Below are 223796 nucleotides of genomic sequence, written 5' to 3'. Positions count from 1 at the left end.
CTTGGGAGGCGCGGCGGTGGATTACCTTTTTGGCGAGGATGAGGTTTTGATCGGCGCGCAGCATTTGGTGGATGGCGTTAGCGCGCAGCAACCTGACCGACCTTGTGTTTTGAATTGGCACGGAATTTTGCTTGAGGGGCACCATCTTTTGAGTGCCGATGGCTGCTTGATCGAAAGCCTGAGCCTTGGGCGGCTTGCACGCACGCCCGCACTGGCGCGCACCACCGCCTTGGCCGATTTGGGCTCGGAGTTGCCGTTGCATGGGGCTGCCGCGCGGCGGGTTTTGCGCACTTACGAAGCCCAAGCTTTGGCGGCAGAGCGTCGCCGCCGCGATGGCCCGGTTGCCGCCTGAGCAAAATCGGACGCGACACATTCGGTCTTTGATTAAGCTTCGCGCGAATTTTTATTGCGCTGCACCTGCAAAATGCCTAAGCACTCGGGAACCGCAAAACAACCGCGCCGAATCCCGGCGCAGATGGGGCTGACATGACCGAGACGATCCTTCTTGCCGACCTGCTTGCGCTGACTGAGGCGACGCTTCCCGAGATTGCGAAACTGACCGCCGAGGCGACTGCGGGCCTGAAGGCTAAAGTCAGCCGGGGCGACAAAATCTCCAATGCCGCGCTGGAAGAGGACCAATTTACGGCCCATGCGTTGGCGTGGCTCGCCACCTATAATCAGTCGCTGATCCAACTGCGCGGCTGGGCGGGCCGTGTCGCCGAGGCGGGCCAGTTTGGTGAGATGGAGCAGCTTATCCTGCAAATCGGCTTTGGCGAATACCTCAACCAGATTGCCGGTGGCATCCCGATGAGCCAAGGCGAAACCGCGCGCCTGACCGACCTTGGCGTTGCGTGGGAGCCGTCGGAGGCCGCGCGCAAACTGATGGCTGAGGGCAATACCAATGCCGCGCGTATGGCGCTGGTTGCGCGGATGCAAGACAACCAAGGCCGCGCGCTCTTTGGTACCTCAGGCTTGGATGAAGAGTTGGAAATGATCCGCGATCAGTTCCACCGCTATGCCGAGGAACGCGTGATCCCGAATGCGCATGAATGGCACCTGAAAGACGAACTGATCCCGATGGAGATCATCGAGGAACTGGCCGAACTGGGCGTGTTCGGGCTGACCATCCCGGAAGAATATGGCGGGTTGGGCCTGTCCAAAGCCTCGATGGTGGTGGTGACCGAGGAGCTTTCGCGCGGTTACATTGGCGTCGGTTCGCTCGGCACGCGGTCCGAGATTGCCGCGGAACTGATCATTTGCGGCGGTACCGAGGAACAAAAGCAAAAATGGCTGCCGGGGCTGGCCTCGGGCGAGATCCTTTCGACCGCTGTTTTCACCGAACCGAACACCGGCTCGGACCTTGGGAGCCTGCGCACCCGTGCGGTAAAGGATGGCGATGACTGGGTGGTGACGGGCAACAAAACTTGGATCACTCACGCCCAACGCACCCATGTGATGACGCTTCTGGCCCGCACCGAGCCTGACACCACCGATTGGCGCGGCCTGTCGATGTTCTTGGCAGAAAAGACCCCGGGCACCGATGACAACCCCTTCCCGACGCCGGGCATGACCGGCGGCGAGATCGAGGTTTTGGGCTATCGCGGCATGAAGGAATATGAGCTGGGCTTTGATGGCTTCCGCGTGAAGGGCGAAAACCTTCTGGGCGGCGAGACCGGCAAAGGCTTCAAACAGCTTATGGAAACCTTTGAATCGGCCCGCATCCAAACCGCTGCCCGCGCCGTGGGTGTGGCGCAGGCGGCTTGCGAGATCGGGATGCAATATGCGATCGACCGCAAGCAATTTGGCAAATCGCTGATCGAGTTTCCGCGCGTCGGCGGCAAGCTGGCGATGATGGCGGTCGAAATCATGATCGCGCGGCAGCTGACCTATTTCTCGGCTTGGGAGAAAGACCACGGCCATCGCTGTGACGTGGAAGCGGGTATGGCGAAACTGCTCGGTGCGCGCGTGGCTTGGGCGTGCTCGGACAATGCGCTGCAAATCCACGGCGGCAACGGCTTTGCGCTCGAATACACGATCTCGCGTATCCTGTGTGACGCCCGCATCTTGAACATCTTCGAGGGTGCGGCGGAAATTCAGGCGCAAGTGATTGCGCGTCGCCTGCTGGGTTGAGCCGTTTCAAATTGCATCAAGCGGGGCCATTCTTGGCCCCGTTTTTTATTGCGCCTCCAAAGGTTTCGCGCAATCTGGCGGGAAAGGAGACCGCCATGATCCGTGATGCCCGCCCTGAGGATGCTGAAGCGATTTGCACGATCTATAATGACGCCGTGCAAAACTCGACTGCGATCTGGAACGAGATTTTGGTGGATGCCGAAAACCGCCGTGCGTGGATTGCTGAGCGCCAAGCGGCGGGCTTTCCGGTGCTGGTCTGGGACGAAAGCGGGCAGGCCTTGGGCTATGCCAGCTTTGGCCCGTTTCGTCCGCATGATGGCTATCGGTTGACGGTCGAACATTCGGTCTATGTCCACCCGGATCATCGCTCCGGGGGCAAGGGCGCGCAGTTGATGGCGGCGCTGATTGCCCGCGCGCGGGCGGAGGGCTTTCATGTTATGGTGGCGGCGATTGATGCGGCGAATACGGGTTCAATCCGCCTGCACGCGCGGCTGGGCTTTGCCGACGTTGGCGTGATGCGCCAAGTGGGCAAAAAATTCGGGCGATGGCTTGATTTGGCGCTGATGCAACTGGTGCTCGATGATCGCCCTCAGCCCTGACGGGCAATGGCGTCGATCAACCGCCGTCGCGCCTCTGGCAATTGTTTGCGGGCATGATCTTCGGCAAAGCGGGTCAGGAAGTGGCCGGTGAGGGAGAGGCCCTCGCCAATCTCCCCCCAAGTGGCCGGGCCTTGGCCCAAAAGGCACAGCGGCAAAGGCAACAGGCGCGGGGCCCAATCGCCCGCGCCCGCGCGGCTCACTGCCCTGCCTGAGCGAGGTGAAACATAGGCCAGATCATCGCGCGTGCCGGTGACCGCGCAGCGGGTGAGGTCGAGTCCGCTGCCAAGCTCTTCAAGCAGTGCCATTTCCCAGTGCAGGTAATCCACCACCCAGCCCTCCGCCGCTTGCCCGATCACGGTGAAAAGCGGCTCGGTTGCTGCGTAAAGACGCGGATGCGGGTCGCGCTCGGCCAGCACAAAGGACAGCATCGCACAAACCGAATTGAGCCCCATCAGCGCGAGCCGATCAGAAAGCGCGCCCGCACGCGATTCCAACGGCTCAACGGTGAAACTGCCCAAATGATCCTCAAGCCGCGCGCGCCAGTTAAGCGCGACATGGCTGCCCGGCATCAATGTGGCCGCCATCTTGCGCGATGCCCCGCCGCGTACCACGCCAAGGTGGCGGCCATGCATGGCCGTAAACACCTCGACAATCGCGGAGCTTTCGCCATGCAGGCGGGTTGAAAGGATCGTGCCTTGGTCTTGCCAGTCCATCTGTTTCGCCACAGGCGGGGGGCTGTCTGCCCCCCGAACCCCCCGAGGATATTTGGACAAAGTCGAAGGGGAAAGTCAGTCTTTCAGACCGTCTTCTTCCAAAAGCGTGCGGCCATGCCGAGCTTCGAGTTCGATCACCCAAAGATCGGGGTCAAAGCTGCGTTGCTTGCGGATGCTTTCATCCACCTCACGCTCAGCACCTTCGGTCAGCACCGCCCAAGCCTCGCTATCGGTCATCAGGTCAAACCGGCGGGTGTAAAGCTTTGCCTGCCCATCCAGCGTGGCGCATTTCACCATCACCGCACCGCTATCGGGTTGCCCCTTGGCGGCGATATAGGCGGGGATATTGTTCAACTCCAACCGTTTGAGATAAGCCCGCACCCAAAGTTCGGCGCGCAAACGGGGCGGCATGGTCAGTTGCCGTCCTTGAAGTCGAGCCCCATTTCCGAATAGCGCTCGGCTTCGTCTTGCCAGTTCTCGCGCACCTTCACCTGCAAGAACAGATGCACCGGGCGGCCCATGAAATCGGCCAGATCATGGCGCGCGGCGGTGGAGATGCCCTTGATCGTCTCGCCACCCTTGCCCAGCACAATGCCCTTATGGCCATCGCGGCTAACATAGATCACCTGGTCGATCCGGGCGGAGCCATCGGGGCGTTCTTCCCAGTTTTCCGTCTCGACGGTCAACTGATAGGGCAGTTCTTCATGCAGCCGCAGGGTCAGCTTTTCGCGGGTCACTTCGGCGGCGATCATACGCATCGGCAGGTCGGCGATCTGGTCCTCGGGGTAATACCACGGGCCAACGGGCAATTCACCCGCAAGCCAACTCCGCAGATCGTCCACGCCATAGCCCTTTTCGGCCGAGATCATAAAGGTCCGCACAAAGGGGAATTCGGCATTGGCTTTCTCGGCCAATTCCAAAAGCCGCTCGGCTTTCACCTTGTCGATCTTGTTGATGGCAAGCGCGACGGGTTGCGTGCCTTCGCGCGATTTCAGCGCTTCCAAAATCGCCATCACCCCATCGGTCAGGCCGCGATGGGCCTCAATCAGGAGCACCACGATATCGGCATCGGCGGCGCCCCCCCAAGCGGCGGTGACCATCGCCCGGTCAAGGCGGCGGCGCGGACGAAAGATGCCGGGGGTATCGACAAAGACGATTTGGCTTTGACCAGCCATGCACACCCCGCGAATGCGGGCGCGTGTGGTTTGCACCTTATGGGTGACGATCGAGACCTTCGCGCCGACCATCTGGTTGAGCAGGGTAGACTTGCCGGCATTGGGTTCGCCGATCAGGGCAACAAAGCCCGCGCGGGTGGTTTCGGTCATCTGGACTCCTGAAGTTTGCTGCGGGATAGTCCATTCCGGTGCGCAAGGCTAGCGCGAACCGGATTTTGTAAAAAGGGAATTTCATGAGATTGGTGCGTCGGCTTGTCCGAATATTGATTGGTTCGCAGAAACCCCGGCGCAAAACACTGCCGCACAGGGCGCAAGCGGTTGATGCGCGAGCCTCCGCCTCGAAAATCACTGCTGTTTCGGTGCAAACGACGGAAATCTGCTTTGAGGCTGTTTCCCAAGTTCTTTCCGGCAAATGTTGGATCGTTGATGGCGATACGATCATCATAAATAAGACCCGTATCCGATTGGCGGGAATTGATGCCCCAGAGATGGACCATCCCTATGGAAAGAAAGCCAAATGGATGCTTCATGCCCTTTGTAAGGATCAGGTTGTTCGCGCCGAGTTGACGGGCGACGCAAGTCATGAACGGGTGGTCGCGACCTGTTATCTTGAAGATGGACGCGATCTCTCTGCCGAGATGGTGAAAGCTGGTTACGCGCTCGACTGGCCCAAGTTCTCGGGTGGTAAATATCGCGGACTGGAGGCGCCTGATGCACGCAAGAAGCTATGGCGCGCCGCCGCGCGCCAACGTGGGCGTATGCCGCACAATTAGCTGCTTAGCCTTGTTCCAACCGCGCCAGCAGCGCCTTGGCGGCGGCTTGTTCGGCTTGGCGTTTGGAGCCAGCCACGGCCTCTTCGCTATCGCCTGAGTCGAGTTGCACGGCGATGCGAAACTTGGGCGCGTGGTCGGGGCCATCGCGGCCAAGCGTTTCATAGCGCGGCGGGGCCATGCCGCGCGCCTGCGCCCATTCTTGCAGCGCGGTTTTCGGGTCACGGGCATCTTGTTCGACCGTGTCGATACGCTTGCCCCAAAGCCGCAACACAAGCGCCTTGGCGACCTCAAACCCTGCGTCCAGATAGACGGCGGCAATCACCGCCTCCATCGCATCGCCCAGAAGCGCTTCCTTGCGGCGCCCGCCTGACATCATTTCAGACCGGCCGAGTTTGAGCACCGCTCCAAGGTCGATCTCGCGCGCGACAGCGGCGCAGGTTTCTTTGCGCACAAGCGCATTGAAGCGCGGCGCTAGCTGGCCCTCAGAGGCGGCACGGTCGGCGCGAAACAGCGCCTCGGCCATCGAAAGCCCCAATACGCGGTCGCCCAGAAATTCCAGCCGCTGGTTGTCGGGCCGGGTCGGGGAGCCCAGCGAGGAATGCGTGAGCGCCCGCACCAGAATTTCTGGTTTTTCAAAGCTATGGCCGAGCCGCGTCATGAACGCGGCGAGATCCGCCGAGACCTTCATTCCACCGCCTTGAAGAACCGATCCGACCGCCAGGTCCAGAAGTAGAAGAGCGATTTGCCCGCCGAAGAGAACATCACCCGGTCGGCGCGGCCCACCAGATATTCCGCCGGCACAAAGCCCACGCCGCCAATGCTTTGCGGGAAGCGGCTGTCTTCGGAATTGTCGCGGTTGTCGCCCATGAAGAAGTAATGGCCTTCGGGCACGGTGAAGACCGGCGTATCATCGGCGCGACCGCCATTGATGATGTTCAGAATGTCGTGGCTCACGCCATTCGGGAGCGTTTCGATCTGGCGCGGTTTGATGCAATCGGCGCCTTCGCCCACCGGCTCATTGGCGCAGCGCGGGCGGCCCCCTTGCGGGCCTTGCGGCTCATAGGTTTCGACGAATTGGCCACCGTCTTGCAGCTTCACCGGCGTGCCGTTGATGTGCAAAATGCCCCGCACCATCTGGATTTTATCACCCGGTAAGCCGATCAGCCGTTTGATGAAATCGACGTTCTTGGTGGGATGGCGAAACACCACCACATCGCCGCGTTCGGGCTCTGAGGCGAAGATCCGCCCCTCGACCGGGCAGGGCGAGAAATCTGGCCCTGCGAAGGGGCAAGAATAGCGCGAATAGCCATAGGCCATTTTGTTGACGAAGAGGAAGTCGCCGATCAGCAGCGTGTCCTTCATCGAGCCCGAGGGAATCCAGAACGGCTGGAAGAAAAGGGTACGAAAGACCCCGGCAATCACCAACGCCCAAAATAGGGTGCGGAGGGTTTCGCCGATGCCGCCTTCGGATTTGCTGGCCATGCTCTGCCTCTTCTTAAAAACTTTGCCTTCCTTGGCGCGTCACGGGGATCAAGTCAAGGAAGCGGGCGGGCCTCGATCACCACGAAAGCTTGTGCCCAAGGGTGATCATCGGTGAGTGTGACATGCACGATGGCCTCATGGCCTTCGGGGGTCATTTTGGCGAGCCGCTCTGCGGCCCAGCCGGTCAGTTCCATAATTGGTTGGCCCGTTGGCAGATTTACCACCGCCATGTCTTTCCATGAAATGCCCATCGCAAGCCCGGTGCCCAAGGCCTTGGAACAGGCCTCTTTTGCGGCCCATCGCTTGGCATAGGTGCCCGGCGTATCGGCGCGGCGTTCGGCTTTGGCGATTTCGGTGGGGGTGAAGACGCGGGTGCGGAAACGATCGCCGAACCGCTCCAGCGTTCCGGCGATGCGTTCGATATTTGCAAGGTCAGAGCCGATGCCAAGGATCATGCGTTGCTCACGCCCGGGCTGCGTCCATCAGCCGCCGCATTTCCGCAATTGCCGGACCAAGCCCGATGAAGACCGACTCGGCAATCAGGAAATGGCCGATGTTGAGTTCGGCAATTTCCGGGATTTCGGCAATCGGCATCACGGTTTCATAGGTCAACCCGTGACCCGCATGGACCTCTAGCCCAAGGCTGGCGGCGAGCGCCGCGCCTTTGCGCAAAGCGGCAAGCTCGGCATCGCGTTCGGCGAATTTGCCTGCGTAATGCAGGTCGCAATAATGGCCCGTATGTAGCTCAACCACTGCGGCCCCAATCGCGGCAGAGGCCTCAATCTGGCGCGGATCAGGGGCGATGAACATCGACACCCGCGCCCCCGCCTGACGCAGTGGCGCGATATAGGCGGTGAGCCGCGCTTGATCTTTGATTACGTCAAGCCCGCCTTCGGTGGTGCGCTCTTGGCGCTTTTCCGGCACAAGGCAGACAGCATGGGGTTTGGTCGCAACGGAAATGCGCTGCATTTCCTCGGTTGCCGCCATTTCGAAGTTGAGCGGAATGCGCAAATTGGCCTTCAGTTCCGCCATGTCGGCATCCGAGATATGGCGGCGGTCTTCGCGCAAATGCGCGGTGATCCCATCGGCCCCGGCCTCCTGTGCCAAAAGCGCCGCGCGCAAGGGGCTCGGGTAGGACGCGCCGCGAGCATTGCGCAGCGTGGCCACATGGTCGATGTTGACGCCAAGGCGGATCGAACGGGTCATTGGGGCCTCCGGGGGATCATTGGCGCCACTATGCCCAAAGCTTTGCGCAGAGGGAAGATGCCGCTTAGCCACGCCCCGGTTCGTGATCGGTTTTATCGTTCTTTTCGGCGGCTTCGTTCGACTGGATCTTCTGTGGGGCGACCAAGGCACCCTCGGGTGCACATTCCACAGGCTCATCTTCAACGGTTTTGCGTTGTGGCAGCTTCGCTTTAAGCTTCGCAAGCCGTGCCTTCAGCCGCAATTTGCGTGCTTTTTGATAGGCCGTCACCAGTGGTAGCGCGATGTAATAGCCAATCGCCCCGGCAACCGTTCCCATGACTACACCGCCCAGAAGATAGGGCAGGAAGATGTCATAGAAAAACTCGGACATCCCGCTCCATTGCGTCGGGGCGCTGGTGAAAATGGCGATCAGATTGTGGCGTGTATCGACAAAGGCTTGGGCAAAGATATCAAGCAGCCCTTCGGCATGGCTCGCATCATAGCTTTCCCATGTCATCCAGTGGCCCAGCTTGATGGCGCTGAGCGCGATCAGCGGGAAGGTCAGCGGATTGCCGATCACCGTCGCAAAGAGCGAGGCCAGCACATTGCCGCGGAAAAGCTTGGCCAGCACAGCCGCCACAATCAGGTGAATGCCAAAAAGCGGCGTGAAGGACACGAAGATACCGATGAAGATACCGCGGGCAATCCGGTGCGGCGGGTCGGGCAGACGGTTCAGCCGGTGACGAATATAAGTAAAGGCCCGCCCCCAGCCGCCGCGCGGCCAAAGCGAGTCTCGCAGCACCGCCTGCCAGCTGCGCTTGTTTCGCCTCTTGAAAACCACGTCTTCCCTTCCGCCCCCATCAGGGCTTGCGCGCCAGATCTCGCCAGCGTTCCACCTGCGCCACATCTGATTCTGCCTCAAGGGCTGTCAGAAGTCTGTGCAGGTGTTCGGCATCGCGTAACTCGACCTCTACGACAAGCGAGTAAAAGTCTGGTTTGCGATCGACAAAATTCAGGTCGGAAATGTTGGCTTTTTGCGCGCCGATCAGCGTGCAGATATGGCCAAGCACCCCGGCATCATTCGAGATCGTGAGCTTGAGCGAAACCGAATAGGCGGGCGGGTGTTCGCCCTCTTGCCAATGCAGGTCCACCCAGCGTGCGGGCTGGTCTTCAAATTCTTCAAGCGCGGGGCAGTCGATTGCATGGATCACTACGCCCTGACCGCGATAGGTGATGCCGACGATTCGCTCGCCCGGCAGCGGATGGCAGCAGGCTGCGCGGCGGAAGCTTTGGTCCGCGCCAAGCCCAAGCACAGCGCGGCTGGGTTCAATCGTGGCCGGGCCGCGCGTTGCAAGTTCGGGATAGAGTGTTTCCACCACTTCGCGCGCAGTAATTTCGGCAGAGCCAAGCTGGGCCAGAAGCTCGGTTTCATCCGGCAGGCCCAAGGTTTTGGCCGCCGTGCGCAAGGCTTTGTCGGAGACTTTGCGGCCAATATGCTCAAAGGCCACCCGCGCGAGCTCGGTGCCGAGTTTGACAAACCGGCCTCGGTCTTCTTCACGTAGGCTTTTGCGGATCGACGCTTTGGCGCGACCGGTGGCCACAATATCAAGCCAAGTGGGCTGCGGGCGCTGACCTGCGGCGGTGATCACCTCGACCGATTGGCCGTTTTTAAGCCGGGTCCACAGCGGCACGCGAATGCCGTCCACCTTCGCGCCCACGCAGGAATTGCCGATCCGGGTGTGGATCGCATAGGCAAAGTCAATCGGCGTGGCGCCTTTGGGAAGTTTGATCACATCGCCCTTGGGCGTGAAGCAGAACACTTGGTCCGAATACATCTCGAGCTTGACGTTCTCGAGGAATTCGTCGTGATCGCCTTCGCCAAAGCGTTCATTGAGCGATTTCAGCCATTTGGCCGGATCCACGGCAAAGGGGTTCAGCGCGCGTTCGCCATCACGGTAGGACCAATGCGCGGCCACGCCCGCCTCGGCCACCTCGTGCATCTGCCGGGTCCGAATTTGCACCTCAACCCGTTTGCCATCGCGCCCCGACACCGTGGTGTGGATTGAGCGATAGCCGTTCGATTTCGGTTGGCTGATGTAATCTTTGAACCGCCCCGGCACCGAGCGCCAGCGCTGGTGAATGAGGCCAAGCACGGTGTAGCAATCCGCCACGTCTTGGGTGATGACGCGGAAGCCGTAAATATCGGACAGGCGCGAGAAGGTGAGGCTCTTCTCTTCCATCTTGCGCCAGATCGAATAGGGGCGTTTGGCGCGGCCAAAGACATCGGCCTCGACCCCCGCCTTTTCCAACTCATGGCGAATGTCGGCGGTGATCTGCGAGATCACATCGCCCGATTCCTTTTGCAAGGAAACGAAACGGCGAATGATCGAGGTGCGCGCTTCGTGGTTGAGCACTTTGAAGGCGAGGTCTTCCAACTCCTCGCGCATCCATTGCATCCCCATCCGGCCAGCTAGCGGCGCGAAAATCTCCATCGTTTCGCGTGCCTTTTGGGCCTGTTTTTCAGGGCGCATGGAGCGGATCGTGCGCATATTGTGCAAACGGTCGGCCAGCTTCACCAAGATCACCCGCAAGTCTTTCGACATCGCCATGAACAGCTTGCGGAAGTTTTCCGCCTGTTTCGTGGCGCTCGACGAAAGTTGCAGGTTGGTCAGCTTGGTGACGCCATCGACCAATTCGGCGATTTCATTGCCGAACATCGCTTCGACCTCGGTATAGGTCGAGCGGGTGTCTTCGATTGTGTCGTGCAAAAGCGCGGTGACGATGGTGGCATCATCAAGCCGCTGCTCGGTCAAAATCGCCGCGACGGCGACGGGATGCGTAAAATAGGGCTCGCCCGAGTGACGGAACTGCCCCTCGTGCATCTGGAGACCGTAGGCGTAAGCTCGGCGGATCAGATCAGCATTGCAGCGCGGGTTATAGTTGCGAACGAGCGCGATCAGGTCTTCGACGTCGATCATTCGCGCGCGCTCGCCCCCTTGGTCTTATTCGCGGCCTTGCGCGTCCATCAGCGCGCGCAGCATGCGCTCTTCGTCCATGTCGTCCGCTTTCGGACGGTCCACTTCACCCGACATCAGCATCGCCATCGAATCCTCTTCGGGTTCGTCGACTTCGATCTGGGTCTGGTTGCTTTCGATCAGGCGCTCGCGCAGATCGTCGGCCAGTTGGGTTTCTTCGGCGATTTCGCGCAGCGCGACCACCGGGTTCTTGTCATTGTCACGATCAATCGTGAGCGGGGCACCGGCGGCCACTTCGCGCGCACGATGGGCCGCGAGCATTACCAGCTCGAAGCGGTTCGGAACCTTGTCAACGCAGTCTTCAACCGTCACGCGGGCCATGATCATCTCCAGAAGAACGGGGAGGTGTGAACCGCCTACTTAGTCGCTTGATCCGGGCTTGACAAGCCGCCCACTCCGCCAAACGGCGCAGAAAACGGCACAAGCGCGGCTTTTTCGGCCGGATCAAGGCTCTGCACCATTTCCTGCACGGTTTTGCCTGTTGCCGGATGGCGCCACAGCGGGGCGATTTCGGCGAAGGGAATCAGCACAAAAGCACGATCCGCCAGCCTTGGATGCGGCAAAATCAATTGGTCTGGAGCTTCAGTCATTTGCTGTTCAAGTGGCAGGCCACGCCAATGGGCCTGTGTTTGGGGATCGGGCAGGATGGTTTGACCGACGGCGATCAGGTCCAGATCAATGCCGCGCGCTCCCCAACGCTTTTCGCGCACCCTCCCAAGACGCGCCTCGACCCGATGTAGCGCAGCGAGGGTGGCTTCGGCGGGCAGGGTCGCTTCAAATACGGCACAACCGTTCACATAGTCGGGGCCCGAACCGGCCGGAAATGCGGGTGAACGATAAAATCGACTAATCGCCTTTAGGTTGAGTGCCTCTGAGCGCAAAAAATCCATAGCCGTCACAATGCTTTGTGCCGGTGACCCAACAAAACTTGGAAGATTCGCGCCGAAAGCAATAAAAAACGTGCTAGTATACATAAAGACAGATACCTTCCCCACTCGGCGCTTGTTATCCACGCGCTCTATCAGACGGTTTCTGCGGCGTATTGTGCATATCGATTTCCGCGTCAACCACTCGGCATAGGCCGCCGCGGAACCGATGGAAAGGACTTATTGATGTTTTACAAAGACGAACGTCTGGCGCTCTTTATCGACGGTTCGAATCTTTATGCGGCTGCCAAAGCGCTAGGATTCGACATCGATTACAAGCTCCTACGGCAAGAATTTGAACGCCGTGGTAAGCTGGTCCGGGCTTTCTACTACACAGCACTGCTCGAAAACGAGGAGTACTCCCCGATCCGCCCGCTGGTGGATTGGTTGCACTACAATGGCTACGCCATGGTGACCAAGCCGGCGAAGGAATACACTGATTCCATGGGCCGCCGGAAGGTGAAGGGCAACATGGATATCGAGCTGGCGGTCAATGCGATGGAACTCGCGCCGCGGCTTGATCATGCGGTTCTGTTCTCGGGCGACGGGGATTTCCGTCCGCTCGTGGAAGCGCTGCAACGCATGGGCGTGCGCGTATCGGTTGTGTCCACGATCCGTAGCCAGCCGCCGATGATCGCCGATGAGTTGCGCCGTCAGGCCGACAATTTCATCGAGCTCGACGCGCTGCGTGACGTGATCGGGCGGCCGCCGCGTGAGCCGCGCGAAGGCGTTGAGACGGCGGAAGCCTGATCTCTTCTACACAAATGCAAAAGGCGGCGGTCCACTCCCGCCGCCTTTTTGCATGGCGCGCTCAGTCGCGTGGAGCAGCGGCGCGGCGTAGCCGGTCGTTGATGGCGCGACCAAGACCCGTTTCGGGGATTGGGGCAACCGCAATTGCGGTAGCGTTGCGCGCCGTGGCCAGTTTGTCGGCTGCCCGCAGCGTAGCGAAAAGGGCCGCCGCAGCTTCAACCAAATCCGCCGTGGCGGAAAGCGTCAGATCGGCTTGCGGGCCGGAGCCAAAGCCGATGAACACTTCCCCATCACGTTTTTCCGTTGCGTTGAGCCGCACCGCTGCGCCGGGGGCGTAATGTGAAGTCAGTTGGCCCGGGGCATTGGGCTTGGCCGCATTGCCACCGCTGGCCAAGGACGCGCCAAGCGCCTCTTCCAAGGTCTCTGCAGGCAGGCCACCGGGGCGCAGCATCGTGGGTGGATCAAGGGACAGGATTGTCGATTCAACGCCCACCGCGCAGGCCCCACCATCCAGCACCGCAGCGATCTTGCCCGACAGACCTTCTAGCACATGATCCGCTTCGGTTGGGCTGACTTTGCCGGATGGGTTGGCCGAAGGCGCGGCAAGCGGGCCGCCAAAGGTTTCCAAGAGCGCGCGGGCAAGGGGATGCGCGGGCAGGCGCAAGGCCACCGTCTCAAGCCCAGCACTTACCAAATCCGAAATCCCAGCCTCTATGCGCAGGGGCAAAACCAGTGTCAGCGGGCCGGGCCAAAACGCTCGCGCCAAGTCTCGCGCTTGCGGGGTAAACACGGCAATCTCTTCCGCCATCGCCATATCGGCTACATGCACGATGAGCGGGTTGAATTGCGGCCGCCCTTTGGCGGCAAAAATCCCGGCAACGGCGGTTCCATTGCGTGCATCACCGCCAAGGCCATAGACCGTCTCGGTCGGGAAGGCGACCAGCGCGCCTGCGTGCAACAGTGTGCTCGCGCGTGCCAGCCCTGCGGCATCGGCCCCCAGACGTTCGGTCATTTCCGGCATGGTCCTTTTGTGACGCTGCGTTGCAGTAGACGGAGCTTTCCCCTGCGGTAACCTGCCCCTGACTTCTGATTTCAGCACATACGCGCGCGAGGGCCATTTGCCAAGCGCGCCGCCGACCGCCTTGAGGAGACTGTCATGGCCTATCGCTCCCCCGTTGCCGATATTCGCTTCATTCTCGACAAGGTGGTGCCGCTTGCACCGGTGGCGGCCACCGAGCGCTTTGCCGAGGCCACGGGGGATACCGTGGAAGCGGTTTTGCTTGAGGCGGGGAAACTCTGTGATGAGGTGATGGCGCCGCTTTTGCGCGCGGGGGATTTGCATCCCGCCAAGCTGGAAAACGGTGTGATGCGCACCAGCCCCGGCTTCAAAGAGGCTTATGCGCAAATTGCCGAGGGGCATTGGGTTGCCGTGGCGGCGTCGCATGAGTTTGGCGGGATGGGGTTGCCGCAAACTCTGTGCGTTGCGATCAATGATATGATGTCGGGGGCCAATCTTGCGCTGCAACTCAAGCCGCTTTTGACCCAAGGCCAAATCGAGGCGCTGGAGCACCACGCCAGCGATGCGTTGAAAGCGCTTTACCTGCCCAAGCTGATTTCCGGTGAATGGTCGGGCACGATGAACCTGACCGAACCGCAGGCGGGCTCAGATGTGGGGGCGCTGCGCAGCAAGGCCGAGCCTTTGGGCGATGGCACCTATGCGATCACCGGGCAGAAGATTTTCATCTCTTGGGGCGACAGCGACATGGTGGAAAACGTCTGCCACCTTGTTTTGGCGCGGCTCCCCGATGCGGTGCCGGGCACCAAGGGGATTTCGCTTTTCATGGTGCCGAAGTTTCTTCCTGATGCGGCGGGCAATCCGAGCACGGCGAACAGTCTCAAGGTCGTGTCACTTGAGCATAAAATGGGCCTGCATGGCTCCCCCACTTGCGTGATGAGCTTTGAAGGCGCGACCGGCTGGCTGGTAGGGGAGCCCGGCAAAGGCATGGCCGCGATGTTCACGATGATGAATAACGCGCGGCTGGCTGTGGGTGTGCAAGGCATTGGCGTGGCCGAGGGCGCTTATCAAAAGGCGCTCGCCTATGCGCAAGAGCGGGTGCAATTCGCGCCCATCATTGAACATGCGGATGTCCGCCGGATGCTGGCGGAAATGCGTGCAGAGATTTTTGCCGCGCGCTCCATCGCGCTCGCTTGCGCGGTGGCGCTGGATATGGGGCGTGCGACGGGTGAGGCCGATTGGCATGCCCGCGCCGCGCTTTTGACCCCGATTGCCAAGGCCTATGGCACCGATGTGGGCATCCATGTCGCCGATCAGGGCATTCAGGTGCATGGTGGCATGGGCTTTGTGGAAGAAACGGGCGCCGCGCAATATCTGCGCGATGTCCGCGTGACGGCGATTTATGAAGGCACCAATGGCATTCAGGCGATGGACCTTGTGGGCCGCAAAATGATGGACGATGGTCGTGCTGCGTTCCGTCTTTTGCAAGAGGTGGAAGATGCCGCCAAAGCCGCACGCGAGACCCTGCCCGATCTGGCAGAAGCCGTTTGGCAAGCCGCTGAAACCATGCGCGAAGCGACCGAGGGCCTGATCGCCCAAGGCACGCAAGATCGGTTTGCGGGGGCGGTGCCCTATCTGCGCGCCTTCGCGCGGGTGTTGGGGGCGCATTACCATTTGAAAGCGGCCCTCGTTGACGAGGTGCGCGCAAAATTGGCGGCGGTTTATATTCGCCGGATTTTGCCGCAGGCGGAGGCTGATCTCGCATCTGTGCGGGCGGGGGCGGTTGACCTTTACGCGCTTTCGCCTGAAGACCTCGGGGCATGAAAACAAAGAACGGCCTGAGCTACCCGATTGAAACCCCGCCCGCTTTTGGTGACACGATCGAGGTCGCCGAAGGGGTCTTGTTGTTGCGCTTGCCGCTGCCGCTCGCGCTGGATCACGTCAATGCCTATGCGCTGGATGATGATGATGGCTGGACGCTTGTCGATCCGGGGATGAATGCGAGCGCCTGTCTTGAGGCGCTGACCCGCGCGCTGGATGGCCCGCTTTCGGGCAAGCCCGTTCGCCGGGTGATCGTGACGCATTACCACCCCGATCATATTGGTCTTGCGGGCTGGTTGCAGGCACGCGGGGCCGAGCTTTGGACCACCCGCACCAGTTGGTTGTTTGCCCGGATGCTCTGCCTTGATGAGCAAGCGCTGCCGGTGCCCGAGACCATAGATTTTTGGCGCGCCGCGGGCATGGACCCGGTGTTGCTTGAGTTTCGCGCGACAGAGCGCCCCTTCAACTTTGCCGATTGCGTGCACCCTTTGCCGCTTGGGTTCCGCAATATGGCCGAGGGCGATGTGATCCGCGCGGCGGGCCGCAATTGGCGGGTGCGGATCGGGCAGGGCCATGCGCCCGATCATGCGACCCTGTGGAGCGAGGATGACGGGCTGATCTTGGGCGGCGATCAGCTTTTGCCCTCAATCTCGGCCAATCTGGGCGCCTATGCTTCCGAACCCTTGGCCGATCCGGTAGCGGATTGGATCGAAAGCTGCCGTGCCTTCCAGCCCCATGCGCGCGAAGATCACTTGGTTTTGCCGGGCCACAAGTTGCCGTTCTACGGCCTGCCGCTCCGCCTTCGCCAAATGATCGACAATCACGAAGGCGCACTTGCGCGGTTGCGCACGCGTTTGGCGGAGCGTCCGCATACGGCGGTGGAGTGTTTCCCGGTGCTGTTCAAACGCGAGATCGGCATGTCCGAATATGGGCTCGCACTGGTGGAAGCCGTGGCGCATTTGAACCACCTCTATCTGCGCGGTGAAATTAAGCGCGAAATGCGCGAGGGTGTCTCTTACTGGAGCCCTGTCTAATTTCGCCGCGCCCCGGCGTTGCCCAGACGGAACACCTGCACATTTTCTCGGTCCTTTCAGGCGGGCGGCGGTTGTCTTTGCGTTGTCGTCCGTGTTTCACGCGAGCAAGGCATGGTCTGCGCATCATGCGATATTCTTGTGGGAGATTGGGCAGATGCGCCGACTTTTCATCTGTATGACGGCCCCTGTGGCACTGGCCGCTTGTGGTGCGGAGCCGGTTTGGGCGCCGGATGAGGCGGTGCAAGCGGCGCATTATTCCACAGGCAAGCCGCCTTCGGTGACGCTTTTTACGGTGATTGGCACCACCACCGGCGCAGGTGGGCATTCGGCGCTGATGATCGACGGGTCCGAGCGCGTGATCTTTGACCCGGCCGGGACCTGGAAGCACCCGACTGTGCCAGAGCGCAATGACGTCGATTACGGCATCACCGATCAGATGTATAAATTTTACATCGACTATCATTCGCGTGAGACGTGGTTCGTGCGTGAACAAACTCTGCCTGTCTCGCCCGCGATTGCCGAGGCGCTGATTGACCGGGTGGAAGCCAACGGCGCCGTTGCGAAAATGATGTGCGCCAATGAAACCTCGGCCATTTTGCGCGATATTCCGGGCTTTGAGAGCATCCCGCAAACCACCTCGCCCGTGAAACTGTCAAAAGCCTTTGGTCAGTTGCCGGGGGTGGTGACCGATGATCATTATGACAATGATCCCGACGACAATTCGGGCGTGCTGATGATTCAGGCCGAGCCCTTCATACACGGCACGAACCTGCCCTATTAAGCGTTCTGTTCGGGGCAAAGCGCGCGGGCCAAGCGTTTGCGCGCCTTTTTAGCCGACCAGCCAGAGCGCCACGTAAAGCGTGGCAAGCCCACCCAGAATCGCCGCAAATGTGTTGCGGGTGACAAGCCCCACTCCCACTGTGGCCGCGGCGGCGGCAAGGCGTGCGGGGTCGGGCTGCCCTCCGGTGGCAGAGGGCCAAAGAACGAGCGGCGCGACCAGCCCCGGCAGCACCGCGACGGCGGTGTAGCGCAGATAGCGTAGCGCCCATTCGGGCAGCGGTCGGTTGCCGATCAGCCCCAAGAATGAGTAACGCAAAAAGAAGGTGCCAACGCCAAGCGCGAGGATGATCACCCATGTGATCGGCGCGCCGTAATATTCTGCTGTGGTCATTGCAGCGCCCTCCGCTTGGTCAGCCAAAGCTCGGTTTGCGCGCCTGCGACCATCGCCAAAAGCGCCGCGATGATCAGCCCGGTGCCGGCGGGCAAAAAGGCCAGCACCAGCGCCATGATCACAGAGACTGCAGCTGCGACGAGATGCGGGATCGAGCGCAGCATCGGCGCGATCATCGCCAAAAACGTCACCGGAACGGCAAAATCGAGCGCAAAGGCGGGCGGGATCGCTTTGCCCAAGAGCGCCCCCACAAGGGTGGAGCTATACCAAAGCGGCACGATCGGCGTGCAGGCGCCGGTGTAATAGGCCAGTTTCGCGGCCAAGCTTTGCTTGGGGGCGCGGTTGTAATCCGCATCGGCCAGCGCAAAAGCCTGATCGACCATCGAATAGGCCACAAATGCGCGTTGCCAAGTCGATGCCGCGCCCAGATGCGGGGCCAGCGAGGCGGAATACATTGCCATCCGCAGGTTCACCGCAAGTGCTGCCAAAATCACCATCACCGTGCTGGCGTGATCATTCATCAACTGCACGGCGGTAAATTGCGAGGCGCCCGCGATCACCAGAACGGAAAAGCCCATCACCTCCAGCAGGTCAAAGCCCGCCTCATTGCCGGCGACCCCAAACAACAGGCCAAAAGGCGCGATCACCAAAATGAAGGGCAAAGCCTGCCGAAATCCGCGCCAATAGGCGACGGAGAGCGGTCCAGCAGGCGCGGAGGGCGTGTTGGTCATGGTGGGGCTTGCTCGTTGGAGTGCAATAGGCGAGTTCTAGGGGGCGAAGGCTGCGCCGCCAAGGGCGCGATTGTATCGGGGGCAATATGCGCATTGCAGGGCTGGTGCTGGCAGGTGGGTCTGGGCAACGTATGGGCGCGGAAAAGGCGCTCATCACGCTTGGCGGGCAAACGCTTGTCTCTCATGTGGTGGCGCGGCTCGCGCCACAGGTCAAGGTGCTGGCTTTGTCGGCCAATGGCGATCCGGCGCGATTTGACGATTTGGGCTTGCCGGTCTTGGCCGACCCAGAAGCCGAATTGGGCGCGGGGCCGATGGTGGGGGTGCGTGCCGGGTTGCGCTGGGCCGATGCCGAGGGTGCACAAGCCTTGGTCACCGTGGCGGTGGATACGCCCTTTTTGCCGACCAATCTTGCGGTGCGTTTGCTCGCCACGGGCGGGGCGGCTTACGCAAAAAATGCAGGACGCGCGCATTACACGGCGGCGCTTTGGTTGACCGCAGACTTGGCCCGCTTTGATCGGTTGTTTGAGACTGGGGAGCGGCGGATGCGTCCCTACCTTGAAGGCGCGCATGTGGTCGACTTTCCCGGCACACCGGACCCATTCACCAATATCAACACCCAAGCCGATCTGGCGCGGGCTGAAGCGGCGCTGGGCGGGGGCGCGGTGTGAAGATATTGCTGCGCCACGGGCTGGAGCCTGCGCAGCGTGCACAGGCGGCGGGGCTTTATTGGCGCGCTTTTGGTGGAAAATTGGGCCGGGTGATCGGGCCAGAGCCGAAGGCACTGCGCTATATCGAGCGGGTGATTGACCCTGCGCATGTGATCGCGGCAACCGATGAAGCGGGCCGGGTGCTCGGCGTGGTGGGCTTTCGCACCCCGCAAGGCTCTTTCGTGGCCGGAACGCGCGAGGATCTGGTCGCGGTCTATGGTCGCTTTGGGGCGCTATGGCGAGCCTTTGCTTTGGCAATCTTGGCACAAGACTTGCCCGATCAGACGGTGTCGATTGATGGGCTGGCTGTTGCCGAAGAGGCGCGCGGCCTTGGGCTCGGCGGCGCGCTGATGAAAACGCTTTGCGAGCAAGCACAGGCACAGGGTTTTGGCAAAGTCCGGCTCAATGTGGTGGGCGAGAACCTGCGCGCGCGCGAACTTTATGACCGGCTCGGCTTTGCCGTGACCGGGCGGGTAGACCGCTGGATCACGGCCGCGCTTTACGGCTATCGCACTGTGGTGGAGATGGAGCGGCAGGTGTGATCGGTGGAGCTTAGTCGAAAGTGCCGGTCACGCGACCCAGCAACATGAACGCCCGTGCGGTGCGGGTCTCGGCCAACTCCGCCACTTCCTGATCGGTGGCGTTTTGTTCAAACTCCACAAAGGTCCGGTCGAATTGGCGCAGGAAATGGTGCGCCGCATCGCGGAAGATCGTGTCGGTGCGCATACGGCCCGCCGTCAGCGCCAGCGAAGAACGATCGCGCACACCGCCAAGCGCGGCGATTTCGCGACCCCGCTCGCCTTGGGCAAAGCGGCGCCACAATTCGGGCCGGGCGCGGTCGGGTTTTAGGTCATCCATATAGATGCCATCTTGCGCGAGCAGGTTCAGCACATCTTGGGCGGCACGCAACAGCTTCGCCATGGTGCGGTTTTCAAGCGCGCGGCGCAGGGCCCGGAAGCCCTCTTTGTCCTCGGCATTGTCGGGGAATTGCATCGCACGGATGAAATCTGCCATCGACACCGGCGGGGCCAATTCTTCTGCCGGGGTGCCAAGCGCGAGCGTGGGCTGATCATCGACAGGGGCGGCGGGTTTGGGGGGCACCAGCGCGGCCTTGCGGTCGGCCGAGGGTTGCACCGCCCCATGGTCGCGACGCGACGAAAAGGTGGCGAGCGCGGTTTCGGCCTGACGTGCGGCCATAGCCACCTCATCAAGCTTCTTCTCAAGCGCTTGGCCCGCTCCGCTGCGCACTTGGTTTTGGGACACCCACGCGGCGCGCATCGCTTCGACCGAGGCGCGCAGTGCCTGCGCTTCGGCGCGCATTTCACGCGCGGTGCGGGTGGTGATGGCCGCGACCCAGATCATCACAATGGGCAGCACAATGCCGACAAGCGTCAAAATCACCGAGGCCGCATCTAGGCCGGCCTCGGAGCTGCCGTGAGGAACAAACACCCAAAACGCCCCGACCATGCCAAGCCAGACCGCGCTCAGGCCCAGCGCAATCCATTCGGTGCGCGAGGTGCGCGCCGCGGGACTATCCGGCATCACGCCGGGGTCAGGATGCTTACGGTCCGGTCCGGGCTCGCCCATGACTGCCCACCTTCACCTTTCCTTCGGTCAGACGAACTTCACCGAGAGGATCTCGTAGCTGCGTTGACCGCCGGGCGTGCGCACATCGACGCTGTCACCCTCGTCTTTGCCAATAAGCGCGCGCGCAATCGGTGATTTGATGTTCAAGAGCCCGCGCTCCAGATCGGCTTCATGTTCGCCGACAATCTGATAGGTGCGCTCTTCATCGGTGTCTTCGTCCACCAAAGTCACCGTGGCACCGAATTTGACCGAGCCCGAAAGTTTGGTCGGGTCGATCACCTCGGCGCGGCCAAGGATCGCTTCAAGCTCTTTGATCCGGCCCTCGACAAAGCTCTGCTTTTCACGCGCGGCATGATATTCGGCGTTTTCCGACAGGTCGCCATGCTCGCGCGCTTCGGCAATCGCCTTAATCACAGAGGGGCGCTCGACCGTTTTCAACGTCTTGAGTTCTTCGTCGAGCACTGTGTACCCGGCGCGAGTCATCGGTATCTTTTCCATGGAGGCCCTTGACCTGTTGTGGCTTGCACTTGTTTTGCGCTTCACGAAGGTAAATCCGCCAAGCGGGTCCGGTGTCAAGGGCCGGGGGCGTTTTTCGGCGATAGGGCGCCGCTGGCGTGCACGCAAATTCCCGCCACTTGTTGCTGCATCTGCGAAAGAATCTTGCTTTGCGGTGCGGCGTTACAATTGCTTCAAATCGGTAGTTAAGCTACCAAGTTGCGCGGAGCACGCGATTTTGAAGGCTGAAGGGAACTCGAGATGTCCGAGATCGAACGCGAGTCGATGGAATACGATGTGGTGATCGTGGGGGCTGGCCCCTCCGGTCTGTCGGCGGCGATCCGTCTCAAGCAGATCGACCCGGATCTGAACGTTGTCGTGTTGGAAAAAGGCTCCGAAGTTGGCGCGCATATCCTTTCTGGTGCGGTGCTCGACCCCAGCGGTCTTGATGCGCTGATCCCGGATTGGAAATCCAAAGGCGCCCCGATCAAAACCCCGGTGAAGGAAGACAAGTTCTACCTTCTAAGCGGCGATGGGCACATGAACATCCCGCATTGGCCGATGCCCAAGCTGATGTCGAATCACGGCAACTACATTGTCTCGATGGCGAATGTCTGCCGCTGGCTCGCCGAACAGGCCGAGGAACTGGGCGTCGAAATCTTCCCGGGCATGTCGTGCTCGCAAATCGTGTGGGATGGCAATCGCGTCGCCGGTGTTGTGGCGGGCGAAATGGGCTTGGCCTCTGACGGCACCCCCGGCCCGAACTATGAACCGGGTATGGAGCTTTTGGGCAAATATGTCTTCTTGTCCGAAGGCGTGCGCGGCTCGCTCAGCAAAGAAGTTATCGCCAAGTTCAACCTGTCCGAAGGTAAATGCCCGCAGAAATTCGGGCTTGGCATGAAAGAAATCTGGGAAATCGATCCCAAGAAGCACAAAGAGGGTTCGGTGACCCACACGATGGGCTGGCCGCTTGACCATAATGCGGGCGGCGGGTCGTTCATCTACCACATTGAGAACAATCAGGTTTACATCGGCTTCGTGGTCCACCTGAACTACGAAAACCCCTATCTCTACCCTTATATGGAGTTCCAGCGCTTCAAACATCACCCGATGGTGGCGGAGCTTTTGGAAGGCGGCAAACGTGTGGCCTATGGCGCGCGCGCGATCTCCGAGGGGGGCTGGCAGTCGATCCCGAAACTGACCGCGCCGGGCGTGGTGCTTTTGGGTTGCTCGGCGGGGCTGGTGAACGTGCCGCGCATCAAGGGCAACCATAATGCCATGCTCTCGGGCATCGCGGCGGCCAATGCAGCAGCGGCGGCGATCAAGGCCGGGCGTGAGGGCGACGAGCTGACCGCCTATGAAGACGATCTGCGCTCTGGCCCGATTGCGAAAGACCTTAAACCCGTTCGCAACGTCAAACCGATCTGGTCGTGGTGGGGGATCTGGGCTTCGATGGCGCTCGGTGGTCTTGATATGTGGACCAACTCACTCTTTGGCTTCTCGTTCTTTGGCACGCTCAAGCACAAAAAGACCGATGCGGCCCATACTGGCTTGGCCTCCAAATTCAAGCCGATCGACTATCCGAAACCCGATGGCAAATTGAGCTTTGATCGGCTGACCAACGTGAGCTTCTCTTTCACCAACCACGAAGAGAGCCAGCCGTGCCACCTGAAGCTGAAAGATCCGTCGGTGCCGATTTCGGTCAACTTGGCGAAATATGCCGAACCGGCGCAGCGCTATTGCCCGGCAGGGGTCTATGAGGTGCTCGGCGAAGGTGCGGATGCGAAGTTCCAGATCAACTTCCAAAACTGCGTCCATTGCAAAACCTGCGACATCAAAGACCCGTCGCAGAACATCACATGGACCACGCCGCAAGGTGGCGACGGCCCGAACTACCCGAATATGTAAGACCTGCGTCACATCGACGTGTTGCGGGGGGAGCCATGGCTCCCCCCGATTGCATAGGGCGCCCTAGGCCGCTACCTTTCGGGCAACCTGACGACAAGGACCCTTTCCGTGCCCTTTGCCAAAACGCTTTCCCGTGCGCTTTATCTGCTTCCGACCCTTGCCTGCCTTGCGGCACTGCCAACCTTCGCGCGCGAAGATGGCGGCGCTTATCTGGCGGGGCGGGCGGCGCTGCTTGACAATGATTTTGCCCAAGCTGCGCCTTACTATGACCGCCTGCTTCTAACCCTTCCTGACGACCAGAAGGTGCAAGAGGGCGCGCTTTTCGCCCATGTGGCTTTGGGCGAGGTGGAAAAAGCCCGCGATATTTCCAAAGCCATCGCCTCTGGGGCTGAGGCCCCAACACAGGTCGCGGTGCTCGTCTTGCTTGCCGATGCGGCGATGTCAGATGATTTTGCAGCAGGCACGGCGCTGCTTGAAGGTGGGGCCGATGCGGGCCAATTGGTCGGCGGCCTTTACCAAGCTTGGGCCTTGGTCGGCCAAGGGCAGATGTCGGAGGCGATGCAGGCCTTTGATGCAATCGCGAAGATCGACGGGCTAGAGGGCTTTGCCGGTTATCATCGCGCGCTCGCCTTGGCGCTCGTCGGCGATTATGAAGGCGCGGAAGAGATTTTCTCTGGGGCACATGCCAATATCTACAACGGCACCCGCCGGGGCGTTTTGGCGCATGTCGAGATACTCTCGCAGTTGGAACGCAATGAAGATGCGATTGCGTTGCTTGATGCGAGCTTTGGGGCGCCGCTCGACGATATCCTGACCGATATCCGCGACCGGCTTGATGCGGGCGAAACATTGCCCTTCACGGCCATTGGTTCCGCGCGCGAAGGTGTGGCCGAGCTTTTCTATTCCGTCGCGCAAGCGCTGAACGCAGATTCGATCCCGGGTTTTGCGCTTTTGCACGCGCGGCTCGCGCTGTGGCTTCGCCCCGATCATACCGATGCCGCATTGCTCACGGCTGCGATCTTGGAGCAGGTGCAGCAATATGATCTGGCGATTTCGGCCTATGCGATGATCGGCACCGATAGCCCGGCTTTCCATGCTGCCGAAATGGGCCGGGCCGAGGCGATGGTGGAGGCTGGGCGCTCGGATGCGGCGATTGAGGTGCTGGAGCAGTTGACCCGCACCCATGCGGATCTGCCCGGTGTTTGGGTAGCGTTGGGCGATAACCTGCGCCGCGAGGATCGCTTTGCCGAGGCCGCGAAAGCCTATGACAAGGCGATTGAGCTTTCGGGCGAACCTAAGCGCAGCGAATGGGGGCTGTGGTACGCCCGCGCGATTGCGCAGGAACGCTCTGGCCAATGGGAGCAAGCCGAGGTGGGCTTCCGCAAGGCGCTGGAGTTGAACCCGGGCCAGCCTGCAGTGCTCAACTATCTTGGCTATTCCTATGTCGAAAAGCGCCAAAACTTGGATGAGGCGCTTGATATGATCCAGCGCGCTGTCGCTGGTCGCCCGGATGATGGCTATATCACCGACAGCCTTGGCTGGGCCTATTATCGGCTGGGTCGCTACACGGAGGCGGCAGAGCAGATGGAACGCGCGGTCGAGTTGATGCCGCAAGATGCGCTGCTGAATGACCATCTGGGCGATGTCTATTGGGCCGTGGGGCGCAAGCGCGAAGCCGAATTCCAATGGCGTCGTGCGCTGAATTTTGGCCCCGCACCTGACCTTGATCTGGACCGGGTGCGCCGGAAGCTGGAAGTTGGCCTCGATGTGGTTTTGAAAGAAGAAGGCGCAGCGCCGCTGCATTCTGACAAATGAGCCAGTTTGAGGTTTTTGCCCCCGCCAAGGTCAATTTGGCGCTGCATGTCACCGGGCAGCGGGAAGATGGCTATCACCTGCTTGATAGCCTTGTGGCCTTTGCGCCGGTCGGCGATATGCTGCAGCTTTCGCCCGCGGAGAGCCTTTCGTTGAAGGTCACCGGGCCGGAATCGCGCGGTGTGCCGGAAGGGCCGGAAAATCTGGTGCTAAAAGCGGCGGCGCTTTACGGGCCGGGCCCCGGTGCGGCGATCCATTTGGACAAATGCCTGCCCGCCGCGTCAGGGATTGGTGGCGGCTCATCGGATGCGGCAGCGGCTTTGCGTGGCATGGCCGCATTGCGCGATGTGGCTTTGGCCAGTGGCGCGGCTGTGGTTAAGCTTGGCGCCGATGTGCCGATGTGCCTTGATCCGCGCCCCGCACGCACCGAAGGCATTGGCGAGGAACTGACCCCGGTGGCTCTGCCGCCCTTGCCCGCTGTTTTGGTCAACCCGCGTGTCGAAGTGTCGACGCCTGCGGTCTTCAAGGCGCTGGCCTCCAAAAGCAACCCGGCGATGGAGCCGATCCCGGCCTTTGTCGAGGCTGCGGATTGCATCGCGTGGCTTGCGCGGCAACGCAATGATTTGCAGCCGCCCGCCGTGGCGCTGGCCCCGGTGATTGCCGAGGTGCTGGCGGCATTGAGCGCGCTGCCGGGCTGCAAACTCGCGCGTATGTCGGGCTCTGGCGCGACCTGCTTTGGGCTTTTTGAAAGCGATGCGGCGGCAGAGGCCGCACAGGCACAACTGGCAGCCGCGCAGCCCGGTTGGTGGTCCGCGCATGGGGCGCTTGGCGATCAGGCCGCAAAAGCGGCCCCGCGGCTTAGGTAGCGCGGGACAGCATGCCCAGATAACCGATCAAGGTGCCCACAAGCACAAGCCCAAACGGGAATTTGTGGTGCCCCCAACTGACCCAGTCGGGGGTGGCGGCGCGCACCGCAGGAATGGCACGCGCGCCGCGATGCGTGATGAACGCGGCGATCAGGCACGCCTGCAGCAGCAAAATCATCAGCCAAATATGGTTTGGGTTGGTCGAGAAGAAGGGGGCCGCTGCCGCCGCGAATTTCACATCGCCCATGCCCACACCCGCAGCCATGTTCAAAAGCAATCCGATGCCCAGCACGACCGGCAAGTTGACCCAACGCCAGGCCCAAACCTCCAGCGGCAGGACGAACAGCCCCACCACCGCGAAAACCGCGATCAAGGAAATCACCGCCAGATTGCGGATTTTCATATATTTGAGGTCGGTGTAGATCACCCAAGCGCAGATTGGGATGCAGAATTTTAGCAACACCGATGCCGCTTCCGGGGGGCTTAGATCCAGCATCTCAGCCCCTCCGGCTGCCGGCATCAAGCGCTTCCAGCGCCCGTGCCGCTTCGTCGAAATAAACGGGGGAGGTGTCGACCGCATCTTGCAAGAGGCCCCGGCCAATCGTCACATCGCCCTTTTTGATTGCGGAAAGCCCCGCCGTATAAAGCAGCTTGGCGCGCTCGGTCTGGGTCATCTCAATCACCGGCAGGTCATATTTGCCTTGTGCGGCGCGGGCCATCACGAGGTTGTTCTTGGTGGTGAAATTGTCCGGATTATAGGTCAGCGCTTCGGCAAAGAGTTTTTCAGCCCCTTTCGCATCGCCGCGGGTCAGCTTGGAAAAGCCCCAGTTATTAAGAACCCCAGAGGGCTGAGTGGTCAGGCCGGAAGCGATTTCATAGAAGCTGTCGGCCTTTTTCCAATTTTGATCGCTGTCGGCGACCATCGCTTCAAGCTTGTAGCGCTCAAAGGTTTCATGCGTCGGCGGGATCGTGTTCAGCGTCGCCTTCGCCCCCGCCCAGTCATTTGAGCGGATTTGCGCATCGGCCAGCGCGACCTTGTCATCGGCGGTGGCGCCTTCCATGCTGACGACGCGCTTCCAGACCTTTGCCGCGCGCTCAGGCTCATTGGCACGCACAAGCGATTTGGCGAGCCCGCGTTGCAAATCGATCCGGTCGGGGCTTTCATTCGTGGAGCGGGTGAAATAGGCCACCGCTTCGCGTGGGTCGCCCACCGTCAGCATGATGTCTGAAAGGTTGGTCGCATCGACCGCATTCACGGTGTCCAATGCGCGGTCAACTTCGGTTTTTTCGCTGCCCATGCAGCCCGCAAGAGCGAGCGTGCCGCCCATAAGAGCCGCAAGAAAGATCGGGTGGCGCATATTGCTGCGTCCTTTTGCTCGTGCCTCAACGCTCGGTCAGCAGAAGGTATTCACCAACCCCACGCCGCACGAGCTTGAACGGTCTGTCTTCGGGGGGATCATAATCGGGTTTTTCCGATTTTGCGAGCGCATGGCGCAGGTTTTGCCGGATCGCGTCCGATTGGCCACTGTCGAGACCATAGGCGATGCGGAACACCCGAGCGGCCTCGGCGGGCTTGTTTTGCTCCATCAACACCACGCCCAAGTTGTTCCACGCTGGGACGAAGGTTTCGTCTTTTTCCGTCGCACGCCGCAGCACTTGCTCAGCCTGCCCAAGGCGCCCAAGCTTTAGATCGGCAGAGCCAATCGCAGAGAGCACATCCACCGTGGCGCCTTGGTCTGCTGCCGCGCGGTAATAGGCTTTCAGCGCAAGTTCATATTCCCCCGCTGCCATCAGGCGATGGCCGACCAAAAGCCCGTCTACGCCTTCACCCATAGCGGTGCCGGGGGCGTAAGGCGTTTCGCTTGATGGGCCAAGGCCGCCCGGAGAACAGGCGGCCAAAGTGCAGATTAGGGCAGTTGTCAGGGCGCGGGCGCGCAGGGCCATGGGTCACATCTGGCTGATGGAGTTGAAGTTTTCCATCATATCATGGACCGACGGTCCGACAAGGATGATCAGGAGCGGCGGCACGGTGAACATCATAGTGCCGAGCGTCATCTTGACCGGGATCTTGTTGGCGGCTTCTTCGGCGCGCATGATCCGCTTGTCGCGCATGTCGGCCGCATAAAGGCGCAGCGCTTCGGCGATGGATGTCCCGAATTGTTGCGACTGGATCATCACCGTCACGAAGGAGGCCACATCCGGCACGCCCGAGCGGTCCGCGAAGGCACGCAGAACCGAGGGCTTATCAAGACCAGCCTTGATCTCATGGGAGACGGTCTCAAATTCTTCGGCGAGCGCGGGGTAGGATGACATCAGTTCTTTCGAAACGCGGATAATCCCTTGGTCAAGCGACAAACCGGCTTCAACGCAGACCAGAAGCATGTCGAGCGCATCGGGGAAGCCATCCTGAATTTCGGCGGTGCGGGCGGCGACCCGCTTGTTGATCCAATAGGTCGGCGCGTAATAGCCCAGAACCCCGGGGCCAATCACCGCCATGATCGCGATGGTTGAACTGAGCGGGACGGGCTTCGTGGCGTTGTAAAGCATCACATAGGCGACGCCGAGCAACAAAAGGCCGATGGCCAGCCCGAACTGGATCGCGTGATAAGTCCGCACGGCATTCGCACTGCGATAGCCCGCCTTTTGTAGCCACTTGCGGCTTTCGGACATTTCTTCCTTGCTTTTGGGTTCAAGGAAGTCCGCGAATTTTTCGAGCTTGTCACTGCCGCCGGTATTGCGCAGCGGTTGCGCGTTTTTGGGCGCTGTATTTGCGGTACGGCCCTTTTGTGCCGAGACCGAGGCCCGAAGCTTGTCGAGAGGATCTTCGCGCTTCTTGACCATCAACGGCAAGGTGGCAAGAACCATGAGCGCGGCGACGCCTGCGAGTGCAATCACCGGACCCATCGGCCCGAGCATATCGGTCAACATGGTGGTGAGCGTGTCGATGGACATCGTGGCCTCCTCAGACCTTGATCGTGGTCATGACCTTCATGAACAGCACATTGCAGCCCAGCAGGGCAAAGGCAGCAATGGCGGCGGGCACGAAGGCGGGGGTGTCTTTGACGGCGTCATAGTAATTGGGCGACACGATGGAGATGGTGACCAGAACCGCCACCGGGAAGCCAGACAGGAACATCCCCGACCATTTCGGTTCGGCGGTGATGGCACGGACACGGCGAAATAGCCGGAAACGCGAGCGGATCACCTTGGCGAGCCCTTCAAGCACCTCTGCCAAGTTGCCGCCAGAGGTTTGCTGGATAGACACTGCCACGGCGAGGAAGCGCAAATCCTGCATGTCGAGCCGTTCGGCCAAGTCGCGCAGGCTGTCGACCACGTTGCGGCCATAGGCGGCCTCGTCCGCGATAATCCCGAATTCGGTGCCCAAAGGATCGGGGATTTCTTTTGCGACGGCTTGAACGGCGGAGGAAAACGGATGCCCCACCCGCAAGCTGCGCACCATCAGTTCCACTGCATCGGGAAGCTGTTCTTCCGCCAATTTCAAACGCTTATTGGCTTTGCCATTGATCCAGAAATAAACGCCGCCAACGCCCATGACCACAGCCAGAACTGCGCGCACCGGGGTGGACGCTTGCGTGCCAAGGCTCAGCCCCAAAAAGGCGACAAAGCTCACAAGCGCCATCACCGCGATCAGCATGGTGGGCGAAAACGCGATATTCGCCTTTTGCGCCTTGGAGGCGAGCAGCGAATAAAGCGGGATGCCTTGGGCGTTGAGGTGCTGGGTCGCCTCCTTGCGGAGTTGTTCCAGAACCTGTTCGCGCCGTTGCCCTTTGTCGAGCATATCAAGGCGGCGGTTGACCTTGTTGTTGAGCGAGATCGACTTGCCGAACATCAGCAGGTAGATCCCCTCGACCAGCAAAAGCACGGCAACGAAGATCAGACCGTAGATGATGGGGGTGGGGGAAATGATCATGGCAGTGATCGCTCCAAATCAGTCAGTGACGGGGTCGTAGATGGTCGAGGGCAGGTCATAGCCCCATTGGCGGAACCGATCAGAATAGTGGCTGCGCACGCCAGTGGCTGTGAAGCGGCCAATGATCTTGCCATCGGGGGCGAGGCCAAGGCGCTCGTATCGGAAGATTTCCTGCATCGAGATCACATCGCCCTCCATGCCGGTGATTTCGGTGATCGAGACCATGCGGCGCGAACCGTCTTGCAGACGCGAGGCTTGCACGATCAGGTTCACAGCCGAGGCGATCTGGCTGCGCACGGCTTTGATCGGCATCTCAATCCCTGCCATCGCCACCATGTTTTCCAGACGGCTGATCCCATCGCGCGCAGAGTTGGCGTGGATCGTGGTCATCGAGCCGTCGTGGCCGGTATTCATCGCCTGCAGCATGTCGATGACCTCTTCGCCACGCGTTTCGCCGACGATGATCCGGTCTGGGCGCATCCGCAGGGCGTTGCGCAAACAGTCGCGTTGGGTCACAGCGCCCTTGCCCTCAACGTTGGGCGGGCGGCTTTCCATCCGGCCGACATGGGTCTGTTGCAGCTGAAGTTCTGCCGTGTCTTCGATCGTCAGAATACGTTCGGAGTTGTCGATAAAGCTGGAAAGCGCGTTGAGCGTGGTGGTCTTACCAGAACCCGTCCCGCCCGAAACGATAACGTTCAATCGGGTTGCCACAGCCGCTTGCAGATAGGCCGCCATTTCCTCGGTGAAGGCGCCGAATTTCACCAGATCATCAATGGCTAGCTTGTCTTTTTTGAATTTCCGAATGGAGACAAGCGATCCATCCACCGCAATCGGCGGCACCATCGCGTTGAAACGCGAGCCATCCGCCAAGCGGGCGTCAACATAGGGGTTGGATTCATCGACCCGGCGCCCCACGGCGGACACGATCTTGTCGATGATCCGCAACAGGTGCTTTTCATCTTTGAAGGTCACATCCGATAGCTGCAGCTTACCGAAGCGCTCTACAAAGATCTGGTTCGGGCCGTTCACCAGAATATCGGAGACGGTATCGTCTTGCAAAAGCGGCTCTAGCGGGCCGAGGCCCATCACCTCGTCATAGAGCTCCTGGTGTAAAGTCGAACGTTCGGCGCTGTTCAAAGCAACCGACAATTCGGTCATTGCCTCGGCGGAAATTGCCGCGATCTCGGCCTTGAGTTCGGATTCAGAGGCATGCTCAAGCGCTGCGAGGTTGAGGTTTTCCAAAAGCCGCTTATGCAGCTCCACCTTCAACTCGCTCATACGTTCTTTGCGCTTGCGATCTTTGTCTGCCGTCGCGGCTTGCGCTGCACTTGCCCCGCTGTTGGGCATAGCCCGACGTTGAACGAGGGGCTTTGCGGGTTCGTTGGAAGCGGCGGCGAGCGGTACCGGCGGCGGCGCGGCAGCCGCAGGCGCCGCTTGAGCGGGCTTGGCGGGGGCACCTGCGGCGGGTTTCTTATAGCGCGAGAACATGCGGCTTCCTCCGGGACGGTCTTCAGGCGGTCGCCGCTTCGGCTGCGCGGTTCAAGTCGGCAATCGATTGTGCGAGTTTCTGAATTTCTTTGCGCAGCGGCGATTTGGCGGCGGAAAGGGCAAGCGGCAGGCCGTGGTCGTTTGCCTGCGTCACCACCCGCCCAGCATCCGAGAGCAGCACCTCTAGCGAGATGTCGAGACTTTCGGCGAGCCGTTTGACGCGCGATTTTCCGTTCAAATCGGTGAATTTCGGCGCGCGGTTCAACACATAGCGCAGCTTTTCGGCTGGCAGGTTTTCGGCCTTAAGCGCGCGGATCATCCGCAGCGTATTCTGGGCTGAGCGCATGTCGAGTTCGATAAGCGCGAAGTAAAGATGCGCCGCATTCAACACCGTCTCGGTCCAGCTGATGACCGTCGAGGGCATGTCGATCACGACGAAATCGAAATTCGTGCGCGCCATTTCGATCAGCCGCGAAATATCTTCGCCGGTGACAATGTCGAGCGGCAGCATTTCCGGCGGCGCGGTCAGCACCTGCAGCCGGTCGTTAAAGCTCAAAAGCGCCTGATTGAAGCTTTCGCTATCCATGCTGGACGTATCTTGCAGCAGTTCAAACACAAGATCGCGGCGCGGCAGATCAAGGTAGGTCGACGCGGAGCCGAACTGGAAATCGAAATCCAGAAGGCAGACACGCGGCGGCGTGACCGGGTTCTTTTTCGATTGTTCCGGGTTTGCCAATTCCCACGCGAGGTTCACGGCAAAGGTCGTTGCGCCCGCGCCACCAGACAGACCGTGCACGGGCAGGACAACGCCATCACGCCCACCACCCGACGCCTTCATGGTCGGCGGTGCAGCGTGCTCGGACTGATCCGACTCCGTCGGCTCTGCGGCGGGTTGACCAAGCCGTTCCACCGCTTCATGCAGCGCCCCTTCGGGGAGCGGGTAGGGCACAAAGTCATCAGCCCCAAGGCGGAGCAATTGGTGCAAGGCAATCGGGCTTACCTCTTCCGCGATCAAGATCACGCGGATGCCTTTTTCTTTCGCTGAAGTGATGATGCCAGAAATCCGGCCGAGATCGCCCTCATCATCGCTGTCGACCGCGATGGCAATGAATTCAAGCGATTCAGAATCTGGTTGGTTCAGAAAGATAACGGCGTCTTCAAACGTCAGGTCGCCCCAGCTTTCACCAAGCTCGGCTTCCATATCCTCAATCAGAAGATCGAAATTCGATACGTCCCGCGAGACCGTACAGGCCACGATCGGCGCGGGCTCAGGGGAAAGAATAGCTGCAGCACTCATTGCCTCGGTCCTTTGTTACGCATTGCGTGACGACCGCCGGCTCGGGGTGAGGGGCACGGCGATTCAGCCACGAAACGGGCACGACTCGGCGGACGTGCCTCTTCCTGCTGAACCGAAATTCGCCAGCAATCTGGGCGACATTGGGGCCGGATTGTTCCAATTGTGGGGTAATCGGAGACGATAAACGCCGTGGGCGGACCTTGTTGCCAAGGTCCGCCCACGAGTTGCAAGGAATGCGGCGTTAGTCGCCAAGCTTGTCTGTATCGGATGCCATAGCCGGGGTTGCAGAACTGACATAGTCGCGGAAGATCAGTTCGGCATATTTCCCGTTCAGGAATTGGGGTTCGCGTTTGATCAGGCCCGTCACTTCGGTCACGGTACGGCGGTTTTGTTCGTTCGGGTCTTGCGTGTAGACCAGAGGCTGTGTTTCGCCGAAGGAGACAACCGCCTCAAGCCGCGAGCGAGAAATGCCATGTCCGGTCAGGAAGTTGACAACGGCACGCGCCCGGCGCAGGCCAAGCGACTTGTTATAGGCATTGGAGCCAACAAGATCGGTATGGCCGTAGACGCGGAATTTGACCTCGGGGAATTGCTTGATCCAATCCGCCTGTTTGACCAGCGCGGCTTGGGCATTCGCGTCCAGCACATCTGAGTTGAAGGCGAAATTGACCGTATTGGGCACATCTTGCGCGAATTTACGCGTGAGGCTGACAATGAACTCACGGTTGCCGGACATCACCAGCGAGTTGTTCATTGTGGCATTGCCAAAGCCGCCGGCGTCGAATTCCGTACCTGCCTCGGAAAGAAATTTATCGCTGCTACAGGCCGCAAGGGCCAGAGTGGCGATTACCATGACGGTGTAACGCATCGCGCCATTCGGCATCTTGGGGCCCCTTAGCTGCATTGGTTCACTCCATCAAATAGCCGTAGGAGCCGGAGAAGTCTTGCTTGGCCACTTCGCCCGCCGCGCCAGACACCGGTTGCGCTGAGGTTTTGCCCATCAAGAACAATTCCGATTCTGTGGGCAGCCGCACCCGGTCGGTGGGCATTGCCAGAGCCTCGCCACGGGTCGGCGAAACCAAATGCGGTGTCACGATGATCACCAATTCGGATTGGTTGCGCTCAAACGAGGCAGAGCGGAACAGCGCGCCCAGCACGGGCACATCGCCAAGCCACGGGATTTGGCTGTTCACATCGTTGAAGTCGTCTTGCAAAAGCCCGGCAATGGCGAAGCTTTCCCCATCGCGCATCTCGACCGTGGTCGAGGTTTCGCGCCGCTTAAACGCGTTCACGGTGAAGCCACCATTGGTCATGGTGACCGAGGTATCGATTGCCGAAACCGCCGCCGCGATTTCTAGGTTGATCAGATTGCCGTCAACCACGCGGGGCGTGAAGGTCATTTCCACGCCGAAGGGCTTGTAGCGGATGGTGACGGTGTTGTTGTCGACCACCGGGATTGGGTATTCGCCGCCAGCCAGAAACTTCGCTTCTTGCCCCGAAAGCGCGGTCAGGTTCGGTTCGGCGAGCGTGCGCACCATCCCCTTGCTTTCAAGTGCTTCCATCAGAACGGCAAATTCCATGTTGCCGACGGTGAAGCCAAGGTTGACCGCGCCGGATTCGCCCGAGATTGGCACCGTCCCGCTGTCAAACACATCGCTCACTGCGCCCGAGCTCTGGGTGAAGTTGCCAGTGCCTGAAATCAGGCCGGTCGCGGCGGAGCCCCCGCCAACGGTGCCGCGCATCGCGAGCGAGGAAGACAGGTTCTTGGAAACCGAACGCTGCATTTCTGCAAAGCGGACTTTCAGCATCACCTGCTGCGTGCCGCCCACCGTCATCAGATTGGAAACCCGATCCGGGGCGTAGCGATGAGCGAGATCGAGAGCACGGTCGAGTTTCGCGCTCGAGGAAACCGTGCCCGACAAAACGATGCCATCATTTGCGGTCCGCACTTCGATGTTCTCGCCCGGCAAAATCTGGCGCAGTCGCTCTTTGAATTCGCCAATGTCAGGGGTGACTTGCACTTCCACGTTCGACAAAAGCGCGCCATCGGCCCCAAGGATCGTCATCGTCGTGCGGCCAGGCACCTTGCCCAGCACATAAATCGTCTGATCCGAAAGCGTTGTCACATCGGCAATGCCGGGGTTCGCAATCGACAGTTCAGAGAAGGGCTCGTCGCTTTCAACCACGACGGCCCGGTTCATCGGAACGTTCAATGGCGTGCTTGATGTGCCCGAAACAACACGCAGGGTCTCCGCCTGAAGCGGCATGAAAGCCGAGGAGCCAAGCGCGACGCCAAGCGCGCAAGCCCAAAGAAAACGCTTCATTTTCATTGTGATCCTGCCTCTCCGATCACGTTCTGCCACCCGGATCTTACGCCCGGTCAAGGGGCTGTTTCGCCCCAGTTCGCATCAATCTGCCTGAATGTTCAAAATTTTGCAAGAATCAACCGCTTGGACGGCCTTTTTCATGCAAAGGCCGTGTGGGCATGCCACACGGCCATAGAGGGTTTCGCTTTCGGACACCGTCAATCCTTGCAAGGAATTTCGGTTTCGATCACCTCGGTGCCGCGCCGCGTTTTGATGGTGCAGACCCGGGCGGCCTCCACTTGAACCGCTTCTTGGACCTGAATGCCGAGAAGTTTGTTGCGGTCAATTTCGATGGTTCCGAGATCAGCGGTGTTCTGCATCCCAACAAGCGAAAGCGTCAGGCGACCCGTCGATTTCGCAAGTGTCAGCGCGGCGACTTGCTCGGGCGTAACCTCTGCGGTGACCGTGCGCGCCACTTGCGTTTCTTCACTGCGGTCCGCATCGGCGCTTTGGTCGATCGCGATCAGTTTAAGGTTGGTGTCGATCAGCTTGGTCACAGGCTGGTCGTTCACCGAGCCAGACCAGTAAACATCGACCCGGTCGCCCGGGCGCAGGAAGCCGGAGACGCCCGAAGAGACGTCCACCTCAATGGTGAAGGCGCGCATGTTGGGGGCGAGGTTGGCGGTGATCCCGGCATCGACACCTGGAGGTGTGATTTTCTGTGCGAGAATGGGCTCATACATCTCATAGGAGCGCAGTGCCGCACGCGGCCGAGTCTCGCCATCAAAGAAGGCAGCGATCTGTGCTTCGGGCGAATCTTGCGGGGCGCTCACCTTATGGAAGACCCCTTGGGGCAAACGGTCCGCCTGCATTTTCACAACGCCCAAATCCGCCATTGTGAAGCGTTCCCCATATTTCAGCGGGCGCCGCAAGACGACGACATCTGCCAGCTGCGGTGCATTGGCCTGCGCGGCGGCCAGATAGTCACGTTCCGCTTGAAACCGGGACATCTGCTGCTGGGCCATGTAAATCGCAACCCCACCAAGGGCCACGCCAAGCGCCAGAAACAGAGCAAAAACCATCCGCATCGTGTCACCTGATCCTTTCTGTGCCAATATCGGCCTTGTACGCGCGCCATACTCTACCCGAAATCGGGCAATTTCGTGGCTGGCGCGCGCGGGTCTCTTTGATCAGAACGTGGTCACGACCTCTTGGGAACCAATGTAGGAAGCGATCATCTGTGCGATCGAGCCTGAATTGTTCCAGATCACCAGGCCCACAATCATGCCCAGGGACACGACCGCGGCGGTCAGCACGACCCAATCTACGGTGACGGCGCCGTCTTCGGCGTGAATACTCTTCAAAAGTCTTGTTTTACAAATACACGGTTTCACGGCTGTTTCCCTGTATGCATCGGCTACTTCAACCGGGATACCCAAACAACACGGCGCAAATTGGGCGCTTGTTGGTAAATTTAACGACTCAGCGCAGGGCGAAGGCGCTGCGCGTGCAAATGCAAAAGGCCGCCCAGTTGGGGCGGCCTTCGCAAATCTTTATCCGATTAGGATCAGAACGTGGTCTTCACCGAGGCGGTCGACAGGTAGCTGCCGATGGCCGAGCTCAGGGTGCCGGTTTGTTGACGCACGAGGGTGAGGGCAGCGGCGCCGAGGCCCACAACGGCGGCGGTCAGCACGACCCAGTCAACGGTCACGGCGCCATCTTCTTCGGTGCGGATTTTGCGGGCAAATTTGAAGAATTTCATCGGATCTATCCTTGGGTTCGGTTTGGCTCTGGTTGGCCGCGGTGCCGCTTGGGCACCTTGTTTGGCCCTGCATCGCGGTATGAGACTGTTTTGCCGGTGAAACGTGACGTGATTTGGGCAGCTTCGGTATTTCTTCGCGGCAGAGCCAAAAAAATGAAAATTGGGTAAATGGCTGTTTTGAGCCGTTGCGATGCGCAAGATCGGCGGTAAAGCGAAAGGCCGCCCCGAAGGGCGGCCTCAGCAAATCTCTGTCTGATTATGATCAGAACGTGGTTTGCACCGAGGCGGTCGACAGGTAGCTGCCGATGGCCGAGCTCAGCGTGCCGGTTTGTTGACGCACGAGGGTGAGGGCGGCAGCGCCGAGGCCCACAACGGCGGCGGTCAGCACGACCCAGTCAACGGTCACGGCGCCATCTTCTTCGGTGCGGATTTTGCGGGCAAATTTGAAGAATTTCATCGGATTTTCCTTGGGTTCGGTTTCGCTCTGGTTGGCCGCGGTGCCACTTGGGCACCTTGCTTGGCCCTGCATCGCGGTATGGGAGTGTTTTGCCTGCGAAACGTGACGTGATTTGGGCAGCTTCGGTATTTCTTCGGGGCAGAGCCAACAAAGTCAAAGGCCCAAAAATCGCGGCTTCTGGGGCGCACGATGCGCAAGATCGGCGGCAAAGCGAAAGGCCGCCCCGAAGGGCGGCCTCAGCAAATCTCTGTCTGATTATGATCAGAACGTGGTTTGCACCGAGGCGGTCGACAGGTAGCTGCCAATGGCCGAGCTCAGGGTGCCGGTTTGTTGACGCACGAGGGTGAGGGCGGCAGCGCCAAGGCCCACAACGGCGGCGGTCAGCACGACCCAGTCAACGGTCACGGCGCCATCTTCTTCGGTGCGGATTTTGCGGGCAAATTTGAAGAATTTCATTGGATCTCTCCTTGGGGTCTGGTTGCTCCGCGGTGCTGCCACCTCTGACCTTGGCCGTCTGCCTCGCGGGATGCCCCTGTTTTCGGGGGCAAACGTGGCGCGATTGGGGCGTGTGCGGGGAATATTTGCGGAAAAATTAACTTTCAGCCAAAAGTGCTCTGGTGTTTGAAAACCCAAGATTTTTTTGCGCTTACAAGCCAATTCACGCGTGCTTGTGGGCAACACTATTCTTGGAAGGACATGGGCCTTGGGCGCAAGTCGCGGCTTTTTCTTGGAAAAAACGCAGATTTCGCGGATAACCGAGGCAACGGGCGCAGACCCGACGAGCAGAAACCAGATAACAGAAGTGAGGGCGCAGATGCGCCGGATATGGGCAATCAGTCTTGCGGCTGGCGTGAGTCTTGGGCTCGCGCCGTCAATGGGGCCGGTATGGGCAGAGACCGGGCCGACCGTGCATCACTTCACGCCCAAACGTGTATTGCCGCCGAAAAAGGGGCAGACGCGCTTTCTAACGATTCAGATCGACCCAGAGGAACAGCGCCGTCAGCTGGCCGCGCAGGCCGCTAAGCCGTTCGAGCCGCTCACCGCGACGCCACCGCCCGAGACATCTGCGGCGCCCAGCAGCGGGGGGGGGCGCGCGAAGGATGGCGCCTCGGCCCGCTATGCGTGGTATTGGGATCAGGTGTCCCCCACACTTGGGGACCGCGCCGGGCGGTTCACAAAAGCGATTTCTGCACTTGGTATGGGGCCGGGGGGGCAAAACGTCACTGCGCCGCGGCTTGATCACTTGCAGACCATTGCGCTGAACCATGGCCGCGAGATTTTGGCGGCAACGATCGGTACCGAGGTTTCGCCCGCTTTGGTGTTGGCCGTCATTTCCACGGAATCGGGGGGGCGGGCGGATGCCGTCTCCCATTCCGGTGCGGTGGGGCTGATGCAATTGATCCCCGCCACGGCGGATCGGTTTTCTGTCGCCGACAGCACTGATCCGGCGCAGAACATCAAAGGCGGGGTCGCCTATTTGAACTGGCTGATGAAGGAATTCGACCGCGATCCGCTGATGGTGATTGCGGCCTATAATGCGGGTGAAAACGCTGTCAAAGGGGCAGGGGGCGTGCCGCCCTATGCCGAGACGCGCGATTATGTGCCCAAGGTTTTGGCGGCTTGGCAGGTGGCGCGTGGCCTGTGCCTGAGCCCGCCCGAACTTGTGACCGATGGCTGCGTCTTCGCACTGAAAGGGTAGAGATGACGGAACTGAAACCGCTGGTGCTGGATGTCGATGGCACCTTCCTGAACACGGACCTTTTGTACGAAGGCTTTTGGGCCGGGCTTGGGCGCGACCCGTTCACCACCTTGCGCATTGCGGCGACAAACCTCTCGAACCCGCCGCAGCTTAAGGCCGAATTAGCGGCTGCGGTTCCGCTGCGCACCGATCTCATGCCGGTGAACCCCGCCGTGCTAGAGGTGGCGAAAGCCGCGCAAGCCGAGGGGCGTGAGGTCTGCTTGGCCTCCGCCTCGCATCGCAGCCTCGTGGAGCCCTTGGCCGCGCAGCATGGTCTCTCAGAACGCGTCTTCGCGACCGAGGGGCGGGTGAACCTGAAAGGGGCCGCTAAGGCGGGGGCCTTGACCCATGCCTTTGGCGAGAAGGGCTTCCTTTATGCCGGCAATGAAGCCACCGATATGGCGGTTTGGGAGCATGCCGAGACGGCGATTGTTGTCGGCAAAGTCCCCGAGGCCGAAACGCTCAGCACGCGTGGTGTGGGCGTGGTCAATATTGCTGGCGGCTGGGCGCCAAAGGCGCTGTGGAAAGCGATCCGCCCGCATCAATGGGTCAAGAACGTGCTGCTTTTGTTGCCGCTCATTGCATCGCACCGGTTTGACCTTGTGACCTTGGTGCCAATCCTTTTCGGGATGCTGGCCTTTTCCTTTGCGGCCTCGTCAATTTACATCATCAACGACCTGCTCGACCTAGAGGCCGACCGGCTGCACCCCACGAAATGCCGCCGCCCGTTTGCAAGCGGGGCTGTCCCCATCAAGGTGGGGATGCTGGCTTTCGTCGGCTTGGCGCTGGGCGCGCTTGGCATCGCCGCCGCGCTGAACCCCGGGTTTTTGGGCATTGTCGCGCTTTATATGCTCACCTCGCTTGCCTATTCGCTCAAACTCAAGCGAATGCGCTGGGTTGATATTGCGACGCTGGCCAGCCTTTACACGATCCGCGTGGTGGCGGGCGCGGCGGCGGGGCAGGTGGATGTCTCGGTCTATATGCTGATCTTTATCTTCCCGGTGTTCGTTGCCTTGGGCTGCGTGAAACGGCTCACCGAACTCACCTTGGCCAAGAATGACGAGCGTTTGCCCGGGCGTGGTTATGGGCGGCCCGACCGGGGCGATTTGCTCAATGTCGCGGGGCTTGGCGTCTTTGGGGCGCTGTTGATCTTCTTTCTCTATTCGATCTCTGACCAAGGGCAGATGCTCTATCCCGACACATGGCTGATGTGGGTGGCCATGCTGCCGATGGGTTGGTGGCTTATTCGCATGGTGGCGCTCGGCTGGTTTGGCAAACAAGATTACGACCCGATTGTCTTCGCACTGAAAGACAAATTCGGGCTTGGCATCTTGATGATGACACTGAGCCTCATGTTCTGGGCGGCGGGCCTTTGGGCCGAATGGTTCGGCGCTTAAGCCGCAATGCAAAGGGCGCGCTTTCAGAACACTGAAAACGCGCCCTTCGACGTGGTTCAAATATCCCGAGAGGGAGTTGCCGCAGGCAAAAGGGGGACAACGCCCCCCTTTTTTCCTTTAGCCAAGCTCGGCCAGGCGCGCGATGGCGGCGCTGATCTTCGCCGCCTCTTCTTCGCGCGCGGCCAGATTGGCGCGGGCTTCCTCGATCACCTCTTCCGCCGCATTCGCGATGAATTTCGGGTTCGCGAAGCGGCCTTTCAGGCCAGCGGCCTCTTTTTCGACCTTGGCGAGCGATTTTTGCAGCCGCGCTTTTTCCGCCGCCACATCAATCACCCCTTCGAGCGGCAGGCCAAACAACGCCCCCGGTGCCGGGATCGAGATCGAGCCTTTCGCCACCACGCCTTCGGTGATGCTTTCAAGCCGCGCAAGGCGCAACACCAGCGCCTCGTTGCGCTCCAGCGCCTCGCGGGCGGCGACATCGGCTTCGGCCAAGGTCATCGGCAGTTTCATCGCCACCGGCACGCCCAGTTGCGCACGCGAAGACCGGATTTCCTCGATCAGGCCGATCACCCAGTTCATCTCCCGGTCGGCGGCGTCATCAACCAGTTCCGCGCCATAGCTCGGCCAGTCGCCATGAACGAGCATTTTTGCCCGCTCACCGGTCAGGCCCCACAGCTCTTCGGTGATAAACGGCATGATCGGGTGCAGCAGCGTGTAGCACTGATCGAGCACCCAACGCATGGTGGCGCGGGTTTCCTCGGCCTCGTCACTGTCAAAGAGCGGCTTGGCAAATTCCACATACCAGTCGCAGACCTTGCCCCAGACAAAGGCATAAAGTGCATTGGCCGCATCGTTGAAGCGATAGCTTTCAAAGGCCGCATCGACGGTTTCACGCACTTTCGCGGTTTCGCCGATGATCCATTTGTTCACCGTATGGCTGGGCTGGGGCACACCGGCCACCGCCGGGCCTTCAAACACGCCATTCATTTCCGCAAAGCGGGTCGCGTTCCAAAGCTTGGTGCCAAAGTTGCGATAGCCCGCGATCCGGTCTTTCGAAAGCTTCAGAACCCCGCCAATCGCCGCCATCGAGGCATTGGTAAAGCGCAAAGCATCGGCACCGTATTCATCAATGATTTCGAGCGGGTCGATCACATTGCCCGCCGTTTTCGACATCTTCTTGCCCTTCTCGTCGCGGACAAGCTGGTGCAGGTAAACGGTGTGGAACGGGATTTTCCCCGTCACCGCTAGCTGCATCATCATCATCCGGGCGACCCAGAAAAAGAGGATGTCAAAGCCCGTCACCAGCACATCGGTCGGGAAGTATTTCGCCATTTCCGGCGTATCTTCCGGCCAGCCAAGGGTGCCGATCGGCCAGAGACCCGACGAGAACCAAGTGTCGAGCACGTCGGGGTCGCGGGTCAGCACCTTGCCGGGGGCCATCGCCTGCGCTTCGGCTTCAGACGGGGCGCAATAGTGGTTGCCCTCTTCGTCATACCACACCGGAATCTGGTGCCCCCACCAAAGCTGGCGCGAGATGCACCACGGCTCGATGTTTTCGAGCCAGTGGTAATAGGTCTTCTCGCCCGCTTCGGGCATGATTTTGGTGGTGCCGTTGCGCACGGCATCCAGCGCCGGGCCCACGACCTTTTCGGCATCCACATACCATTGGTCGGTCAGCATCGGCTCGATCACGACCTTGGAGCGGTCGCCAAAGGGCTGCATGATCGGCTTGTTCTCGACATAGGGAACCAGCGTCTCGACCTCGTTGCCTTCGTCATCCTTGGCCGTGGCTTTGGTCATCACCGCCAGACCTTCGGCGTTGATCTGTTCGACCACGCGCTTGCGCGCCTCGAACCGATCCAGCCCGCGCAGTTCCTCGGGGATCAGGTTGAGCGTATCAATCTCGGCCTCGGTAAACGCCGCCCCTTTCGAGATTTCCATCGCCCGTTTGGCGCAGTCTTCATAGCTCGCCCCATCGGCGCGCATCGCGCCTTTGGTATCCATCAGCCGATACATCGGCAGGCCCGCGCGTTTGGCGACCTGATAGTCGTTGAAGTCATGGGCGCCAGTGATCTTCACCGCACCCGAGCCAAAGGTCGGATCGGGGTATTCATCGGTGATGATCGGGATCAGGCGGCGGTGTTCCTTCGGCCCGACCGGAATTTCACACAGCATGCCGACAATCGGGGCATAGCGTTCATCAGACGGATGCACCGCCACCGCGCCATCGCCCAGCATGGTTTCGGGCCGCGTGGTGGCGATGGAAATGTAATCCCGCGTCTCGCGCAGGGTCACATTCCCGTCTTCGTCTTTCTCGACATATTCATAGGTTGCCCCACCCGCGAGCGGGTATTTGAAGTGCCACATATGGCCCGCAACTTCGATATTCTCGACCTCAAGATCTGAAATCGCGGTTTCAAAATGGGGGTCCCAGTTCACCAGCCGCTTGCCGCGGTAGATCAGGCCCTTGTTGTACATATCGACAAAGACCTTGATCACCGCATCGTGGAAGTTGCCTTCTTCGCCTGCCGGGGCGTTTTCGGCGCCCGACATGGTGAAAGCGTTGCGCGACCAGTCACACGATGAGCCAAGGCGCTTAAGCTGGTTGATGATGGTGGAGCCGTATTTGCCCTTCCACTCCCAGACCTTTTCCAAGAACGCATCGCGGCCCAGTTCTGCGCGTGAAGGCTGCCCGGTTTTGGCCAGTTCCTTTTCCACCATCAATTGGGTGGCAATGCCCGCGTGGTCTTGGCCCGGCTGCCACAGCGTGTCAAAGCCGCGCATCCGGTGCCAGCGGATCAGGATATCCTGCACCGTGTTGTTGAAGGCATGACCGACATGAAGCGCGCCCGTTACGTTGGGCGGCGGGATCATGATGCAGAAGGTTTCCGGGCGCGAGGCATTGGCGCCCGCTTTGAAAGCGCCCGCCTCTTCCCATTTCGCATAAAGCCGCGGCTCGGCGGCGCGCGCGTCAAAGGTCTTTTCCATCGTCATCGGTCTGTCCTTTCAGGGCTTGACGCTCTTTAGCGCGCGCACCTTCTAAGGAAAAGCCTCCGAGACGGTTTGCCCCAAGGATTAGCTGCTTTACCGATTGCGGGCGACAAGCGCGAAGATCGCGCCTTGGGGGTCTTTGACCGTCGCGGTGAAGGCCGTGCCGGGCACCTCTATCGGGCCGCGCAGCACCGCGCCACCAAGTTGGGTGACCTGTTCCAGCGCGCGGCGGAGCGCAGGCACGCTAAAATAGGGCAGCCAATGCGGGGGCGGTGTGCAATCGCTTTCGCCAAGCCCCATCGCGCCGCCAATGCGGGTGCCCTCATGCGCGAAAACAAAATAGGTGCCCGCGCGCCCTGCCGGAAATTGCATATTGCGCCGCCAGCCAAAAAGCTTGCGATAAAACTCAAGCCCCGCGATCGGGGCGGGGCATGTGAGGTCAAGCCATGTGCCATGCCCCGGCGTGCGTTGATCCCATGCGCCACTGGGGCTTGGCGGGTCCATTGGTTCGAGTTGCATGATGCCGATCACCGCGCCTTGCGGGTCACCCAAAATCGCAAAGCGCCCGGTGCCGGGAATGTCGGTCGGCTCTTTCCAGACCTTGCCGCCCAAATCGGCGCAAAGCTGGGCCGTCGCGTCACAATTCTCGACCGAAATATAGATCATCCAATTGGGCGGTGTGCCCGGTGGGCAAACGTCCAGCGGCAGGCCGCCTGCCACCATGTCTTCGCCCGCACGGGCCAAGCGGTAATCGAGGCCCTCCATCCCGGCGCTGGTCCAGTTCCATCCTAAAATCGGGCCATAAAACGCCTGCGCGGCATCCAGATCGGCCACTGAAAGCTCAAACCAACAAGGAAGACCTTGAAAGGACATGGCATTCTCCTGAAAACAGAACGCCAACCTAGCACGATTCGCAGCACGCCTTTGCGACAGCTTTGGCTCAGACGGCGCGGTCGAGTTTGGTGCTGAGATGGATCAGGCTTTCGGAGCTTTTGATCCCTTGCATTTCGCCGATTTGGTCGAGCACCTCATCAAGCTGCATGGTCGAATTGGAGGCGACTTGTAGCAAAAGGTCGATCCGGCCTGAGGTGGTGGAAATGCGCTCCACCTCCGGAATGGCGCGCAGCCGGGTCAAAATGGCGGCCTGTGCGCGCGGCTCAATCATCAGCAAAACTGTGGCGCGCAAACGCCCTGCGCGGGCGGCTTCACCCAGCTTGACGGTGTAGCCCGCGATCACCCCAGTGACCTCAAGCCGCTCAATCCGCGCCTGAATCGTGGAGCGTGCCACCTTCAGCTTGCGCGCCAAAGTGGCCACCGAAATCCGCGCATCGCCGGACAGAAGCCCCAGAATTGCCTTGTCGAGTTCGTCCATTTTGCAACACCAGCAGATTGACCGGAATTTTCGTCATTATAACGACGATACGCGCCATTTCTATTCTTTTGATCGGTGAAAATGTGCATCATATCGCGCAGACTGAGAAGACAGGGAAAGGGCGGCTCATACGCACCTGGCCTGGTTGGTTGAAACGCTGTAAGCGTCTCCCGACCCGTAAAGCCGGGGCAAGAGGTGGCTGCAATTCTGTTGGCGAGGAGAAGCCGATGGGACTGTCGAAGACTATCTGGGCGAACCCGTCCGAAATCATCCGCACGAAACAGCCCGATCACCCGGTGCTCGTGTTTTCCCCTGAGATCCTGCAAACGACCGCGCGCCGATTTTTGCGCGGTTTTCCGGGGCTGGTCACCTATGCGGTGAAATCGAACCCTGATGAGATGGTGATCGAGAACCTTGTGACGGCGGGCATTCGCGGGTTTGACGTGGCCTCGCCCGCCGAGATCGACATGATCCGCCGTATCGCGCCGGGGGCTGCGCTGCATTACCACAACCCGGTGCGTGGCCGCGATGAGATCGCTCATGCGGTGCGCGCTGGGGTGAAAACTTGGTCGGTCGATTCGCGGTCTGAGCTGGAAAAACTGATCGAGATGGTTCCCGCCGAGGGCTGCGAGATTTCGGTTCGCTTCAAGCTTCCGGTGCAAGGTGCGGCCTATAATTTTGGCGCGAAATTCGGGGCCACCACGGAGATGGCGGCGGACCTGCTTGCCCGTGCGGCTGAAGCTGGGTTCACCCCTTCGCTCACCTTCCACCCGGGCACGCAATGCACCGATCCGATGGCATGGGATGCCTATATCCGCACCGCTGCCGAGATTTGCCGCAGCGCGGGTGTGAAGGCACATCGGCTCAACGTTGGTGGCGGTTTCCCGAACCATCGTACCCTCGGCCCGGCACCTAAGCTTGAAGATATCTTCGCACTGATCGACCGCGTGGCCACTGAAGCCTTTGGCGACGCCCGTCCCGCGCTTGTGTGCGAACCCGGGCGCGGTCTGGTGGGCGATGCTTTCACGCATATCACCCGCGTCAAAGCTTTGCGCGATGATCTGCATGTCTTCTTGAATGACGGGATTTATGGCGGGCTCGCGGAACTGCCGCTGGTGGGGAATATCGAGCGCGTCGATGTGGTCTCGCCGATGGGCGTGATGCGCTCGGGCGACACAATTGAACGCATCGTCTTCGGCCCGACCTGCGATTCGGTGGATCGCCTGCCGAGCGAACTGCCCCTGCCGACCACGCTCGAAGAAGGCGATTTCCTCCTATTTCACGGGATGGGGGCCTATTCCTCGGCCACCAACACCCGGTTCAACGGGTTTGGTCAGATGGAAATCGTCACCGCTTTGTCTTTGCGTGGTTGACGAAAAGGCCACACCTTTGGGTTGCGTGTGACACTTTGCCGCGATCGTAATTGAGAGTTAACGGCCTTGCCCTACAGTGAAGGAGGCGAGGTCGTTTTCCTTTTGCGAGTGGTGTCATGGTTGCCCTGTTCCAACGCCTTGTCGGACGCACGCGGCATGAAGACCGTGCCGCGTGCGCACCGACCATCAGCCCCCGGCGCCCTGCGCGGGGCCCTGTGGATCATGTTGTTCTTTTGGATGGAACGCTTGGGTCGCTGAACCCGATGCGGCGCACCTCGATTGGGCTTCTTTACCTCTACCTACGCGGCAGCCTGCCGCGTGCCTCGCTGTATTATGGGCGGGGGCTGCGCTATCGCGCTTGGCGCGACCTTAAAGACGTTTGGCTGGGCTGGGGCGTCGAGGCGCAGATCATGCGGGCCTATGGCTGGCTGGCAATGCGCTACCGTCCCGGCGACCGGATTTTTTTGCTGGGTTATTCGCGCGGCGCTTTCGCGGCGCGTTCGCTGGCAGGGCTGATCGACAAGGTGGGCCTTCTGAAGGCAAGCGCGGCGACGGAACGCAACGTGCTGCAAGCTTGGCGCCACTACATGGCGGGCGTTGGTTCTGACGCTTTTCGTGAGAGAAACTGCCATCGCACAACGCGCATCGAGATGGTGGGGGTCTTCGATACCGTGGCAGCACTTGGCCCGCGTTTTCCATTTCGTACCGCAAGTAGCGCGGCGCGGGTCGATTTTCACGACCACGATCTAGGCCCCTCGGTTCGGCATGGTTTTCAGGCCTTGGCGCTGCATGAGACCCGGCAAGTCTTGGCGCCGCTCATGTGGAACCGTGAAGAAACCGGAGCGCATCGGATCGAGCAGGTTTGGTTTCGGGGCTGCCACGCCGATATTGGCGGACAACTGGCCGGGGAGGAGCGCGCGCGCCCGCTTGCCAATATTCCGCTGGTTTGGATGATGGAGCGCGCCGAGGGGCTTGGGTTGGAACTGCCCTTCAACTGGCGGGCCAATTTCCCTCGGGATGCCGCTGCGCCCTCGGTGGGCAGTTGGGGCGGTTGGGGGAAAACCTCGCTTTTGCGCGCGCCGCGGGTGGTGCATCGCTGTGCGTCCGAACGGATTCACGAAACCGCCTTGGCGGCGCGGCGCGAATGGTGGCTGAAAATCCTGCCGCTGCCGAAGCGTCAGCCCGGTGCGGCCATGACCAGACAAGTGGCCGTGCCAAGGGCATAGGTCTTGCCATCCTTGGTGCCGCGAATTTCGCCCCGCGCGACGCCGGTCGAGCGCCCAATATGTTCTAGCCGCCCCACGGCCACCACTTCGGTGCCCAAGGGAATGGCGCGCAGCATGTTGATTTTGAGTTCCAGCGTCGTTTGTACCTGACCGGGCTGAAGGCCGGTGATCACCGCGCATGTCAGGCAGGTATCCAATAAAACGCCGTACCAGCCACCATGCACGCCGCCAAAAGCGTTGGTGTGGTCGTGGTGCGGCAAGCCGGTCAGCTCCACCAGCCCCGATTCCACTCTGCTGATCCAGTAGTTACAGCCACGCGCAAAGGTGGTGGAGGGCACCTCGCCCGCCATCATCTTGCGCATATAGTCGAGCCCCGACATTTGCCCCACTTCGGAGAGCGGCAAAAAGTCTGTGGCGGTTTCAGCGAATTTCTGCGTGGTCATGGTGGCTCCCCTTTGACTTAGCCTGAACCGCGGCAGCCAAACGGAAAAGGGGGCCGAGGCCCCCTTTGAAAGTTTCGTTACGTCAGGTGCTTTCAGGCGACGTTTTCGAGCACGACACCGGGGTTGATACGCAGCGCGTGGCACACTTCGCGGGTCATCTCGGGGCGGTTGAGCGTGTAGAAATGCAGCTCATCCACACCACCAGCAACCAAATTGTCGCAAAGCTCAGTGCACAGCGCGGTCGCCAGAAGCTGTTCGCGCCCATCACGTGCGGCGGTTTCAAACGCCTCTTCGACCCAAGCGGGGATCGAGGTGCCACAGCGCTTGGCAAAACCCTTCGCCCCTTTCCACGATTGGATCGGCAAAATGCCCGGAATGATCGGCGCGGTGATCCCTTCTTTCACGCAGGCATCGCGGAAGCGGAAGAAGGTCTCTGCCTCAAAGAAGAACTGGGTGATCGCCGAGGTCGCGCCCGCGTCGATTTTGCGCTTGAGCCAGCGTACATCGGCCATCGGGTCGGTGGCTTCCGGATGCGGCTCGGGATAGGCGCCGCAGCGAATGTTGAAGCGGCCATCTTTCGCGAGCCATTCGATCAGTTCGACCGACGAGGCAAAGCCTTCGGGATGCGGGGTGAACCGATCAGCGCCTTTCGGCGGGTCGCCGCGCAGCGCGACGATCTCGGTCACGCCAACCTCGGCATAGGAATCGATGATCTCTTGGGTTTCGGCTTTCGTCGCGTCGACGCAGGTCAAATGCGCGGCGACATTGAGCCCGTAATGCTCGTGGATCGTTTCCACCGCATCATGGGTCAATTTGCGGGTCGTGCCGCCAGCCCCATAGGTGACCGAGGCAAACGTCGGGTTGAGAGGCGCCAGAACCTGCACCGTTTCCCACAGGCGGAACGACGCATCGAGGGTCTGCGGCGGGAAGAATTCAAAGCTGACTTTGGGCGTGGGCATGTGACTGTCCTTTCGTTATCCCCTTGTCTCATATCCGAGCATGTGAAACAAACTCATAAAGTTCAAGATGGTCTTGAGGTTGGTTCATAATGCACTTGGAGTTCCGTCATCTGCGCACGATCAAAGCGATCCATGACGCGGGTGGATTGGCCAAAGCGGCAGATATTTTGCACATCACGCAAAGCGCGCTGAGCCATCAGGTGAAGGGGCTCGAAGAACAAGCGGGGGTCGAGCTTTTTGCCCGCCGTTCCAAACCGTTGCGCCTATCGGCGGCGGGGCTGAAATTGCTTCGGCTTGCCGAACGTATCCTGCCTGAAATTGAGGCAACCGAGGCGGAATTTGCCGCGATCCGTCAAGGCCGTGTGGGGCGGCTTCACATCGCGATTGAGTGCCACGCCTGTTATGATTGGCTGTTTCCAGTGCTTGAGGCTTTTCGTCGCGCCTGGCCCGATATCGACATCGACATCCGTCCGGGACTCGCTTTCAACGCACTGCCCGCGCTGGCCCGCGAAGAGGTGGATCTGGTGATTTCATCAGACCCGGAGAAGCTCGAGGGCATCACCTTCAACCCGCTTTTCGACTATTCGCCCACCTTTATCGCGGCGGCGCATTCGCCGCTGGCCGAAAAGCCCTTTGTGGTGGCGGAAGACTTTGTCGATCAGACGCTGATCACCTATCCGATCGACCGCGCCCGGTCGGATGTGTTTTCGCTTCTACTGACTCCCGCGCGAGTGACGCCCAAAGCGCACCGCCAAGTCGAACTTACGGCGGTGATCTTGATGTTGGTCGCCTCGGGTCGTGGCGTTGCGGTGCTGCCCGATTGGGTGCTGCGCGAGGTGAAATATCAGCCCGATTACATCACCAAACCGGTGACGGAAAACGGCTTGACCAAGCGCCTCTATGCCGCGACCCGTGCCGAGGATATTGCGGAACCCTACATGGCGCATTTCCTGCGGCTCGCGCGGACAGAACCGGTCAAGCTGCAACGCGCCTGATGTAACGGGCACAATCTTGCGCGTGACGGGGGAGCCGGGGCGCGGTTAAATCGCGCCTTCACATCCCGCAGGGCTCCGATGACCGCTATTCCCCAGCCGCGCGCCGCCAGCGCGACCGTCTTCCCGATTCTTTTCGCGATTTCCGCCTGTCACATGCTCAATGATGTGATGCAGTCGATGCTGTCGTCGATCTACCCGATCCTGAAGGCAGATTTTGCGCTGGATTACTGGCAGATCGGGCTTTTGACGCTGGCCTTTCAGGGCACGGCCTCGCTGTTGCAGCCCGCGATTGGCATTTTTACCGATGCCCGCCCGCAGCCGTGGTCTTTGCCTGTGGCGTCGGTCTCCACCTTTGTTGGCGTGATGGGGCTCGCTTTCGCGCCCTCTTATGCGGCGCTGATCTTGGGGGCGATGTTCGTGGGCTTTGGCTCGGCGATCTTTCACCCCGAATCAAGCCGGGTGGCGCGCATTGCTTCCGGCGGGCGGTTTGGTTTGGCGCAATCTGTGTTTCAGGTGGGCGGCAATTTCGGCACGGCGATTGGCCCGCTTCTGGCCGCCTTCATCGTGTTGCCCTTCGGGCGGCCCTCGGTCGCGCTTTTTGGTGCGCTGGCGGTGATTGCGGGCATGATCCTCGTCCGCGTGAGCCGCTGGTATGCCGCGCATCTGAATGACCGCAAGCGCAAGCCCGTTGATAAAACCCTGCCCCTGCCGCGCAACCGCACCATCGCCGCGATCACCGTGCTGGTGATTCTGGTGTTCTCGAAAAACGTCTACATGGCCTCGCTTGGCTCTTATTACACCTTCTATCTGATCGAGAGTTTTGGTGTGGATACGCGGACCGCACAGCTGATGCTGTTCCTCTTCTTGGGCGCTGTCGCGGCGGGCACGGTGCTGGGCGGGCCAGTGGCAGACCGTTGGGGGCCGATGACGGTGATCTGGATTTCGATCTTGGGCGTGCTGCCCTTCACGCTGGCGCTGCCGCATGTGGGGCTCGCGGGGTCTGCGATCCTCAGCGTGCTGATCGGGCTTATTCTCGCCTCGGCCTTTTCCGCCATTGTTGTCTTTGCGCAGGAACTTTTGCCCGGCCGGGTGGGCATGGTGGCGGGCATCTTCTTTGGGCTGAGCTTTGGCCTTGGCGGGATTGCCGCCGCGGCCTTGGGCCTGATGGCAGACCATTACGGCATTCGCACCGTCTATCTGATTTGCTCTGCCCTGCCTGCGCTGGGGATCTTGACGATCTTCTTGCCCAAACGCATCGAATTCCTTGCCCGCTGACCCTCTTGGAATCTTTACCTCTGCCGTGTAAGGCAAGCGCTTGAACGCAAGGAGCCCCCCGATGCAAGGCAGTGCCAACCTCAACCTGATGATCAAGGCCGCGCGCAAAGCGGGTCGCTCGCTGGTGAAAGACTTCCGCGAGGTGGAAAACCTGCAAGTCTCGGCCAAAGGTCCGGGGGACTTCGTGTCGAAAGCCGACCGCGAAGCGGAGCGGATCATCAAAGAAGAGTTGCGCGGCGCGCGCCCGTCTTATGGCTGGCTTGGCGAGGAAACCGGCGCGGAAGATGGCGAAGATCCGACCCGCCGTTGGATCGTTGATCCGCTGGATGGCACCACCAACTTTCTGCACGGCCTGCCGCATTGGGCGGTGTCGATCGCCTTGGAACATAAGGGCGAAGTGGTTGCGGGCGTGGTGTTCGATGCTGCGAAAGATGAACTGTACTACGCCGAAAAAGGCCTTGGTGCCTTTATGAACGAAAGCCGTCTGCGGGTTTCCGGGCGTCGTCACATGATTGAGGCGATTTTTGCCACCGGCGTGCCCTTTGGCGGCCGCTCCACCCTGCCGGCGACGTTGCAAGATCTTGCGCGCCTGATGCCGGTTTGTGCGGGTGTGCGCCGTTGGGGCGCTGCGGCGCTTGATCTCGCCTATGTCGCCTCGGGCCGGTATGACGGCTATTGGGAGCGTGGCATCAATGCTTGGGACATGGCCGCGGGGCTGATTCTGGTCAAAGAAGCGGGCGGATTCGTCGGCCCGGTGCGCGAAGGCCGCGATATCTTCGAATCCGGTGCCGTGATCGCGGGCAACGCCGAACTTTACGAGCCTCTGTGCAAGATCTTGCGCGAAGCAGCCTGAACAAGGCGCGACCATAACGTGAACGAGGGACGAACAAAGCCGTTTCTCGTTCACCACTTGTTAGCCACATTATGACAGGCTGCCTGCATCACCAGAAGGGGATGCACCATGCTATTCAATGCTGCTTGGACGCTCGCGGGAACCGCTTTTTCGTCATTAACCACCAAAGAGCCGCTGTTCGCGCTGGAATCGGCGCTGGAAGAGATTGGCCGCGCCGCGCGTGACATTGCCTTCGTGGAAACCGCAGATGTGATCGCGCTGGGGCGCATCAAGGCGCTGCGCGACATGATCGCGGCGTGTCAGGATGAAGCCGAGATTGAAACCGATCAGACGGTGGCGATGGAACTTGCGGCGGCCGTTGATGGGCTGACCGAGGATTTGGCCTCTCATGAAGAAACCTTGCCGCTGGAACGCGCCTTTCGGGCGGATCAGCGCGATCAGGCGCTTGCCCGGATCGAGGCGGCGCAAGGTAAGCTGCGCGATTTCATTGAAACCAAAGGGCAAGAGGCACAGGTTTTTGACCCGGCCTTGACCCGCGAAGAGGTGGTGGAACTGGCGCAAGCCGCGCTTGCCCGCAGCCCCGAACAGATTATCGCCGCCGCAAGGCTTGAGGCAGAGGCGCGCTTTGCGGGCGCCCCGATTCCGATGCCAGAGCGCGCAACCTTTCATTTTACCCAGCCCGAAGGGTGGACAGCTTGGCTGGCCACTCGCATCGCCGAACGTGTCGGGCGCGATATGCCCGCCGATTAATCCCGCTTCGGGCTGACAAGGCCGCGCTGCACGGCGGGACGGGCCAAAAACCGCTCCAGATAGGCCGGGATGTTTGCCAAGGCGTCCCAGCCAACCAGATCGGTGGCTTTGTATCCGTCGCGCAGCGCGCGCAACCACGGCGCAATTGCCATATCTGCAATCGTATAGTCGCCGCAAATCCACTCTTTCCCGGCCAACGCGCCATCCAGCACCTTGAGCAGGCGCTCGGCCTCGGCGCGGTAGCGTTCTTTCGGGCGTGGGTCTTCGATTTCTTTGCCCGCATAGGCGTGGAAGAAGCCAAGCTGGCCGAGCATTGGCCCAAGGCCCCCCATCTGCCACATCAGCCATTGCAGCACCTCATAGCGCTGCGCTTGCGGCAGGAATTTCCCCGTCTTCTCGGCCAGATAGATCAAGATCGCGCCACTTTCAAAAAGCGGCATCGGCGCGCCATTTGGCCCATTAGGGTCAATGATCGCGGGGATCTTGTTGTTGGGGTTGAGAGACAGAAATTCCGGCGTCATCTGGTCATTGGTGTCGAACTTCACCAGATGCGGTTCATAGGCCAGCCCGCATTCTTCCAGCATGATCGAGACTTTCACCCCATTGGGCGTGGTCAGCGAATAAAGCTGGATCACGTCCGGGTTGGTGGCGGGCCAGCGCTGCGTGATCGGGAATTGCGTCAGATCGGTCATAATGCCTCCATTTTGCGCGAGCCTGCCCGAATTCGCCCATCGAATAAAGCGAACCAGCGCACAGCCCCTGTTCGGGGCTGCGCGCCCATCGGGTCAAAGCGTGAGCGCCTCTGAAGGGGGCAGATAGGGCAGGCCCTGCGCCTCGGCAACCGGGGCGCAGGTGATTTGGCCTGCGTGGACATTGAGCCCCGCCAGAAGATGCGGGTCATCCGCGCAAGCCTGCCGCCAGCCCTTATTGGCCAGCGCAAGCAAGAACGGGAGTGTCGCATTGCCAAGCGCTTGCGTGGCGGTGCGGGCCACTGCGCCGGGCATATTGGCGACGCAATAATGCACGATCCCATCGACTTCAAATATCGGGTCGTGGTGCGTGGTGGGGTGTGATGTTTCAAAACACCCGCCTTGGTCAATCGCCACATCCACCAGCACCGCGCCGGGCTGCATGGTGGACAGCATCGCGCGGATCACCAACTTGGGCGCGGCAGCCCCCGGCACCAAAACGGCCCCAATCACCAGATCGGCTTCCGCCACCAATTCGGCGGTCAGCGCGGCAGAGGCATAGCCGGTGCGGAAATCGCGCCCATAAACCTCATCCAAGTGCCGTAACCGGGGAAGAGAGCGGTCCAGAACGGTGACCTCTGCCCCCATACCGGCCGCGACGCGGGCCGCTTGCGTGCCGACCACGCCGCCACCAATCACCAGCACTTTGGCAGGCAAAACACCCGGCACGCCGCCCATGAGTACGCCGCGTCCGCCATTGGCTTTTTGCAGCGCCCAAGCCCCGACTTGCGGCGCGAGCTTCCCCGCAACCTCGGACATCGGCGCCAAAAGCGGCAGTCCGCCCATCCGGTCGGTCACGGTTTCATAGGCAATGCACGTTGCGCCAGAGGCGACCAGATCAGCCGTCTGCGCTGGGTCGGGGGCGAGATGCAGATAGGTGAACAAAACTTGGCCCGGTGACAGAAGCGCTCGCTCTTGTGGCTGTGGTTCCTTCACCTTCACCACCATCTCTGCCCCGCCCCAAACGCTCGCGGCATCGGCGGCAATCACCGCCCCTGCAGCGGTGTAATCCGCATCGCTATAGCCCGCCCCAAGCCCCGCGTCGGTTTCCACCAACACCGTGTGCCCATGCGCCACCGCCTCATGCACGGCATGGGGCGTCATGCCGACGCGAAATTCCTGCGGTTTGATTTCCTTCACGCAACCGATTTTCATGGCCTCTCCTCCCGTATCAGCTTTGTTTTAGTGTGCGCTTGGTTGCGGGAAAGGTTTGGTCAAATTTGCTTGCGAAACCGGCCTGATCGCGCGCATATCTGCGGGAAACCTGCCTAACCTTCGTAGAAAGTTGCGCCCTTATGAGCCTCGACGCTACAGATCGCCGGATTTTGACCGTATTGCAAAAGCAGGGTCGCATTTCCAACGCCGAGTTGAGCGAGCGGGTGAACCTGTCGGCTTCGGCCTGCCACCGACGGGTGCAGCGACTTGAGGAAGATGGCTATATCAAAGATTATGTCGCGCTCTTGGACAGTCGTCGTTTGGGGTGCCCGACCACGGTTTTCGTTGAGATCACGCTCTCTGGGCAGGCCGATGAGGTGCTGGAAGCCTTTGAGCGTGAGGTGAAGAAAATCCCCGATGTGCTCGAATGCCATCTGATGGCGGGGTCTGCAGATTATCTTCTGAAGGTCGTGGCCGAAGATACCGAAGATTTTGCCCGCATCCACCGCTCCAAACTGGCGCGCTTGCCGGGGGTGCAGGGGATGCAAAGTTCGTTTGCTTTGCGCACCGTGTTCAAGACAACGGCTTTGCCGATTTAAGCTTAGTCGCGCCAGAAGCGCGGCAACACCAGCACCAAAATCGCCAAAAGCCCCAGCCGCCCAAGCAGCATCGACAGGCTCATCAGCCAGGTCGCAAGGTCATTGTAATCGGCCATCGTTCCGGTGGCGGCGACGGTGGGGCCAATGCCAAAGCCGATATTCCCAATCGCCCCCCAGCTGGCAAACAGCGCGGAGGAAAAATCCACCCCCGTCATTGAGATCAGCACCGCAACGATGCCTTGGGTCAGAATGTATCCGGTGACGTGCAGGATCAGCGGGCCCATCGTGGCTTCGTCCAGCGGTTTGCCATCATAGCGTGGCAAAACCACCCGGTTGGGCGAGTGCAATTGCCGGATTGCGGTTTTGATCGCTTCCAGAACCACCTGCACCCGGAACACGGAAAGCGAACCAGAGGTGGAGCCGGTGCAGCCGCCCGACATGCCCACCAAGAACACCAGCACAAGCACAAAGGCGCCCCAAGCCTCGACCGAGGCGACGCCAAAACCAGTGCCAGTCAGGATCGAAACAAAGTTGAACGCCGTTTCGCGGAAGATCTGCTCAAAAGGCAGGTCTTCGTGGGCGTAGCGCCAAAGAACCGCCAGCAGCGTGTAGTAGAGAGACCATCGCAAGAAGGCGCGCACCTGTGAGTCGCGCCAAATCGGGGAAAGCTGCCCTTGAACGATCTGCACGAAGCGGATCAGCGGCAACCCGGCAAGCAACATGAAGATGATCGAGGCGTAATGCGTCGCTATGGGATAATGCGCAAAGCTTTGGTCTGAGGTTGCAAAGCCGCCAGTCGACATTGTCGTCATCGCATTGGCAATCGCGTCGAAGGTCTGCATGCCGCAGGCGACATAGGCCAGCGCACAGGCGATTGTCAGCACAGAATAAACCTGCAACAGCGCCAAGGCGATATCGGTGGCGCGAGGCAGCACCTTGCCGAAAGTGTCGAACCCCTCCGTCTGAAAAAAGCGCATCCCACCGATCCGCATCACCGGCAAAAAGATCATCGCGACAAAGGCGATGCCAAGCCCGCCGGCCCATTGCAGCATTGCCCGCCACAACAACACCGAGCGCGGCATCTCATCCAGATATTGGAACACGGTGTAACCCGTGGTGGTGAGCCCCGATGCAGCCTCGAAATAGGCATCTGTCAGGCTGACATCTGGCGCGCCATGGACGAAGGGGAGAGCCGCAAAAGCCGGGGCCAGCAGCCAGATCGCGGCGGTCAGCATATAGGCTTGGCGCAGCGATAGCGGCTGTGGAGTGTCGGTCCGGCTGGCGATGGACAAAAGCGCGCCAAAGAGCAGCGTCTCGACCGAGGATTGCAGCATCGCCATCCAGTTCGGGTCGGCGAGCAGGTAATCATAACCGGCGGGCAGCAGCATCGCTGCGCCCAGAGCCAGCAGAATGTGGCCGAAAATATAGAAGACGGGTCCGAAATCGGTCATCGGCACGAGCGATGCGCGGGCACGCGCGGGGACGCAACTCACGAAATCGTGAGCGAAGCCTTCTGCGCGCGCGAAAACCTCGCGTTAAGCCCTTGGCGCTAGGGTCGCGCGAGGAGATATCGATGCGACTCGAGCTTTTGGTCATAGCCTTCTCGGTTGTTGTGGGTCCGGTAGCGGCCCTTCTCGGCGCCGGGGCAACCGGCGCCGGACCATGGGTCATCGTTGTGCCCCCTTGGAAAGATGCGGAACTTTTGGCTGAGCGCGCGCAAGCGCGGCTGATCGGCCCCGTAGATGCGCCAATGGGGCATTTGGTGGCGCCGCTCAATGGCCAAACCGCCGCGACGGGTGCGGTGACACGGCTTGCTGCCGCGGGGGCTTGGGCCGTTGTCGATGCGGAAACGATCTTGGAATTGTGTGGAGTGGAATAACATGACGACGGCCAGCACAGATGCGGGGGCCACCGCACAACGATTGAAATTTTATCTCGTGGCCATTGTGGCCTGCGCCGTGTTGGTGACGGGCGTGGCCATTTGGGTCGGAACGGCGACCATCCCTGCCACCGCCATTGCGTGGGTTTTCGTCGGGGTGACGGTGCTTGGCTATCTGCGGGGCGACACCACCAGTGGGCGCACCTTGGTGGCGCAGGGCCTTGTGGGTCAGGCCATCGCCTTTACAGCGGCGCTTGCGGGCCACCCGTGGCAGATTGACAGCCACATGGTCTATTTCGCGGTGATGGCCGCCTTGGTCGCGATGGTCGATATTCGACCACTGATTTTCGCGGCAGCCACGATCGCGCTGCATCACCTGTCGCTTTCGGTGTTTGTGCCGCGGTTGGTCTATCCGAGCGTCGAGCTTTTGGTGAATATCGAGCGGACGGCCTTTCATGGCGTGGTTGTTGTGGTGGAAACCGCTGTACTTGTGGTGACGGTGCTGCATCGCAAGAAGATGGAAGCTTCGATCTCCGCGCAATTGGTCGATCTGCAAGCGCTTTCGGCGCAGGCTGAGGCGGCGCAACGGATCGCAGAAGAATCCGCGCAAAATGCTGAATTGCGCCAGCATGAGGCAGAAGAAGCGCTGGCCGAGGCCGAGGAAATGCGCCGCCAATCCGAAGAAACCGCGCGCAACGCGGCCGAGGCGAATACCCGTGCTTTGGAAGCCTCTGAGCGGCTGGCATCGGAGCGCAGCGAACATGCGCAGCATTCCGAAGAGGTCGTGGCGCAATTGCAAAACGCGCTTCGGATGCTTTCGCAAGGCGATCTTTCGGTGCGGCTCGCGCGGCTGGATGCCAACGAATACGGCACGCTGAGCGAAGACTTCAATCTTGCGGTTGAGCAACTCGCTGCCGCGATCGGTGTGGCCTTGGGCTGCGCAGAAGAGATCACCGCCCAAATCGGCGAGATCAATGGTGCGTCTGAGGAACTGTCTGAGCGCACCGAGAAACAGGCCCATGCGCTGGCCAATACCGCTGCGGCGATGAACGAACTTTCAAGCTCTGTGGGCTCTGCTGCCCAAATGGCGGGCTCTGCCGCCGATGCAGCGCAAAGCGCCGAGAAATTGGCGCGTGGCAGCACCGAGCTTGGCAGCGCCTCGATCCATGCGATGGGCGAGATCGAGCAAAGCTCGCATCAAATCGCCTCGATCACCTCGGTCATCGATGACATCGCCTTCCAAACTAACCTTCTGGCGCTCAATGCGGGCGTTGAAGCTGCGCGTGCGGGTGAAGCGGGGCGTGGCTTTGCCGTTGTGGCCTCGGAGGTGCGCGACTTGGCGCAACGCTCCTCGGCTTCGGCGCGTGAAATCTCGACCCTGATCCAATCGTCGGAGCGGCAGGTGAAAACTGGGGTGGAGCTGGTGAACCAGATGGTTTCCACGCTCGATGAAATCACCAAAGCGGTGGAAAACATCTCTTCCCGCGTGGGTGAAATTGCCCGCTCCGCCGAGGAACAATCGCGCGCGCTGACAGACATCAACGGCTCGGTCGAGCAACTCGATTCGGTAACGCAGCAAAACGTGGCGATGTTTGAAGAAACCACAGCCGCGAGCCGCGTGCTGAATGGGATGGCCGCACAATTGCGTGATGCCACCGCCCATTTCCGGCTTGAGGCGCAAGCGGCGCAGCATCGCGCCGCCTGATCCGCGCCACAGTTTTGAAAAAGCAAAACCCCCGACGGCGATGCCTCGGGGGTTTACTCTGCGGGCGAACCCGCCAGCGTATTCAAACGCCTGTGTCTTAGAGCGCGCCTTCGCGCTGGGCCTTCTTACGTGCCAGTTTACGGGCACGGCGGATGGCTTCGGCTTTCTCGCGCGCTTTCTTCACGGACGGTTTCTCGAAATGCTGCTTAAGCTTCATTTCACGGAAAACCCCCTCGCGCTGAAGTTTTTTCTTCAGGGCACGAAGCGCTTGTTCGACGTTGTTGTCGCGAACGCTGACCTGCATGTGGTGTCACCACCTTCCTAAGTTTGAGTTGCATCGCTTTGCAGGAAGCGGCCATATAGCAAAGGGAAAGGCATTTGTCTACTCTTGCCGCACTAGGGAAAAGCGATGAAAAACGACCATTTGGAAGTGTCGCGCCTGCGCGCTGACCTGCTTGACGCGATTGAACCGCATGTGCCCTTTGATGGCTGGTCGGAGCCGGCTTTCCAATCGGCAATTTCGGACCTTGGAGTTGATCCGGCGCTGGCGCGCTTGGCTTGCCCGCGCGGGGCTGTTGATCTGGCGGCGGAATATCACCGCGCCGCCGACCGCGCCTTGGCGAAAGCCTTGGAAGAGGCCAATTTTGAAGGGATGCGCTTTCGCGATAAGGTCGCGACCGCTGTTCAGATGCGCTTTGACCTTGTCGACCGTGATCTGGTGAGCCGGGGCGCTTCGGTCTTTGCCTTGCCGCAAAACGGGGTGATGGGCGCGAAGCTCGTTTGGGAAACGGCGGATCTCATTTGGCGCGCGCTTGGCGACACGAGCGAGGATTACAACTGGTATTCGAAACGCCTAACGCTTTCGGGGGTGATTTCTTCGACCACGCTGTTTTGGATTGGCGATGATAGCGAAGGCCATGCCGAAAGCTGGGCGTTCTTGGATCATCGGATCGAAAACGTTCTGGCGCTTGATAAGGTCAAATCCGGCCTGATGAAGGTGCCGGGGCTGAAAAACGTTCTCGAAAATCTGCGCCCGCCGTGCCGCATGGCCGCGCCCGGTCGCTATACGGGCGAGGAACCGGCATGAGTGTGCCGCAGCAAATGCAATGTATCGAAATCGCGGCGCCCGGTGGCCCCGAGGTTTTGAAGCTTGCCAGCCGCGCTGTTCCGGTGCCGGGGCCGGGGGAATTGCTGATTGAGGTCGCTTGGGCAGGCGTAAACCGCCCCGATGCGCTGCAACGGGCAGGCGCCTATAAAGCGCCGCCAAGCGCATCAGACCTGCCGGGGCTGGAATGTTCGGGCATCGTCGCGGCCGTCGGCCCCGAGGTGACAGGGTGGCAAGTGGGTGATGCGGTATGCGCGCTTTTGCCCGGTGGCGGCTATGCCGAATATGCAACCTGCCCGGCGGTGCATGCCCTGCCCATTCCGCATGGGGTGAGCCTGCGCGATGCGGCTTGTTTGCCCGAGACTTGCTTCACCGTTTGGTCCACCGTGGTGATGCGCGGCGGGTTGAAGGCGGGGGAACGGTTTTTGGTGCATGGCGGCTCGTCCGGGATTGGCACCACCGCGATCCAAATTGCCACTGCGCTTGGTGCGCGGGTCTGGGCCACGGCGGGCAGCGCCGAGAAATGTGCCGCCTGTGATGCCCTTGGCGCCACTGCCATCAATTACCGCGAGGTCGATTTTGTGGAGGTGTTGCGCGCTGAGGGCGGCGCGAACCTTGTGCTTGATATGGTCGGCGGCAGCTACATTGCCCGCAATATCAAGGCAATGGCCGATGAGGCGCGGATGGTCTTCATCGCGTTCTTGGAAAGCCCCAAGGCCGAGTTGAACTTTGCCCAGATCATGCTGCGCCGCCTGACCATCACCGGGGCCACGCTGCGCCCGCAATCTGATGCCGCCAAGGCCGAGATCGCGCGGCAATTGCAAGCTGAGGTGTGGCCGATGGTGGAGGCCGGCAAGCTCAAAGTGGTGCATGACAGCACCTATCCGCTTGCCGAGGCGGCGGCGGCCCATGCGCGGATGGAGACGAACGCCCATATCGGAAAGATCGTTTTGAAGGTTCGCTAGAGCCTTCTCCAACCGAGGGAGGAGAAAATGACCAAAGGACGTTTTACCCTGCTCGACGGGTTTCCCGCCGATGTTCTGGCGGTGGAGGCGCATGGGCGGATCGACCATGATGCTTATGTAGAAGATCTGATCCCGGCGGTAGAGGAACGCCTTGCCGCTGCGGGTCGGCTCAAATTGCTTTACGCGCTGGGGGCGGATTTCGAGGGGTTCACCGCAGGCGCGATGTTTGAAGATGGCAAGGTCGGGCTGTTGCATCTGGCCGATTTTGCCCGCATCGCGGTGGTGAGTGATGTGGCTTGGATCTCTGCGGGCGTGCGTCTTTTTGCGCCGCTGATCCGCTGCCCGGTGCGCACTTTCCCGCGTGCCGAAATGGCTGAGGCGCGGGTTTGGATTAGCGCCGATCCGGAGCGGGCAGGTGGGCCCGAAGTGGCCGCGGATCAAAAGCTTATGATGCTCGAAGATCGCGAGCCGCCTGCCAGCTAAGTTTTAGCGCACTCGTTCCATCAGCGCGTCTGTCATCCGGCAGTCGCGCGTCACATCCGTGCCGCAGGCGCGGGGAGTAAGGTCTTTGTTTAGGCAAATCCGCACCTCGTCGATGCGGCCCTGATCGCAAGTCACGGTCACCATATCGGGGCGAAGGTTTGGATTGGCCTCCAAAAACGCCTCTTCCACCACTTTGGCGGGCAGGCGCACATCTTTGGTGAGCTGTTGAAAGACCCACGGGACGGTGACGCTTTCATAGGCCGCGCGGGCCTGTGCGAAGTAATCTGTCGCGGAAAGCCCTGCGCAGCGGCCATGTTTCTTCCATTGATACCAGGCCGCGCCGTCAGACCCCATAATGTCTTCCATCGCCGCCGTTTGCGCGCGCGAGGGGTTGCGCGCCGTGGTGCGGCAATAGCTGGGCCAGCCGCTTTCATATTGCGGCCAAAGCCCGTGCAAAACGAAATGCGCATCATTGGCCGGGTCGCATTGCGCGGCATCGCGGCCTGCGCCCTCGGTCGCACACCAGCCCGGCGCCCAACTGAGCGAAAGAACGTAATAGTCAAAATCGCCCGCTTGCTCGCCTTCGGCCCAAGCAGGCATGGCCAAAAGCGCGGCGCATGCAATCGCTAAAACGCGCATTTTCTCTTTCCTCCGCGCGGTTTCGGGCCTATATAGGCCGACAATTCCCCACCAGAAATGGACCGCGGCCGGGGGGAAGCCCAGGCCGCAGCCGGTTTCACGGCTCGGGTAAGATTTGTAAAGGATGGCCCCGATGACGAACAAGCCCCTGATGGCAAAGGCCACGGCCGTTTGGCTGGTGGACAATACCACGCTCAGCTTCAAGCAGATCGCTGATTTCTGCGGCATGCATGAACTTGAGGTGCAAGGGATCGCCGATGGTGATGTGGCGGCGGGCGTGAAGGGCCAAGACCCGGTTGCCGGCAACCAACTCGACGCGAAAGAGATCGAAAAGGGCGAGAAAGATCCGCTCTATAAGCTGCGTCTCAAGTTTAACGCGGCGGCTGTGGGCGAAGACAAGCGCCGTGGCCCGCGCTACACGCCGCTGTCGAAACGCCAAGACCGCCCGAACGCGATCCTGTGGCTGGTGAAATTCCACCCTGAATTGGCCGATGCGCAAATCGCGCGTCTGGTGGGCACGACCAAGCCGACCATCGCGTCAATCCGCGAGCGGACGCACTGGAACATCGCCAATATGACCGCGATCGACCCGGTGGCTTTGGGCCTGTGCCGCCAGTCGGAACTCGACAGCGAAGTGCAAAAAGCCGCCAAGAAACGCGCCGCCGAAGGCGTGATGAGCGATGACGAGCGCCGGAAATTGGTCTCGACCGAGCAAAGCCTTGGCATGGATACCGAGCCGCGCCTGCCCGGTGCGATTGCGGAGCTTGAAGGCTTCACCCTTGGTAGCGGGTCGTCGAATGCCGATGACGAGCCGAAAGAAGACCCGAAAGACTTCTCGGATGCCGATAGCTTCTTCAACCTGCCGCATGGCGATGATGAAGAGGATGACGAGGAAGACAGCGGCCCGATCCGCTAAGCTGCCTCAAACGGTAAGTTTTGAGCCCTTCCGCGATGCGGGAGGGCTTTTCTTTTGCTCGCATGACTTGCCCAACAAAAAAGGCGCCCCGAAAGGAGTGCCTTTTCTAAAGCCTAGAAGGGCCAATCAGTCTTTGGCGCGCTCAACATAGGAGTTATCGGCGGTGTTGATGATGATCCGGGTGCCCACACCGATATGCGGCGGCACCATCACGCGAATGCCCCCGGTGCATTGCGCGGGCTTGTAGCTCGACGAGGCGGTTTGGCCTTTGACCACCGGCTCGGTCTCTTCCACTTCGACCGTCACTTTTTGCGGCAGTTCGATCGACAGCGCCACGCCTTCATGCAGCAGCAGCCAAACGCGGATGCCGTCGCGCAGGTGCACTTTGGCATCGCCGATCACGTCTTCACCCACGGTGAGCTGTTCGTAGTTTTGCGGGTTCATGAAGTGATAGCCTTCGCCATCTTCATAGAGGAAATCGAATTCCTCTTCATCCACGTGGGCTTTTTCGACCGAGTCCACGGTGCGCCAGCGCTCTTGCACCTTCACGCCATCCGAGATGCGGCGCATCTCGACTTGGGTCACCGAGTTGCCCTTGCCGGGGTGAATGTTTTCGGCGTTGATAACGACGTGCAGCACGCCGTTGAGGTCGATCACGTTGCCCTTACGGATCGAGGAAGCGATCACTTTAGCCATTGTCACGGTCCTATATGTCAAAAGCAGGCTCTGGCGCCCGGATGGCGAAGCGCCTAAACCAATACGAGCCCTATTTCCAGTAAAAAGCCCTGACCATGTCTTCGACCCCTTGGTGGCACCCTGACCGTCATGCCGACCGCAGGCCCGCGCTTTTGGCGCGGGCGCGTATTCAAGCGGCGCTGCGCCGCTGGCTGGAGGGGGAAGGGTTCCTTGAGGTGGACCCGGTCGCGCTTCAGGTCAGCCCCGGGAATGAGGCCCATCTACATGGTTTTGCGACCACGGCGATTGGCAATGATGGCGCCCCGGTCGAGATGTTCCTGCATACCTCGCCTGAATTTGCGATGAAAAAGCTGCTTGCCGCTGGGGAGCGCCGCATCGCCGCCTTTGCCCATGTGTGGCGCAACCGCGAGCGCGGCGCGCTGCACAGCCCCGAATTCACCATGCTCGAATGGTATCGCGTCGGCGAAGATTACACGGTGCTGATGCAAGATTGCGCCGCGATGCTGCGTCTTGCGGCAGAGGCGGCGGGCAGCACGCTTTTGCGCTATAAGGGGATTGAGTGCGACCCGTTTGCGGAGCCTGAGCGGCTTTCGGTCGCGGAGGCGTTTGAGCGTTATGCGGGGCTTGATCTTCTCGCTACTTGCGGCTGTGGCGGCATCACCGATGCTGAGGGGCTGCGCGATCAATGCCGCGCGGCGGGGATTGAGGTTGGCGATGCCGATACATGGTCGCTGATTGTCTCCAAGGTGCTGGTGGCGCAGGTGGAACCGCATCTGGGTCACGGGCGTGCGACGATCTTAGACCGTTACCCCTTGGCAGAGGCGGCCTTGGCCCGCCCGGCCCCCGATGACCCGCGCGTGGCGGAACGGTTTGAGCTTTACGCCTGCGGGGTGGAACTGGCCAATGGCTTTGGCGAATTGACCGATGCAGATGTTCAGCGCGCGCGCTTTATGGCTGAGATGGATGAAAAGCAGCAGCTTTACGGCGAGCGCTACCCGATTGATGAAGATTTCTTGGCCGCTCTTGCGCATATGCCGGCCGCCTCGGGCATTGCGCTGGGGTTTGACCGGCTCGTGATGCTCGCCACCTCGGCGCCGCGCATTGATGATGTGATCTGGACGCCGGTCTCGGATCAGATCGCGTAGACCTGCAACACCTCAAGCGGCACGACTTCGAGCGTGCGCTGATGCGTGCATTCCAGCACGACTTGCGGCGCGCAGCCCTCGTCATGCGCCTCAAGGAACCGGCCCGCGCAGAGGCACCAGCGCTCGCCGGGTTTGAGGCCGGGAAAGGCGAAATCGGGGCGCGGGGTGGTGAGGTCATTGCCGATATAGCTCGACCACGCCAAAAACTCGGCGGTCAGCACCACGCAGACCGTGTGCAGCCCGTGGTCTTCCCAACAGGTGTTGCACGCGCCATCGCGGAAGAAACCGGTCATCGGCGAGACCGAACAGGGCTGCAAGGCGCTGCCCAGAACATTGACCGATTTATCCTTTTCCATCGTCTCTCCCTCAGTGCGCAGCCTGCGCGATGCGTCGAAAGAGCGCAAGGTTTTCATCGGTCACGCCTTCGGTATCAAAGCCCCTGTCGGCGGCGTTGACCGCAATCACCATCCGCGCGGCGGGGTTGACGTAGATATATTGGCCGTAAATGCCTTGGGCCATGAAATCACTGCCGAAGCGGGCATTGTCTTTGGGCACCCACCATTGGAAGCCATAGCCTGCGCCATCGGCGGCTTGATGCGATGTTGAGGTGCTGACCCAAGTCTCTGGTACGATTTGGGCCCCGTTCCAAAAGCCCTTTTGCAAGAACATCTGGCCAATGCGGGCATAGTCGCGGGTGCGCATATTCAGCCCGCCCAAAACAAAACCCGTCCCGTCGCCATCAACCAGCATTTCAGGGGCAGCTTCCAGCCCCATCGGCGCGATGATCCGCTCTCCCATCAAATCCACCGGGTCGCGCCCCGTGGCACCCGCAATCACCATGCCCAGCACATGCGTATCAATCGAAACATAATGCATATGACTGCCCGGCGGATGCGCGCGGGTTTGGAGCGAGGCCGCGAAATCATCCATCGAGCCACCAAGCGCCAGCACCCGGCCCATGCGATTGATGTCGCTGTTGAAATCCATGTAATCCTCGTTGAACCCCACGCCCGAGGACATGGTCAGCACATCGCGGATGGTCGCGCCGTCATAAGCAGAGCCTTTCAGCGCGGGTACGAAACGGACCACCTGAGCATCAAGATCAGGGATCGTGCCATCTTTGTGCAAGGTGCCAAACAGCGCCGACAGAACCGATTTCGCCATCGACCAAGAGATCCGCAGGTCTTCTGGCCCGGTGCCTTGGTGATAGCTTTCATGCACGATGTGACCGTCGCGCAAAATGACGAGCGCGGTCACGGCGCGTGCTTGCAGCCAATCCGCCATTTCTGGGGGGAGCGGCATTTCCGGGCCGGGGGACAAGGCCGAAACCGGGCCGGGGCCGCGGTCGAGCACTCGGTAGTGGAACAGCCGATCCATATGCGAGAAATTCGTGACGATGCGTTCTTCTGAGAACAGCGAATTCACCGCCAAAAGACGGGTGATCTCTTCATGCTTGAGCGCGGCAAGGCCCGCAACCAGCACCAAGACCACCACCAAAGCGCGCAGGAATATCCGCAAAAACCGCCGCATCTGTGCCCCCCTCGCCGCAAAGGCGGCTGGACGCACGAAACCATGCCCTGCACACAAGAACAAGCGGCGGCACATGTGCCGCCGCGTCAGTCGCTTGCGCGAAAGATCAGTAGATGTAGCGGATTTGATCCGACCAATAGCGCTCCATGCGGCGCAGGGTGCGGTTCATTTCATCCATCGCGTCGAGCGTGATGACATTGCGGTCATCCATTCCCTTGGCGTGGCGCTCAAACAGAGCGGTAACGGCCGTGCGCAGGTCCACCCCTTTGGGCGTCAGCTTTACGCGCACCGAGCGGCGGTCAATCTCGCAGCGCTGGTGGTGCATATAGCCCGTTTCCACCAGCTTCTTCAGGTTGTAGCTCACATTCGAGCCCTGATAGTAGCCGCGCGTTTTGAGTTCGCCTGCGGTCACCTCATTCTCGCCGATGTTGAACAACAACAGCGCTTGAACGGGGTTGATCTCGAGAATACCGAGCCGCTCGAACTCATCTTTGATCACATCCAGCAACAGCCTGTGCAGCCGCTCGACCAGCGAGAGGCTGTCGAGGTAGCAGGCCATCATTCCGGGGGCGGCGCCTTCTTCCGCATTGGGCGCTTTCATCGGGGTTTGAAACGTCATTCCTTACTCCGCCATCCTCGCTTCCTTGAGAGGCAAATTGACGGAAAAACCCCAAGATAGGGTTAAGGGGTTCTGACTATGATGCCTTTCACAACGAATTTGCGAAGATTGTACGACTAATTTTTGCCGTGCCGTTCGCGGGCAAAGGTGCCGATAACACCCAGAATTTCAACATATTGGGGCGGGCAGGGCATCGCCCCCGAAATCCAGGGATAAAGATCTTGGTCATTTTCTTCGAGCAGCTGATCATAAAGATCGAGCATCTCAGGATTTAGACCTTCCAGTTCAGAATCAGCCCAAGGGCCGAGAATCAGGTCCATTTCGCGGATACCGCGGCGCCAACTGCGCATCCGCATCCGCCGCAATCTCGCGTCCCGTGTTTCGCTCATGGCTGGCCTCCGTTCGAAAATGCGTTGCCTCTGCCTTGCACTTGCATCCTGCCCCGTCAAGCGCAACCGCCCTTGTTTCAACCGCTTGAACGGTGTCTCGGCCAAGCGTAGAGAGGGGCGATTTGAATCTGGAGCCCCGAACATGGCCTTTCTGTCTGACACGCTTGCGCGCGTGAAACCCTCGCCCACCATTGCCGTCACCAACAAGGCGCGCGAATTGAAAGAGGCGGGGCGCGACGTGATCGGCCTTGGGGCGGGCGAACCGGATTTTGACACGCCCGAGAACATCAAACAGGCGGCGATTGCGGCGATTGCGGCGGGGGAAACCAAATACACCGCTGTTGATGGCATTCCAGCGTTGAAAAAGGCGATCTGCGCCAAGTTCGAACGTGAAAATGGGCTGCGCTATACGCCCGCGCAAATCACCGTCGGCTCGGGCGGCAAGCAGGTGCTTTATAATGCGCTCGTGGCCACGCTGAACCCGGGTGATGAAGTGATCATCCCCGCGCCTTATTGGGTGAGCTACCCGGATATGGTGCTGCTGGCGGGTGGCACCCCTGTCTTTGTCGAAGGCAAGATGGAGGCGGGCTATAAGATCAGTGCCGCCGATCTGGAGGCCGCGATTACGCCGAAGACCAAATGGTTTATCTTCAACTCGCCGTCCAACCCTTCGGGCGCGGCCTATACCCGTGATGAGCTCAAAGCGCTCACCGATGTTCTGATGCGGCACCCGCATGTTTGGGTGATGTCGGATGATATGTATGAACACCTTGTGTTTGGCGATTTCACCTTCACCACGCCCGCGCAGGTGGAGCCGGGCCTTTATGACCGCACGTTGACCTGTAACGGGGTGTCGAAGGCTTATGCGATGACCGGCTGGCGCATTGGCTATGCGGGTGGCCCGGTGGAGCTGATCAAGGCGATCGGCAAGGTGCAGTCGCAATCGACCTCGAACCCCTGTTCGATCAGCCAACATGCGGCGGTGGAAGCGCTTAATGGTCCGCAGGAGTATATCGCGCAAAGCCGCGTGGCCTTTGAACGGCGTCGCGATCTGGTGGTGGCCGCGCTCAACGCTTGCCCCGGCATCACCTGCCCCACGCCCGAAGGCGCATTTTACGTCTATCCTTCGATTGCGGGGCTGATTGGTAAAACCTCCAAGGGCGGCGTTGCGATCACCGATGACGAGGCCTTTGCCTCGGCGCTTCTGGAAGAAACCGGGGTTGCGGTTGTCTTTGGGGCGGCCTTCGGCCTTTCGCCCGCGTTTCGCATCAGCTACGCTACCTCGGACGCAGCGCTGAGCGAGGCTTGCGCGCGCATTAAAGCCTTCTGCGAAGGGCTGCACTAAGGCCGCAAGGCCTGCGGGGAGAATTGAATGGCTGGCGATCTGCCGGAGTACTACTTCCGGATTCGTGAAAATGGCGCGGCGGTGTTCAAGGTTGATACCGAGAACCGCCAACGTCGCATCGAGATGGATCAGATCGCCGTCGTCAATATCAAGAACGGTGAAATCAAGCCGCAAGGCGAGCGTAAACTCTCGGCCGATGATCTGCGCGAGATCGAAGGCTGGATGGCAAAGCGGCTCGCCCTGCTGGCGCAGCGCGATATCGATGATATTTTGCGCGCCGTTGATTACCTGAACCTGACCACGCAATGGGTGCAATCGAAAGCCACCGATGAGCAGTTGGAAGAGGTGACGGATTCTTTGCTGCTTGCCATGCATGATCTGCGCTCGGTCTTGGTGCGCAAAAAAGCCGAGCGGATGTTGAAATCCATCCCTGAAAGCGAGCGCTAAGCGTAGCCTTTATGCCGTGGCCACCAGCCACGCGCCGCGCCAGAAGCGACGGATCAAGGTGACCCCCACACAAGCAAGGCCAATCACAAGGCCAAGCCAAAGCCCTACGCCGCCCAACCCCAGTGGGAAGGCGAGTACATAACTTGCCGGAATGCCAATCAGCCAATAGCTGACCGTGGCCACAACCATTGGCACCCGCGTGTCATGCACCCCGCGCAACAGCCCCAAAGCCATCACCTGCGCAGCGTCAAAAAGCTGAAATAGCGCAGCCACAGCAAGTAGTTTTGCACCAAAGGCCAAAATCGCGGGGGCGGCAGGGTCTGTATTGTCGATAAAAAGCCCCACCAATTGTTGTGGGAACCCAAGGAAGGCCGCAATCGTCAGAGCCGCCATGCCGAAAGAGAGGATCAGCGCGGCCTTTGCCACGGCGCGCAGCCGGTCGGTATCCGAGGCGCCAAAGGCGTGGCCCACCCGCACCGTCGCCGCATTCGAGAGCCCCATGTGGATCATGAAGGTGAGCGAGGCGAGTTCTAGTGCGATCCCATGCGCGGCCAGTTCATGCGTGCCGATCCAGCCCATCATCAGCGCCGAGGCTTGAAATAGCCCGGCTTCGGACAGGTGTGTCAGCCCCGCAGGCAAGCCAAGCCGGATCAGCACAAAAAGCGCCTGCCAATCGGGCCGCCAAAACCGCCCGAACAGATCGACCGACCGCAACTTCGGATGCTTGGCGGCATAAAGCGCCAACAGGCCCGCCGTGCTGATCTGCACCATCACAGAGGCGAGCGCCGCCCCCCGCACGCCCATTTCTGGCGCGCCAAAATGGCCAAAAATAAAGGCCCAGTTGGCCATCACATTGACCACAACACCCCAAAACGTGGCCCACATCACCGCTTGGGCACGCTCTTGCGCGCTCAGATACGCGCGCAACGCCGCCACCACGAGCGCGGGCACCATGCCCCACATCGCGACCGACAGATATTGCTGTGCGAGCGCGGAAAGATGTGGGTCTTGCCCGAGGGCGAGCAAAATCGGCTCCGCTGCCGCCATGATCGGCATCACCGCGCAGCCATAGCCAATGGCGATCCAAAGCCCCATCCGCGCATCGCGGCGCAATTGCACCGGGTCATCGCGGCCAATGGCGGCGGAGATCCTCCCCATCAGCACATAGGAAAACCCCGAGCCGAGGATGAAGAGGAAAAAGAAGAAAGACGAGCCCAGCACCACAGCGGCGAGTTCGGGCACGCCATACCAGCCCAGCATGATCGTATCGGAAACATGCAGCAGCATCTGCGCGATATTGGAGCCCACCATCGGCAGGCCCAACCACAAAAGCGCACGCATATTGACGGCAAGGCCGGACGACCGCACCACCGGAGATTTGACTGTCTGGTTCATGAACGGACGCTATCTTAGGGGAAGAACCGCGTCCAGATGGCTCAACCGCGGCGACGACCGGTAATCATCGGGGTCACAAGGTCTTCGCGTTTCCAGACCTTGTAGAAATAGATCGCGCCCACATGCAGGGCGATCAGGGCCAACAGCACCCAGCCCAGTTTGTGGTGCCAGCCAAGCGCCATACGCGGCCAGCCATCGGGCAGGTAGGGGGCAAGCGGGCCAATGTTCAGATAGTCATCCGGGTCGGTGCAAAGCCCGGTCAGCACTTGCAAGAACAAGACCACCATCATCGCAACAACCGACCAGCCGCCCAAGGGGTTATGCCCTTCGGCATGGCTTGGATTGCGCGAAGGCAGGGTCAGCAAATAGCGCACCACCGAAATAGGCCCGCGCACAAAATTGCCGAAACGGGCGTTCTTTGTGCCCACAAAGCCCCAAATCAGCCGGATCGCCAAAAGCGCCAAGACCGCATAGCCAAGGTAGAAATGCAGCGTCATTTCCAGCGGCCCGAAATGGCCCAGCACAAAGGCCCCGGCCACGCACAAAAGCAAGGTCCAGTGGAACACCCGCACCAGCGGGTCCCAGATCATCGGCGGTTTGGTGGCGGTCGTCGCGGTGGTGTCGGCGGGCATCTGTGTCTCGGTCGGCTATCGGTTGAAAGAAAAGGGCGGGAGTTTCCTCCCGCCCGGCTGTGCCTTATTCCGGCACGCGGTAATCGTCGTGGCAGGCTTTGCAGGTGCCTCCGAGGGTTTTGAGCGCAGCGCCAAAGGCGGCAGCTTCGCCGGTGTCGGCAGCGGCGATCAGCTCGGCGCCCGCAACATGCATGGCTTTGGCTTTGGCGCCGAAGTCGTCCATGTTTTCCCAGATCGAAGCTTTGGCTTCGCTTTCGCCCGGGAAGTCATCGGCCGAGGTGCCCGGCGCGAACAGCGGGCCGGCATCGGTTTCGAGGATCGCGGCGAGTTTCGCGGCTTCGGCCTTGGCGGCCTCCGCGTCGTAGGATTTGGCAACGCCCGACATGGCCTTCATGGCACCGCCGAGCGATTTGAAATAGGCGTGACGCGCTTTCACGGTTTCCATGCCGTCGGCATAAGCCGCCGTGCCCAGAACCAGTGCCGCGACCGGAAGCGTAAGAAGAATTTTCCGCATGTAACATCTCCTGTGGGAAGGCGAGGTTTTACCTCACGTGGGTGTTCTACGAACGAACTGTGTCATTCCGTCTAGGAAATAGGGATTAAATTGTCTGTGACAGCGTCACATGCATAAGTTGTGCTGCGGCATCATCGCGCAGGGGGGCTTAGGCTTTTGGTTTGCGTGCGATGAAGTCAATCAGCGCGGCGCGGCCCGAATGCCCCGGCCCTTCGTCAAGATGCGCATCGTAATCCGCCTGATGCAGCCACTCCCAATCTGGGCAGGCATCGCGCAGCAAATCCAGTGTCCAAAGATGGTCTTCTGCCTTCGGGCCGCCCGAGGAATTTTCCAGCTGCCGGACAGAAAAACCGTGCAAAAACAAAAGCCCCCCGGGTTTGAGTGCTTGCGCCATGCCACGGAAAATGGCCCCGCGCAGGGCGGGCGGGGCAAACTGGATGAAGACCCCAAAAACGGCGTCATAGGCCCCCACGGGCCAGATATAGCGCGACAGGTCTGCATGTTCTGAGGTGATCGTCACCCCACGTTCTGCGGCCAGCTTGTGCGCCTTGCTGAGGGCGGGTGCGGACCCATCTAACGCATGAACGCACAACCCCTGTGCGGCGAGCCACACTGCATTTCGGCCCTCGCCTTCCGCAACAGAAAGCACATGCGCCCCCCGTGTGAGCCGCCAAGCCTGTGCGGTCACAAAAGCCGCAGGCTCGGTGCCATAGTGGAAATGCTCCCCCGAAAATCGCTCGTCCCAGCTCATGACCTTGCCCCCGCGTCAGTTGCGGCAAATGTGCCGCAACCACGCAAGGATGCAAGCAAGACTTAAGACGAGGTGGTTCCGGGCTTCGCTTTCTTCGGTCGTGAGGCCCGGCGGCGGGTTTCAGGATGCTGCGCCGCCCCCAAGATATGTTCGGCCGAATGCACCACATGGCTTGCATGCCCGACGATCAGCGGATCAGGCGGCGTTACGATCGACAGATCTTTGTCTGGGTAATCAAGCGAGCTGAGGAAGTGGCGCATACAGTTGAGCCGCGCGCGCTTTTTGTCGTTCGATTTCACGATCACCCAAGGCGCATCGGCGGTGTCGGTGTAAAAGAACATCGCCTCTTTCGCCTCGGTGTAATCTTCCCATTTGTCCAAAGAGGCCATGTCGATCGGGCTCAGCTTCCAGCGCTTGAGCGGGTCAGTCGCACGTTCAGAAAACCGGCGGCGCTGTTCGGCTTGGGTGACCGAGAACCAGTATTTGAAAAGCCGAATGCCCGAGCGCACCAGCATCCGCTCAAACTCCGGGGCTTGGCGCATAAACTCTAGGTATTCGGTGGGGCTGCAAAAGCCCATCACTCGCTCCACCCCGGCGCGGTTGTACCAACTGCGGTCGTAAAACACCATTTCGCCGGCTGTGGGCAGCCATTGGATGTAGCGTTGGAAATACCACTGGCCGCGTTCTTCATCGGAGGGTTTGTTCAGCGCCACAACCCGCGCAAACCGTGGGTTCAGATGCTCTGTATAGCGTTTGATCGTGCCGCCCTTGCCCGCCGCATCACGGCCCTCGAACAAGATCACGAATTTCTCGCCCGTCTCCTGCGCCCAGCGTTGCACCTTCAAAAGCTCCGCTTGCAGCTTGGCCTTTTCCTTTTCGTAAGCCGCGCGCGCCATGCGGTGGGCATAAGGATATTTGCCGCTTTCAAAGCCCGCCTTTACCGCTTGAATATGGACCGAGGGGAAGGCCTGCGGGCCGTTCAATGCGCCTTCGCCCGGTGCGGGCTCTGCCTCGGTGGGCATCGCTTTGCCTTCTTTCGGCGCTTTGATTTTGGGCTCTTTTTCGGTGCTTTGTGGCGTCGCTTCGGGGCCGACCTCCCCTTGCCCGGCCTCAGACGTGGCCTGCACCGTCTCCCTGCTGATGTGATCTTCCATACGCAACCCTCCCGACGTTGATCGGTTTCCGCTAGCATAAAGGGGGGAAAACCGCCTTGATGTGGGTCAGGAAGCGATCCGTAAGGCTTTGCCGCTTTGGGCTTTCCTTTGGGGCGCCACAAGCGCAGTCTGGCGCAAAGGGAGGCAGATCATGGTCACGCTTTATGGGGTTTATCGCTCGCGGGCGAGCCGCAACATCTGGGCATTGATGGAGTTGGAACTGGCGTGGTCGCTCAAACCCGTCATTCAAGCCTATCGGCTGGAGGCGCAGGGGATCGACCCGTTGCACCCCGAAGCGCCGTTTAACACCCGCACGGCAGAGTTTTTGCGGCTCTCCCCCGCCGGGGCGATTCCGGTGATGGAGGATGCCGGGCTGGTGCTGAGCGAGTCGCTTGCGATCAACCTTTATCTGGCGCGCAAAGCGGGGGGGCCATTTGCCCCCAAAGACGCCCGCGAAGAGGCGCTGATGGTGCAATGGGCGCTTTACGGGGCGACGGCAATTGAAACGCCTGCGCTCGAGATTTCCTTCGCCTATGCGCGCGGCGAGGCGGCAAGCGAAACGGGCGAGGCGCGGATCACTACCGCGGTGGCGCAACTGCAACGCCCGCTCAAAGCGCTAGAGGCGCATCTTTCCTCGCATAGCCATATGGTCGGCGGGCGCTTCACCGTAGCTGATATCAATATGGCCGAGATACTGCGCTATGCACAGCCGCATGATGCGCTCATGGGGCAATTTCCGCGCGTGAAAGGCTGGCTGGAACTGTGCCAATCCCGCGCGGCTTTCCGCGAGATGTGGGAGACCCGCAACGCCGAACCGGCATAGGAAACCCGTCTGGAGGCGCTTTTAAATCCGGCGCAATTCGGCCTTGGCCACAAGCGGGCCTGTTGCCACACCTGCGGGCGCGCCGCCGCGCGGTTCCTCGGTGATGGCAAGGGTCGCATTGGCGATCACTTGGCGCAGATCGGCCGGGATCGGCATCGCCGCTTGGCCGCGCCGGGGCATCACGCCAAGTGAGATCGGCGCGGCATCCCCGGCAATCAGCCACAATTCAAAGTCGCGCTCGGGCGCGGGAGCGGCGCCGCCCATCGACACGCGCATCTCGCCGGTCTTTTCATTGTAAAGCGCCGCAAGCCGCACCGCGCCATCTTCTGACACCATGTCAGAGACCCACATCCGCCCCTGCGCGGGCATCAGCGGTTCGCCAAGCCACAAAATCGCACCAAGGAAGGCCGCCGAAATGGCCGAGGCACCTGCAAGCCAACGCCAAAGCCCCGAAGACGCCCGCTCCGGCACACCCAAAGCCCGTGCCTCAATCTCTGCCCAAACCCGGCGCGGCGGCGAAACCGGCATCACCTCTTCGGCAAGCGGGTCGAGATGTGCTTCCCAACGCGCCACCTCGCGTGCGAAGTCGGCATCACTCGCGATGCGCCGCGTCACCGCTTGACGCTCGGAAAGCGGCAGCGTGCCGAGCACATATTCGCCCGCAAGCGCAATATCATCGGGTGGCAGGTCACGCATCGCCCAAACACTCCCGCAGCGAAATCAACGACCGGCGCAGCCAAGACCGCATGGTATTGAGCGGCACCTCAAACCGTTCGGCAAGTTCAAGATAGCTTTCGCCCTCCACATAGGCGCGGCGCACGGCCTCGGCCCGCACGCCCTCAAGTTTGCCCATGCAATCCTCAATCCGCCGCCCGTCGGAGGCGCGGATCGCCTCGGCCTCAGGCGTCGGCTCTAGGCTTGGCAGAGCCTCCAAAACCTCGGCCTCGACCCCCCCGGTTTTGCGGGCGCGCAGCCGATCAATGCATAGATTGCGCGCAACGGTGTTGAGCCACGCGGCGGGGCTGGCCACCTCGGGCACGTAACGGTCGGCATTCATCCAGACTTTCACGAAAACATCCTGCAAAGCATCCTCCGCCTCAGCGCGGTCTTGCAAGAGACGCAGGCAGATGCCGAAAAGTTTCGCTCCATGTGCAGAATAAAGCGCAGAAAATGCCGCCCGGTCGCGCAGGGCGGTGCGCGCCAGCAAAGCGCCAAGGTCTGTGCTCTGTGCCGTCATCGGTTCAGGCCCTTTCCTGCGAAACCTTTCGCAGGTGAAATTTTCTAGAATTGATGCAACCTTTAGGCCGCTTCATGCGTATTGCAAGGATGGACAGTGTGCCGCAAGCACACCAGATGCGACACAAAGGGCGAAACATGCGCATTGCAGTGATCGGGGCGGGCATTTCGGGGCTGGGGGCGGCGTGGCTCCTGCGCGGCCACGAGGTGGTGGTGTTCGAGGCGGGCAAACGCATTGGCGGCCACGCCCGCACCATCGAGGTGAAAGGCGTGCCGGTCGATACCGGCTTTTTGGTCTGCAACCGCAAGACCTATCCGCTGTTCACTGGCTTGCTGGACACGCTGGGGGTAGAACTTCAGCCCGCGCCGATGAGTTTCTCTGCCAGCTTTGGCAATGGCGCTTACGAATATGGCACCGGGCGAATGCGAGATTTGTTCGGCCAGCCGCAGCGGCTTTTTGATCGCTCGCATTGGCAGATGATCCGCGACATTCGCCGCTTCATGGCCGAAGCGCAGCATCTGCCGGGCAAAGGCGGGGTGATTGGTGAGGTGATCGCCGAAATGGGCCTGAGCCGCGAATTTCGCGACCGGTTTTTGATGCCGATGTCCGGGGCGATCTGGTCCACCCCGCCGCGCTTCATGCTCGACTTTCCTGCCGATCGGTTTTTGCGTTTCTTTGAAAGCCACGGGCTGATGGGCCACGGCCCGCGCCCCGAATGGCTGACGGTAAAGGGCGGCGCCTCGATCTATGTCGAGGCTTTGGCCCGCGCGGCTGTGGCTGAAATTCGGAAATCCAGCCCGGTGAAAGCGGTGCGCCGCGTCAGCGGTGGTGTCATGGTCGCGACGGCTGCGGGCGAAGAGCGCTTTGATCAGGTGATTATCGCTGCCCATGCGCCCCAAGCTTTGGAGATGCTGGCGATCCCCGATGCAGACGAGGCCGAGATTTTGGGCGCCTTTCAGGTCGAGGCAAACCGGATGGTGCTGCATTCAGATGAAAGCTTCATGCCGCGCCGGCGCAACCTTTGGGCCTCGTGGAACCATGTGACCGCTGCGCCCCCCGGCGGGCTGCGCAACCGCCCGATTTCGATGAGCTATTGGCTGAACCGTCTGCAAGGCGTGCAAAGCGATGCGCCCTTGATCATGACGCTGAACCCCGAACATGAGCCGCATTCGCTCCACCATGAAGTGACCTTCTCGCATCCGCAATTTGATAGCGCCGCTCTTGGCGCGCTGGAGCGGATGGGCGAAATTCAGGGCCGGGGCGGCATTTGGTATGCGGGAGCCTGGACGCGCTACGGCTTCCATGAAGATGGGCTTTTGTCGGCTTTGCGCGTTGCGCAGGCTTTGGGGCGCGATTGGCCGCTTGGCAATGACCCTTGGGCCAATGAACGGCCCGCTTGGTCGCGGGCGTCTCGCCAAGGCTTGGCCGCATGAAGTTCTTCCTTGCTCCTTTGACATTGGTGCTGGCGGTGGCTTTTGCCGCCGCCCCCGTGCTGACGGAGGGGTTTAAGGGTTTCACGCCGGGGCAATTCCCGGTGCCCGCCGATCGTTGGCCGGTTGCGCCAGTCGGTTGGGCTTTTTCTATCTGGGGAGCGATCTATCTTTGGTTGGTGGCCGGGGCCACCTGGGGGTTGGTGCGCGCCCGCACCGCCCCCGCCTGGCAGGCGATGCGCGCCCCCTTGAGCCTAAGCCTTGCGATTGGCGTGCCGTGGATTTGGGTCGCCAATTGGCAACCCGTCGCGGCGGCGGTGATGTTGGTGTTCATGGCCACGACGGCCTTGGCCGCCCTGATCCGTGCGCCGAGTGGGCTTTGGGCGGCGGGGCCCGTGGGGCTTTATGCAGGCTGGCTTTGCGCAGCCACGGCTGTGGCCACCGGGATTGTTTTGGCTGGTCAGGGCGTCTTGTCGGCGCAAGTTGCCTCTGCCCTCACGCTCAGCGCGCTTTTGGTGGTGGGCCTTGCCATGACATGGCGCCGCCCAGATGTGCCAAGCTACGCGCTGGCTGTTGGCTGGGCGCTGATGGGCGTGATCGTCGCCAATTTAAAAGTCGAGAACTTGCCCATTGTGGCGCTGTGCGCGGCGGGCCTTGCTGCGCTGGCGGGCCTTTGGCTGATACGCAGAAGGGAGATGAGATGAAATTCAAAACGATGGCTTTGGCCCTGTTCACAGGCTTTGGCGCATTAGGGGCAAGTGGCAATGCCACCTCCGCCGCGGAACCGCCGAGCTTCACCTTTGCCTCGATTGAGGGCGATACAATTGATACCGCAGAGTTCCGGGGGCACCCGGTCTTGGTGGTCAATACCGCGTCGCTGTGCGGTTTCACCCCGCAACTAGAAGGGCTGCAAAAGCTGCACGAAGAATATGGGCCGAAAGGCTTGGTCGTGCTGGCGGTTCCGTCAGATGACTTCAAGCAAGAACTCGACAGCGCCAAGGAAGTGTCGGAGTTTTGCACGCTGACCTATGGGATCACCCTGCCGATGGCCGATATCACCCATGTGACGGGCGATGACGCGCATCCGTTTTACAAATGGGTGCGGGAGCAGACCGGCTTTGCGCCGCGTTGGAACTTCAACAAGGTGCTGATCGATGGCCAAGGCAATGTGGTCGACACGTGGGGGTCTATGACAAAGCCGGAATCGGGCGATATTCGCCGCGCGTTTGAGCCGCTTTTGCCGGGCGCTTGAGCCCGTGGCAAAGATGCGCCGCAAGGGCGATCTGCCGCAAAAGATTTGCGTGGCTTGTGGCCGCCCCTTTGCATGGCGCAAGAAATGGGCACGCGATTGGGAAGCGGTGCGCTTTTGCTCTGACCGCTGCCGGGGAGAGGCGAAGCGCAAATGACGGGTCGGTTGATTTTTGTTTTGGGGGACCAGCTTTCGCGCGGGCTTTCCGCGCTCGCCGATATAGACCCGTGCCATGATGTAGTGCTGATGGTCGAGGTGCGTGAAGAAGGCACCTATGTCCCCCACCACAAGCAAAAGATCGCGTTCCTCCTTTCGGCGATGCGCCACTTTGCTGCCGATCTGCGCGCGGAAGGAATACGGGTGGATTATGTCCGCTTGGATGAGCCGGAAAACACCCACAGCTTCACCGGAGAACTGGCCCGCGCCGTTACCCGCCACAAGCCACAATCGGTGGTGCTGACTGGGCCGGGGGAATGGCGCGTGGGCGAAATGATCCTGACGTGGCCAGAGGTCTTGGGCGTGCCGGTTGAGGTCCGCGAAGATGACCGCTTCTTTTGCGCGATCAGAGATTTCGCGGAACTCTCCTCACGCGGCAAAACCAAGCGGATGGAGAACTTCTATCGCGAGATGCGCAGGCGCACCGGCTTTTTGATGGAAGCGGGCAAGCCTGTCGGCGGTAAGTGGAATTACGATGCCGAAAACCGCAAGGCCCTGCCCAAAGGCCATAAGCTGCCGAAGCGGCGGCGGTTTACCCCCGATGCAACGACGCGCGAAGTGATGGCGCTGGTGGAGGATCAATTCCCCGATCATTTCGGCGACCTTGATCGCTTCGCTTGGCCCGTCACTCGGGCCGAGGCGCTGCAAGCGCTGGAAGATTTCATCACCCACGCCCTACCCCAGTTTGGCGATTGGCAAGATGCGATGAAGACCGGGGAAGATTTCCTCTACCACGCGCTTTTGTCGCCCGCACTAAACGCGGGGCTTTTGACGGCCTCTGAGGCCTGCGAGGCGGCAGAGGCGGCCTATACCGCAGGCAAAGTGCCGCTCAACGCCGCCGAGGGGTTCATTCGCCAAATCCTTGGCTGGCGCGAATTCGTGCGCGGCCTTTATTGGACCGAAATGCCCGACTATGGGCAAACGAATTTCCTCAATGCCAAGCGGCCCCTGCCGTGGTTCTATTGGTCTGGCCAAACCAAGATGCACTGCATTGCCGAGGTGGTCCGGGGCACGCGCCAAAACGCCTATGCCCATCATATCCAGCGGCTGATGGTGACGGGCAATTTCGCGCTTTTGGCAGGCATTGCCCCCGCCGAGATCGAGGCGTGGTATCTCGCTGTTTATGCCGATGCCTTCGATTGGGTCGAACTGCCCAACACGCATGGGATGGTGGCCCATGCTGATGGCGGGCGGCTTGGCTCCAAACCCTATGCGGCCTCGGCTGCCTATATCGGGCGCATGTCGGATTATTGCCGGGGGTGCCGCTATGATGCCAAGGCCCGCACGGGCGCGAATGCCTGCCCGTTCAACTATCTTTACTGGAACTTCCTGATCACGCATCGCGACAAGTTCGGGGCAAACCCGCGCATGGCCTTGCCCTATAAGGCGCTGGATCGGTTCGATGGTGCCGAGCAAGCCGCGATCTGTGCCGATGCCGAAGACTTCCTTGCCAAAATGAATACGCCGGAGGGCGAGCCTCCGGCGCAGATGTCTTTGGGCGATTGGTAAGCCTTAGCGGCCCCGGATCCGCGGGTCGAGCGCGTCGCGCAGGCCATCACCAATGTAATTGACCGAGAGCACCGTGAGCGAGATCGCGATGCCCGGCAGAACCACCCGCATCGGGTAAAGCTGGATCTGGTCCACCGCATCAAACAAGAGACGGCCCCAAGTCGGGAAGTCCGGCGGGAAGCCAAGGCCAAGGAACGAGAGCGCCGATTCCGTGATGATCGCCGTGGCGATCCCGAGCGTGGCCGAGACCATGATGGGCGACATCACGTTGGGCAGGATGTGCCGCAGCACCATACGCCGCGCGGGCGTGCCAATCGAACGCGCTGCCAGAACGAATTCCCGTTCTTTAATCGCCAGCACCTCCCCGCGCACGATCCGCGCTGTTTGCATCCATGACGTCGCGCCAATCGCGGTGACGATCAGCAAGAAGATCCCGCCCTCCGGCCCGAAGCGCTGCGAAAGCGGTTCGCGGAAGAGCGTCACCATCAACAGCAGCAGCGGCAGCAGCGGCAGCGCCAGAAACAGGTCGGTGAGCCGCATCAGCGGGCTTTCAAGCTTTTTGAAATAGCCCGCCAGAACCCCGATTGTGGTGCCAAGCGACACGGCCAGCGCCATCGCTGTCAGCCCCACAGAGAGCGACACCTTGCCCCCGGCCATCATCCGCGCCAGCAGATCGCGGCCCAATTGGTCGGTGCCCAAGGGGTGCGCCATCGAGAAGCCCTTGTTGCGGGCGCGCAGGTCCACATAGGTGGGCGCCATATCCCACAGCCACGGGCCGATGGTGATGCCGAGCAAAATGGTGATGAAGATCGTCAGCCCGACCAGCGCGCCCTTGTGGGTTTTGAACTGGTCCCAGACATCCCACCATTGGTTGCGGGGCGGGCGGATAGCGGTTGTGGTCTCAGTCATAGCGGATCCGCGGGTCAAGGATGCCGTAAAGCAGATCGGCAATCAGGTTAAAGGTCACGATCAGCGTGGCAAAGATGAAGGTCAGCGTCATCACCATCGGCAGGTCATTGGCGTGGATCGACAAGATCAGCTGCTGGCCGAGCCCGTTCACCTTGAACACCTGTTCGGTGATGATGGCCCCGCCAAAGATTTGCGGCACACCCAGCGCGATGACCGTGATGACGGGGATAAGCGAGTTGCGCAGCACATGGACCAGCACCACGACCTTTTCGGTCAGGCCCTTGGCGCGGGCGGTGCGGACGTAATCTTGCCCAAGATTATCGAGCATCGACGAGCGCATGAACCGGGAGATTTGCGCGGCGTTGTAAAGCGCAAGCACGGTGACTGGCATCACCATTTGGCGAAGTTGCTCTTTGAAGCTCGCCCAATCGGTCACTTGAAGCGTGGTGTCATAGACCGAGGGGAACCACTTTAGCTGCACCGCAAAGATGATGATGAGCGCCACACCCGTGAAGAAGGTCGGCACAGAAAAGCCCACCATCGAGATAAAGGTGCCGAGGTTGTCGAACCACGAATACTGCCGATAGGCCGAGATGATCCCAATCGGCACAGCGATCAGCACGCCGACCACATAGGCCGAGCCGACAACGGTCAGCGTTTGCGGCAGGCGCTCGGCGATGATGTCCATCACCGGCTGGCGCGATTGGAACGAGATCACCCGCTGCGCGCCCTGCGCCAGATCGGTGCCAAAAAGCGTGTCGATCAGGTGCATCGGCTCAATGAAGAACATCTGCTTAAGCCAGAGGAAGTAACGCACATACCACGCGGCATCGAGCCCGAGCGCGGTGCGCATCTTGGCCTTCACCTCTGGCGGAACCGTCAGCGGCACTTGGCCGAGCGGGTCGCCGGGGGCGGCTTCAAGCAGGAGGAAGATCACCAAAGAGATGATCAGAAGCGTCGGGATCGCGATCAGCAATCGTCGCAGGGTGTACTGGAACATCGGCGCCTCGGGGCTTCTCTTTTTACATTTTCGAGGAATGGGAAGGGGCGCTTAGCCATTGGCTTGCGCCCCCGCCCGGGTCAGACCGGCCAAACCGATCTGACCGCAGATTTCAAGGAACGGCTTACTTGATGCGGAACCAGTCCGACGCGTTCCAGATTTCGCTGTCCCAAGTGTTGAGGACAACACCACCAAGCGTGTTGGAATGCGCCGACAGACGGCCACGGTCCACGATCGGCACGATCACATAGCTGTCTTTGGTGAGCATGTCGTTGAGACGTTTGGCGAGCGCCGAACGCTCTTCCATGTCGCCCGTCGCGGTGAGCTGTTTGATCAGCGCATCATATTCCGGGTCACAGAAGCGGTTGATGTTCTCACCCTGCCATTGGCTTTCCGGCTTCGGAGCTTTGTCGCAGGTGTATTGCGCCAGATAGGGCTCCGGGTCGGTGCCGTCGAAGTTGTTGGCGTACATTTCGACATCGGCATAGAATTTTTGGAACGTGTCGGGCGAGCCCGCATCGCCGCCGAAGAACACCGACGGGTCAACCGTTTTCAGTTCGACCTCAACCCCAAGCTCGTTCCACCATTGTTTGATGATCGCTTGGAAGTCCTGACGGATCGCGTTGACCGAGGTTTGGTAGACCAAGCTCAGCTTTTCGCCGTCTTTGTCGAGGATGCCGTCGCCATCGGTGTCGGTCCAACCGGCTTCGGCCAAAAGCGCTTTCGCGCCTTCCATGTCTTGGGTCAGACAGTCGGTGTTGTCGGAGGCATAAAGCTCCGGCGCCGGCACGAGGTTACAGGTCGGGCGACCCGCTTCACCATAGCCGATGTCGACCAGAATTTGACGGTCGATCGCCATCGAGAGCGCCTTGCGCACGCGGATATCCGACAGGATCGGGTGCGGATGCGCAGCGGTCGAACGCTCGCCTTCCGGCAGGTTCGGCGACGGATCGGTCATGTTCATCTCGATCCGCTCAACCAGCGTGCCGAACGCGTTGACGAACTGACCTTTGCCCGCACCCGCAAGCTCTTCTTGCAGTTCGGGCGAGATTTGCGTGTTCCAAGCGTAGTCGAACTCGCCGGTTTCCATCACGGCACGCGCCGCAGCGGTGGCATCGCCGCCGCCTTTCACAAGCGCGGTCGCGAAGGCCGGTTTCGCCGGGTCGCGGTAGTTCGGGTTGGCTTCCAGCATCACCGTGTCATTGGTGCGGAATTCCGTCACGCGGAACGGGCCGGTGCCGATCGGCTTGAAGTTTTCTTCGGTGCAGGTCGAGGCATTCGCGCCGGTGCAATTGGCAAATTGCGCGGCTTGCAGGATCGGCGAGGTCGCGCCGACGAAGGCCATGAACGGGTTCGGCTTCGGCTCATGGAAGCTGACTTTAACGGTCAGGTCATCCAGCGCTTCGACTTTATCAACGCCTTCATAGCGCGCGAGCTGGGCGCAGCCACCGGCCGGGTCCATGCAATAATTCGCGGTGAAAACGGCGTCATGGGCGGTGAACGGCGTGCCATCCGACCATTTCAGGCCCGGAATGATTTTCCAGGTGATGGATTTCAGGTCTTCGGAGATGCCGCCGTTTTCAAGGCTCGGGATCTCGGTCACAAGGCGCGGGATCACCTCGCCCTTCTCGTTGAAGCCCGCGAGCGGCTCCAGTACGAGGCTGCCAACTTCGACGTCTTTCGTGCCCGACGACAGATAGGCGTTCATCGTCGAAACGGCTTGCGCGTACAGGATACGCACTTCGCCATCGGTGCCGCGTTCGGCAAAGGCAGCAGGCGCGAGAATAAGGCTCGCGGCAGCGCCGAGAAGGGCGGTTTTCAACTTCATATCAAGCTTCTCCTTGTTGGAAGTTGGGGTCTTGCAGACTTGCAGATTGCTCCGGGTTGGCCCCGGAGTTTGCCGCCCCGACGGCGGCTTCTTGATAGAGATGGCAGGCCAAGAAATGGCCGGGCGTTACCTCACCAAAGGTCGGCTCCACCTCGCGGCAAATATCCATCACCTTCGGGCAGCGGGTGCAGAAGTTGCAGCCTTTGGGCGGGTTTGCGGGGGAGGGCACATCGCCTTTGAGAATGATCCGGTTGCGCGAGGTTTCGGCATTCGGGTCCGGTTCCGGCACGGCAGACAAAAGCGCCTGCGTGTAGGGGTGCATCGGCGCGTCATAAAGATCGTCGCGGCTCGCCAGTTCAACGATCCGGCCCAGATACATCACCGCCACGCGGTCCGCGATATGGCGCACCATAGAAAGATCGTGGCTGATAAAGAGATAGGTCAAACCAAGGCTGTCTTGCAGCTCTTCCAGCAGGTTCACCACCTGCGCTTGGATCGAGACATCAAGCGCGGCAATCGGCTCGTCACAGACGATGAACTTGGGGTTCAGCGCAAGCGCGCGGGCAATACCGATCCGTTGGCGTTGACCGCCCGAAAACTCATGCGGGTAGCGGTTGGCAAAGTCACGGTTCAGCCCGACCTTGTCCATCAATTCATAAATCCGGGCGAGCTTTTGCGCGCGGTTGAGCGTGGTGTGCTCATCAAGCGGCTCGCCAATGATCCCCGCCACCGTCATGCGCGGGTTCAGGCTGGCTTGCGGGTCTTGGAACACCATCTGCATCCGCGGACGCATGGCGCGCAATTCGCCCGGAGGTGCGGCCAGCACATCTTCGCCGCCCAGCACAACGCGCCCCTCGGTCGGCTCATAAAGCCGCAAGATAGCGCGCCCGCAGGTGGATTTGCCACAACCCGATTCCCCCACAAGGCCAAGCGTCTCGCCCTCGAAGATCGTGAAAGAGATGTCATCGACCGCCTTCACATCGCCGACCTTCTTGCGGAAAAGGCCCGCGGTGATCGGGAAATACATCTTCAGCCCCTCAACTTCGAGAAGCGGAAGGCGGGTCTGGGTGCCGTCAGCCATGCGCAGCCTCCTTCACAGGCGCTTCTGCGCGCGGGGCATCGGTGTCGAAATCCCAAAAACAGGCCGCATCGTGCCCGGGGCCGACATCATAGCGGGCTGGGTTCGCCGCCGCGCAGGCGCCAAAGCGCTGGGTGCAGCGGTCGCGGAACGAACAGGCGCTCGGCGCGGCGCGCAGGATCGGCGGCTGGCCTTCGATCACATTGAGTTTGTCGGCGCGTTCGCCGCGCACAGAGGGCACGGTTTGCAGCAAGGCGCGGGTATAGGGGTGGCGCGGATGGGCGAAGACTTCCTTCACCGGCCCCTGTTCGGCGATTTGGCCGCCATACATCACCATCACCCGATCCGCGATGCCCGCGATCACGCCAAGGTCATGGGTGATCCAGATGATCGCCATGCCGAGTTTTTGGCGCAGGTCTTTCACCAGTTCGAGGATTTGCGCTTGGATCGTCACGTCGAGCGCGGTGGTCGGCTCATCGGCAATCAGCACTTTCGGGTCACAGGCGAGCGCAATGGCAATCATCACCCGCTGCCGCATCCCGCCCGAGAACTGGTGCGGATAGTCTTTCAAGCGCCGCTCGGCATCGGGGATGCCCACCAACTCCAACAGCTCCTTGGCGCGCACATTCGCTTGCGCCTTGGTCATACCCATGTGTTTGAGCAGCGGTTCACGCAGCTGGTAGCCCACGGTAAAAACCGGGTTGAGCGAGGTCATCGGGTCTTGGAAGATAAAGCCAACACCGGGGCCGCGCACGGCGCGCAATTGCGCAGGCGTGCATTTAAGCAGGTCAAGCCCGTCAAACATCACCGAGCCTTCACGCACTTCGGCGGGCGGGCTGGGCAAAAGCCCAATCAGCGACATCATCGTGACCGATTTCCCGGACCCCGATTCCCCGACAACGCCGAGCAGTTCGCCGGGCTTTAGATCGAAAGAGACAGAATTGACGGCATGCACCTCGCCGCCGCGGGTACGAAAGATCGTCTTGAGGCCATTGACCTCCAGCACGGGCTGCGCAGCTTCGCGCATTGCGATCCCCCAGTCTTTTGTTTTTGCACCGTTTTTTGGTGATATTTGTGACGCAAATCACCATTAGGTGAATATATTTGACCGATTGTTAGAGATTTTCGCGGCAGGCGCAAGCGCTAACGGTTGGGGCAGCCTTGCAGGAAGTGCATAGCTCCTGCCCACCGTTCTTGGGTTGACCCTGCCCTTTGCGGGCGCAAGCCTAGGTTCGCTCGCGCGCCCCTCCGCGCCCTTTCCGAAAGATCACTCGATGCGATTCCCGATCCAGGTCGATGACCCCGTTCGTTTTTCTGGCCCGTTGCCAGAGGCTTGCGATGTTGTGGTGATTGGCGCGGGCGTCGCTGGTGTGATGACCGCTTACTACCTTGCGCAAGCGGGGAAGAAGGTTGTGCTGTTGGAAAAGGGGCGTGTCGCGGGCGAACAATCGAGCCGGAACTGGGGATGGGTCCGCCAACAGGGGCGCGACCCGGCCGAACTGCCGATCATGATCGAATCGATGCGGTTGTGGGAGGGCTTTGCAGAACAGCTTGGCCCGGAACTGGGCTTCAAGCGCTGCGGCATCGCCTATATCGCCAACAAGCCTGCCACGATGGAAGGCTATGCGGAATGGGTGGAATTGGCCCGTTCGCATGGGCTCGAAAGCCGTCTGCTGACCCGCTCGGAACTGTCTGACCTTGTACCGCATCACGCGCGCTGGGTTGGGGGCGTTGTCACGCCCTCTGATGCGCGCGCCGAACCCTTTTTCGCCGTGCCGATGCTGGCGGCTTTGGCCGAACAGGCTGGCGTGAGGATTGTTGAAAATTGCGCGGTGCGGGGCCTTGATTTGGCCGCTGGCAAAGTGGCTGGCGTGGTGACCGAACAAGGTCGGTTGCGTTGCGATCAAGTGTTGGTCGCGGCGGGGGCCTGGTCGTCGCTTTTCTTGCGCCATCACGGGCTCTCGCTGCCGCAACTTTCGGTCCGTGCCTCGGTTGCGCAGACCTTGCCGATGCCGGACATGCCCGAAACCTCGGGCGTGGATGATATCTTTGCTTGGCGGCGGCGGTTGGATGGCGGTTTTACACTCGCAGCCGGGGCCACGCATGATTTCTTCTGCGGGCCGGATGCGTTGCGCCATTTCGGCAAATACATTCCGCAAATGCGGCGCGATCTTTCGCAAACGCTAATCCACCCGCGCGCGCCCGCACCGGGCTTCCCCGATGGGTGGCTGACGCAGCGGCGCTGGTCAAATGACCAAGAAACCCCGTTTGAGCGGATGCGGATTTTGAACCCCGTGCCGAACCGCGTGCTGCTGCGCCGGGTGCAGATGGCTTTTGAACGTGCCTTCCCCGATCTTGGCCCGACCCGGCTCTTGCGCACTTGGGCGGGGATGATCGACGTGATGCCCGACACCGTGCCGGTGCTGGATGCTGCACCGATTGACGGGCTCTACGTCGCCACCGGCCTTTCGGGCCATGGCTTTGGCATTGGCCCGGGCGTGGGCCGGGTGATGGCATCGCTGATGCGCGGCGATGCGCCCGGCCATGATTTGACGCGGTTCCGCTGGTCGCGTTTTACCGATGGATCAAAAATCGACATCGGCCCCACCTTCTGAGCTTGCGGGGAACGGGTGAATGAGGAAACCTGTTCCCAGAAGACGCATTTGACGTTCCTCACCAGAAAGAAAAGTAGAACCCTCATGCCCGTTAAGAACCGTTTTGCCGAGTTGCTGCCCGAAATCACCGCATGGCGACGCGATATCCACGAAAACCCCGAACTGCTGTTCGATCTGCCGCGCACCTCGGCCAAAGTGGCGGGCCTTTTGCGCGATTTTGGTTGTGACGAGGTTGTGGAAGGTATAGCGAAAACCGGTGTTGTGGGCGTGATCAAAGGCAAAACCGACACCTCTGGCCGGGTGATTGGCCTGCGCGCCGATATGGATGCGCTGCCGATCTATGAGGCGACGGGGCTGGACTATGCCTCCAAAACGCCGGGCAAAATGCACGCCTGCGGCCACGATGGCCACACCGCAATGCTTTTGGGCGCGGCCAAATATCTGGCCGAAACCCGCAACTTTGACGGCACTGCCGTGATGCTGTTCCAACCCGCCGAAGAGGGCGGCGGCGGTGGCCGGGTCATGGTGGAAGAAGGCGTGATGGAGCGTTTTGGCATCCAAGAAGTGTACGGCATGCACAACTCGCCGGGCATCCCGCTTGGGACTTTTGCGCTGCGTCCGGGCCCGATGATGGCGGCGGCGGATCAATTCGAAGTGGTGGTGACGGGCAAGGGCGGTCATGCCGCCAAACCGCATGAAGGCATTGATACGACGCTCGTGGCCTCGCATATCGTGGTGGCTTTGCAGCAAATTTCTTCGCGCAATGTCGACCCGCTCAAACAAGTGGTGGTCTCGGTCTGCACCTTCCGCACGGAAAGCGAAGCGCATAACGTGATCCCGCAAACCGTGTTGTTGCGCGGCACGGTGCGCACGCTCGAACCCGAAGTGCGTGAATATGTTGAAGGCCGTTTCAAAGCGGTGGTCGAGGGCATCGCCGCGGCGCATGGCGCGACCGTGGCGATCAAATATGACCGTGGCTATCCGGTGACGATGAACGCCCCCGAAAACACCGATTACGCGGTGGCGGTGGCCGAAGCTGTTTCGGGCTCGGTGGATACGGGCGTGGCGCCGTTGATGGGCGGCGAGGATTTCTCCTACATGCTCAACGCGCGTCCGGGGGCCTATATCTTCTTGGGCAATGGCGATACCGCCAGCCTGCACCATCCGGCCTATAACTTCGATGATAACGCGATCCCGTTCGGCTCAAGCTGGTATGCGGGGATGATCGAAAGCCGGATGCCTGCTGCGTAACGCGGACACAAGCTTGCTAAAAGGGGGCCTCGCGGCCCCCTTTTTTTATGTTTTAGCGGAGCACCATGACCGAGCAAGGCGCGTGGCGCACCACCCGTGCGGCGGTGGAGCCAATCAGGTAGTCGCCAAAGCCGGGGCGATGGCCCGCAATCACAATGCAATCGGCGCCAATTTCTTCGGCCAGATCCAAAATCTCATTGGCGGCATGGCCTTGCCGGATCACGCCTGCGCCATTTTCAAACGCATTGCCCAGCTGATCGAGTTGATTTTGCAAGGTGTTGCGCAGTTCGGTGTCATAGCCATCAGGCATGTAGGAAATTGCATAGCCAGGAACATCGGCCATCACATGCACCAGCGTGACGCGCGCCCCCGGCGCGGCAAGCGCGCGGGCAATATCAATGGCGGCATCGGGGTTGTGGCTTTCATCAAAGGCCACGGGAACGATAATATTGGAATACATGACGCACTCCTCTCCTTTGGAGAACGGTTACAGGATCAGTTTCGAGCTTTCTGCGCGCGGGCGCCTTGACGCAAGTCACGGTTGCGCGCGATTGCAGCCACTTGCGCAAAACGCATGAGCCGCGACAGGGTGAAAAGATAGGCCGCCGTTGCCCCGGCCCAAAGCGCGGGGGTGAGCGGGGCGTGCCAGAACAAGGTCTCGAATGCTTCGCCGGGCAAAAGCGCCACGCCGAAATCATCAGCAAGCCGCGCGGTGACGGTTTCGCCCAACCAATACCAGCCCGCCGCAAACATCAGAACCGACAAGAGCCGAAACGGCCAAGGCCCGGAAAAGGCGGCGAGGATGGCCAGGAGCAAAACCAAAAGCGGTGCTGCCAGCGCGACGTGCAGGGCCAGTAAGGCGGGTGTTACAACTAGGGTGGGGTTCTGATCGCTGGCGGACCCCATGAAGCCAGCCCCGCCGCCCCAAACAAGGTTTGCCCAAACTGTGATGGCGGCCATTACCGCACCGGCAAGGCCCGTCAGAAGGGCAAGGCCCGCGCGGCGAAGTTGGGGTGCCATCTTAGCCCCCTGTCCGGTTCATTTGCCGCGCCACTTGGCCGGAAACACCGGTTTCGGTGTAAAGAAAATCATGCGCTTTGGGTTTGTGCGCGAGCCCTTCGCGGATCGCCTCAATCAGCGGGCCATCGCCTTCGCTTGCCCGCAAGGGCCCACGCAGATCGACCTTTCCGGCTTGGCCAAGGCAGGGATAGAGCGTGCCCGTGGCGCTGACGCGGACCCGGTTGCAACCCGCGCAAAAGTTGTGGCTGAGCGGCGTGATAAAGCCGATTTTTTGCCCGGTTTCGCGCAGCTTTGCATAGCGCGCCGGGCCGCCCGTGGTCTCGGCTTGGTCGTCCAGCGTGAACCGTTCGGCAAGCCGCGCGCGCAAATCCGACAGCGCCCAAAACTGGCCCAGCCGCTCCGGCCCCAGCGCCTCGCCCAGCGGCATCACCTCGATGAAGCTCAGATCAAGCCCTTCGTCGCCCGCCCAGGTGACAAGGTCAAAAAGCTCGTCTTCGTTCACGCCTTGCAGCGCGACGGTGTTGATTTTGACCCGCAACCCGGCGGCTTTGGCGGCTTTGATGCCTGCGAGAACCTGCCCCAGATCACCGCGCCGGGTGATGGCGGCGAAACGCTCCGGGCGCAAACTATCAAGCGAGATATTGACCCGCTCCACCCCGCAATCGGCCAAAGGCGCGGCAAAACGGTCTAGCTGCGCGCCATTGGTGGTGAGGGTGAGTTCTTTCAGCGCGCCAGATACACGGTGCCGCGACAGGGCGCGAAACAGGTCCATCACATCGCGGCGCACCAAGGGCTCGCCCCCGGTGATGCGCAATTTGGTGATGCCAAGCCCGACAAAAGCGCTCGCCAGCCGGTCAATTTCCTCAAGGCTGAGCACATCACGGCGGGGCAGAAATTTGGTGTCTTCCGCCATGCAATAGCTGCAGCGAAAATCACACCGATCCGTCACCGAAACCCTCAGGTAGGTGATGTTGCGCGCAAAGGCATCGGTGAGGGCGGGTGCGGTCATGTCCGAAGGCTAGTGCGGGGCTATGGCAACGGCAAGGGGGATCGCGGCGGGTTGGTGCCCGGATGCGACCTTAGGTGACGCGCGCGCGGGCGTGAAACTCGGGCCGATCCCAAGCGCGGGTCGCCATGATCTCAGCCAAGATCGCGGCGGCTCGCTCCACCTCATCCATGCCGATGTAAAGCGGCGTGAAGCCAAAGCGCAAAATATCAGGCGCGCGAAAATCGCCAATCACGCCGCGCGCAATCAGCGCCTGCATGATCGCATAGCCCTCGGGGTGGGCAAAGCTGACTTGGCTGCCCCGGCTCGCGTGATTGCGCGGGGTGACAAGAGTCAGATCGGGGCAGGCGGCCTCTACTTCGGCGATGAACCGGTCGGTGAGCGCGAGCGATTGCTTGCGGATATCGGCCATATCGACGCTATCCCACACATCCAGTGCGGCATCGAGCGCGGCCATTTGCAAGACAGGGGGCGTGCCGACGCGCATCCGCTCGGTGCCCGGAGCCGGGCGGTAGCCCTGTTCAAAGGCAAAGGGCGCGTCATGGCCCAGCCAGCCGCAAAGCGCAGGCTGAACCGTCGCCGCATGGCGCGGGGCCACATAAATAAAGGCGGGCGCCCCCGGCCCGGCATTGAGGTATTTATAGGTGCAGCCCGCCGCAAAATCGGCTCCACACTCCGCAAGCGCCACCGGCACGGCCCCTGCCGAATGCGCCAAATCCCAAAAGGTCAACGCGCCTGCTGCATGGGCTTTGGCGGTAAGCCGCTTCATGTCATGCTTGCGGCCGGTACGATAATCCACCTCGGTCAGCATGGTGACGGCGATGGTTTCATCAATCGCCTCTTCCACCGCTTCGGGCGCGACAATCCGCAATTCATGCCCGGCGGCCAAAAGATCCGCGAGCCCTTGCGCCATGTAAAGATCGGTCGGGAAATTGCCATTGTCAGACAAGATCACCCTGCGTTCGGGGCGCGCTTGCAAAGCAGCCGAGACCGCCTGAAACACCTTGATCGAGAGCGTATCGCCCAAGGTAACGGAGCCCGGCTCCGCCCCGATCAGCCGTGCCGCCCGGTCGCCCAGACGCGCGGGTTGTTCCATCCAGCCCGCTTTGTTCCATGCGGTGATCAGCATCTGCCCCCATTCGGCCTGCATCGCTTGCGCGACGCGCGCTGGCACGGCGCGGGGCAGGGGGCCGAGCGAATTGCCATCAAGATAGATCAGCCCTTCGGGAATATCGAAAAGCGCGCGCGTTGCGGTGAAATCAGTCTGCATTGGGGTCTCCTGTCGCGGGCAGACTGCGCCCTGACGCGACTGCGCGCAAGTGCCCCGCCGCAAAGGGGTTGCGCGGTTCACGAACGGCCCCCAAATGGGCGCAAGGGCCAAAAAGGGCGCAAGGGGGAGTGCGATGGACCTGCGGGAAAAGCTGAAGCTGGCGCTGAAGGAACTGGAACTGCCGCCGATGTGGCTTGCGGTCTTTGCGGCGATTGGCTGGGCTGTGGGGCAGATTGCGCCACTGCCGATCCCTTACGCCGATTGGCTTGGCTATGGGTTGGTTGGCTTGGGGCTGGTGATCTCGGGGCTGGCGGCGGCGCAAATGGTGCTGGCGCGCACCACCTTTATTCCGCGCCGCCAACCGCAGCGGCTGGTGACCGGTGGGATTTTCGCGCTCAGCCGAAACCCGATCTACCTTGCCGATGCGTTCATTCTTTCGGGTTTTTTGCTGATCTGGGATGCACTCTTTGCCGCGCCGCTGGTGCCTGCCTTCATGGCTTGGATCACGCATCGCTACATTCGTGGTGAAGAGGCATGGATTATGGCGGCGCATGGCGCGGACTATGCCGCCTATTGCGCGCGGGTGCGCCGCTGGCTCTAGGTGCATTTCTGCGGCGCAGAAAAATCGTCGCACCCCTATTCCTGCCCACTGTTTAAGCAAACTGTGCCAAGCGACGGAAACGAAAGCCAAACCCTTGAATCGTTGCGCAAAATGGGACCGCTAACATTGCATGCGACGGTATGCTTTTGTATACCCGCGACCTTCGGTCAGATTTCCAACTGTTTCCAATGATCATTGGCTTGTGAAACTTTCTTACGCGGTGTTAAAGGGCTTTCGCCACGTTTTGTCCCCCGGCTGAAATCGTCCGAGGGCAGCAATGGGAGAAAAAAGAAGTGAAAATCGGCGCTCCGAAGGAGATTTTCGAGGGGGAAGCGCGTGTCGCTCTGACCCCCGACTCTGCGGTCCAGCTGCAAAAGCTCGGCCATGAATGCTATGTCGAGGCCGGTGCCGGCTACGCGGCAGGGTTTGCCGACACTGCCTATGAGGCGGTTGGCGTGACCGTCGTGCAAGGGGCGGCAGCGCTCTTCGACGCTGTCGATTTTGTCGTCAAAGTGCGTCCGCCCGTGGATGCCGAAGTGGCGATGCTGAAACAGGGTAAAACCCTGATTTCCTTCTTCTACCCGGCGCAAAACGAAGCGCTGTTGGCGGCGGCCAAAGATACCGGCGCGAATGTTATCGCGATGGATATGGTGCCGCGGATTTCGCGCGCGCAAAAAATGGATGCACTGTCGTCCATGGCCAATATTTCGGGCTATCGCGCGGTGATCGAGGCGGGCAACAACTTCGGTCGTTTCTTTACCGGTCAGGTGACGGCGGCAGGCAAAGTGCCCCCGGCGAAAGTGCTGGTTGTGGGCGCGGGCGTGGCCGGTCTGGCCGCGATTGGCGCTTCCACCTCGCTTGGCGCGATCACCTATGCGTTCGACGTGCGTCCCGAAGTGGCTGAGCAGATCGAATCGATGGGTGCCGAGTTCGTCTATCTCGATTTTGAAGAACAAGCGCAGGATGGCGCGGCGACGGGTGGCTATGCGGCCCCCTCCAGCCCCGAATTCCGCGAAGCGCAACTGAAGAAATTCCGCGAACTTGCGCCCGATATCGACATCGTCATCACCACCGCGCTGATCCCGGGCCGGGATGCGCCGGTGCTTTGGACCAAAGATATGGTCGAGGCGATGAAGCGCGGTTCGGTTATCGTGGACCTTGCTGCCGAGCGTGGCGGCAACTGCGAACTGACCAAGAAAGACGAAAAAGTCGTCACCGAAAACGGTGTGACGATCGTCGGCTATACCGACTTCCCGAGCCGTATGGCGCAGCAGTCGAGCCAACTTTATTCGACCAACATCCGCCATATGATGGCCGACCTCACGCCGGGCAAAGACGGCGTGGTTGTCCACAATATGGAAGATGACGTGATCCGCGGCGCGACCGTGGCCTATCAAGGCGAGATCACCTTCCCGCCGCCGCCGCCGAAAGTGGCCGCGATTGCGGCGCAAAAGCCGAAGGAAAAGGTCAAAGAGCCGACGCCGGAAGAACGCAAAGCCGCCGAGGCTGCCGCGTTCCGCAAGCAAACGCGTGACCAAATCCTGATGCTGGGCATTGGTGGGGCGCTGCTTTTGGGCATTGGCCTTTTCGCTCCTGCCAGCTTCATGTCGCACTTCATCGTCTTCGCGCTGAGCTGCTTTGTGGGCTTCCAGGTGATCTGGAACGTGTCGCACTCGCTGCACACGCCGCTGATGGCGGTCACCAACGCGATCTCGTCGATCATCATTCTGGGTGCGCTGATGCAGGTGGGCTCCACCTCCTATCTTGTCGTGCTTTTGTCGGCTGTGTCGGTCTTCATGGCAGGCATCAACATCTTCGGCGGCTTCATGGTCACCCGGCGCATGCTGGCGATGTTCCAGAAATCGTAAGCGGAGGGAAACATAATGGATTTCGGTTTCACGACAGCCGCTTACGTCGTTGCGGCAGTTCTGTTCATCCTCTCGCTTGGGGGCCTTTCGGGGCAGGAAAGCGCGAAACGCGCCGTGTGGTATGGCATTGTGGGTATGGCGCTTGCCGTGGCTGCAACGCTTGTTGGCCCCGGTCAGGGCTACTGGCTTTTGTCGATCATCTTGCTCGGCTGGGGCGGGTTCTACGGCGTCAAAGTTGCCAAGAAAGTGCAAATGACCGAGATGCCGCAGCTTGTGGCGGCGATGCACTCGCTTGTTGGTCTGGCGGCCGTGCTGGTGGGCTACAACGCCTATATCGAGTCGGTGCGCGTGCCCGCGATGGCCGAGGTCGAGCATGGCCTGCTGCGCGGTTTCGCCGAGATTGTCGCGCATAAAACTGCGACCGAACTGGCGATTTTGCGGGTTGAGTTGTTCCTTGGCGTGTTCATCGGGGCCGTGACATTCACCGGCTCGATCATCGCCTTTGGTAAACTGGCGGGCAAAGTTGACACCAAAGCGAAAAAGCTGCCCGGTGGTCACATCCTGAACGCGGTCGCCGCAGCGGCTTCGGTCGTGATGCTGGTGCTCTTCATGATGGGCTATGGCACGCTGCCGCTGATAGTCATGACGCTTCTGGCCTTCTTCATCGGTTATCACCTGATCATGGGCATCGGCGGCGCCGATATGCCGGTCGTGGTGTCGATGCTGAACTCCTATTCGGGCTGGGCCGCGGCGGCGATTGGCTTCTCGCTTGGCAACGACCTTCTGATCGTGACCGGCGCGCTGGTCGGTTCTTCGGGCGCGATCTTATCTTACATCATGTGTAAGGCGATGAACCGCTCCTTCATTTCGGTCATCCTTGGGGGCTTTGGCAACACCGCTGGCCCGGCGCAAGAAGTCGAAGGCGAGATGGTGGCCATTGATGCGCAAAGCGTGGCCGATACGATCTCGGAAGCCGATAGCATCATCATCGTGCCGGGCTATGGCATGGCGGTGGCGCAGGCGCAAATGGCGGTCTCGGAACTTACCTCTCTGCTGCGCAGCCGTGGCAAGAATGTCCGCTTCGCGATCCACCCTGTTGCGGGCCGTCTGCCGGGGCACATGAACGTGCTCTTGGCCGAGGCGAAAGTGCCCTATGACATCGTTCTGGAAATGGACGAGATCAACGAGGACTTCCCCGAAACCGACGTGGTGATCGTGATCGGCTCGAACGACATCGTGAACCCGGCGGCGCAAGACGACCCGAATTCGCCCATCGCGGGGATGCCGGTTCTGGAAGTGTGGAAAGCGAAACAGGTCTTTGTCTCGAAACGTGGCCAAGGCACCGGTTACTCGGGCATCGAAAACCCGCTCTTCTACAAAGAGAACACCCGCATGTTCTACGGCGATGCGAAGAAGTCGCTTGAAGAACTGCTGCATCTGATCCGCCACTAAGGCCGATCACTGGGAACAGGAAAAGCCCCGCCGTTTTGGTGGGGCTTTTTTCGTTGCGATTTGGCTTTGCTGAAACGATCCGCCGGGCAGATATGAAAACGCCGCGCGAGGGATCTCGCGCGGCGGTCTTTGTAACTTGCCGTCTGATCAGATCGACAGGCAGACGTATTTCATCTCAAGGTAATCCTCGACGCCGTGATGGCTGCCCTCGCGGCCAAGGCCGGATTGCTTGACCCCGCCAAACGGCGCCACTTCGGTCGAGATGATCCCGGTGTTCACGCCGACGATGCCGTATTCCAGCCCTTCCTGCACGCGGGTGATGCGGCCAATGTCGCGGGCGTAGAAATAGGAGGCCAGCCCGAAGATCGTGGCATTGGCCTTCTCGATCACCTCTTCCTCGGTCTCGAATTTGAAGAGCGGCGCGACCGGGCCAAAGGTTTCTTCGGTCGCGACCTTCATCTCTTGCGTGACGCCGGTGACGACGGTGGGCTGGAAGAAGGTCCCGCCCAGTGCGTGCCGCGCGCCGCCAGTGACGACCTTGCCGCCGCCTGCAACCACATCGGCGATATGGTCCTCGACCTTTTCGACCGCATCTTCGGAAATCAGCGGGCCGGTGGTGACGCCTTCTTCTAGGCCATCGCCCACATTGAGTTTGTTCACAGCGGCGGCGAGTTTCTCGGCAAAGGCGTCATAGACGCCCGCTTGCACATAAAGCCGGTTCGCGCAGACGCAGGTCTGCCCGTTGTTGCGGAACTTCGACATCATCGCGCCTTCAACGGCGGCATCGAGATCGGCATCATCAAAGACGATGAAGGGCGCGTTGCCACCCAGTTCCATCGAGCATTTCATCACCTGATCGGCGGCTTGGCGCAGCAAGATGCGCCCCACTTCGGTGGAGCCGGTGAAGGTCAGCTTGCGCACCGCGTGGTTCTCGCAGAACTCTTTGCCAATGTCCGAGGCGCGCGAGGAGGTGATCACCGACAAGATGCCCTTGGGCAGGCCCGCGCGTTCGCCCAAAAGCCCCATGGCCAGCGCCGAAAGTGGGGTTTCCGCCGCCGGGCGGCACACGAAACCACAGCCCACCGCAATCGCCGGGCCCGCTTTGCGCGCGATCATCGCATTGGGGAAGTTCCACGGCGTGATCGAACCCACCACGCCAATCGGTTGCTTGAGCACGGTAATGCGCTTGTCGCGCATATGGCCGGGGATGGTTTCGCCGTAAATCCGCTTCGCCTCTTCGCCGAACCATTCGATGAAGCTCGCCCCATATGCGATTTCACCTTTGGCTTCTGCCAAGGGTTTGCCCATCTCGGCGGTCAGGATCAAACCGAGGTCATCTTGGTTCGCCATCATCAAATCGAACCATTTGCGCATCACGCTCGCGCGTTCTTTGCCGGTGCGCGCGGCCCAATCTTTCATCGCGACGCGGGCGGCTTCAATCGCGCGGGCGGTCTCGGCCCGGCTCAGGTCCGGCACGGAACAGATCACATCGCCGCGGGCGGGGTTAGTGACTTCGAAGGTGGCGCCGTCATCGGCATCAACCCAATCGCCGGCAACGAGGGCCTTGGTGCACAAAAGGCTCGGGTCCTTGAGGAGGGTTTTCAACTCGGTCGCGGTATCGGGCATGGTAACTCTCGTCGGTTGAGGGATATGGAAGGGAAGCATGTGGCCGCGAAGATGTAAATTGCGCGCCGTGGAAAGAAAGGGCGAGGAAGTGACCGATCTGGACGATGACTATGCCAATATGCCGTATATCCCGGAGGGCGAGGCCTATCCGGCGCGTTGGGCGGCACAGGCCGAGGCGTTTCGCGATGAGGCGATGATGCTGGAAATTGGCTATGATAGTGGGGTGCGCCGCCAGATTGATGTTTTCGTGCCGATGGGGCAGGCCAAAGGCGTGCTGATCTTTGTGCATGGCGGCTATTGGATGAAGTTTTCACGCCGCGATTTCTCGCATCTCGCCAAAGGGGCGCTGGAGGCGGGCTGGGCCGTGGCGATGCCGGGGTATGATTTGGCCCCCGATGTGAAAATTTCGCAGATCTCCGCGCTTGTGGCGATGGCGGTGGCCGAGGTGGCGCGGCGGTTTAGCGGCCCGATCCGGCTGGTGGGCCATTCGGCTGGCGGGCATCTGGTGGCGCGGCTGGCCAGTTCCAACCTGTTGCCGCCAGAGGTCTTGGCGCGGGTGGAAAAGGTCGTGCCCATTTCGCCGGTCTCTGACCTTGAACCGCTGTTGCGTACATCGATGAATGAGACCTTTGGACTCGACGCCGCCGAGGCGCGGGCGGAAAGCCCGGTTCATGCGCCTGCGCCCAAAATGCCGGTCACGGTTTGGGTGGGCGAAAACGAGCGTCCAGCCTTCCGCGACCAAGCGCGCTGGTTGGCCGAGGCTTGGGGATGCGACTTGGTCGTCGATCCGGGCAAACACCATTTCGATGTGATTGAGGGGCTCGAAGATGAAAGCCCGCTGTTGCAGGCGGTGATCGGGTAGGGGCTTTGCCCCTACCCAACCCCTTTAGCTGCGCGCATCTTCCAAAATCATCCGCGCGGCCTTTTCGGCAATGACCATCACCGGGGCATTGGTATTGCCCGAGGTGATAGTCGGCATGACCGAGGCATCCGCGATACGCAGCCCCTTGAGCGCCCTAAGCCGCAGCCGAGGGTCCACCACTGCGGCGTCATCTACGCCCATCCGGCAGGTGCCGACGGGGTGGAAGATGGTGGTGCCAATATCGCCTGCCGCTTGTTGCAAGGCCTCTTCGCTCGTGATCTGCGCGCCGGGTTTGTATTCTTGCGGCGCAAAGCGGGCGAAGGCGGGCTGGGTGGCGATGTCGCGCGTGAGCCGAATGCCTTGGGCGGCGACGCGCCTATCCCCTTCGGTCGCCAGATAATTTGGGCGAATGGCCGGGGCGGCGCGAAAGTTCGGGCTGGCCAGATGCGTGGTGCCCCGGCTTTCGGGGCGCAGGTTGCACACGCTCGCCGTCATCGCCTCAAACGGATGCACCGGGTCGCCAAATTTATCTAAGCTCACCGGCTGAAGGTGCCATTCCAGATCGGGCATTTCCTTTTCCGGGAAGGAGCGCGCAAAGATACCCGCTTGGCTTGGGGACATCGACATCGGTCCGCGCCGGAAAAGCGCATATTCCGCCGCGATTTTGGCCTTGCCCCAAAGCGAAGACGACATGGTGTTGAGCGTGCGCACGCCAGAAACTTTGAAGATCAGCCGCAATTGCAAATGGTCTTGCAGGTTCTTGCCCACTTGCTCCACCGCGACCTGCGGCGCGATGCCCTGTGCCGCCAAAACCTCTGGGTCGCCAATGCCCGAAAGCTCCAAAATCTGTGGTGTGCCAATCGCGCCTGCGGCCATGACCACCTCGCCCGCCTGCACTTCGTGCCGCGCGCCTTCGCGGTGATAGATGAGCCCGGTCACGCGCCCCTCTACGATCGTGAGCTTTTCCACTTGCGCGCCGGTCAGCACCCGTAGGTTGGGGCGCGCCATCGCCGGTTTCAAAAACGCGCTTGCCGCCGACCAGCGCCAGCCGTTTTTCTGTGTGACGTGGAAATAGCCCGCGCCTTCATTGGTGCCTTGGTTGAAGTCATGGGTGCGGGGAATCCCCGCTTGTTCGGCGGCTTCGATAAAGGCATCGAGCACCTCCCACCGCACCCGCGCTTCTTCCACCCGCAGCGGCCCGCCTTCGCCATGCAGATCAGAGGCGCCGCGATAGAAATCTTCTTGATCGCGAAAGAGCGGCAGAAGGTCCTCCCACCCCCAGCCGGTGCAGCCCGCTTGTGCCCAAAGGTCATAATCGCGGGCCTGACCACGCATGTAGATCATGCCGTTGATCGCCGAACAGCCGCCCAGAATCCGCCCGCGTGGGTATAGAAGGCTGCGCCCGTTCAGCCCCGGTTCGGGCTGGGTTGAAAACCCCCAATCGGTGCGCGGGTTGCCAATGCAATAGAGATAGCCTACCGGAATATGCACCCAGTGGTAATTGTCGCGCCCGCCGGCTTCCAGCAGCAGCACGCGGTTTTTGGGATCGGCGCTGAGCCGATTTGCCAAAACACAGCCCGCGCTCCCCGCGCCGACCACGATAAAATCGTAAGTTTCCATGATCTCCCCTCTCCTCGGGTGATCTTCTCAGCCGAGGGGGATCGGCGCAAGCTTGCTGATCGCGTGGCTGCGGGGCAGGCATGCAAAGAGCGTGCTTGCAATTTTGTCGCAGCGCCTGTCTGATGAACTTGTCTATAAGTGCGCGCCGATGATCCGTTACAGCCTAAAATGCGAAAACGACCATAGCTTTGATAGCTGGTTCGCCTCGGTCGAGGCGTTTGAAAAGCTGCATGCCGCGGGCATGGTGGCTTGCGCTGTTTGTGGATCGGCCCATGTGCAAAAGGCGTTGATGACGCCGTCTGTGCGGTCCGCGCGCAAATTCGCTGCGGGACATGAGCCGGAACCCGATCAGGCGGCGAATGGGGCGAGCGCGCCGACGAAAAGCGAGAATGCAGCCCATCCGCTAAGCAAGCCGCAAAACGCTGCCGAAGAATTGTTCGATGCGATGCGCCGCACGGTCGAGGAAAACTCGGACTATGTGGGGGGCGATTTCGCCGCCGAAGCGCGGGCGATGCATGCGGGCGAAAAGCCTGAGCGGTCCATTCATGGAGAGGCGCCGCTTTCTGAGGCTAAGGCCTTGCTGGAAGAAGGTATTCCGGTGACGCCTCTCCCGATCTTGTCCAAGCGCAAGCGCAACTGATCTCTTCTGTCGCGGGATGCGGGTTCCGCTTGCCCCTGCCGCTGAGCGCGGCATGATGGGCAAAAAGGAGGATCGCATGACCATTCTCATTACCGGGGCAAATCGGGGTATCGGTGCGGCTTTGTTGAGCCATTATCGCCATCAAGGCATGGCCACTTTTGGCACGGCGCGGCGCCCCGAAGGCGACCTTCTGCCGCTTGATGTGATGCAGCAAGACAGCGTCAAAGAGCTTGCGCGGCGGCTCAACGGTCTGCCGCTGAGCCTGTTGGTCTGCAATGCCGGGGTCTATGCCGATAAGGGCCAAGCTCTTGAGGCGGGCTATGCGCCAAGGCTTTGGGCGCAAAGCTTTGCGGTCAATGTCATGGGCGTGTTCTTGACGGTGCAAGCGCTGCTTCCCAACCTGCGCGCGGGCAAAGGCAAGGTGGCGATCATTTCCTCTGCGATGGCGTCTGATGCGCGCGCGCCGGGGGGCAGTTATATCTATCGGTCCTCCAAGGCAGCCGCGCTCAACCTTGGGCGCAACTTGGCGGTGGATTTGAAGCCCGAGGGCGTGGCCGTGGGGATTTATCATCCCGGTTGGGTGAAAACCGATATGGGCGGCCCGCAAGCGGAGATTTCCCCCGCGCAATCGGTGGCTGGGCTGACCGCGCGTTTCGCGGCGCTGTCGCTCGAAACGACCGGCTGCTTTGAAAGCTATGACGGGACAGAACTGCCGTTCTAAGCGCCAGGAACGGAAAAAGCCGCTCGGCCTTTGCAGCGGGAGGAGGAGGCTGCGCGGTCGAGCGGCTTATTCAGTCAACCCGCATGGGGTGCGGGGTCTTTTGGAACCTTGGAACCATCCTGCTCCAATAAGCTAAGGGTCGCGCCGAAGCCCGTTTCGGTCAAGAAAAGCCGGGACGGGCTGCGCGGTTTCGCGGCGGTCGGGCCCAAAGCTGTGGCAATTGCCGCAATGCGCGGCGTCTTTGCTGGCAAAATGGGCGATGCAAAAACGTTTGCGCAGGTTTGGTGTCAGACTCACGCCCCTAGAGGTCGTGCCACAGCCCCAAAGCGCCCAGCCGGGGCGATTTTTTGTTCGTGTGCCGATCCATCCGCATCAGCACATCGCGCAAAAAGCCCACCGCAGGCACCAGATGCGGCCCTTTGTTCAGCATCACACATTCGGCGCGTTGGCTCATTGCGGCATCGGTCATCTCGGCGCGGCTGGCTTGACCGTCTTTGACCATGCTTTCGAGCACTTGTGTGGCCCAGACCACGGGCACCTCGGCCGCTTCGCACAGCCACAGCACCTCTTCTTGAATTTCGCTGAGCCGTTCAAAGCCGATTTCCACCGCCAGATCACCGCGCGCGATCATCACGCCGATCGGCATCCGGCCGCCCGCTTCCACAATCAGCCCGGGCAGGTTGCGCAGGCCCAAGGGGGTTTCGATTTTCAGCATCAGCGCGGGTAAATCACGGCTGGTGCCCCCATCCGAGCGCGCATCTAATTCGGCAAAAAGCGCGCGCAGATCAGCGCTGGTTTGCACGAAGGAAAGTGCAAGAATATCGGCATGGCTCAGAATGAAATCGAGGTTGGCAATGTCATTGGCGGTAAGCGCAGGCACACGCAGATCGACGCCGGGCAGGTTCACGCCCTTCTCAAGCTTGATCTTGGCGCCTTTTGATGGGGTCGAGACCACCTCGGCCAGCACCCGCCCTTTGGCTACGCCGACGATTTTGGCGCGGAGCTTGCCATCATTGATCCAAAGCGCGCCGCCCTCGGCCATTGAGGCCATGAGCGCGGGGTGGCTAAGCTTGATCTGCAAATGGTCAATATGCTGAGAGAAGCGCTCCACCACCTCAAATCGGTCGCCCTCAAACAGCCGATGCGATTCCGCTTTGCCGTTTGAAAGCGCCTCAACCCGCAGTTTCGGCCCTTCAAGATCCATCTGCACCGGCACGCGCCGCCCCATCCGCACGGCGGCATGGCGCACATGACCGATCATCGCGGCCCAAACGTCAGGCGTGTCATGCGCGCAGTTGATGCGGATGCAATCGGCCCCCGCGGCGAGCAGATTGCCGACGATCGTTGCATCTTCGGCGGCTTCCGTGGGCAGGGTGACCATCACCCGCGAACGCGGCGCATCGCGGCGCGCGCCAAACAGCATATCGCGCCGCGCGGCGAGCCGGGCGGGGCCTGCGGCGAACATCTCAACTGTGGGGTAATCGGCGGTGCCCTCGCCGCCGATCATCGCCAGCGAGGCGAGCACGGAATCGAGCGAAGGGCGGACATGGCTTTCGGCCCGGCCAAGCGAACTCAGCCCCAGCGAGGCGAGCGGCGCCTGAAACGGCACCAAATCGCCCCGACGCAACGCAAGATAATCGGCGAGGTTGCGGGCAGAGGGCATGAACTCGGGGCGACGGATCATCCCGTCCCAGCCTTCAAGCGTCGCCTCAGATCGGCGCACCAGATCGGCGCGCAGCACTTCAAGCGCGCGTTGCAGCCCCCGCGCCTGTGCGCGACGTTCCCGAATTTCAACCTCTGCAAGACTCATCATCTTTCTCCTCACGTCTTGCTTTTGGGCTATCGTCTCGCCGTAACGACAGGGTGACAAAACCGCGACATCCCGCCGCGAACAAAGGCTTGTGAAGCAGGTGAAACCCTTGCAAGCGCGCCTGCCTTCCGATAGCAGGAGCGCGAACCCGGACGCAGGGTCCGGCGCAGGATTGGAGGGGAAGATGCCGCTTCTCGTGATGAAATTCGGCGGCACCTCGGTGGCTGATCTCGACCGCATTGCCAATGCGGCGGCAAAGGTCAAACGCGAGGTCGAACGCGGCTACGATGTGATCGTGATCGTCTCGGCCATGTCGGGCAAGACGAACGAACTCGTGGGCTGGGTCGAGGGCACTTCCCCGCTTTATGACGCGCGCGAATACGACGCCGTCGTGGCCAGCGGTGAAAATGTGACCGCCGGTCTGATGGCGCTGCGTTTGCAAGAAATGGGCGTGTCGGCGCGCAGCTGGCAAGGTTGGCAAGTGCCGATCCACACCACCTCGGCGCATGGCTCGGCGCGGTTCATGTCGATCCCGCGCGAAAACCTTGATGCGAAATTCGCCGAAGGGTTCAAGGTTGCAGTGGTCGCGGGCTTCCAAGGCATTTCCGCCGAAGGCCGCATTACCACGCTGGGCCGTGGCGGTTCGGATACCACGGCGGTGGCCTTTGCGGCGGCCTTTGGCGCGGAACGCTGCGATATTTATACCGATGTCGATGGTGTCTATACCACCGACCCGCGGATTTCCTCCAAAGCGCGCAAGCTTGATAAGATCGCGTTTGAGGAAATGCTCGAATTGGCCTCGCTTGGTGCGAAGGTCTTGCAGACCCGTTCCGTGGAACTGGCGATGCGTTACAATGTGCGCCTGCGGGTGCTCTCGTCCTTCGAGGACACCGACGAAACTTCTGGAACCCTTGTCTGCGGTGAGGATGAAATCATGGAATCGAAAGTCGTCTCGGGCGTCGCTTATTCGCGCGATGAAGCCAAGATCACCCTCTTCACCATTGAAGACCGCCCCGGCGTGGCGCAGGCGATCTTTGGTCCGCTTTCCGAAGCGGGCGTGAACGTGGACATGATCGTCCAGAACATTTCGGAAAAGGATTATGACGAGGCGCACCCCGGTGCGGTGACCGACATGACCTTCTCTTGCCCGATCAACCAAGTCGCGCGCGCGCAAAAAGCGCTCGAGGAAGCTGTGGCGGCTGGCAAGATCAAATATGACGAACTGATCATCGACACCGAGGTCGCGAAGGTCTCGGTTGTGGGGATCGGCATGCGCTCGCAAGTGGGTGTGGCGGCGCGCAGCTTTGCCGCATTGGCCGCCGAAGGCATTAATATCAAGGTCATCTCCACCTCCGAAATCAAGATTTCGGTGCTGATCGACCGGAAATATATGGAACTGGCGGTGCAAGCCCTCCATGATGCGTTCGAGCTGGAGAAATCGGCCTGAGCTGATCGAGGTCAGGCCCTTGGCAGAAGACGGGGGCGTCAACGCATGGTAGAGCGTCGCGACACAGACAGCCGGACGCTGCTGCGCCGGCTGCGTGACACGCTTGCCACCCCCGGTGGCGGGCAAGATCGGCTGGACCATATCACCCATCTGATCGCGGATTCGATGCACACGCAGGTGTGCTCGATCTACCTGTTCCGGGACCCTGAAACGCTGGAGCTTTGCGCCACCGAAGGTCTGAACCCTGAAGCCGTGCACCAAGTGCGGATGCGGCTCGGGGAAGGTCTTGTAGGGCGCGTTGCGCGCACGGGCGTGGCGGTGAACACGGGGGATGCGCCCTCGGAACCCGGTTTCCGCTACATGCCCGAAACTGGCGAAGAGATTTATTCGAGCTTCCTTGGGGTGCCGATCCAACGCGTGGGCGAAAAGCTCGGCGTCTTGGTAGTGCAGTCGCGCGAGGCGCGCGAATTTTCTGAAGACGAGGTCTACGGGCTCGAAGTCGTGGCGATGGTGATCGCCGAAATGACTGAACTTGGCGCCTTCACTGGTGATCAGGGCGGCATTGGGTCGGCGCATCGGTTCCCGGTCATGTTCCGTGGCGCGACCGGACAAGAGGGGGCCGCCGAGGGCCGCGTTTGGCTGCATGAGCCGCGCGTTGTGGTGGCGAACCCGGTGGGCGACGACCCCGACGCGGAAAAGGCGCGGCTGGAGGAGGCCGTGGCCACGCTGCAAGCCCATATCGACGAAATGCTGATCGGCTCTGCCGCGATGGATAAAGAACAGCGCCAGATCCTTGAAGCTTACAAGATGCTCGCTCATTCGCGTGGTTGGGTGCGGCGGATGTGCGAAGATATTGACCTTGGCCTTTCGGCCGAGGCGGCGGTGGAGAAAGAACAATCCACGGCGCGCGCACGGCTTGAACAATCGACCGATGCCTATCTGCGCGAGCGGTTGCATGACCTTGATGACCTGTCGAACCGTCTGCTGCGGCTGTTGACGGGGCAAGGCAAAGATACCGGGGCGGAACTCCCCGAAAACCCGGTGTTGGTGGCGCGCAACATTGGGCCGGCGGAACTGCTTGATTACGGGCGTAAGCTCAAGGGCGTGGTGCTTGAAGAGGGCTCGGTTGGCAGCCATGCGGCTATTGTCGCGCGCGCGCTTGCTATTCCGCTCGTGATTCATGCTGCCCGCGTCACCAATGAGGCACTCAACGGTGACCAGATCTTGGTGGATGGCGATCAGGGCATCGTGCATTTGCGGCCCGAAGAAAGTGTGGCCGGGGCTTTTCGCGATAAAATCGCGATGCAGGCCGAGGCGCAAAAACGCTATGCCGATCTGCGTGGTGTGCCGGCACAGGACAAATCTGGCCAAAATGTCAGCCTGATGATGAACGCGGGGCTGATGGCCGATCTGCCCTCTCTCAACAGTTCGGGCGCGGATGGGGTGGGGCTGTTCCGCACAGAATTGCAATTCCTGATCCGGTCGCGCGTGCCGCGCCGTGGCGAGTTGGCGGCGCTTTACAAGCGGGTGATTGATGCGGCGCAAGGCGCGCCGGTGCAATTCCGCACGCTTGATATCGGCTCTGACAAAGTCGTGCCTTATATGAAGCCGCAAGAAGAGCCGAACCCGGCCATGGGCTGGCGCGCGATCCGCGTGGGGCTGGATAAACCCGGCGTGTTGCGGATGCAGCTTCAGGCGTTGATCCGCGCCTCGGAGGGGCGGCCCTTGTCGGTGATGTTCCCCTTTATCGCCGCGCCTGACGAATTTAACACCGCAAAGGCGATGTTGATGCGCGAGATCGACCGCGAGTCGACCCTCAATCGCCCAGTCCCGCGCGATGTGCGTGTGGGGGCGATGTTGGAAACGCCCTCGCTTGCTTTCGCGCCCGACAGCTTCTTTGCCGCCTGCGATTTCATTTCGATTGGCGGCAATGATCTCAAGCAGTTCTTCTTTGCGGCAGACCGTGAGAACGAGCGGGTGCGGCGGCGCTATGATACGCTCGACGTCAGCTTCTTGGCCTTTATCGAGGCGATCATTTCGCGTTGTAACGCCAATGATGTGGCGCTGAGCTTTTGTGGCGAAGATGCGGGCCGCCCGATTGAGGCGCTCACCTTTGCGGCTTTGGGGCTGCGCACGCTCTCTATGCGCCCGGCCTCTATCGGCCCGGTGAAGCACTTGATCCGGCGTGTCGATCTTGCGGTATTGAAACAGGTGATTGATGCCGCGCGTGCGCGTGGTGACCAATCCGTGCGCCACGCCGTGACAGCGTGGCTGGCCAGCCAATAGAAGCGAAAACGCGCTTTAGTGCACGGTCAGGTCGCTGAGTTCGTGCAAGATAGCGCGGTTGCGGCACCAATCCGGCGTTTCGCCCGCGGCGGGCGAGCTGCCCGCCAGATAGGCCATACAGCCATCGACCCCAGGGCATTCGCGGCACCGCGTGATCATCGAGGCAAAATCGGCCTGTGTTAGATTGCCGTCATGCATCGCCTCGGTCAGATTCACGCCCAATCGCCGCGCCATCCCGCGGGTGATCCAGAAGTGCAAATCCAAATTGCCCTGTGCGCCCATCCTATCCTCCTTGAGCGACCTCCGTCGCCAGTTCATCCTCAGCGCGCTGGTGCCGCAAACGCGCCATCATCATGCGGTTGGTGCAATAGCCGGGCGTATCGCTCATCGGCGCGGCATTGCGATCAACACCGGCTTCGGCATGTTCCGCCAGCCAATGCAGGCACTCTCCAGGTTCACTGCAGCTTGCGCAGCGAACCACCGCTTCGCGCCACTCGTCACCGCTGATTTTGCCACGGATCATCATCTCGGTGAGATTGATGCCGAGCACTTGCGCCATGCGGTTCATCAGCGAGGCGTGGCGATTGAGGGTTTTCCGTCCGTACATGGTCAGTCCTTTGCGGGCAGAGTTGCGCCATGCTCGTTTTAGAGGGCGCTTGTTGCCATGATTCAGATCAAAGCCCCCGGAGGTGGGGCTTTGGGGAGCCTATCTCACAGAGGCGTGAGGAAAAAGTGATTAGATGCCGCTGCCAGATTTTGCACCCGCACGCAACTGCGCAACGGTCCGACGCACCAATGCGATGCGCTCTGCGTTGGAGGGATGCGTGCCAAGGAAGCTGTGGCCCGGATCGGCGAGTCGCGTGAAGAACAGCGCCCCATGCGCGGGATCATAGCCGGCATTCCACGCGATAATCGTGCCGAGCTTGTCGGCTTGCAGTTCATAGTCTTTGGAATAGCGTCGCGCGCCGAGTTCGGCACCGAAATCCTGCGCCTGTTGGATCGTGCTTTCGTCGCCCCCCGAGGCAGCGGCAAGCGCTCCCATGATCAAGGCGCCGCGATTGGCGTCGGTGCTTTTGGCTTCAAGGTGGCCCAAAATGTAATGCGCCGCCTCATGCCCCATCACAAAAGCCAGTTCATCGCGGTTCCGCGCCTCAGCGATCAGTGCAAGGTTGAAGGCCACCACGGGACGGCCGCGCCGATCCACGGTTTGCAATGCGTTGGGCGTGCTGTCGGGGCGGTCATCGACCATCACCTGATAGTCGCAGTTGCGCCCGCGCGTCCGCGCGCGGCATTCGCGCTCGATCCGGGGTTCCATGTCGGCGGCTACGGCGATGAAGTTTTGGGCAGCTTGTTTGGCGCTTGGCCCCGGTTCCGCGCTCACGACGGGCGGCCCCGAGTGCGGCAGCGGCGTGCGGACAACGGTTCCCGGCGGCGCCTCGCAAGCGGCCAGCATGATCGGCAGGAAAAGACAGGCAAACAGTCGGTTGCGATACATGCACGGGCCTCGAAAACGTGAGACCATGTTATCGGCCCGTGTGCCGCTTGCGCAACGCGCAAAGACGTGAAGGGCCGAAACTTTACCCTTGCCGCTGCAAAATGCTGCGCTAGCATCGTGGGTATGTTTACAATCGAGCACGAATTCGACGCCACCGTGATCACCCTTGTCGATGAAGGGGATGATCCGCGCGACTACTTGCAAGAAGACATCACGATCCAGTCGTTTGAAGACTGCGTTGTGGTGGAGCAACTGGATGAAAACACGGAAATCGTGATGCGGGTGGTGTTCTCGCACGCGCAACTGCGGGAACTGGCCGCGGCGCTGGATCTACCCGAGGGGGTTTACCGGCTGCAAAACCGCAAGCCCAAAGCCTGAGCTTGCGGTTTCAGATACGGATCAGACTGCGATATTGTCGATCAAGCGCACATCGCCAAGCATGACCGCGGCAAGCATTCGCGCGGGTTCGGACAGGCTTTCCAGCGGGCGCAGCCCATCCGCCGTGCGCAGTTCCAAATAATCCCACGTGCCAAAGCCCTCAGCCTGAAGGGCGTCTTTCGCGGCGTTGAGCGCGGTCTCAACCGGTGTGCCTGCGCGAATCGCTTCGGCGGCGGCTTGCATTTGGGCGTGCAGCTTGGGGGCGCTGGCGCGTTCTTCGCTGGTCAGACGCACATTGCGTGACGACATCGCCAGCCCGTCCTCTTCGCGGATGGTCGGGCAGCCGATGATGCGGATCGGAATGTTCAGGTCTTCGACCAGCCGTTTGACGACTTGCAACTGCTGCCAGTCTTTTTCGCCAAAGAAGGCGCGGCCCGCTTGGGTCATGCCGAAAAGCTTGCTGACAACGGTTGCCACCCCATCGAAGTGACCGGGGCGAAATGCGCCTTCCAAAGGTTCGGAAATTCCGGAAACGGAAACTTTCGTTGCAAAACCATTGGGGTAGACTTCATCAACCCCCGGCGCAAACAGCACATCGACTCCTTCCGCCTCCAAAAGCGCCAGATCATGCGCCTCGTCTCGGGGGTATTTGGTGAGGTCATCGGGGTTATTGAACTGCATCGGGTTGACGAAGATCGTCACGATCACCCGGTCCGATTGTTTGCGGGCCTCGCGCACAAGGCTCATATGCCCATCATGCAGCGCGCCCATCGTGGGGACCACGCCCACCAACATGCCGGACCGTTTCCAGGTTGCCACCTTCTCGCGCAATTCAGCGGAAGAGCGGATCACTTGGGTCATTTGCCTGCCTCATCAAAGAAAGAATGTTCTGCGGCTGGGAAACTGCGCGCGCGCACCTCGGCGGCATAATCGGCCACGGCTTGTGCGGCGGTTTTGCCAAGCTCCGCGTAGCGTTTGACGAATTTCGGTTTGAACTCGGCAAAGAGGCCCAGCATGTCGTCAATCACCAGCACCTGCCCGTCACAGTCCACCCCGGCCCCAATGCCGATGGTGGGAATCGTCAACTCGCGCGAAATCTCGCCCGCAAGGCCCGCAGGCACCTTTTCGAGCACCACCGAGAAGGCCCCCGCTTCGGCCACGGCATTGGCATCGGCGCGCAGACGCGCGGCATCATCGCCCTTGCCCTGCACCTTGTAGCCACCGAGCGTGTTCACCGCCTGAGGTGTGAGCCCAATATGGGCCATCACCGGAATGCCGCGGGCAACCAAAAAGGCGATGGTCTCGGCCATATGCACGCCGCCTTCCAGCTTCACCGCGCCCGCGCCGGTTTCGGCCATGATCCGCGCGGCATTGCGAAACGCTTGCGCGGGGCTTTCTTCATAGCTGCCGAAGGGCATATCGATGACCACAAGCGCGTGGTTCGAGCCGCGCATCACCGCTTGGCCGTGCAAGATCATCATGTCCATCGTGACGCCGAGCGTCGAAGGCAGGCCATGCAGCACCATGCCAAGCGAATCGCCCACCAAAAGCACGTCGCAATCGGCATCGGCGAGCTTGGCGACGGGGGTGGTGTAAGCGGTCAACACGACAACAGGTGCCTGCCCTTTGAGGGCGCGGATATCGGTGGGCATCAGCCGTTTCAGGCGAGCGGTGGCACTCATGGTAAACCTCCCTTTCCTTGCGCGCAGGCATAGACCCTCTGCCCGGGATTTGCAAAGCGGAACGCTGCGGCGCAGCGCGTGCGGAAGGGCTTGCCTTGGTGGGCGAACACGAAAAAGGGGGGGTAAGACCCGCCCCTGATAGATCCTGTGGAAAAAATCAGTTGGTCGCGCGCTCTTCAGCGGAGGCAACGGCGGCAGCATGCTGTTCCGCCTCTAGCTCCTCGGCATCGCGGATCTTGCCTGCTTCCCAAGCCGCCTCATCCGCCGCAATGATCTTTTCGGCATCGGCTGGCACGACGTAGCCGCTGTGCAGCTCATGCATCGGGCCTTCCATCTCAAGGCTTTCGGCGCGGGTGCGTACCCGGACCTTGGTGCCGAGTTCGGTTTCATCAAACATGTCGATGATGTCTTGGTTGAAGAGCCGAATGCAGCCCGCCGAGGTGGCCTTGCCGATGGACGACGGGTCCATCGTGCCGTGGATGCGGTAATAGGTGTCGCGCCCATTGCGGTAGAGGTAAAGCGCACGCGCCCCAAGCGGGTTATCTAGCCCACCCTGTAGGCCACCCGCCAGCGGGCCGTAAAGCGCAGGGTCAGACCGGACCATCCGCGCCGTCGGTTGCCAATAGGGGTATTCTTCCTTGCGCGAGATCACCGCATTGCCGGAAAAACCGCGCCCCTCTTTGCCAACGGCAATGCCAAAGCGCATCGCTTTGCCCTCTTCAACAATGTGATAAAGCAGCCGGGCATAGGGGTCGATCACAACGGTTCCCGGTGCTTCGGGGCCCTCATATTCAACCCAGCGGCGACGGTTGCGCTCCACCAGATAGGCGGGGTCCACCGCCGGAACGACACGTTCCCCATCCGCACGGGCCTGATATTCACGCGGCACTGCGGAAGACGAAGACAGCCCGGCAGGCGTCATCGGATCAGCGGCGCAGCCTGCCAGAAGGGCAGCAGCGACAAGCCCCGCGAAGGGCAAATGAAATCGGGATGAGAAAAGGGACACGGGGCAGCACCTGTCGAATGAAACGAATCCCCCGGCAGCTGGGGGCTGTGAACCGCAAGGACGCCGTGCATAGGCCCTAAGGTCAACCCCTTGGGCCACGGAAACCGCGCCAATCTGCCCGAAATCGGTGCAATCGCGCGGCTGAGGGCATGGCTGATGCAGGGGCAAGCAGTGCTGCCCCCGCGAAACGTTTAGCCCACCACGTTGAAGTCGGAGCCATAGGGGTATTTGGTAATGTCCTCAGACCCCTCTTCGCCGATCACCAAAATATCGTGCTCGCGGTAGCCACCTGCGCCGGGCATTCCTTCGGGAAGCGTCAGCATCGGCTCCATCGAGATCACCATGCCGGGTTCGAGCACGGTGTCGATATCTTCGCGCAACTCTAGCCCCGCCTCGCGGCCATAGTAATGGCTGAGCACACCAAACGAATGACCGTAGCCGAAGGTGCGGTACTGCAGCAGGTCACGTTCGGCAAAGAAGGCGTTGATCTTTTGCGTGATCTCATCGCAGCGCGCGCCGGGCACCAAAAGGCTCATGCCATATTCATGCGCGGCGACATTGGCCTCCCAAATCTTGCGGCTTGCGTCATCCACTTCGCCGACAAACATCGTGCGTTCGAGCGCGGTGTAATAGCCAGAAATCATCGGGAAGCAGTTGAGGCTTAAAATATCGCCGCGCTTGAGTTTGCGCCCCGTCACCGGGTTATGGGCGCCATCCGTGTTCAGCCCCGATTGGAACCACACCCAAGTGTCGCGGTATTCGGCATCGGGGAAGCGCTTGGCGATTTCCGTTTCCATCGCGTCGCGGCCTGCCATCGCCACGTCAATCTCGCGGATGCCTTCTTTGATCGCATCATGGATCGCATAGCCGCCCACGTCGGCCACCGCTGCACCATGTTTGATCAGCTCAATCTCGGCTTCGGATTTGACCATCCGCTGCGCCATCGTCGCTGGGGCCACATCCAGCCCGCGCTTGGGTTTGAGGAAATGGCTGAATTTATCGGCGTTGATCATTGTCAGGTGATCGGCCTCACACCCCACCGCTTTTCCGGTGCCGATGATATGCGCGACGGCGCGCCAATAATTATCGCGCGCCCAATCGGTATAGGTGAGCGCCTCGCCGTGGCAGCGCCGCCACGGTTGGCCCGCATCGATCCCTGCCGAAATCACCACCGAACGATCTTTGGTGACAACCAGCCCATAGGGCCGCCCAAAGCTGCAATAAAGAAAGCCCGAGTAGTAAGCGATATTGTGCATCGAGGTCAGCAGCACCGCATCAAGGCTGTGCAGTTCCATCACATCGCGCAGGCCCGCAAGCCGGGTTTCATATTCCTCGGCGCTAAAAGGCAGGGGGGCTTTGGAGCCGTTTTCGCAGGTGTAAAATTCGGGTCTTTGCATCTTTTGTCCTTTGGTCCGCTGGGGACCCTAAAAGATCCCGGCGTTCAGGACGGTTGTGGGCGAACCACAAGCATCAGGCAAGTATGCCCTGTGGCGACGCCATCGCCACGGCTCAAACCCAGAATGGCAAAGGGGCGCGGGGCTTGCAAGCGCCCCACGCCCCTTGGGTTCAGATTTGCGCGGCTTAGCCTGCGGCGAGCCGTTTTTCGTTTGCGGCTTTGAACGCCTCATCCGAAGGGGCGATGAAGGTGTAGAACATCGGCACCACGAACAGTGTGAACATCGTCCCGATCAAAAGGCCCGAGAACATCACGATCCCCATTGCCTCGCGCGCCGCAGCGCCCGCGCCTTGCGCCAGCACCAAAGGCACCACAGCCAAAGCCATCGCGGCTGTGGTCATAAGGATTGGGCGCAGGCGGGTTTTTGCAGCGGCCACAATCGCATCGCGCCGGGTCATGCCCTTTTGCTCGCGTTGTTGGTTGGCGAATTCCACCATCAAGATGCCGTGCTTGGTGATCAGGCCAATCAGCGTGATCAGCCCGACTTGGCTGTAGATATTGAGCGTGCCCAGCCCGAGGTTAAGCGGCAAGATCGCGCCAAAGATGGTGAGCGGCACCGCCATCAAGATGATGAACGGGTCGCGGAAGCTTTCAAACTGTGCCGCAAGCACGAGGTAGATCACCAGCACCGCCGCACCAAAGGCCAGCAAAAGCGTGTTGCCCTGCGTTTGCTCCAGCCTTGATTGGCCCGTGTAATCGAGGAAGAAGCCCTCCGGCAGCACCTCTTGCGCGATTTGCACAATCGCCGCCAAACCATCGCCCGAAGATTGGCCGGGGATCGGCAGCGCCGAGATCGTGGCCGAGTTGAGCTGGTTGAACTGCTCCACCGTTGAGGCGATCGAGTTGGATTTGTGCGAGACCACCGAAGAGAGTGGCACCATATCGCCGGTGGAGGCACGCACGAAATAACGCCCCAAATCCTCTGGGTTCGCACGGAAGTCCTGCGGCACCTGCAAGATGATGTCATAGCTGTTGGAATCGCGGTCGAACTGCGCCACCGAAGCACCGCCGACCATCAGGCCAAGCGTGGTGGCAATATCCGACACCGAGACATTGAGCGCTGCCGCGCGGTCACGATCAATCGTCACCACGACTTCGGGCGCATCGACCGAAAGCGAGTTTTGCACGAAGATGAATTTATGCGTGGCCATGGCGCGTTGGCGGATTTCTTCTGAAATCTCGGCCACGCGATCCACCCCGTGGATTGATTGCACCACAACCGAAATCGGCAGGCTGCCGCCCGCACCGGGCAGAGTCGGCGGGGCAAAAGCAAAGCCCTGCAACCCGGTTGAGGCATCAATGCCCGCCTGCACATCGGTCTGGACTTCTTTTTGGCTGCGGTCCCGATCAGACCAGTCTTTCAGCGCCCAAATCGCGATCCCCATACTATCGGCGCCCCCAAAACCCGCGATGGAGAAGGAGGTTTTCACCTCTGGGATCGCGCTTGTTTTTTGGTTTAGCGCGTCAATGTAATGCGCGGTGTAATCCGAGGTTGCGTAGCGCGGGCCTTGCAGCATCGCGATCACCGCGCCCTGATCTTCTTCGGGGGCAAGCTCGGTTTGCGTGCGCGGGAACATAAAGCCCATCGTGCCGATCAGCACGACGACGATCAGCAGTGTCACCGGGCGATAGTCGAGCGAGCCAGAAACGCGCCGCTCATACCAGCCGGCGAAGCGCTCAAAGGTGCGGTCCACAAAGGCGGCAAAACCCGTGGCATGGCCTTCTTGCAAAATCCGGCCTGACATCATCGGCGTAATCGTCAGCGCGATCAGGCCTGACAGCACCACCGAGCCTGCGAGCGTGAAGGCAAATTCGGTGAAAAGTGAGCCAGTCAGCCCGCCGGTGAAGGCCAGGGGCGTGAGCACGGCGGCCAAGGTGATGGTCATCGCCACCACCGCGCCCGAGATTTCTTTCATGCTTTGCACGGCGGCGGGGATCGCTTTCATCCCCTCTTCTTCCATGTGGCGGTGGATGTTTTCGACCACGACAATGGCGTCATCCACAACAAGCCCAATGGCCAGAACCATCGCCAAAAGCGTGAGTAGGTTGATCGAGTAGCCAAGCGCCAACAGCACCGCCATCACCCCAATCAGCGACAGCGGGATCGTGACAATCGGCATCACCACCGAGCGGATCGAGCCAAGGAAGAGCAAGATCACCACGACCACAATCGCCACCGCCTCGGCAATGGTTTTGAACACTTCAACGATCGAGGCCGAGATTTGCTCGGTCGTGTCATAGACCAGTTCAATCGTCATGCCTTCGGGCAGGGTCGCGGCGATGTCGGGCAGTTCGGCGCGCACGGCGGCGGCGGTATCAAGCGGGTTGGCGGCAGGCGTTGGGTAAACGCCAATGAACGTGCCGCGTTTGCCCGCAAAGGTGACGATTTCGCCGCTATCATCCGAGGCAAGTTCCACCGAGGCCACATCGCGCAACCTGATCACTGCATCGCCATCGGCCCGGACTGGCAGCGCGCCAAAGGATTCGGGCGTTTGCAGGGTCGATTTCAGCGTGATCGACTGGGTGACATAGTCGTTTTCCGTTTTGCCCGGCGCGGCCAAGAAGTTCGAGGCGCGGATCGCCGCCAGCACTTCGGCGGCAGTCACATTGCGCGCGGCCAGTTTGAGCGGATCGAGCCAAACCCGCATCGCATAGTTCGACGCACCAATCACCTCAATCTCGGCCACGCCCTCAATCGTCGACATGCGCGGCCTGATCACCCGTTCCAAATACTCGGTCAGTTGTTCGGGCGTCATATTGGGGTTCAACACCGCCAAATACATCAGCGCGAAGGTCATGCCGGTGCCCTTCACAATCACCGGGTCTTCGGCATCGGAGGGCAGTTCCCCGCGCACCTCTTGCACCTTTGACATCACCTCGGTCAGCGCGGCATCTGGGTCCGAGCCGAGCTTCATATTGACCGAGACCTGCGAGACCGAAGGCATCGAGCTTGAGGCCACATAGTCAATGCCTTCGGTCGTTGCCACAGCGGCCGAAATCGGCGCGGTGATGAAGCCCTGAATAAGGTCAGGCGAGGCGCCCACATAGGTTGTGGTGATGGTCACCACGGTCTCATCGACCTTCGGATATTCGCGCACCGGCAGGTTGAAAAACGCCTGAATGCCAAGCAGCAGCATAAAGGCGGCCAGCACCGTTGAAAGCACGGGGCGGCGGATGAAGATTTCAGAAAAATGCATCCCCGTTCCCTCAGTTTTCGGCCGCTGGCGCGGGTTCAACAAGGCTTTGGCTGTTGTCAATGAACACCTGCGCGCCCGAAGTCAGCTTGTTTTGGCCCGCATTCACCACTTGGTCGCCAACCGAAAGCCCTTCCAGAATTTCAACGCGCTCGCCCGCATGGCGGCCGACTTTGATAAAGACCTGCTTGGCTTGCAGTTGCGGTTCATCGGCGCCTTCGGGCGTGACCTCGCGCACCACAAAGACGCTGTCACCATAAAGGCTCGCCGTGACCACGGTTTGCGGCAGCGCGATGATGTTTTCCTCAACCGGGAGCGCCACGCGCACATGCAAGAACTGCCCCGGCGTCAGCGCGCCATCGGCATTCGGCACCTCGGCGCGCATTGTTACAAGGCGCGAGTTTGGGTCGATCTTCGGTTCAATGCCGCTGATCGTGCCTTCCAGCGCCATATCTCCCGCTTCCGAAGTGAGGTTCACCACCATGCCGGGTTTTACCAGCGCGGCTTGTTGTTCGGTCAGAGCGAAATCAACCCGCATGTGGGAACGGTCTTGCAGCGTGGCATAGGGCGTGCCCGCCGCGACAAAGGCCCCGGTTTCAATTTGCGGAATGCCGACCGTGCCATCAAAGGGCGCGGTGAGTTGTTTGGTGGAAAGCGTCGCTTCAATTTTCGCCACGGCGGCGCGGGCTTCAAGCGCGGCGGCTTCGGCGGAATCGAGGGCTGAAACGGCAGAGACGCCTTTTTCGCGCAACTCGCGGGCGCGTTTCAGCGCGGTTTCCGCCAGATCAAGCGCGGCCTTGGCCGATGCGAGATCGGCACGCTCTTGGCGGTCGTCGATCTGCACCAACACCTGCCCCTTTTGCACCGTGTCATTCGCCTTGAAACGGATTTCACGCACGATGCCAGCAGCCTCCACCGCCAGATCGGTGCCGCGCGCGGCTGAGGCTGTGCCAATCGCCTCAATCCCCGGTTCCCAGCTTCCTGCCGTCACCTCAGAGACCGACACCGGAACCGGCGGCGCTTTCATATTGGCGAAGATGTTCGTCATCAGCTGGCTCATGAAAAGATTGAAGCCGATGATCCCGCCCGCCACGATGACGAGGGCGACAATGGCGATAAGAAAGCGTTTGATCATGGGCGGCTCCGTTCCTCTCCCGATGGGCGGTCACGCCCAAGAGCCCGAGGGCGAACCCGGGCAATGTTGCGCGCAACATGAGGTCGGCGGGGCAGAAAGACAAGCCGCAGGCCCTTGTATTGCCAACAACCGTTGCATCTTGGTGCCGATCGTGGCCCGCGCCGACGAAGAGGTGAGCATCAGATGTTAAGGTTTTGTTAACCCTCCTGCCCGAACCTATAGGTTTAGCGCCAAACGGAGGGCATAGCTTGCGGGGGCATGTCAGACATCTTCTGATATTGCTCGGGCTTGTCGGTTGTACGGCTTCCCCCGCACCCGTGTTCTTTGGGGCGGCACGCCACGATCTGGTGCTTGAGGGGATCGGCTTCACCGTTTTCGTCAAAAACAACCATGCCGAGGTGGTGCGGCTGGGCTATTTGCCCCGCAAAGCGCGCGATCCGGTCCCCGCCTTGATGGTGCGCGCGGCGGAAGAAGCCTCTGGCTGCCGGGTGACTGGCGCGGCGCGCGGACTGTGGCGCTCCCCTTCCTTGCCCGGAGACACGGGCGAGGCGCGATTTGCATTGGCGTGCTGAACCGGCGCGCGCCGGGGGTGCGACATTGCGCCACGCGTGGGCAAAGGGTTGCAGGTATCGCAATATGATTCAGATCAATTTTCGGCCCGAGAAAAGATGATTGAAATTTGCATGAAACGCGTTGCTTTGGAGGATAACATGACTCGTCTATTCGGCATTATCTATGCCCTTGCCGGGCCCACGCTGGCCGGCATCCTCATTACCGCTGCGCTGACCATGAATATGATCAACACGAAATCCATGATCTACGCCGCTGCCATCGGGTTTATCGTTGCGCTACCGATCGCATGGATCGTTGCCAAACAGATCAAGGACAACGCGTGAGCCAATGATCTGCGGCAGAACGCAGCAGAGATAGTCTTATTTGGAAATCGGAAAGATCGGCAGCGCCCGGGGATGGGAAGGGGCCTGTGGCTGCGCTGATCTATCCGCTTGCGGGGCAAGAAGGGCTGTGCAAGCCTTTCTTGCCCCGCGTTTCATTCATGCTCTCTGAGGAGGATTCCATGTCCGCTCCGCAAGGATACAGCCGCGCCCAGATCGCTTTGCACTGGATTGTTGCCGCGCTGATCATTCCGCAATTCATCTTTCATGACTTCATCAGCCACGCCTTCTCCGCTTCGATGAAGGGGGAGGCCGTGACCTTCAACGCCGCCGTGCCGCTGCATGTGTTCACCGGCGTGCTGATCCTCGTCATGGTGATCTGGCGCATGGTGCTGCGCTTCACCCGTGGCGCGCCCGCGCCGGTGCCGACCGACAACCCGATGATGACCAAAATCGCCGCCGCCGTGCAGCACACGCTTTACCTCGTGCTGATCTTGATGGTGATCAGCGGCGGCATGGCTTGGTTTGGTGGCCTTGGCTTTGCCGCAGGCGTTCATGGCGTGATGAAATTCGTGCTGATGCTGTTGGTGCTGATCCACATCGCCGGTGCCGTGAAGCAGCAATTCATCGAGAAAACCGGCGTCATTGGCCGGATGATGAAAGCCGCAGACTAAGGCCTAGCGCGTCAGGAAGGCCGCAATCGCGGCTTCCACCTGTCTCGGGCGCTCGGCATGCAGCCAATGGCCCGCACCCTCAATCACTTCAAAGTCCGCGTGCGGGAACAGCGCGCGGATTTTTTCATGGTGTTCGGGCAAAAGGTAATTTGAGTTTCCGCCCGAAAGGAACAGCGTTTGCCCGGCAAAGGGTTTCACCCCAGTGGGCAGATCGGGCCAGCCCAAAATCGCGGGCAGGTTTGCCTTCAGCGCCTCTAGGTTGAGCTTCCAGCGCACCGGGCCCTCTCGTAGTTCGAGCGATTGGAGCAAAAACGCGCGGGTGCCCTTGTCGTGCACGCTTTCCGAAAGCCGCCGATCCGCTTCCATGCGGCTGGTCAGATCGTCGATTTTCAGCCCCTGCATGGCCGCAATCAGCCCTTCATGCGTTGCGCCATGCCCATAGGCAACGGGGGCGATATCGGCCACCACCAACCGCTCCACCAGACCGGGGTGCATCAACGCCAGCATCATCGCCGTTTTGCCGCCCATCGAATGACCAAGCAGATCACAGGCGCGGCCCTCGGCCTCGATCACTTGCGCAATATCGGCGGCAAGCTCTGGGTAGGTATGGCTGTCATCCCAAGAACTGTCCCCATGATTGCGCAGATCAAGCGCCAGCACGCGCCGTTCAGCGCTGAGGTTTTTGGCAATCACCCCCCAATTGCGGCCAGAGCCAAAAAGACCCGGGGCAATAAGAAGTGGCGGAAGATCGGTTTCGGGGCCATGGGCTGTGATGTTGAGCATATGCGAGACTTAGCGCAGCGGGCAGGGTGCGACCAGTGGGGCGTTGCGCGACTCTATACCAAAGCGTAGGGTCGCGAACCGAGGGAGACATCATGGACCCAAGCGAGCTTCAGCGCATGTGCGGGCGCGTCTCGCAGCTTTTGGCCGAACGCCTTGGGGCGCGCGGGCACACGCTGCCCGACCGGATCGCCAGCCGCCACCGCACTTTGCCGCGCAAAGTGCGTCGCGCCGCGTTGGACCTTGCCGAGGCGCAAGCGATGCTTGGGGCCCCGAAGGTGGTGCGCCAGCTTGATCATGACAAGTTGCATCACGCCTACCAGACCTGCCTGCACTATCTTGAGCCGCTGGATGCGCCGCTGCGTTTTGGGCGCCGCTTGCTTGAGGTGGTGACGACTGTGGTCTTGGGGCTGCTGATTATGGCCGGGGTCGGCTTCGCTTTCGTTTATTGAGACGGCATGAAAAAAGGCCCCCGTTTGGGGGCCTTCCATTTCGTGTCTCGCCCGATCAGAGGTTCGGGTAGAGCGGGAATTTGGCGCAAAGCTCGGCCACTTCGGCGCGCACTTCGGCTTCTACCGCGTCATTGCCATCTTCACCATTGGCGGCCAGACCATCGACCACTTTGATGATCATCCGGGCGATTTGGCGGAACTCTTCTTCGCCAAAGCCGCGGGTGGTGCCAGCGGGCGTGCCCAGACGAATGCCCGAGGTGACGGTCGGTTTTTCCGGGTCAAACGGGATGCCGTTTTTGTTGCAGGTGATATGGGCGCGGCCAAGGGCTTTATCGGTCGCGTTGCCTTTCACACCTTTCGGGCGCAGGTCCACCAGCATCACGTGGGTGTCGGTGCCGCCGGTGACGATGGCGAGGCCCCCTTTGACCAGCTCATCCGCCAGCGCTTGGGCGTTGGCGATCACTTGCTTGGCGTAGACCTTGAACTCGGGGCGCAGCGCTTCGCCAAAAGCCACGGCTTTCGCGGCGATGACATGCATCAGCGGGCCGCCTTGGATGCCCGGGAAGATCGCCGAATTGACCTTTTTCAGGATCTCGGCGTTGTTCGTCAAGATCATGCCGCCGCGCGGGCCGCGCAGGGTTTTGTGGGTCGTGGTGGTGGCCACATCGGCATAGGGGAAGGGCGACGGGTGCGCGCCACCGGCCACAAGACCGGCAAAGTGCGCCATGTCGACCATCAGGTAAGCGCCAACGCTATCGGCGATTTCGCGGAATTTCGCGAAGTCGATTTGGCGCGGAATCGCCGAGCCGCCGGCGATGATCAGTTTCGGCTGATGCTCCTTCGCCAGCGCGGCGACTTGATCGTAGTCGATCAGGTTGTTGTCTTCGCGCACGCCGTATTGCACGGCGTTGAACCATTTGCCCGATTGGTTCGGGGCCGCGCCGTGGGTCAGGTGACCGCCCGAGGCGAGGTTCATACCAAGGATCGTGTCGCCGGGTTTGATCAGCGCGTTGAACACGCCTTGGTTGGCTTGGCTGCCCGAGTTGGGCTGCACGTTGGCATATTCACAGCCAAAAAGCTCGCAAGCGCGGTCGATCGCCAGTTGCTCGGCCACGTCCACATATTGGCAGCCGCCATAGTAGCGCTTGCCCGGATAGCCTTCGGCATATTTGTTCGTCATCACGGAGCCTTGCGCTTCCATCACGGCGGCCGAAACGATGTTTTCCGAGGCAATCAGCTCGATCTCGTCGCGCTGGCGACCAAGCTCGTTGCGGATCGCACCGAACAGATCGGGGTCACGGGAAGAAAGGCTCTCGGTAAAGAAGCCGGCGTCGCGTTGGGCGGTCATGGGCGTCTCCTGCTGGAAATGTTGTGGGTGGTTTATCGCAGAAATTTACGCCCCGAAAGCGCTCAAAACGACGAATGGGCAATTTGGCGCGTCGCAAAGCGGGGTTGCACCGGATCGGACTTGTGTTTCCCGCTTTGGCTTGCGACACCTGTGGCCAAACTACGACGCCAGACGGAGGCGGGTATGAACCGGCCGAACCATATCCATTTCGCCGCCTCCCCGGCCGAAAGTGCTCAAGAGGCGCTGGAAGACTTGGTTGGGCTTTACGGTCAGGCCCCGGTTGAGCGCGCCGATGTGATCGTGGCGTTGGGGGGCGATGGCTTCATGCTGCAATGCCTGCATGCGGACCGGGGGCTTCCGGTCTATGGCATGAACCGCGGCTCGGTCGGCTTTCTGATGAACGATTATTCTGCCGAAAACCTGCCCGAGCGGTTGGCGGCGGCAGAAGAGGCGGCGATCAACCCACTCGCGATGCGCGCAGAAACTGCCGACGGCACGTTGCATGAAGCTTTGGCGATCAACGAGGTATCGCTGCTGCGCGCGGGGCCGCAGGCCGCGAAGCTGCGCATTTCGGTCAATGGCCGGGTGCGGATGCCGGAACTGATTTCGGATGGCGCGATCATCTCCACCCCTGCGGGCTCCACCGCCTATAACTATTCTGCCCAAGGGCCGATCTTGCCGATTGGCTCAGATGTGCTGGCGCTGACCGGGATCGCGCCGTTCCGCCCGCGCCGGTGGCAAGGGGCGATCCTGCCCTCCTCTGCGCTGGTGCGCTTTGATGTGTTGGAGCCCGAAAAGCGCCCGGTGATGGCCGATGCTGATAGCCGCTCGGTTGCGCCTGTGCTTTGGGTCGAGGTGCGGTCTGAGCCGAAGGTGATACATCGCATTCTCTTCAACCCCGGTCATGGGTTGGAAGAGCGGCTGATGCGCGAGCAATTCGCCTAAACGCAAACGCTTAGTCTTGCCGCCAAGTATCCAGCTTGCGGTAAAGCGTTGAGGGTGCGACCCCCAAATCGGCTGCGGCGCGTTGCACCGCCCCGTCATGGCGGCCCAAGGCGGCCTCAATCGCGGCGCGTTCCAGTTCGGCGAGCGTCATACTCTCAAAATCTGGGCGGTTCTCCGCAACGGGCGCGGCGGAGGGGATGTCCTGCAAGGCTTTCGGGAGCATGTCGGGCAACACCATGTCGCCTTCGTGCAGGACCGTGGCGGCGCGCACAACATTGGCCAGTTCGCGCACATTGCCCGGCCAATTATGCGCCTTGAGCCGCGCCATCGTCTCTGGCGCAATCGTGTTCAACCCGCGCCCTTCCAATGCCGAAAAGCGGTGCAAGAAGGTATCGGCCAGTAACGGAATATCCTCGGGGCGGTTGCGTAAGGGGGGCATACGCAGCGGCACCACCATCAATCGGTAGTACAGGTCGCTGCGAAGTTGCCCCCGGCGCATGGCTTCTTCGGGCGTGATGGACGTGGCTGCAAGAATGCGCAAGTTCACCCGCCGGGCCGCTTCTGCGCCAAGCGGATGTACTTGCCCGGTTTGCAAGAACCGCAACAGTTTGGTTTGCAGCGCCAGTGGCAGATCGCAGATTTCATCCAAGAAGAGCGTGCCACCATCGGCGAGTTCGGCCGCGCCCAACCGATCATTCACCGCCCCGGCAAAGGCGCCGCGACGATGCCCGAAGACTTCGGTCTCAAATCGGTCCGAGGTGAGCGCGCCGCAATCGAGCGTGATGAATGGCCCCTGTGCCCGGTCAGACAGACGGTGGATCGCTTGCGCGGCCATTTCTTTGCCGGTGCCGTTTTCGCCAATAATGCAAACGGGGGCCATGGAGCGTGCGCAGGCCCGGATCGTTTCATAGACCTCCAGCATAGGCGCAGAATGTCCGACGAAGTCGCCCACCGGCGTGCGGGCCTGTTTCGAATGTGGCGGATGGGCCAGATTGGCGGCGCGCTGCGCGGCTTCCACAGCTTCCATCAACCGGGTCTCGCTGACCGGTTTCACGAGGTAATCAAGCGCCCCGCGCCGGATCGCGCTTACCGTGCGTTCGGTCGAGCGTTCGGCCGCGACAACCACAACCGAGGTCGAGGGGCGCACGTCGAGCAGGTCGATAAGCAGATCAAGCCCGTCCCGGTCGGGCAGCATAAGATCGAGCAGAACCACAGAAACCCGATGGGCGCGAAACAGTTCCAGCGCCTCGCCTGCGGTGCCGGTTGCTAACGTGCGATAGCCCGCGCGGCGCATATGCGCCTCGTAGATGGTGCGCATCGAGGCCGTATCTTCGACGATCAGAATATCATAGTCGGAAGGGGGCAGGGTCGGATCCAGATCAAAGCTGGGTTCCGTGGCAGCAGCAGACGTCATTTCAATTTCTCTTCCAACCGGGTCAGGCGCCGCGAGGCATGAACAATCACGCGGTCGGTTTGCGCCAGCACCGCCCGTCCAATCAGTTGCATCGCCGTTTCATCCTTGTTTTGGGCCGCCTGAGAGAGGTCTTCGGCCAATGTCCGCAGCGCTTCCGCCCCGATCGAGCCTGCGACCGAAACAAGCACATGCGTATCTGCCCGGATCGTCTCTGTATTGCGCTCGTAGAGGCCGGAAACAAGGCCACGCTCGGCACGCAAAAGATCATCGAGCAATCTGTCGAGAAGGTCGAGTGATCCCTCTGGCCCGTTGATCAGCAACAGCGTTTCAAAGGTTGTTTCGTCAAGCGGGGCCGGGGGCAATATTGGTGGGCAGGTCTTGTCTTGCCGCGCGCGCTCAAGCGCAAGCGTGATCGCCTCGGCCAAGGGAGCAAGGGTGGTGAGCGGTTTCGAAATGATCGCATCGGCACCTGCGGCCAAAACCGCATCGCGGTTGGCCCGCAGCACATAGGCGGTGCAGGCCACAATCGGCATTGCCGCGTGCGGCCCACGGCCAGAGCGCAGCGCCTGCATCAGATCAAGCCCAGAGAGACGTGGCATCTCCACATCAATCACGGCAAGATCGTAGCTGTCCGTTTCAAGCTTTTGCAGGGCCTCAACCCCATCGGCGGCATAGTCGCAGTGCGCGCCCATAGTGGAAAGCATATGCCCCGCCACCGCTTGGCTAAGCGCGGAATCCTCGGCCACCAACACGCGCATCCCGTTAAGGACCGGCAGGGGTATTTCAATCTGCGCATCGGCGGGAAGGAGCGGTTCAACGGGCAGCGACAGCGCCACCAAGGCCCCCCCTTCCGGGCGGTTGGCAATCTCAATCCGCCCGTCCAGCCGCTCGGCCATATCGCGCGAGATATAAAGCCCAAGCCCGCTGCCCGCCTGAGAGACATCGCCACGCGCGCCCGGCTCAAAAAGCCGTGCCATCACATCATCCGAAAAGCCCGGCCCGTCATCTGACACGGAGAACTGCAATCGCTCGGCCTCAAGTGCCACAAGCAGCCGCACCGTCCCGCAGTAAGTGTATTTCACCGCATTAGAAAGCAGGTTGGACAGCACCCGTTCCAGCGCGATGCGGTCCAGTTGCACCTCCATCGGCACATTCGGCGCGATGGCCACATGAAAGCCCAAGCCTTTTTCGAGGGCGCGCCCGCTCCAGCGCATTTCAATGTCATAGATCACGCGAGCGAGCTGTACGGTTTGGCGTAGCGGGCCGATCGTCTGATCTGTGACGATCTCGATCCCTTCTTCGAGCAGCCGGGCCATATCTTCGCCGGCGGCGCGCATACGCTCAAGCTGCAGCCGCATGCTGTGGCTCATGTCTTCATGGGCCAAAAGCCGAAGCCCGCCCAAAATGTCTGAGACTGCGGTGCGCAAATCATGCCCCAAGAGCATGACCCGTCCTAGCCTGGCCTTCTCTTGCGGTATGCCGACATCTCCGTCGGGTCCAGGCTTTGGTAACAATTTATTCATGATGGCACCCGGCCGAATGATTCCGACAAGATGCAGGAAGATCAAGCGATCCTTGGTGTGACCACCCTCACAAAGTGCATTTTATATGCTTTGGCGGAGGCCAGAAGGCCTCCGCCGGAGTTTTAGAGGGATCTTTCTTAGGCCGCAGCCGGGAAGCCGATGCTTTTCAGCGCATCCGCGATCTCATCGAGAATCGCCGGATCGTCGATCGTCGCGGGCATTTTGAACTCTTCCCCATCGGCGATTTTCACCATCGTGGCGCGCAAGATTTTGCCCGAGCGGGTCTTCGGCAGCCGGTCCACGATCACGGCCAGCTTGAAGGCAGCAACCGGGCCGATCTGATCGCGCACCAAGGTCACGCATTCGCGGATCACTTCGGCATGCGACTTGGTGCAGCTTTTTTGCAGGCACAGGAAGCCCATCGGAAGTTGCCCTTTGAGCGTGTCAGAGACGCCGATCACCGCGCATTCGGCCACGTCCGGGTGCGAGGCGATCACCTCTTCCATCGCACCGGTCGACAGGCGGTGGCCCGCGACGTTGATCACGTCATCGGTGCGCGACATGATGTAGATGTAACCATCTTCATCCAAGTAGCCCGCATCGCCGGTTTCATAATAGCCGGGGAAATGCTCCAGATAGCTTTTCTTGAAGCGCTCTTCGGCGTTCCACAGCGTCGGAAGCGTACCGGGAGGCAGCGGCAGTTTGATCGCAATCGCGCCCAAAGTGCCCGGTTCCACCGGATGGCCGCCTTCATCAAGCACTTGAACATCATAGCCCGGCATCGCTTTGGTGGGCGAGCCCATCTTCACCGGCAGAAGTTCAATGCCCAGCGGGTTGCCCGCAATCGCCCAGCCGGTTTCGGTTTGCCACCAGTGGTCGATCACCGGCACACCAAGGTGATCTTGCGCCCATTTGACCGTATCCGGGTCGGCGCGTTCGCCCGCCAAGAACAGCGCCTGCATCTCGTGCAGTTTGTAGCGCTTGATATACTCCCCATCCGGGTCTTCGCGGCGAATGGCGCGCAACGCGGTCGGCGCGGTGAAGAAGCTCTTGATGCGGTGGTTTTGGATGATCCGCCAGAACACGCCCGGGTGCGGGGTGCCAACCGGTTTCCCTTCAAACACCACCGTGGTGGCGCCCGCCAAAAGCGGCCCATAGCAGATGTAGCTGTGGCCCACGACCCAACCCACGTCCGAGGCGGCCCAGAAGCGGTCACCCGGATCAATGTTGTAGATCGCTTTCATCGACCAATGCAGCGCCACAAGGTGCCCGGCGGTCGCACGGATCACGCCTTTGGGCTGGCCCGTGGTGCCCGAGGTGTAAAGGATATAGGCGGGGTGGTTGCCATCAACCGGCACGCATTCGGCGGGCTTCACGCCATATTGGAAGCCGTGCCAGCTGAAGTCGCGGCCTTCGACCAGCTTCGCCACTTCCTGTTCGCGCTGGAAGATCACGCAGAACTCGGGCTTGTGCTTGGCTTGGTCAATCGCGGCGTCGAGCAGCGGTTTGTAGTGCACAACGCGGTTCGGCTCGAGGCCGCAAGAGGCGGCGATGATCGCTTTGGGCGTGCAGTCGTCAATCCGCACAGCGAGTTCGTGCGCCGCAAAGCCGCCAAACACCACCGAATGGATCGCGCCAATCCGCGCACAGGCGAGCATCGCCTCAAGCGCTTCGGGGATCATCGGCATATAGATGATGACGCGGTCGCCCTTTTCCACGCCGCGCATCCGCAGCGCCCCGGCAAGGCTGGCAACACGCGCTTGGAGTTCTTTATAGGTAATGCCCTTGGTCGAATGGGTGATCGGGCTTTCGTGCATGATCGCGATCTGGTCGCCACGCCCTGCCTCCACATGGCGATCGACGGCGTTCCAGCAGGTGTTCACCTTTGCGTCAGCAAACCATTCCCCGGCCGGACCTTGCTCGAAGAAGGCTTTTGACGGGGCTTCGTCCCAATCGATTCCCTTGGCGGCCTCCATCCAGAACCCTTCCGGATCCGCCTTCCAAGCACCGTAAACCTCATTGTATCCCATGGTATCCCTCCTCCACTCTTGTAAGCTTGTTATGCAGATGGAAAGATTTCTGCAAGATTGTTACCGTCGCAGGTCTAGGCCCTACACAAAAATTTGCAGAACTGGCCCGTTTTTCGCCCGCAAACTTTTGCAAACAGGCTCGATATATTTACAGATGTGCATTCTTGGGCGGAGTTTGCAAAGTTTGCGCACTTTGCAGCACCTTTTGCCATAGCGGGCCGCGGTGCACGTGTTGCGCGAGTCGCGGCGGTATGCGCGACCTTGGTGCGGGTAATCCGCGCGCGGCCGCCTGCGCCAACTGGCCCCCCTTGCGCCGCCCCGCGCCCCGGCGCAGGATCGGCGGATCATTTCTGGCCGGAGGAAGCCCGATGTCCCTGCTCGATGCCGCGCGTGCGGTGCGTGAAAACGCCTATGCCCCCTATTCCAAGTTCAAGGTGGGCGCGGCGGTGCGGGGCGCCTCTGGCACGATCTACCGGGGCGTGAATGTGGAAAACGTCGCTTACCCCGAGGGCACTTGTGCCGAGGCGGGCGCGATCGCGGCGATGGTTGCGGCGGGCGAGACCGAATTGGTCGAGGTTGCGGTGATTGCCGATAGTCCAAGCCCGGTGCCGCCTTGCGGCGGTTGTCGGCAAAAGCTGGCAGAGTTTGGCCGGACCGATGTTCCCGTGGTTTTGGCCACTACCGATGGCGCGCAACTGCAAACCACCGTGGGCGATTTGCTGCCCGGTCGTTTTGCTGCCAGCCATATGGACAACTGCTGATGGACGCGCGCTCAATCATTATGGCGGTGCGGGACGGCAAAAGCCTGTCACCCGAGGCGGCGGGCTGGTTTGCACGCGGCTTGGCCGATGGCACCGTGTCGGATGCGCAGGCGGGGGCCTTCGCGATGGCGGTGCTCTGCCGGGGCTTGGGGGATGAAGGCCGCGTTGCACTAACCGAGGCGATGCGCGATTCTGGCCAGCGGCTGATCTGGGATCTCCCCGGCCCGGTTGTCGATAAACACTCGACCGGGGGCATTGGCGATTCCGTCTCGCTGCTGCTGGCCCCGGCACTCGCCGCTTGCGGTGTTTATGTGCCAATGATCTCGGGCCGTGGGCTCGGCCATACTGGCGGCACGCTTGATAAGATGGAAGCGATCCCCGGCTATAAGGCGCTGCCCGGTGTGGAGGTGCTGCGCAAGGTGGTGGCTGATGTCGGCTGCGCGATCGTGGGTGCGACCGATGAAATCGCCCCGGCAGATCGTCGTCTTTATGGTATCCGCGATATTTCGGGCACGGTGGAAAGCCTTGATCTGATCACGGCTTCTATCTTGTCAAAGAAACTTGCCGCCGGGCTCGATGCTTTGGTGCTGGACGTCAAAGTGGGCTCCGGCGCGTTCTTGCCCAGTTTGGAGGCCGCGCAGGCACTGGCGCAAAGCTTGGTGCGCACGGCGAATGACGCGGGCTGCAAAACCTCTGCCCTGATGACCGATATGGATCAAAGCTTGGGCCATTCGGCAGGCAATGCGCTTGAGGTGCTAGAGGTGATGGAAACGCTGACCGGCACCTCGGTCAATGAAGCGCTTTGGGATGTGACCTCGGCCTTGGGCGGCGAGGTTCTAACGCTGGCAGGCAAAGCCGCTGATCTTGATGAGGGCGCGGCGCAGATTGATGCGGCGATTGAATCGGGCCGCGCGGCGGAGTGTTTTGGCCGAATGGTGGCGGCGCTGGGCGGGCCGTTCGATTTTGTCGAGCGCTTCCCGGATCGATTGCCCGCCGCTTCGGTGATTGTGCCGGTGCCCGCGCCGCGCCGGGGCTATGTGGCAAAGGTGAACGGCCGCGCTTTGGGGGAAGTTGTGGTGCGGCTCGGTGGTGGTCGGCTTGTGGGGGGCGACCGGATCAACCCTTCTGTCGGGCTTTCGGGGCTTGCTATGCTGGGCGAAGAGCTTGGGCCGGGCGAAGTGCTCTGCCTTGTTCATGCGCCCAATGACGCCAAGGCCGAGGCCGCCGTGAAAGCGGTGCAATCCGCCTATGCGATCAGTGAAGAGGCTCCGGAAGAGCCACCGCTCATCCATGCGCGGTTTGGGCCGGAGGATTTGGCATGAGCCCACGTGCCTTTTTGATTGTGATGGATTCCGTAGGCATTGGCGGCGCGCCCGATGCAGCGGCCTTCTTTAATGAGGGCAGGCCCGATACGGGCGCCAATACGCTCGCCCATATCGCGCAGGCCTGTGCCGAGGGGCGCGCGAATGTAGGCCGCTCTGGCCCTTTGAAGCTGCCGCATCTGGATCAACTGGGTCTTTCGGCGGCGGTAGAGCTTGCCTCGGGTGAGAAACTCCCCGGCCTTGGTGCCAAGCCGCAAGGGCTTTGGGGCGCGGCGAGCGAGGTTTCTAAAGGGAAAGACACACCGTCCGGCCATTGGGAACTCGCGGGCGTGCCAGTGCCGTGGGATTGGCACTATTTCAAGGAAACCGAAAACAGCTTTCCGCCCGATCTCATGGATCTCGTCGCAAAAGCCGCCGGGACCGAGGGGATTTTGGGCAATTGTCATGCCCCCGGCACGGCGATTGTGGAGCGCTTGGGGGAAGAGCATCTGCGCACGGGCTGGCCGATTTGCTATACCTCCGCCGACAGCGTTTTTCAGATTGCCGCGCATGAAGAAAGCTTTGGGCTGGAGCGGTTGTTGGACCTTTGCCAAGCCATCGCGCCCCGTTTGCATGAAATGAAAGTGGGCCGGGTGATTGCGCGGCCCTTCATTGGGACCCCCGGTGCCTTCACCCGTACCCCCAACCGGCGCGACTTTGCGATTGAGCCGCCCGCGCCCACGCTTTTGGATTGGGTGCAGGGCGCGGGCCGCACCACCCATGCGATTGGCAAGATCGGCGATATCTTCAGCCATCGCGGTATCACGCATCTGCACAAGGGCAAGAACGATGCCGATCTGATGGAGCATCTGATCCGGCTGGGAGATGAGGCCGAACCGGGCAGCCTGACATTTGCCAATTTCGTGGAGTTTGACAGCCTTTTTGGCCACCGTCGCGATGTGGCGGGCTATGCGCGTGCGCTGGAGTGGTTTGACGGCGCGCTTGCGCGCTTCTTGCCCAAGCTGCGCCCCGGCGATTTGGCGCTTTTCACGGCAGATCATGGCAATGACCCCACTTGGAGCGGCACCGACCATACCCGCGAGCGGGTTCCGGTCTTGGGCTGCGGGATCGGCTTGCGGGCAGTGGGGCAGGTGGGGTACGCCGATATTGGCGCCTCGGTCGCCGCGCATCTGGGCGTGCCCGTCTGCGGCCCCGGCAAAAGCTTTCTGTGAGAGGACAGACATATGGATGAACAGGTCACGGTCGTCGACCACCCGCTGGTGCAGCACAAACTGACGCTGATGCGCGAAAAGGGCACCTCCACGGCCTCGTTCCGGCAGCTTCTGCGCGAAATCAGCCTGCTCTTGGCCTATGAGGTGACGCGCGGTCTGGACCTGACGACGAAGCGCATTGAAACGCCGCTGTGCGAAATGGATGCGCCGATCCTTGAGGGCAAGAAGCTCGCGCTGATTTCGATCTTGCGGGCGGGCAATGGCTTGCTGGATGGGATTTTGGAACTGATCCCGGCGGCGCGTGTGGGCTTTGTCGGGCTTTACCGTGACCCGGAAACCCTGCAACCCGTGCAATATTACTGCAAAGTGCCGGCGGAACTGGAAGATCGCACCGTGATCGTGGTCGATCCGATGCTGGCCACGGGCAATTCTTCTGCGGCGGCTGTGCAGTTGATGAAGGACAAAGGCGCCAAAAACATCCGCTTCCTGTGCCTGCTTGCAGCGCCTGAGGGCATTGCGCGGATGCGCGAAGCCCACCCCGATGTGCCGATCGTGACCGCCTCGATCGACGAGCAACTCAACGATCATGGCTATATCGTGCCGGGTCTAGGGGATGCGGGTGATCGCATGTTTGGCACCAAATAAGCGGTTTTGAGCCGCTTTTTCCTTTACTCGGAACCAATCCTGCTGCATTTTTTCCAAAAGATCATCGGGGGATGACAATGCGGCGGTATGGACAGTTTCTGGCGGCGACAGCGCTCGTCGCCTTGGTGAGTGCGGGCTCTGCTGTCGCAGAGATGCGGACCTATTCTCCGGCAGAAGTGCCGCCGCCCTCGTTTAAGGGGCGGCAGTATGTTGATAGTTCGGGCTGCGTGTTCGTTCGGGCTGGCTATGGGACGGCGGTGCGTTGGGTGCCGCGCGTAAGCCGAGATAAAAAACAGCTTTGCGGCTATCAGCCGACCTTCCAAAATGGTGAGGCTGTGCTGGACGTGGCAAACGTGGCCCCCGCCACACCACCCGCAGCCGAGCCTCCTGCCGCGACACCCGCCCCGGTTAAGCCTGTCGCCGTGGCTGCTGCCACGCCGACTGCAGCCCCCAAACCCGCCCCCGCAGCATCGCAAGCGACAGTTGCGCCCCCAGCACCTGCCGAACGGAGCCGCGCAGTCTCTCCGTTTAGCCCGACGCCGTTTGTTGGGCGACCGATGGCCACCATCGCCACCACAGAAACCCCGCCGCAGGTGGGCCGTGTGGCGGCAGCTACGCCAGCGCCTGCCGTTCAAACCGCCGCGTCGGAGCCGCGCGTTGCCGCCGCCAGCCCGACCCGTTCGGGTTATGTGTCGCCCTATGTTGCCGGGGCGAGTGGTACGGCTGTGCGCTACCACAACCCCGTGGCCTTGCCCGGCGCTGCATCCGTGGAAGTGGCCGCCGCCTCTGCCGCAACGATCATGGGCACCGAGCAGGTGGACCCGGCGACGACGTCATGCCCCGCAGGCACCGTCTCGGCGCAGCGGTATACGCTCTCTGATGGGCGGCGTGTGGTGCGCTGTGGCGCGCAGGTGCAAAACCCCGCCGCCTTCATCAATCAGGCTGAGGTGCCCGGTCTTGTCGTGACACCCGCTGCGGCCAGCCAGTCTGGCTATGTCTCGCCCTATGTGTCCAATGCGGTGGGTTCTCGCCGCAGTGTGCCGATTGTGGATGTGCCGTTGCGCGACGCCACCGGATATGTTGCGCCGAGCACGCCTGCTCGTGCGCCCGGTCCTGCGTCGACACAGGCAAGCTATGCTGCTGTGAGCCCCTATCAATCTGCGGGCGTGAGCAGTGCCTCAAACCCACTGGTGCCCGAAGCTGTTTTGGTGCGCACGCCCGCCACCGGGCAAGTGACGCTCGCTCCGGTGATCGTCAGCACGAAAACGGGCCCGGGCTACAAACCCGCCTTTGAAGATGGTCGGCTCAATCCGTTCCGGGGCCCGCGGAGCCTTTGGGGGGATGCGCAGCAAAGCATGATCTGGACCAATCAAGTGCCTGCCAAACTCGTGACTGCGCAAACGCCCGCTTGGCGGCGGATCGTCCCGACCGAGGCGACGGTCACCCGTGTTTCGACGAAATCTGCTCCGGTCGCCGCGCGACCGGCGGTTGCGCAGCGGGTCGCCGCGTCGCAAGCACAGGTGCAACAGCCGACTCAAGGTCCGCGTTACGTGCAGGTTGGCACTTTTGCGGTGGCCAGCAATGTCGCCGGGGTGAAGGCGCGCTTGGCCGCTGCCGGGCTGCCGGTGGCCAGTTCCACGACATCGCGCGGGCTGACGATTGTCTATGCCGGGCCGTTTGCCGATGCGCGCGCCGCTTTGGGGCAAGTGCGTGGGGCGGGCTTCTCGGATGTGATCTTGCGCTAAGCAAAAACACTTACCCCAAGCTTTTACGGCGGTCCTTTCGGGCCGCCGTTTGCATTCAGGAACAGATATCTTTCAGCGCGAGCCATTCGGCATCATCGAGCACGGGCTGCGGCGCAGGTGCGCCCCGAAACGGATCGGCCTCAATCAGCCCAAGGACGGTTTCGCCGCTTGGGTCCACCGCATAGGCATAGGGGGTCGAGGCAACGCCCGCCGCTTTGAACGCGCTTAGCAACTGATCCAGCGCCGCAGGCGTATTCGGGAGCGAGATCGGGCGGGCCAAAAGAGACGCGCCATAGCCCTCGATCTTTTTGGCGGGCAAATCGCCCGTGGTCAAAAGGCTAAGCGCTGCCCCGGCCCCCGCCCATTGCAAAAGTGCATGCGCGGGCGTTTCGCCGCTTTGCGCCAACTGGGCGGCTAAGATCGCCCCGGCGGCAACCTCGGGCGTGTCGGGGCCAATCAGCGTGTCTTGGCCCAGTGCAACCACGTCGCCCGCCAAAATGCGCGCCCCGGTCAAGGCGCGGGGCAGAACGGCGATTTCCGTCACGCCATCAAGCCGTTCGGCCAGTAGCGCGAGCGCTTTATCCCCCTCGGTCGAGTGGCAGGCGACGCCAGTGGTGTGTTCCAGATCGGCAAGCATCATCCGGCCAATGTCGGCGCGCTTGGCAAGTGGCACCACCCGTGCGGCTTGGTCGATCAAGGCGCCGGGCAACCAGATCACCGCGCCTATGGCCAGCGCGCTTACCACAGAGATCCAGCCGATCCGCCGCAAGCGGCCGGGATGCGGGCGGCGCGCCTCAAGCGCGGCTTGCACCTTTTCGATCGCCTCGACCATCGTATCATCGCCGATTTCAAGCTCTTCGCCCGGATCATCGGAGGGCGCAAAAACCGCAGGCCGCCCGCCCGGATTGCGCCGGACCAAAGCCGCCAAAGACCAATGCGTGAGCGCGGTGGCAGAGCGGTCATCCGCAATCACCAAGGATGTATCCCCAAAAGACACGATCACCTCGCGCCGCTGCGCTTGCGGCGTTTCACGCCACAGGCCGGGGGCTTCTAGCCGTTCATATTGGGGCAGGGCGGTCATGCTACAAATTGGGTCTCATTACAGATTAGCCACGAATCATAGACCATGAGGGGGCAGGGTCAATCGCACGATGCGGCACAGGCGGGGCTGTGCCGCTTTCCCATCGCCATTCTGGGGCCGGGGCGCTAGGCTCGGGCGATGATTGTTTCGCCGGGCCGCCGCTACATCTTTGTTCACATCCCCAAGACCGGGGGCACCGCGCTGGCCGAGGTGCTGGAAGCGCGCGCCATGGCCGATGATATTTTGGTGGGCGATACCCCGAAGGCGCGCCGCCGCAAGGGGCGGTTGAAAGGCATGGAGACCGCCGGGCGGTTGTGGAAGCACACGACCTTGGCCGAGGGGGTGGGGCTTTATACCGAGGCGCAGGCGCGCGATTGGTTCACCTTTGCGCTGGTGCGCAACCCTTGGGACCGGATGGTGAGCTATTACCATTGGCTGCGGGCGCAAAGCTTTGCCCATCCGGCGGTGGGGTTGGCGCAAAACCTCGATTTCACCGCCTTTGTTTTGCATCCAGAGATTGGCGCCTCAATCGCGGCATCGCCTTACGGAAGTTATTTGCGCTTAGCGAATGGCTGTGAGACGGCAACCGCCTTTATTCGGCTTGAGCATTTCGCGGAAGATGTCGCCCCGCTAGAGGCGCATCTGGGGTTTAAGCTCGCGCCTTTGCCGCGGGTGAATGCCTCGGCGCGGGCGGCTGATTGGCGCGGCTACTACACCGATGAAACCGCCGCTGCGGTCGCTCGTTTCGCCGCCGCAGATATCACTCGGTTTCACTACGCCTTCGACTAAGTTACCGCTTTCTCGCGAATTGCATGCCTGCTTCGCAACAATGCGCCCTTTGGGGCCGCATTGATATCACTCTCGCCGCCAGTGCCTTTTTTGCGCCGCAAACGCGCCCCGGAAAGATCGCGGGAATCACCCGAGATGACCTCATGGAAACGCCCAAGGGAACACTTGGGAGGCAAGGAGAAGACGCGATGTTCGGGTTCAATACCGCCAAACGTGCCGACCGCTGGGAAGAGCCCGAAGGCTTCGAAAGCGTCTTCGCAACGCAGGGCTTTAGCACCGTTTCCAATATCAGCCATTCCGATGGGATCGTTGCGGGCACCCGCATCGCCACGGCCATGGGCTGGCGCCCGGTTGAGGCGATGGCGGCGGGTGATATGGTGATGACCTTCGATCATGGGATGCGCCCGGTGCGCGCTGTGCATCGCTCCCATCTATTTGCGGGGCGCGCGAAGCTGCCCCGTTCGATGATGCCACTCGCGGTGCCGGAAGGCGCGCTGGGGAATGCCAGCCCGATGCTGCTTTTGCCCGAACAAAATGTGCTGGTGGAAAGTGATTTGGCCGAGGCGGTCTTTGGCGACCCCTTTGCATTGATCCCGGCCGCCGCGCTTGAAGGCTATCGCGGCATTACCCGGATCACGCCGCATCAGCGCATCGAAATTATCACCCTGCAATTCGACGAAGATGAAGTGATCTACGCCAATGGCACCGGCATGATCCATTGTGCTTCGGTCCATGGTACGTCGATCAGCGCGATGATCGACGAAGTAACGGGCTATGTGGTTTTGCCAATGGATATGGCGCAACAGATCGTTGCGCAGATGATCGAGGTCGATGCATTGGGCTGAGAACGGCTCAGATCTTGATCCGAAACGCCGCGGTGCCCCCCGCGGCGTTTCCTTATGTGGCGGTACTGCAGACCGGGCAGGTGGCGGCGCGCTTTATCGCGATGCGGCGGCTCTCGGCCCAAAGCGCATCATGGATCAACAGTGTGCCGCGCAGGCTTTGCCCCGCTTGCACAATCTCTTTAATCGCCTCTGCCGCCATCATCGCGCCAATGATCCCGGGTAGCGCGCCCATCACCCCCGCCTGCGCGCAATCGGGCGCGAGCCCCGGCGCGGGGGCGGTGGGGAAGACACAGGCCAGACAAGGTGCGCCCTTGGCGGGGTCATAAAGGCTGAGCTGCCCTTCCCATTGCGCAATCGCGCCGGAAATGAGCGGTTTGCCCGCCGCCACACAGGCTTGGTTCACCGCTTGGCGGGTTTCAAAATTATCCGTGCCATCAAGCACCAGATCGTATTCGGCGAGCAGTTCCGCCGCGATTTCAGGCGTAAAGGCACGATGATAAGGGCGGATCGTGATGAAGGGGTTTTGCGCAAGAAGCGCGGCTTGTGCGGCAAAGACCTTGGGCTTGCCAATATCGGCATCGCGATAAAGCACTTGGCGCTGAAGGTTGGAGGCTGACACCGTATCGGGGTCAATCACCCCAATCGTGCCCACGCCAGCAGCTCCAAGGTAAAGCAGCGCGGGGGCGCCAAGCCCGCCAGCCCCGACCACCAGCACGCGCGCCGCTTTGAGCCGCTTCTGCCCCGGCCCGCCCACTTCGCGCAGCAGGATATGGCGCGCATAGCGGTTTAGCTCCGCTTCTGAAAACGGGCCTTGCGGGGCTTTTTGTTCGGGTTGCGCGGCGCGGGCGCGCAGCTTGGCCAGCCCCCAGCGATAGGTCAGAACAACCCCCGCCACGACGCCAAGCCCGACCCAGCCCGCCAAAGAGCCGCCAATCATCGCGCGCAGCGGGTGCGTAGGCTCGGCAAAAAGTGCATGCGCCGCGACAAAGGCTGCACAGACCACGGCCAGTATTCCCCAAATCAGCCGCCGGGGCACCTTGAGCGCAAGCCCGAGTGCCGAGAGCAGGAATAGGAGAAAGAGCCCGGTCATTGCGGGCCTCGGTTAGGCGCGTTTGCGCAGCATCGTCCAGGCGACAAAGCCCAGAACGCCGACCACGCCGACGGCGAGCCACAGCGTGAGCGAACCGCCCGAAATCGCGCGCAGCGGCGCCTCCGGGTCGGCCAAGAACGCATGGCCCGCGGTGAAGGCCGCCCAGATCAGCGCAAGAATGATCCCAATCACCTTCGGCGGCGCTTTCATCGCTTTGCCCAAGACGCCCACGATCACCAGCACAAAGATACCTTGCATGGCCTATTTCCTTCCAGTCGAGCCAAAGCCGCCCGCGCCCCGGCTGGTAGCGCTAAGCGTTTCGGCGAGCGCATATCCTGCTTGGACGACAGGGGCAATGACTGCCTGCGCGATCCGTTCGCCGTGGTGAATCGTATAGGCGACAGATCCGAAGTTGATCATCAACACGCCAAGCGGGCCGCGATAGTCGCTGTCAATCGTGCCGGGCGTGTTGGGAAGGCTTAGCCCGTGCTTAAATGCGAGCCCGGAACGCGGGCGAATTTGCATCTCAAACCCTTGCGGAATTTCGACCTTGAGCCCGGTGGGTACAATCGCGCGCGCCATCGGTTCGAGCTTTAGCCCGGCTTCGCGTATCTCGGGCGGCAGGTTCGCGCGAATATCCGCCCCCGCAGAGCCCGGCGTTTCATAGGCGGGCAGTGCCACCTCCCGGTCGGCCCAGTCTTCGTAAAGAACCTTGATGATCGGGGTCATGAGGTTTCCTTTGTCAGCTGCGCGGCAATACGTTCGGCCAGCTTTTGCGCGACCTGTACCTTGGGCATTTGCGCCCAAGTCTCGGCCCCCGCTGCGTCAATGATCGTGACGGTGTTATGCGCCCCGCCCATCACCCCGCTTTCGGGGCTGACATCATTGGCCACGATCCAGTCACATCCCTTGCGGGCACGTTTCGCGGTGGCATGGGCTTGGACGTTTTCGGTCTCCGCCGCAAAGCCCACCACAAGCGCGGGGCGCCCCGCTCCCATTTGCGACACGGTCGCCAGAATATCGGGGTTTTCCGTAAAGCTGAGCGCGGGTGCGGTGCCTGTGCTGTCTTTCTTCATTTTTTGAGCGGAGGCATTCGCCACCCGCCAATCGGCGACGGCGGCGGCAAAAATGGCGGCGTCGGCGGGCAGGGCGTTTCGCACCGCCTCAAACATTTGCTGTGCGGTTTCAACCGGTACGACTTTCACCCCCTCTGGCGGGGGCACGCTGGCTGGGCCGGTGACAAAGGTGATATTCGCCCCAAGGTCGCGCAGCGCGCGCGCCAAGGCCGTGCCCTGCGCACCCGAGGACCGATTGGCGATATAGCGCACCGGGTCGATCGGTTCATGCGTCGGGCCAGAGGTCACAAGCACATGCTTGCCCGTCAGCGGGCCGTCGGCCAGTTGCGCGCGGATCGCGGCCAAAATCTCTGCCGGTTCCGCCATCCGCCCCAAGCCATGTTCACCGCAGGCCATATCGCCTGCATTGGGGCCAATGGTGGCCACGCCATCTTCGCGCAACTGCGTAAGGTTGCGTTGCGTCGCCGGGTGGTGCCACATCCGCACATTCATCGACGGGGCTATCAGCACTTTCTTGTCGGTCGCCAGCAGCAGGGTGGAGGCGAGGTCACCGGCCAGCCCATTGGCCATCTTCGCCATCAAATCCGCCGTTGCGGGGGCGACCACCACCAAATCCGCCGCGCGACTGAGTTGGATGTGACCGATCTCCGCTTCTCGGGTGAGGTCAAAAAGCGCGGTATGCGCCGCCTCGCCCGCCAGCGCCGAAATCGCCGTTGGGGTGACGAATTGCGCCCCCGCCTCGGTCAGCACCGGGGTGATGGCCACGCCTTCGGCGCGCAACAGGCGGATCAGTTCGGGGCATTTCACCGCCGCGATACCGCCACCGATAATCAGAAGGATGCGTTTGCGTTGCAAGATGGGCCCTCCGTTCTGCCCAAGCTGTAGGGCGGCAGGGCCGGGGGCGCAAGTTATTGGAAGGCGGCGCAGGGGTCTTCGCGCTCGGTTGGCGCGGTGACGATCCACCAATCATAGGGTTGATCGGGGTTTAGGCTGCCATCGCTCGGGCGCTCAAGTTGGCCAAGCGAGATCACTTTGACCTGTGGCGCGGCATGGGCAATCAGCGCTGGTACGGCGCGGTCGGTGCGGGCATGGCCCGAGCCGGTGATCAGTGCAACCGGGCCACCCGTTTCTTGGAGCGCTTGCAGGGTGGTCGCCGCAAAAGCGCCGTCGCGCAGCCGTTGTGCCGCGACCATACCGGGCAGCAATTCGGGCGGCAGGGCGTTGCAATGATCTTCCTGCGCTTGGGTTTCGAGCTTGGCTTGCAGATCGGCGGGGTAAGGCTGGTCGAGACCATATTCTGCCGCCTCGGGAAAGATATCAGGCAACGCCTCGCTCATGGCGCGGCGCACGGTTTCACGCGGTAAGGCGGCCCCATAGTAGCGCGCATTTGGTGCCGCCTCAAAAATCGGCGCGTAAATCGCGAAATCCGGCCAGCCCGCGGCTTCCCAGCCAAGAACCTGGCCAATGTCTTCAGGGGTAGAAATCAACTCGGGCGTCACCTGCGCGGCCTGCTCGGGCGAGAGCATTTCAAAGACCAGCGCCTTGGGCTTCAACGCTGCCACCGCGGCCGCTTGGGTCAGATGATGGGTCGGATTGTCATGCAATTCGCCCAAAACCAGCACCTGCGGTGCGGCCTCGGTAATCTTTGCAGACAGGTCGGACGCAGAAATTTCCGCGGCACCAAGCGGCGCCGCGGTCAAGCAAAGGGTAAGGGCAAGGAGCGGGCGCTTCATACGAAGAAGTTCGCCACCTCCGGGCCCCGGCTTTCCAAGCTTTTGCGCATTTTGCCAAAGGCTTGCGCTTCAAGCTGGCGGATCCGCTCTTTCGAAAGGCCCAGTTCTTCGCCCAAGCTTTCAAGCGTCCGGGGCGCGTCAATCAATCGGCGCTGCACCACAATGTAACGCTCGCGGCCCGAGAGGTTATCCATCGCCTCGCCGAGCCAATTGCGCATCAGCGCGCCATCATGCGCCTCGGTCACGCGGGTTTCTGGGCCCGCGCCATCATCTTCCAGCGCATCCACCCACTCGCGCCCTTCTTCATCCGAAGATTGCGGCGCATTGAGCGAGAAGTCAGAGCCCGCAAGGCGGCCCTCCATCATTTCCACATCGGCAAGCGGCACGCCAATGCTGGTGGCGACCCGCTGGCGCAATTGCGCGCCATCAAGGTCTTCGCCCTCGGCTTGGGCCTCGCGCAGGATTTGCGCTTGCACCCGGCGCATGTTGAAGAACAGCGCCTTTTGCGAGGAGGTCGAACCGGTACGCACCATCGACCAGTTGCGCATCACAAATTCTTGGATTGAGGCTTTGATCCACCAAACCGCATAGGTCGAAAAGCGCACGCCGCGATCTGGGTCGAATTTATCGGCCGCTTTCATCAGCCCGAGCGAGGCTTCCTGAATGAGGTCATTCATCGGCGCGCCGTAGCGGCGGAACTTTGAGGCCATCGAAACGGCGAGCCGCATGTAAGCGCTGACGAGCCGATGCAGTGCAACCTCATCGCGGTGGTCGCGCCACGCGCGGGCGAGGTTCGCCTCGGTCTCGGCATCCAGATATTCGGCGCGCATTGCTTGCCGCGCCAGGGTGTCGTCTGTCATTCCATCGAGTGCCATGTCCAGTCTCCCCGGGTTCTGCGACCCGCTGTTGGCTTGCTCCCTGAGGTCACTGTGACAGAAACGCGCACCGATGTCTTTTGGTTGCACTGTGCGTCACAAAAAATTCAGTGTTCGGAAATGCGCAGAGGCAACCATTTGGAAATACGTGGAATATTGCGCATCACGGCTACGTGAGTGGCATTTTTCGCGGTTTGGTGAGGCTGGGATGCATAATTTTAAGCCTCGAAACCCGCGCGCGTTGCGCTAAGGAGATTCCCTCATAGCGGGAAAATTCTTGATCGCATTCGCCCTTGCGGACCATGCTGGCGGGGCAGTGTTGGGTAAGTGTTTGGGTGGTGTGTGCATGGTGGCCAGAACCTATACCGTGGCCTTTGAAGGGGTCGAGGCGCGCCCGGTTGAGGTCCAATGCGCCTTGGCCACCGGTATGCCTTCTTTCTCCATCGTGGGCTTGCCGGACAAAGCCGTGAGCGAGGCGAAAGAGCGGGTGCGGGCGGCTTTGGCGGCGTTGTCGATTGCGCTGCCGATGCGGCGCATCACGATCAACCTTTCGCCCGCCGATCTGCCCAAAGAGGGCTCGCATTTCGATCTGCCCATCGCTTTGGCGCTTTTGGCGGCCATCGACATTGTGCCCCGCGAAGAGGTGGAGGGGCTGGTCGCGATTGGCGAATTGGCGCTTGATGGGCGATTGGTGCCCGTGGTCGGTGCGCTTCCTGCCGCAATGGCAGCGGCAAGCGAAGATAAGGCGCTCATCTGCCCGCAGGATTGTGGGGCCGAAGCCGCGTGGGTTGGTGCGACCGACGTTTTTGGCCCCGCCACGCTGACCGAAGCCCTGCAACATCTGAGTGGTCAAAGGCCGCTTGCCCCCGCGCAACCGGGCGAGGTGGTGGCGCCGCAAAGTCCGCGCGATTTGCGTGATGTGAAAGGCCAAGAACGGGCCAAACGCGCTTTGGAAATTGCCGCCGCTGGGCGTCATCATCTGTTTTTGGTTGGCCCGCCGGGGTCGGGGAAGTCGATGCTGGCCGCGCGGCTGCCGGGCATTTTGCCGCCGCTTTCGGCGATGGAGGCGTTGGAGACCTCGATGGTACATTCGCTTTCGGGGCTTTTGTCCGAGGGTGGCATTTCTCGCACGCGCCCCTTTCGCGAGCCGCATCATACTGCCTCGATGGCGGCGATGATCGGCGGCGGGCGTGGGGCGAAACCGGGCGAGGTGAGCTTGGCGCATAATGGCGTTTTGTTCATGGATGAGTTCCCCGAATTTCCCCGCACGGTGCTGGAGACGCTGCGCCAGCCGATTGAAACCGGGGAGGTTGTGGTGGCCCGCGCCAACGCCCATGTGCGCTACCCTTGCCGGTTTTTGTTGATTGCTGCGGCGAACCCCTGCCGCTGCGGTTACCTAGGCGATCCGGCGCGTGCTTGCGCGCGGGTACCGCAATGCGGGGCGGATTATTTGGGGCGCATTTCCGGCCCGCTGATGGATCGGTTTGACCTGCGGATCGAAGTGCCGGGGGTGGATTGGCGGGAGTTAGACCTACCCTCCGCAGGCGATAGTTCCGGCACGGTGGCCGCGCGGGTGGCACAGGCGCGCGAGGTGCAGGCCAAACGCTATGAACACCACCCGAGCGTGCGGGTGAATGCCGAAGCCGAAGGGGCGGTCTTGGAAGAGATTGCGCCGCTGGATGCCGAGGGGCGCGAATTGTTGGGCAAAGTGTCAGAACGCTTTGGGCTGACCGCGCGTGGCTATCACCGCGTCTTGCGCACCGCACGCACGATTGCGGACCTAGAGGGCGCGGCCCAAGTGCGCGCCCCCCATTTGGCGGAAGCCGTGAGTTACCGGATCAGTTTCGCGCAGGCAGGCTAAGGCATTTACGCGCGAAATCGGCCGCATCGCGCAGGGCCGCGCGCGCCTCTGGCACCCAGCCATCGAACATCTGCCAGACATGGGGTGCATCGGGCCAAAGCTGCAGCGTCACATCAACCCCCGCATCGCGCAGCTTATGTTCCAAGAACATCGCATCATCGCGCAAAATATCGCGTTCCGAGGTTTGCAAAAGCACCGGCGGGCAATTGGGGTAGCTGGCGTAAAGCGGGGACACGGCCGGGTCATCGGCGCGGTGTCCGTTGAGGTAATATTGCGCGACCTCTTCCATCCGCTCGGCGGCAAGCATCGGGTCCCGATCTTCCAAAAGCACCAGTGAAGGCGAGGCCCCGGTCAAGTCCGTCCAAGGCGAAAGCGCAATGATCCCCGCAGGTGGATGCCCCGCTTTACACAGCCGCGCCAGCAGCGACAGTGCCAAGCCTGCCCCGGCACTATCGCCCGAAAGCACAATGTTTTCTGCCGCGTAGCCCTTAGTCACCAAATCCTCAAACGCGGCTTCGGCATCATTGAGCGCGGCGGGGTAGGGGTGTTCGGGGGCCAGCCGATAGGCGGGGGCGATCACCTCCACCTGCGCCAGCCGCGCCAGCCGACTTAGCATGGCCTTATGCGTGTTGGGGCTGCCCGCGATGAAAGCACCGCCGTGGAAATGCAAAATCACCTTGTCGGGGATGGTCTTGCCCGAGCGGATCGAAAGCGCCGGACGCCCCGCCAAAGTCATCGGCACCGCCACCGTGCAAGGGGCCGAGCGTGCGCCATAGCGCGCCCAGCGCTCCATATCATTGCGCAGCTTCTCAGGCTCCGAAACCTTGCGCAGATAGGGTTTGGTGGTCAGACGCAGCGCCGCGTTCAGAAGGGTCAGTTGTAGGCTCATTGCGCGGCCTCCCGCTCGGCCTCGATCACATCCCAAATGCGGGCGGCGGCATTGGTGCCATCAAACCGTTCGAGCTCTTGCAGGCCGGTGGGGGAGGTCACGTTGATCTCTGTGAGACAATCGCCGATCACGTCGATGCCAACGAAAATCTGCCCCTTCTCGCGCAGAAGCGGGCCGATGGCGGCGCAAATCTCTAGCTCGCGATCGGTAAGCTTGGTGGGTTCTGGCCGCCCACCCACATGCATGTTGGAGCGGGTTTCGCCCGCTGCAGGGACGCGGTTGATCGCGCCCACCGGCTCGCCATTCACCAGCAAAATACGTTTGTCACCTTGGGTCACCGCAGGCAGGTATTTTTGCACAATCAGCGGCTCGCGGTTGATGCCGGTAAACAGCTCATGCAGCGAGGCAAGGTTGCGGTCATTCGCATCAAGCCGGAACACCCCCGCGCCGCCATTGCCGTAAAGCGGCTTCAAAATCACATCGCCATGCTTGGATTTGAAATCGCGGATCACCTGCAGATCGCGCGCGACCAAAGTGGGCGGCGTCAGGTCTGGGAAATCCAGCACCAGCAGCTTTTCAGGGTAGTTGCGGACCCAAAACGGGTTGTTGACCACCAAGGTTTTGGGGTGAATGCGGTCCAACAGGTGGGTGGTGGTGATATAGCCCATGTCAAAGGGCGGGTCTTGGCGCAGCCAAACCACGTCAAAGCTGGCCAGATCGACCTCGACCTCATCGCCCAAGCTGAAATGGTTGCCCTTCTCGCGGCGCAACTCCAGCGGCCAGCCACGCGCCATCACCTTGCCTTCGCGGTAAAACATCTTGTTGGGCGTGTAGTAAAACAGGCTGTGGCCACGCGCCTGCGCCTCAAGTCCAATGCGGAAGGTGCTGTCGCCGGAGATGTCGATCCCGGCGATTGGGTCCATTTGCAGTGCTACTTTCAAGGCCATGACGCCCCCTTTCATTCATCTCTAGATGCCCCGCGCGGGGAGGCGATGCAATCCGCAGCGTGGTGAACAGCCCGTGAGGACTTCAGCCGAATATATGTGCATTTTCGACAATTTCGATAACGCCGCGCTGATCGACCAACGCAAGGTCCAGCCGCATGTCTGTTGCGGCCAGTTCTGGGCGGGCGGCGACGAACTCTTCCGCCGAAAGCGCGATGCGGTTCAGTTGCTTGGGGAGCAGATGTTCGGCGGCGCTTGCATGTGTGACGGAGTGTTTCACCTCGACAAAGACCACCACGCCATCGCGCGAAACGATCAGATCAATCTCGCCGCCATATTGGCCGCGCCAGCGGGAGGCGAGGATCGAAAATCCCGCGCGTTCGTAGTGTTGGGCCACCTGTGCCTCGGCAGCAAGGCCCGCGTGATGGGCCATGCGGCCCCGCGTGCTACGGCGGTCATTCCTCATCGCGGTCAAGCGCAAGCGCGCGTTGGTAGACCTCGCGCCGGGGCAGGCCCAAGGCTTGCGCAACCTCGCTCGCCGCCTCCTTCACCCGCATCCGGCCAAGCCTATCGCGCAACGCGGCATCAATATCTTCGGGGCCAAAGCGGGGGCCGTGCGGGCGATCCAACAACACCACAATCTCACCCTTGATGGGCGCGGTTTCGAGGCTCTCGATCAGTTCCGCCACTGTACCCCGGCGCACTTCTTCAAAGCGTTTCGTGAGTTCGCGGCACAAAACGGCGCGACGCTCGGGCCCAAAGGTTTCCGCCAGATCGGCGAGCATGGCCGCCACCCGTTTGGGGGATTCATAAAAGATCACCGTGGCTTGCAGATCAGCCATTTCAGAAAGCCACTTGCGGCGCGCGCTTTGCGTGTTGGGCGGAAAGCCCGCAAATAGGAACCGATCCGACGGCAGGCCAGAGACGGTCAGCGCGGCGAGCACCGCAGAGGGCCCGGGCGCGGCAAAGACATCACAGCCCTCGGCAATGGCGGCGCGGCCCAATTGAAATCCGGGGTCCGCCACCAAGGGCGTGCCTGCCTCGGACGCATAGCCAACCGATTTGCCTTCTGCCAAAGCCGCCAACAGCCGGGGTCGGGCCTGCTCGCCATTATGATCGTGATAGGCCACCACCGCGCGGCCATTGAGCGGAATACCGTGAATTTCCATCAGATGGCGCAAGGTGCGTGTGTCTTCGGCGGCAAGCACATCGGCCATGCGCAAAATATCCAGCGCGCGCAGGGTAATGTCGCGCGCAGTGCCGATTGGGGTGGCAATGAAGTGCAGCCCCGGAGCCGGTTTGCGCGGCGCGCCGCCGAAGGTTTCGTTTTGCATCGGCACGCTTTCGCCCAAGTCGTTATCCGCTGTCATGGTTATGCGTCCCGCTGCCAAGCCAAGTTTACTTATTAAGGCGGAACGCTTAGGGTTCGCCACAGTTAAACCCCCGCCGATCCGGAGGCCCATTTCATGTTCGCTACTTTGCGCATCCCCCGCAACCCCCTGTTGCGGCTGTTCATTCTGTTCTCAGCTTTGTGGCTGGCAGCTTGCGAACCGATTCCCGGTGGCGGTGCTGGTCCGAGCCTTGGCGCGGGCGAAGCCGTGCCCGTGGCGCTTCTTGTCCCCTCTGGCTCGGGGGAGACGAATGACGAATTCTTGGCAACATCGCTGCGCCAAGCTGCGGAATTGGCGATTTCTGACCTCAATGGCGTGAAGATCGACCTGCGCATCTACAACACTGGCGCACAGCCCGCGCAGGCCGCTGCGATGGCGACAAAAGCCGTGGATGAGGGGGCAAAGATCATTCTAGGCCCGGTTTATTCCGGCTCTGCCAATGCGGCAGCTGTCGCGGTGGCGGATCGTGGTGTGAGCGTTCTGGCCTTTTCCAACAACACCGATATTGCGGGGGGCAACCTCTTTGTCTTGGGGCCGACTTTCCCCAATACCGCGAACCGGATGGCGTCCTTCGCCGTGTCGCAAGGCAAGCGCCGGATTTTGGTTGTGAGCGAGCAGACGCTTGCGGGCCAAGTGGGCGCCAGTGCGATCAAAACCGCCGTTGGGCGCTTTGGTGGCTCGGTCGCGGGTGAGGTGAGCTTCCCCTATTCGCAAACCGATGTGGTCAATGCCGTGCCGCAAATCGCCAGCCGTGTGAAAGCGGGCGGGGTGGATGCGCTCTTTATCACCTCCGACGCGGGCGGTGCGCTGCCGCTTTTGGCGCAGATGTTGCCCGAGCAGGGCGTGAACCCCGCCGTCACCAAATTTATCGGCCTGACCCGGTGGGACACGCCGCCTGCCGCAATGGCGCTGCCGGGGCTGCAAGGGGGGTGGTTCGCATTGCCTGATCCGAACCTTAATGAGCGGTTCAGCGCGCGCTATCAAACGGCCTATGGCTCCGCGCCGCATCCGATCGCCGGGCTTGCCTATGATGGGATCGCGGCGATTGGTGCGTTGGTGAAATCGCGCAATCCCGACCCGCTGGGCCGCGCCGCGCTGACCCAACCCTCGGGCTTTGTTGGCGTGAATGGTATCTTCCGTCTGCGCCCCGATGGCACCAATGAACGCGGCCTTGCTGTGGCTGAAATTCGTGACGGGCGGGTGGTCGTGATTGATGCGGCGCCGCGCTCTTTCGGCGGGTTCGGCTTCTAAGCCGACCGCCCAACCCAACCCGTGCCGCGAGGCCAATAGGGACATGAGGCTCACGTGAGTGACACTAAACTGATCGCCCCGGCAGATGCCGGGGCGCCCTTGCTTTTCGATACCCCCGCACTTTTGACTGCGCTTGATGCGCGGCTGACGGCAACGGATGCAAAAGGTCTGCGGGCAGAGACGGTGAAGTTCCTCTCCGAACAGCGAGAGATGGCGCTGCCGCAGATCGTGGCGGATTTCGAGACCCATCCTCGCAGCGCCGAAGCCACGGTGCAGGCCTATGCCAATATGACCGATGGGCTGGTGTGCGCGGTTTTCCACGTTGCGACCACGCGGCTGCATCCGGTACAGCCGCGGACCGCGGCGGAGAATATCTCGGTGCTGGCTGTGGGCGGTTATGGCCGTGCCGAGATGGCACCGTTTTCCGACGTCGATCTCTTGTTCCTGACGCCCTACAAGATCACCGCTTGGGCCGAGAGCGTGATCGAAAGCATGCTCTATATGCTGTGGGATCTGAAGCTGAAGGTCGGCCATTCCTCCCGCACGGTGGATGATTGCCTGCGCCTTGGCCGTGAAGATATCACGATCCGCACCGCGCTTTTGGAAAACCGCCCGATCTGTGGCGATGCGCCTTTGGCCGAAAAGCTCGACCAGACCCTGCGCAACGACCTTTTCAAATCCACCGGGCCGGAGTTCATTGAGGCGAAGCTTGCCGAACGGGCCGAGCGTCACCGCCGCCAAGGCGGGCAACGCTATGTGCTTGAGCCGAACGTGAAAGAGGGCAAGGGCGGGTTGCGTGACCTGCAAACGCTTTACTGGATCGCCAAATATATCCACGGCGTGAATGACACCGCAGATCTTGTGGGCTTGGGGGTGTTCACCGTCGAGGAATTTCGGGCCTTCCAACAGGCCGAAGACTTCCTTTGGGCGGTGCGCTGTCATTTGCATCTGATCGCCAACCGCGCCTCAGATCAGCTGTCTTTCGATGCGCAAGTGGAGGTGGCAAGGCGCATGGGGTTCAGCGACATGGCCGGCCGCCGTGGGGTTGAGGTCTTCATGCAGCATTATTTCCGCCATGCCACCCAGGTGGGGGAGGTCACGCGGATCTTTTTGACGGTGCTGGAACAACAGCACGCCAAGCCCGCCCCGGTGCTCAAGCGGCTGTTCCGTCGCCGTCGCCCGCTGATGGCGCCTTTCATCGATGACATCGGTCGGATCAATATTTCGGACCGCGATGCCTTTCTGTCGGACCCGCTCAATTTCCTGCGGATCTTTGAAGAGGCTTTGCGCACGGGGATGTTGATCCACCCTGATGCGATGCGGCTGATTTCGGCCAACCTGCGCCGCATCGACGACAAAATGCGCGAAGACAGGGAAGCCGCGCGGATCTTTCTCGATCTGCTTTTGAAGCACGGCAACCCGGAACGTGCCTTGCGGCGGATGAATGAAATGGGCGTTTTGGCCGCCTTCATCCCCGAGTTTGAGCCGATTGTAGCGATGATGCAGTTCAACATGTATCACAGCTACACGGTGGACGAGCACACGATTCAGGTGATTTCGACGCTCGCGCAGATCGAGCGCAGTGAGTTGACCGAAGATCTGCCGCTCTCGTCGCATATCTTGGACGAGGGGGTGAACCGCCGCGTGCTTTATGTGGCGCTGCTTTTGCATGACATCGGCAAAGGACGGCCCGAGGATCATTCGATCCTTGGGGCGAAAATCTCGCGCAAAGTGGCGCCGCGGCTTGGGCTGAATGCGGAAGATTGCGAAACCGTGGAATGGCTTATCCGCAACCACCTGCTGATGTCCGATGTGGCGCAAAAACGCGACCTGAGCGACCCGCGCACGATCCGCGAATTCGCCAAACAGGTGAAAAACCGCAAGCGGCTCGATCTGCTCACGGTGCTGACGGTTTGCGACATTCGCGGCGTTGGTCCGAATGTGTGGAACAACTGGAAAGCCTCGCTTCTACGGCGGTTGCATTCGGAAACCGCGCGCGCGCTGGAACATGGGCTTGAGGCGGTGAACCGTGCGCAACGCTCGGATGCCGCCAAGAAGGCCTTGCGCGAAGCGCTTGCGGATTGGGATGCCAAAGATCTGCGGGCGGAACTTGCCCGCCATTATGACCCGTACTGGCAGGGCCTGACCACCGGCACCCATGCCGATTTGGCCAAGCTCTTGCGTGGCTTGAGCGATGACGAGATTCGCATCGACCTGCATCCAGACCCGGATCACGACGCCACGCGTGCCTCTTTCGCGCTCGGTGATCACCCGGGTATCTTCTCGCGGCTTGCCGGGGCGCTGGCGCTGGTGGGCGCAAACGTCGTGGACGCGCGCACCTATACCTCCAAAGATGGCTATGCGACGGCGGTCTTTTGGATTCAGGATGCCGAGGGTCACCCCTATGAGGCCTCGCGCCTGCCGCGTCTGCGCAAAATGATCGAGCGCACGCTCAAGGGCGAGGTGGTCGCGCGTGATGCGCTGAAAGACCGCGATAAGCTCAAAAAGCGCGAACGCGAGTTCAAATTCCCGACCCATGTCACCATCGACAACGAAGGCTCGGATATCTATACGATCGTCGAGGTGGATACCCGTGACCGGCCCGGCCTGCTTTATGATCTGACGCGGGCCTTGGCGGCTTCGAACATCTATATCGCCTCTGCGGTGATCGCGACCTATGGCGCGCAGGTGGTCGACACCTTCTATGTAAAAGACATGTTCGGGCTGAAGCTGCATTCCAAATCGCGCCAAGAGGCGCTGGAAAAACGCCTGCGTGAGGCGATCACGCGTGGGGCCGAAAGGGCGGCAGAACAATCATGACACCGATCCGTTTGGTGCGCGGCTTTTTTACGGTGGGCGGCTGGACGATGGCGAGCCGCATCCTTGGCTTTGTGCGCGACGCTTGGATTGCCGCTGTTTTGGGGACGGGGCCTGCCGCGCAGGCCTTCATCGTGGCATTTTCGCTGCCCAATATGTTTCGCCGCTTCTTTGCAGAAGGCGCGTTCAACACCGCCTTCGTGCCAATGTTTTCCAAAAAGCTAGAAAGCGGCGCCGGGGCGGAGGAGTTTGCGCGCGAGGCAATGGCGGGATTGGCGACGGTCGTACTGGCCCTGACGCTCGTGGCGCAACTGTTCATGCCCGGGCTTGTCTATCTTATGGCCTCTGGGTTTGAGGGCGAGAAGTTCGATCTGACCGTCGGTTTCTCGCGGATCGCCTTCCCCTACATTCTGTTCATCTCGCTTGCTGCGCTTGCCTCGGGTGTTCTCAATGCCTCCGGGCGTTTTGCGGCGGCGGCGGCGGCGCCGGTGCTTTTGAACCTTACGTTCGTCGCGGCGCTTTGGGCGGTACCGCGGTTTGGGCTCGATCCGGGGCTTGCCATCACATGGGCGGTTCCGGTGGCTGGGGTGGCGCAGCTAGCGCTCGTTTGGGAGGCGGCGCGGCGCGCAGGTATCCGCCTGATCCCACGCTTGCCTCGGCTTTCGCCCGATATGAAGCGGCTTGCTGCGGTGGCTGCGCCGGCCATGCTTGCGGGCGGGGTGGTGCAGATCAACCTGCTCGTTGGGCGGCAGGTCTCCAGCTATTTCGACGATGCGGTGGCGTGGCTTTATAACGCCGACCGGCTTTATCAATTGCCGCTCGGCGTGGTGGCGATTGCGATTGGTGTGGTGCTGTTGCCGGACCTGTCGCGCCGCTTGCAAAACGGCGATGCCGCAGGCGCGCGGCATAGTTTCAACCGCGCGACCGAGTTTTGCCTTGCCCTCACGCTGCCCGCCGCCGTTGCGCTGGTCGTGATCGCCGAGCCGTTGACGACGGTCTTGTTTGAGCGCGGCCGTTTTGGCCCGGAAGACACGGTGGCGACAGCGTTGGCGGTGGCGGTATATGGCGTGGGGCTGCCCGCTTTCGTGCTGCAAAAGGTGCTGCAACCCTTGTTCTTTGCCCGCGAAGATACCCGCAGCCCGTTCCATTACGCGCTCGTTGCGATGGTGGTGAATGCGGTGCTCGCGGTGGGGTTGGCGTTCCTTTTGGGCTATATCGCCGCCGCGCTGGCCACCACACTCGCCGCTTGGGTGATGGTGGTGCAGTTGTGGCTTGGTAGCCGCGCGATGGGCGAAAGCGTCACGCTGGATGATGGATTGCGCAAACGTGCGCCGCGCATTGCCGTGGCCTCTGCCGTGATGGGGCTATGCCTTTGGCTTGGCGATCTGTTCCTTGACCCCGCGCTGCATATGGCAAGCTGGCGCTACTTGGCGCTTGCTGGGCTGATTGGGATCGGGATTGTCAGCTATTTCGGGTCCGGTGCGGTGATTGGTGCGTTCCGGCTGAGCGATTTTAAATCGGCGGTGCGGCGGGGCCGGTAACGGCCCCCGCCAATTTTAGCGTTTGCGCAGCTTGCGCAGCAGGTGCCGCCAGCCGCCGGGCGCGACGATGAAGCTGAGCAAGAAGCCCACGCCAAAGCCCGCGAATTGCGCGATCCAATCGGGGCGCGCACCGAAAAGCGCGCCAAAGACCAATTGCAAACCTGCCAGCATCCCGATCAACGAAAACGCCCGCATCCGGTTCGGGTCACCGGGGCCAAGCTTCATCCACAAAAGCCATGTGAAGGCGCCAATCAGCCCATAAGCGCCCGGATAGCCGCCGATCAAAAAGCCGCTGGTAAAGGGCATCAGCGCATAGACGAGCCCGCCCAAGATCGAGGCGCCCAGAAAGACCGCGGCAACGGCCCAACCGGCAAACACCTCGCCCACGAATTTGCCAATCGCGAGGGTGAATACCACCACAAAGGCCGCATGCGTCAGACTTGTGTGCACAAAGGCATAGCTGATCAGCGTCGCGAGCGGGCGCACCGACCAATCTTGCACCGCGATCATGCGCCGGAAGCTCTCTGGGTCGAAGCCCAACTGGCCTAAAATCTCATAGCGCCAGCCAATCGCGCTGGTGCCCATAACGCCCGTATTTGCCAGCGCAAAGATGATCTCAGTGACGATCATCGGCGCGACCAGTATCCAAACCACGGTGGGCAGCGGGTTGACTGGTTTTTCGTTATAGCCGTGATGCATTGTCTCTCCCTTCGGGCGCAACATTGCGCCGCGCGCCCTTTAGCGATAAGCGCTGATGGTCCGTATTTCCAGCCCGGAGCCCTATCATGACTGCCAAAGCCCTAGAAACTCCCGAAGATATCAACGCCAAGTTCACGCCGCGCATTTTTTCCGGCATCCAGCCCTCGGGCAACTTGACGCTGGGCAACTATTTGGGGGCGCTGAAGCGTTTTGCACAAAAGCAAGATGAGGGGATCGAGACGATCTATTGCTTGGTCGATCTGCATGCGATCACGGTGTGGCAAGATCCGGAAGCCTTGAAGCGGCAAACGCGTGAAGCGGCGGCAGGCTTCTTGGCCTCGGGCATCGACCCGTCGCGGTCGATCTTGTTCAATCAAAGCCAAGTGTCGGCCCATGCAGAGCTGGGCTGGGCTCTCAACTGTGTCGCGCGGATGGGCTGGATGAACCGCATGACGCAGTGGAAGGACAAGGCGGGCAAAAATGCCGAGAAGCAGTCGCTTGGCCTGTTTGCTTACCCCTCGCTGATGGCGGCGGATATTTTGGTTTATCATGCGACGATGGTGCCGGTGGGCGAGGACCAAAAGCAGCATGTGGAGTTGACGCGCGACATCGCCGCGAAGTTCAACCATGACTATGGTGTCGATTTCTTCCCCGCGCCGCTGCCGCTGATCGAAGGGGCCGCCACGCGGGTGATGAGCCTGCGCGATGGTTCGAAGAAAATGTCGAAATCCGACCCGTCGGATGCAAGCCGCATCAACCTCACGGATGACGCCGATACGATCGCCAAGAAGTTCCGCAAGGCGGTGACCGATCCCGAGCCGCTGCCGGAAACGGTGGAGGGGCTTGAGGGCCGGGCCGAGGCGCGCAACCTTGTGAACATCTATGCGGCGCTGGCCGATATGACCCCCACGCAAGTGTTGGGCGACTTTGGCGGGCAGGGCTTTGGCGCCTTCAAACCGGCTTTGGCCGATTTGGCGGTTTCGAAGTTGGAGCCGATCAGCACGGAAATGAGCCGGCTGATGAACGACCCCGCCGAGATTGACCGGATCTTGGGCGAAGGCGCGGCGAAGGCCGATGAGATTGCCCAGCCGATCTTGGCGAAAGCGCTGGAGATCATGGGGATGATCCGCTCGCGCTGAGCCAAAAGCCGGGGGCGCTGCCCCCGGACCCCCGGGATATTTCGACACAGTCGAAGGTAAGATTTGGCGGCCCCTAGAGCGATCTGGGGGCCGCTTTCAATTCGGCGCGCGGATAAAGCCGCCCCATCGCCACGCCGCGCGTGGCGTTGAGCACCATCAGCGCCGCCCAAAGCCCGTGGTTGCCAAAGGTGGGAACCAGCACGAAAAGCGCGGCAATATAGACCGCTACTGAAAAGATCATCGCATTGCGCATCTCGCGCGTAAGTGTGGCGCCGATGAAGATGCCGTCAAACATCCATGAGGCAATGCCAATCAGCGGCGCGGCGATGAGCCAAGGCAGGAAATCGCGCGCGACCTCGCGTACCATCGGGGCCGTGGTCATGAGGTCAATGATTGGTCCGCCAAAGAGCGTGAACACCACCCCAAGCGCCACTGCGCCCGCGACACCCCATTGCGCCGAAACGATGGCGGCGCGCCGCAGCCGTGCGGGGGCCCGTGCGCCCACGGCTTGGCCGACAAGGCTTTCAGCGGCGAAGGCAAAGCCATCCAGCGCGAAGGCGGTGATTTGCAAAAACTGCAACAGCACCTGATTGGCGGCGAGTTTCACATCCCCTTGCCCCGCGCCAAGGAACAAGAAGGTGGTGAAGCTGCCTTGCAAGATCACCGAACGGATCATGATATCGGTATTGACGCGTGCCATTTGTTTGAGCGGCGCGGCTGAGAAGAGCGCAGCCCGGCTAAGCCCCGCGGCAAAAGCCGAACGGGTAAGCCACAACGCTAAGGCCAGCCCGGCAAGCTCTGAGATCAAGGTGGCCCCGGCGACGCCTTGCACGCCCCAGCCAAAGCCCAAAACAAACAAGAGGTCGAGCCCAACATTCAGCCCGTTCATCGCCACTTGCAACAGCAGCACCGCGCGGGTGCGCTCCAGCGCGATTAGCCAACCGGTGAAGGCGTAAAGTGCAATGGTGGCGGGGGCGCCCCAGATGCGGATGGCCAGATATTGCCGCGCCAAAGCTTCCACCTCTTCTGAGGCGGGGGCGATTTGGAAGGCGGCCCAGAAAAGAGGCAGTTGCAAGGCGATCAGCCCGAGCCCTGCCGCCCCGGCGATAAGAAGTGCGCGCAACAGCCCGGCGGCGATCTCTTCGCTGTCCCCCTCGCCCTTGGCTTGGGCCACAAGCCCGGTGGTGCCCATGCGCAAAAAGCCAAAGATCCAATAGACCGAGGCGAGGATCACCGCGCCAATCCCGACCGCGCCAATAGGTGCCGCCGCCCCCAGTTGGCCGACAACGCCGGTATCCACCGCGCCCAAAAGCGGCACAGTGGCATTGGAGATCACGATCGGAGCCGCTATTTTTAAAACGCGGCGGTGGGTAACCTCAGACATCCGCGCTGCGGTCCGGCATCAGAAAATGCCCTGTGGCTTGGGCAAACAGCTTGGCGCGATTGTCTTGCCACGCCTCCACATGCACGGAGGCATAGCGCCGCCCAGAGCGATTTACCCGCGCGCGGGCATAGGCATCGCGCGGCAGGCCGGAGCGCAGATAATCCACAGTGAAGTCAATGGTTTTGGGCAGGCGCGGCAGTACCGGATCGGGCGCGGTCAGATCAATCCGCCCCGCTTCGATATCTTCCCAAAGCGTGGACCAGCTCAGTTCCATAATCGCGGCCACTTCCATGAACGCCGCTGTCACACCGCCATGCAGCGCGGGCAGCAATGGGTTGCCGATCAGCTTGTTGTCATAGTTCAAAACGGCGGTCAGCTCATCGCCGCGGCGTTCAAACTCAATGCCCAAAAAGCGGATATAGGGCACGCCAGAGACCAGCGCGCGCAAAGCGGCATCGCGGCGTTGTTTGACCACTTGAACGGGTTCGGGTTTCGGGCGGCTCATTGCGCACCCCCTTTCGGGCGTTCGACGGTAAAAGCCCCGGTGGCGGTGGCCACGGGCAGCCCATCTTCTTCATCATGCGCGGTGGCACGCAAAAAGGCGACGGTGCGGGTCATGTGATAGACCTCTGCGCGCGCGGTAATGCGCTGGCGGGGCGTCGCGGCGCGCATATAGTCGATCCGCAGATCAATCGTCGCGGTTCCTGCGGGCGTTTCTGGGTGGCTGATCACGGCCGCGCCACAGCAGGTATCCATCAGCGCGGAAACCGCGCCGCCATGAATCACCCCGGTGCGCGGATCGCCGACCAATTCCTCGCGCCACGGCATCGACAGCACGGCTTTGCCGTCGCCAAGGGATTCAAACCGCATTTCCAGCGCCTGCGCATGCGGGATCGCCTCGATGAATTGCCGCGCCAAAGTGAGTTTATCCGCGCTCATGCTGCCCTCCGTTTGGCAAACGATGCCGCGACGGCGCGCCAAGCGCAAGCGGATGGGGAGTTGAAGCAGCCTGTCCCAAGCGTTAGCTTCCGCGCAGACAGTCTGGATCGCCCAGGGGAGGGGGGAGACCATGGCAGATGTGCTAAGCTTTAAGGAGATGTGCGCGCGCTTCGATGTGACGCCGCGCACCTTGCGTTACTACGAATATATCGAGCTGCTTTCGCCGCAAAAGGAGGGGCGGGCGCGGTTTTATGGGCCCCGCGAAGTGGCGCGGATGACGCTGATTTTGCGCGGGCGGCGCTTTGGGTTCAGCCTAGAGGAATTGCGCCAATGGCTGCTGATCTATGATCACCAAGGCACCGAGGCGCAAAACCGCGCTTGGATCGAATTGGCGGATCGCCAGCTTGGCGTGCTGACAGGCCAACTCGACGATCTTCAAGCCGCGATCACCGATTTGCGGCAATTGCGCGACGATGTCGCGGAAACGCTTAAGGATTAGAAAGAGATACGATTGCGTAGGGCGCGGGCGCTTTCGGTCGCCCGCCGCGACGGTATGACAATGGATCGTAACGGTTTTTCCATTTTCCTGCTGTTTTCTTCCTGACATTACGTCAACGTCACTGTGACGCGACGTTACGGTGACGCGAACGTCAACTTCAAATGTAATATGGGCTCGGAAAATTCATCCGCCGCCCTACATTACCCTAAGGAAAGCATGGGGCGGCACGATGAGTGACGAACTGATGACGATCCGCGAGATGTGCGACGCCTTTGAGGTGACGCCGCGCACCTTGCGGTTCTACGAGGCGAAAGAGCTGCTGTTTCCGCAACGTGAGGGGCAGAAGCGGCTGTTTACCCGGCGCGACCGGGCGCGGTTGAAGCTGATTTTGCGCGGCAAGCGCTTTGGCTTCAGCCTTGAGGATATTCGCCAGCTTCTGGACCTCTACGACATGGGGGACCAGCAGCGCACGCAATTGGCCGAGACGCTGAAATTGGCGCGTCAACGGCTGGAGGAGATGGAGCGCCAGCGCGACGAACTCGGTCAGGCGATCGACGAGTTGGCGAAGCAGATTGCTTGGGGCGAGGAGAAGCTGGCCAATTCGGCCGAGTGATCCTGTCCCCGGGTCGGGAGAAGGGAGAGGATCATGACGAGTTACACCGCCAATGTGCGCGATATGCAATTCGTGCTGCATGAATTGCTGAAAGTGGCCGAGCAAGATGTTCCGGGCTATGCGGATATGGAGCGCGATTTCACCGAGGCTGTGCTCGATGCTGCGGGCAAGGTCTCGTCTGAGGTGCTGGCTCCGCTGAACGCGGTTGGCGATCACGAGGGCTGCGTGCTGGAAAATGGCGCTGTGCGCACCCCGAAGGGCTTTGATGCGGCCTTTGCCGCGATGAAAGAGGGCGGCTGGACCGCGCTCGATTGCAACCCGGAATATGGCGGGCAGGGCATGCCCTATGTGCTCAACTGCGCGGTGGGGGAGATGTTCGTTTCCTCCAATATGGCGTTCAACATGTATCAGGGGCTGACGCATGGCGCGGTCTCGGCGATTGAGGCGCATGGGACCGAAGAGCAGAAAACGACCTTCCTGCCGAAGATGATCGCTTGCGACTGGACCGGGACCATGAACCTGACCGAGCCGCATTGCGGGACCGATCTGGGGCTTCTGCGCACCAAAGCCGAGCCGCAGGAAGACGGCAGCTACAGCATCACCGGCACCAAGATTTTCATCTCGGCGGGCGAGCACGACTTGGCCGAGAATATCATCCACCTTGTGCTGGCAAAAGCGCCGGGCGGGGGCGAGGGCACGAAGGGGATTTCGCTTTTCATCGTGCCGAAATTCCTTGTGAACGCGGATGGCAGCTTGGGCGCGCGCAATGCGGTGAGCGCGGGCAAGGTGGAGCATAAAATGGGCATCCACGGCTCTGCCACCTGCGTGATGAACTACGATGGCGCGACGGGCTACCTGTTGGGCGATCTGCACAAAGGCATGCGCGCGATGTTTACGATGATGAACGAAGCCCGGCTGGGCGTGGGCTTGCAAGGCTATGCGGTGGCCGAGGCGGCCTATCAAAATGCGGTCGCTTACGCCAAAGACCGGCTTCAAGGCCGCGCTGTGACCGGGGCGGAAAATCCGGGGGGCGCTGCCGATCCGCTGATTGTGCACCCCGATATTCGTCGCAGCTTGATGGATCAAAAAAGCTTCCTCGAAGGGGCGCGGGCCTTCACCTATTGGGGTGCGACGCTGATCGACCGCGCGCATCTGATGCAAGATCACGATGCCGAGGGGCTGATTTCGCTGATGACCCCGGTGATCAAAGGGTTCCTGACCGACAAAGGCTTTGAAGCCTGCGTGCAGGCCCAGCAGGTCTGGGGCGGGCATGGCTATATTGAAGAACAGGGCATGAGCCAGTTCACCCGCGATGCGCGGATCACGATGATCTATGAAGGCGCAAACGGGGTGCAGGCGCTTGACCTTGTGGGCCGCAAGCTCGCCGCCGATGGGGGCAAGCCCTTGATGGCGTTTTTCGAAATGGTGAAGGCCGAATGCAAAGCGCATGAGGGCGATGCGCGGATGACGTCCTTCACCGAGGCGCTAAAGGTGGCTTCAAAACAGCTGCAAACGGCGGGGATGTTCTTCATGCAAAACGGCATGAAAAACCCCAATGCGGCGCTCTCTGGCAGCTATGACTTCATGCATATGATGGGGCATGTCTGCCTTGGGCTCATGTGGACCCGGATGGCCAAGGCCGCCTATACCGCACTTGATGGTGGCGCGACGGATATCGCGTTTTACGAGGGCAAGATTGCCACCGGGCGCTATTACATGGCGCGGCAATTGCCGGCCTGTTCCATGCATTTGACGCGGATCGAAAGCGGGGCCGACCCGGTGATGGCGCTCTCGGCGGATCAGTTCTGAAATCTTGGAACTTTGGAAATGGGGGCCGCTTTGGCCCCCATTTTGTTTTGCTGCAGTTCTTCTATCGCGGCGTGAGGGTTTCGGGTTTGCTCTGGCCTTCGGCGCGCGGCCCCCTTACGCTTGGCGCAAAGCAAGGACCGCCCAATGCCCAAACGCCTGCGCCTGACGCGCCGCTTTCCGGTGGCGATGACAAATGACGCCTATCGCAGCCTGCACCGCTTTGCCGCGGAGGCCGAGATCACGCCCGACGAGGCGCTTTGCTTTTTGTTTGAGCATTTCAACTCGGTCACGAATGCCGAAAACCTGACTGCGCGGCTGCGGCTCTTTAAGGCTGAATTGCCGGATCGAAAGGCGTAAGCGCCCCTTTTTGCTTGGCATCTGACTGCGGAGCCCCATCATCTGCCTTGCCTGCTGCGTGACGTTGCGCCACGAGGCTTGCTTGCCCCTTACGCGCACGTCAATTCGTTGCAATATGGTGGGGATCAAGCGGCGCGCGTGACGTGCCCTGACAGGATACCGGCCCGACCGGGTCAGAGGAGGAGCAATGACCGAAGCCTATATCTATGACGCCTGCCGCACCCCGCGGGGCAAAGGCCGCCGCGATGGCAGCTTGCACGAGGTGACCTCGCTCGCGCTGTCGGCGCGGCTTCTGAATGCGGTGAAGGAACGCAATGGTCTGTCGGGCCATGCGGTTGAAGATGTGATTTGGGGCAATGTCACGCAGGTGGGCGAGCAGGGCGGCTGCTTGGCGCGCTCTGCGGTGCTGATGTCTGGCTTGGATGAAGCGATCCCGGGGCTCTCGATCAACCGGTTTTGCGCCTCTGGCATGGAGGCGGTGAACTTGGCCGCGAACCAAGTGAAGGGTGGGGCGGGCCAAGCCTATATCGCGGGCGGTGTTGAGATGATGGGCCGCGTCGCGATGGGCTCGGACGGGGCTGCGATTGCCGTGGACCCGGCGCTTGCGCTGAAAACCTATTTTGTGCCGCAGGGCATTTCGGCCGATCTGATCGCCACCGAATACGGTTTTAGCCGCGAAGACGCGGATGCTTTGGCGGTGGAAAGTCAGCGCCGCGCGGCGGAAGCTTGGGCCGAAAACCGCTTTGGCAAATCCATCGTTCCGGTGCTGGATCAAAACGGGCTGACGATCTTGGGCCATGATGAATTCATGCGGCCCGGCACGACGATGGAAGACCTCGGCAAGCTCAAGGCCAGCTTCAAAGATATGGGCGAGGTGATGCCCGGCTTTGATAAGGTCGCGCTGCTCAAATACCCGCATCTGGAAAAGATTGAACACATCCACCACGCCGGGAACTCCTCGGGGATTGTGGATGGTGCGGCGGCGGTGCTGGTGGGCTCCAAAGAATTTGGCATTGCGCATGGGCTCAAGCCCCGCGCGCGCATTCGCGCCACCGCGAAAATTGGCACCGATCCCACCATCATGCTGACCGGCCCGGTGCCGGTGACCGAAAAGATCCTGCGCGACAGCGGGATGAGCATTTCGGATATTGATCTGTTTGAGGTGAACGAGGCCTTCGCCGCTGTGGTGCTGCGCTTCATGCAGGCGTTCGACGTCAGCCCCGATAAGGTCAACGTCAACGGCGGCGCGATGGCGATGGGCCACCCGCTGGGCGCGACCGGCGCGATTATCATCGGCACGCTGCTCGATGAAATGGAGCGGCGCGATCTATCGACCGGCCTTGCCACGCTTTGCATCGCATCCGGCATGGGTGCTGCCACCATCATCGAACGGGTCTGAGGGAGGAAACCATGACCGATTTCACCTATGACCTTGGCGTCGATGGCGTGGCCACCATCACTTGGGATGTGGTCGCCAAGTCGATGAATGTGATGAGCACGGAAGGTTTGATCCTGCTTGATCAGTTGATTGATCAAGCCTTGGCGGATGAAGCTTGCAAGGGCGTGATCATCACCTCGGCCAAGAAAGACTTCGCGGGCGGGATGGATCTGAACGTCATTGCGCAAATGCGTGCGGGTGGCGCGCAGGCGATGTTCGACGGAGTGATGCAATTGCATGGTGTGCTACGCAAGATCGAACGTGCGGGGATGGACCCTAAAACGCTCAAAGGTGGCAAGCCGATTGTGACGGTGCTGCCGGGAACGGCGCTGGGCATCGGGTTGGAACTGCCGCTCGCCACGCATCGGATCTTTGCGGCGGATAATCCGAAGGCCAAGATTGGCCTTCCCGAGATTATGGTGGGCATCTTCCCCGGCGGTGGCGGCACCACGCGGTTGGTGCGCAAAATGGGGGCAATGGCCGCCGCGCCCTTCTTGCTGGAAGGCAAGCTTTCCAACCCGAAAGCGGCGAAAGCGGCCGGGCTGATTGACGAGGTCTGCGAAGACCCGATGGCCGCCGCGCGAGACTGGGTTTTGACCGCGAAAGACGGCGATCTGGTCAAGCCGTGGGATGCCAAGGGGTATAAAATGCCCGGCGGCGCGCCCTATCATCCGGCGGGGTTCATGACCTTCTTGGGCGCCTCAGCGATGGTGCATGGTAAGACGATGGGGGTTTACCCCGCTGCCAAGGCGCTTTTGTCGGCTGTCTATGAAGGGGCGCTGGTGCCCTTTGATACCGCGCTCAAGATCGAGGCGCGTTGGTTCACAAATCTGCTGTTGAACCCGTCGTCTTCGGCGATGATCCGCTCGCTTTTCATCAACAAAGAAGCGCTCGAAAAAGGTGCGAACCGCCCGCAGGTCGAGGATCAATCGGTCAAGAAAGTCGGCATTTTGGGCGCGGGTATGATGGGTGCGGGGATCGCCTATGTCTCGGCCAATGCGGGCATTGAAGTGGTGCTGATCGACGCCAGCCAAGAGGCCGCGGATCGTGGCAAAAGCTATTCGACTGGCATTCTCGACAAGGGCATCCAACGCAAGAAGGTGACGGAAGAGAAAAAGGCCGAGGTGCTGGCTCGCATCACCGCCACCACCGATTATGCCGCGCTTGAAGGCTGCGATCTGATCGTGGAAGCGGTGTTTGAAGATCCGGGCGTGAAGGCCGAAGTCACCGCGAAAGCGGAGGCCGTGATCCCGGAAACGGCGATCTTTGCGACCAATACCTCCACCTTGCCGATCTCACACCTTGCCAAAGCCTCCAAACGGCCCGAGCAATTCATCGGCATCCACTTCTTCTCGCCCGTCGATAAGATGCTTTTGGTCGAGATCATCAAGGGGGAACAGACGGGCGATGTGGCCGTGGCGAAGGCGCTCGATTTCGTCCGCGCCATTCGCAAAACGCCGATCGTTGTGAATGATGCGCGCTTCTTCTACGCCAACCGCTGCATCATCCCCTACATCAATGAGGGCATTCGCATGGTGGCCGAGGGGGTGAACCCGGTGTTGGTGGAAAACGCCGCGAAGCTGGTGGGGATGCCGCTCGGCCCGCTGCAATTGGTCGATGAAACCTCGATTGATTTGGGTGTGAAAATCGCCAAAGCCACCAAAGCGGCGATGGGCGATGCCTATCCCGATGGCGCGGTGGATGAGGTGGTGTTCTGGATGGCCGATCAGGGCCGCTTGGGCAAAAAGGCCGATGCGGGTTTTTACAGCTATGCGGGTGGTAAGCGCGCGGGGCTGTGGGAGGGCTTGGCCGATCAATACCCCCGCGCCGAGGAGCAGCCCGAATTGACCGAGGTGCAGCACCGCTTGCTGATGGCGCAGGTGCTCGAAGCCGTGCGGGCCTTTGAACAAGGCGTGCTCACCGATATTCGCGAAGGCGATGTCGGCGCGATCTTGGGTTGGGGGTTCGCACCGTGGTCGGGCGGGCCGTTTGCCTGGCTTGATATCATCGGCGCGCCCCGCGCGGTGGAAATCTGCGAGGCGCTTGAAGCAGCCTATGGCCCGCGCTTCAACGCGCCCGCGCTTTTGCGCGACATTGCCGACAAGGGTGACAGTTTCTATGCGCGCTTCGGTGGCGGGCAGGCGGCGGCAGCGGCCTAACCTTTTGCAACGGCTGAAAGGGGCGGTGCTGCGGGCGCCGCCCCTTTTCCTTTGCGCCCCCGCAGCCTAGCTTGTGGGCAAAGGAGACCTCTCATGACCAATCCGCTTTTGGCGCCGGGCAAAGGCCCCTTCGCGCTGCCTGATTTCGCCCATATCACCGATGACGATTTCGCCCCCGCCTTTGAGGCGGCGCTTTCCGAGGCGCGTGCGAATATCGCCGCGATTGCCGAAACCCCTGATGCACCGAGCTTTGCCAACACCATTGACGCGATGGAACTGGCCGAGGCCACGCTGGACCGGGTCGCGGGCGTTTTTTACAACCTCTCGGGCGCGGATAGCACGCCTGCGCGCGAGGCATTGATGCGTGATCTGGCGCCGAAAATGGCGGCCTTTGCCTCTGAGGTCACAATGAACCGACCGTTGTTTGCGCGGATTGAAACCCTTTGGAATGCGCGCGACACGCTGGAGCTAACATGCGAACAGGCGCGTGTGTTGGAGCTTTACTACAAGATGTTCATCCGCTCTGGTGCGGCGCTGGAAGGGGCCGAGGCCGAGCGGATGACCGCGATTAAAGCGCTGTTGGCGGTGCTGTCGACCCAGTTTTCGCAAAACCTTCTGGCGGATGAGCGGGATTGGTTCCGCACCTTGGCTGAAGACGAGTTGGAAGGTCTGCCAGACTTCGTGGTTGAGGCAGCAAAAGCGGCGGGCGCGGAACGCGGCCAATCTGGCCCGGTGCTGACGCTGTCACGCTCGCTTATCGTGCCGTTTTTGCAATTCTCGCCACGCCGCGATTTGCGCGAGATCGCTTATGAGGCTTGGACTGCGCGCGGCGCGAATGGCGGTGAAACCGATAACCGCGCGCTTGCGGCCGAAATTCTGGCGCTGCGCGAGGAACGCGCGAAGCTCTTGGGGTACGAGAGTTTCGCTGCCTATAAGCTGGAACCCGAAATGGCGAAGGAACCTGCGCAAGTGCGCGAGTTGTTGATGCGCGTTTGGGAGCCCGCCAAAGCCGCGGCAGAGGCCGATGCCGCCAAACTGACCGAGATGCTGCAAGAAGATGGTCTCAACGGCGATCTAGAGGCATGGGATTGGCGCTATTATTCCGAAAAGCGTCGGGTGGCCGAGCATGATTTTGATGAAGCCGCGCTGAAACCTTACCTCTCGCTTGAGGCGATGCTGAACGCGGTCTTTGACACTGCCAACCGTTTGTTCGGGCTAGACTTCAAACCGCTCGACGGCCCGTTTTATCACCCGGATGTGCGCGGCTGGGAGGTTACGCGCGGCGGCAAACATATTGCGGTCTTCTTGGGGGACTATTTCGCGCGCGCCTCAAAGCGCTCGGGCGCGTGGTGTTCGGCGATGCGCTCGCAATCCAAGCTTGGGGGCGAAACGCGGCCCATCGTGGTCAATGTGTGCAACTTCGCCAAGGGTGACCCTTGCCTGCTCAGCTATGATGATGCGCGGACGCTTTTCCATGAATTTGGCCATGCCCTGCATCAGATGCTGTCGGATGTGACCTATCAATTCGTCTCTGGTACGTCTGTCGCGCGCGATTTCGTGGAACTGCCAAGCCAGCTTTATGAACATTGGATGGAAGTGCCCGAAGTGCTGCAAAAGCATGCGCGCCATTGGCAAACTGGCGCGGCGATGCCCGAAGCTTTGTTGCAAAAGCTGCTTGCCGCCAGCACCTATGATCAAGGATTTGCGACGGTGGAATTCATCGCCTCGGCTCTGGTGGACCTTGCCTTCCATGAAGGCGCAGCCCCCAAAGACCCGATGGCGAAGCAGGCGGAGGTTTTGGCCGAGATTGGCCTGCCCAAGGCCATTCGGATGCGCCACGCCACCCCGCATTTTGGGCACGTCTTCTCAGGCGATGGCTATTCCTCGGGCTATTACAGCTACATGTGGTCAGAGGTGATGGATGCTGACGCTTTTGCCGCGTTTGAAGAAGCGGGCAGCCCGTTTGATGAAGCGACCGCGAAGCGGTTGGAAGAGTGCATTCTTTCCGTTGGCGGCTCTGTGCCAGCCGATGCGGCTTGGATGGCGTTTCGCGGCAAAAAGCCCGGCGTTGAGCCGCTACTGAGGGGGCGCGGGCTTTTGGATGTCGCCTAAAGCGGCTTAACGATCTGGGCGCGGGGTGAGGGCAAAAACCAGCCCCGCGGCCACTGCCAACGTTGCGGCGGGATGTTCCGAAATCAACTTTGGGATGGTTTGCAGGGCAGTGTCGCTTAGCGCTGATTGTAAGGCGGCGGACCGGGCGGCCTGGGCGCGCGCCTTGGCACGCGCGTCGAGAACCGCCGTCACCGCCCACACAACCAACACGGCGAGTAGAGCCAAGCCCGCCAAAACAAGGGCGGACAAGGCCGGGCCAATCAGCGGCATCAGCGCAAACCAAAGCGCCACTGCTGCCGCCACATAGGCCGTAAGCCCAAAAACCGCGATCAGCCCGGTGCCAATCGCGGCGCGGCGCGCCTTGGCCACGGGCGGGGCAAACCCGCCCATCAGCGCGCCCAGAAGTTCGGGGGCTAGCTGTGCCAATTCGCGCATGATCTTAGCGCTTCATCAAAAGGGCTGCGAGAAAGCCGACACCTGCGGCTACACCAAGCGCAGCCATCGGGTTGGCGCGCACGCGGTCCTCGACCGCGCCTTCGGCATCAAGGAACCGCTCGCGCGCGATTTCGGCAGCTTTTGCGGACCGGTCGGCCAATTCGGCGCGCAACTCTTGCGCCTGTTCGGCCAATTTCTCGCCTCGCGTCGCGCCATAGTCGCGCGCGGTACGGCTCAACTCGGCCAGTTCGGCGCTGAGCTTTTCGATTTGCTCTTCAAGTTTCGCGACCTCGGCGGGAACCTTGCCATTCGAATTGGAAAGGGGTTGGGCGCTGGCCATGAAAGCCTCCTGTCTTTGGTTGCGGTTGTCGGATCAACGCAAACCAAGCCGGAAGAGTTCCCCTTAGCCGTGCCAGACATCCATGTGGATGATCACATCCGCTTGCGGATGGGCGTCCAAAATCGCGCGTTTCAGGCTTTTGGCAATCGCATGTGCGGCCTCTAGGCTTTGTTCGCCATCAAGTTCGATATGCAACTGCACAAAGAGTTTTGCGCCTGCGGTGCGGGTCTTGAGGTCATGGAACCCCCGCACGCCGGGCCAGATTTCTGCGATCTCGGCGATGCTTTTCACAATGCTGTCGGGGGCCGCGCGGTCCATCAGCGCGTGCCAGCTCGAGACAAAGATCTTGGACGCGCCGCGCAGCATGATCGCGGCGGCAATGATCGCAATCACGCTGTCGGCGCGGGTCCAGCCAAAGCGGGCCGAAAGCCAAAGCGCGAGCATCGCGCCAAGCGTGGGCAGCAAATCGCCCACGTAATGCAGCATGTCCGCTGCAACGACCTTATTGCCGGTGCGCGCGGCCACCCGGCGTTGCCAAAGAACGAGTGCAGCCGTCAGCAGTGCCGAAAGCGCCATAACGGCAATGCCAGCGCCTTCATCCGCAAGGACGGGCGGGGTGGTGGCAATCAACCGCTCCACCCCAGTCCACAGGATCGCGGCACCAGAAGCGGCTACGAAAATGGCTTGGCCAAGCGAGACCAGATCTTCAACCGAGGTATGGCCAAAGGAATGGTCTTCATCGGCGGGGCGGGCGGCATAGACAATCGCGATCAGCCCCGCCGCAGAGATCAGCAGATCAAGCGCCGAATCCGCCAAAGAGGCCGCGATGGACAGCGCCCCCGTTGCCCAAAGCGCCCAGAGCTTGAGCCCAACCAAAACCGCCGCGACAGAGACAGAGGCCGCCCCAGCAGACAAGTTCAGTTTTTGCGAGGGCGTAGAATAGGGCATGGCACGATTCGGCTGGCTGGCGTGGGAGCCCTGCCTATCTCAAGCGCGCGGCTCAGTCACGGATTTCATCGGGGGTAACGCCCCAGATTTTCTCCTTGGGCACCCAACCATCGGCATCGCCTGCCAAAATCTCACACCAATCGCGGTTGCAATCGCCGAGCCGGGCAATGGCCCCCATTTCCGCCAGTGCGACCACCGGGGCACGGGTATCGGCACGGGCATGCAATTCGGTCATGTCATCCTCGACAATCACCGTGCGCACACCCGACAGCAGCGAGTAATGCACCCAGCCGCCTGCCCCATCACGGTCTTCCACGCGGCGCCAGTGGCCGAATTCGGCGGTGATCCGAAGCGGCATGCCCGCATGTTTGAACACCCAATCAATACGATGCGAGAGCGAGGGACCGCGCCGGGCATTCCCCTCATCCCCCTTGAGCGAGACAAAGCGTGGCAGCGGCAAATTGGTGACTGGACCGCGGTCGGGTTGCGGGGAAACTTTCACTTCAGGCAGGGCATCACTGTCTTGTGCCATAGCGGGCGCCCCCGAAAGCCCCGCCAGTATAAGCAGCAAACAGGCGAAACCTGCCTTTTGCCTGCGCATCCGCGCAAGCGGCGCGCAAGAAAATTGCGCCAAAAGTCCAAAAAGCGTCATTTCTGCTCTCTCCGGGCCTTGTAACTTGCCCCTTTGGCGGTCAATTTGCACCCAAGTCAGACGCATTGGAAGAGAGGAGAGCCAACCATGCCCGCACCGCGGCTGAGTGTTGTCGTGACGCGACGGTTGCCCGAAGTCGTCGAGACCCGGATGAAAGAACTGTTCGACGTTGAACTGCGCGAAACCGATGCGCGGATGACGCGCGAGGAATTGGTCGCTGCGATGCATGATGCCGATGTGCTCGTGCCGACGCTGACCGATCATATTGATGCCAATATGCTCGCGCAGGCGGGCGACCGGTTGCGGCTGATTGCCAATTTCGGGGCCGGGGTGGACCATATTGACGTCGCCTCTGCGCGTTCGCGTAACGTGCTGGTCTCAAACACGCCGGGGGTGGTGACGGAGGACACCGCCGATATGGTGATGTCATTGATCCTTGGCGTGACGCGGCGTGTGCCCGAGGGGCTGGCGTTGATTAACCGAGGCGAGTGGCAGGGCTTTTCGCCCACCGCGCTTTTGGGCGGTCGCATCGGCGGGCGTCGGCTTGGCATCATCGGAATGGGCCGGATCGGTCAGGCGGTGGCGCGGCGCGCGGCGGCTTTTGGGATGCAAATCCACTACCACAACCGCCGCCGTTTGCGCCCTGAGACCGAGGCGGAGTTGCAGGCGACCTATTGGGAAAGCCTTGACCAGATGGTCGCGCGGATGGATGTGATCTCGGTCAACTGCCCGCATACGCCCTCGACCTTCCACCTGCTCAATGCGCGGCGGCTGAAGTTGATGAAGCCCACAGCGGTGATCGTGAACACTTCGCGCGGCGAAGTGATCGACGAAAATGCGCTGACGCGGGCGCTGAAAGCGGGGGAATTGGCGGGGGCCGGGCTTGATGTGTTTGAGCACGGGACCGAATTCAACCCTGTGCTGCGCGAAATGCCCAATGTCGTTCTTTTGCCGCATATGGGGTCTGCCACGATCGAGGGGCGGATTGAGATGGGCGAGAAAGTGATCTTGAACATCAAGACCTTCGCCGATGGCCACCGGCCGCCGGATTTGGTTGTGCCGGGCGTTCTTTGAAGCCTTGCCCAGAATGAACTGAAAACGGCGGTCCCGAGGGGCCGCCGTTTTCAGTTCAGGAGCTTTCGGGCTTTTACATCCGCACCTGCACGGCACCGCCGCCTTGCCCCTGCGTACTCACGGCTGCCAAAGATGCGGTGGAATAGCTGTTCTCGGCATTGGCCTCGGCCATGCGTTGTTCCATCTTTTGCGCAAGGTTGACGCGGGAGTTGGCTTTTGCCTCTGCATTCGAGGCTTCGATGCTTTGCTCGGTGATGCTGCGCTGCTTGGCCAACTGCTCGGTGACATCGGGTCGGGTTTGCGACAGGTCCACCTTGCCCAACTCGGTCGACTGGGCGATCATGTCGGTCAGTTCCGTGATCGTTGCCCCCGGTTTGCCACCCGCCTGCTGTTTGCGGATTTGCTCGACCGGGGTCGGCTCGCGCTGCTTCATTTCCGCAAGGTTTTCGGCGCCGATCTCTTTGCTCATCGCCAAGGCACCGGTTTTTTGCGTTTTCGCCTCGGCTGCAGCTTTCACAAGCGTTTCGGCGGCGGCGTTGGTGGGCAGGGAACGCCCCATGCGCGCAACCTCGGTGGGCGTGTTGCGTTTGCTCGCCGAACTTTCAGCGGCTTGCGCGTTTCCGCCTGCGGCCATAGCGGCAGCGGGGGTGGCACGGCGGGCCATCGCGGCACTTACCGAGGTGGCGGCGGAAGAGCTGGAAATCTGTCCATCGAAGGGCATGGCAAACTCGCTACGCAAGCGTGGGCTAATGTTTCGCCTTCCTTCTTACCGTAACTGTGCCCGCGTTTCACGCGAGAGCTTGTGAGTTGGTAAATTGCAGAGGTCGAGCGTGCGGTTGCGTCAGAGTGTCAGCCGGATGCTATGACCCCGTTGCGCCTCATGGCCCACCACGGCCAAAGAGAAGGTGGAATAGGCGCCCTGTGTCACGCTCATCCCGGTCATTTGCGACATCAGCGCCTCCATCGCGTCGCGGCCCCGGCTCATTTCGGAAACGCCAGCGGCCACAGAATCGACCGGGTTTGCGGCGGTGGCGATGCTTTCCAAAATCGCTTCGCGTCGGTTTGCGTCGACGCGCATTTCTGCAAGACGGCGGGCATCAGATTCGGTGGCGCCACTGTCTGCATCGAACAAGCTGCTCAAGTCGATGACCGTATCATTGCCGTCTTGTGTGGCGGCGCCAGCTTCGACGAGGCGACCAAGCAGCGCTTCCAGAACCGACTGGGCATTGGCATTTGTGACATGCGATTGCGCGTTCTCTAGGCCAGCTTGCGCGGCGCTAGAGCCTTGACCCGCAGTGTTTTCGGATTGCGATGCGTTGGTCTGCGCGGCCGAGGAAGCCGCGTTTTGTTGCGCCCCGGCCAGAACGGCAGTGGTGTCGCTCGTTTCAGTCTGCGCATTGGTGCCGCTTTCTGCACCGCTTTGCCCTGACAACATTGATTCGACCGCCAAACCCACTTGGCCAAGCCCCTCGGTTTGCGGGGCCGGGGACGCGGGTTCGGTCGCCGCAGTCGGGGTTGTCTTTGCCGGGCTTTGTGAAGACGCCGATGATTGGGAGGATTGGCTTTGGCCATAGCCCTGCCCAGACAGGATCATATGCAAAAGTGCTGAAACATAGCCGAGAATAGACATGGCGGGACTCGCTGGGAATTGTGTCAAATTGTTTGTACCGCGCCCGGGCCGCCGATTCACGCGGAAGCTTACGAATTGGTAAACCCCTGCGGCTCAGGCGGCATGCCAATTCACCACCGCGTGGGTATGTCGCTTTTCGCTGCCAAATGTCGGGCACGCTTGTCCGAAGCCCGGTCAAACTGCCACAACGGGGAAAACCCCCTTCAGGAGAGTCCGATGAAAACCCATGTCAAAGCTCTGGTCGTCGGCGGCGGTGCCGTTGGCTGCTCGGTCGCCTATCACCTCGCGAAAGCGGGCTGGGAGACGATGCTGGTGGAACGCGATGAGCTGACCTCGGGCTCGACGTGGCACGCCGCGGGTCTGCTGCCGCTCTTCAACATGAGCTATGCCACGACCCACATCCACAAATACTCGGTGGATTTCTACAAAACGCTGGAAGCCGAAACCGGGCTCAATGCTGGCTTTTCGATCTGCGGCAACCTGCGTATGGCGCAGACGCAAGAGCGGATGGACGAATACATGCTCTATTCGTCGGTCGCGGAAACGGCTGGCGTCTACCATGAGTTTCTGACGCCCGCGCAAATGAAAGAGCGCTGGCCGCTTCTGAACACCGAAGATCTGCGCGGCGCGCTGTTCCATCCGCAAGACGGCTACATCAACCCCGCCGACGTGACCCAAGCGATGGCCAAGGGTGCGCGTCAGCGCGGCGTGGACATTGTCCGCAAGCTGCAAGTGAACGCCTATAAGTGGACCGGCTCGGAATGGATCGTCACGCTTGAAAAGATGGTCGAAAAGGGCGGCAACCTCGTTGGTTCCGGCGAGATGATCGACGTGCATGCCGAACATGTGGTCACTGCGACGGGCAACCACGCGCAGCGCACCGCGCGGCTTTTGGGCATCAAAATCCCGGCGATCCCGGTCGAGCACCAATTCATCGTCACCGAGCCCGATCCGATGCTGGTCAAATGGCGCGCCGAGGGCAACCCGGAGCACCCGGTGCTGCGCGATTCGGATTCGAAATGGTATGTCCGCGAAGAGCGTGGCGGCTGGATCTTGGGCCCCTATGAGCGTGGCGCCCCGGCGCGGTTCCTTTACGATGTGCCGGAAACCTTCCGCGCCGACCTCTTCCCGCTCGATCTGGAGCGGATCGAAGAAGAATATATGTCGATGATCCACCGCCTGCCGACCTCGGAAACCGTGGGTCTGAAAGACGATTTCAACGGCCCGATCTGCTACACCCCCGATGGCAACCCGCTGGTTGGTCCGGCGCCGGGCCTGCGCAACATGTGGCTGGCCGAAGGGTTCTCGTTCGGCATCACCGCGGCGGGCGGCACGGGCTACTATCTCGCCCAGATGATGGTCGAGGGCGAAGCCGAGATCGACATGGCGAGCCTTGATCCCAAGCGTTACGGCTCGTGGATGACCACCGAATATGCGGCACGCAAGAACGAAGAATGCTACGAGCACGTCTTCATTTTGCACCACCCGGACGAAGAGCGCGAAGCCTGCCGTCCGCTGCGCACCGCCCCCGCCTATGACCGCCAGCTCGCGCTTGGCGCGCAAATGGGGCAGGTGAACGGCTGGGAACGCCCGAACTATTATGGCCCGGTCGATGCGCCGGCGGACTTTGACCACAATTCGCGCAGCTTCCGCCGTGGCGGCTGGTGGCAATATGCCAAGGCTGAGGCTGAAGCCGTGCGCGAAACCTGCGGGATCATTGATGCCTCCGCCTTCACCAAGCACCTTGTGCGTGGCCCCGGCGCGACCGCCTTCCTTGACCACTTCACCTGCAACAAACTGCCGAAAGTGGGCCGGATCAACCTGACCTACGCGCTAACCGATGCGGGCACCACCCGCACGGAATACACGATCGTGCGTTTGGCCGAGGATGAATACTACCTGATCTCGGCAGGCGCTTGGACGGCCTATGACGCCGACTTCCTCAAGCAATCGGCCGAGGATTTCATCGCCAATGGCGGTGGTTATATCGACATTCATGATGTCACCACGCAATGGGGCGTCTATGCGCTCGCGGGCCCGACCGCGCGTGCGCTGCTCAATGAAATCGTCAAAGATGCGGCGCCCGAAACGGTGCTGAGCAACAAACGCTTCCCATGGCTGAGCTATCGCGACATCGAACTGGGCATGTGCCCGGTGCGTGCGGTGCGCGTGGCATATACCGGCGAATTGGGCTGGGAGCTTCACTTCCCGGTCGAGTTTGGCCGCTACCTGTGGGATCTGATCTGGTCTGTGGGCGAGAAGCACGGGCTGAAACCGGTCGGCGCGCGCGCGCAAAACTGGCTGCGTCAGGAAAAATCCTACCGCGCCTTCGGCAACGAATTGGGGCGCGACGCGACGCCGATGGAAGCCGGGCTCGACCGCTTCATTGATCTGGGCAAAGAGTTCCGTGGCAAGCAAGCGATGATCGACACCGGCATCCGCGCGAAATGCGTGACGTTGCTGATCGACGGGCCGGAAGATTGCGACCCGTGGGGCAAAGAAGCGATCTTGTCGGATGGCGAAAAGGTTGGCCGTCTGACCTCGGGCGGCTGGTCTGTCGCTTTCGGCAAACAGATCGGCATGGGCTATGTCCGCCCCGATCTGGCCGAGGTCGGCACCAAGCTCAAAGTGAAGATGCTGCTGCAAGAATGGGACGCGGTTGTGGCCGAAGACAGCCCGCATGACCCGACCAACGCGCGCATCCGCATCGACGGCTAAGCGCTTTCACATGAACAAACTGCGGGGCGGGGGGCAACCTCTGCCCCGTTTGCTTTTGGCCGAGGCCTTTTCATCTTGCCGTCAATATCCCGGGGGTCTGGGGGCCGCGCCCCCAGCGTGGCTTATTGCGCGCGCCCGGCAAGCCAGTTGGCCCAGCCCTCGCGCGAGCCGCCAAAGGCGTTCAGATCCACTGTGCCGCCAATGCCGGGCACCACCCCGGTGCCGGAATATTGCCAAAAGCTCCAGCGTTCATTGGGATATTTCTCCGATGGATGCGCCGTGACGGTGCGCAGCCAAAACTCTACGCCCGCCATCTGGCCAAGGTCATTATCGGCGTAGAATTTGGGGTCGGTATAAACGACCGGCTGGGTGCCGTAATGCGCCTCAAGCGCGTTGAGGAAAACGCGCATTTCCGCGCGCACGGTGGCGGCTGGCGGGCGCAGCTGACAGGTCGGGGAGGTGTGGTTCCATTCGATATCCAGCACTGGCGGCAGGTCGCCCTTGTGCTTGGGCACATTGCGGATGAACCAATCGGCCTGCTCAATTGCCGGGCGGCAGAAATAGTAGAAATGATAGGCCCCGACGGCGACGCCGGCAGCCCGCGCGCCTCCGGCATTGGCGCTAAAGCCGGGGTCGATATGATCGCCGCCCTCGGTCGCTTTGAGCCATGCAAATTCTACGCCATTGGCATGGGCTGTGCGCCAATCAATCTTGCCTTGGTAGCGGGCGGCATCAATGCCATGCACCGGATAGCTGGCAGGGGTTCGACCTTCCCAAGGATGTGGGTCTGTGTCGCCAAAGCGTGGGGGTAGACCGGGCGCGCGGTAATCGGCCGCCACCAGAGGCGCGGGGGCCATCAGCTCAGTGCGGACTGGGCCAGAGCCCGGGCCGCAGCCCCACAATGCCAGACAAACCAACCCTGTCGTAGAGACCCAACCAAACCGCATTGCAGCCCTCCCTTGGCGCGTTTTGGGAAGGGTGACGCAAAAGCGCCCAGCTGTCACGCGGCAGCCGGGCGCTATGGAAAGGCTCAAGAGGACGTGATCGCAGGACCGTGGTCAGCGGCGGGGGCCGAAATCATCGGGTGTAATCACGCCATCGCCGTTCATGTCGCGCATGGCAAACCAATCCTTGGTGCCATCGACAAATTCGAGCTTGGTCACTTTGGCATCGCGGTTGCGATCAAAGCGCATCATCTCATCTTCGGCGGCGGCAAAGAAGCCCGAGCCTTGCATCGCGGAGCCCGGCCCCATGCCTTGGCCACGCATGGGTTGGCCCTGCGGGCCCTGACCTTGCATGCCACGCCCTTGCGGCCCCATGCCTTGCGGGCCACGGCCTTGCTGTTGCGCCATCATGCCTTGACCACGCCCTTGGCCCTGACCGGGGCCCATGCCGCGCCCCTGCGGTTGCATACCGGGTTGCATGCCTTGCCCCATGCCACGGCGCGGTTGCATCTGTTGGCCTTGCGGAGGGGCCATACCTTGCGCGCGCATCCCTTGGCCCGGTTGCATCCCTTCGGGCATCTGATGGCCGGGGCCCATGCCCGCATCGAGTTGGGCAAGTTTAAACTCATCAATGCCCTTAAGTTCCTCGGGCGAGAAGCTGCCGTTTTCATCTTCATCGAACATGGTGAAAATGTCGGAGCGATGTTCGCGGGCTTCGTCCAGCGTGACCTGACCATCGCTATCAAGATCCCACATCAGCATGAATTCTTGTCCCGGCACGACCGGTTCGGGGGCGTCTTGGGCGAGCGCGGGTACCGAGCCAGCAACAAGGGCAAGGGCGGCGGTGAAGGTGATCAGGCGTTTCATCGGACGATCCTTTCGTTCCAAGATTGCCTGAAAAACGCGCAGGCCCGCAACTTCCGTCGCGGGCCTGCCTAAATCACGGCGATGTGAAATTAGCCTTGGGTGCTGTCGGCGGCCAATTCATCCCAGCAAGCCAGCGCATGGGCGGCATACATCATGGCGGGGCCACCGCCCATTTGGATCGCCACGGCGCAGATATCGGAAAGCTCTTCGCGGGTGCCGCCCGCGCGCATCAGCGCGGAAACGTGGAAATTTACGCAAGGCTCGCAGCGGATCACAATCCCCATCGCCACGGCGAGCCATTCTTTTTGGCGTTTATCCAGCGTGCCGTTTTCGGTGATCGCCTTTTCCATCGCACCAAAGCCGCGCATCGCATCGGGGATCGCTTTGCTCATCACGCGCAATTCGGCGCGTTGGTCTTCCATCTTTTGTTTGTAGCTCATGGGAGGTCTCCTTTTGGCGCTACATGAGTATTCATAGATTGGAATGTCAACCAAAACGCTTGGGATCAAGCGCAGAGAGGATCGCGGCTTCGACTGATGGCACGCGCCCCCCAATGAGATCCGTCACCAGTTCCGCCGCCGCGGGCGCGCTTTGGAACCCATAGCCGCCTTGTCCCGCGAGCCAGAAGAAGCTGGGATCTTTGGCGTCAAAGCCAATCACCGGGGCACGGTCGGGCGCGAAGGTGCGCAAGCCCGCCCAATTGGCCAAAAGCCGGGTGACAGGTTCGGTCACGGCTTCTTCGTAGCGCGCCAAGCCCTCGGCCAGCACCATATCATCGGCCCATGCGTCATGCGGTTCAACCGGGTCTTCCTCGGCGGGGGAGACGATCAGAGCGCCTGCGTCGGGCTTGCAATACCAATCTTCCGCGCCGCCAATCACCATCGGCCAGCGGCTGACATCATGGCCGCCGGGGGCCGGGATGCGCGCCATGGAACGGCGCAGCGCCTTAAAGCCCAAGGGCGTTACGCCTGCCATCTGCGCGACTTCATCTACCCAAGCACCGGCGGCATTGATCAGCAGTTTAGCGGTGAATGTCTCGCCCCCAGCCTCAACCTCCCAGCCGCCTTCAAGGCGCGTGATGCGGGTCGCTTTGGCTTTGGTGCGGATGCTAGCACCTGCGGCGCGCGCTTCGCGGGCGTAGGCCTGCACCAGCGCATCGGTATCAATGTCCCACGCATGTTCGGCATAGCCCGCGAAGGTCACCGTTTTGGGGTTCAAGATCGGAAACAACGCTTGCGCCTCGGTGAAGCTGAGCTTTGCGACCTCAAACGCCGCTGCCTGTTTGTTGAACCGCGCCTCATGCTCCAGCCCGTCGACAATCATGAAACCCCGGTCGCTGAGAAGACCCGAGCCGTGATAGAAATCGCCCGAAGCAAGCGAAAGCGCCACCACCGCCGGGTTGCCATAGCGCGGTTCGTAAAGCGCCGCAGAGCGCGAAGAGGCGTGATGGGCCAGATGGTCTTCCGTCTCAAGCAGCGTCAGGCTGCCCAAGGGCGCAAGCCGGGCCGCTGCGGAAAGACCCGCGATACCGCCCCCAAGGATAAGGAAATCGTTTTGCATGGGCGCACGCTAGACCTGCGCTGCGGCGAAGAAAAGAGCGATTGCGCGGCGCTTGCAGGAGCGTAAGCTCAAGCCATCGAAGGAGGCTGCTATGAAACTTGCCTTGGCCCTTGGCCTGATTCTTCTTGTGAGCGCTTGCGGCGACAGCGTGCCGATCATTCCGTTCATCTGAAAACGAAAAAACCGCGACGGTTTGCCGTCGCGGTTCGGTTTTCTGTGCGGTGCCCTTAGAGGCCGGGGATCACTTCAAGCAGACCACGGCGCTCGAAAGTTGTGCCGCGCTTTGCTCCGAAATTCACGCGTGCGCCCAAGCCGAAGTAGCCCTCAGAGCCGGCGTCCTCGATATCAATGGTCCCGATTTGTGCAGACAGCGTGACCTTGTCCATATGATATTCGGCCTCAAGCTGGGTGCGCGAGGCGTCAAAGCCCTCAACGTCGAGACGGTCATGCGAGGCCCCAAACGCGAAACTGTCTGAGGTGTTATACATCACCCCCAGCCCCAACAGGCTCCCATTGATGCCATCGCTGTCGGCGGTGCCAACATAGGCTTCGCCTTCCAGTTTGCCTTGCTCAAAGCCACCTTCGAGACCGACGTAGTTGAAGCCATTTCCCTCAACGTCATCACGCCCAACAAACGCACCGACCGAGGCATTCTCGCTGGCATGATAGATGCCGTGCAATTGCAGGGTGCTGGCATCGGCGTTGGACAGGCCGAAATCCATCATGGCGAGATCGCCTTGCACCGAGAAATCGCGCGTGAAGCCGTATTCCAAGCTTCCTTTGAGCGAGGTTTTGCTAAACGTCCCGGCGCTGTCGTCATTGAAACGGCTGTAATCAAGCCCGACATAGGCGCCGGTGACGTCTCCGGCGAATGCGCCATGTGCACAAAGCGCGGCGACAAGCGCCACGGGCAATACTGCTTTCATTGCTGCCTCCAAAAGGTAGTGTTTGTGATTTCTTTTATTGTCCTTTTGGATAGGTCGGCATTTTGTGCTTCGCAACAAGATCATACAGAATACGGGGTGAAATCTTGTCGCATCCCCAAGATGTTATGTTTTTGCTCAGAAATAAAACAAGGCGCTGCCGGGGCAGCGCCTTGCGATTTAGCTCGGGTGTATGTCCGCTCAGTCTTGCAGCGAGCGCACGCCAATTTCCCCTTCGGCACGGCTTTTCATCGCCGCGACAGCGGCGACAGAGGCGGCGGCCGTGGTGAAATAGGGGATCTTGTCATAAAGCGCGACGGCGCGGATTTCGCGGCTGTCGGCGATGGCTTGATTTCCCTCGGTCGTGTTCAGCACCAGCCCGATATCGCCGTTTTTGAGGCAGTCGACAATGTTCGGGCGGCCTTCATAGACCTTGTTGACGATTTCGGATTCGATACCGCGTTCTTTGAGCCACGCGCCGGTGCCACGAGTGGTCACAAGGCCAAAGCCCATGGCGATCAGATCGCGCGCCGCATCGGCCAGTTCGTCCGATTTGTCAGCATCTTTAATCGAGATAAAGACGCGACCGGATTCGGGCAGATGCGTGCCCGCGCCAAGCTGCGCTTTCAGGAAGGCACGCGGGAAGTTGCGATCCCAGCCCATCACCTCACCGGTGGAGCGCATTTCCGGCCCCAAAAGCGTATCAACGCCGGGGAAGCGCGCAAACGGCAGCACCGCTTCTTTGACCGAGAACCACGGTGTGTTCGGATCCGCCAGCGTCAGCGGGTCGGCAAAGGGCAGCGGCGTTTCCGGGCCGACCCCTTCGGGGTAGGGGGCGCGCTCGGGGAAGTTCGCCATCGGTTCGCCCGCCATCAGACGCGCGGCAATCGAGGCAATCGCCGAATCGGTGGCCTTGGCAACAAACGGCACCGTGCGCGAGGCACGCGGGTTCACCTCAAGCACGTAAATCACGCCATCTTTGATCGCGAATTGCACGTTCATCAGGCCGACCACGCCAAGTGCCAGCGCCATCTTCTCGGTCTGCACCTTCAGTTCCGCCACGGTTTCGGGCGAGAGCGAATAGGGGGGCAGCGAACAGGCAGAGTCGCCCGAGTGCACACCGGCTTCCTCGATATGCTGCATGATGCCCGCGACATGGACGGTTTTCCCGTCGCTCAGTGCATCCACATCCACTTCAATCGCGCCCGACAGGTAGCTGTCCAAAAGCACGGGGCTATCGCCCGAGACGTTCACGGCGGTGGAGATATAGCGCTTGAGCCCCTCAAGGTCGCGCACAATTTCCATCGCGCGGCCACCGAGCACGTAAGACGGGCGGATCACCAGCGGGTAGCCCACGCGGCCCGCAATCTCAAAGGCCTCAGCGTCCGAGCTGGCGATACCATTGACCGGCTGTTTCAGCTCCAAGTCGTTGAGCAGTTTTTGGAACCGCTCGCGGTCTTCGGCCAGGTCGATCGCGTCCGGCGTGGTGCCCAAAATCGGAATGCCTTCGGCTTCTAGCGCATTGGCGAGTTTCAAGGGCGTCTGGCCGCCGAACTGCACAATCACCCCATGCAGCGTGCCGTTGTCTTGTTCGACGCGCAGAATTTCGAGCACATGCTCTAGCGTCAGCGGTTCGAAATAGAGCCGGTCCGAGGTGTCATAGTCGGTCGACACCGTCTCGGGGTTGCAGTTGATCATGATCGTTTCAAACCCGGTCTTGGTCAGGGCGAAACAGGCATGGCAGCAGCAATAGTCAAACTCGATCCCTTGGCCGATCCGGTTCGGACCCCCGCCCAAGATCACCACCTTCTTACGGTCAGACGGGCGGGCTTCGCATTCCACATCGCCCATCGCCGGGGCTTCATAGGTGGAATACATATAGGGCGTTTGTGCCTCAAACTCGGCGGCGCAGGTGTCGATGCGTTTGAACACCGCCGTCACGCCAAGGTTGCGCCGCGCGCGGCGCACTTGCGCCTCATCCCGGCCCGTCAGCTTGGCCAGGCGCGCATCGGTGAAGCCCATCATCTTAAGCTTGCGTAGCCCGGTTTCATCGAGCGGCAGACCGTGTTTGCGGATCGCGGCCTCGGCTTCGATGATCTCGCGGATACGGGCAAGGAACCACGGGTCAAACGCGGTGGCGGTGACAATCTCATCGTCCGTCAGCCCGTGGCGCATCGCTTGCGCGATCAGCCGCAGCCGATCTGGCGTTTGTTGCGAGATCGCCTTGATCACGGCAGCTTTGTCGGGCGCGCCTTCAATGGCGATTTCGTCAAAGCCCGAGAGGCCCGTTTCCATCGAGGCGAGCGCCTTTTGCACCGATTCGTGGAAGGTCCGGCCAATCGCCATCGCCTCGCCGACCGATTTCATCGCGGTGGTGAGTTCGGGCTTGGAGCCGGGGAATTTCTCAAAGGCAAAGCGCGGGATCTTCGTCACGACATAGTCGATGGTCGGCTCGAAGCTGGCGGGCGTCACTTTGGTGATGTCGTTATCAAGTTCGTCGAGCGTGTAGCCCACGGCGAGCTTCGCGGCGATTTTCGCAATCGGGAAGCCGGTGGCTTTCGAGGCGAGCGCCGAAGAACGCGACACGCGCGGGTTCATTTCGATCACGACCATCCGGCCATCGGCGGGGTTGATTGCCCATTGCACGTTCGAACCGCCGGTTTCCACGCCGATCTCGCGCAAAACGGCGATCGAGCCGTTGCGCATGATTTGGTATTCTTTGTCGGTCAGCGTCAGCGCCGGGGCGACGGTAATGCTGTCGCCGGTGTGCACGCCCATCGGGTCAACGTTTTCAATCGAACAAACGATGATCGCGTTATCCGCTTTGTCGCGAACAACCTCCATCTCGTATTCTTTCCAGCCCAGGAGGCTTTCATCGACCAAGATCTGCGCGACCGGCGAAGCATCAAGGCCCGAGCGGCAAATCGCTTCATAATCATCGCGGTTGTAGGCCACACCGCCGCCGGTGCCGCCCAGCGTAAAGGCGGGGCGGATGATCGCGGGCAGGCCGATATGCTCCAGTTCCACCAGTGCTTGCTGCACGCCCGCGTTGATGTCGTATTTGCCGTTTTCGAGCTTGGGCGCGGAAATGATCGTGGCTTTCGGGTTTTCCAGCCCGATCCGGTCCATCGCCTCGCGGAACAGCTTCCGGTCTTCGGCCATCTCGATCGCTTCGCGATTCGCGCCAATCAGCTCAACGCCGAATTTTTCCAGAACGCCCATGTCAGCAAGCGCGAGCGAGGTGTTCAGACCCGTTTGCCCGCCCATCGTCGGCAAAAGCGCATCGGGGCGCTCGGCCTCGATGATCTTGGCCACCACTTCGGGGGTGATCGGCTCGATATAGGTCGCATCGGCCATTTCCGGGTCGGTCATGATCGTGGCCGGGTTGGAGTTCACCAAGATGACCCGGTAGCCCTCTTCGCGGAGCGCTTTACAGGCTTGCGCGCCCGAATAGTCAAACTCGCAGGCTTGGCCGATGATGATGGGCCCTGCGCCGATGATGAGGATGGACTTGATGTCGGTTCTCTTCGGCATGGGGACCTCTTGCTATCTGGCGCGACAAAACGCACCGGCCGGACGGGCAGTGCGCAAATTGATGGGGGTTATAGTCACCTTCGGGCGCGGCGCAAGCGTGATTGCGCAGGCTTTGGACGAGTTATTTTCTATGGCTGCCCTTGCACTCTCACCTTAACGCTATTGGCTATTCATGCCGTCGAGGCGCTTATTTCCATAGAGGGCGCCGTTGTCGGGGTGTGAAACACCTCCTTTTGCGTCGGGCGCTTGACTTTCCGGGGCCAAAGCGCTTGATCAGCGCGACTGATGCCAGCCCGCCGAAAGGGGAGAATGATGCACGCCTACCGCAGCCATACCTGCGCAGATCTGAGCGCCGCCGATGCCGGCAAAGATGTCCGCCTGTCGGGTTGGGTGCACCGGGTGCGCGACCACGGTGGCGTGCTCTTCATCGACTTGCGCGACCATTACGGCATCACGCAGGTGCTGTGCGATGGGGACAGCCCCGCCTTTGCCGCGCTGGAAAAGGTCCGCGCGGAATGGGTGATCCGCATCGACGGCAGCGTGAAGCTGCGCGACGAAAGCCTGATCAACGCCAAAATCCCGACGGGCGAGATTGAAGTCTACGTCCGCGACGTGGAAGTGCTGGGCGCGGTTGAGGGCGATCTGCCGGTGCAAGTGTTCGGTGAACCCGAATACCCCGAAGAAACGCGGCTGACCTATCGTTTCCTCGACCTGCGCCGCGAAAGCCTGCACAACAATATGATGCTGCGCTCGAACGTGGTGCGCTCTTTGCGCAACCGCATGTGGGACACGGGCTTCACCGAGTTCCAAACGCCGATCATCACGGCCTCGAGCCCTGAGGGTGCGCGCGACTTCTTGGTGCCCTCGCGTCTGCATCCGGGCAAATTCTACGCGCTGCCGCAAGCGCCGCAGCAGTTCAAACAGCTGATCATGGTGGCGGGCTTTGACCGCTACTTCCAGATCGCGCCCTGCTTCCGAGATGAAGACCCGCGCGCCGACCGCAGCCCGACCGACTTCTACCAGCTCGACATCGAAATGAGCTTTGTCGAACAAGAAGAAGTCTTTGCGGCCGTGCAGCCGGTGATTCAGGGGCTCTTTGAAGAATTTGGCGGCGGCAAGCGGGTCGATGCCGATTGGCCGCGCATCGCCTATAAAGACGCGTTGATGTGGTATGGCTCGGACAAACCCGACCTGCGCAACCCGATCAAAATGGCCGATGTGAGCGAGCACTTCCGGGGCTCGGGCTTTGGCATCTTCGCGAAGCTTTTGGAAAACGAAGGCACGGAAGTGCGCGCCATTCCTGCCCCCACGGGCGGTTCGCGCAAATTCTGCGACCGGATGAACGCCTTTGCGCAACAAAACGGCCTGCCGGGGATGGGGTATATCTTCTGGCGCAAGGGCGATGCGGGCGCGATGGAAGCCGCAGGCCCGATCGCCAAAGCGCTTGGCCCGGAACGCACCGAAGCCATTCGCGCCCAGCTTGATCTGAACGAAGGCGATGCTGTCTTCTTCTTGGGCGGCAAAGCCGAGCAATTCGAAGGCGTGGCGGGCCGCGCCCGCAACGAGATCGGCCGCGAATTGGGCCTGACGGAAACCGACAGCTTCCGCTTTGCGTGGATCGTCGATTTCCCGATGTATGAAAAAGACGACGAAGGCAAAATCGACTTCTCGCACAACCCGTTCTCGATGCCGCAAGGCGGGCTTGAGGCGCTGATGGGCGACCCGCTCAAAGTGCTGGCCTACCAATACGACCTCGCTTGCAACGGCTATGAACTGGTTTCGGGCGGTATTCGGAACCACCGTCCCGACATCATGTTCAAAGCCTTTGAACTGGCGGGCTACCCGAAGGAAGAAGTGGAAAAACGCTTCGGCGGTATGGTCAAGGCGTTCCGCTTTGGCGCGCCCCCCCACGGTGGCTGCGCTGCAGGCATCGACCGGATCGTGATGCTTTTGGCCGACACCGCCAACATCCGTGAAGTGATCATGTTCCCGATGAACCAACGCGCCGAAGATCTGATGATGGGCGCGCCTTCGGAACCGCTCAATGAGCAACTTCGCGAATTGCGCCTGCGGGTGCTGCCGAAAGAAGACTGATCCGGCAAGCGGAGCAAAAGCACAAAGGGCGTCGCGATATGCGGCGCCCTTTTGCTTTGCATCGGGGAGGTTTGGGGGCGCTTAGGCGAAAAACGCCGTCCAAGCGGTGCCACCCACGGCAACGGCCAAGCTCAGCGCGCCAAGGCTGAACACGGTCCAATGCGTGGCTTCGATAAGGCGTTCGTCGTTGATCAGGCGAAGGGCGTGGTCTTTCATCTGCAATCCTCTGGCAGGGGGATGACCAATCCTTGCGGCGAAATGCGGCGAGAAAACGGAAGCAATCGTGCCTTTGCGCGGCAATTGCGCGGGCGCACGGGCTGCGCTAACCTTCTTGAAAACGGGAGGAAATCATGGCGGGCAAGCAGTTCGGGGCGCCAGTGGTCGGGTGGCAGGCACCACGTTTTCCCGATGCCGAGGTGATCGAGGGGCAATGGTGCCGGTTGGAGCGGCTCTCGGAGCGCCATGCCGATGCGCTGTTTCGTGCCAATGCCGAGGATGATGCGATCTGGGATTACCTGCCCTATGGGCCGTTTCCGTCTGAGGCGGGCTATATCCGCTGGGTGGCGGAGATGGCGGCCTTAAATGACCCGTTCTTTTATGCCGTGGTCGATCGTGAAACCGGGTTGGCCTCGGGGGTGATGTCTTATTTGCGGATCGTGCCAGAGATGGGCGTGATTGAGCTTGGGCATATCAACCTTTCGCCGCGCCTGTCGCGGTCCACCGTGGCAAGCGAGGCGATGATCTTGATGATCGATTGGGCCTTCCGTGCGGGCTATCGCCGCTTTGAATGGAAATGCGACGCGCTCAACATCCCGTCACGCCGGGCGGCGCAGCGGTTGGGACTGAGCTATGAAGGCACGTTCCGGCAAGCCGCCATCGTCAAAGGTCGCAACCGCGATACGGCGTGGTTTGCGGCGACGGATGGGGATTGGCCAAGCCTGCAAGCCGCCTATGAGGCTTGGCTTGCGCCTGCAAACTTCGATGATCAGGGGCAGCAGCGCGAGCGGCTTTCGGATCTGACGCGGCTGGTGCGCGTGGCGTCAGACCCGGTTTTGGCGCGGATTTAAGGGTTCAAAAGCCCGACGCAGCCGCCAGGCGCGCCTGCACCAAGCCGGTGAGCTTGGTGATGTCACGGCTGCGGCGCTGGTCACCCAAAGCCTCTGCCGCGGCTTCAAGGTCTTCATCATGCGAAGACCGCGCGATCCCGGTCAGGAAGTGGGCGACATAGTCAAGCGCGGCACTGTCGGGGCCCGCAGCCAGCACCTCGGCCACATGGCTGAGGTCATCGCGCAGCGCGAGCGGGTCGGGGGAGACGGTTTCATCATCGACCACGCGCAGCCCCAGCGGGCGTTCTTCGGGGGGGAGCACCGAAAGCACGGCTTGCTGGAACATCGCCAACGATTCAAGCGGTTTGGGCATGAACGCATCGGCCCCGGCGGCCAAAGCCTCCGCCTCTTTGCCGGGATCGCCCGAAAGGCCCAGCACGGCAGGGGCACCGTGGCCACCCTGCTTGATTTGGTGGATCAGATCGGCACCGGACCCATCCGGCAGACCCATATCCACAATCACCACACCGGGGCGATATGTGGCGAGATGCCGATGCGCAGAGCGCAGGCAATCAGCCCGGCGGATGCGCGCACCAGAGCGCAGACATAACAGCCGCACGGCCTCAGAGGCAAAGCGGCTATCTTCCACCAAAAGGACTGTCAGGCCCAGAAGGGGACGTTCCGCCGAAGCGGGACGGGTGGCGAGAAACTTACTCAGATCGTCAGACATTGCGTCACCTTGGCGCAGGAATCGCTACACCATTCATTAAGGGCAACTTTGACTAACGAAGGGTTAACGCAAACGGTGAATCCCGCGCTTGCATCGTGCAAATGCCCCCCCTATGCCGAATGAAGCTTTAGGGAGGCCCAAATGATTGGACGTTTGAACCATGTCGCCATTGCCGTGCCCGACCTCGCGGCAGCGGCGGCGCAATATGAAAATACGCTTGGGGCAAAGGTGAACCCGCCGCAAGACGAGCCCGACCACGGCGTGACCGTGGTGTTCATTGAACTGCCCAATACCAAGATTGAACTGCTTTATCCGCTGGGCGAGAACAGCCCGATCCAAGGGTTCTTGGATAAAAACCCCTCGGGCGGCATCCACCATATGTGCTTTGAGGTCGAAGATATTCTGGCCGCGCGCGACAAGCTGAAGGCCGAGGGCGCGCGGGTTCTGGGCACGGGCGAGCCGAAGATCGGCGCGCATGGCAAGCCCGTTCTGTTCCTGCACCCGAAAGATTTCAACGGCTGCCTGATCGAGTTGGAGCAGGTCTAAGCCATAGCGCTGGCGCGGTTAATTCCGCGCCAGCCGATGAAATAGGTGGGTGAAGGCCGCAGCCCCCACCACAGGCACCGCAAGGTTCAAAAGCGGCACCGTCAGCGGCAATGCCATCAGCGCGCCCGCCATCCAGACCGTCACCTTGTTTTGCCCGTAAAGCATGGCGACCTCGGGCCGGCTCATCCGCCGCGCGGCGACCATTTGGAAATATTCCCGCCCAAGCAGGTAGCCGTTGAGCGCAAAGAACAAAAGCGGTGCGAGCGGGCCGACGAAGAAGTAAAGAAACAGCGCCACGAAGTTGGCGAGCAGGACCACGCCAAAAAACCGCAAACTGTCGCCCAAGGTTTCCGCAAGGCTCAAACTGCGCACCGCTGGCAGGCCGGGATAATGCGCGGTTTCCACCACCTCGGCCACCTCATCCAGAAAGAACCCGGTAAAGACCGAAGCGACCGGGACCATCAGGAAGATGGACGCGATCAGCATTACCCCGATTGAGGCAATCGAAAGCGCCGGGTCGATCCAGCCAACCGGGCCGATCCACGGCAGGGTGATCGTGTCGGGGACGAACCAGCTAATGAGCTCAAAAAGCCCAAACCAGACCCCAAACAGCAAGAGCACCGCAAGGCCGATCCCCTTGAGCAGAACCTTCAGCGCGCGGGGGCGGGCCAGATCAGCCCAGCCGCGCAGAAAAACCTCAAAAATCATGCCTCTACCCATGTGGTGATGGCGTCCATATTCGGGCGGGGGCGCTCGGGCGGCTGATGCGCCTCGGTGCCGATATGAATGAGCCCGGCGACCCATTCGCCCGCTTTCAGCCCAAAGGTAGGGCCGGTGAAGTGTTCATCCAACGCAACCCATCCGGTCAGCCAAGAGGCCCCCCAGCCCGCCGCCAGCGCCGCATTCACAAGCTGCATCCCCGCCGCGCCAACAGACAGGGTTTGTTCGATTTGCGGCACCTTATCGGTGGGGCGCGGTACGGAAATCAGCGCGACACACAGCGGGCTTTGTGCGAATTGGTTCACGCCCTTGGCGGCTTTGTCTTCTGGCAGGTTATGGGTCGCCGCAAAAACAGCCGCCTCTTCCGCCAAACGATCAAGCGCAGCCTTTTCCAGCACCACAAAGCGCCAGGGTTCGAGCTTGCCATGATCTGGCACCCGCGCGGCAATGGATAAAATCTCGCGCATCGCGGCGCGGTCGGGCGCGGGGGCGGCCAGCATTTTGGGGGGGCGCGAGCGGCGCGTCGCCAAAAAGCTCAGCGCATCTTCATTGCGTTTGGCAGGGTTGATCGTGCCGGGGGGGAAATCCATTTTCGTCCTCCTATTGCGTTTGATATCGGGGGGGCGGGGCGCAATTGCAAGCGTTGGAACGGTTTCGCTTTGCCCGCACCCGCGTTATGAAGCGCGTATGAGCGACCTCAGCCATCTTGCCGTTCCCGGCGCGGAAATCGCGCTGCGGGTGACCCCAAAAGCCTCGCGCAACCAGATCGTTGCGGGGGAGGATGGTCTGCGCGCCTATGTCACTGTGGTACCCGAAAATGGCAAAGCCAATGCGGCGGTGGTGAAGCTCTTGGCCAAAAGCTTGGGCGTTGCCAAAACGCGGCTTACGCTTATTCGCGGCGAAACCGCGCGCGACAAGGTCTTTCGGCTGGATTGACCTTTCGGGGCAGAAAGGCTGGCCCCGCTAAGCCGAATTCGCTACGCTTTTGCCGCAGGGACTTACAATGCCGCTTTGGCATCCCAATTTGTAAAGTGCATTAACATTGGAGGGCCAGATGAGCGGGTTGGACGCACAGATTGCGCAAAGCAAGCAGCAGGTGGCGCAGGCGCAGGCAAAGATTTCAGCGGTGACGGCGAAAATCTCGCAAGCGCGGGCCGAGCCGGGGCAGGCGCTCGATATCGAAAACGCCACCCTTGCCGATGTTCAGGCCCATACCGATACGATGAACGCCAATATCGCAGAACTCATCATGGGGCTTGATGATTTGACGACCGGCTTTTCAAAGGAATTTGACGGGCTACGCTCCAAGTCGGGGATGGAAAGCCTTGTGGGTTTTTTCTCCAAAACTAAGGCGGAATCGATGCGGGCGGAGCGGCTGCGCGCGGCCTCGATTGATGCCAAGCTGCAAGATCTGATCGCCAAATCCGATACGATTGTGACCCTGCTTGAAGGCCAATTGGCCGTGCTCAATGAGCAAAAGGGCAAGGTTGAAACGAACCTGAAAGCAACGCTTGATGAGCGCGAAGCCACCGTCGCCGCGCTGGAAAAGACCCGCGCCGAGATTTTGGCGATTGATCCCAAAATCATCGAATTGGAAAACAAAATCGCGGTCGAGCAAGATGCCGCCGCGCGCACCCGGCTGGAAACCGAACTGGCCGATTTGAACCTGCGCTACAATGCAATGGTGCAAGATGAGCAGGTGCAGCTTGCGAAAAGCCAAACCTTGGAACGCTATATCGAACAGGGCAAAACTTGGGTCGATAGCCTGACCAATCAGGCGGCGACGCAGATGGTGCTGATCAACAAGCTGATGACCGACACCAAGCAGCGCGTGGTGCTTTATGATGCGCTGACGAAATCGCTCAAAACCGCGCAGCAGCAAGACATTGCCCACCGCATCAACGAAATCGGCGTGAAAACCGATCAAGAGGCGCAAGCGGCGATGGCGGGGATTGGCGCGGCCACCAATCGGCGTATGGCCGAGATGCTGGAAGCCCATGGCGATCAAATGGTCTTTGCCCGCAAAGTGCTGGAAGACAAAGCAAAAGCCGATGAGCGCTTTGCCCGCCGCTTTGCCGCCATTGTCGAGAAACACGATAAAAACCTGTATGGGGGCTAAGTGGTCGAGACCGATCTGACCCGCGATCACAAGCCGCTTGAGGATGAGGCTGCGGCGCGGCGCTATTTTGCGAAATTCGAGCGCATCACCGGGCTGTTGCAAAGCGTGGTGCGCGAGATGGAAGCGGGCGGCAGTTTCGCGCCCTCTGAAAGCGCGGTGCTTGTGGGCTATGCGCAGGCGCTCGCCGCAAGCTTTCGGGCGCTCTCGCTCAAATATCTGATCGCGGGGCGGCTGACGGGCGTGGTGAACCGCCATCTGACGATTGACCTGCATGAAAGCGGCTTTCCTGTTTTTCAGGAAATTCTGACAATGGCGAATGATGCCGCGCAGGCGCAGATGCAGCTTTCCCGGATGGAAAGCGCGGAGGTTCTGAAAAAGCAGATGGTGCAGCGCATCATCGCCCGGCGCGAAGTGCCAACCGATCTGCAATACGCGCTCAGCCAAAGGCTCTATCTGGAGGCTTTGGGGGAGGGCGGTCTTTTCTGGCCGCAAATGCCACCCGCGTTTGATCATTTGGGCGTGGTCGAGGGGCGTGCCCGGCTGCGGGCGCATTGGGCGGTTTACGACAGCACGTTAAACCTGCCGGTGATCTATATTCTTGATCTGGAAGACTCGGGCCGTTTGCCGCTGTCGCAAGATGCGGGGCGGCGCGCGCGGCTGGAGGCGCATCTGCTGGCGCAGTCGATCACCGATCTGAAACTGCTTACCATCGCGCGCGGGATTGATGCTGATTTTGACGATCTGCACCCCAAGCGGCTTTTGCGCATCCATCTGGGGCCGATGTATTCGCACGCCTACACGCTGCAAACCGGCCCCATTCGCGAGGTGTTAGAAACCGCACGCGCGCCAGAAGGCGATGATTGGGCACTGGCTTGGACGGTGGAAGAGTTGGAAAGCGCGCGGGTGGAGTTGGAAAAGGGCTGGTTTTCCGCCACCGAGCGCGAGGTGTTTCAACTCGATCCGCTCAGCCCCGCCGGGGCCGAGCGCGGGGCTACGCGAATGCGCCGCGCGCTGATTTTGCCGCAGCGCCCCTATCAGGCTTTGGCCGAATTGAACCCCCCCGGCTTTGCCGATGTGCGCAAATTTGTGGTCGGCGCGGGCGACCGGGTGATTGTTTCACAATGAGGATTTTATGAGCGGACAACGCGACGAAATGGAACTGCGCGAAGAGGCGATCCGCGCGCATTACCCCGCCGCCGAGGCGATGCTGGAGGGGTTTGACCATGTGCCGCGTTTGGCCAAAGCCTCTGCGCCTGTTGGGCAGGAACGCTCCGCTGGCATCACCACCGGCACGCGGCGGTTTCGCTCCACCACGCCGGGCTTGGTGACGCGCCCCACCGCGCGCAGCGAGGGCGTGCGGCTGCTTGAGCGGATCAATGATGCCACGGGCGATACGCTGCCTACACCCGCCGCTGCGACCGTCGCGCAAGACCTGCGCCGCGCCTTGGCGATTGCTTTGGCGATTGGCGAGAGTTTCTCTGAAGTGACCGGGCTGAAAGAGCTGAAAAAAGCCAATCTTGAAGGCCGCTTGCCGCAACCCCGTCGGGCGGAATTTTCCGAACTTCTGGCCGCCGAAAGCTTTGCAGTTTTGGGCAGTTTCGCCAATGCGCTCGCTTTCTTGCTCGCCGATCAGGCAGGTGAGGCGGTTGTTGAAATTGGGGCCGTGGAAGAGGTGCTGAGCGATAATGCGATCTTGGCGCTGCACGGCGCGCTTTGGGAGTTGGATCAAGACATTGCCACCTTTGCTGAGGATGAAAGCAAGCTGATCGCCACCGTCTTGGCCTTTGCCGAGGAATTGTCCGCCAAGGCAGCTGCGCGCGGTGAAGCCGCGCCGCGCATTGGCGCGTTCACCCGCGCCAATTGGCGGGTGGAGGCCGATGATCTGCCGATTGCAGGTTTTGCGCCGCCCCGCAAGGCGCGCGGCTCCACGCTGGTGATGCAATTCAAACGCCCGCAAGAGGTTGTGGGCAACCATATCGCCAAATATCAGGCGATGCGGCTTGCCAAAATGCTGATGGCCTATGACTTCGAGCGCAAGCTGAACCCCTTTGCCGAACTCGGTGGTTTTATCTTCACCTTCATGGGCGATGGCGCACCGGGCACAGGGAAAACCACGCTCATTCAAATGATGGCGGGGCTGTTGAACGAGTACTGCAAGGTCGCGGGCTATCCGTTTCGCTACCAAAACTTTGGCATCGACAATATCGACAGCTATCAGGGCAAATCGGGTCAAAACGCCAAGGCGTTCATCTCCGAGATTATGGACCCTGCCGTGATCGGTTTTGGCACGGTGGATGACATCGACCAGATCGCCGGCAAGCGCGGGGATCGGCAATCCTCGGCGGGGCAGCAAGAGGTCACCGCCGTTTTGATGGAGGCCTTTGCTGGCGCCAATACTGTCGTGCGCGGTAATTGCACCTTTGGCATGTTTTCCAACTTTCCGGAAAATGTGGATGATGCGTTGCGCCAGCGCGCGGGGGCGCGTTTTTTGGTTGATGGCCCGCAAACACGCGAAGATTACATTGATATTTTGACGCTGCTCTTGGGCAAGAAACACGCGATCCCGCTTGGCGATCACGACCTTTATGCCGCGCAAGAAATTCAGCGCGCGGTGGCCGAAAGCTTTGCCCGCCACAGCCAGCCTGCGGAACCGGGGCTGCAAAGCGTGTTTGCGCAGGTGAGCCAGCAGCGTGGTGCCCTTGATACGCTGGAAAAGCTGGGCGCTTACCTCAAAGCGATCAAAGAGGCCGATCCGCGCTTTACCGGTCGCGCGATCAAGAACATCACCGATGCGGTGAAAGTCCGGGCGATGGATTTTGAACTGCCCGATGACTGGATGGAAAACCCCGATCTTTTCCTGTTCCAGCCCTATGATCGTAAATCCGAGATGATCGCGGAACTGCGCCGCCCGATCACGGCAGAGATGGTTGTGCAAGAAATCAACCGCTACGCCGATAGCGAATTCCGCTATGCCGACAAATCCGACGAGGTCGCGATCGCGGGCATGGTCCGCGACATGCAGCGCGCAGAAGAGGCGAAGCGGCGCTATCTGGAGGAAAAACAATGACCATGTTCGCACTCTATTTCGGGCTCGTGGCGCTTTTGGTGGCGTTTTTCCTCTCCCGTGCGGGCTGGGGGAAGATGCTGGTCTTGGTGCCCTTTGGCGCCTTGGTGCCGGCCTATTTTGGCACCGGCACCATGTGCGGCGCGGATTTCGTGATCAGACTCACCGCCGCTGAAAGCTGCACCGTGCCCGGCGCCCCATACGAACTCTTTGCCGCTTATTTTGTGTTCGGGCTTGTGGCTGTTCTGGGGGCGAGTGTGATCGTCAAAAGCGGGCGTGTGCTTTTGACAAAATTGCGGGGCTAGGAGCCGATGAAACGCCTGATCGACAAGGGGTTGATGTTTGGCAATCTGATCCGGGTGGAAAGCCCGGCGTTGATTGAGCGCTATAACCGCGCCCTGCAAAAGCTGACGGGCAAGACCACCGGGCTTGACGCCTTTCATATCGACATTTCGGGCTACAGCCCCGAGGTGGGCGACGAATTGGGCAATAGCCGCTACCTCAACCCCAATGGCGTCAATCGGCAGTTCATTTTGCTCAGCCCGGAGCAGAAAACCGCGCCGCTTCTGGAGGCGACCTTCTCCACTGAACGCGCGATTTTGCGCGAGTTCATCGAGGCGAATGAAGCGCAGCTTTTCTCGCTCACCGCGCGCGATGCGGTTTTGGGGGAGGTGGAAGATACCGTCTACAGCCTAGAAACCCCCGCGCAGCTCATCGGCCTGCGCTATTTCAATGTGGCCGCCGATACGACCGGCAACCATGTTGCGGAAGCTGAGAAATTGGCCGGGCTGATCACCCGGTTTCGCACCGATCCTGCGGGCTGGTATGATGATGCGCTGATCGGCGAGATGATCACGCTGGCAGATAAAACCGGTGATGTGACGCGCCACCCGGTCAAATTTGGCAAAACCCAATTTGATGCGCCAGATTTTTGGACATCGCATTTTGGTGGTGTTTATCTCTTCCGCACGCCGCGCCATAAAGCGGTGATCGGCATGGGGGAGCTGCTGCAAGGTCTGCCCCATGACATGATCAGCGGCACGGATCGCAATGCGATTGCGCGGTTTTTGGATGTCAACGGCCTTGTCGAACCCATCGTAAAGGCGCGTGGCACCGATGCGGGCGCGATCTTGCGCCAGAAGATGGATTTCATTCTGGTCTCTGCCGCGGCTGAATTGGGCCTGCCTATCGGCGCAGGCGACCGGCGCGCGCTGCGCGGTGTGGCGGGGCAATTGGGCAGTGTGTTGCCGCGTGAATTTGAGGCGCTTGCGGCGCTGTTGCGCTGGGTCGAGGCCGGTGGCGCGTGGCCCGAGATTGACAGCAACCATCCGGCTTATTTCTACACCCTGCGCGCCCGGCCCGGCCCGCTGCGCGATCTGGTGAACCGGCTCTTGGCCGAACTCAGCCCGCTGGATGTGCGGCAATTGTTCATCTGTCACAAAGAGCTTTTCTACCGGCTTTATGCGGGCTGGCCCGAGGTGAAAAAGGCGTGGGTGGCGGAATTTCTCGAAACGGAGTACCAAATCGATAAGGCCGGTGCGCGCAAACGGCTCTTTGGGTCGGAACCGGGCATGGAAGAGGCCACGGAGACAGCCAAGGCACCTGTGCCGGTGCAGGCAGGCCCTTGGGGCAGCCCGCGCAAATCGCCACCGCCCCCGCTGCCCAGCCGTGACCCGATTGATCTCGTCGGCCCTTGGGGGGCCGTGTTGAGGGGGCGGACATGATCGGATTTACCAGACTTCTGCTAATCGAAGCGGCTTTGGCATTTGTGACCTATTGGGCGCTTCGACTTTACATCACCTCGCGAAAGCGCGAAGCCCTTGAAAACGCTTGGGACCGGGGCGAAGCCGGCGGAGCAATGGAACGCGAACCCTTTATCGACGTTGAGATGGAGGCGTTCAAAAGAAGTTGGGTGCGGCGCGGCCTTTGGCTCGTCGTGCTGGTGCCCTACCTTGTGGTGGGCGCGCTGATCTATTTCGTGAACTGAGAGGCTGCAATGACCTATGTGAAATGGACTTTCTGGACGATCGTTGCGGTGATCGTTGGTGCCTTCCTGCATTACACGCTGCCGCAGCACGATGTTGTGCGGGTGGTAAACACCTACCAAGAACGGCAAGATCTGGGGGATTGGACGCGGATTTTCTGGTCGAGCCCCGAAGATCAATCTGCTTCGCTGGTGAACCGCGATGTGCAATTTATCTCGACGGTGACCGCTGCGGGCAAACCCGTGGTCTATCGTAACGAAGATACCGGTTGGGGCTGGCCGCCCTATTTCAAATTTGACACGGCCAACCTGCAAACCGAAGCCGATGACCTGAAATCCTCGCCCGAAAATCCGAAATGGGCGGTGGTGACCCATTACGGCTGGCGCAGTGAGATCCTCTCGATCTTCCCCAATGCCGTAGCGATCCAACCGGTGGAGAGCAAAGACGCCTCGGTGATTCCGTGGTTCAACATCATCTTCCTGACGCTGTTTGGGATGCTGGTGCTGACGATCCGCGCGCTGTGGATTCAGTTCCGCCGCCGTTCGATCGACCCGGTGCTGGAAGATGTGGCCGACCGGATCGAAGATGTGACGGATCGGTTCTAAGAACGATTGCCTAAGCGAATGAAGCCGCGCCCCTTGGGGCGCGGTTTTTTCATGCGCCGTGGGGCAGCCAGATGGTTTTGCTTTGGCGCGCTTGGGCAAGGGTTTCGCTGAGCGGTTGCGCGGACCAATCGCGTTCTGTCGGGCACCATGTGGCTTTCAGATTGCCCGCGCTTTGGCGTTCCGCCATGGCCGCGCCCTCTGCATTGCCCGCGTACCAAAGCGCCGCCACCCCGTCATGGCGGGCAAGCGTTTGAACCCAAGTATCGCGCGGACCGTTGACGAGGGAAAGCGCACCCCCCGGCAGCCCCGCTTTGGTGAGCATCTGCGCCAGATCCGGCAGGATCTGTGCCAGAGAAGGGGCAGGGATCGCGGCCACCCGGTTGCCCATCGCCAGCGCGGGCAGCACCAGCGCGGCAAAGCCCAAAAGCGGCTGCGTCACCGGGCAGGCGACGCCCAGAACGCCCCAAGGCAAGCTTTGGGCAAGGGCCAAGGTTTTGGGAGCGGGCCGCAGCACCTCATCTGCCCCGGTTTCGGCATGGGCCGCGCAGCGATAGGCCAAGCGGATCGCTTGCGCCACCTCTTGCGGGTCATGGCCGAGGCTTTGCAAGCGCTCTGCGATCCGCGCTTGTTGCACCGCAAGCTCTGCGCCAAAGGCACGCAAGACCTGCGCCCGGTCACCGCTAGTCTTCTGGCTCCAGCCGCCTGCTTTTTCAGCCTGTGCCACCGCCTTGGCAACATCGCTTTCCCCCAGCACGCTTTCCGGGATCATTACCGCCGGGGGCTCTGGCAGGGCAGGCACAGTGCTCGGGGCGAGGTAGGCCGCGAGCCCCGCCTGAGAAACACCGCTTTCGCGCAGACCCTCTTGCGGTGCGCCGGGGGCGCTCAGGTCGCTGCTGTTGATCCAAACAGTGCCGGTTTCGATCTGCGCCGCGATATCGGTTGCGAGCGTGATATTTTCCGACCAGACCGCCGCGGCGCGCCCGAAACGGCTGTTATTGGCAAGCTCCACCGCCTCGGCCGGGGTGCGGAAGCTGGTGAGCGTCGCAGTGGGGCCCAAGGTTTCTGCATCAAAACACGGGTTGGCGGGGAAGACCTGAAGGAGCAAACCGGGGCGGCAAAACTGCCCGTTTTCCGGTAGGTTCGCGCTCAAGCTTGGCTGCACCAATTCCGCCCCGGCTTCGACGCCTTGCGCGATACGGGCGCGGATCTCCGCCAAGTGCGACGGGGGCACGGTGATCCCAAGATCTGTGCCCTTGTCGAGCGGGTCGCCGATACGCAGCGTTTCAAGCCGCCGGGTGAGCTTTTGCGTAAAGCGCTCAAGCACCGCTTCGGCGACCAAAAGCCGGGGGCTGCTTTCAAGTGCGGTCACCACGCCTTCGACCGCAGCATCCAAGTCTGCATCGGCAAAAATCAGATGGGGCGGCCTGCCGCCAAGCGCCAAAGCCAAGGTTTTGCCTGACCCCGCCGTAGCGATGCGCAGGGCGCGGCCCGTCTCTGTTGGCCCGGTGAAGGACAGCATATCAACACCGGCGCCGGCAAGGGCCAGATCCGGTTCTGCCTCGCCGGTGACCACATTGATCACCCCGGCAGGCAGACCCGCCTCGGCGCAGATCGCTGTAAAGGCCAGCACGGTCAGTGGGGCTTCTGCGGCGGGTTTCAAAACAACCGTATTTCCTGCAGCAAGCGCTGGGGCTGCTTTTGCCGCCAAGGTCACAAAGGCGCGCGGCGCGGGCAAGATGATCCCCACAACGCCATGCGGCGCGCGACCGGGGAAGGTCTCGTCCAGAAGTTCGGCGCGGTGGGCGAAATGGGTGAACTGCGCAATCGCCTCCGGCATGTCGGTCGCGGTGGTGGTGTGGATCGCGCGCCCGCTCTCTCGCGTTGCAAGTTGGGCGAGCACCTCTTGCCGTTTGCGCAAAAGGGCAGCGAGCTTGGTAAGATGCTCGGCGCGCTCATGCGGAGGGAGGGCGGCCCAACCGGGGGCTGCCGCACGTGCGGCTGCCACAGCGCGGGTCACGTCATCGGCGCTGCCTTGGGCCACCTGTGCAAGCTCTTTGCCGGTTGCGGGGTATAGCAAAGCTTGACCATTCGCCGCTTCGGTGAAAGCTCCCCCGATAAAATGGCCTAGGGGGCTATGCGCCTTAAGCCAGTCCTGCGCGGGCCGATCGCTTACGGGGGCGGCGCCATAGTCCATCATCTCAAGGATCTCGGTCACGGAAGGCATCTTTCCCTCAGGCAATTGCGTGGCGGTGGCTGGCGGCAAGGCGCCCGGTGACATAGTGGCTCAGCGCCAATTCGATATTGCCCAGCATCGACGAGGCCCCAAGCCGGAACAAGTCAGGCTGCAGCCAGTCATTGCCGAGTTCTTCCTTCATCAAGGTCTGCCAATTCAGGGCATCTTGTGCGGTTTTCATCCCGCCTGCGGGTTTGAAGCCCACGCGCGCCCTCGTGCGGTCCCCATAATCGCGAAGCGCCCGCACCATCGTGAGCGAGACGGGCAGGGTGGCATTCACCGCTTCTTTCCCGGTCGAGGTCTTGATGAAATCGGCCCCCGCCTGCATCGCCACCATCGAGGCTTTATAGACATTCGTCAGCGTTTGCAGGTCGCCCGTCGCCAAGATCGCTTTCATATGCGCGTCGCCGCAGGCGTCTCGCATCGCAGCGATTTCATCGTAAAGCGCCGCCCATTCACCGCGCAAAACATGGGCGCGGGTGATCACGATGTCGATCTCGGCGGCACCTTCTGCGACAGCATAGTTAATTTCTTGTAACCTTAAGGCTAGGGGCATTAACCCCGATGGAAAGCCTGTCGCCACGGAAGCGACTGGAATGCCTGACCCATCGAGCGCGCGCACTGCCGAACGAACCATGGTAGGGTAAACGCAGACGGCGCCAGTCGTCAGATGGTCCAGCCCCAACGCACAAAGGATAGGCTCGGCAATCGGACGGCGGGCCTTGGCACAAAGTCGTGCCACCCGTGCCTCGGTGTCGTCGCCCGCAAGCGTGGTTAGGTCCATGCACCGGATCGCATTGACGAGCCAAGCGGCCTGCCATGTCCCTTTGAGGGGCCTGTTGGCGGTCAGCTTTGTGGCGCGTTCTTCGGCTGCGGGGGTGTTAACGGCCACGTCCTCGAACCACGAGGGGGTAAGGGCGGTGCCGGGGTTACGAGTTTGGGGGTGCGTCATGGCCGACCTGTGCTTGTGTGCGGGCAGGCTAGCCGTTGCGGCGGGTGGCTTCAACGGGGATGCCTTCGGCATGTGTCTGCCGACCCATGGGTTCACAAATCGAAAGTTGGGGAAAACTACGCCAAAGGCATTGCGGCTTGCCCGGAATTGCGGTTGGTGGGATCGTTCGAGGTGACGATGACCGTGATGTCTTTGCGAATCGAGGAACGGGTGGCGTTTGCCATCGAGCGTTTGATGCGCAGCGATGACGCATGGCGTAGCCTTGTGCGGGACATGGTCGAGCGCTGGCCCGACGAACCGCCACTGGAACTGGGTTTTGCGCTGGTCTCGGCGGCTTCGGCGATAGAAAGCTCTTTCACGAAATCAAGCCCGGTGCGCGATGCCGCGATGCAAGGGTATCGCTTGGCGGCGCTGATTTCGATGGATGTCTATGCGATGGAACTGCTGGGCATGCCCTGTAAGAAGGCGCGTGATTTGCTCGCCTATTGGGATATCGACCCGTTCTTCGCGCGTCTGTAACCCTCGATTGCCTCCACGGACGCACGAACCTATTCAAATGATTGGTAAAACGCGCGGGGCGCCTTTGCGCCCTTTGCGTTGCTGCGCCTGCAGTCACACGGATTCATCTCAATTTTGAAGCGAAGAGAGCGCCGTTTCCGGCTGCCGCTCACCAGCCGTTAACAGAGATTGTGTTTCCTGTTCGTTGGGTCGTCGGGCGCAGGTGGATCAAAGGCCACGCCCCGGCGTTTGTGGAACGAAGGGGTAAACCTCATGCAAGGACAGGCGCAGAGCCTGTGCAGGCGGCTGCGTGTGTATGTTGCGCGGTCGCTACGGGCAGTTGTGATTTTTGGGCTTGTCGGTGTGATTGCCAGTCCTGCGCAATCTCAAGACATCCTCTGGACCGCCAGCAGCAGCACCTTGGTCGTGCGCTCTGACTGGGGCGGCTATCTTGCCAAGCGTCGCCGCGAGATTGACACCTTGCGCGCCTCGGGCACGCGGGTTGAACTGCGCGGCACCTGCATCTCGGCTTGCACAATGTATCTAAGCTTGCCGAATGTCTGTGTCGCGCCCACCGCCGTTTTCGGTTTTCATGGGCCAAGCCGCAGTGGCACGCCGCTGCCACGCGAGAAGTTCGACTATTGGTCAGAGATCATGGCGAGCGGTTATCGCGAGCCCTTGCTCTCTTGGTACATGAGCACCGGGCGTCACACGATTGTTGGCTATTACGAGGTCACAGGCACGCGGTTAATCGAGATGGGCTATCCGCCTTGCTAAACGGATCGCGCCCCGCGCCAGGCGGGGCGCCGGTTTTGACTGCGCGCTAGGCCCGCAGATCAGCAGCAGTGATATTCGAGGTGGTGAAGCAGGACGAGCGCCTCTTCGTCGTCTTCCTCTTCGAAGAAGCTCATCAGCGCATTCACCTGCGCACCGACGAAGCGCAGCATGTCGTGGCCCATGCGCGTATTCTCGGCCAGTTTTTTCTCGAAATAGCCCACCCAAGGCGAGTCATTCCCCGCCATTCGAGCTTGCAGCATCTGATAAAGCCTGTCGGCCTTGGCATCGCAATCGAGGCCAAGGAAGGTCACATAACGGTCGGGCGTCTCGTCGTTCATCTTCATAGTCCTGTCTGTCTTTTGCCTGACTGTCGTTTGTGCGACAGCGCAGGCATGCATTCTGTCAGGTCCGCGACAGTTCCAGCACAATAGCCGGGCTGCCCCGCCCTCCCCGCAAAATTGCAGCAAAAAGCGCGCCAGCCGTGCCCGATGTTCAAGCGCTTAGAGGTAACGCCCGCCGCGTTCGAGCACCTCGATCTGGTAGCCGTCCGGGTCGGCAATAAAGAAGAACCGCGCGATCACGGTGCCAGCGGGCGCAAAATCAACAATCTTGCGCGGGGCGAGGCCCGCCGCTTCCAGCCGCGCATGTTCCGCCGCCACATCGGGCACCGACACCGCCAAATGCCCGTAGCCGTCGCCCAAGTCATAGGGCGTTTCGCGGCCCTTGTTCACGGTCAGCTCCAGTTCAAAGGTGCTGTCCTCGTTGGCAAGGTAAATCAGGGTGAATTCGGGAAAGTCGAGCCGATCCGCGACCTTCAGCCCAAAGGCGGTTTCGTAAAAGGCAAGTGAGCGCGCCTCATCCAGAACGCGGATCATTGAGTGGATCATTTTGGCCATGCTGCCCTCCATTTTATATGAGCCTTACAACCCTCACGGGCGGGCGCAAGGGTGGGGCGTTATTCAAGGAACGGCATGGCAATCCCGAAAGCGCCCGCCAAAAGCACAAAGTTCAGCCCGAGCACCAACGCGGCGCCGAGCCCTGCCAGGGCTTGAATATACTGGCGCGGCACAAAAGCGCCCATCACCTCGGGCTTGCGAATGAGCCACAAGAGCGCCAGCATCGGCACGGGAAGCGCGATCGACAAAACGACTTGGCTCATCACCAGCGCTTGTGTGGCATTCGCCCCCGAAGCCACCACCGCAAACGCGGGCAGCATCGTGATGGCGCGGCGTAGCCATAGCGGAATAGTGATCCGCAAGAAGCCCTGCATGATCAACTGCCCCGCCATCGTCCCCACCACGGAAGACGAGATCCCAGAGGCGATCAGCGAGATCAAAAACGCCCCTGCAGCCGCTGCGCCCAAAAGCGGCGTCAGCATGTGATAGGCGGTTTCAATCTCGGCCACTTCCGCATGGCCGCGATGGAAGGCAGAGGCCGCCATGATCACCATTGCCATATTGATCAGCCCCGCCACCGCCAGCGCGACGATTACCTCAATGTTGGAAATCCGCAGCACGCGGCGGCGCTCGTCATCATTGCGCAACACGGCGCGGCCCTGCGTCAGGCCCGAGTGCAGAAAAATCGCATGCGGCATGACGGTCGCGCCAATGATCCCCACCGCAATCGTCAGTGCCCCGGCATCGGGCAGGTCCGGGGAAACAAGGCCAAGGCCCGCCGCCGTCCAATCCACCGGCGCAATCAGGATTTCTGCCAAATAGCAAAGACCAATCAAGCCAACGAGTGTGCCAATGGCAATTTCCATCGGGCGAAAGCCGCGCGCTTCCATCAGCAAAATCGCATAGGTGATGATTGCGGTGATCACCATGCCCCAGATCAGCGGAATGCCCAGCAGCAGCGAAAGACCAATGGCCCCGCCGAGAAATTCCGCCAAATCCGTGGCCATCGCGGCGATCTCAGAGATGAACCACATCACATAAACCAGCGGGCGGGGCAGGTGATCGCGGCTCAACTCTGCCAAGTTGCGCCCGGTCACAATGCCCAAGCGCGCCGAAAGCGCCTGAAACAGCATCGCAATCAGGTTCGCCATCAACACGACCCATAACAGCGCATAGCCATAGCCCGCACCCGCTTGGATGTTCGTCGCGTAATTGCCCGGGTCCATATAGGCGACCGAGGCAATCACCGCCGGGCCCACAAAGGCCAGCATCGCCAACGGGCCGCGCCGCTCGCCGCTGATCACGGCGGACATCGTGGCGCGGGTGCGCCCGGTCAGTGAGCGGTCATTCTGCATTGCGGCACTCCCGTTGTCTTGACCTTGATTTATAGCCCTGGCTACATTTCTGTCAAACAGCACGGAAACGCAGTTTTGTGAACGATTTGCAAAACCCGGGCAAAACTGCCAAAACCAAGCCGGGAGGACGGCAGATGAGCGACAACACCGCAGACGAGGGGCAGGTTCCCACGCCCGAGCGCTTTACCCAAGCGCGCGCGGCGCAAAGCATGGCGGTGCTTGAGGATTATGCCGAGATGATCGACGATTTGGCCCAAGAAATGGGCGAGGCGCGCATCACCGATATTGCCGCGCGCATGGGCGTGACCCATCCGACCGCAACCAAAGCCGTGGCGCGGCTCAAGCGCGAAGGGCTCGCTGTGTCGCGCCCCTATCGCGGGGTGTTCCTAACAGAACAGGGGGCCGCCCTGGCCGCGCGGGTGCGGATGCGTCACCGGGTTGTGGTGGATCTGCTCGTGGCCGTTGGCGTGCCGCAAGAGACCGCTGAAATTGACGCTGAAGGGTTGGAGCATCACGTTTCCGATGTCACCCTGAAAGCGTTTGAGGCGTTTTTGGCCCGCCGCTAATCTTTGATGCGCTGCGCGGCAATCGCGCTAAGCCGTTTTTGCAAACGCGGATCGGGGGCCTGTGCCTCAGCCTCCCGCATCGCGGCCACCCGCGCGGGGGCAGAGCGGATCAACTCCGGGATCAAATCCGCCTCGGGCAGGTTCTTCCAATATTTGCGCGGCATGTTCGATTGCATCGCCTGCACCATCAACCGCGCCGGGTTGAAGATATTGGCAAAATAGACTCGCCAAAGATGCTCGGTTGCATCCGCAGGCGGGGGCCTCGTGTCACAGGTTTCAGAAATTTGCATCTCGCCACATTCAAAGCGTGCGGTCAGTGTGGGCGTGGCGATCAGCCAATCCATATCGCCAAAGCGGCGCGCAAAAAACGGCGCGCCTGCCTCTAGAATGTGGTGATCGGGCTCAAACCACGCGGCAAAGGCGCGCCGGTTCGCGCCCGGTGGCGTCACCTCGCGAAAGCGCACAAAGGCATGCATCTTGTGAATGTCGCGCCGCACGGCTTTTTCTTGGTCAAGCACGCGGCGCATCATTGGGTCAGATCGGTCGCCCCAGCGCAGCTCCCGTCGCGAAAGCCGCAACACCAGCGCATAGGCGCGCGCAAACCGTTCCGGGTCGGAATGCATCAAAGCGGTTTCAAGCCCCTCCACCGCCACGCGTGGCAGGGTCAGCGCGACCGCGCCCGCCGCTGTGGGTAGGGCAGCGGCAAACAAATCCGGGGCGGCGGTGCCGACCGACCAAATCACCGCCTCGGGGGCAACGCCCGCTGCCGCCAAGCGCCGCGCTTCCTTGCGCCATGCGGCGACGGTGCCGATCCGGGGCAGCACCACCTGCATCAGAAAAGGCTCAACTGTTCGGGCGGCGGGGCAAAGCGCGCGCGCAGGTTCGCATCATCTGGCAGGCCACGCGGCGACCAGCCGGGTAGGGTGATGAATGGCTCTGCATTACGGATCACGCAGCCAATCGCGACCAAATCTTCATAGCGCAGGGTGCGATAGCGCCGCGCTTTCAAAATCCGCTCCACGCTACGGGTGCCAATCCCCGGCACGCGCAAAAGCATTTCACGCGGCGCACGGTTCACATCCAGCGGGAAGTGCTGCCGGTTCGCCAAGGCCCACGCCAGCTTCGGGTCAATCTCCAGATCAAGGTTCTTGCCCGGCGCGGCAATCTCGGGCGCGTCAAACCCATAGTTCCGCATCAGCCAATCGGCTTGATAAAGCCGATGCTCGCGCACCAAGGGTGGGCGGATCAGCGGCAGCATTTTCGACGCATCCGGGATCGGTGAAAACGCCGAATAATAGACACGGCGCAAAGCATAATCGCCATAAAGCCGGGCGGAGCGGTGCAAAATCTCCCCGTCGCTTGCGGGATCGGCGCCAATGATCATTTGCGTCGATTGCCCGGCTGGCGCAAAGCGCGGCGCGCGGGTGCCGCGTTTGGTGCGGTCTTTTGCGGCTTCGCCACGCGCTTTCACCTCGGCCATTGCGCCGTGGATCGTGTGCACGGATTTCTCGGGCGCCAAACTGCTCAGCGCATCTTCGGTCGGCAGTTCCACATTGATCGACAGCCGATCCGCCCATTTTCCCGCCTCGGCAATCAGTTCGGGCGCGGCATCGGGAATGGTTTTCAGGTGGATATAGCCGCGAAAATGTTCCCGCTCGCGCAGGGTGCGGGCAACGCGCACCATCTCGGCCATTGTCTCATCCGGCGAACGGATGATGCCGGACGAGAGAAACAACCCCTCAATATAGTTGCGCCGGTAAAACTCGAGCGTCAGCGTCACAACCTCTTCCACCGTGAAGCGCGCGCGCTCCACCCCGCTGGAGGCGCGGTTGATGCAATAGGCGCAGTCGTAAATGCAGAAATTCGTCAGCAGGATTTTCAAAAGCGAAATGCACCGCCCATCCGGCGCCCAAGCGTGGCAGATGCCCGCCCCCGTCGTCGAGCCAAGGCTTTTGCCCGCACGCGAATTGCGCCGCTCGCCCCCCGACGAGGCGCAGGAGGCATCATATTTCGCAGCATCAGCAAGGATCGCGAGTTTTTCTGAAAGCGCTTTCTGGGCCATTTGTTCATATTATGTTCTTGCCCCTTTTCGCGCAAGACGGTGCGTGTCGCAGGCTCCGTTTAAGGAAAAAACAACGGTGTCGCCCTAATCATGCTGCCAATCCGCCTCGATGCCGGGGCTCCCTCATAGGTTCTTCATGCGCCTTGCTCGTCAGATGATGTCCAGATCCAGACGCGCAGGCCTAGCGGAATGCTGCGAGGGTCTCATGTTAATTAGTCTTCTCTAGAACAGCGATACGCCATGTCTCTGATCAAACGTTTGCTTCTTCCGGTGATGCTGCTCACCGTTTTCGGCTGCATCATTGTGGCAATCCTGTCTTGGCAGGCCTATGCGCTGGGCGGCGAATTGCGGCGCCTGTCTGAACTTTCGCGCGCGGCGGTTCATGATGCGGTGCAAATTGAAAGCGACTTTCGCGCAGCAGAAGAGGGTTTGCGCATCGCGCTCGACCGTCCCTCGGATCGCGCGATTGAAGCCTTTGCCGCGCAAGAGGCTGTGTTGAACAGCCATCTCGAAGGGTTTGCTGTTTACGATTTTGCCAATCAAATCAAGCCAGAACTGACAGCTTTGGGCGCCGAGATTGCGCAGTGGCATGAACGGGCAAGTGCTCTGCTGGCTGCGCCTGAGCCTGATCCGGCGCAACTACAAGCCTACGAAAAAGCGCGCGTCGCCGCCGAGGCGCGGTTGGGCAACTTCGATACGCTCGTGGGCGAAGCGGCTGCAAAAAGTGAAGCGGCCAGCGTTTCGCGCGCGGGGTGGAACCTTGTGATCGTGGTCTTGTTCGCCGCCTCTGTGATGCTGGGCATGGTCATTGTTTCCATGGTGCTTTCGCGGCGCGTGTCGCGCGCCGTTGTTTGCGTCTCGGATCGGTTGGAAACCATCGCCGAACTGCCGCAAGAGGTGCGCACCGGCTTTGAGCTCGACCGGATTTTGCTTGCGGTCGAAGCACTCGAATCAGCCTTGGCCGAGCGTGCGCGCCTGACCGAAAGCCTGCATCAAAGCGAGCAAGAGCAAGCTCAGATGATCCGCGCCGAGGCTGAGGCGAAGCAAAAGCTGATGAAAAGCGAGATCGAGGAAGCCGAGCGGCGGATGGAAGAAACCCGCCAGCGCGAGGCTGAACGTGCCCGGGTTGAAGCGGAACGTCTGGCCGAACGCGAAGCCCAGCAACAGGTGGTGGACCATCTGGCGGCCTCACTGCGCTCTTTGGCCGATGGCAATTTGGATGTCGTGATCAACGAATTCTTCGCCGAGAGCTACAAGAAGCTGCGGATGGATTTCAACGCAGCGGTGCTGTCGCTCAAGAGCATCGTGGCCGAAATTTCGGAATCCGCTTCAACCATTGGTGCAGATAGTTCCGCGATCAGCAGCGCGCTGGAAGACCTGTCCAAACGGACAGAGGATTCGGCGGCCTCGATCAACCAAACCTCTGAAAACATGGCGCAGATGAACACGCTTGTGGGGGATACCACTGCGGGCATCCAAGCGGTGCGTGATCTGACCGGCACCGCTGCGCAGCAAGCCGAGGCCAGCATTTCCACGATCCGCCGCACCGAAGAGGTGATGATGCGGATTGAAAGCTCATCCGAGGCGATCACGCGCATCATTGGCGTGATCGACGACATCGCTTTCCAAACCAATTTGCTGGCACTGAACGCCGGGGTTGAGGCCGCGCGCGCGGGCGAATCTGGGCGTGGCTTTGCGGTAGTGGCGTCCGAAGTGCGGGCGCTGGCGCAGCGCGCCGCGGAATCCGCGCATGAGATTGGTGAGCTGATCTCTGAATCGAGCCGCCATGTGAAAGAGGGTGTCGGCGCGGTGCGCGAAAGCGGCACGGCAATGGAAACGGTGACCCGGTCGGTGGGCTCGATTTCTCAGCAGGTGCAGGCGCTCGCCTCTTCGGCCACCGCGCAAAAAGACGGGATTTCAGAGGTCAACCAAGCCGTCGGCATGTTGGATGCCGCCACCAAGCAAAACGCCGCGATGTTCGAAGAAACCTCTGCCGCGACCTATTCGCTCAAACATTCGGTGGCCGAACTCAATGCCCTCGTCAGCCGGTTCCACGGCTGGCAAGATGTGCACAAGGTAGACCGACAAGACGCAGCTTGATGCGCGCTCTATCAAATAAAAGCGCCCCGGTTGCCCGGGGCGCTTTTGTTTTAGCTGTCTGATTTCGGCGCATCACTTGGCAGGTTGACGCCGTGTTTATCCATATAGGGGCGGAAGTAGTCGCGGAACGCCTCAAACCCTTCCGTTAGCATCAGGAATTCGGCGCGGTTCATCACCAAAACCTTGGTGTCTTCTTTCGCGCGCACCGTGGTGCGCCGCCGCGTTGCGCCCAAAATGATCCGCTCGCCGAAATGATCGCCGGGGCCAATGATGCGGGTGGTCATTTCACCGGTTTCCGGATCGGGGCGTTCCATTTCCACCGCGCCCGAAATCACCGTGTAGAACCCATCCGAGCGGTCGCCCATCTCGTAAATCCGGTCGCCCGCGCGGTAATATACATAGCGCATCGGCGGTTTGCGGAAGGTGCGCAACTGCACCAAAGACCGCGCCCCGATCAGATCCAGCGTCCAGTTCATCATCACGCGGATCTTGGTGCCAAGCCCAGGCAAAAGCGCCAGATAGTAAGACCGCCACACAAACCACGCCGGGAAGCCCGTGACCGAGCGGCCCATCAGATCGGCCACGCCACGTTTTGCGCCCAGCGAGGCAAGCGAGCCGCGCGAGGAATAGGCAAAGATCCCGGGCGTCTTGCCCTTGATCGTCGCGGCAATGTTCTTCGCCACGCGCTTCGCCTCACGCACCGCGAATTGCGCGGTGGGCGGGGCAAAATCATGCCGATCAGCCGCGCCCTCTTTCAGCGGGATCAGCGCACAATCGCCCAGAGCCCAAACATCGGGGCGGCTCGGCACTTTCAGGCTGCGGTCCACGATGATCCGGCCCTTGTCCATCGGCAGGCCCATCCGCGTCACCACCGGCAGCGGCGCGTTGCCGATCGTCGCGACGATCGTGCGCGTGTCGATCACCTCGCCATCGCTCGTCACCAATTGGCGATGGGTGCAGCTTTTCACCCCGGTTTTCAGCATCAGTTCGATGCCGTGTTTCTTCAGATGCTCGCTTGCGTAATCGGCCAGCTCTTGCGGCATCTCATTCAAGATACGCGGCGCATATTCGACCATCAGCACCCGCACTTCCGACGGGTCGATATTGGAGTAGAAGGGCAGCGAGCGGTCGATAAGTTCTTTCATCTCGCCCACGGTTTCCACACCCGAGAAGCCGCCGCCCACCACGGTAAACGTCAGCGCGCCGCGTTTGGTGTCGGGCAGCGCGGTCACCTGCGCATGTTCCAACTGCTCAATCACATGCTCGCGCAGGCGGCGGGCATCTTCGAGCGTTTTCATTTTTAGCGCATGTTCTTCGAGCCCCGGCATGCGCGAAAAATCGGTGCCTTGGCCAAGCGCGATCACCAAGTGATCATAGGGCACCTCGGTCGGGCGGCGCTGAATGCCTTGGAAAACGGTGACCACCTTGCGGTCAAAGTCGACGCTGTCGACCACCGCTTTGCGCACGGCGACGCCCTTGAGGATGAACCGCAAGGGTGACACGGCATGGGCGGGGGTAATCGAGCCCGCGCCCACTTCCGGCAAAAGCGGTTGGAAGACGAAGTAGTTTTCCGCGTTGATGATCTCAATCTCGGCCTTGCGCCCCAATGTGCGCCGCAGCGCCCGGGCCGTATACATGCCGCCGAAACCGCCCCCAAGAACGACTACCCGCATCTGCTCATGCCTCCATGTTGCTGCGCCGCAGCGATAAGGGAAGGATGCTGGGCCGCCGGTGCCCCTTATCTATGCCGTAAGGGCAGCTTTGTCCAACATCCGCGCGGTGTTGGCGCTCACGAAATCAGCACTGCCCTAAAATCGTTCACATTGGTCAGGGTGGGGCCCGTGATCACCTGCGCCCCAAGCGCCGCAAAGAACGGGTGCGCGTCGTTTGCCTCCAGTATCGCGCGGGGGGATAGGCCAAGCGCACGCGCTTGTGCGAGCGTTTCGGGGCTGATCAGCGCGCCCGCCACCTCTGCTGCGCCATCAACGCCATCGGTATCGCCCGCCAGCGCGTAAACGTCGGGCATCCCCTCCAGCGCGAGCGCGAGGGCGAGCAGAAACTCCACATTGCGCCCGCCGCTGCCAGAACCACGCACCGTCACCGTGGTTTCGCCGCCAGACAGCAAAACACATGGCCTTTGGAAGGGCTGTCCGTGGCGCAGAACTTGGCCCGTTATCGCCGCGATCACTTTGGCCACATCGCGTGCCTCGCCCTCAAGCGCATCGCCCAAAATATGCGCTTGGAAACCCGCTGCGCGGGCGACCTGAGCCGCCGCCTCTAGCGCGGCTTGGGGCGTGGCGATCAGATGCGCCGCGTTGCGGGCAAGGCGCGGATCATCGGGTTTGATACTCTCCAATGCGCCCGCCGCAAGGGCCGTTTGTAGCCCCTCGGGCAAGGGGATCGCGTAGCGCGCCAGCACCTCCAGCGCATCGGCGCAGGTGGTGGCGTCGCCCACCGTTGGGCCAGAGGCGATGATGCAGGGCGCATCGCCCGGCACGTCAGAGATCATCAACGTAATCACCCGCGCGGGGGCGCAGGCCGCTGCAAGCCGCCCGCCTTTGATCGCGGACAGATGCCGCCGCACCGTGTTCATTTCACCAATCGTCGCGCCGCTTTTCAAAAGCGCGCGATTGATCTCTTGCTTTTGTGCAAGGTCGAGCCCCGGCGCGGGCAGGGGCAAAAGCGCAGAGCCGCCTCCCGAAATGAGGCATAAAACCGTGTCATCTGCACTTAGGTTGTGCGCCAAATCCAACATCCGCCGTGCGGCCTCTTCGCCCGCCACATCGGGCACCGGATGCGCGGCCTCAACCACCTCAATCCCTTGGCAGGGCACTGCATGGCCGTAGCGGGTGACCACCAACCCTTCCAGCGGGCGACCGTAATGCGCCTCAACCACCCGCGCCATTTCAGCCGAGGCTTTGCCCGCGCCCAAAACCACCAACCGCCCCCGTTCGGGCCAAGGCGGCAAAAACGGCGGCAGGCATTGCGCGGGTTGGGCCGAGGCAATCGCCGCATCAAAAAGCGCGCGCAACAGGGTTTCAGGATCGGTCATAGGAAAGGCTCCCTTTCCCTCTTCTAAACATCGTGATGGCCCTGCGCCAAGATGCACGCGCCTTCGCCTTGACAGGTGCGGGTGTTCCGCCTCAATAGCGGTCTGCGCGCGCGCCGTGCCGCGCCTGATCCGAACGCATGAGGTTCCGATGAAGCTGCCGTCTTTGATCCCCTGCCTCATTCCCTTGGCTCTTGCGGCTTGTGGCGGTGACGACATGCGGCTTTACCCGCTTGCGGGGCCGATTGCTGCGGAAAACCCGGCGCTTGTGATCCCGGTGACGCTAAGCAGTGATACCGAAACCTCGGGCAAGATCAGCTTCCGTTTGCCAAAGCCTGCGCAAAGCAAATGCACCGGCACTTGGACAAGCGTGGCGCCGCGCGTCACCACCCATGAGCGAGGCTTCTCGCTCGGGCTCAAGAATATCGGCGGTAAATACACCAACGCCACCTCCGATGTGGGCGGCGTCAACTCGGGCGAGTTCTATGCGGTGTGCAAAGATGGCACCCGGCTTGAGGGCAGCTTCATCATGGGCTCGGGCACGCAAAGCGGCACAGGCACGGTGAGTGACACGCGCGGCAACAGCTACAAATTGCTATTCTAAGCCCCTTAGCCCGGCGTCGGCAGCCCCAGTGCAACGGCACAGGTGGCACGATCCAGCGGGCGGCTCCACAGATAGCCCTGACCGATGTCAAAACCAAACTCGCGCATCATGCCCGCAGTTTCTTCGGTTTCAACGCCTTCAACCACGGTTTCAATGCCAAGCGCGGCGGCCATCCGCTGCATCGATTCCAAAATCGCGCGGCAGGCCGGCCCTCTGGTCAGGCCGCTGACAAAGCTCTTGTCGATTTTCAGCTTATGCACCGGGTGGCGCGCCAAAGAGGCAAGCGACGCATAGCCCGTGCCGAAATCATCAAGCACCAGCCCAACGCCCAGCACGCGCAGCGCCGCCAAAGTCTCCGCCGCGTCAGACACATGGGCCAGCGCCGTATCTTCGGTGATTTCGATGTCGAGCAGGTTCGGGGGAAGCCCGGTTTCCTTCAGCACGGTGCTGACCAGCGCGGGCAAAATCTTGCGGTCAAACTGCCGGGGGAAGATGTTCACGGCAATGGTCAGCGGGCGCGCAAGGTCGCGGTTCCATGCGGCGACTTGCCGACAGGCTTCACGAAGCACCCATTCGCCCACCTGCAAAGACAAGACGCTGTCGCCCAGCACATCCATGAAATCGGCGGGCATCAACAGCCCCCAATCGGGGTGCCGCCAGCGCAAAAGCGCCTCCAGCGCGACCACCTCACCCGTCGCCAGATCGACCTGCGGTTGATAATGCAGTTCAAACTGATCTTGTGCGATCGCGTGGCGCAGGTTCAACAGCACGCGGTTGCGATGCTCCACCTGACTGCGCAGCCCGTGGTCATAGGCGACCGGGCTTTTGCGATTTTCAAGCGAAGCTTGCAGCGCCAGCGCGGCATTGGCCAACAGCGCCTCGGCACCGATTCCGTCATTGGGGCGGCAGGCATAGCCAACACCAGCATCCAGATGCAAAAGGTTCGGTCCAATGCGCAGCGGCTCCATCAAGGCGGTGCCAAGTGCGGCAAGGGCGCGTTCGGGCGGTTGATGCGGACGCGGCAACACGACGAGGAAGGCGAACCGATTTTCACCCGCGCGATACAGCCGGATGTGGCGCCCCTGCACGCTGCGCAGGCGCGTCGCGCAGGCCAGCGCTAGCATTTCCGCATGGCGGGTTTCTTCCGTGGCGCGGTATTGGGCGAGTTGCTCAAGCTCGGTCAGGATCACCCAGATCGAGCCTTCGCAGGCGGCGCGGTCTGCAAGCAGATCGGCCAAATCTTTGCGCAACCGCTCGGGGCCGGGCAGATGTGTCGGGTCGCCCGGTAAGCCCGCCGGACGGTGCCCAAGCCCCGTGGCTTCCTCAACCGGAAGCATAAAGACGAAATAGCGCCCAGAGCTATCATTGCGCCGCAGCATGAGCTGCATCGGAAAATCATGCCCGTCACTGTGGCGAGCCCGCACAAGCCGCAGCTTGGCGGACGCGGCCTTTTCCGGATCCGCTGTCGTCAGCGCGCTACGCAGTTTGGCGTGGCGGTCGCTGCTGCATTGCGGCACCAGTGTCTCGATCATACGCCCAACAAGCGCGCCCTTGGCGTAGCCAAACATCGCTGTTGCCGCAGGATTTGCATAATCGATGCGCCCATGGGCATCCACGCCGATCACGCCATCTGTTGGCGCGCCGCGAAAGGGCCAAGAGAAGTCCATTGCGAATCCGTCAGAGTTTCGGGGGAGGGGACCGACACACTCGTTGCAATACACTCAAGGGTTGTGCCTTGATCCGCGCGTTGAAGCAACACCCAAAAGCCTCGTGATGGATGTCACACTGACGCAGGCGTCAACTTTTTGGCACCTTTCGCCGTTGTTCGCCTCCAAAAGAGGCTGGCCTAAGGCGGGGAGGCAGGATAAACGGCGGCAACCATCGGAAAATTAGCCCTATCGGGGCCAAAACAGCGGGAAAAGGTCATGGCGCGGCATCTCATCACCTCGGCGATTCCCTATATCAACGGCATCAAGCACCTTGGTAACCTTGTGGGCAGCCAGCTGCCGGCCGATCTTTACGCGCGCTACCTGCGTGGGCGCGGCAACGAGGTGATGTTCATTTGCGCCACGGATGAGCATGGCACGCCCGCAGAACTGGCCGCCGCAAAAGCGGAAAAGCCCGTCGCGGATTATTGCGCCGAGATGCACGACGTTCAGGCCGAGATTGCTGCGGGCTTTCGGCTGAGTTTTGATCATTTTGGCCGCTCGTCTTCCGCGCAAAACCGCGCGCTGACGCAGCATTTTGCGAAGGTGCTGGCTGAGCAGGGCCTGATCCGCGAAGTGACCGAGCGGCAGATGTATTCGAAGGCCGATGGCCGCTTCCTGCCGGACCGCTATATCGAGGGCACCTGCCCGAACTGCGGTTACGACTCGGCGCGTGGCGACCAATGCGACAACTGCACCAAGCAGCTTGACCCGGTTGACCTGATCGACCCGCGTTCGGTGATTTCGGGCTCGACCGATCTGGAGATGCGCGAAACCAAGCATCTGTTCCTGCGCCAATCGGCGATGAAGGACAAACTCGCCGCTTGGATCGACAGCAAAGCCGACTGGCCGGTGTTGACGACCTCGATTGCGAAGAAATGGCTCTTTGATGGTGATGGTCTGCAAGATCGCGGCATCACCCGCGATCTGAGCTGGGGCGTGCCCGCGCAATTTGAGGGTGCGCCTTGGGAAGGCATGGAAGGCAAGGTCTTCTATGTGTGGTTCGATGCGCCGATCGAATATATCGCGGCCACGCAAGAGCTCAGCGCGCAAGACGGCACCGATTGGGCGCGCTGGTGGCGTACCGATGCGGGCGCCGAAGACGTGACCTACACCCAGTTCATGGGCAAGGATAACGTTCCGTTCCATACGCTGAGCTTCCCGGCCACGATCCTTGGTGTGAACGCCGCCGAGGGCGAAAACTGGAAGCTGGTCGATTACATCAAATCGTTCAACTACCTGAACTATGACGGCGGCCAATTCTCCACCTCGCGCGGGCGCGGCGTGTTTATGGATCAGGCGCTGAGCCTCTTGCCGGCCGATTACTGGCGCTGGTGGCTGCTGAGCCACGCGCCCGAAAGTGCTGACAGCGAGTTCACTTGGGAGAACTTCCAAACCTCCGTGAACAAAGACTTGGCAGACGTTCTGGGCAACCTTGTGAGCCGCGTCACCAAATTCTGTAATTCCAAATTCGGCACCGAAGTGCCCGCCGAAGTTGTGCTGACCGAACGCGAAGAGGCGCTGCTGGCGCAATTCCGCGAGGGGCTGGCGGCTTATGAAAAGGCGATGGATGCGATCCAAGTGCGTCGCTCGGCAGAAGAGTTGCGCGCGCTTTGGGTGCTGGGCAATGAATATCTGCAGGCCGCTGCGCCGTGGAGCGTGGTCAAAACCGACGAGGCTGCCGCGCGCGGGATCATCGCTTTTGCGCTCAACCTGATCCGGCTTTATGCGGTGCTGTCGCGCCCCTTCATCCCGGATGCGGCGCAAGCGATCATGACCGCGCTCGATTGCGAAGATTGGTCTTGGCCTGAAGATCTCGACGCGGCGATCCGCACGCTTCCCGCGGGCCACGCCTTCACCGTGCCGGAAAACCTGTTCCGCAAAGTGACAGATGACGAACGCGAAGACTGGGCCAACCGCTTCGCGGGGCGGCGCGACTAAGCATCGGGGGGCATTGCCCCCCTTTTCTTTGGCCAGCCCCCGCCTAGCTATGCCGCAAAGGAGAGTGCCATGAGCCAAACCTGCATCTTGATCGGGGCGCCTGTGGACAGCGGGCAAAAGCGGGCAGGTTGCCTGATGGGGCCTGCCGCTTTCCGCGTTGCGGGGCTGGCCGAGGCGCTCACCGGGCTTGGCTATAGGGTGATTGATCGCGGCGATGTCGCGCCGCGGCCGCATCCGCCGATGGATCACCCAAACCCTGCCGTGCATCACTTGGCCGAAACCTTGGGGTGGACCGAAACTTTGGCCGAGGTCGGGCAGGCGGCAGGTGCGCTTGGCTTTCCGATCTTTTTAGGGGGAGATCATTCGCTCTCGCTCGGTTCGGTGGCGGGGATGGCCGCGCGGGCGCAGGCTTTTGGGCGCCCGCTCTTTCTTTTGTGGCTCGACGCGCATACCGATTTTCACACCCCCGACACCACGCAATCGGGCAATCTGCACGGCACGCCGGTCGCTTATATCGCAGGGCGCACGGGATTTGAGATGTTCCCGCCGTTCCCCGCGCCGCTGCCGGGGCACCGGATTTGTATGCTGGGCATCCGCTCGGTGGACCCAGAGGAACATGCCGCGCTGATCCCCGAAGAGATCGAGATCGCCGATATGCGGGTGCTGGATGAACGCGGTATTGGCGCGCCTTTGCGCGATTTTCTGGACCGGGTGCGGGCCGAAAACGGGATGCTGCATGTCTCGCTCGATGTCGATTTTCTGGACCCCTCCATCGCGCCTGCGGTGGGCACCACCGTGCCCGGTGGCACCACCTTCCGCGAAGCCCATCTGGTGATGGAACTCTTGCACGAATCCGGGCTTGTGACCTCGCTCGACCTTGTGGAGTTGAACCCCTTCTTGGATGAGCGGGGCCGTACCGCGCGCCTGATGGTCGAGTTGGTCGCCTCGCTGATGGGCCGCAAAGTGTTTGATCGCCCCACGCGACAATTCTAAGGCCCGTCTCGCGCCAAAAGCTCCTTCAGTGCTGGGTTTTCGGTGGGGACTGCGCCCGCAACCGTTTGCGGCGCATCGGTCGGCACCGGAGTGCGGTTGCGGTAATAATGCGCCTCGCGTGCGCCGAAGTAGAACCCGACAATCGCGCCCAAAAGCCACCAAAGCGGCTCTGGCACATAATTGAGCCCCACCATCCGCTGCGCGAACCCCACTGGCTCCACCATCGCATAGACAAACAATCCCAAGGTGCCCAAGGCGAGCATTGGCCGGGGCAGGCGGTTGAGCCCGTTCACGAGCCGATCAAAAAGCCCCGGCCTTGCAAATTGAAACTCCGCCCCGTGTTCATCCAAAGCCGCCAGATAGGCCGCGGCATCGGCTTCCATCTTTTTCGTGGCATTGGGGGTGAACACCTCGGCCACGCTGCTCACCGCCCCGCCAAGCGCGGTTGTGGCGGCGGGGCCGCCCAGAACTTTGCCAATCAACCCCATGTCGCCACCTTCGCGCGATGCTCGGCCTCGCTCAAATGAAACCGGGGGGAGATGAACTCTTCCGCGCGGCGAATCCAGCCGCCCTTTTGGCCCTGCTTCGTGGTGGCATATTTGCGGCTTTTGGGGCGGCGTGCGGCCAGATCGTAATAGTAATTGCGTCGCGCAATTCCGTAGGCATCGGCAAAAAGTGGCGGGTCCGGGGCGGCAGCCTGATGTGCGGCGGCGGCGGTTTGCGGACCAATTTCCCCATCCACGCTGACCGTATGCCCGGTCTCATTTAAAAGCTTTTGCAAGATGCGCACCGCATTCGCGCCGGCATTCACCTGCATGTCAAAGACCGAGGCTTGAACCGCTTCGGGCAAGAGCTGGATTTGCGGCCGCTCATAGTAATGGCGGAGGAAGATCTGCACGGCTTGCGCGCGGCTGAGCAGCTTCACATCCGCCGCGCTCACCACCCCGTCATGGTTCAAATCCACCCCAAGCGCTTGCAATGTGCCTAGCGTCACGCCCCATTTCGTGGCCCCGCCGGGGTCATCTGGGTCGTTCACATAGCCGCCTTCGCGGGCAACAATCTCTTGGGCAATCTGTTCAACGGTTTTCATCGCTTTCCCCTTCTTGCGTAAGGGGAAAGGGTGCTTAAAACCCGTTAAAAGAGTTCAGCGCCAGCGTGCGCTTAGCTGTTCGGGTCGCGGTAGACGCCCTGCTCTTTAAGCGCGTCGGTCACTTCTTTGGGCATATAATTCTCGTCATGTTTGGCAAGAATTTCGCGCGCCACAAAGACGCCATCCACCATCGTGCCAGTGCCGACCATGCCTTTGTCTTCGCCAAAAAGATCGGGCAGCACGCCGGTGAATTTAACGGGGATCGAGGCCCCGCCATCGGTCACCGAAAAGGTGATGTCTTCGCCTTGGCCGCGCACCAACGTGCCGGTTTCAACAAGCCCGCCCAAGCGGAAAACTTCCCCTTCGGCGGGCGGCGCGGCCACCACTTCGGCGGGCGAGCGGAAGAAGTTGATCCCGTCTTTGAAGCCATAGCCGATCAGCCCCGTCGCCAAGACCAGCGCAAACCCGGCTGCAATCAGCACTTGGATCCGCCGCTTCTTCTTCAGGTTCTTCATCGCCTCGCCTCCCGTTACGCGCTGCGCCCCAAAAGGCGCATGCGCGATAGATATTCCCTGACAGAGATCAAGGGAAGACCGGGGCCAACATCAAGCCCATGGTTTCCGGCAGGCCCAGCATCAGGTTGGCGTTCTGGATCGCTTGACCCGACGAACCCTTGGTGAGGTTGTCAATCGCCACGGTCACGATGGCGCGGCCCGGCAAACGGTCGCCCGTCACGCCCAAATGCACGAAGTTCGACCCCGCGACCGAGCGGGTCGAGGCAAGCGTGCCAAAGGGCAGCACTTCCAAGAACACTTCCTCGGCATAGCGCGCGGCCAAAGCAGCGTGAATTTCCTCAGCATTTCCGCGCACATAAACGGTACCCAAAATGCCCCGGTTGAACGGCATCAGATGCGGCGTGAACTGCACCAAAACCGGGCGACCCGCGAGTTTGGAAAACTCTTGGTCGAACTCGCCCAAATGCCGATGCTTGCCGCCCGCCGAATAGGGCATGGTCCCGCCCGACAATTCGGCATGCAGAAGGTTCTCTTTCAGGCTGCGGCCCGCGCCGGAAACGCCCGCTTTGAGGTCGATCACGATCTCGTCAAGGTCGATCACACCCGCCTCAATCAGCGGACGGATCGCATATTGCCCCGCCGCCGCATTGCAGCCGGTGCCCGCGCACAGCCGCGCGGTGCGAATCTCGTCGCGGTAGAACTCGGTCAGCCCGTAGACGGCCTCTTTTTGCAACTCGACCGCGCTATGCGGCTTGCCATACCATTTTTCATATTCCGCCGGATCGCGCAGCCGGAAGTCGGCGGACAGGTCCACCACCTTTTGGTCACGCGGCAGTTCCGCAATCACCGCTTGCGAGGTGGCATGGGGCAGGGCGCAAAACGCCAGATCGACGTTTGAGAAGTCGATCTCTTCGATCTTGCACAGATCGGGCAGGCCAAGGTGGCGCAGATGCGGAAAGACCTCGCCCATTTTCATGCCCGCCTTTCGGTCCCCCGACAGCGCGACGATCTCCATTTCTGGATGGGTGGCGATGATCCGGGCGAGCTCGGCCCCGGTATAGCCCGAAGCCCCGAGGATGGCGATTTTCTGGGTCATTTCAGTCTCCGCAGTTGTGACCCTGTGTTGCCTCAGGCTAAGTTGCCACGCAAGCAAAGTTTGCATGAGGATCTCAATGACGAAGGCGTGGCATTACGCGTGGCAGGGCAAATCCGAAGGCCCGGTGGATGAAGCCATGATGGGCGATTTGATCCGAGCCGGGCGGGTGCGGGCCGATACGCTCATTTGGGCGGAAGGGATGGGAGATTGGGAGCGCGCCGATGCGCATTTCCCCTTTGCCCCCGCACGGCCTGCTGCGCCCGCCTATGTGCCGCCGCCGCCCGCAGGGCCGCCGCCACTGGGTCGCGAGAGCGCATATGGCCCTTACGAGGGGGCACCGCCGCGCGATTTCATTGAAGCGATCAAGGTGTGTTTTCGCAAATATGCCACCTTCAAAGGCCGCGCGAGCCGGTCTGAATTTTGGTGGTTTCAGCTGTTCATCATTGGCGGGTCACTCCTCACCGGGCTTTTGGAGAACGGCATGGGCAGAGATGGGGCGGTGCTCAACGGTTTGTTTTCGCTTGCCACTTTCCTGCCTGCGCTCTCCGTGCAGGTGCGCCGCTTGCACGACACGGACCGGTCCGGCTGGTGGATCGGTGGCTTCTATCTGGCGATCATCCCTGGGGTCGTGGTGTTGGGAGTGCTCGCCGCGATGGTCGAAGGCGGCGGTGGCAATGATATGGCATTGGGCGCCATCGCCATTGCAATGGGCGTCGCGGTGCTCGTCTATTCGATCTTGATGTTGGTCTTTCTGGCCAGCCGCAGCACGCCCGGCCCGAACCGCTTTGGTTAAGCGGCCTCAAAGGTGATCTGGCGGCGCAGGAACTGCGTCGCATGCACCGAAACCGAGGCTGGATCGCCGGTTGTCAGATATTTTGATACCTGCCCCGCGCCTTTGAAATCGGGCCGCCGCTCCAGATAATCGGCCAAGCTTTCCGCCACGAGGTTGGCTTGGCTATAAACCTTCACCTGCTCGCCAAGCGCCTGTTGGAAGGTTTCTTGCATCAGCGGGTAATGGGTGCAGCCCAGAATCGCCGCCTCCGGATGCGGCATCCGCCGTTTGAGCGCCTCGACATGGCTTTTGACCAAAGCCTCGGCCAGAATTTCATCGCCCGCTTCAATTGCATCGACTACGCCGCCGCAGGGCTGCGCCTCTACATCCACGCCAATTGCGCGATAGGCCAATTCGCGCTGAAAGGCACGGCTGGCCACTGTGGCGGGGGTGGCGAACAAAGCCACATGTTTCACCGCCACTTCACGCGGCGGGGAGTTGTCGCCCCATTTGCGTTCGGTCAGGGCCTCAATCATCGGCACGAACACACCCAAAACCCGCTTGTTCTTCGGAATCCAGGTTTCCTGCATTCGTTTGAGCGCCGCCGCAGAGGCGGTGTTACAGGCCAAGATCACGAGATCGCAGCCCTCATCCCAAAGCCGCTCAACGCCTTTGCAGGTCAGTTGGAAAATGTCTTCGGCATCGCGCACACCATAGGGAGCGTGTTGGTTGTCGCCGTAATAGACGAAGGCCATGTCCGGCAGCCGCTTTGAAACCGCCTGATGTACGGTCAGCCCACCGAGACCACTGTCAAAAACGCCTACCGCCATGCCTGCCTCCACACCTGCCGCTACAGCCTTTGCGGCCTTTCTTCCGTTCTAAGCCTCTCTCAGACGGAAATAAACGCCTATTGCATCCGCATCTGTGCTGCGACTGCCCGCTGAGGTGCAGATGCGCCGCAGCTATGAAAAAAGTTTAGGCGCTAACAAGGAATTCGGTTGAAAGGCATTTGTTAAATCCGAGAGGTTTAGATATGCAACGGACGCAAGACTGGTATGAAAAGGCGCGCGCGTGCAGGGAATGGACTGGGACAAGCTGAGAATATTTCACGCGGTGGCCGATGCGGGCTCCCTGACCCATGCCGGTGACGCGCTGCACTTGTCGCAATCGGCGGTTAGCCGTCAGATTCGTGCGCTGGAAGATTCGCTTGGAACCACGCTGTTTCACCGCCATGCGCGCGGGCTGATCTTGACCGAACAGGGGGAATTGCTGTTCGACGCCACCTCCACCATGGCGAAAAAGCTCGATTCTGCCGCTGCGCGCATTCGTGACAGCGAAGAGGAAGTCTTCGGCGAATTGCGTGTCACCACAACGGTGGGCTTTGGCACGATGTGGCTCGCGCCGCGCCTCGTGAAGCTTTACGAGCGCTATCCGGAACTAAAAATCGACCTGCTGCTGGAAGAGCGCGTGCTCGACTTGCCGATGCGGGAGGCCGATGTGGCGATCCGCATGAAGGAGCCGGCGCAGGCGGACCTTGTGCGCAAGCGACTTTTGAACATCCGCATGCGGCTTTACGCAACGCCGGAATATTTGGCGCGCGCTGGGCGACCGAGCCGGATCGAAGAGTTTGGTGCGCATCGGTTGATCTGTCAGAACCCGGCCACGCCGCAGGTTCAGGCTGGCGCGCATCTAACGCAAAGCGTGATGGCGCATGGTGTGCATTCCACGCTGATGGTGAACAACTACTTCGGCGTTTTGCAGGGCGTGCTGAACCATGTCGGCATTGGCGTGCTGCCGGATTATCTGACGGCGGATTTCCCGCTGCTTGAGCGGGTGCTGCCCGAGGTGGAATCGGTCGAGGTTCCGGTGTTCCTTGCCTACCCCGAAGAGCTGCGCTCCTCGCGCCGAGTCAACGCTTTCCGCGATTTCGTGCAGGAAGAAATTCTCGCCTATCGCCGTGCGCAAAGCGGCGAAGCCGCGGTCGAGTGACAAGAGCGACACTTTAAAGAAGCCAACCGACGGTTGCGTTTCGACATGTGCGCAGCGCATATCTGCCATGCTGCATCTGCGACATGATTCCGCTTGAACGGTTCACACTCTGCCCATAAATCGGGCGAAGAGGGTGGCGAGCAGAGGAATCTCTCATCATCTTCTACCTCCCTGTTGGACTAAGGCCGAGCTTGTCTCGGCCCTTTTTTTATTCCGGGGCACACTTCAGAACATTTTTCGATGCATGCGCTAAAGGCGCGAGAAGCGGCGCTTTTTCGCCTTCTGCTTGTGAAATGGTTCCAACAAAGTTGTTCAAATCGGTTCACGCAAATGCGTCTGAACTTCTGGCCGATCTCCGGCGTTCTCTCACCATGAACACGATGCGACGGCCTGCGGCACAGCCCCAAGGCCACGTCTGAAAGGAGATCAGAGATGAAACGCATGAACAGCACGCTCACCAGCCTTCTTGTTGCCGGTATCGTTGCGGCGCCCGTTGCCGCATTTGCCACGAGCGATAACCCCTATGGCCTGATCGACTATAAAATGGGTATTGCCACACTCCCGACCGCTGGTTCGCAAGGCGACGTTGCCCCGCCGCTCCCGGATCAATACGGGATCGCTGATGTGAAAACCGGGACGGTCAAAGCCACCGACACCTCGGCGGCGACCTCGAATGGTCTCGACAATCGCCCGATCCAAACGCTGCTTGTGGATCAATCGGGGATCGCGCTGAATAAAGGCCAGGCCCAAGCTGCTGGCGCAGTGGTAACGGCGGATGGCGGTGCGGTCGGTACGATCTCGCGCGTGGTGCCGGGTGAACAAGTGGACACCGTCTATGTGCGTGCCTCGAACGACATCAAGCAGCGCACGTTCTCGATGTTTAAGGTGAATGTGCCGAAGGGCGCGCTGAAAGGCGACCAACTGCACCTGCAAATGACGATGGCCGAGCTTATCGCGGAATTGAATGGCCAAAGCTGATCCAGCACGGGCGAGACCCGGTCTGATGCAAAGGGGTGGCAACTGCCACCCCTTTTCGCATGCCTTCCCCCTTTCCCCGCAGGCGCACATGCACTAAGGGAAACGCAACATGCCGATGCCGGAGGACCCGATGACCGAGCCGCAAATCACCCCCGACCTGATTGCCGCCCACGGCCTCAAACCCGACGAATATGAGCGCATCTTAGGAATTCTGGGTCGTGCGCCGACTTTCACCGAGCTGGGCATCTTCTCGGCGATGTGGAACGAGCACTGCTCGTACAAATCTTCCAAAATCTGGCTGCGCACGCTGCACACCGAAGGGGAGCAGGTGATTTGCGGCCCCGGCGAAAACGCGGGCGTTGTCGATATTGGGGACGGGCAAGCCATCGTCTTCAAGATGGAAAGCCACAACCACCCTTCCTACATCGAACCGCATCAAGGTGCGGCGACCGGCGTGGGCGGCATTTTGCGTGACGTTTTCACCATGGGCGCGCGCCCGATTGCGGCGATGGATAGCCTCTCCTTTGGTCTGCCCAGCCACCCCAAAACCCCGCATCTGGTGAAAGGTGTGGTGGAAGGTGTCGGCGGCTACGGCAACTGCTTTGGTGTGCCGAATGTTGGCGGCGAAGTGCGCTTCCACGCCTCGTATAACGGCAACTGCCTTGTGAACGCCTTTGCGGCGGGCCTCGCGCAGACTGACAACATCTTCTATTGCGCTGCTTCGGGCATCGGCATGCCGGTGGTCTACCTCGGGGCCAAAACCGGTCGCGATGGCGTTGGCGGGGCGACGATGGCCTCCGCCGAGTTCGACGATACGATCGAAGAAAAACGCCCGACCGTGCAAGTCGGCGACCCCTTCGTGGAAAAATGTCTGATGGAAGCCTGCATGGAACTGATGCAGACCGATTCTGTGATCTCGATCCAAGACATGGGCGCGGCGGGCCTGACCTGTTCGGCCGTGGAAATGGGCGACAAAGGCGGCCTTGGGATCAAGCTCAACCTTGATGCGGTGCCGCAGCGTGAAGCGCGCATGACTGCTTACGAGATGATGCTGTCGGAAAGCCAAGAGCGGATGCTCATGGTGCTCAAGCCCGAAAAAGAGGCCGAAGCCCGCGCGATCTTTGAAAAATGGGATCTCGATTTTGCCATCGTCGGTGAAACCATCGCCGAAGACCGCTTTGTCATCATGCATGGCAACGAAGTGAAGGCGGATATTCCGCTTTCCAAACTCTCCTCGGCCGCGCCGGAATATGATCGCCCGTGGGTGGAAACGCCCGCCGCCGCGCCGCTGGGGGCGCTGCCCGAAATCACCCCGATTGCGGCACTCAAAGCGCTGATCGGCTCGCCGAACTATGCGGCGAAGAACTGGGTGTTTGAGCAATATGACACCCAAGTTATGGCCGATACCGTGCGCCGTCCGGGCCTTGGTGCCGGGGTTGTGCGCATCCACGGCACCAACAAAGCGGTCGCTTTCACCTCGGATGTGACGCCGCGCTATGTGAAGGCGAACCCGTTTGAAGGCGGCAAGCAAGCGGTGGCGGAAGCCTATCGCAACCTCTGCGCCGTGGGTGCGCTGCCGCTCGCCACCACCGACAACATGAACTTTGGTAACCCCGAAAAGCCCGAAATCATGGGGCAATTCGTCGGCGCGATCAAAGGTATCAGCGAAGCGTGCAAAACGCTCGACTTCCCGATCGTCTCGGGCAACGTCTCGCTTTACAACGAAACTGATGGCTCGGGCATTCTGCCGACCCCGACGATTGGCGCGGTTGGCCTGCTGAAATCGCTGGATGATCTGATCGGCGGGCTGCCCGAGGCCGGCGACATCGCGCTTTTGATCGGCACGACCCACGGCCATCTTGGTCAATCGGCGCTGGCGGCGGAAGCCTTTGGGCTGGAAGAGGGCGATGCCCCGCCGGTCGATCTGGCCGATGAGCGCAAGCACGGCGAGTTCCTGCGTGCCAATGGTCGCGTGGTGAAAGCCGCTGCCGATTTGGCCGATGGCGGCTTGGCGCTTGCGGCCTTTGAAATGGCCGAAGTGGCGGGCATTGGCATCCAGCTGGATGAAGCGGGCATCGCCGCGCTTTATGGCGAAGATCAAGCCCGCTACCTCGTCGCTTGTGACGAGGCCGGGGCCGAGGCGCTGGAAGCCGCCGCGCAGGCCGCTGGTGTGCCGCTGGAACGCGTGGGCGTTTTTGGTGGCGCCGAGGTGATCTTTGGCGCTGACCGCGCCCCGATGGCTGAGCTTTCGACCCTCTATCGGTCCGCTTTCGCTGCGGCGGTAGAAGGGTGAGGCGGGGCCGGTGGCCCGCATGATCTCGGTTACGCTTATGGTCGGCGCGCATAAAACCGCGTCGACACATCTTCAGACGACGCTTTTATCCGTGCGCGAACGGCTGGCTGCCGAAGGGGTCGGCGTGATCGGCCCGAAAGAGGTGCGCGAGTTTTTGCGTCCGGCGATGCAGCCCGGACAGTTGTCGCCGGTCGAGGCGCAGGTGCTGGCGCGTGCCGCGATTGGGCAGCTTTGCCCCGGGGCGCGCCATGTCGTGGTGATGGAAGAAAACGTGCTTGGCGTGACCACCCGCAATTTCCTGCTGGGGCAGGGCGGGCTGATCTACCCCTTTGCCACGCGGCGGTTGCGCGATGCCTTGGCCTGTTTTGGTGGGGCAGAGGTGCGGGTGGGGCTTGCCATCCGCAATCCGGCGAATTTCCTTGTCTCTTGCTGGAGCGAGCAATTGTTGCTTGCACCTTGGACTCCGTTTCGGGATTTCGTCGCGGGCATTCCGCCCGATATGCCGCGCTGGCTGTGGCTGACCAATCGCATGCTGCAGGCAACCGATGATCTGACGATCTGGACCTATGAGGATTATCCCGCCGTCATGCCGCAGATCATTGACTGGGCCACCGGGCTCAAAGGGTTTGGCGCGACCGTCACCCCCTATGATCTGCGCATGCGCCCGGGGCTGAGCCATCGCGCCGCCAACTTTTTGCACAACCGAATGGAAAACGACCCGGAGCGCGACCACAAAATCGTGATGCGTCGGGCGCGTCGGATTGCCCCGCTGGATGGGAACAACCCCCGTTATGATCCGTGGAGCGCAGAGGAGCGCGCCAAGTTTGATGCGGTTTATGCCGATGATTTGCTGGAATTGGCGACCGCCTCGCCGGTGCATTGGCTGACCCCGCCGCAGCCCTAACCGCTTGGCACGCTGCGTGCCGGGTGCTCGCGTGGCCTCTTGCCGCAGCCAGCGCCGCCGCCTAGATTGAAGCCAACACGAAGGAGTGCCTCATGCCGATGGAAGCGACCGACATTGAAGCCCTGATCCGCGCCGGGTTCCCCGAAGCAAAGATCACCATCACCGACCTTGCGGGGGATGGGAACCACTGGGGGGCCGAGGTGATCGACGCCTCTTTCAAAGGGATGAACCGGGTGCAACAGCAACGCGCCGTTTTCGCCGCGCTCAAAGGCGCGATGGATGGCCCGGATGCGCCGCTCCATGCGCTGGCGCTGACCACGAAGGCCCCGGAGTGAGTGGGGATACTCCTTGAACTGATTTTTGGGCTGTCCCGCCTGATACAGATTTTCTTTCAAGGATTTCCGCGCCTTTTCAGACACGGTCTTCGCGGGTTGCGCGAGGGCGGAGCAAAGGAACCAGACCATGACCGCAATCGACCAAATCAAGGCTGACATCGAAAGCAATGATGTTGTGCTTTACATGAAAGGCACCCGCGAGATGCCGCAATGCGGGTTCTCGAGCCGCGTGGCCGGGGTGCTGAACTATCTTGGCGTGGCCTATAAGGACGTGAACGTTCTGGCCGATGCCGAGGTGCGCCAGGGCATCAAAGAGTTTTCCGACTGGCCGACGATCCCCCAGCTTTACGTGAAGGGCGAATTTGTCGGCGGCTGCGATATCGTCACCGAGATGACGCTGTCGGGCGAGTTGGACAAACTCTTTGAAGACAAAGGCATCGGCTATGACAAAGGCCGCGCCGACCAAATCCGCGCCGCCAACGCCTAAGACGCGCGCACAGGGAACAAAAGAAAGCCCCGCATTGCGGGGCTTTCTTTTTGGGGTGGAGAGCGGGTTAACTCTTGGGGGCCTGTCCGGTTTGAGCCCCAATTGACAGATGCTGCACTTTGTATGAAAGGCTGCTTTCAGCAGTTTTGCATGTTTTGAGCGTTTGATAACATGCGGCATGGGAACGCCTAATGACACGCAAAAACAAAGGTTGAAGGCTTGGGCTTACACGATCTTAATCGTGACCTTTCTTTGTGTATGGCTGAGTGGAATGACCGCAGGATTGATGGCCGGAGCGTGCCGGAATGATCGCTACGAAGGTGCCAAGAAGCTCCGATTTTGCAACATTTCACTCGCCGCTGGTGCTTGGATGGATTTCTCTCCCCAGGAGCGCGCAAAGAGAAGCGTTCTCGAACTCGAAAGAGGGATCGCGCTGTCTCAGATCGGAGAACCAGAGAAAGCGATTGAAGCATTTAAGGAAGCCTTGCGCGACGCACGAGCAAAGTCGGGCGCGTGGGAACAGCAACTCCACCAACGTATGGTTCAAATGGAAGACCGCAACACGCTTGCGCTGTGGGTGTCGGTGGTCGAGGCAGAATAGGAGATTTGAGCAGCGTGGAGAATCTGCAAAGCCGCCATTCGCACAGCTGCACCGAAATGGTGCTTCGTCCGCATTGCCGCCGTATCCCCTTCCTCAACGCTTACCCCCCAAAAAAACAAAAAAGGCCGCAGCAAATGCCCCGGCCTTCCTTCATTCAATCGCTTTTCGCCCTCAGGCTTTGCGCAGGCGGATCACCACATCAACGCGGCTGACTTCGGTGCCGGGCGGGGCGGCGGGGACGCGGACGAGTTCCAGCTCTTCCACCGGCGCGTCAGAGATGCGGTTTTCCCCCTCCCAGAAGAAGTGGGGGTGATCATCCATCCTCGTGTCGAAATA

At 61.0% G+C, this 223796-nt stretch carries 225 protein-coding genes (2 of these 225 running past the window's edge); 100 read left to right on the top strand and 125 right to left on the bottom strand.

Going from position 1 to position 223796, the window contains the following annotated elements; genetic code table 11:
- The 3 genes from CRO18_RS03535 to CRO18_RS03525 all read left to right on the top strand — a co-directional run.
- Positions 1-352, top strand: partial view of a Hint domain-containing protein gene (locus CRO18_RS03535; protein ID WP_097081065.1) — the 3' end only. 746 nt of this gene lie to the left of the window's left edge; only the last 352 of its 1098 coding nucleotides appear in the window; its start codon lies beyond the left edge, outside the window; it ends in the stop codon at positions 350-352.
- A gap of 134 nt (positions 353-486) precedes the next feature.
- Positions 487-2130, top strand: a complete 1644-nt coding sequence (locus CRO18_RS03530) for an acyl-CoA dehydrogenase family protein (protein WP_097081064.1) — start codon at positions 487-489, stop codon at positions 2128-2130.
- A gap of 95 nt (positions 2131-2225) precedes the next feature.
- Complete coding sequence (locus CRO18_RS03525) at positions 2226-2729, top strand: GNAT family N-acetyltransferase (RefSeq protein WP_097081063.1); 504 nt, start codon at positions 2226-2228, stop codon at positions 2727-2729.
- Here CRO18_RS03525 and recO read toward each other — a convergent pair.
- The 3 genes from recO to era all read right to left on the bottom strand — a co-directional run bounded on the left by recO (position 2720) and on the right by era (position 4767).
- Positions 2720-3442: a DNA repair protein RecO gene (gene recO, locus CRO18_RS03520; protein ID WP_097081062.1), complete on the bottom strand. Its 723-nt coding sequence runs from the start codon at positions 3440-3442 to the stop codon at positions 2720-2722. The genes CRO18_RS03525 and recO overlap by 10 nt on opposite strands.
- A gap of 75 nt (positions 3443-3517) precedes the next feature.
- Positions 3518-3853, bottom strand: coding sequence for a DUF1491 family protein (locus tag CRO18_RS03515; protein ID WP_097081061.1), 336 nt, complete (start codon positions 3851-3853; stop codon positions 3518-3520).
- Between the two features lie 2 nt (positions 3854-3855).
- Positions 3856-4767 carry a GTPase Era gene (era, locus tag CRO18_RS03510; protein ID WP_076485081.1) on the bottom strand — a complete coding sequence of 304 codons (912 nt, stop codon included), beginning with the start codon at positions 4765-4767 and terminating at the stop codon, positions 3856-3858.
- A 92-nt stretch (positions 4768-4859) separates the two neighbouring features.
- Between era and CRO18_RS03505 the strand changes: the two genes are divergently transcribed.
- Positions 4860-5390, top strand: coding sequence for a thermonuclease family protein (locus tag CRO18_RS03505; protein ID WP_249275979.1), 531 nt, complete (start codon positions 4860-4862; stop codon positions 5388-5390).
- 4 nt (positions 5391-5394) lie between these two features.
- Here the strand turns inward: CRO18_RS03505 and rnc are convergent, their stop codons facing one another.
- From rnc to folK, 8 genes are all read right to left on the bottom strand, one after another.
- Positions 5395-6078 (bottom strand): ribonuclease III, encoded by a 684-nt coding sequence (gene rnc / locus CRO18_RS03500; RefSeq protein WP_076485082.1) that lies wholly within the window; start codon positions 6076-6078, stop codon positions 5395-5397.
- Complete coding sequence (gene lepB, locus CRO18_RS03495) at positions 6075-6872, bottom strand: signal peptidase I (protein WP_076485083.1); 798 nt, start codon at positions 6870-6872, stop codon at positions 6075-6077. Before lepB ends, rnc begins: the two co-directional genes overlap by 4 nt.
- A 53-nt stretch (positions 6873-6925) precedes the next feature.
- A complete protein-coding gene (gene acpS / locus CRO18_RS03490) occupies positions 6926-7327 on the bottom strand; it encodes a holo-ACP synthase (protein ID WP_097081059.1) in 402 nt (133 codons plus the stop codon).
- A 7-nt stretch (positions 7328-7334) separates the two neighbouring features.
- Positions 7335-8078, bottom strand: coding sequence for a pyridoxine 5'-phosphate synthase (locus tag CRO18_RS03485; RefSeq protein ID WP_076485085.1), 744 nt, complete (start codon positions 8076-8078; stop codon positions 7335-7337).
- A gap of 64 nt (positions 8079-8142) precedes the next feature.
- On the bottom strand, positions 8143-8859 hold the full coding sequence (locus CRO18_RS03480) for a DUF2062 domain-containing protein (protein WP_249275978.1): 717 nt from the start codon (positions 8857-8859) through the stop codon (positions 8143-8145).
- Positions 8860-8917: 58 nt separating this feature from the next.
- The gene (locus CRO18_RS03475) at positions 8918-11035 is read right to left on the bottom strand and encodes a bifunctional (p)ppGpp synthetase/guanosine-3',5'-bis(diphosphate) 3'-pyrophosphohydrolase (RefSeq protein WP_076485086.1); all 2118 of its coding nucleotides are present in this window, start codon (positions 11033-11035) and stop codon (positions 8918-8920) included.
- A gap of 24 nt (positions 11036-11059) precedes the next feature.
- Positions 11060-11413, bottom strand: coding sequence for a DNA-directed RNA polymerase subunit omega (gene rpoZ, locus CRO18_RS03470; protein WP_076485087.1), 354 nt, complete (start codon positions 11411-11413; stop codon positions 11060-11062).
- Positions 11414-11448: 35 nt separating this feature from the next.
- The gene (gene folK / locus CRO18_RS03465) at positions 11449-12066 is read right to left on the bottom strand and encodes a 2-amino-4-hydroxy-6-hydroxymethyldihydropteridine diphosphokinase (RefSeq protein WP_097081057.1); all 618 of its coding nucleotides are present in this window, start codon (positions 12064-12066) and stop codon (positions 11449-11451) included.
- 138 nt (positions 12067-12204) lie between these two features.
- On the opposite strand from folK, the gene CRO18_RS03460 reads away from it, so the two are divergent.
- A complete protein-coding gene (locus CRO18_RS03460) occupies positions 12205-12768 on the top strand; it encodes an NYN domain-containing protein (RefSeq protein WP_076485089.1) in 564 nt (187 codons plus the stop codon).
- Between the two features lie 61 nt (positions 12769-12829).
- Here the strand turns inward: CRO18_RS03460 and CRO18_RS03455 are convergent, their stop codons facing one another.
- Positions 12830-13780, bottom strand: coding sequence for an L-threonylcarbamoyladenylate synthase (locus CRO18_RS03455; protein ID WP_097081111.1), 951 nt, complete (start codon positions 13778-13780; stop codon positions 12830-12832).
- Positions 13781-13924: 144 nt separating this feature from the next.
- On the opposite strand from CRO18_RS03455, the gene CRO18_RS03450 reads away from it, so the two are divergent.
- From CRO18_RS03450 to CRO18_RS03440, 3 genes are all read left to right on the top strand, one after another.
- Entirely contained in the window at positions 13925-15607 is a 1683-nt protein-coding gene (locus tag CRO18_RS03450; protein ID WP_097081056.1) for an acyl-CoA dehydrogenase, read from the top strand.
- Positions 15604-16638: an MBL fold metallo-hydrolase gene (locus CRO18_RS03445; protein ID WP_097081055.1), complete on the top strand. Its 1035-nt coding sequence runs from the start codon at positions 15604-15606 to the stop codon at positions 16636-16638. Before CRO18_RS03450 ends, CRO18_RS03445 begins: the two co-directional genes overlap by 4 nt.
- 154 nt (positions 16639-16792) lie before the next feature.
- Positions 16793-17419, top strand: a complete 627-nt coding sequence (locus CRO18_RS03440; RefSeq protein WP_076485092.1) for a hypothetical protein — start codon at positions 16793-16795, stop codon at positions 17417-17419.
- 48 nt (positions 17420-17467) lie between these two features.
- Here CRO18_RS03440 and CRO18_RS03435 read toward each other — a convergent pair whose 3' ends face one another.
- Both CRO18_RS03435 and CRO18_RS03430 read right to left on the bottom strand, forming a co-directional pair.
- Complete coding sequence (locus tag CRO18_RS03435; RefSeq protein ID WP_097081054.1) at positions 17468-17809, bottom strand: AzlD domain-containing protein; 342 nt, start codon at positions 17807-17809, stop codon at positions 17468-17470.
- Entirely contained in the window at positions 17806-18540 is a 735-nt protein-coding gene (locus CRO18_RS03430) for an AzlC family ABC transporter permease (protein ID WP_097081053.1), read from the bottom strand. The genes CRO18_RS03435 and CRO18_RS03430 overlap by 4 nt, the downstream gene beginning before the upstream one ends.
- Positions 18541-18626: 86 nt before the next feature.
- On the opposite strand from CRO18_RS03430, the gene mobA reads away from it, so the two are divergent.
- Both mobA and CRO18_RS03420 read left to right on the top strand, forming a co-directional pair.
- Complete coding sequence (gene mobA, locus CRO18_RS03425) at positions 18627-19208, top strand: molybdenum cofactor guanylyltransferase MobA (protein ID WP_097081052.1); 582 nt, start codon at positions 18627-18629, stop codon at positions 19206-19208.
- Complete coding sequence (locus CRO18_RS03420; RefSeq protein ID WP_097081051.1) at positions 19205-19789, top strand: GNAT family N-acetyltransferase; 585 nt, start codon at positions 19205-19207, stop codon at positions 19787-19789. Before mobA ends, CRO18_RS03420 begins: the two co-directional genes overlap by 4 nt.
- 10 nt (positions 19790-19799) lie before the next feature.
- Here CRO18_RS03420 and CRO18_RS03415 read toward each other — a convergent pair whose 3' ends face one another.
- Together CRO18_RS03415 and greA are read right to left on the bottom strand one after the other, a co-directional pair.
- Positions 19800-20834, bottom strand: a complete 1035-nt coding sequence (locus CRO18_RS03415; protein WP_076485097.1) for a hypothetical protein — start codon at positions 20832-20834, stop codon at positions 19800-19802.
- Between the two features lie 27 nt (positions 20835-20861).
- Positions 20862-21332 (bottom strand): transcription elongation factor GreA, encoded by a 471-nt coding sequence (greA, locus tag CRO18_RS03410; RefSeq protein ID WP_076485098.1) that lies wholly within the window; start codon positions 21330-21332, stop codon positions 20862-20864.
- Between the two features lie 258 nt (positions 21333-21590).
- Between greA and CRO18_RS03405 the strand changes: the two genes are divergently transcribed.
- The 3 genes from CRO18_RS03405 (at position 21591) to CRO18_RS03395 (ending at position 25915) form a co-directional block, all read left to right on the top strand.
- Entirely contained in the window at positions 21591-23237 is a 1647-nt protein-coding gene (locus CRO18_RS03405; protein WP_076485099.1) for an electron transfer flavoprotein-ubiquinone oxidoreductase, read from the top strand.
- A gap of 108 nt (positions 23238-23345) precedes the next feature.
- Positions 23346-25052: a tetratricopeptide repeat protein gene (locus CRO18_RS03400; protein ID WP_170952546.1), complete on the top strand. Its 1707-nt coding sequence runs from the start codon at positions 23346-23348 to the stop codon at positions 25050-25052.
- On the top strand, positions 25049-25915 hold the full coding sequence (locus CRO18_RS03395) for a 4-(cytidine 5'-diphospho)-2-C-methyl-D-erythritol kinase (protein WP_097081049.1): 867 nt from the start codon (positions 25049-25051) through the stop codon (positions 25913-25915). The genes CRO18_RS03400 and CRO18_RS03395 overlap by 4 nt, the downstream gene beginning before the upstream one ends.
- Here CRO18_RS03395 and CRO18_RS03390 read toward each other — a convergent pair.
- From CRO18_RS03390 to CRO18_RS03325, 14 genes are all read right to left on the bottom strand, one after another.
- Positions 25908-26411 carry a prepilin peptidase gene (locus tag CRO18_RS03390; RefSeq protein WP_097081048.1) on the bottom strand — a complete coding sequence of 168 codons (504 nt, stop codon included), beginning with the start codon at positions 26409-26411 and terminating at the stop codon, positions 25908-25910. The genes CRO18_RS03395 and CRO18_RS03390 overlap by 8 nt on opposite strands.
- Position 26412: 1 nt before the next feature.
- A complete protein-coding gene (locus CRO18_RS03385) occupies positions 26413-27273 on the bottom strand; it encodes a hypothetical protein (RefSeq protein WP_097081047.1) in 861 nt (286 codons plus the stop codon).
- A gap of 25 nt (positions 27274-27298) precedes the next feature.
- A complete protein-coding gene (locus CRO18_RS03380; protein ID WP_097081046.1) occupies positions 27299-27859 on the bottom strand; it encodes a tetratricopeptide repeat protein in 561 nt (186 codons plus the stop codon).
- 3 nt (positions 27860-27862) lie between these two features.
- The gene (locus CRO18_RS03375; protein WP_097081045.1) at positions 27863-28867 is read right to left on the bottom strand and encodes a type II secretion system F family protein; all 1005 of its coding nucleotides are present in this window, start codon (positions 28865-28867) and stop codon (positions 27863-27865) included.
- A 10-nt stretch (positions 28868-28877) separates the two neighbouring features.
- On the bottom strand, positions 28878-29846 hold the full coding sequence (locus CRO18_RS03370) for a type II secretion system F family protein (protein ID WP_083952158.1): 969 nt from the start codon (positions 29844-29846) through the stop codon (positions 28878-28880).
- Positions 29847-29864: 18 nt separating this feature from the next.
- Positions 29865-31334 carry a CpaF family protein gene (locus tag CRO18_RS03365; RefSeq protein WP_097081044.1) on the bottom strand — a complete coding sequence of 490 codons (1470 nt, stop codon included), beginning with the start codon at positions 31332-31334 and terminating at the stop codon, positions 29865-29867.
- Positions 31335-31356: 22 nt separating this feature from the next.
- Positions 31357-32631 (bottom strand): AAA family ATPase, encoded by a 1275-nt coding sequence (locus tag CRO18_RS03360; protein WP_097081043.1) that lies wholly within the window; start codon positions 32629-32631, stop codon positions 31357-31359.
- Positions 32632-32872: 241 nt separating this feature from the next.
- Entirely contained in the window at positions 32873-33514 is a 642-nt protein-coding gene (locus CRO18_RS03355) for an OmpA family protein (RefSeq protein ID WP_245826532.1), read from the bottom strand.
- Between the two features lie 25 nt (positions 33515-33539).
- Positions 33540-34961, bottom strand: a complete 1422-nt coding sequence (locus CRO18_RS03350; RefSeq protein ID WP_076485108.1) for a type II and III secretion system protein family protein — start codon at positions 34959-34961, stop codon at positions 33540-33542.
- A gap of 194 nt (positions 34962-35155) precedes the next feature.
- Entirely contained in the window at positions 35156-36025 is an 870-nt protein-coding gene (gene cpaB / locus CRO18_RS03345; RefSeq protein WP_076485109.1) for a Flp pilus assembly protein CpaB, read from the bottom strand.
- 102 nt (positions 36026-36127) lie between these two features.
- Positions 36128-36301 carry a hypothetical protein gene (locus CRO18_RS03340; protein WP_249275977.1) on the bottom strand — a complete coding sequence of 58 codons (174 nt, stop codon included), beginning with the start codon at positions 36299-36301 and terminating at the stop codon, positions 36128-36130.
- Positions 36302-36504: 203 nt separating this feature from the next.
- Positions 36505-36699 (bottom strand): hypothetical protein, encoded by a 195-nt coding sequence (locus CRO18_RS03335; protein ID WP_076485110.1) that lies wholly within the window; start codon positions 36697-36699, stop codon positions 36505-36507.
- Between the two features lie 262 nt (positions 36700-36961).
- Positions 36962-37156, bottom strand: coding sequence for a hypothetical protein (locus tag CRO18_RS03330; RefSeq protein ID WP_076485111.1), 195 nt, complete (start codon positions 37154-37156; stop codon positions 36962-36964).
- A 261-nt stretch (positions 37157-37417) separates the two neighbouring features.
- Complete coding sequence (locus CRO18_RS03325) at positions 37418-37612, bottom strand: hypothetical protein (RefSeq protein WP_076485111.1); 195 nt, start codon at positions 37610-37612, stop codon at positions 37418-37420.
- Between the two features lie 418 nt (positions 37613-38030).
- Here CRO18_RS03325 and CRO18_RS03320 point away from each other — a divergent pair, with 418 nt between their 5' ends.
- Together CRO18_RS03320 and CRO18_RS03315 are read left to right on the top strand one after the other, a co-directional pair.
- Entirely contained in the window at positions 38031-38855 is an 825-nt protein-coding gene (locus CRO18_RS03320) for a lytic transglycosylase domain-containing protein (RefSeq protein ID WP_249275976.1), read from the top strand.
- Between the two features lie 2 nt (positions 38856-38857).
- Positions 38858-40291, top strand: a complete 1434-nt coding sequence (locus tag CRO18_RS03315; protein WP_097081042.1) for a UbiA family prenyltransferase — start codon at positions 38858-38860, stop codon at positions 40289-40291.
- A gap of 117 nt (positions 40292-40408) precedes the next feature.
- On the opposite strand, the gene CRO18_RS03310 is transcribed toward CRO18_RS03315, so the two are convergent.
- The 3 genes from CRO18_RS03310 to CRO18_RS03300 form a co-directional block, all read right to left on the bottom strand.
- On the bottom strand, positions 40409-43285 hold the full coding sequence (locus CRO18_RS03310) for a valine--tRNA ligase (protein WP_097081041.1): 2877 nt from the start codon (positions 43283-43285) through the stop codon (positions 40409-40411).
- A 90-nt stretch (positions 43286-43375) separates the two neighbouring features.
- Entirely contained in the window at positions 43376-44155 is a 780-nt protein-coding gene (locus tag CRO18_RS03305) for a VOC family protein (RefSeq protein ID WP_097081040.1), read from the bottom strand.
- A 67-nt stretch (positions 44156-44222) separates the two neighbouring features.
- Positions 44223-44654, bottom strand: a complete 432-nt coding sequence (locus tag CRO18_RS03300) for an Lrp/AsnC family transcriptional regulator (protein ID WP_076485115.1) — start codon at positions 44652-44654, stop codon at positions 44223-44225.
- 227 nt (positions 44655-44881) lie between these two features.
- Between CRO18_RS03300 and CRO18_RS03295 the strand changes: the two genes are divergently transcribed.
- Complete coding sequence (locus CRO18_RS03295; RefSeq protein WP_097081039.1) at positions 44882-46027, top strand: type III PLP-dependent enzyme; 1146 nt, start codon at positions 44882-44884, stop codon at positions 46025-46027.
- A gap of 215 nt (positions 46028-46242) precedes the next feature.
- A complete protein-coding gene (locus CRO18_RS03290) occupies positions 46243-47253 on the top strand; it encodes a DUF2235 domain-containing protein (protein ID WP_249275975.1) in 1011 nt (336 codons plus the stop codon).
- On the opposite strand, the gene CRO18_RS03285 is transcribed toward CRO18_RS03290, so the two are convergent.
- Positions 47205-47696 (bottom strand): PaaI family thioesterase, encoded by a 492-nt coding sequence (locus CRO18_RS03285; protein ID WP_097081037.1) that lies wholly within the window; start codon positions 47694-47696, stop codon positions 47205-47207. The two genes, CRO18_RS03290 and CRO18_RS03285, sit on opposite strands and share 49 nt — an antisense overlap.
- Before the next feature lie 92 nt (positions 47697-47788).
- Positions 47789-48655, bottom strand: coding sequence for a methylenetetrahydrofolate reductase [NAD(P)H] (gene metF, locus CRO18_RS03280; protein WP_097081036.1), 867 nt, complete (start codon positions 48653-48655; stop codon positions 47789-47791).
- 89 nt (positions 48656-48744) lie between these two features.
- Here metF and CRO18_RS03275 point away from each other — a divergent pair, with 89 nt between their 5' ends.
- The 4 genes from CRO18_RS03275 to CRO18_RS03260 all read left to right on the top strand — a co-directional run bounded on the left by CRO18_RS03275 (position 48745) and on the right by CRO18_RS03260 (position 52528).
- The gene (locus tag CRO18_RS03275) at positions 48745-49650 is read left to right on the top strand and encodes a LysR family transcriptional regulator (protein WP_076485119.1); all 906 of its coding nucleotides are present in this window, start codon (positions 48745-48747) and stop codon (positions 49648-49650) included.
- A 78-nt stretch (positions 49651-49728) separates the two neighbouring features.
- Positions 49729-50925 carry an MFS transporter gene (locus CRO18_RS03270; protein ID WP_076485120.1) on the top strand — a complete coding sequence of 399 codons (1197 nt, stop codon included), beginning with the start codon at positions 49729-49731 and terminating at the stop codon, positions 50923-50925.
- Between the two features lie 61 nt (positions 50926-50986).
- A complete protein-coding gene (locus tag CRO18_RS03265; RefSeq protein ID WP_076485121.1) occupies positions 50987-51778 on the top strand; it encodes an inositol monophosphatase family protein in 792 nt (263 codons plus the stop codon).
- 108 nt (positions 51779-51886) lie between these two features.
- A complete protein-coding gene (locus CRO18_RS03260) occupies positions 51887-52528 on the top strand; it encodes a hypothetical protein (protein ID WP_097081035.1) in 642 nt (213 codons plus the stop codon).
- On the opposite strand, the gene CRO18_RS03255 is transcribed toward CRO18_RS03260, so the two are convergent.
- Together CRO18_RS03255 and ald are read right to left on the bottom strand one after the other, a co-directional pair.
- Positions 52525-53220, bottom strand: a complete 696-nt coding sequence (locus CRO18_RS03255) for a glutathione S-transferase N-terminal domain-containing protein (protein WP_097081034.1) — start codon at positions 53218-53220, stop codon at positions 52525-52527. The two genes, CRO18_RS03260 and CRO18_RS03255, sit on opposite strands and share 4 nt — an antisense overlap.
- 93 nt (positions 53221-53313) lie before the next feature.
- Complete coding sequence (gene ald / locus CRO18_RS03250) at positions 53314-54432, bottom strand: alanine dehydrogenase (protein ID WP_097081033.1); 1119 nt, start codon at positions 54430-54432, stop codon at positions 53314-53316.
- Positions 54433-54572: 140 nt separating this feature from the next.
- Between ald and CRO18_RS03245 the strand changes: the two genes are divergently transcribed.
- Complete coding sequence (locus CRO18_RS03245) at positions 54573-55031, top strand: Lrp/AsnC family transcriptional regulator (protein ID WP_076485125.1); 459 nt, start codon at positions 54573-54575, stop codon at positions 55029-55031.
- 2 nt (positions 55032-55033) lie between these two features.
- Here the strand turns inward: CRO18_RS03245 and CRO18_RS03240 are convergent, their stop codons facing one another.
- A complete protein-coding gene (locus CRO18_RS03240) occupies positions 55034-56482 on the bottom strand; it encodes a TrkH family potassium uptake protein (protein WP_076485289.1) in 1449 nt (482 codons plus the stop codon).
- A 122-nt stretch (positions 56483-56604) separates the two neighbouring features.
- Between CRO18_RS03240 and CRO18_RS03235 the strand changes: the two genes are divergently transcribed.
- Entirely contained in the window at positions 56605-56910 is a 306-nt protein-coding gene (locus tag CRO18_RS03235) for a hypothetical protein (RefSeq protein WP_097081032.1), read from the top strand.
- 1 nt (position 56911) lies between these two features.
- Positions 56912-58615, top strand: a complete 1704-nt coding sequence (locus tag CRO18_RS03230; protein WP_170952545.1) for a methyl-accepting chemotaxis protein — start codon at positions 56912-56914, stop codon at positions 58613-58615.
- A 97-nt stretch (positions 58616-58712) separates the two neighbouring features.
- Here the strand turns inward: CRO18_RS03230 and rpsU are convergent, their stop codons facing one another.
- Positions 58713-58919: a 30S ribosomal protein S21 gene (gene rpsU / locus CRO18_RS03225; protein WP_010398727.1), complete on the bottom strand. Its 207-nt coding sequence runs from the start codon at positions 58917-58919 to the stop codon at positions 58713-58715.
- 105 nt (positions 58920-59024) lie between these two features.
- Between rpsU and CRO18_RS03220 the strand changes: the two genes are divergently transcribed.
- Genes CRO18_RS03220 through CRO18_RS03210 form a run of 3 tightly spaced genes read left to right on the top strand, consistent with a single transcriptional unit; the run spans position 59025 to position 61168 of the window.
- The gene (locus tag CRO18_RS03220) at positions 59025-59702 is read left to right on the top strand and encodes a COQ9 family protein (protein WP_097081030.1); all 678 of its coding nucleotides are present in this window, start codon (positions 59025-59027) and stop codon (positions 59700-59702) included.
- Positions 59699-60685, top strand: coding sequence for an NAD(P)H-quinone oxidoreductase (locus CRO18_RS03215; protein WP_097081029.1), 987 nt, complete (start codon positions 59699-59701; stop codon positions 60683-60685). The genes CRO18_RS03220 and CRO18_RS03215 overlap by 4 nt, the downstream gene beginning before the upstream one ends.
- Before the next feature lie 27 nt (positions 60686-60712).
- Positions 60713-61168 (top strand): STAS/SEC14 domain-containing protein, encoded by a 456-nt coding sequence (locus tag CRO18_RS03210; protein ID WP_097081028.1) that lies wholly within the window; start codon positions 60713-60715, stop codon positions 61166-61168.
- Positions 61169-61171: 3 nt separating this feature from the next.
- On the opposite strand, the gene CRO18_RS03205 is transcribed toward CRO18_RS03210, so the two are convergent.
- The gene (locus CRO18_RS03205) at positions 61172-61807 is read right to left on the bottom strand and encodes a ribonuclease T2 (RefSeq protein ID WP_097081027.1); all 636 of its coding nucleotides are present in this window, start codon (positions 61805-61807) and stop codon (positions 61172-61174) included.
- 133 nt (positions 61808-61940) lie between these two features.
- On the opposite strand from CRO18_RS03205, the gene CRO18_RS03200 reads away from it, so the two are divergent.
- A complete protein-coding gene (locus CRO18_RS03200) occupies positions 61941-62723 on the top strand; it encodes a DUF1013 domain-containing protein (protein ID WP_076485132.1) in 783 nt (260 codons plus the stop codon).
- Positions 62724-62849: 126 nt separating this feature from the next.
- On the opposite strand, the gene efp is transcribed toward CRO18_RS03200, so the two are convergent.
- Entirely contained in the window at positions 62850-63419 is a 570-nt protein-coding gene (efp, locus tag CRO18_RS03195) for an elongation factor P (protein WP_076485133.1), read from the bottom strand.
- 95 nt (positions 63420-63514) lie between these two features.
- On the opposite strand from efp, the gene epmA reads away from it, so the two are divergent.
- The gene (epmA, locus tag CRO18_RS03190; protein ID WP_097081026.1) at positions 63515-64564 is read left to right on the top strand and encodes an EF-P lysine aminoacylase EpmA; all 1050 of its coding nucleotides are present in this window, start codon (positions 63515-63517) and stop codon (positions 64562-64564) included.
- On the opposite strand, the gene CRO18_RS03185 is transcribed toward epmA, so the two are convergent.
- The 4 genes from CRO18_RS03185 to CRO18_RS03170 all read right to left on the bottom strand — a co-directional run bounded on the left by CRO18_RS03185 (position 64552) and on the right by CRO18_RS03170 (position 67102).
- On the bottom strand, positions 64552-64920 hold the full coding sequence (locus CRO18_RS03185; protein WP_076485135.1) for a DUF2237 family protein: 369 nt from the start codon (positions 64918-64920) through the stop codon (positions 64552-64554). The two genes, epmA and CRO18_RS03185, sit on opposite strands and share 13 nt — an antisense overlap.
- 10 nt (positions 64921-64930) lie before the next feature.
- Positions 64931-66094, bottom strand: a complete 1164-nt coding sequence (locus CRO18_RS03180) for a serine hydrolase (RefSeq protein ID WP_097081025.1) — start codon at positions 66092-66094, stop codon at positions 64931-64933.
- Positions 66095-66200: 106 nt separating this feature from the next.
- Positions 66201-66695, bottom strand: a complete 495-nt coding sequence (locus CRO18_RS03175; protein WP_097081109.1) for a MarR family winged helix-turn-helix transcriptional regulator — start codon at positions 66693-66695, stop codon at positions 66201-66203.
- Between the two features lie 134 nt (positions 66696-66829).
- The gene (locus CRO18_RS03170) at positions 66830-67102 is read right to left on the bottom strand and encodes a succinate dehydrogenase assembly factor 2 (RefSeq protein WP_076485138.1); all 273 of its coding nucleotides are present in this window, start codon (positions 67100-67102) and stop codon (positions 66830-66832) included.
- 142 nt (positions 67103-67244) lie between these two features.
- Here CRO18_RS03170 and CRO18_RS03165 point away from each other — a divergent pair, with 142 nt between their 5' ends.
- Positions 67245-68447 (top strand): pyridoxal phosphate-dependent aminotransferase, encoded by a 1203-nt coding sequence (locus CRO18_RS03165; RefSeq protein ID WP_076485139.1) that lies wholly within the window; start codon positions 67245-67247, stop codon positions 68445-68447.
- Positions 68448-68474: 27 nt separating this feature from the next.
- Positions 68475-68894 carry a hypothetical protein gene (locus tag CRO18_RS03160; RefSeq protein ID WP_076485140.1) on the top strand — a complete coding sequence of 140 codons (420 nt, stop codon included), beginning with the start codon at positions 68475-68477 and terminating at the stop codon, positions 68892-68894.
- A 9-nt stretch (positions 68895-68903) separates the two neighbouring features.
- Here CRO18_RS03160 and CRO18_RS03155 read toward each other — a convergent pair whose 3' ends face one another.
- From CRO18_RS03155 to ppk2, 5 genes are all read right to left on the bottom strand, one after another.
- The gene (locus CRO18_RS03155; protein ID WP_097081024.1) at positions 68904-70289 is read right to left on the bottom strand and encodes an MATE family efflux transporter; all 1386 of its coding nucleotides are present in this window, start codon (positions 70287-70289) and stop codon (positions 68904-68906) included.
- Positions 70290-70330: 41 nt separating this feature from the next.
- Positions 70331-70921, bottom strand: coding sequence for a cytochrome b/b6 domain-containing protein (locus tag CRO18_RS03150; RefSeq protein ID WP_097081023.1), 591 nt, complete (start codon positions 70919-70921; stop codon positions 70331-70333).
- Positions 70922-70985: 64 nt separating this feature from the next.
- Positions 70986-71435 carry a cytochrome c gene (locus CRO18_RS03145; RefSeq protein ID WP_097081022.1) on the bottom strand — a complete coding sequence of 150 codons (450 nt, stop codon included), beginning with the start codon at positions 71433-71435 and terminating at the stop codon, positions 70986-70988.
- Positions 71436-71583: 148 nt separating this feature from the next.
- Positions 71584-72186, bottom strand: coding sequence for a cyclopropane-fatty-acyl-phospholipid synthase family protein (locus tag CRO18_RS03140; RefSeq protein ID WP_097081021.1), 603 nt, complete (start codon positions 72184-72186; stop codon positions 71584-71586).
- A gap of 62 nt (positions 72187-72248) precedes the next feature.
- On the bottom strand, positions 72249-73340 hold the full coding sequence (ppk2, locus tag CRO18_RS03135) for a polyphosphate kinase 2 family protein (protein WP_394341438.1): 1092 nt from the start codon (positions 73338-73340) through the stop codon (positions 72249-72251).
- A 151-nt stretch (positions 73341-73491) separates the two neighbouring features.
- Here ppk2 and CRO18_RS03130 point away from each other — a divergent pair, with 151 nt between their 5' ends.
- Positions 73492-74163, top strand: coding sequence for a glutathione S-transferase family protein (locus CRO18_RS03130; protein ID WP_076485291.1), 672 nt, complete (start codon positions 73492-73494; stop codon positions 74161-74163).
- Positions 74164-74184: 21 nt separating this feature from the next.
- Here the strand turns inward: CRO18_RS03130 and CRO18_RS03125 are convergent, their stop codons facing one another.
- Entirely contained in the window at positions 74185-74859 is a 675-nt protein-coding gene (locus CRO18_RS03125; protein ID WP_097081020.1) for an anti-sigma factor domain-containing protein, read from the bottom strand.
- Complete coding sequence (locus CRO18_RS03120; protein ID WP_076485146.1) at positions 74852-75400, bottom strand: sigma-70 family RNA polymerase sigma factor; 549 nt, start codon at positions 75398-75400, stop codon at positions 74852-74854. The genes CRO18_RS03125 and CRO18_RS03120 overlap by 8 nt, the downstream gene beginning before the upstream one ends.
- A gap of 137 nt (positions 75401-75537) precedes the next feature.
- On the opposite strand from CRO18_RS03120, the gene CRO18_RS03115 reads away from it, so the two are divergent.
- From CRO18_RS03115 to CRO18_RS03095, 5 genes are read left to right on the top strand one after another with little or no spacing between them, the layout of a single operon-like run.
- Complete coding sequence (locus CRO18_RS03115; protein ID WP_249275974.1) at positions 75538-76833, top strand: NAD(P)/FAD-dependent oxidoreductase; 1296 nt, start codon at positions 75538-75540, stop codon at positions 76831-76833.
- The gene (locus tag CRO18_RS03110) at positions 76830-77534 is read left to right on the top strand and encodes a hypothetical protein (protein ID WP_097081018.1); all 705 of its coding nucleotides are present in this window, start codon (positions 76830-76832) and stop codon (positions 77532-77534) included. The genes CRO18_RS03115 and CRO18_RS03110 overlap by 4 nt, the downstream gene beginning before the upstream one ends.
- Positions 77531-78082: a glutathione peroxidase gene (locus CRO18_RS03105; protein WP_097081017.1), complete on the top strand. Its 552-nt coding sequence runs from the start codon at positions 77531-77533 to the stop codon at positions 78080-78082. Before CRO18_RS03110 ends, CRO18_RS03105 begins: the two co-directional genes overlap by 4 nt.
- Before the next feature lie 4 nt (positions 78083-78086).
- Positions 78087-78236, top strand: a complete 150-nt coding sequence (locus CRO18_RS03100) for a DUF2256 domain-containing protein (protein WP_170952544.1) — start codon at positions 78087-78089, stop codon at positions 78234-78236.
- Positions 78233-79804 (top strand): cryptochrome/photolyase family protein, encoded by a 1572-nt coding sequence (locus tag CRO18_RS03095; RefSeq protein WP_097081015.1) that lies wholly within the window; start codon positions 78233-78235, stop codon positions 79802-79804. Before CRO18_RS03100 ends, CRO18_RS03095 begins: the two co-directional genes overlap by 4 nt.
- Positions 79805-79807: 3 nt before the next feature.
- Here CRO18_RS03095 and CRO18_RS03090 read toward each other — a convergent pair whose 3' ends face one another.
- The 5 genes from CRO18_RS03090 to CRO18_RS03070 form a co-directional block, all read right to left on the bottom strand.
- Complete coding sequence (locus CRO18_RS03090) at positions 79808-80713, bottom strand: ABC transporter permease (protein ID WP_083952166.1); 906 nt, start codon at positions 80711-80713, stop codon at positions 79808-79810.
- Complete coding sequence (locus tag CRO18_RS03085; protein ID WP_097081014.1) at positions 80706-81713, bottom strand: ABC transporter permease; 1008 nt, start codon at positions 81711-81713, stop codon at positions 80706-80708. Before CRO18_RS03085 ends, CRO18_RS03090 begins: the two co-directional genes overlap by 8 nt.
- A gap of 124 nt (positions 81714-81837) precedes the next feature.
- Positions 81838-83541: a peptide ABC transporter substrate-binding protein gene (locus CRO18_RS03080; RefSeq protein ID WP_076485153.1), complete on the bottom strand. Its 1704-nt coding sequence runs from the start codon at positions 83539-83541 to the stop codon at positions 81838-81840.
- Between the two features lies 1 nt (position 83542).
- Complete coding sequence (locus CRO18_RS03075) at positions 83543-84622, bottom strand: ABC transporter ATP-binding protein (RefSeq protein WP_076485154.1); 1080 nt, start codon at positions 84620-84622, stop codon at positions 83543-83545.
- Positions 84615-85646: an ABC transporter ATP-binding protein gene (locus tag CRO18_RS03070; RefSeq protein ID WP_097081013.1), complete on the bottom strand. Its 1032-nt coding sequence runs from the start codon at positions 85644-85646 to the stop codon at positions 84615-84617. Before CRO18_RS03070 ends, CRO18_RS03075 begins: the two co-directional genes overlap by 8 nt.
- A 247-nt stretch (positions 85647-85893) precedes the next feature.
- Here CRO18_RS03070 and CRO18_RS03065 point away from each other — a divergent pair, with 247 nt between their 5' ends.
- Together CRO18_RS03065 and CRO18_RS03060 are read left to right on the top strand one after the other, a co-directional pair.
- Complete coding sequence (locus CRO18_RS03065) at positions 85894-87234, top strand: FAD-binding oxidoreductase (protein ID WP_097081012.1); 1341 nt, start codon at positions 85894-85896, stop codon at positions 87232-87234.
- A gap of 84 nt (positions 87235-87318) precedes the next feature.
- Positions 87319-88485 (top strand): M20 aminoacylase family protein, encoded by a 1167-nt coding sequence (locus tag CRO18_RS03060; RefSeq protein WP_076485156.1) that lies wholly within the window; start codon positions 87319-87321, stop codon positions 88483-88485.
- 52 nt (positions 88486-88537) lie between these two features.
- Here the strand turns inward: CRO18_RS03060 and CRO18_RS03055 are convergent, their stop codons facing one another.
- The 4 genes from CRO18_RS03055 to kynU all read right to left on the bottom strand — a co-directional run bounded on the left by CRO18_RS03055 (position 88538) and on the right by kynU (position 91781).
- A complete protein-coding gene (locus tag CRO18_RS03055) occupies positions 88538-88945 on the bottom strand; it encodes a universal stress protein (protein WP_076485157.1) in 408 nt (135 codons plus the stop codon).
- A gap of 35 nt (positions 88946-88980) precedes the next feature.
- Positions 88981-89505 carry a hypothetical protein gene (locus CRO18_RS03050; protein ID WP_097081011.1) on the bottom strand — a complete coding sequence of 175 codons (525 nt, stop codon included), beginning with the start codon at positions 89503-89505 and terminating at the stop codon, positions 88981-88983.
- Between the two features lies 1 nt (position 89506).
- Entirely contained in the window at positions 89507-90514 is a 1008-nt protein-coding gene (gene moaA / locus CRO18_RS03045; protein ID WP_097081010.1) for a GTP 3',8-cyclase MoaA, read from the bottom strand.
- A gap of 70 nt (positions 90515-90584) precedes the next feature.
- Positions 90585-91781, bottom strand: a complete 1197-nt coding sequence (gene kynU, locus CRO18_RS03040; protein ID WP_097081009.1) for a kynureninase — start codon at positions 91779-91781, stop codon at positions 90585-90587.
- Between the two features lie 133 nt (positions 91782-91914).
- Here kynU and CRO18_RS03035 point away from each other — a divergent pair, with 133 nt between their 5' ends.
- From CRO18_RS03035 to CRO18_RS03025, 3 genes are all read left to right on the top strand, one after another.
- Positions 91915-92382 carry an isoprenylcysteine carboxylmethyltransferase family protein gene (locus CRO18_RS03035; RefSeq protein ID WP_170952543.1) on the top strand — a complete coding sequence of 156 codons (468 nt, stop codon included), beginning with the start codon at positions 91915-91917 and terminating at the stop codon, positions 92380-92382.
- A gap of 293 nt (positions 92383-92675) precedes the next feature.
- Entirely contained in the window at positions 92676-94250 is a 1575-nt protein-coding gene (locus tag CRO18_RS03030; RefSeq protein ID WP_076485161.1) for a Re/Si-specific NAD(P)(+) transhydrogenase subunit alpha, read from the top strand.
- Positions 94251-94265: 15 nt separating this feature from the next.
- Positions 94266-95702, top strand: a complete 1437-nt coding sequence (locus tag CRO18_RS03025; protein ID WP_076485162.1) for an NAD(P)(+) transhydrogenase (Re/Si-specific) subunit beta — start codon at positions 94266-94268, stop codon at positions 95700-95702.
- 147 nt (positions 95703-95849) lie between these two features.
- Here CRO18_RS03025 and CRO18_RS03020 read toward each other — a convergent pair whose 3' ends face one another.
- Positions 95850-97328 carry an NAD-dependent succinate-semialdehyde dehydrogenase gene (locus CRO18_RS03020; RefSeq protein WP_097081007.1) on the bottom strand — a complete coding sequence of 493 codons (1479 nt, stop codon included), beginning with the start codon at positions 97326-97328 and terminating at the stop codon, positions 95850-95852.
- Positions 97329-97416: 88 nt separating this feature from the next.
- On the opposite strand from CRO18_RS03020, the gene CRO18_RS03015 reads away from it, so the two are divergent.
- Positions 97417-98190, top strand: a complete 774-nt coding sequence (locus CRO18_RS03015; RefSeq protein WP_097081107.1) for an alpha/beta hydrolase — start codon at positions 97417-97419, stop codon at positions 98188-98190.
- Between the two features lie 24 nt (positions 98191-98214).
- Here CRO18_RS03015 and CRO18_RS03010 read toward each other — a convergent pair whose 3' ends face one another.
- Positions 98215-99810, bottom strand: coding sequence for a GMC family oxidoreductase (locus CRO18_RS03010; RefSeq protein WP_097081006.1), 1596 nt, complete (start codon positions 99808-99810; stop codon positions 98215-98217).
- Positions 99811-99958: 148 nt separating this feature from the next.
- On the opposite strand from CRO18_RS03010, the gene CRO18_RS03005 reads away from it, so the two are divergent.
- Together CRO18_RS03005 and CRO18_RS03000 are read left to right on the top strand one after the other, a co-directional pair.
- Complete coding sequence (locus CRO18_RS03005; protein WP_076485295.1) at positions 99959-100450, top strand: DUF1178 family protein; 492 nt, start codon at positions 99959-99961, stop codon at positions 100448-100450.
- A gap of 76 nt (positions 100451-100526) precedes the next feature.
- A complete protein-coding gene (locus tag CRO18_RS03000; RefSeq protein WP_097081106.1) occupies positions 100527-101171 on the top strand; it encodes an SDR family oxidoreductase in 645 nt (214 codons plus the stop codon).
- Between the two features lie 301 nt (positions 101172-101472).
- Here CRO18_RS03000 and CRO18_RS02995 read toward each other — a convergent pair whose 3' ends face one another.
- Positions 101473-102981: a pyruvate kinase gene (locus CRO18_RS02995; protein ID WP_097081105.1), complete on the bottom strand. Its 1509-nt coding sequence runs from the start codon at positions 102979-102981 to the stop codon at positions 101473-101475.
- A 184-nt stretch (positions 102982-103165) separates the two neighbouring features.
- Here CRO18_RS02995 and CRO18_RS02990 point away from each other — a divergent pair, with 184 nt between their 5' ends.
- Both CRO18_RS02990 and ptsP read left to right on the top strand, forming a co-directional pair.
- A complete protein-coding gene (locus tag CRO18_RS02990) occupies positions 103166-104428 on the top strand; it encodes an aspartate kinase (RefSeq protein ID WP_076485166.1) in 1263 nt (420 codons plus the stop codon).
- A gap of 45 nt (positions 104429-104473) precedes the next feature.
- Complete coding sequence (gene ptsP, locus CRO18_RS02985) at positions 104474-106714, top strand: phosphoenolpyruvate--protein phosphotransferase (RefSeq protein WP_097081005.1); 2241 nt, start codon at positions 104474-104476, stop codon at positions 106712-106714.
- Between the two features lie 15 nt (positions 106715-106729).
- Here ptsP and CRO18_RS02980 read toward each other — a convergent pair whose 3' ends face one another.
- The 3 genes from CRO18_RS02980 to CRO18_RS02970 all read right to left on the bottom strand — a co-directional run bounded on the left by CRO18_RS02980 (position 106730) and on the right by CRO18_RS02970 (position 108209).
- The gene (locus CRO18_RS02980) at positions 106730-106996 is read right to left on the bottom strand and encodes a DUF6455 family protein (protein WP_076485168.1); all 267 of its coding nucleotides are present in this window, start codon (positions 106994-106996) and stop codon (positions 106730-106732) included.
- A 1-nt stretch (position 106997) separates the two neighbouring features.
- Positions 106998-107321 (bottom strand): DUF6455 family protein, encoded by a 324-nt coding sequence (locus tag CRO18_RS02975; protein WP_076485169.1) that lies wholly within the window; start codon positions 107319-107321, stop codon positions 106998-107000.
- Positions 107322-107450: 129 nt separating this feature from the next.
- Positions 107451-108209: a M48 family metalloprotease gene (locus tag CRO18_RS02970; protein ID WP_076485170.1), complete on the bottom strand. Its 759-nt coding sequence runs from the start codon at positions 108207-108209 to the stop codon at positions 107451-107453.
- Between the two features lie 123 nt (positions 108210-108332).
- On the opposite strand from CRO18_RS02970, the gene CRO18_RS02965 reads away from it, so the two are divergent.
- The gene (locus CRO18_RS02965; RefSeq protein ID WP_076485171.1) at positions 108333-108587 is read left to right on the top strand and encodes a hypothetical protein; all 255 of its coding nucleotides are present in this window, start codon (positions 108333-108335) and stop codon (positions 108585-108587) included.
- A 21-nt stretch (positions 108588-108608) separates the two neighbouring features.
- On the opposite strand, the gene panC is transcribed toward CRO18_RS02965, so the two are convergent.
- The 6 genes from panC to CRO18_RS02935 all read right to left on the bottom strand — a co-directional run bounded on the left by panC (position 108609) and on the right by CRO18_RS02935 (position 117060).
- Entirely contained in the window at positions 108609-109448 is an 840-nt protein-coding gene (gene panC, locus CRO18_RS02960) for a pantoate--beta-alanine ligase (RefSeq protein ID WP_076485172.1), read from the bottom strand.
- Positions 109445-110269 carry a 3-methyl-2-oxobutanoate hydroxymethyltransferase gene (gene panB, locus CRO18_RS02955; RefSeq protein ID WP_097081004.1) on the bottom strand — a complete coding sequence of 275 codons (825 nt, stop codon included), beginning with the start codon at positions 110267-110269 and terminating at the stop codon, positions 109445-109447. The genes panC and panB overlap by 4 nt, the downstream gene beginning before the upstream one ends.
- Before the next feature lie 157 nt (positions 110270-110426).
- Positions 110427-111275, bottom strand: a complete 849-nt coding sequence (locus CRO18_RS02950; protein WP_249275973.1) for a L,D-transpeptidase — start codon at positions 111273-111275, stop codon at positions 110427-110429.
- A gap of 191 nt (positions 111276-111466) precedes the next feature.
- On the bottom strand, positions 111467-112672 hold the full coding sequence (locus CRO18_RS02945; RefSeq protein ID WP_097081002.1) for an aminopeptidase P family protein: 1206 nt from the start codon (positions 112670-112672) through the stop codon (positions 111467-111469).
- 184 nt (positions 112673-112856) lie between these two features.
- Positions 112857-115928, bottom strand: a complete 3072-nt coding sequence (locus tag CRO18_RS02940) for an efflux RND transporter permease subunit (RefSeq protein ID WP_097081001.1) — start codon at positions 115926-115928, stop codon at positions 112857-112859.
- A 10-nt stretch (positions 115929-115938) separates the two neighbouring features.
- Entirely contained in the window at positions 115939-117060 is a 1122-nt protein-coding gene (locus CRO18_RS02935; RefSeq protein ID WP_097081000.1) for an efflux RND transporter periplasmic adaptor subunit, read from the bottom strand.
- Positions 117061-117377: 317 nt separating this feature from the next.
- On the opposite strand from CRO18_RS02935, the gene CRO18_RS02925 reads away from it, so the two are divergent.
- The 3 genes from CRO18_RS02925 (at position 117378) to CRO18_RS02915 (ending at position 118627) form a co-directional block, all read left to right on the top strand.
- Positions 117378-117632, top strand: a complete 255-nt coding sequence (locus tag CRO18_RS02925) for a hypothetical protein (RefSeq protein WP_249275972.1) — start codon at positions 117378-117380, stop codon at positions 117630-117632.
- Between the two features lie 138 nt (positions 117633-117770).
- A complete protein-coding gene (locus CRO18_RS02920) occupies positions 117771-117956 on the top strand; it encodes a hypothetical protein (protein ID WP_076485297.1) in 186 nt (61 codons plus the stop codon).
- 179 nt (positions 117957-118135) lie between these two features.
- Positions 118136-118627, top strand: a complete 492-nt coding sequence (locus tag CRO18_RS02915) for a cytochrome b (protein ID WP_076485298.1) — start codon at positions 118136-118138, stop codon at positions 118625-118627.
- 3 nt (positions 118628-118630) lie between these two features.
- Here the strand turns inward: CRO18_RS02915 and CRO18_RS02910 are convergent, their stop codons facing one another.
- Complete coding sequence (locus tag CRO18_RS02910) at positions 118631-119410, bottom strand: alpha/beta fold hydrolase (RefSeq protein ID WP_097080996.1); 780 nt, start codon at positions 119408-119410, stop codon at positions 118631-118633.
- 92 nt (positions 119411-119502) lie between these two features.
- Here CRO18_RS02910 and CRO18_RS02905 point away from each other — a divergent pair, with 92 nt between their 5' ends.
- Positions 119503-119859: a hypothetical protein gene (locus tag CRO18_RS02905; protein WP_097080995.1), complete on the top strand. Its 357-nt coding sequence runs from the start codon at positions 119503-119505 to the stop codon at positions 119857-119859.
- A 55-nt stretch (positions 119860-119914) separates the two neighbouring features.
- Here the strand turns inward: CRO18_RS02905 and glyA are convergent, their stop codons facing one another.
- Positions 119915-121207, bottom strand: coding sequence for a serine hydroxymethyltransferase (glyA, locus tag CRO18_RS02900; RefSeq protein WP_076485182.1), 1293 nt, complete (start codon positions 121205-121207; stop codon positions 119915-119917).
- A gap of 183 nt (positions 121208-121390) precedes the next feature.
- On the opposite strand from glyA, the gene CRO18_RS02895 reads away from it, so the two are divergent.
- On the top strand, positions 121391-122152 hold the full coding sequence (locus CRO18_RS02895; protein ID WP_076485299.1) for an NAD kinase: 762 nt from the start codon (positions 121391-121393) through the stop codon (positions 122150-122152).
- Between the two features lie 10 nt (positions 122153-122162).
- On the opposite strand, the gene CRO18_RS02890 is transcribed toward CRO18_RS02895, so the two are convergent.
- The 3 genes from CRO18_RS02890 to CRO18_RS02880 all read right to left on the bottom strand — a co-directional run bounded on the left by CRO18_RS02890 (position 122163) and on the right by CRO18_RS02880 (position 127119).
- Positions 122163-123566 (bottom strand): sigma-54 dependent transcriptional regulator, encoded by a 1404-nt coding sequence (locus CRO18_RS02890; RefSeq protein ID WP_097080994.1) that lies wholly within the window; start codon positions 123564-123566, stop codon positions 122163-122165.
- Complete coding sequence (locus CRO18_RS02885) at positions 123563-125011, bottom strand: ATP-binding protein (RefSeq protein ID WP_170952541.1); 1449 nt, start codon at positions 125009-125011, stop codon at positions 123563-123565. Before CRO18_RS02885 ends, CRO18_RS02890 begins: the two co-directional genes overlap by 4 nt.
- Before the next feature lie 215 nt (positions 125012-125226).
- Positions 125227-127119, bottom strand: coding sequence for a propionyl-CoA synthetase (locus CRO18_RS02880; RefSeq protein ID WP_076485184.1), 1893 nt, complete (start codon positions 127117-127119; stop codon positions 125227-125229).
- Between the two features lie 368 nt (positions 127120-127487).
- Here CRO18_RS02880 and CRO18_RS02875 point away from each other — a divergent pair, with 368 nt between their 5' ends.
- From CRO18_RS02875 to CRO18_RS02855, 5 genes are all read left to right on the top strand, one after another.
- The gene (locus CRO18_RS02875) at positions 127488-127880 is read left to right on the top strand and encodes a cytidine deaminase (protein WP_076485185.1); all 393 of its coding nucleotides are present in this window, start codon (positions 127488-127490) and stop codon (positions 127878-127880) included.
- Complete coding sequence (locus tag CRO18_RS02870) at positions 127880-129202, top strand: thymidine phosphorylase (protein ID WP_097080992.1); 1323 nt, start codon at positions 127880-127882, stop codon at positions 129200-129202. The genes CRO18_RS02875 and CRO18_RS02870 overlap by 1 nt, the downstream gene beginning before the upstream one ends.
- Positions 129199-130413: a phosphopentomutase gene (locus CRO18_RS02865; RefSeq protein WP_097080991.1), complete on the top strand. Its 1215-nt coding sequence runs from the start codon at positions 129199-129201 to the stop codon at positions 130411-130413. The genes CRO18_RS02870 and CRO18_RS02865 overlap by 4 nt, the downstream gene beginning before the upstream one ends.
- 12 nt (positions 130414-130425) lie before the next feature.
- Entirely contained in the window at positions 130426-131058 is a 633-nt protein-coding gene (upp, locus tag CRO18_RS02860) for a uracil phosphoribosyltransferase (protein WP_076485188.1), read from the top strand.
- A gap of 77 nt (positions 131059-131135) precedes the next feature.
- Positions 131136-132803, top strand: a complete 1668-nt coding sequence (locus CRO18_RS02855; RefSeq protein ID WP_170952540.1) for an SPOR domain-containing protein — start codon at positions 131136-131138, stop codon at positions 132801-132803.
- Positions 132804-132858: 55 nt separating this feature from the next.
- Here CRO18_RS02855 and CRO18_RS02850 read toward each other — a convergent pair whose 3' ends face one another.
- Entirely contained in the window at positions 132859-133884 is a 1026-nt protein-coding gene (locus CRO18_RS02850; protein ID WP_097080989.1) for a hypothetical protein, read from the bottom strand.
- Positions 133885-134022: 138 nt separating this feature from the next.
- On the opposite strand from CRO18_RS02850, the gene CRO18_RS02845 reads away from it, so the two are divergent.
- On the top strand, positions 134023-134673 hold the full coding sequence (locus CRO18_RS02845; protein ID WP_097080988.1) for a sulfotransferase family 2 domain-containing protein: 651 nt from the start codon (positions 134023-134025) through the stop codon (positions 134671-134673).
- Positions 134674-134861: 188 nt separating this feature from the next.
- Positions 134862-135518, top strand: a complete 657-nt coding sequence (locus CRO18_RS02840; protein ID WP_170952539.1) for a Hint domain-containing protein — start codon at positions 134862-134864, stop codon at positions 135516-135518.
- Positions 135519-135570: 52 nt separating this feature from the next.
- Here CRO18_RS02840 and CRO18_RS02835 read toward each other — a convergent pair whose 3' ends face one another.
- Genes CRO18_RS02835 through CRO18_RS02810 form a run of 6 tightly spaced genes read right to left on the bottom strand, consistent with a single transcriptional unit; the run spans position 135571 to position 140292 of the window.
- On the bottom strand, positions 135571-136608 hold the full coding sequence (locus CRO18_RS02835) for a HesA/MoeB/ThiF family protein (protein ID WP_097080986.1): 1038 nt from the start codon (positions 136606-136608) through the stop codon (positions 135571-135573).
- Positions 136609-136620: 12 nt separating this feature from the next.
- Positions 136621-136866, bottom strand: coding sequence for a hypothetical protein (locus CRO18_RS02830; RefSeq protein ID WP_097080985.1), 246 nt, complete (start codon positions 136864-136866; stop codon positions 136621-136623).
- Between the two features lie 3 nt (positions 136867-136869).
- Entirely contained in the window at positions 136870-137337 is a 468-nt protein-coding gene (gene dut, locus CRO18_RS02825; RefSeq protein WP_076485195.1) for a dUTP diphosphatase, read from the bottom strand.
- Positions 137334-138542: a bifunctional phosphopantothenoylcysteine decarboxylase/phosphopantothenate--cysteine ligase CoaBC gene (gene coaBC / locus CRO18_RS02820; RefSeq protein WP_097081104.1), complete on the bottom strand. Its 1209-nt coding sequence runs from the start codon at positions 138540-138542 to the stop codon at positions 137334-137336. Before coaBC ends, dut begins: the two co-directional genes overlap by 4 nt.
- 50 nt (positions 138543-138592) lie before the next feature.
- Positions 138593-139417, bottom strand: a complete 825-nt coding sequence (locus tag CRO18_RS02815; RefSeq protein ID WP_097080984.1) for a ChaN family lipoprotein — start codon at positions 139415-139417, stop codon at positions 138593-138595.
- Positions 139414-140292 (bottom strand): RNA polymerase factor sigma-32, encoded by an 879-nt coding sequence (locus CRO18_RS02810; RefSeq protein ID WP_097080983.1) that lies wholly within the window; start codon positions 140290-140292, stop codon positions 139414-139416. The genes CRO18_RS02815 and CRO18_RS02810 overlap by 4 nt, the downstream gene beginning before the upstream one ends.
- A 346-nt stretch (positions 140293-140638) precedes the next feature.
- Between CRO18_RS02810 and CRO18_RS02805 the strand changes: the two genes are divergently transcribed.
- Complete coding sequence (locus CRO18_RS02805; protein WP_097080982.1) at positions 140639-142153, top strand: YifB family Mg chelatase-like AAA ATPase; 1515 nt, start codon at positions 140639-140641, stop codon at positions 142151-142153.
- On the opposite strand, the gene CRO18_RS02800 is transcribed toward CRO18_RS02805, so the two are convergent.
- The 4 genes from CRO18_RS02800 to rsmI all read right to left on the bottom strand — a co-directional run bounded on the left by CRO18_RS02800 (position 142131) and on the right by rsmI (position 145356).
- Positions 142131-143042, bottom strand: a complete 912-nt coding sequence (locus CRO18_RS02800) for an alpha/beta hydrolase (RefSeq protein ID WP_097080981.1) — start codon at positions 143040-143042, stop codon at positions 142131-142133. The genes CRO18_RS02805 and CRO18_RS02800 overlap by 23 nt on opposite strands.
- Complete coding sequence (gene gshB / locus CRO18_RS02795) at positions 143039-143989, bottom strand: glutathione synthase (RefSeq protein WP_097080980.1); 951 nt, start codon at positions 143987-143989, stop codon at positions 143039-143041. Before gshB ends, CRO18_RS02800 begins: the two co-directional genes overlap by 4 nt.
- Positions 143990-144071: 82 nt before the next feature.
- Positions 144072-144452, bottom strand: coding sequence for a YraN family protein (locus CRO18_RS02790; RefSeq protein WP_097080979.1), 381 nt, complete (start codon positions 144450-144452; stop codon positions 144072-144074).
- Positions 144442-145356 carry a 16S rRNA (cytidine(1402)-2'-O)-methyltransferase gene (gene rsmI / locus CRO18_RS02785; RefSeq protein ID WP_097080978.1) on the bottom strand — a complete coding sequence of 305 codons (915 nt, stop codon included), beginning with the start codon at positions 145354-145356 and terminating at the stop codon, positions 144442-144444. Before rsmI ends, CRO18_RS02790 begins: the two co-directional genes overlap by 11 nt.
- 96 nt (positions 145357-145452) lie before the next feature.
- Here rsmI and CRO18_RS02780 point away from each other — a divergent pair, with 96 nt between their 5' ends.
- From CRO18_RS02780 to murJ, 3 genes are read left to right on the top strand one after another with little or no spacing between them, the layout of a single operon-like run.
- Positions 145453-146628, top strand: a complete 1176-nt coding sequence (locus tag CRO18_RS02780; RefSeq protein WP_097080977.1) for a penicillin-binding protein activator — start codon at positions 145453-145455, stop codon at positions 146626-146628.
- A 54-nt stretch (positions 146629-146682) separates the two neighbouring features.
- Positions 146683-149448 carry a [protein-PII] uridylyltransferase gene (locus tag CRO18_RS02775; RefSeq protein ID WP_097080976.1) on the top strand — a complete coding sequence of 922 codons (2766 nt, stop codon included), beginning with the start codon at positions 146683-146685 and terminating at the stop codon, positions 149446-149448.
- Positions 149445-150986 (top strand): murein biosynthesis integral membrane protein MurJ, encoded by a 1542-nt coding sequence (murJ, locus tag CRO18_RS02770; RefSeq protein ID WP_097080975.1) that lies wholly within the window; start codon positions 149445-149447, stop codon positions 150984-150986. The genes CRO18_RS02775 and murJ overlap by 4 nt, the downstream gene beginning before the upstream one ends.
- A 15-nt stretch (positions 150987-151001) precedes the next feature.
- Here the strand turns inward: murJ and CRO18_RS02765 are convergent, their stop codons facing one another.
- Positions 151002-151685 (bottom strand): rhomboid family intramembrane serine protease, encoded by a 684-nt coding sequence (locus CRO18_RS02765; protein WP_097080974.1) that lies wholly within the window; start codon positions 151683-151685, stop codon positions 151002-151004.
- Positions 151686-151771: 86 nt separating this feature from the next.
- Between CRO18_RS02765 and trpS the strand changes: the two genes are divergently transcribed.
- On the top strand, positions 151772-152824 hold the full coding sequence (trpS, locus tag CRO18_RS02760; RefSeq protein WP_097080973.1) for a tryptophan--tRNA ligase: 1053 nt from the start codon (positions 151772-151774) through the stop codon (positions 152822-152824).
- 73 nt (positions 152825-152897) lie between these two features.
- On the opposite strand, the gene CRO18_RS02755 is transcribed toward trpS, so the two are convergent.
- From CRO18_RS02755 to CRO18_RS02745, 3 genes are read right to left on the bottom strand one after another with little or no spacing between them, the layout of a single operon-like run.
- Positions 152898-154208 carry an MATE family efflux transporter gene (locus CRO18_RS02755; protein ID WP_097080972.1) on the bottom strand — a complete coding sequence of 437 codons (1311 nt, stop codon included), beginning with the start codon at positions 154206-154208 and terminating at the stop codon, positions 152898-152900.
- Positions 154201-154713, bottom strand: a complete 513-nt coding sequence (locus CRO18_RS02750; RefSeq protein WP_076485209.1) for a PaaI family thioesterase — start codon at positions 154711-154713, stop codon at positions 154201-154203. Before CRO18_RS02750 ends, CRO18_RS02755 begins: the two co-directional genes overlap by 8 nt.
- Positions 154710-155147: a PaaI family thioesterase gene (locus tag CRO18_RS02745; protein ID WP_076485210.1), complete on the bottom strand. Its 438-nt coding sequence runs from the start codon at positions 155145-155147 to the stop codon at positions 154710-154712. Before CRO18_RS02745 ends, CRO18_RS02750 begins: the two co-directional genes overlap by 4 nt.
- 130 nt (positions 155148-155277) lie before the next feature.
- Between CRO18_RS02745 and CRO18_RS02740 the strand changes: the two genes are divergently transcribed.
- The 7 genes from CRO18_RS02740 to CRO18_RS02710 all read left to right on the top strand — a co-directional run bounded on the left by CRO18_RS02740 (position 155278) and on the right by CRO18_RS02710 (position 164134).
- Positions 155278-155646, top strand: coding sequence for a MerR family DNA-binding transcriptional regulator (locus CRO18_RS02740; protein ID WP_076485211.1), 369 nt, complete (start codon positions 155278-155280; stop codon positions 155644-155646).
- Positions 155647-155875: 229 nt separating this feature from the next.
- Positions 155876-156259, top strand: a complete 384-nt coding sequence (locus CRO18_RS02735) for a MerR family DNA-binding transcriptional regulator (protein ID WP_170952538.1) — start codon at positions 155876-155878, stop codon at positions 156257-156259.
- Between the two features lie 33 nt (positions 156260-156292).
- Complete coding sequence (locus tag CRO18_RS02730) at positions 156293-158068, top strand: acyl-CoA dehydrogenase C-terminal domain-containing protein (protein ID WP_097080971.1); 1776 nt, start codon at positions 156293-156295, stop codon at positions 158066-158068.
- Between the two features lie 144 nt (positions 158069-158212).
- Positions 158213-158425, top strand: coding sequence for a hypothetical protein (locus tag CRO18_RS02725; RefSeq protein ID WP_076485213.1), 213 nt, complete (start codon positions 158213-158215; stop codon positions 158423-158425).
- 187 nt (positions 158426-158612) lie between these two features.
- Positions 158613-159824: an acetyl-CoA C-acetyltransferase gene (locus CRO18_RS02720; RefSeq protein WP_097080970.1), complete on the top strand. Its 1212-nt coding sequence runs from the start codon at positions 158613-158615 to the stop codon at positions 159822-159824.
- Between the two features lie 11 nt (positions 159825-159835).
- Positions 159836-162022, top strand: a complete 2187-nt coding sequence (locus CRO18_RS02715; protein WP_097080969.1) for a 3-hydroxyacyl-CoA dehydrogenase NAD-binding domain-containing protein — start codon at positions 159836-159838, stop codon at positions 162020-162022.
- Positions 162023-162115: 93 nt separating this feature from the next.
- Positions 162116-164134, top strand: a complete 2019-nt coding sequence (locus CRO18_RS02710; RefSeq protein WP_097080968.1) for a M3 family metallopeptidase — start codon at positions 162116-162118, stop codon at positions 164132-164134.
- Between the two features lie 6 nt (positions 164135-164140).
- On the opposite strand, the gene CRO18_RS02705 is transcribed toward CRO18_RS02710, so the two are convergent.
- From CRO18_RS02705 to CRO18_RS02690, 4 genes are all read right to left on the bottom strand, one after another.
- Entirely contained in the window at positions 164141-164569 is a 429-nt protein-coding gene (locus tag CRO18_RS02705; protein ID WP_097080967.1) for a hypothetical protein, read from the bottom strand.
- 4 nt (positions 164570-164573) lie between these two features.
- Positions 164574-164909, bottom strand: a complete 336-nt coding sequence (locus tag CRO18_RS02700; RefSeq protein ID WP_097080966.1) for a YqjD family protein — start codon at positions 164907-164909, stop codon at positions 164574-164576.
- A gap of 63 nt (positions 164910-164972) precedes the next feature.
- Positions 164973-165857 carry a cation diffusion facilitator family transporter gene (locus CRO18_RS02695; protein ID WP_097080965.1) on the bottom strand — a complete coding sequence of 295 codons (885 nt, stop codon included), beginning with the start codon at positions 165855-165857 and terminating at the stop codon, positions 164973-164975.
- 52 nt (positions 165858-165909) lie between these two features.
- Complete coding sequence (locus CRO18_RS02690; protein WP_076485303.1) at positions 165910-166389, bottom strand: SH3 domain-containing protein; 480 nt, start codon at positions 166387-166389, stop codon at positions 165910-165912.
- Positions 166390-166596: 207 nt separating this feature from the next.
- On the opposite strand from CRO18_RS02690, the gene CRO18_RS02685 reads away from it, so the two are divergent.
- Complete coding sequence (locus CRO18_RS02685; RefSeq protein ID WP_076485220.1) at positions 166597-167583, top strand: D-glycerate dehydrogenase; 987 nt, start codon at positions 166597-166599, stop codon at positions 167581-167583.
- Between the two features lie 73 nt (positions 167584-167656).
- Here the strand turns inward: CRO18_RS02685 and CRO18_RS02680 are convergent, their stop codons facing one another.
- A complete protein-coding gene (locus tag CRO18_RS02680; RefSeq protein ID WP_097080964.1) occupies positions 167657-168304 on the bottom strand; it encodes a hypothetical protein in 648 nt (215 codons plus the stop codon).
- 120 nt (positions 168305-168424) lie between these two features.
- The gene (locus CRO18_RS02675) at positions 168425-169213 is read right to left on the bottom strand and encodes a hypothetical protein (RefSeq protein WP_097080963.1); all 789 of its coding nucleotides are present in this window, start codon (positions 169211-169213) and stop codon (positions 168425-168427) included.
- Positions 169214-169429: 216 nt separating this feature from the next.
- Between CRO18_RS02675 and CRO18_RS02670 the strand changes: the two genes are divergently transcribed.
- The gene (locus CRO18_RS02670) at positions 169430-171931 is read left to right on the top strand and encodes an FAD-dependent oxidoreductase (RefSeq protein ID WP_097080962.1); all 2502 of its coding nucleotides are present in this window, start codon (positions 169430-169432) and stop codon (positions 171929-171931) included.
- 122 nt (positions 171932-172053) lie between these two features.
- Here the strand turns inward: CRO18_RS02670 and CRO18_RS02665 are convergent, their stop codons facing one another.
- From CRO18_RS02665 to carB, 6 genes are all read right to left on the bottom strand, one after another.
- Positions 172054-172788, bottom strand: a complete 735-nt coding sequence (locus CRO18_RS02665; RefSeq protein ID WP_097081103.1) for a GH25 family lysozyme — start codon at positions 172786-172788, stop codon at positions 172054-172056.
- Between the two features lie 201 nt (positions 172789-172989).
- The gene (locus CRO18_RS02660) at positions 172990-173742 is read right to left on the bottom strand and encodes a hypothetical protein (RefSeq protein WP_097080961.1); all 753 of its coding nucleotides are present in this window, start codon (positions 173740-173742) and stop codon (positions 172990-172992) included.
- Between the two features lie 89 nt (positions 173743-173831).
- On the bottom strand, positions 173832-174182 hold the full coding sequence (locus CRO18_RS02655; RefSeq protein WP_097080960.1) for a carboxymuconolactone decarboxylase family protein: 351 nt from the start codon (positions 174180-174182) through the stop codon (positions 173832-173834).
- A 46-nt stretch (positions 174183-174228) separates the two neighbouring features.
- Positions 174229-175302, bottom strand: coding sequence for an FAD-binding oxidoreductase (locus tag CRO18_RS02650; RefSeq protein ID WP_097080959.1), 1074 nt, complete (start codon positions 175300-175302; stop codon positions 174229-174231).
- A 227-nt stretch (positions 175303-175529) separates the two neighbouring features.
- Complete coding sequence (locus tag CRO18_RS02645) at positions 175530-176228, bottom strand: outer membrane beta-barrel protein (protein ID WP_170952536.1); 699 nt, start codon at positions 176226-176228, stop codon at positions 175530-175532.
- Between the two features lie 198 nt (positions 176229-176426).
- Positions 176427-179759 (bottom strand): carbamoyl-phosphate synthase large subunit, encoded by a 3333-nt coding sequence (gene carB / locus CRO18_RS02640; RefSeq protein ID WP_097080957.1) that lies wholly within the window; start codon positions 179757-179759, stop codon positions 176427-176429.
- A 312-nt stretch (positions 179760-180071) separates the two neighbouring features.
- Between carB and aspS the strand changes: the two genes are divergently transcribed.
- A complete protein-coding gene (gene aspS / locus CRO18_RS02635; protein ID WP_076485304.1) occupies positions 180072-181853 on the top strand; it encodes an aspartate--tRNA ligase in 1782 nt (593 codons plus the stop codon).
- An 81-nt stretch (positions 181854-181934) separates the two neighbouring features.
- On the opposite strand, the gene CRO18_RS19150 is transcribed toward aspS, so the two are convergent.
- Positions 181935-182069 (bottom strand): hypothetical protein, encoded by a 135-nt coding sequence (locus CRO18_RS19150; RefSeq protein ID WP_258223557.1) that lies wholly within the window; start codon positions 182067-182069, stop codon positions 181935-181937.
- Between the two features lie 134 nt (positions 182070-182203).
- Here CRO18_RS19150 and CRO18_RS02630 point away from each other — a divergent pair, with 134 nt between their 5' ends.
- A complete protein-coding gene (locus tag CRO18_RS02630; RefSeq protein ID WP_097080956.1) occupies positions 182204-182920 on the top strand; it encodes a GNAT family N-acetyltransferase in 717 nt (238 codons plus the stop codon).
- A 4-nt stretch (positions 182921-182924) separates the two neighbouring features.
- Here the strand turns inward: CRO18_RS02630 and CRO18_RS02625 are convergent, their stop codons facing one another.
- A complete protein-coding gene (locus CRO18_RS02625; RefSeq protein WP_076485231.1) occupies positions 182925-183629 on the bottom strand; it encodes a response regulator in 705 nt (234 codons plus the stop codon).
- A gap of 141 nt (positions 183630-183770) precedes the next feature.
- Here CRO18_RS02625 and mce point away from each other — a divergent pair, with 141 nt between their 5' ends.
- Positions 183771-184175 carry a methylmalonyl-CoA epimerase gene (gene mce, locus CRO18_RS02620; protein ID WP_076485232.1) on the top strand — a complete coding sequence of 135 codons (405 nt, stop codon included), beginning with the start codon at positions 183771-183773 and terminating at the stop codon, positions 184173-184175.
- A gap of 18 nt (positions 184176-184193) precedes the next feature.
- Here the strand turns inward: mce and CRO18_RS02615 are convergent, their stop codons facing one another.
- The gene (locus tag CRO18_RS02615; RefSeq protein WP_097080955.1) at positions 184194-184883 is read right to left on the bottom strand and encodes an EI24 domain-containing protein; all 690 of its coding nucleotides are present in this window, start codon (positions 184881-184883) and stop codon (positions 184194-184196) included.
- The gene (locus CRO18_RS02610) at positions 184880-185485 is read right to left on the bottom strand and encodes a nitroreductase (protein WP_097080954.1); all 606 of its coding nucleotides are present in this window, start codon (positions 185483-185485) and stop codon (positions 184880-184882) included. Before CRO18_RS02610 ends, CRO18_RS02615 begins: the two co-directional genes overlap by 4 nt.
- Before the next feature lie 97 nt (positions 185486-185582).
- Between CRO18_RS02610 and CRO18_RS02605 the strand changes: the two genes are divergently transcribed.
- From CRO18_RS02605 to CRO18_RS02570, 8 genes are all read left to right on the top strand, one after another.
- Positions 185583-185831 carry a DUF167 domain-containing protein gene (locus tag CRO18_RS02605; protein WP_097080953.1) on the top strand — a complete coding sequence of 83 codons (249 nt, stop codon included), beginning with the start codon at positions 185583-185585 and terminating at the stop codon, positions 185829-185831.
- A gap of 118 nt (positions 185832-185949) precedes the next feature.
- Positions 185950-187014, top strand: a complete 1065-nt coding sequence (locus tag CRO18_RS02600) for a hypothetical protein (protein WP_097080952.1) — start codon at positions 185950-185952, stop codon at positions 187012-187014.
- Positions 187015-188139, top strand: a complete 1125-nt coding sequence (locus CRO18_RS02595; protein ID WP_097080951.1) for a hypothetical protein — start codon at positions 187015-187017, stop codon at positions 188137-188139. It abuts the gene before it with no gap.
- A gap of 7 nt (positions 188140-188146) precedes the next feature.
- Positions 188147-190081, top strand: a complete 1935-nt coding sequence (locus CRO18_RS02590) for an ATP-binding protein (protein ID WP_097080950.1) — start codon at positions 188147-188149, stop codon at positions 190079-190081.
- Positions 190078-190383, top strand: coding sequence for a hypothetical protein (locus CRO18_RS02585; RefSeq protein ID WP_097080949.1), 306 nt, complete (start codon positions 190078-190080; stop codon positions 190381-190383). Before CRO18_RS02590 ends, CRO18_RS02585 begins: the two co-directional genes overlap by 4 nt.
- A 6-nt stretch (positions 190384-190389) precedes the next feature.
- Positions 190390-191802: a DUF6638 family protein gene (locus tag CRO18_RS02580; RefSeq protein ID WP_076485240.1), complete on the top strand. Its 1413-nt coding sequence runs from the start codon at positions 190390-190392 to the stop codon at positions 191800-191802.
- Positions 191799-192065 carry a hypothetical protein gene (locus tag CRO18_RS02575; protein WP_097080948.1) on the top strand — a complete coding sequence of 89 codons (267 nt, stop codon included), beginning with the start codon at positions 191799-191801 and terminating at the stop codon, positions 192063-192065. Before CRO18_RS02580 ends, CRO18_RS02575 begins: the two co-directional genes overlap by 4 nt.
- Positions 192066-192074: 9 nt before the next feature.
- Complete coding sequence (locus CRO18_RS02570; protein WP_097080947.1) at positions 192075-192668, top strand: DUF1523 family protein; 594 nt, start codon at positions 192075-192077, stop codon at positions 192666-192668.
- A gap of 49 nt (positions 192669-192717) precedes the next feature.
- On the opposite strand, the gene CRO18_RS02565 is transcribed toward CRO18_RS02570, so the two are convergent.
- Positions 192718-194892, bottom strand: a complete 2175-nt coding sequence (locus CRO18_RS02565; RefSeq protein WP_097080946.1) for an aldehyde dehydrogenase family protein — start codon at positions 194890-194892, stop codon at positions 192718-192720.
- Positions 194893-194899: 7 nt separating this feature from the next.
- Positions 194900-195853, bottom strand: coding sequence for a deoxyribose-phosphate aldolase (deoC, locus tag CRO18_RS02560; protein ID WP_097080945.1), 954 nt, complete (start codon positions 195851-195853; stop codon positions 194900-194902).
- A 72-nt stretch (positions 195854-195925) separates the two neighbouring features.
- Between deoC and CRO18_RS02555 the strand changes: the two genes are divergently transcribed.
- Positions 195926-196372 carry a hypothetical protein gene (locus CRO18_RS02555; protein ID WP_097080944.1) on the top strand — a complete coding sequence of 149 codons (447 nt, stop codon included), beginning with the start codon at positions 195926-195928 and terminating at the stop codon, positions 196370-196372.
- A 342-nt stretch (positions 196373-196714) separates the two neighbouring features.
- Positions 196715-197128 carry a hypothetical protein gene (locus CRO18_RS02550; RefSeq protein WP_249275971.1) on the top strand — a complete coding sequence of 138 codons (414 nt, stop codon included), beginning with the start codon at positions 196715-196717 and terminating at the stop codon, positions 197126-197128.
- Positions 197129-197187: 59 nt separating this feature from the next.
- Here the strand turns inward: CRO18_RS02550 and cowN are convergent, their stop codons facing one another.
- From cowN to CRO18_RS02535, 3 genes are all read right to left on the bottom strand, one after another.
- On the bottom strand, positions 197188-197466 hold the full coding sequence (gene cowN, locus CRO18_RS02545; protein WP_076485305.1) for a N(2)-fixation sustaining protein CowN: 279 nt from the start codon (positions 197464-197466) through the stop codon (positions 197188-197190).
- 162 nt (positions 197467-197628) lie between these two features.
- Positions 197629-198024: a VOC family protein gene (locus tag CRO18_RS02540; protein ID WP_097081102.1), complete on the bottom strand. Its 396-nt coding sequence runs from the start codon at positions 198022-198024 to the stop codon at positions 197629-197631.
- A gap of 59 nt (positions 198025-198083) precedes the next feature.
- Entirely contained in the window at positions 198084-199379 is a 1296-nt protein-coding gene (locus CRO18_RS02535; RefSeq protein WP_097080942.1) for an Nramp family divalent metal transporter, read from the bottom strand.
- 134 nt (positions 199380-199513) lie between these two features.
- On the opposite strand from CRO18_RS02535, the gene mntR reads away from it, so the two are divergent.
- Positions 199514-199945, top strand: coding sequence for a manganese-binding transcriptional regulator MntR (gene mntR / locus CRO18_RS02530; protein WP_097080941.1), 432 nt, complete (start codon positions 199514-199516; stop codon positions 199943-199945).
- Here the strand turns inward: mntR and CRO18_RS02525 are convergent.
- Together CRO18_RS02525 and CRO18_RS02520 are read right to left on the bottom strand one after the other, a co-directional pair.
- Entirely contained in the window at positions 199942-200778 is an 837-nt protein-coding gene (locus CRO18_RS02525; RefSeq protein ID WP_249275970.1) for a TIGR03915 family putative DNA repair protein, read from the bottom strand. The genes mntR and CRO18_RS02525 overlap by 4 nt on opposite strands.
- Positions 200778-202007 (bottom strand): putative DNA modification/repair radical SAM protein, encoded by a 1230-nt coding sequence (locus CRO18_RS02520; RefSeq protein WP_097080939.1) that lies wholly within the window; start codon positions 202005-202007, stop codon positions 200778-200780. The genes CRO18_RS02525 and CRO18_RS02520 overlap by 1 nt, the downstream gene beginning before the upstream one ends.
- A 240-nt stretch (positions 202008-202247) precedes the next feature.
- Between CRO18_RS02520 and CRO18_RS02515 the strand changes: the two genes are divergently transcribed.
- Complete coding sequence (locus tag CRO18_RS02515; RefSeq protein WP_097080938.1) at positions 202248-204107, top strand: methyl-accepting chemotaxis protein; 1860 nt, start codon at positions 202248-202250, stop codon at positions 204105-204107.
- 50 nt (positions 204108-204157) lie between these two features.
- Here the strand turns inward: CRO18_RS02515 and CRO18_RS02510 are convergent, their stop codons facing one another.
- Positions 204158-205780, bottom strand: a complete 1623-nt coding sequence (locus tag CRO18_RS02510) for an FAD-dependent oxidoreductase (RefSeq protein ID WP_097080937.1) — start codon at positions 205778-205780, stop codon at positions 204158-204160.
- Positions 205781-205896: 116 nt separating this feature from the next.
- Positions 205897-207159 carry a glycerate kinase gene (locus CRO18_RS02505; protein ID WP_097080936.1) on the bottom strand — a complete coding sequence of 421 codons (1263 nt, stop codon included), beginning with the start codon at positions 207157-207159 and terminating at the stop codon, positions 205897-205899.
- A gap of 148 nt (positions 207160-207307) precedes the next feature.
- On the opposite strand from CRO18_RS02505, the gene CRO18_RS02500 reads away from it, so the two are divergent.
- Positions 207308-207760: a hypothetical protein gene (locus tag CRO18_RS02500; protein ID WP_076485255.1), complete on the top strand. Its 453-nt coding sequence runs from the start codon at positions 207308-207310 to the stop codon at positions 207758-207760.
- A 5-nt stretch (positions 207761-207765) separates the two neighbouring features.
- Here the strand turns inward: CRO18_RS02500 and CRO18_RS02495 are convergent, their stop codons facing one another.
- On the bottom strand, positions 207766-209427 hold the full coding sequence (locus CRO18_RS02495; protein ID WP_097080935.1) for an EAL domain-containing protein: 1662 nt from the start codon (positions 209425-209427) through the stop codon (positions 207766-207768).
- Positions 209428-209685: 258 nt separating this feature from the next.
- On the opposite strand from CRO18_RS02495, the gene metG reads away from it, so the two are divergent.
- Positions 209686-211407 carry a methionine--tRNA ligase gene (gene metG / locus CRO18_RS02490; RefSeq protein ID WP_097080934.1) on the top strand — a complete coding sequence of 574 codons (1722 nt, stop codon included), beginning with the start codon at positions 209686-209688 and terminating at the stop codon, positions 211405-211407.
- A 69-nt stretch (positions 211408-211476) separates the two neighbouring features.
- Positions 211477-212400: an arginase gene (rocF, locus tag CRO18_RS02485; RefSeq protein WP_097080933.1), complete on the top strand. Its 924-nt coding sequence runs from the start codon at positions 211477-211479 to the stop codon at positions 212398-212400.
- Here the strand turns inward: rocF and CRO18_RS02480 are convergent.
- The 4 genes from CRO18_RS02480 to argC all read right to left on the bottom strand — a co-directional run bounded on the left by CRO18_RS02480 (position 212397) and on the right by argC (position 215101).
- The gene (locus CRO18_RS02480) at positions 212397-212888 is read right to left on the bottom strand and encodes a holin family protein (protein WP_097080932.1); all 492 of its coding nucleotides are present in this window, start codon (positions 212886-212888) and stop codon (positions 212397-212399) included. The two genes, rocF and CRO18_RS02480, sit on opposite strands and share 4 nt — an antisense overlap.
- On the bottom strand, positions 212879-213490 hold the full coding sequence (locus tag CRO18_RS02475; RefSeq protein WP_097080931.1) for a holin-associated N-acetylmuramidase: 612 nt from the start codon (positions 213488-213490) through the stop codon (positions 212879-212881). Before CRO18_RS02475 ends, CRO18_RS02480 begins: the two co-directional genes overlap by 10 nt.
- A 71-nt stretch (positions 213491-213561) precedes the next feature.
- Positions 213562-214005 (bottom strand): cytochrome c maturation protein CcmE, encoded by a 444-nt coding sequence (gene ccmE / locus CRO18_RS02470; protein ID WP_076485261.1) that lies wholly within the window; start codon positions 214003-214005, stop codon positions 213562-213564.
- Between the two features lie 67 nt (positions 214006-214072).
- Positions 214073-215101 carry an N-acetyl-gamma-glutamyl-phosphate reductase gene (argC, locus tag CRO18_RS02465; protein WP_097080930.1) on the bottom strand — a complete coding sequence of 343 codons (1029 nt, stop codon included), beginning with the start codon at positions 215099-215101 and terminating at the stop codon, positions 214073-214075.
- 76 nt (positions 215102-215177) lie between these two features.
- Here argC and CRO18_RS02460 point away from each other — a divergent pair, with 76 nt between their 5' ends.
- A complete protein-coding gene (locus CRO18_RS02460; RefSeq protein WP_170952535.1) occupies positions 215178-215894 on the top strand; it encodes a DUF805 domain-containing protein in 717 nt (238 codons plus the stop codon).
- Here the strand turns inward: CRO18_RS02460 and murI are convergent.
- Complete coding sequence (gene murI / locus CRO18_RS02455; protein WP_076485263.1) at positions 215891-216703, bottom strand: glutamate racemase; 813 nt, start codon at positions 216701-216703, stop codon at positions 215891-215893. The genes CRO18_RS02460 and murI overlap by 4 nt on opposite strands.
- Positions 216704-216953: 250 nt before the next feature.
- Here murI and CRO18_RS02450 point away from each other — a divergent pair, with 250 nt between their 5' ends.
- The 7 genes from CRO18_RS02450 to CRO18_RS02420 all read left to right on the top strand — a co-directional run bounded on the left by CRO18_RS02450 (position 216954) and on the right by CRO18_RS02420 (position 223460).
- Complete coding sequence (locus tag CRO18_RS02450) at positions 216954-217862, top strand: LysR family transcriptional regulator (RefSeq protein WP_076485264.1); 909 nt, start codon at positions 216954-216956, stop codon at positions 217860-217862.
- Positions 217863-218294: 432 nt separating this feature from the next.
- Entirely contained in the window at positions 218295-218840 is a 546-nt protein-coding gene (locus CRO18_RS02445) for a hypothetical protein (protein ID WP_076485265.1), read from the top strand.
- A gap of 130 nt (positions 218841-218970) precedes the next feature.
- On the top strand, positions 218971-221133 hold the full coding sequence (gene purL, locus CRO18_RS02440; protein WP_097081100.1) for a phosphoribosylformylglycinamidine synthase subunit PurL: 2163 nt from the start codon (positions 218971-218973) through the stop codon (positions 221131-221133).
- Between the two features lie 10 nt (positions 221134-221143).
- On the top strand, positions 221144-222037 hold the full coding sequence (locus CRO18_RS02435) for a hypothetical protein (RefSeq protein ID WP_143128591.1): 894 nt from the start codon (positions 221144-221146) through the stop codon (positions 222035-222037).
- Positions 222038-222129: 92 nt separating this feature from the next.
- Positions 222130-222372, top strand: a complete 243-nt coding sequence (locus CRO18_RS02430) for a BolA/IbaG family iron-sulfur metabolism protein (protein ID WP_076485267.1) — start codon at positions 222130-222132, stop codon at positions 222370-222372.
- Positions 222373-222499: 127 nt separating this feature from the next.
- Positions 222500-222859 carry a Grx4 family monothiol glutaredoxin gene (gene grxD, locus CRO18_RS02425; protein WP_097080928.1) on the top strand — a complete coding sequence of 120 codons (360 nt, stop codon included), beginning with the start codon at positions 222500-222502 and terminating at the stop codon, positions 222857-222859.
- 271 nt (positions 222860-223130) lie between these two features.
- The gene (locus tag CRO18_RS02420) at positions 223131-223460 is read left to right on the top strand and encodes a tetratricopeptide repeat protein (protein ID WP_143128590.1); all 330 of its coding nucleotides are present in this window, start codon (positions 223131-223133) and stop codon (positions 223458-223460) included.
- A gap of 171 nt (positions 223461-223631) precedes the next feature.
- Here the strand turns inward: CRO18_RS02420 and irrA are convergent, their stop codons facing one another.
- Positions 223632-223796: the final stretch of an iron response transcriptional regulator IrrA gene (gene irrA / locus CRO18_RS02415; RefSeq protein WP_076485270.1), read on the bottom strand. The gene runs 252 nt beyond the window's last position; 165 of the gene's 417 nt are visible here — the last part of the coding sequence; the start codon falls outside the window, past its right edge; the stop codon is at positions 223632-223634.

The organism is Rhodobacter sp. JA431, from assembly GCF_900217725.1.
GTDB lineage: Bacteria > Pseudomonadota > Alphaproteobacteria > Rhodobacterales > Rhodobacteraceae > Rhodobacter > Rhodobacter aestuarii.
Note: the sequence above shows the minus strand (reverse complement) of the source record. Positions and strands in the feature narration are given on the sequence as shown.

Coding starts and splice junctions, on each gene's coding strand:
- CRO18_RS03350 (WP_076485108.1), bottom strand. CDS start 34,961: ATGAAAATGAAGCGTTTTCTTTGGGCTTGCGCGCTTGGCGTCGCGCTT.
- CRO18_RS02675 (WP_097080963.1), bottom strand. CDS start 169,213: ATGTCTATTCTCGGCTATGTTTCAGCACTTTTGCATATGATCCTGTCT.
- aspS (WP_076485304.1), top strand. CDS start 180,072: ATGCACGCCTACCGCAGCCATACCTGCGCAGATCTGAGCGCCGCCGAT.
- CRO18_RS02805 (WP_097080982.1), top strand. CDS start 140,639: ATGGTGGCCAGAACCTATACCGTGGCCTTTGAAGGGGTCGAGGCGCGC.
- CRO18_RS02880 (WP_076485184.1), bottom strand. CDS start 127,119: ATGGGATACAATGAGGTTTACGGTGCTTGGAAGGCGGATCCGGAAGGG.
- panB (WP_097081004.1), bottom strand. CDS start 110,269: ATGAGTGCCACCGCTCGCCTGAAACGGCTGATGCCCACCGATATCCGC.
- CRO18_RS03075 (WP_076485154.1), bottom strand. CDS start 84,622: ATGGCTGACGGCACCCAGACCCGCCTTCCGCTTCTCGAAGTTGAGGGG.
- CRO18_RS02720 (WP_097080970.1), top strand. CDS start 158,613: ATGACCGAAGCCTATATCTATGACGCCTGCCGCACCCCGCGGGGCAAA.
- CRO18_RS03445 (WP_097081055.1), top strand. CDS start 15,604: ATGAAAACAAAGAACGGCCTGAGCTACCCGATTGAAACCCCGCCCGCT.
- CRO18_RS02445 (WP_076485265.1), top strand. CDS start 218,295: ATGAAACGCATGAACAGCACGCTCACCAGCCTTCTTGTTGCCGGTATC.
- CRO18_RS02830 (WP_097080985.1), bottom strand. CDS start 136,866: ATGCAAGGTATCTTTGTGCTGGTGATCGTGGGCGTCTTGGGCAAAGCG.
- CRO18_RS02730 (WP_097080971.1), top strand. CDS start 156,293: ATGACGAGTTACACCGCCAATGTGCGCGATATGCAATTCGTGCTGCAT.
- CRO18_RS02605 (WP_097080953.1), top strand. CDS start 185,583: ATGAGCGACCTCAGCCATCTTGCCGTTCCCGGCGCGGAAATCGCGCTG.
- CRO18_RS02705 (WP_097080967.1), bottom strand. CDS start 164,569: ATGCGCGAATTGGCACAGCTAGCCCCCGAACTTCTGGGCGCGCTGATG.
- ptsP (WP_097081005.1), top strand. CDS start 104,474: ATGGTAGAGCGTCGCGACACAGACAGCCGGACGCTGCTGCGCCGGCTG.
- CRO18_RS02495 (WP_097080935.1), bottom strand. CDS start 209,427: ATGGACTTCTCTTGGCCCTTTCGCGGCGCGCCAACAGATGGCGTGATC.
- CRO18_RS02510 (WP_097080937.1), bottom strand. CDS start 205,780: ATGCGGGTAGTCGTTCTTGGGGGCGGTTTCGGCGGCATGTATACGGCC.
- CRO18_RS03300 (WP_076485115.1), bottom strand. CDS start 44,654: ATGGACGAACTCGACAAGGCAATTCTGGGGCTTCTGTCCGGCGATGCG.
- CRO18_RS03130 (WP_076485291.1), top strand. CDS start 73,492: ATGGTCACGCTTTATGGGGTTTATCGCTCGCGGGCGAGCCGCAACATC.
- CRO18_RS02525 (WP_249275970.1), bottom strand. CDS start 200,778: ATGCAGGTGGTGCTGCCCCGGATCGGCACCGTCGCCGCATGGCGCAAG.
- CRO18_RS03260 (WP_097081035.1), top strand. CDS start 51,887: ATGCTATTCAATGCTGCTTGGACGCTCGCGGGAACCGCTTTTTCGTCA.
- CRO18_RS03090 (WP_083952166.1), bottom strand. CDS start 80,713: ATGACTGAGACCACAACCGCTATCCGCCCGCCCCGCAACCAATGGTGG.
- CRO18_RS03170 (WP_076485138.1), bottom strand. CDS start 67,102: ATGAGCGAAACACGGGACGCGAGATTGCGGCGGATGCGGATGCGCAGT.
- CRO18_RS03020 (WP_097081007.1), bottom strand. CDS start 97,328: ATGCCCGATACCGCGACCGAGTTGAAAACCCTCCTCAAGGACCCGAGC.
- CRO18_RS03450 (WP_097081056.1), top strand. CDS start 13,925: ATGGCCTATCGCTCCCCCGTTGCCGATATTCGCTTCATTCTCGACAAG.
- CRO18_RS03165 (WP_076485139.1), top strand. CDS start 67,245: ATGGCCTTTCTGTCTGACACGCTTGCGCGCGTGAAACCCTCGCCCACC.
- efp (WP_076485133.1), bottom strand. CDS start 63,419: ATGGCTAAAGTGATCGCTTCCTCGATCCGTAAGGGCAACGTGATCGAC.
- CRO18_RS02660 (WP_097080961.1), bottom strand. CDS start 173,742: ATGAAACGCCTGATCACCTTCACCGCCGCCCTTGCCCTTGTTGCTGGC.
- CRO18_RS03110 (WP_097081018.1), top strand. CDS start 76,830: ATGAAGTTCTTCCTTGCTCCTTTGACATTGGTGCTGGCGGTGGCTTTT.
- CRO18_RS02725 (WP_076485213.1), top strand. CDS start 158,213: ATGCCCAAACGCCTGCGCCTGACGCGCCGCTTTCCGGTGGCGATGACA.
- rpsU (WP_010398727.1), bottom strand. CDS start 58,919: ATGCAGGTCAGCGTTCGCGACAACAACGTCGAACAAGCGCTTCGTGCC.
- CRO18_RS02895 (WP_076485299.1), top strand. CDS start 121,391: ATGAACCGGCCGAACCATATCCATTTCGCCGCCTCCCCGGCCGAAAGT.
- CRO18_RS02535 (WP_097080942.1), bottom strand. CDS start 199,379: ATGCAGAATGACCGCTCACTGACCGGGCGCACCCGCGCCACGATGTCC.
- CRO18_RS02480 (WP_097080932.1), bottom strand. CDS start 212,888: ATGGGGTTGATTGGCAAAGTTCTGGGCGGCCCCGCCGCCACAACCGCG.
- CRO18_RS03285 (WP_097081037.1), bottom strand. CDS start 47,696: ATGACCACGCAGAAATTCGCTGAAACCGCCACAGACTTTTTGCCGCTC.
- CRO18_RS02460 (WP_170952535.1), top strand. CDS start 215,178: ATGACGAAGGCGTGGCATTACGCGTGGCAGGGCAAATCCGAAGGCCCG.
- CRO18_RS03355 (WP_245826532.1), bottom strand. CDS start 33,514: ATGCCGAATGGCGCGATGCGTTACACCGTCATGGTAATCGCCACTCTG.
- CRO18_RS02855 (WP_170952540.1), top strand. CDS start 131,136: ATGCGGCGGTATGGACAGTTTCTGGCGGCGACAGCGCTCGTCGCCTTG.
- CRO18_RS02975 (WP_076485169.1), bottom strand. CDS start 107,321: ATGTACGGACGGAAAACCCTCAATCGCCACGCCTCGCTGATGAACCGC.
- era (WP_076485081.1), bottom strand. CDS start 4,767: ATGACCGAAACCACCCGCGCGGGCTTTGTTGCCCTGATCGGCGAACCC.
- CRO18_RS02740 (WP_076485211.1), top strand. CDS start 155,278: ATGGCAGATGTGCTAAGCTTTAAGGAGATGTGCGCGCGCTTCGATGTG.
- kynU (WP_097081009.1), bottom strand. CDS start 91,781: ATGCAGACTGATTTCACCGCAACGCGCGCGCTTTTCGATATTCCCGAA.
- CRO18_RS03175 (WP_097081109.1), bottom strand. CDS start 66,695: ATGAAAGCGCCCAATGCGGAAGAAGGCGCCGCCCCCGGAATGATGGCC.
- CRO18_RS02755 (WP_097080972.1), bottom strand. CDS start 154,208: ATGTCTGAGGTTACCCACCGCCGCGTTTTAAAAATAGCGGCTCCGATC.
- CRO18_RS02905 (WP_097080995.1), top strand. CDS start 119,503: ATGGACCCAAGCGAGCTTCAGCGCATGTGCGGGCGCGTCTCGCAGCTT.
- CRO18_RS03415 (WP_076485097.1), bottom strand. CDS start 20,834: ATGGGCGAGCCCGGACCGGACCGTAAGCATCCTGACCCCGGCGTGATG.
- CRO18_RS03440 (WP_076485092.1), top strand. CDS start 16,793: ATGCGCCGACTTTTCATCTGTATGACGGCCCCTGTGGCACTGGCCGCT.
- CRO18_RS02890 (WP_097080994.1), bottom strand. CDS start 123,566: ATGACGTCTGCTGCTGCCACGGAACCCAGCTTTGATCTGGATCCGACC.
- CRO18_RS03155 (WP_097081024.1), bottom strand. CDS start 70,289: ATGAACCAGACAGTCAAATCTCCGGTGGTGCGGTCGTCCGGCCTTGCC.
- CRO18_RS02980 (WP_076485168.1), bottom strand. CDS start 106,996: ATGGGCGCACAGGGCAATTTGGATTTGCACTTCTGGATCACCCGCGGG.
- CRO18_RS02715 (WP_097080969.1), top strand. CDS start 159,836: ATGACCGATTTCACCTATGACCTTGGCGTCGATGGCGTGGCCACCATC.
- grxD (WP_097080928.1), top strand. CDS start 222,500: ATGACCGCAATCGACCAAATCAAGGCTGACATCGAAAGCAATGATGTT.
- CRO18_RS02765 (WP_097080974.1), bottom strand. CDS start 151,685: ATGCATCACGGCTATAACGAAAAACCAGTCAACCCGCTGCCCACCGTG.
- mce (WP_076485232.1), top strand. CDS start 183,771: ATGATTGGACGTTTGAACCATGTCGCCATTGCCGTGCCCGACCTCGCG.
- CRO18_RS02540 (WP_097081102.1), bottom strand. CDS start 198,024: ATGGCCAAAATGATCCACTCAATGATCCGCGTTCTGGATGAGGCGCGC.
- CRO18_RS03160 (WP_076485140.1), top strand. CDS start 68,475: ATGGCTGGCGATCTGCCGGAGTACTACTTCCGGATTCGTGAAAATGGC.
- CRO18_RS03385 (WP_097081047.1), bottom strand. CDS start 27,273: ATGCGCCACCCGATCTTTCTTGCGGCTCTTATGGGCGGCACGCTCGCT.
- CRO18_RS03405 (WP_076485099.1), top strand. CDS start 21,591: ATGTCCGAGATCGAACGCGAGTCGATGGAATACGATGTGGTGATCGTG.
- CRO18_RS03375 (WP_097081045.1), bottom strand. CDS start 28,867: ATGTCCATCGACACGCTCACCACCATGTTGACCGATATGCTCGGGCCG.
- CRO18_RS02810 (WP_097080983.1), bottom strand. CDS start 140,292: ATGGCACTCGATGGAATGACAGACGACACCCTGGCGCGGCAAGCAATG.
- CRO18_RS02840 (WP_170952539.1), top strand. CDS start 134,862: ATGTTCGGGTTCAATACCGCCAAACGTGCCGACCGCTGGGAAGAGCCC.
- CRO18_RS02780 (WP_097080977.1), top strand. CDS start 145,453: ATGTTCGCTACTTTGCGCATCCCCCGCAACCCCCTGTTGCGGCTGTTC.
- metF (WP_097081036.1), bottom strand. CDS start 48,655: ATGCCCACGCCCAAAGTCAGCTTTGAATTCTTCCCGCCGCAGACCCTC.
- murI (WP_076485263.1), bottom strand. CDS start 216,703: ATGGCGGTAGGCGTTTTTGACAGTGGTCTCGGTGGGCTGACCGTACAT.
- CRO18_RS03460 (WP_076485089.1), top strand. CDS start 12,205: ATGTTTTACAAAGACGAACGTCTGGCGCTCTTTATCGACGGTTCGAAT.
- rpoZ (WP_076485087.1), bottom strand. CDS start 11,413: ATGGCCCGCGTGACGGTTGAAGACTGCGTTGACAAGGTTCCGAACCGC.
- acpS (WP_097081059.1), bottom strand. CDS start 7,327: ATGATCCTTGGCATCGGCTCTGACCTTGCAAATATCGAACGCATCGCC.
- CRO18_RS03455 (WP_097081111.1), bottom strand. CDS start 13,780: ATGACCGAACGTCTGGGGGCCGATGCCGCAGGGCTGGCACGCGCGAGC.
- CRO18_RS03370 (WP_083952158.1), bottom strand. CDS start 29,846: ATGATCATTTCCCCCACCCCCATCATCTACGGTCTGATCTTCGTTGCC.
- ald (WP_097081033.1), bottom strand. CDS start 54,432: ATGAAAATCGGTTGCGTGAAGGAAATCAAACCGCAGGAATTTCGCGTC.
- CRO18_RS02965 (WP_076485171.1), top strand. CDS start 108,333: ATGTTTACAATCGAGCACGAATTCGACGCCACCGTGATCACCCTTGTC.
- CRO18_RS03230 (WP_170952545.1), top strand. CDS start 56,912: ATGACGACGGCCAGCACAGATGCGGGGGCCACCGCACAACGATTGAAA.
- CRO18_RS03210 (WP_097081028.1), top strand. CDS start 60,713: ATGACCAAAGGACGTTTTACCCTGCTCGACGGGTTTCCCGCCGATGTT.
- CRO18_RS03380 (WP_097081046.1), bottom strand. CDS start 27,859: ATGGCCCTGCGCGCCCGCGCCCTGACAACTGCCCTAATCTGCACTTTG.
- CRO18_RS02690 (WP_076485303.1), bottom strand. CDS start 166,389: ATGGCACAAGACAGTGATGCCCTGCCTGAAGTGAAAGTTTCCCCGCAA.
- CRO18_RS03265 (WP_076485121.1), top strand. CDS start 50,987: ATGCAAGGCAGTGCCAACCTCAACCTGATGATCAAGGCCGCGCGCAAA.
- CRO18_RS03435 (WP_097081054.1), bottom strand. CDS start 17,809: ATGACCACAGCAGAATATTACGGCGCGCCGATCACATGGGTGATCATC.
- CRO18_RS02915 (WP_076485298.1), top strand. CDS start 118,136: ATGTCCGCTCCGCAAGGATACAGCCGCGCCCAGATCGCTTTGCACTGG.
- rsmI (WP_097080978.1), bottom strand. CDS start 145,356: ATGACAGCGGATAACGACTTGGGCGAAAGCGTGCCGATGCAAAACGAA.
- CRO18_RS02845 (WP_097080988.1), top strand. CDS start 134,023: ATGATTGTTTCGCCGGGCCGCCGCTACATCTTTGTTCACATCCCCAAG.
- epmA (WP_097081026.1), top strand. CDS start 63,515: ATGTCTTCGACCCCTTGGTGGCACCCTGACCGTCATGCCGACCGCAGG.
- CRO18_RS03150 (WP_097081023.1), bottom strand. CDS start 70,921: ATGCCCGCCGACACCACCGCGACGACCGCCACCAAACCGCCGATGATC.
- CRO18_RS02815 (WP_097080984.1), bottom strand. CDS start 139,417: ATGAAGCGCCCGCTCCTTGCCCTTACCCTTTGCTTGACCGCGGCGCCG.
- CRO18_RS02700 (WP_097080966.1), bottom strand. CDS start 164,909: ATGGCCAGCGCCCAACCCCTTTCCAATTCGAATGGCAAGGTTCCCGCC.
- CRO18_RS03530 (WP_097081064.1), top strand. CDS start 487: ATGACCGAGACGATCCTTCTTGCCGACCTGCTTGCGCTGACTGAGGCG.
- greA (WP_076485098.1), bottom strand. CDS start 21,332: ATGGAAAAGATACCGATGACTCGCGCCGGGTACACAGTGCTCGACGAA.
- CRO18_RS03120 (WP_076485146.1), bottom strand. CDS start 75,400: ATGACGGCACAGAGCACAGACCTTGGCGCTTTGCTGGCGCGCACCGCC.
- mntR (WP_097080941.1), top strand. CDS start 199,514: ATGAGCGACAACACCGCAGACGAGGGGCAGGTTCCCACGCCCGAGCGC.
- CRO18_RS03515 (WP_097081061.1), bottom strand. CDS start 3,853: ATGCCGCCCCGTTTGCGCGCCGAACTTTGGGTGCGGGCTTATCTCAAA.
- CRO18_RS03125 (WP_097081020.1), bottom strand. CDS start 74,859: ATGCGTGACCTGCCACCCGATGATATTGCGCTTGCGGGCGAATATGTG.
- CRO18_RS02910 (WP_097080996.1), bottom strand. CDS start 119,410: ATGCTCAACATCACAGCCCATGGCCCCGAAACCGATCTTCCGCCACTT.
- CRO18_RS03140 (WP_097081021.1), bottom strand. CDS start 72,186: ATGAGCTGGGACGAGCGATTTTCGGGGGAGCATTTCCACTATGGCACC.
- CRO18_RS02790 (WP_097080979.1), bottom strand. CDS start 144,452: ATGAGGAATGACCGCCGTAGCACGCGGGGCCGCATGGCCCATCACGCG.
- CRO18_RS02430 (WP_076485267.1), top strand. CDS start 222,130: ATGCCGATGGAAGCGACCGACATTGAAGCCCTGATCCGCGCCGGGTTC.
- CRO18_RS02650 (WP_097080959.1), bottom strand. CDS start 175,302: ATGCAAAACGATTTCCTTATCCTTGGGGGCGGTATCGCGGGTCTTTCC.
- CRO18_RS03365 (WP_097081044.1), bottom strand. CDS start 31,334: ATGTTCTCGCGCTATAAGAAACCCGCCGCAGGTGCCCCCGCCAAGCCC.
- CRO18_RS02935 (WP_097081000.1), bottom strand. CDS start 117,060: ATGATCAAACGCTTTCTTATCGCCATTGTCGCCCTCGTCATCGTGGCG.
- CRO18_RS02750 (WP_076485209.1), bottom strand. CDS start 154,713: ATGAGCCGCCCGAAACCCGAACCCGTTCAAGTGGTCAAACAACGCCGC.
- CRO18_RS03245 (WP_076485125.1), top strand. CDS start 54,573: ATGAGCCTCGACGCTACAGATCGCCGGATTTTGACCGTATTGCAAAAG.
- CRO18_RS03060 (WP_076485156.1), top strand. CDS start 87,319: ATGCCCGTTAAGAACCGTTTTGCCGAGTTGCTGCCCGAAATCACCGCA.
- CRO18_RS03035 (WP_170952543.1), top strand. CDS start 91,915: ATGGACCTGCGGGAAAAGCTGAAGCTGGCGCTGAAGGAACTGGAACTG.
- CRO18_RS02875 (WP_076485185.1), top strand. CDS start 127,488: ATGTCCCTGCTCGATGCCGCGCGTGCGGTGCGTGAAAACGCCTATGCC.
- argC (WP_097080930.1), bottom strand. CDS start 215,101: ATGACCCAGAAAATCGCCATCCTCGGGGCTTCGGGCTATACCGGGGCC.
- CRO18_RS19150 (WP_258223557.1), bottom strand. CDS start 182,069: ATGAAAGACCACGCCCTTCGCCTGATCAACGACGAACGCCTTATCGAA.
- CRO18_RS02590 (WP_097080950.1), top strand. CDS start 188,147: ATGAGCGGACAACGCGACGAAATGGAACTGCGCGAAGAGGCGATCCGC.
- CRO18_RS02735 (WP_170952538.1), top strand. CDS start 155,876: ATGAGTGACGAACTGATGACGATCCGCGAGATGTGCGACGCCTTTGAG.
- rocF (WP_097080933.1), top strand. CDS start 211,477: ATGAGCCAAACCTGCATCTTGATCGGGGCGCCTGTGGACAGCGGGCAA.
- CRO18_RS03055 (WP_076485157.1), bottom strand. CDS start 88,945: ATGTATTCCAATATTATCGTTCCCGTGGCCTTTGATGAAAGCCACAAC.
- purL (WP_097081100.1), top strand. CDS start 218,971: ATGACCGAGCCGCAAATCACCCCCGACCTGATTGCCGCCCACGGCCTC.
- CRO18_RS03070 (WP_097081013.1), bottom strand. CDS start 85,646: ATGCGCGAAGCTGCGCAGCCCGTGCTGGAGGTCAATGGCCTCAAGACG.
- CRO18_RS02500 (WP_076485255.1), top strand. CDS start 207,308: ATGAAGCTGCCGTCTTTGATCCCCTGCCTCATTCCCTTGGCTCTTGCG.
- CRO18_RS03000 (WP_097081106.1), top strand. CDS start 100,527: ATGACCATTCTCATTACCGGGGCAAATCGGGGTATCGGTGCGGCTTTG.
- lepB (WP_076485083.1), bottom strand. CDS start 6,872: ATGGCCAGCAAATCCGAAGGCGGCATCGGCGAAACCCTCCGCACCCTA.
- CRO18_RS03095 (WP_097081015.1), top strand. CDS start 78,233: ATGACGGGTCGGTTGATTTTTGTTTTGGGGGACCAGCTTTCGCGCGGG.
- cowN (WP_076485305.1), bottom strand. CDS start 197,466: ATGAACGACGAGACGCCCGACCGTTATGTGACCTTCCTTGGCCTCGAT.
- CRO18_RS02570 (WP_097080947.1), top strand. CDS start 192,075: ATGACCTATGTGAAATGGACTTTCTGGACGATCGTTGCGGTGATCGTT.
- CRO18_RS03065 (WP_097081012.1), top strand. CDS start 85,894: ATGCGATTCCCGATCCAGGTCGATGACCCCGTTCGTTTTTCTGGCCCG.
- CRO18_RS03205 (WP_097081027.1), bottom strand. CDS start 61,807: ATGCGCGTTTTAGCGATTGCATGCGCCGCGCTTTTGGCCATGCCTGCT.
- CRO18_RS02630 (WP_097080956.1), top strand. CDS start 182,204: ATGGCGGGCAAGCAGTTCGGGGCGCCAGTGGTCGGGTGGCAGGCACCA.
- CRO18_RS03395 (WP_097081049.1), top strand. CDS start 25,049: ATGAGCCAGTTTGAGGTTTTTGCCCCCGCCAAGGTCAATTTGGCGCTG.
- moaA (WP_097081010.1), bottom strand. CDS start 90,514: ATGACCGCACCCGCCCTCACCGATGCCTTTGCGCGCAACATCACCTAC.
- CRO18_RS03295 (WP_097081039.1), top strand. CDS start 44,882: ATGGGACTGTCGAAGACTATCTGGGCGAACCCGTCCGAAATCATCCGC.
- CRO18_RS03115 (WP_249275974.1), top strand. CDS start 75,538: ATGCGCATTGCAGTGATCGGGGCGGGCATTTCGGGGCTGGGGGCGGCG.
- CRO18_RS03325 (WP_076485111.1), bottom strand. CDS start 37,612: ATGAAATTCTTCAAATTTGCCCGCAAAATCCGCACCGAAGAAGATGGC.
- CRO18_RS02850 (WP_097080989.1), bottom strand. CDS start 133,884: ATGACCGCCCTGCCCCAATATGAACGGCTAGAAGCCCCCGGCCTGTGG.
- CRO18_RS03240 (WP_076485289.1), bottom strand. CDS start 56,482: ATGACCGATTTCGGACCCGTCTTCTATATTTTCGGCCACATTCTGCTG.
- trpS (WP_097080973.1), top strand. CDS start 151,772: ATGACTGCCAAAGCCCTAGAAACTCCCGAAGATATCAACGCCAAGTTC.
- CRO18_RS02420 (WP_143128590.1), top strand. CDS start 223,131: ATGACCGCAGGATTGATGGCCGGAGCGTGCCGGAATGATCGCTACGAA.
- folK (WP_097081057.1), bottom strand. CDS start 12,066: ATGTATACTAGCACGTTTTTTATTGCTTTCGGCGCGAATCTTCCAAGT.
- CRO18_RS02575 (WP_097080948.1), top strand. CDS start 191,799: ATGATCGGATTTACCAGACTTCTGCTAATCGAAGCGGCTTTGGCATTT.
- CRO18_RS02685 (WP_076485220.1), top strand. CDS start 166,597: ATGCCCGCACCGCGGCTGAGTGTTGTCGTGACGCGACGGTTGCCCGAA.
- upp (WP_076485188.1), top strand. CDS start 130,426: ATGGATGAACAGGTCACGGTCGTCGACCACCCGCTGGTGCAGCACAAA.
- CRO18_RS03525 (WP_097081063.1), top strand. CDS start 2,226: ATGATCCGTGATGCCCGCCCTGAGGATGCTGAAGCGATTTGCACGATC.
- CRO18_RS03275 (WP_076485119.1), top strand. CDS start 48,745: ATGCACTTGGAGTTCCGTCATCTGCGCACGATCAAAGCGATCCATGAC.
- CRO18_RS03145 (WP_097081022.1), bottom strand. CDS start 71,435: ATGCGGAAAATTCTTCTTACGCTTCCGGTCGCGGCACTGGTTCTGGGC.
- ccmE (WP_076485261.1), bottom strand. CDS start 214,005: ATGAAGAACCTGAAGAAGAAGCGGCGGATCCAAGTGCTGATTGCAGCC.
- dut (WP_076485195.1), bottom strand. CDS start 137,337: ATGACCCCGATCATCAAGGTTCTTTACGAAGACTGGGCCGACCGGGAG.
- CRO18_RS03235 (WP_097081032.1), top strand. CDS start 56,605: ATGCGACTCGAGCTTTTGGTCATAGCCTTCTCGGTTGTTGTGGGTCCG.
- CRO18_RS02645 (WP_170952536.1), bottom strand. CDS start 176,228: ATGAAAGCAGTATTGCCCGTGGCGCTTGTCGCCGCGCTTTGTGCACAT.
- CRO18_RS02665 (WP_097081103.1), bottom strand. CDS start 172,788: ATGGCCCCCGCGCCTCTGGTGGCGGCCGATTACCGCGCGCCCGGTCTA.
- CRO18_RS02450 (WP_076485264.1), top strand. CDS start 216,954: ATGGACTGGGACAAGCTGAGAATATTTCACGCGGTGGCCGATGCGGGC.
- CRO18_RS03270 (WP_076485120.1), top strand. CDS start 49,729: ATGACCGCTATTCCCCAGCCGCGCGCCGCCAGCGCGACCGTCTTCCCG.
- CRO18_RS02995 (WP_097081105.1), bottom strand. CDS start 102,981: ATGAGTCTTGCAGAGGTTGAAATTCGGGAACGTCGCGCACAGGCGCGG.
- panC (WP_076485172.1), bottom strand. CDS start 109,448: ATGACCCAAGTGATCCGCTCTTCCGCTGAATTGCGCGAGAAGGTGGCA.
- CRO18_RS03315 (WP_097081042.1), top strand. CDS start 38,858: ATGACGGAACTGAAACCGCTGGTGCTGGATGTCGATGGCACCTTCCTG.
- CRO18_RS03255 (WP_097081034.1), bottom strand. CDS start 53,220: ATGACCGATCTGACGCAATTCCCGATCACGCAGCGCTGGCCCGCCACC.
- CRO18_RS02655 (WP_097080960.1), bottom strand. CDS start 174,182: ATGAGCTACAAACAAAAGATGGAAGACCAACGCGCCGAATTGCGCGTG.
- CRO18_RS03050 (WP_097081011.1), bottom strand. CDS start 89,505: ATGGCACCCCAACTTCGCCGCGCGGGCCTTGCCCTTCTGACGGGCCTT.
- CRO18_RS02520 (WP_097080939.1), bottom strand. CDS start 202,007: ATGGCCCAGAAAGCGCTTTCAGAAAAACTCGCGATCCTTGCTGATGCT.
- CRO18_RS02565 (WP_097080946.1), bottom strand. CDS start 194,892: ATGCCTTCCGTGACCGAGATCCTTGAGATGATGGACTATGGCGCCGCC.
- deoC (WP_097080945.1), bottom strand. CDS start 195,853: ATGACGCACCCCCAAACTCGTAACCCCGGCACCGCCCTTACCCCCTCG.
- CRO18_RS02695 (WP_097080965.1), bottom strand. CDS start 165,857: ATGCCCTATTCTACGCCCTCGCAAAAACTGAACTTGTCTGCTGGGGCG.
- CRO18_RS03475 (WP_076485086.1), bottom strand. CDS start 11,035: ATGATCGACGTCGAAGACCTGATCGCGCTCGTTCGCAACTATAACCCG.
- CRO18_RS03335 (WP_076485110.1), bottom strand. CDS start 36,699: ATGAAATTCTTCAAATTTGCCCGCAAAATCCGCACCGAAGAAGATGGC.
- CRO18_RS02800 (WP_097080981.1), bottom strand. CDS start 143,042: ATGAGCCTACAACTGACCCTTCTGAACGCGGCGCTGCGTCTGACCACC.
- CRO18_RS02990 (WP_076485166.1), top strand. CDS start 103,166: ATGCCGCTTCTCGTGATGAAATTCGGCGGCACCTCGGTGGCTGATCTC.
- CRO18_RS03305 (WP_097081040.1), bottom strand. CDS start 44,155: ATGTCCTTTCAAGGTCTTCCTTGTTGGTTTGAGCTTTCAGTGGCCGAT.
- CRO18_RS02940 (WP_097081001.1), bottom strand. CDS start 115,928: ATGCATTTTTCTGAAATCTTCATCCGCCGCCCCGTGCTTTCAACGGTG.
- CRO18_RS03360 (WP_097081043.1), bottom strand. CDS start 32,631: ATGAGTGCTGCAGCTATTCTTTCCCCTGAGCCCGCGCCGATCGTGGCC.
- CRO18_RS02945 (WP_097081002.1), bottom strand. CDS start 112,672: ATGCAAAGACCCGAATTTTACACCTGCGAAAACGGCTCCAAAGCCCCC.
- CRO18_RS03430 (WP_097081053.1), bottom strand. CDS start 18,540: ATGACCAACACGCCCTCCGCGCCTGCTGGACCGCTCTCCGTCGCCTAT.
- glyA (WP_076485182.1), bottom strand. CDS start 121,207: ATGACCGCCCAACGCGACGCCGGCTTCTTTACCGAGAGCCTTTCTTCC.
- CRO18_RS03390 (WP_097081048.1), bottom strand. CDS start 26,411: ATGCTGGATCTAAGCCCCCCGGAAGCGGCATCGGTGTTGCTAAAATTC.
- CRO18_RS02835 (WP_097080986.1), bottom strand. CDS start 136,608: ATGACCGGGCTCTTTCTCCTATTCCTGCTCTCGGCACTCGGGCTTGCG.
- CRO18_RS02970 (WP_076485170.1), bottom strand. CDS start 108,209: ATGTATCGCAACCGACTGTTTGCCTGTCTTTTCCTGCCGATCATGCTG.
- CRO18_RS02505 (WP_097080936.1), bottom strand. CDS start 207,159: ATGACCGATCCTGAAACCCTGTTGCGCGCGCTTTTTGATGCGGCGATT.
- CRO18_RS03200 (WP_076485132.1), top strand. CDS start 61,941: ATGACGAACAAGCCCCTGATGGCAAAGGCCACGGCCGTTTGGCTGGTG.
- ppk2 (WP_394341438.1), bottom strand. CDS start 73,340: ATGGAAGATCACATCAGCAGGGAGACGGTGCAGGCCACGTCTGAGGCC.
- CRO18_RS02885 (WP_170952541.1), bottom strand. CDS start 125,011: ATGCTCTTGGGGCATGATTTGCGCACCGCAGTCTCAGACATTTTGGGC.
- CRO18_RS02600 (WP_097080952.1), top strand. CDS start 185,950: ATGAGCGGGTTGGACGCACAGATTGCGCAAAGCAAGCAGCAGGTGGCG.
- CRO18_RS03485 (WP_076485085.1), bottom strand. CDS start 8,078: ATGACCCGTTCGATCCGCCTTGGCGTCAACATCGACCATGTGGCCACG.
- carB (WP_097080957.1), bottom strand. CDS start 179,759: ATGCCGAAGAGAACCGACATCAAGTCCATCCTCATCATCGGCGCAGGG.
- CRO18_RS03025 (WP_076485162.1), top strand. CDS start 94,266: ATGGATTTCGGTTTCACGACAGCCGCTTACGTCGTTGCGGCAGTTCTG.
- CRO18_RS03320 (WP_249275976.1), top strand. CDS start 38,031: ATGGGGCCGGTATGGGCAGAGACCGGGCCGACCGTGCATCACTTCACG.
- CRO18_RS02680 (WP_097080964.1), bottom strand. CDS start 168,304: ATGCCCTTCGATGGACAGATTTCCAGCTCTTCCGCCGCCACCTCGGTA.
- CRO18_RS02745 (WP_076485210.1), bottom strand. CDS start 155,147: ATGAGCGCGGATAAACTCACTTTGGCGCGGCAATTCATCGAGGCGATC.
- CRO18_RS03330 (WP_076485111.1), bottom strand. CDS start 37,156: ATGAAATTCTTCAAATTTGCCCGCAAAATCCGCACCGAAGAAGATGGC.
- CRO18_RS02710 (WP_097080968.1), top strand. CDS start 162,116: ATGACCAATCCGCTTTTGGCGCCGGGCAAAGGCCCCTTCGCGCTGCCT.
- CRO18_RS03215 (WP_097081029.1), top strand. CDS start 59,699: ATGAGTGTGCCGCAGCAAATGCAATGTATCGAAATCGCGGCGCCCGGT.
- CRO18_RS02865 (WP_097080991.1), top strand. CDS start 129,199: ATGAGCCCACGTGCCTTTTTGATTGTGATGGATTCCGTAGGCATTGGC.
- CRO18_RS02610 (WP_097080954.1), bottom strand. CDS start 185,485: ATGGATTTCCCCCCCGGCACGATCAACCCTGCCAAACGCAATGAAGAT.
- CRO18_RS03080 (WP_076485153.1), bottom strand. CDS start 83,541: ATGAAGTTGAAAACCGCCCTTCTCGGCGCTGCCGCGAGCCTTATTCTC.
- CRO18_RS02670 (WP_097080962.1), top strand. CDS start 169,430: ATGAAAACCCATGTCAAAGCTCTGGTCGTCGGCGGCGGTGCCGTTGGC.
- CRO18_RS02625 (WP_076485231.1), bottom strand. CDS start 183,629: ATGTCTGACGATCTGAGTAAGTTTCTCGCCACCCGTCCCGCTTCGGCG.
- CRO18_RS03005 (WP_076485295.1), top strand. CDS start 99,959: ATGATCCGTTACAGCCTAAAATGCGAAAACGACCATAGCTTTGATAGC.
- CRO18_RS03105 (WP_097081017.1), top strand. CDS start 77,531: ATGAAATTCAAAACGATGGCTTTGGCCCTGTTCACAGGCTTTGGCGCA.
- CRO18_RS02475 (WP_097080931.1), bottom strand. CDS start 213,490: ATGAAAACCGTTGAACAGATTGCCCAAGAGATTGTTGCCCGCGAAGGC.
- cpaB (WP_076485109.1), bottom strand. CDS start 36,025: ATGCGGATGGTTTTTGCTCTGTTTCTGGCGCTTGGCGTGGCCCTTGGT.
- mobA (WP_097081052.1), top strand. CDS start 18,627: ATGCGCATTGCAGGGCTGGTGCTGGCAGGTGGGTCTGGGCAACGTATG.
- CRO18_RS03310 (WP_097081041.1), bottom strand. CDS start 43,285: ATGACGATGGAAAAGACCTTTGACGCGCGCGCCGCCGAGCCGCGGCTT.
- CRO18_RS03180 (WP_097081025.1), bottom strand. CDS start 66,094: ATGCGGCGGTTTTTGCGGATATTCCTGCGCGCTTTGGTGGTGGTCTTG.
- CRO18_RS02870 (WP_097080992.1), top strand. CDS start 127,880: ATGGACGCGCGCTCAATCATTATGGCGGTGCGGGACGGCAAAAGCCTG.
- gshB (WP_097080980.1), bottom strand. CDS start 143,989: ATGGCCTTGAAAGTAGCACTGCAAATGGACCCAATCGCCGGGATCGAC.
- CRO18_RS02920 (WP_076485297.1), top strand. CDS start 117,771: ATGACTCGTCTATTCGGCATTATCTATGCCCTTGCCGGGCCCACGCTG.
- rnc (WP_076485082.1), bottom strand. CDS start 6,078: ATGAAGGTCTCGGCGGATCTCGCCGCGTTCATGACGCGGCTCGGCCAT.
- CRO18_RS02615 (WP_097080955.1), bottom strand. CDS start 184,883: ATGATTTTTGAGGTTTTTCTGCGCGGCTGGGCTGATCTGGCCCGCCCC.
- CRO18_RS03010 (WP_097081006.1), bottom strand. CDS start 99,810: ATGGAAACTTACGATTTTATCGTGGTCGGCGCGGGGAGCGCGGGCTGT.
- CRO18_RS02515 (WP_097080938.1), top strand. CDS start 202,248: ATGTCTCTGATCAAACGTTTGCTTCTTCCGGTGATGCTGCTCACCGTT.
- CRO18_RS03185 (WP_076485135.1), bottom strand. CDS start 64,920: ATGGAAAAGGATAAATCGGTCAATGTTCTGGGCAGCGCCTTGCAGCCC.
- CRO18_RS03220 (WP_097081030.1), top strand. CDS start 59,025: ATGAAAAACGACCATTTGGAAGTGTCGCGCCTGCGCGCTGACCTGCTT.
- CRO18_RS02585 (WP_097080949.1), top strand. CDS start 190,078: ATGACCATGTTCGCACTCTATTTCGGGCTCGTGGCGCTTTTGGTGGCG.
- metG (WP_097080934.1), top strand. CDS start 209,686: ATGGCGCGGCATCTCATCACCTCGGCGATTCCCTATATCAACGGCATC.
- recO (WP_097081062.1), bottom strand. CDS start 3,442: ATGGACTGGCAAGACCAAGGCACGATCCTTTCAACCCGCCTGCATGGC.
- CRO18_RS02580 (WP_076485240.1), top strand. CDS start 190,390: ATGAAACGCCTGATCGACAAGGGGTTGATGTTTGGCAATCTGATCCGG.
- murJ (WP_097080975.1), top strand. CDS start 149,445: ATGACACCGATCCGTTTGGTGCGCGGCTTTTTTACGGTGGGCGGCTGG.
- CRO18_RS03085 (WP_097081014.1), bottom strand. CDS start 81,713: ATGTTCCAGTACACCCTGCGACGATTGCTGATCGCGATCCCGACGCTT.